This is a genomic window from Candidatus Microthrix subdominans (assembly GCA_016719385.1).
Lineage (GTDB): Bacteria > Actinomycetota > Acidimicrobiia > Acidimicrobiales > Microtrichaceae > Microthrix > Microthrix subdominans.
The window spans coordinates 402,073-632,758 of sequence record JADJZA010000007.1; the positions used below are offsets into that span (position 1 = coordinate 402,073).

Annotated in this window: 212 protein-coding genes and 11 pseudogenes (2 of these 223 running past the window's edge); 129 read left to right on the plus strand and 94 right to left on the minus strand. The window is 67.5% G+C overall.

The window, feature by feature from the left end; translation table 11 throughout:
* Together arsB and IPN02_11975 are read right to left on the minus strand one after the other, a co-directional pair.
* Positions 1-454, minus strand: the 5' portion of a protein-coding gene (gene arsB / locus IPN02_11970) for an ACR3 family arsenite efflux transporter (GenBank protein ID MBK9297524.1). The gene continues 770 nt to the left of window position 1, outside the view; 454 of the gene's 1,224 nt are visible here — the first part of the coding sequence; the start codon lies at positions 452-454; the stop codon falls past the left edge of the window.
* Entirely contained in the window at positions 361-783 is a 423-nt protein-coding gene (locus IPN02_11975) for a VOC family protein (protein ID MBK9297525.1), read from the minus strand. Before IPN02_11975 ends, arsB begins: the two co-directional genes overlap by 94 nt.
* Positions 784-902: 119 nt before the next feature.
* Between IPN02_11975 and IPN02_11980 the strand changes: the two genes are divergently transcribed.
* The 6 genes from IPN02_11980 to IPN02_12005 all read left to right on the plus strand — a co-directional run bounded on the left by IPN02_11980 (position 903) and on the right by IPN02_12005 (position 8,417).
* Positions 903-1,244, plus strand: a complete 342-nt coding sequence (locus tag IPN02_11980) for a winged helix-turn-helix transcriptional regulator (protein ID MBK9297526.1) — start codon at positions 903-905, stop codon at positions 1,242-1,244.
* Positions 1,245-1,463: 219 nt separating this feature from the next.
* The gene (locus IPN02_11985) at positions 1,464-2,573 is read left to right on the plus strand and encodes a ScyD/ScyE family protein (protein ID MBK9297527.1); all 1,110 of its coding nucleotides are present in this window, start codon (positions 1,464-1,466) and stop codon (positions 2,571-2,573) included.
* A gap of 176 nt (positions 2,574-2,749) precedes the next feature.
* Entirely contained in the window at positions 2,750-4,216 is a 1,467-nt protein-coding gene (locus tag IPN02_11990) for an MFS transporter (GenBank protein MBK9297528.1), read from the plus strand.
* Positions 4,217-4,286: 70 nt separating this feature from the next.
* Positions 4,287-5,861, plus strand: coding sequence for an SDR family oxidoreductase (locus tag IPN02_11995; GenBank protein ID MBK9297529.1), 1,575 nt, complete (start codon positions 4,287-4,289; stop codon positions 5,859-5,861).
* 196 nt (positions 5,862-6,057) lie between these two features.
* Positions 6,058-6,810, plus strand: coding sequence for a hypothetical protein (locus IPN02_12000; GenBank protein ID MBK9297530.1), 753 nt, complete (start codon positions 6,058-6,060; stop codon positions 6,808-6,810).
* 329 nt (positions 6,811-7,139) lie between these two features.
* Complete coding sequence (locus IPN02_12005) at positions 7,140-8,417, plus strand: acetyl-CoA hydrolase/transferase family protein (protein MBK9297531.1); 1,278 nt, start codon at positions 7,140-7,142, stop codon at positions 8,415-8,417.
* A gap of 94 nt (positions 8,418-8,511) precedes the next feature.
* Here IPN02_12005 and IPN02_12010 read toward each other — a convergent pair whose 3' ends face one another.
* Positions 8,512-9,141 carry a peroxiredoxin gene (locus tag IPN02_12010; protein MBK9297532.1) on the minus strand — a complete coding sequence of 210 codons (630 nt, stop codon included), beginning with the start codon at positions 9,139-9,141 and terminating at the stop codon, positions 8,512-8,514.
* A gap of 139 nt (positions 9,142-9,280) precedes the next feature.
* On the opposite strand from IPN02_12010, the gene IPN02_12015 reads away from it, so the two are divergent.
* Positions 9,281-9,850, plus strand: a complete 570-nt coding sequence (locus IPN02_12015) for a hypothetical protein (protein ID MBK9297533.1) — start codon at positions 9,281-9,283, stop codon at positions 9,848-9,850.
* A 62-nt stretch (positions 9,851-9,912) separates the two neighbouring features.
* On the opposite strand, the gene IPN02_12020 is transcribed toward IPN02_12015, so the two are convergent.
* The 3 genes from IPN02_12020 to IPN02_12030 form a co-directional block, all read right to left on the minus strand.
* Entirely contained in the window at positions 9,913-10,536 is a 624-nt protein-coding gene (locus IPN02_12020) for a class I SAM-dependent methyltransferase (protein ID MBK9297534.1), read from the minus strand.
* Positions 10,537-10,613: 77 nt separating this feature from the next.
* Entirely contained in the window at positions 10,614-10,919 is a 306-nt protein-coding gene (locus tag IPN02_12025) for a helix-turn-helix transcriptional regulator (protein ID MBK9297535.1), read from the minus strand.
* Positions 10,919-11,584 carry a DUF2975 domain-containing protein gene (locus tag IPN02_12030; GenBank protein ID MBK9297536.1) on the minus strand — a complete coding sequence of 222 codons (666 nt, stop codon included), beginning with the start codon at positions 11,582-11,584 and terminating at the stop codon, positions 10,919-10,921. Before IPN02_12030 ends, IPN02_12025 begins: the two co-directional genes overlap by 1 nt.
* A 104-nt stretch (positions 11,585-11,688) precedes the next feature.
* Between IPN02_12030 and IPN02_12035 the strand changes: the two genes are divergently transcribed.
* The 7 genes from IPN02_12035 to IPN02_12065 all read left to right on the plus strand — a co-directional run bounded on the left by IPN02_12035 (position 11,689) and on the right by IPN02_12065 (position 18,578).
* Entirely contained in the window at positions 11,689-12,645 is a 957-nt protein-coding gene (locus IPN02_12035) for a nucleoside phosphorylase (protein MBK9297537.1), read from the plus strand.
* Positions 12,646-12,823: 178 nt separating this feature from the next.
* Positions 12,824-13,858, plus strand: coding sequence for a MaoC family dehydratase (locus IPN02_12040; GenBank protein ID MBK9297538.1), 1,035 nt, complete (start codon positions 12,824-12,826; stop codon positions 13,856-13,858).
* Between the two features lie 187 nt (positions 13,859-14,045).
* The gene (locus IPN02_12045; protein MBK9297539.1) at positions 14,046-15,830 is read left to right on the plus strand and encodes an NAD(P)/FAD-dependent oxidoreductase; all 1,785 of its coding nucleotides are present in this window, start codon (positions 14,046-14,048) and stop codon (positions 15,828-15,830) included.
* A gap of 70 nt (positions 15,831-15,900) precedes the next feature.
* Positions 15,901-16,257: a DUF427 domain-containing protein gene (locus IPN02_12050; protein ID MBK9297540.1), complete on the plus strand. Its 357-nt coding sequence runs from the start codon at positions 15,901-15,903 to the stop codon at positions 16,255-16,257.
* A 130-nt stretch (positions 16,258-16,387) separates the two neighbouring features.
* Positions 16,388-16,930: a hypothetical protein gene (locus tag IPN02_12055; protein ID MBK9297541.1), complete on the plus strand. Its 543-nt coding sequence runs from the start codon at positions 16,388-16,390 to the stop codon at positions 16,928-16,930.
* Positions 16,931-17,021: 91 nt separating this feature from the next.
* Positions 17,022-17,819 (plus strand): siderophore-interacting protein, encoded by a 798-nt coding sequence (locus tag IPN02_12060; protein ID MBK9297542.1) that lies wholly within the window; start codon positions 17,022-17,024, stop codon positions 17,817-17,819.
* A 150-nt stretch (positions 17,820-17,969) separates the two neighbouring features.
* Positions 17,970-18,578 (plus strand): hypothetical protein, encoded by a 609-nt coding sequence (locus IPN02_12065; protein MBK9297543.1) that lies wholly within the window; start codon positions 17,970-17,972, stop codon positions 18,576-18,578.
* 77 nt (positions 18,579-18,655) lie between these two features.
* Here IPN02_12065 and IPN02_12070 read toward each other — a convergent pair whose 3' ends face one another.
* The gene (locus IPN02_12070) at positions 18,656-19,267 is read right to left on the minus strand and encodes an AAA family ATPase (protein ID MBK9297544.1); all 612 of its coding nucleotides are present in this window, start codon (positions 19,265-19,267) and stop codon (positions 18,656-18,658) included.
* Here IPN02_12070 and IPN02_12075 point away from each other — a divergent pair.
* The 4 genes from IPN02_12075 (at position 19,235) to IPN02_12090 (ending at position 22,094) form a co-directional block, all read left to right on the plus strand.
* Positions 19,235-20,593 carry an adenosylmethionine--8-amino-7-oxononanoate transaminase gene (locus IPN02_12075; GenBank protein ID MBK9297545.1) on the plus strand — a complete coding sequence of 453 codons (1,359 nt, stop codon included), beginning with the start codon at positions 19,235-19,237 and terminating at the stop codon, positions 20,591-20,593. The two genes, IPN02_12070 and IPN02_12075, sit on opposite strands and share 33 nt — an antisense overlap.
* An 88-nt stretch (positions 20,594-20,681) precedes the next feature.
* On the plus strand, positions 20,682-21,050 hold the full coding sequence (locus IPN02_12080; protein MBK9297546.1) for a DUF1971 domain-containing protein: 369 nt from the start codon (positions 20,682-20,684) through the stop codon (positions 21,048-21,050).
* 196 nt (positions 21,051-21,246) lie between these two features.
* A complete protein-coding gene (locus IPN02_12085) occupies positions 21,247-21,711 on the plus strand; it encodes a nucleotidyltransferase domain-containing protein (protein ID MBK9297547.1) in 465 nt (154 codons plus the stop codon).
* Entirely contained in the window at positions 21,708-22,094 is a 387-nt protein-coding gene (locus tag IPN02_12090; protein ID MBK9297548.1) for a hypothetical protein, read from the plus strand. The genes IPN02_12085 and IPN02_12090 overlap by 4 nt, the downstream gene beginning before the upstream one ends.
* Here the strand turns inward: IPN02_12090 and IPN02_12095 are convergent.
* Positions 22,091-22,321, minus strand: a complete 231-nt coding sequence (locus IPN02_12095; GenBank protein MBK9297549.1) for a hypothetical protein — start codon at positions 22,319-22,321, stop codon at positions 22,091-22,093. The two genes, IPN02_12090 and IPN02_12095, sit on opposite strands and share 4 nt — an antisense overlap.
* Before the next feature lie 66 nt (positions 22,322-22,387).
* Here IPN02_12095 and IPN02_12100 point away from each other — a divergent pair, with 66 nt between their 5' ends.
* From IPN02_12100 to IPN02_12110, 3 genes are all read left to right on the plus strand, one after another.
* Positions 22,388-23,842: an alpha-galactosidase gene (locus IPN02_12100; protein ID MBK9297550.1), complete on the plus strand. Its 1,455-nt coding sequence runs from the start codon at positions 22,388-22,390 to the stop codon at positions 23,840-23,842.
* Positions 23,843-23,976: 134 nt separating this feature from the next.
* Entirely contained in the window at positions 23,977-24,873 is an 897-nt protein-coding gene (locus IPN02_12105; protein ID MBK9297551.1) for an MBL fold metallo-hydrolase, read from the plus strand.
* Between the two features lie 222 nt (positions 24,874-25,095).
* Positions 25,096-25,365: a metal-sensitive transcriptional regulator gene (locus tag IPN02_12110; GenBank protein MBK9297552.1), complete on the plus strand. Its 270-nt coding sequence runs from the start codon at positions 25,096-25,098 to the stop codon at positions 25,363-25,365.
* 9 nt (positions 25,366-25,374) lie between these two features.
* Here IPN02_12110 and IPN02_12115 read toward each other — a convergent pair whose 3' ends face one another.
* The 6 genes from IPN02_12115 to IPN02_12140 all read right to left on the minus strand — a co-directional run bounded on the left by IPN02_12115 (position 25,375) and on the right by IPN02_12140 (position 29,850).
* Positions 25,375-25,761 (minus strand): DUF1622 domain-containing protein, encoded by a 387-nt coding sequence (locus IPN02_12115; GenBank protein ID MBK9297553.1) that lies wholly within the window; start codon positions 25,759-25,761, stop codon positions 25,375-25,377.
* 94 nt (positions 25,762-25,855) lie between these two features.
* A complete protein-coding gene (locus IPN02_12120; GenBank protein ID MBK9297554.1) occupies positions 25,856-26,563 on the minus strand; it encodes an SDR family oxidoreductase in 708 nt (235 codons plus the stop codon).
* A 16-nt stretch (positions 26,564-26,579) separates the two neighbouring features.
* Entirely contained in the window at positions 26,580-27,017 is a 438-nt protein-coding gene (locus tag IPN02_12125; GenBank protein ID MBK9297555.1) for a nuclear transport factor 2 family protein, read from the minus strand.
* Positions 27,018-27,230: 213 nt separating this feature from the next.
* Positions 27,231-27,482 (minus strand): AbrB/MazE/SpoVT family DNA-binding domain-containing protein, encoded by a 252-nt coding sequence (locus IPN02_12130; protein ID MBK9297556.1) that lies wholly within the window; start codon positions 27,480-27,482, stop codon positions 27,231-27,233.
* 105 nt (positions 27,483-27,587) lie between these two features.
* Positions 27,588-28,787, minus strand: a complete 1,200-nt coding sequence (locus IPN02_12135; GenBank protein ID MBK9297557.1) for an acyl-CoA dehydrogenase family protein — start codon at positions 28,785-28,787, stop codon at positions 27,588-27,590.
* A 94-nt stretch (positions 28,788-28,881) separates the two neighbouring features.
* On the minus strand, positions 28,882-29,850 hold the full coding sequence (locus tag IPN02_12140) for a DNA-3-methyladenine glycosylase 2 family protein (protein ID MBK9297558.1): 969 nt from the start codon (positions 29,848-29,850) through the stop codon (positions 28,882-28,884).
* Positions 29,851-30,016: 166 nt separating this feature from the next.
* Between IPN02_12140 and IPN02_12145 the strand changes: the two genes are divergently transcribed.
* A complete protein-coding gene (locus tag IPN02_12145) occupies positions 30,017-30,463 on the plus strand; it encodes a PA2169 family four-helix-bundle protein (GenBank protein ID MBK9297559.1) in 447 nt (148 codons plus the stop codon).
* Between the two features lie 122 nt (positions 30,464-30,585).
* Here the strand turns inward: IPN02_12145 and IPN02_12150 are convergent, their stop codons facing one another.
* Together IPN02_12150 and IPN02_12155 are read right to left on the minus strand one after the other, a co-directional pair.
* Positions 30,586-31,101, minus strand: coding sequence for a hypothetical protein (locus IPN02_12150; GenBank protein MBK9297560.1), 516 nt, complete (start codon positions 31,099-31,101; stop codon positions 30,586-30,588).
* 6 nt (positions 31,102-31,107) lie between these two features.
* Positions 31,108-32,154, minus strand: coding sequence for an ImmA/IrrE family metallo-endopeptidase (locus IPN02_12155; GenBank protein MBK9297561.1), 1,047 nt, complete (start codon positions 32,152-32,154; stop codon positions 31,108-31,110).
* Here IPN02_12155 and IPN02_12160 point away from each other — a divergent pair.
* Complete coding sequence (locus IPN02_12160; protein ID MBK9297562.1) at positions 32,050-32,862, plus strand: hypothetical protein; 813 nt, start codon at positions 32,050-32,052, stop codon at positions 32,860-32,862. The two genes, IPN02_12155 and IPN02_12160, sit on opposite strands and share 105 nt — an antisense overlap.
* Positions 32,863-32,958: 96 nt before the next feature.
* Here the strand turns inward: IPN02_12160 and IPN02_12165 are convergent, their stop codons facing one another.
* The 3 genes and pseudogenes from IPN02_12165 to IPN02_12175 form a co-directional block, all read right to left on the minus strand.
* Positions 32,959-33,213, minus strand: a complete 255-nt coding sequence (locus tag IPN02_12165) for a helix-turn-helix domain-containing protein (protein MBK9297563.1) — start codon at positions 33,211-33,213, stop codon at positions 32,959-32,961.
* Between the two features lie 85 nt (positions 33,214-33,298).
* A pseudogene (locus IPN02_12170) lies at positions 33,299-34,071 on the minus strand (ATP-binding protein).
* Complete coding sequence (locus tag IPN02_12175) at positions 34,068-35,630, minus strand: IS21 family transposase (protein ID MBK9297564.1); 1,563 nt, start codon at positions 35,628-35,630, stop codon at positions 34,068-34,070. The pseudogene IPN02_12170 and the gene IPN02_12175 overlap by 4 nt, the downstream one beginning before the upstream one ends.
* Before the next feature lie 461 nt (positions 35,631-36,091).
* Between IPN02_12175 and IPN02_12180 the strand changes: the two genes are divergently transcribed.
* Entirely contained in the window at positions 36,092-36,553 is a 462-nt protein-coding gene (locus IPN02_12180) for a hypothetical protein (protein ID MBK9297565.1), read from the plus strand.
* Positions 36,554-36,714: 161 nt separating this feature from the next.
* Here IPN02_12180 and IPN02_12185 read toward each other — a convergent pair whose 3' ends face one another.
* From IPN02_12185 to IPN02_12200, 4 genes are all read right to left on the minus strand, one after another.
* Positions 36,715-37,410 carry a DUF433 domain-containing protein gene (locus tag IPN02_12185; protein ID MBK9297566.1) on the minus strand — a complete coding sequence of 232 codons (696 nt, stop codon included), beginning with the start codon at positions 37,408-37,410 and terminating at the stop codon, positions 36,715-36,717.
* Positions 37,410-38,783 carry a glycosyltransferase family 1 protein gene (locus tag IPN02_12190; protein ID MBK9297567.1) on the minus strand — a complete coding sequence of 458 codons (1,374 nt, stop codon included), beginning with the start codon at positions 38,781-38,783 and terminating at the stop codon, positions 37,410-37,412. The genes IPN02_12185 and IPN02_12190 overlap by 1 nt, the downstream gene beginning before the upstream one ends.
* A 32-nt stretch (positions 38,784-38,815) precedes the next feature.
* Complete coding sequence (locus IPN02_12195) at positions 38,816-39,592, minus strand: methyltransferase domain-containing protein (protein ID MBK9297568.1); 777 nt, start codon at positions 39,590-39,592, stop codon at positions 38,816-38,818.
* Positions 39,593-39,655: 63 nt separating this feature from the next.
* On the minus strand, positions 39,656-40,624 hold the full coding sequence (locus tag IPN02_12200) for a DUF808 domain-containing protein (protein ID MBK9297569.1): 969 nt from the start codon (positions 40,622-40,624) through the stop codon (positions 39,656-39,658).
* Between the two features lie 126 nt (positions 40,625-40,750).
* Here IPN02_12200 and IPN02_12205 point away from each other — a divergent pair, with 126 nt between their 5' ends.
* The 4 genes from IPN02_12205 to IPN02_12220 all read left to right on the plus strand — a co-directional run bounded on the left by IPN02_12205 (position 40,751) and on the right by IPN02_12220 (position 44,371).
* The gene (locus IPN02_12205) at positions 40,751-40,999 is read left to right on the plus strand and encodes a hypothetical protein (protein MBK9297570.1); all 249 of its coding nucleotides are present in this window, start codon (positions 40,751-40,753) and stop codon (positions 40,997-40,999) included.
* A gap of 20 nt (positions 41,000-41,019) precedes the next feature.
* Entirely contained in the window at positions 41,020-41,334 is a 315-nt protein-coding gene (locus tag IPN02_12210) for a type II toxin-antitoxin system PemK/MazF family toxin (protein MBK9297571.1), read from the plus strand.
* Positions 41,335-41,414: 80 nt separating this feature from the next.
* Complete coding sequence (locus IPN02_12215; GenBank protein ID MBK9297572.1) at positions 41,415-42,614, plus strand: amidohydrolase family protein; 1,200 nt, start codon at positions 41,415-41,417, stop codon at positions 42,612-42,614.
* A gap of 377 nt (positions 42,615-42,991) precedes the next feature.
* Positions 42,992-44,371 carry a DUF2252 domain-containing protein gene (locus IPN02_12220; protein MBK9297573.1) on the plus strand — a complete coding sequence of 460 codons (1,380 nt, stop codon included), beginning with the start codon at positions 42,992-42,994 and terminating at the stop codon, positions 44,369-44,371.
* Positions 44,372-44,381: 10 nt separating this feature from the next.
* On the opposite strand, the gene IPN02_12225 is transcribed toward IPN02_12220, so the two are convergent.
* Complete coding sequence (locus IPN02_12225) at positions 44,382-44,744, minus strand: TraR/DksA C4-type zinc finger protein (protein ID MBK9297574.1); 363 nt, start codon at positions 44,742-44,744, stop codon at positions 44,382-44,384.
* Positions 44,745-44,986: 242 nt separating this feature from the next.
* Here IPN02_12225 and IPN02_12230 point away from each other — a divergent pair.
* A pseudogene (locus IPN02_12230) lies at positions 44,987-46,695 on the plus strand (long-chain fatty acid--CoA ligase).
* Here IPN02_12230 and IPN02_12235 read toward each other — a convergent pair.
* Positions 46,616-47,431, minus strand: coding sequence for a hypothetical protein (locus IPN02_12235; protein ID MBK9297575.1), 816 nt, complete (start codon positions 47,429-47,431; stop codon positions 46,616-46,618). The pseudogene IPN02_12230 and the gene IPN02_12235 overlap by 80 nt on opposite strands.
* On the minus strand, positions 47,383-47,805 hold the full coding sequence (locus IPN02_12240) for a hypothetical protein (protein ID MBK9297576.1): 423 nt from the start codon (positions 47,803-47,805) through the stop codon (positions 47,383-47,385). Before IPN02_12240 ends, IPN02_12235 begins: the two co-directional genes overlap by 49 nt.
* 184 nt (positions 47,806-47,989) lie before the next feature.
* Between IPN02_12240 and IPN02_12245 the strand changes: the two genes are divergently transcribed.
* Together IPN02_12245 and IPN02_12250 are read left to right on the plus strand one after the other, a co-directional pair.
* Positions 47,990-48,148, plus strand: coding sequence for a hypothetical protein (locus tag IPN02_12245; protein MBK9297577.1), 159 nt, complete (start codon positions 47,990-47,992; stop codon positions 48,146-48,148).
* Complete coding sequence (locus IPN02_12250; protein MBK9297578.1) at positions 48,145-49,440, plus strand: hypothetical protein; 1,296 nt, start codon at positions 48,145-48,147, stop codon at positions 49,438-49,440. The genes IPN02_12245 and IPN02_12250 overlap by 4 nt, the downstream gene beginning before the upstream one ends.
* A 396-nt stretch (positions 49,441-49,836) precedes the next feature.
* Here the strand turns inward: IPN02_12250 and IPN02_12255 are convergent, their stop codons facing one another.
* The 3 genes and pseudogenes from IPN02_12255 to IPN02_12265 all read right to left on the minus strand — a co-directional run bounded on the left by IPN02_12255 (position 49,837) and on the right by IPN02_12265 (position 53,018).
* Positions 49,837-49,974: a hypothetical protein gene (locus tag IPN02_12255; protein MBK9297579.1), complete on the minus strand. Its 138-nt coding sequence runs from the start codon at positions 49,972-49,974 to the stop codon at positions 49,837-49,839.
* A gap of 898 nt (positions 49,975-50,872) precedes the next feature.
* Positions 50,873-52,401: pseudogene (hutH, locus tag IPN02_12260) on the minus strand (histidine ammonia-lyase).
* Positions 52,398-53,018 carry a helix-turn-helix domain-containing protein gene (locus IPN02_12265; GenBank protein ID MBK9297580.1) on the minus strand — a complete coding sequence of 207 codons (621 nt, stop codon included), beginning with the start codon at positions 53,016-53,018 and terminating at the stop codon, positions 52,398-52,400. The pseudogene hutH and the gene IPN02_12265 overlap by 4 nt, the downstream one beginning before the upstream one ends.
* Before the next feature lie 213 nt (positions 53,019-53,231).
* On the opposite strand from IPN02_12265, the gene IPN02_12270 reads away from it, so the two are divergent.
* The 6 genes from IPN02_12270 (at position 53,232) to IPN02_12295 (ending at position 59,613) form a co-directional block, all read left to right on the plus strand.
* Positions 53,232-54,920, plus strand: a complete 1,689-nt coding sequence (locus tag IPN02_12270; protein MBK9297581.1) for a urocanate hydratase — start codon at positions 53,232-53,234, stop codon at positions 54,918-54,920.
* Positions 54,917-55,735 (plus strand): phytanoyl-CoA dioxygenase family protein, encoded by an 819-nt coding sequence (locus tag IPN02_12275; GenBank protein ID MBK9297582.1) that lies wholly within the window; start codon positions 54,917-54,919, stop codon positions 55,733-55,735. Before IPN02_12270 ends, IPN02_12275 begins: the two co-directional genes overlap by 4 nt.
* The gene (def, locus tag IPN02_12280; GenBank protein MBK9297583.1) at positions 55,735-56,307 is read left to right on the plus strand and encodes a peptide deformylase; all 573 of its coding nucleotides are present in this window, start codon (positions 55,735-55,737) and stop codon (positions 56,305-56,307) included. Before IPN02_12275 ends, def begins: the two co-directional genes overlap by 1 nt.
* Positions 56,308-56,463: 156 nt before the next feature.
* A complete protein-coding gene (locus IPN02_12285; protein MBK9297584.1) occupies positions 56,464-56,910 on the plus strand; it encodes a carboxymuconolactone decarboxylase family protein in 447 nt (148 codons plus the stop codon).
* 52 nt (positions 56,911-56,962) lie between these two features.
* Complete coding sequence (locus IPN02_12290) at positions 56,963-58,318, plus strand: formimidoylglutamate deiminase (protein ID MBK9297585.1); 1,356 nt, start codon at positions 56,963-56,965, stop codon at positions 58,316-58,318.
* A 59-nt stretch (positions 58,319-58,377) separates the two neighbouring features.
* On the plus strand, positions 58,378-59,613 hold the full coding sequence (locus IPN02_12295) for an imidazolonepropionase (GenBank protein MBK9297586.1): 1,236 nt from the start codon (positions 58,378-58,380) through the stop codon (positions 59,611-59,613).
* Here the strand turns inward: IPN02_12295 and IPN02_12300 are convergent.
* Positions 59,576-60,007 carry a YccF domain-containing protein gene (locus IPN02_12300; GenBank protein ID MBK9297587.1) on the minus strand — a complete coding sequence of 144 codons (432 nt, stop codon included), beginning with the start codon at positions 60,005-60,007 and terminating at the stop codon, positions 59,576-59,578. The two genes, IPN02_12295 and IPN02_12300, sit on opposite strands and share 38 nt — an antisense overlap.
* 220 nt (positions 60,008-60,227) lie before the next feature.
* Here IPN02_12300 and IPN02_12305 point away from each other — a divergent pair, with 220 nt between their 5' ends.
* From IPN02_12305 to IPN02_12325, 5 genes and pseudogenes are all read left to right on the plus strand, one after another.
* Positions 60,228-60,863: a family 1 glycosylhydrolase gene (locus IPN02_12305; protein MBK9297588.1), complete on the plus strand. Its 636-nt coding sequence runs from the start codon at positions 60,228-60,230 to the stop codon at positions 60,861-60,863.
* A complete protein-coding gene (locus IPN02_12310) occupies positions 60,799-61,188 on the plus strand; it encodes a family 1 glycosylhydrolase (protein MBK9297589.1) in 390 nt (129 codons plus the stop codon). The genes IPN02_12305 and IPN02_12310 overlap by 65 nt, the downstream gene beginning before the upstream one ends.
* A complete protein-coding gene (locus tag IPN02_12315; GenBank protein MBK9297590.1) occupies positions 61,185-61,574 on the plus strand; it encodes a glycoside hydrolase family 1 protein in 390 nt (129 codons plus the stop codon). The genes IPN02_12310 and IPN02_12315 overlap by 4 nt, the downstream gene beginning before the upstream one ends.
* 33 nt (positions 61,575-61,607) lie before the next feature.
* Entirely contained in the window at positions 61,608-61,979 is a 372-nt protein-coding gene (locus IPN02_12320; protein ID MBK9297591.1) for a hypothetical protein, read from the plus strand.
* 118 nt (positions 61,980-62,097) lie between these two features.
* Positions 62,098-63,833, plus strand: a pseudogene (locus tag IPN02_12325) (neutral/alkaline non-lysosomal ceramidase N-terminal domain-containing protein).
* A gap of 183 nt (positions 63,834-64,016) precedes the next feature.
* Here the strand turns inward: IPN02_12325 and IPN02_12330 are convergent.
* Positions 64,017-65,210: an NERD domain-containing protein gene (locus tag IPN02_12330; GenBank protein ID MBK9297592.1), complete on the minus strand. Its 1,194-nt coding sequence runs from the start codon at positions 65,208-65,210 to the stop codon at positions 64,017-64,019.
* A 408-nt stretch (positions 65,211-65,618) separates the two neighbouring features.
* On the opposite strand from IPN02_12330, the gene IPN02_12335 reads away from it, so the two are divergent.
* Complete coding sequence (locus IPN02_12335) at positions 65,619-66,149, plus strand: SRPBCC family protein (protein MBK9297593.1); 531 nt, start codon at positions 65,619-65,621, stop codon at positions 66,147-66,149.
* Here the strand turns inward: IPN02_12335 and IPN02_12340 are convergent.
* Complete coding sequence (locus tag IPN02_12340; GenBank protein MBK9297594.1) at positions 66,146-67,120, minus strand: aldo/keto reductase; 975 nt, start codon at positions 67,118-67,120, stop codon at positions 66,146-66,148. The two genes, IPN02_12335 and IPN02_12340, sit on opposite strands and share 4 nt — an antisense overlap.
* A 101-nt stretch (positions 67,121-67,221) precedes the next feature.
* On the opposite strand from IPN02_12340, the gene IPN02_12345 reads away from it, so the two are divergent.
* Positions 67,222-67,944: an NAD(P)H-dependent oxidoreductase gene (locus tag IPN02_12345; GenBank protein MBK9297595.1), complete on the plus strand. Its 723-nt coding sequence runs from the start codon at positions 67,222-67,224 to the stop codon at positions 67,942-67,944.
* Positions 67,945-68,036: 92 nt separating this feature from the next.
* Here IPN02_12345 and IPN02_12350 read toward each other — a convergent pair whose 3' ends face one another.
* Together IPN02_12350 and IPN02_12355 are read right to left on the minus strand one after the other, a co-directional pair.
* On the minus strand, positions 68,037-68,300 hold the full coding sequence (locus IPN02_12350) for a ferredoxin (GenBank protein ID MBK9297596.1): 264 nt from the start codon (positions 68,298-68,300) through the stop codon (positions 68,037-68,039).
* Between the two features lie 171 nt (positions 68,301-68,471).
* On the minus strand, positions 68,472-70,637 hold the full coding sequence (locus IPN02_12355; GenBank protein MBK9297597.1) for an acyl-CoA dehydrogenase: 2,166 nt from the start codon (positions 70,635-70,637) through the stop codon (positions 68,472-68,474).
* A 146-nt stretch (positions 70,638-70,783) separates the two neighbouring features.
* Between IPN02_12355 and IPN02_12360 the strand changes: the two genes are divergently transcribed.
* The 4 genes from IPN02_12360 (at position 70,784) to IPN02_12375 (ending at position 74,153) form a co-directional block, all read left to right on the plus strand.
* Entirely contained in the window at positions 70,784-71,392 is a 609-nt protein-coding gene (locus IPN02_12360) for a TetR/AcrR family transcriptional regulator (protein MBK9297598.1), read from the plus strand.
* Between the two features lie 62 nt (positions 71,393-71,454).
* Entirely contained in the window at positions 71,455-72,462 is a 1,008-nt protein-coding gene (locus tag IPN02_12365) for a zinc ABC transporter substrate-binding protein (protein MBK9297599.1), read from the plus strand.
* Between the two features lie 4 nt (positions 72,463-72,466).
* Positions 72,467-73,309, plus strand: a complete 843-nt coding sequence (locus IPN02_12370; protein ID MBK9297600.1) for a metal ABC transporter ATP-binding protein — start codon at positions 72,467-72,469, stop codon at positions 73,307-73,309.
* Positions 73,293-74,153 (plus strand): metal ABC transporter permease, encoded by an 861-nt coding sequence (locus IPN02_12375; protein ID MBK9297601.1) that lies wholly within the window; start codon positions 73,293-73,295, stop codon positions 74,151-74,153. Before IPN02_12370 ends, IPN02_12375 begins: the two co-directional genes overlap by 17 nt.
* An 18-nt stretch (positions 74,154-74,171) precedes the next feature.
* Here the strand turns inward: IPN02_12375 and IPN02_12380 are convergent, their stop codons facing one another.
* From IPN02_12380 to IPN02_12390, 3 genes are all read right to left on the minus strand, one after another.
* Positions 74,172-75,092, minus strand: coding sequence for a cation transporter (locus IPN02_12380; GenBank protein ID MBK9297602.1), 921 nt, complete (start codon positions 75,090-75,092; stop codon positions 74,172-74,174).
* The gene (locus IPN02_12385) at positions 75,089-75,433 is read right to left on the minus strand and encodes a helix-turn-helix transcriptional regulator (protein ID MBK9297603.1); all 345 of its coding nucleotides are present in this window, start codon (positions 75,431-75,433) and stop codon (positions 75,089-75,091) included. The genes IPN02_12380 and IPN02_12385 overlap by 4 nt, the downstream gene beginning before the upstream one ends.
* A 117-nt stretch (positions 75,434-75,550) precedes the next feature.
* The gene (locus IPN02_12390; protein ID MBK9297604.1) at positions 75,551-76,120 is read right to left on the minus strand and encodes a DUF2231 domain-containing protein; all 570 of its coding nucleotides are present in this window, start codon (positions 76,118-76,120) and stop codon (positions 75,551-75,553) included.
* A gap of 200 nt (positions 76,121-76,320) precedes the next feature.
* Between IPN02_12390 and IPN02_12395 the strand changes: the two genes are divergently transcribed.
* The 4 genes from IPN02_12395 (at position 76,321) to IPN02_12410 (ending at position 81,064) form a co-directional block, all read left to right on the plus strand.
* Positions 76,321-76,938, plus strand: a complete 618-nt coding sequence (locus IPN02_12395) for a class I SAM-dependent methyltransferase (GenBank protein MBK9297605.1) — start codon at positions 76,321-76,323, stop codon at positions 76,936-76,938.
* Positions 76,939-77,979: 1,041 nt separating this feature from the next.
* Entirely contained in the window at positions 77,980-78,492 is a 513-nt protein-coding gene (locus IPN02_12400; protein ID MBK9297606.1) for a hypothetical protein, read from the plus strand.
* Positions 78,493-78,588: 96 nt separating this feature from the next.
* Positions 78,589-79,641 (plus strand): isopenicillin N synthase family oxygenase, encoded by a 1,053-nt coding sequence (locus IPN02_12405; GenBank protein MBK9297607.1) that lies wholly within the window; start codon positions 78,589-78,591, stop codon positions 79,639-79,641.
* Positions 79,642-79,798: 157 nt separating this feature from the next.
* Positions 79,799-81,064: a cytochrome P450 gene (locus IPN02_12410; GenBank protein ID MBK9297608.1), complete on the plus strand. Its 1,266-nt coding sequence runs from the start codon at positions 79,799-79,801 to the stop codon at positions 81,062-81,064.
* A 119-nt stretch (positions 81,065-81,183) separates the two neighbouring features.
* Here IPN02_12410 and IPN02_12415 read toward each other — a convergent pair whose 3' ends face one another.
* Positions 81,184-81,939, minus strand: coding sequence for an SDR family oxidoreductase (locus IPN02_12415; GenBank protein ID MBK9297609.1), 756 nt, complete (start codon positions 81,937-81,939; stop codon positions 81,184-81,186).
* Positions 81,940-81,967: 28 nt separating this feature from the next.
* Positions 81,968-82,831: a thioesterase family protein gene (locus IPN02_12420; protein ID MBK9297610.1), complete on the minus strand. Its 864-nt coding sequence runs from the start codon at positions 82,829-82,831 to the stop codon at positions 81,968-81,970.
* Positions 82,832-82,989: 158 nt separating this feature from the next.
* Between IPN02_12420 and IPN02_12425 the strand changes: the two genes are divergently transcribed.
* On the plus strand, positions 82,990-83,640 hold the full coding sequence (locus tag IPN02_12425) for a histidine phosphatase family protein (GenBank protein ID MBK9297611.1): 651 nt from the start codon (positions 82,990-82,992) through the stop codon (positions 83,638-83,640).
* Positions 83,641-83,762: 122 nt separating this feature from the next.
* Here the strand turns inward: IPN02_12425 and IPN02_12430 are convergent, their stop codons facing one another.
* A complete protein-coding gene (locus IPN02_12430) occupies positions 83,763-83,999 on the minus strand; it encodes a hypothetical protein (protein ID MBK9297612.1) in 237 nt (78 codons plus the stop codon).
* A gap of 40 nt (positions 84,000-84,039) precedes the next feature.
* Positions 84,040-84,420, minus strand: coding sequence for a hypothetical protein (locus tag IPN02_12435; GenBank protein ID MBK9297613.1), 381 nt, complete (start codon positions 84,418-84,420; stop codon positions 84,040-84,042).
* 71 nt (positions 84,421-84,491) lie between these two features.
* On the opposite strand from IPN02_12435, the gene IPN02_12440 reads away from it, so the two are divergent.
* The 7 genes from IPN02_12440 (at position 84,492) to IPN02_12470 (ending at position 89,005) form a co-directional block, all read left to right on the plus strand.
* Positions 84,492-85,067, plus strand: a complete 576-nt coding sequence (locus IPN02_12440) for a 1-acyl-sn-glycerol-3-phosphate acyltransferase (protein MBK9297614.1) — start codon at positions 84,492-84,494, stop codon at positions 85,065-85,067.
* 62 nt (positions 85,068-85,129) lie between these two features.
* Positions 85,130-85,372, plus strand: coding sequence for a hypothetical protein (locus IPN02_12445; protein MBK9297615.1), 243 nt, complete (start codon positions 85,130-85,132; stop codon positions 85,370-85,372).
* Entirely contained in the window at positions 85,365-86,741 is a 1,377-nt protein-coding gene (locus IPN02_12450; GenBank protein MBK9297616.1) for an aspartate aminotransferase family protein, read from the plus strand. Before IPN02_12445 ends, IPN02_12450 begins: the two co-directional genes overlap by 8 nt.
* A 119-nt stretch (positions 86,742-86,860) precedes the next feature.
* Positions 86,861-87,907, plus strand: a complete 1,047-nt coding sequence (locus IPN02_12455; protein MBK9297617.1) for a D-2-hydroxyacid dehydrogenase — start codon at positions 86,861-86,863, stop codon at positions 87,905-87,907.
* Positions 87,908-88,011: 104 nt separating this feature from the next.
* Entirely contained in the window at positions 88,012-88,254 is a 243-nt protein-coding gene (locus IPN02_12460; protein MBK9297618.1) for a DUF4160 domain-containing protein, read from the plus strand.
* Complete coding sequence (locus IPN02_12465) at positions 88,238-88,486, plus strand: DUF2442 domain-containing protein (protein ID MBK9297619.1); 249 nt, start codon at positions 88,238-88,240, stop codon at positions 88,484-88,486. The genes IPN02_12460 and IPN02_12465 overlap by 17 nt, the downstream gene beginning before the upstream one ends.
* A gap of 30 nt (positions 88,487-88,516) precedes the next feature.
* Positions 88,517-89,005: a hypothetical protein gene (locus IPN02_12470; GenBank protein ID MBK9297620.1), complete on the plus strand. Its 489-nt coding sequence runs from the start codon at positions 88,517-88,519 to the stop codon at positions 89,003-89,005.
* 12 nt (positions 89,006-89,017) lie between these two features.
* Here IPN02_12470 and IPN02_12475 read toward each other — a convergent pair whose 3' ends face one another.
* From IPN02_12475 to IPN02_12525, 11 genes are all read right to left on the minus strand, one after another.
* The gene (locus IPN02_12475; GenBank protein MBK9297621.1) at positions 89,018-89,455 is read right to left on the minus strand and encodes a hypothetical protein; all 438 of its coding nucleotides are present in this window, start codon (positions 89,453-89,455) and stop codon (positions 89,018-89,020) included.
* Positions 89,456-89,579: 124 nt separating this feature from the next.
* Positions 89,580-90,401, minus strand: a complete 822-nt coding sequence (locus tag IPN02_12480) for an alpha/beta fold hydrolase (GenBank protein MBK9297622.1) — start codon at positions 90,399-90,401, stop codon at positions 89,580-89,582.
* Between the two features lie 33 nt (positions 90,402-90,434).
* Positions 90,435-91,577 carry a thiolase gene (locus tag IPN02_12485; protein MBK9297623.1) on the minus strand — a complete coding sequence of 381 codons (1,143 nt, stop codon included), beginning with the start codon at positions 91,575-91,577 and terminating at the stop codon, positions 90,435-90,437.
* Entirely contained in the window at positions 91,574-92,065 is a 492-nt protein-coding gene (locus IPN02_12490) for a Zn-ribbon domain-containing OB-fold protein (GenBank protein MBK9297624.1), read from the minus strand. Before IPN02_12490 ends, IPN02_12485 begins: the two co-directional genes overlap by 4 nt.
* A 34-nt stretch (positions 92,066-92,099) precedes the next feature.
* The gene (sufT, locus tag IPN02_12495) at positions 92,100-92,666 is read right to left on the minus strand and encodes a putative Fe-S cluster assembly protein SufT (protein ID MBK9297625.1); all 567 of its coding nucleotides are present in this window, start codon (positions 92,664-92,666) and stop codon (positions 92,100-92,102) included.
* Positions 92,663-93,991 carry a Fe-S cluster assembly protein SufD gene (gene sufD, locus IPN02_12500; protein ID MBK9297626.1) on the minus strand — a complete coding sequence of 443 codons (1,329 nt, stop codon included), beginning with the start codon at positions 93,989-93,991 and terminating at the stop codon, positions 92,663-92,665. Before sufD ends, sufT begins: the two co-directional genes overlap by 4 nt.
* A 2-nt stretch (positions 93,992-93,993) precedes the next feature.
* Positions 93,994-94,743, minus strand: coding sequence for a Fe-S cluster assembly ATPase SufC (gene sufC / locus IPN02_12505; GenBank protein MBK9297627.1), 750 nt, complete (start codon positions 94,741-94,743; stop codon positions 93,994-93,996).
* A complete protein-coding gene (sufB, locus tag IPN02_12510) occupies positions 94,743-96,179 on the minus strand; it encodes a Fe-S cluster assembly protein SufB (GenBank protein ID MBK9297628.1) in 1,437 nt (478 codons plus the stop codon). The genes sufC and sufB overlap by 1 nt, the downstream gene beginning before the upstream one ends.
* 181 nt (positions 96,180-96,360) lie before the next feature.
* A complete protein-coding gene (locus tag IPN02_12515; GenBank protein MBK9297629.1) occupies positions 96,361-97,335 on the minus strand; it encodes an NAD-dependent epimerase/dehydratase family protein in 975 nt (324 codons plus the stop codon).
* Positions 97,336-97,541: 206 nt separating this feature from the next.
* Positions 97,542-98,009, minus strand: coding sequence for a hypothetical protein (locus IPN02_12520; GenBank protein MBK9297630.1), 468 nt, complete (start codon positions 98,007-98,009; stop codon positions 97,542-97,544).
* Complete coding sequence (locus IPN02_12525) at positions 98,006-98,746, minus strand: DUF2786 domain-containing protein (GenBank protein MBK9297631.1); 741 nt, start codon at positions 98,744-98,746, stop codon at positions 98,006-98,008. The genes IPN02_12520 and IPN02_12525 overlap by 4 nt, the downstream gene beginning before the upstream one ends.
* A 421-nt stretch (positions 98,747-99,167) precedes the next feature.
* Between IPN02_12525 and IPN02_12530 the strand changes: the two genes are divergently transcribed.
* Entirely contained in the window at positions 99,168-100,859 is a 1,692-nt protein-coding gene (locus tag IPN02_12530) for an AMP-binding protein (protein ID MBK9297632.1), read from the plus strand.
* Positions 100,860-100,888: 29 nt separating this feature from the next.
* Here the strand turns inward: IPN02_12530 and IPN02_12535 are convergent, their stop codons facing one another.
* On the minus strand, positions 100,889-102,574 hold the full coding sequence (locus tag IPN02_12535) for an SDR family NAD(P)-dependent oxidoreductase (protein MBK9297633.1): 1,686 nt from the start codon (positions 102,572-102,574) through the stop codon (positions 100,889-100,891).
* A gap of 203 nt (positions 102,575-102,777) precedes the next feature.
* On the opposite strand from IPN02_12535, the gene IPN02_12540 reads away from it, so the two are divergent.
* The 3 genes from IPN02_12540 to ccrA all read left to right on the plus strand — a co-directional run bounded on the left by IPN02_12540 (position 102,778) and on the right by ccrA (position 106,691).
* A complete protein-coding gene (locus IPN02_12540) occupies positions 102,778-103,422 on the plus strand; it encodes a TetR/AcrR family transcriptional regulator (protein ID MBK9297634.1) in 645 nt (214 codons plus the stop codon).
* A gap of 96 nt (positions 103,423-103,518) precedes the next feature.
* Positions 103,519-105,249 (plus strand): fatty acyl-AMP ligase, encoded by a 1,731-nt coding sequence (locus IPN02_12545; GenBank protein MBK9297635.1) that lies wholly within the window; start codon positions 103,519-103,521, stop codon positions 105,247-105,249.
* Positions 105,250-105,326: 77 nt separating this feature from the next.
* Positions 105,327-106,691: a crotonyl-CoA carboxylase/reductase gene (gene ccrA / locus IPN02_12550; GenBank protein ID MBK9297636.1), complete on the plus strand. Its 1,365-nt coding sequence runs from the start codon at positions 105,327-105,329 to the stop codon at positions 106,689-106,691.
* A gap of 24 nt (positions 106,692-106,715) precedes the next feature.
* On the opposite strand, the gene IPN02_12555 is transcribed toward ccrA, so the two are convergent.
* Together IPN02_12555 and IPN02_12560 are read right to left on the minus strand one after the other, a co-directional pair.
* Complete coding sequence (locus tag IPN02_12555) at positions 106,716-114,545, minus strand: acyltransferase domain-containing protein (protein ID MBK9297637.1); 7,830 nt, start codon at positions 114,543-114,545, stop codon at positions 106,716-106,718.
* Positions 114,532-115,977, minus strand: a complete 1,446-nt coding sequence (locus tag IPN02_12560) for an oligosaccharide flippase family protein (protein MBK9297638.1) — start codon at positions 115,975-115,977, stop codon at positions 114,532-114,534. The genes IPN02_12555 and IPN02_12560 overlap by 14 nt, the downstream gene beginning before the upstream one ends.
* A 316-nt stretch (positions 115,978-116,293) precedes the next feature.
* On the opposite strand from IPN02_12560, the gene IPN02_12565 reads away from it, so the two are divergent.
* From IPN02_12565 to IPN02_12645, 17 genes and pseudogenes are all read left to right on the plus strand, one after another.
* The gene (locus IPN02_12565) at positions 116,294-117,586 is read left to right on the plus strand and encodes a PD40 domain-containing protein (GenBank protein ID MBK9297639.1); all 1,293 of its coding nucleotides are present in this window, start codon (positions 116,294-116,296) and stop codon (positions 117,584-117,586) included.
* Positions 117,587-117,803: 217 nt separating this feature from the next.
* On the plus strand, positions 117,804-118,619 hold the full coding sequence (locus IPN02_12570) for a sugar transferase (GenBank protein MBK9297640.1): 816 nt from the start codon (positions 117,804-117,806) through the stop codon (positions 118,617-118,619).
* A 44-nt stretch (positions 118,620-118,663) separates the two neighbouring features.
* Positions 118,664-119,647 (plus strand): glycosyltransferase family 2 protein, encoded by a 984-nt coding sequence (locus IPN02_12575; GenBank protein MBK9297641.1) that lies wholly within the window; start codon positions 118,664-118,666, stop codon positions 119,645-119,647.
* A complete protein-coding gene (locus IPN02_12580; protein MBK9297642.1) occupies positions 119,640-121,172 on the plus strand; it encodes a hypothetical protein in 1,533 nt (510 codons plus the stop codon). The genes IPN02_12575 and IPN02_12580 overlap by 8 nt, the downstream gene beginning before the upstream one ends.
* On the plus strand, positions 121,169-123,022 hold the full coding sequence (locus IPN02_12585; protein ID MBK9297643.1) for an O-antigen ligase family protein: 1,854 nt from the start codon (positions 121,169-121,171) through the stop codon (positions 123,020-123,022). Before IPN02_12580 ends, IPN02_12585 begins: the two co-directional genes overlap by 4 nt.
* Positions 123,019-124,065 (plus strand): glycosyltransferase family 2 protein, encoded by a 1,047-nt coding sequence (locus IPN02_12590; protein ID MBK9297644.1) that lies wholly within the window; start codon positions 123,019-123,021, stop codon positions 124,063-124,065. The genes IPN02_12585 and IPN02_12590 overlap by 4 nt, the downstream gene beginning before the upstream one ends.
* A gap of 26 nt (positions 124,066-124,091) precedes the next feature.
* Complete coding sequence (locus tag IPN02_12595; GenBank protein ID MBK9297645.1) at positions 124,092-125,039, plus strand: SDR family oxidoreductase; 948 nt, start codon at positions 124,092-124,094, stop codon at positions 125,037-125,039.
* A 1-nt stretch (position 125,040) separates the two neighbouring features.
* Positions 125,041-126,102: a hypothetical protein gene (locus IPN02_12600; protein ID MBK9297646.1), complete on the plus strand. Its 1,062-nt coding sequence runs from the start codon at positions 125,041-125,043 to the stop codon at positions 126,100-126,102.
* On the plus strand, positions 126,099-126,917 hold the full coding sequence (locus IPN02_12605) for a methyltransferase domain-containing protein (protein ID MBK9297647.1): 819 nt from the start codon (positions 126,099-126,101) through the stop codon (positions 126,915-126,917). Before IPN02_12600 ends, IPN02_12605 begins: the two co-directional genes overlap by 4 nt.
* Positions 126,904-127,761: a methyltransferase domain-containing protein gene (locus IPN02_12610; GenBank protein MBK9297648.1), complete on the plus strand. Its 858-nt coding sequence runs from the start codon at positions 126,904-126,906 to the stop codon at positions 127,759-127,761. The genes IPN02_12605 and IPN02_12610 overlap by 14 nt, the downstream gene beginning before the upstream one ends.
* Complete coding sequence (locus IPN02_12615; protein MBK9297649.1) at positions 127,754-127,948, plus strand: hypothetical protein; 195 nt, start codon at positions 127,754-127,756, stop codon at positions 127,946-127,948. The genes IPN02_12610 and IPN02_12615 overlap by 8 nt, the downstream gene beginning before the upstream one ends.
* A gap of 3 nt (positions 127,949-127,951) precedes the next feature.
* Positions 127,952-128,795, plus strand: a pseudogene (locus IPN02_12620) (SDR family oxidoreductase).
* Positions 128,796-128,836: 41 nt separating this feature from the next.
* Positions 128,837-129,844, plus strand: coding sequence for a glycosyltransferase family 2 protein (locus IPN02_12625; GenBank protein ID MBK9297650.1), 1,008 nt, complete (start codon positions 128,837-128,839; stop codon positions 129,842-129,844).
* Positions 129,845-129,881: 37 nt separating this feature from the next.
* Positions 129,882-131,894 (plus strand): glycosyltransferase, encoded by a 2,013-nt coding sequence (locus tag IPN02_12630; GenBank protein MBK9297651.1) that lies wholly within the window; start codon positions 129,882-129,884, stop codon positions 131,892-131,894.
* A 178-nt stretch (positions 131,895-132,072) separates the two neighbouring features.
* Complete coding sequence (locus tag IPN02_12635; GenBank protein ID MBK9297652.1) at positions 132,073-132,819, plus strand: SDR family NAD(P)-dependent oxidoreductase; 747 nt, start codon at positions 132,073-132,075, stop codon at positions 132,817-132,819.
* Between the two features lie 35 nt (positions 132,820-132,854).
* Positions 132,855-133,646 carry an enoyl-CoA hydratase/isomerase family protein gene (locus IPN02_12640; GenBank protein ID MBK9297653.1) on the plus strand — a complete coding sequence of 264 codons (792 nt, stop codon included), beginning with the start codon at positions 132,855-132,857 and terminating at the stop codon, positions 133,644-133,646.
* A gap of 354 nt (positions 133,647-134,000) precedes the next feature.
* Positions 134,001-134,954 (plus strand): hypothetical protein, encoded by a 954-nt coding sequence (locus tag IPN02_12645; protein MBK9297654.1) that lies wholly within the window; start codon positions 134,001-134,003, stop codon positions 134,952-134,954.
* Here the strand turns inward: IPN02_12645 and IPN02_12650 are convergent.
* The gene (locus tag IPN02_12650; protein ID MBK9297655.1) at positions 134,938-136,161 is read right to left on the minus strand and encodes an acetyl-CoA C-acetyltransferase; all 1,224 of its coding nucleotides are present in this window, start codon (positions 136,159-136,161) and stop codon (positions 134,938-134,940) included. The two genes, IPN02_12645 and IPN02_12650, sit on opposite strands and share 17 nt — an antisense overlap.
* Before the next feature lie 226 nt (positions 136,162-136,387).
* Between IPN02_12650 and IPN02_12655 the strand changes: the two genes are divergently transcribed.
* Together IPN02_12655 and IPN02_12660 are read left to right on the plus strand one after the other, a co-directional pair.
* A complete protein-coding gene (locus IPN02_12655; GenBank protein ID MBK9297656.1) occupies positions 136,388-137,647 on the plus strand; it encodes a thiolase domain-containing protein in 1,260 nt (419 codons plus the stop codon).
* 108 nt (positions 137,648-137,755) lie between these two features.
* A complete protein-coding gene (locus IPN02_12660) occupies positions 137,756-139,216 on the plus strand; it encodes a carotenoid oxygenase family protein (protein MBK9297657.1) in 1,461 nt (486 codons plus the stop codon).
* Positions 139,217-139,265: 49 nt separating this feature from the next.
* On the opposite strand, the gene IPN02_12665 is transcribed toward IPN02_12660, so the two are convergent.
* Positions 139,266-140,291, minus strand: a complete 1,026-nt coding sequence (locus tag IPN02_12665) for a glutathione S-transferase C-terminal domain-containing protein (GenBank protein ID MBK9297658.1) — start codon at positions 140,289-140,291, stop codon at positions 139,266-139,268.
* 136 nt (positions 140,292-140,427) lie between these two features.
* Between IPN02_12665 and IPN02_12670 the strand changes: the two genes are divergently transcribed.
* The 4 genes from IPN02_12670 (at position 140,428) to IPN02_12685 (ending at position 144,674) form a co-directional block, all read left to right on the plus strand.
* Positions 140,428-141,216 carry a hypothetical protein gene (locus IPN02_12670; GenBank protein MBK9297659.1) on the plus strand — a complete coding sequence of 263 codons (789 nt, stop codon included), beginning with the start codon at positions 140,428-140,430 and terminating at the stop codon, positions 141,214-141,216.
* A 237-nt stretch (positions 141,217-141,453) separates the two neighbouring features.
* On the plus strand, positions 141,454-142,665 hold the full coding sequence (locus tag IPN02_12675) for an acyl-CoA dehydrogenase (protein MBK9297660.1): 1,212 nt from the start codon (positions 141,454-141,456) through the stop codon (positions 142,663-142,665).
* Between the two features lie 711 nt (positions 142,666-143,376).
* Positions 143,377-144,054, plus strand: coding sequence for an alpha/beta fold hydrolase (locus IPN02_12680; protein ID MBK9297661.1), 678 nt, complete (start codon positions 143,377-143,379; stop codon positions 144,052-144,054).
* 65 nt (positions 144,055-144,119) lie between these two features.
* The gene (locus IPN02_12685; GenBank protein MBK9297662.1) at positions 144,120-144,674 is read left to right on the plus strand and encodes a DUF4177 domain-containing protein; all 555 of its coding nucleotides are present in this window, start codon (positions 144,120-144,122) and stop codon (positions 144,672-144,674) included.
* Here the strand turns inward: IPN02_12685 and IPN02_12690 are convergent.
* From IPN02_12690 to IPN02_12700, 3 genes are all read right to left on the minus strand, one after another.
* Positions 144,671-145,417 (minus strand): nitroreductase family protein, encoded by a 747-nt coding sequence (locus IPN02_12690; GenBank protein MBK9297663.1) that lies wholly within the window; start codon positions 145,415-145,417, stop codon positions 144,671-144,673. The two genes, IPN02_12685 and IPN02_12690, sit on opposite strands and share 4 nt — an antisense overlap.
* Positions 145,417-146,304, minus strand: a complete 888-nt coding sequence (locus tag IPN02_12695) for a patatin-like phospholipase family protein (protein ID MBK9297664.1) — start codon at positions 146,302-146,304, stop codon at positions 145,417-145,419. Before IPN02_12695 ends, IPN02_12690 begins: the two co-directional genes overlap by 1 nt.
* 135 nt (positions 146,305-146,439) lie before the next feature.
* Positions 146,440-147,219, minus strand: coding sequence for an enoyl-CoA hydratase/isomerase family protein (locus IPN02_12700; protein MBK9297665.1), 780 nt, complete (start codon positions 147,217-147,219; stop codon positions 146,440-146,442).
* 136 nt (positions 147,220-147,355) lie between these two features.
* Between IPN02_12700 and IPN02_12705 the strand changes: the two genes are divergently transcribed.
* Positions 147,356-148,924, plus strand: a complete 1,569-nt coding sequence (locus IPN02_12705) for an NAD(P)/FAD-dependent oxidoreductase (GenBank protein ID MBK9297666.1) — start codon at positions 147,356-147,358, stop codon at positions 148,922-148,924.
* Positions 148,925-149,024: 100 nt separating this feature from the next.
* Here the strand turns inward: IPN02_12705 and IPN02_12710 are convergent, their stop codons facing one another.
* Positions 149,025-149,675 (minus strand): SDR family oxidoreductase, encoded by a 651-nt coding sequence (locus tag IPN02_12710; GenBank protein ID MBK9297667.1) that lies wholly within the window; start codon positions 149,673-149,675, stop codon positions 149,025-149,027.
* A 145-nt stretch (positions 149,676-149,820) separates the two neighbouring features.
* Here IPN02_12710 and IPN02_12715 point away from each other — a divergent pair, with 145 nt between their 5' ends.
* Positions 149,821-150,306 carry a nuclear transport factor 2 family protein gene (locus tag IPN02_12715; GenBank protein ID MBK9297668.1) on the plus strand — a complete coding sequence of 162 codons (486 nt, stop codon included), beginning with the start codon at positions 149,821-149,823 and terminating at the stop codon, positions 150,304-150,306.
* A 63-nt stretch (positions 150,307-150,369) separates the two neighbouring features.
* On the plus strand, positions 150,370-150,738 hold the full coding sequence (locus tag IPN02_12720; protein MBK9297669.1) for a nuclear transport factor 2 family protein: 369 nt from the start codon (positions 150,370-150,372) through the stop codon (positions 150,736-150,738).
* Between the two features lie 122 nt (positions 150,739-150,860).
* Here the strand turns inward: IPN02_12720 and IPN02_12725 are convergent.
* The 3 genes and pseudogenes from IPN02_12725 to IPN02_12735 all read right to left on the minus strand — a co-directional run bounded on the left by IPN02_12725 (position 150,861) and on the right by IPN02_12735 (position 153,952).
* Positions 150,861-151,201, minus strand: a pseudogene (locus IPN02_12725) (hypothetical protein).
* 20 nt (positions 151,202-151,221) lie between these two features.
* A pseudogene (locus IPN02_12730) lies at positions 151,222-152,361 on the minus strand (IS630 family transposase).
* A 76-nt stretch (positions 152,362-152,437) separates the two neighbouring features.
* A complete protein-coding gene (locus IPN02_12735) occupies positions 152,438-153,952 on the minus strand; it encodes a hypothetical protein (protein ID MBK9297670.1) in 1,515 nt (504 codons plus the stop codon).
* Positions 153,953-154,045: 93 nt separating this feature from the next.
* On the opposite strand from IPN02_12735, the pseudogene IPN02_12740 reads away from it, so the two are divergent.
* A pseudogene (locus tag IPN02_12740) lies at positions 154,046-154,839 on the plus strand (DsbA family protein).
* 130 nt (positions 154,840-154,969) lie between these two features.
* On the opposite strand, the gene IPN02_12745 reads toward IPN02_12740, so the two are convergent.
* The 5 genes from IPN02_12745 to IPN02_12765 form a co-directional block, all read right to left on the minus strand.
* Complete coding sequence (locus IPN02_12745) at positions 154,970-156,247, minus strand: cytochrome P450 (protein ID MBK9297671.1); 1,278 nt, start codon at positions 156,245-156,247, stop codon at positions 154,970-154,972.
* An 81-nt stretch (positions 156,248-156,328) separates the two neighbouring features.
* Complete coding sequence (locus IPN02_12750) at positions 156,329-157,636, minus strand: amidohydrolase (GenBank protein ID MBK9297672.1); 1,308 nt, start codon at positions 157,634-157,636, stop codon at positions 156,329-156,331.
* A gap of 1 nt (position 157,637) precedes the next feature.
* Complete coding sequence (locus tag IPN02_12755) at positions 157,638-158,510, minus strand: SDR family NAD(P)-dependent oxidoreductase (protein MBK9297673.1); 873 nt, start codon at positions 158,508-158,510, stop codon at positions 157,638-157,640.
* Positions 158,507-159,301, minus strand: coding sequence for an acetoacetate decarboxylase family protein (locus tag IPN02_12760; GenBank protein ID MBK9297674.1), 795 nt, complete (start codon positions 159,299-159,301; stop codon positions 158,507-158,509). The genes IPN02_12755 and IPN02_12760 overlap by 4 nt, the downstream gene beginning before the upstream one ends.
* Before the next feature lie 48 nt (positions 159,302-159,349).
* Entirely contained in the window at positions 159,350-160,633 is a 1,284-nt protein-coding gene (locus IPN02_12765; GenBank protein ID MBK9297675.1) for an amidohydrolase family protein, read from the minus strand.
* 242 nt (positions 160,634-160,875) lie between these two features.
* Here IPN02_12765 and IPN02_12770 point away from each other — a divergent pair, with 242 nt between their 5' ends.
* Both IPN02_12770 and IPN02_12775 read left to right on the plus strand, forming a co-directional pair.
* Complete coding sequence (locus tag IPN02_12770) at positions 160,876-161,409, plus strand: hypothetical protein (protein MBK9297676.1); 534 nt, start codon at positions 160,876-160,878, stop codon at positions 161,407-161,409.
* 173 nt (positions 161,410-161,582) lie between these two features.
* Positions 161,583-163,943: an MMPL family transporter gene (locus tag IPN02_12775; protein ID MBK9297677.1), complete on the plus strand. Its 2,361-nt coding sequence runs from the start codon at positions 161,583-161,585 to the stop codon at positions 163,941-163,943.
* A 74-nt stretch (positions 163,944-164,017) separates the two neighbouring features.
* Here IPN02_12775 and IPN02_12780 read toward each other — a convergent pair whose 3' ends face one another.
* Positions 164,018-164,746, minus strand: a complete 729-nt coding sequence (locus IPN02_12780) for a hypothetical protein (GenBank protein ID MBK9297678.1) — start codon at positions 164,744-164,746, stop codon at positions 164,018-164,020.
* A gap of 22 nt (positions 164,747-164,768) precedes the next feature.
* Here IPN02_12780 and IPN02_12785 point away from each other — a divergent pair, with 22 nt between their 5' ends.
* The 7 genes from IPN02_12785 (at position 164,769) to IPN02_12815 (ending at position 175,802) form a co-directional block, all read left to right on the plus strand.
* A complete protein-coding gene (locus tag IPN02_12785) occupies positions 164,769-166,283 on the plus strand; it encodes a DUF2786 domain-containing protein (protein ID MBK9297679.1) in 1,515 nt (504 codons plus the stop codon).
* Positions 166,284-166,382: 99 nt separating this feature from the next.
* Positions 166,383-168,008: a TIGR02677 family protein gene (locus IPN02_12790; GenBank protein ID MBK9297680.1), complete on the plus strand. Its 1,626-nt coding sequence runs from the start codon at positions 166,383-166,385 to the stop codon at positions 168,006-168,008.
* Entirely contained in the window at positions 168,005-169,345 is a 1,341-nt protein-coding gene (locus IPN02_12795; protein MBK9297681.1) for a TIGR02678 family protein, read from the plus strand. The genes IPN02_12790 and IPN02_12795 overlap by 4 nt, the downstream gene beginning before the upstream one ends.
* Before the next feature lie 77 nt (positions 169,346-169,422).
* A complete protein-coding gene (locus IPN02_12800; GenBank protein MBK9297682.1) occupies positions 169,423-173,586 on the plus strand; it encodes a TIGR02680 family protein in 4,164 nt (1,387 codons plus the stop codon).
* On the plus strand, positions 173,583-174,890 hold the full coding sequence (locus IPN02_12805; GenBank protein ID MBK9297683.1) for a TIGR02679 family protein: 1,308 nt from the start codon (positions 173,583-173,585) through the stop codon (positions 174,888-174,890). Before IPN02_12800 ends, IPN02_12805 begins: the two co-directional genes overlap by 4 nt.
* A gap of 275 nt (positions 174,891-175,165) precedes the next feature.
* Positions 175,166-175,387: an AbrB/MazE/SpoVT family DNA-binding domain-containing protein gene (locus IPN02_12810; protein ID MBK9297684.1), complete on the plus strand. Its 222-nt coding sequence runs from the start codon at positions 175,166-175,168 to the stop codon at positions 175,385-175,387.
* Positions 175,371-175,802 (plus strand): type II toxin-antitoxin system VapC family toxin, encoded by a 432-nt coding sequence (locus tag IPN02_12815; GenBank protein MBK9297685.1) that lies wholly within the window; start codon positions 175,371-175,373, stop codon positions 175,800-175,802. The genes IPN02_12810 and IPN02_12815 overlap by 17 nt, the downstream gene beginning before the upstream one ends.
* On the opposite strand, the gene IPN02_12820 is transcribed toward IPN02_12815, so the two are convergent.
* From IPN02_12820 to IPN02_12835, 4 genes and pseudogenes are all read right to left on the minus strand, one after another.
* Positions 175,792-178,140 (minus strand): 1-acyl-sn-glycerol-3-phosphate acyltransferase, encoded by a 2,349-nt coding sequence (locus tag IPN02_12820; protein ID MBK9297686.1) that lies wholly within the window; start codon positions 178,138-178,140, stop codon positions 175,792-175,794. The genes IPN02_12815 and IPN02_12820 overlap by 11 nt on opposite strands.
* Positions 178,141-178,157: 17 nt before the next feature.
* Entirely contained in the window at positions 178,158-179,588 is a 1,431-nt protein-coding gene (locus tag IPN02_12825) for an HAD-IB family hydrolase (protein ID MBK9297687.1), read from the minus strand.
* Positions 179,588-180,196 (minus strand): DUF1298 domain-containing protein, encoded by a 609-nt coding sequence (locus tag IPN02_12830; GenBank protein MBK9297688.1) that lies wholly within the window; start codon positions 180,194-180,196, stop codon positions 179,588-179,590. Before IPN02_12830 ends, IPN02_12825 begins: the two co-directional genes overlap by 1 nt.
* Before the next feature lie 52 nt (positions 180,197-180,248).
* A pseudogene (locus IPN02_12835) lies at positions 180,249-181,019 on the minus strand (wax ester/triacylglycerol synthase family O-acyltransferase).
* A 155-nt stretch (positions 181,020-181,174) separates the two neighbouring features.
* Here IPN02_12835 and IPN02_12840 point away from each other — a divergent pair.
* The 5 genes from IPN02_12840 (at position 181,175) to IPN02_12860 (ending at position 187,231) form a co-directional block, all read left to right on the plus strand.
* A complete protein-coding gene (locus IPN02_12840) occupies positions 181,175-182,680 on the plus strand; it encodes an amidase (protein ID MBK9297689.1) in 1,506 nt (501 codons plus the stop codon).
* Between the two features lie 182 nt (positions 182,681-182,862).
* Positions 182,863-184,593, plus strand: a complete 1,731-nt coding sequence (locus IPN02_12845; GenBank protein ID MBK9297690.1) for an ABC transporter ATP-binding protein — start codon at positions 182,863-182,865, stop codon at positions 184,591-184,593.
* Positions 184,590-186,566, plus strand: coding sequence for an ABC transporter ATP-binding protein (locus IPN02_12850; GenBank protein MBK9297691.1), 1,977 nt, complete (start codon positions 184,590-184,592; stop codon positions 186,564-186,566). The genes IPN02_12845 and IPN02_12850 overlap by 4 nt, the downstream gene beginning before the upstream one ends.
* A gap of 117 nt (positions 186,567-186,683) precedes the next feature.
* A complete protein-coding gene (locus IPN02_12855) occupies positions 186,684-186,992 on the plus strand; it encodes a hypothetical protein (GenBank protein ID MBK9297692.1) in 309 nt (102 codons plus the stop codon).
* Positions 186,989-187,231 (plus strand): YgiT-type zinc finger protein, encoded by a 243-nt coding sequence (locus IPN02_12860; protein MBK9297693.1) that lies wholly within the window; start codon positions 186,989-186,991, stop codon positions 187,229-187,231. Before IPN02_12855 ends, IPN02_12860 begins: the two co-directional genes overlap by 4 nt.
* A gap of 66 nt (positions 187,232-187,297) precedes the next feature.
* On the opposite strand, the gene IPN02_12865 is transcribed toward IPN02_12860, so the two are convergent.
* The gene (locus IPN02_12865) at positions 187,298-188,368 is read right to left on the minus strand and encodes a DUF1214 domain-containing protein (protein MBK9297694.1); all 1,071 of its coding nucleotides are present in this window, start codon (positions 188,366-188,368) and stop codon (positions 187,298-187,300) included.
* A 456-nt stretch (positions 188,369-188,824) separates the two neighbouring features.
* On the opposite strand from IPN02_12865, the gene IPN02_12870 reads away from it, so the two are divergent.
* The 3 genes from IPN02_12870 to IPN02_12880 are packed head-to-tail and all read left to right on the plus strand — an operon-like array spanning position 188,825 to position 191,765.
* Positions 188,825-189,661, plus strand: coding sequence for an SDR family NAD(P)-dependent oxidoreductase (locus IPN02_12870; GenBank protein ID MBK9297695.1), 837 nt, complete (start codon positions 188,825-188,827; stop codon positions 189,659-189,661).
* Between the two features lie 13 nt (positions 189,662-189,674).
* On the plus strand, positions 189,675-190,928 hold the full coding sequence (locus IPN02_12875; GenBank protein ID MBK9297696.1) for a DegT/DnrJ/EryC1/StrS family aminotransferase: 1,254 nt from the start codon (positions 189,675-189,677) through the stop codon (positions 190,926-190,928).
* 9 nt (positions 190,929-190,937) lie between these two features.
* A complete protein-coding gene (locus IPN02_12880; GenBank protein ID MBK9297697.1) occupies positions 190,938-191,765 on the plus strand; it encodes an alpha/beta fold hydrolase in 828 nt (275 codons plus the stop codon).
* A gap of 84 nt (positions 191,766-191,849) precedes the next feature.
* Here IPN02_12880 and IPN02_12885 read toward each other — a convergent pair whose 3' ends face one another.
* The 7 genes and pseudogenes from IPN02_12885 to IPN02_12915 form a co-directional block, all read right to left on the minus strand.
* A complete protein-coding gene (locus tag IPN02_12885) occupies positions 191,850-192,356 on the minus strand; it encodes a hypothetical protein (protein MBK9297698.1) in 507 nt (168 codons plus the stop codon).
* Positions 192,357-192,490: 134 nt separating this feature from the next.
* Positions 192,491-192,901, minus strand: a complete 411-nt coding sequence (locus IPN02_12890) for a hypothetical protein (protein ID MBK9297699.1) — start codon at positions 192,899-192,901, stop codon at positions 192,491-192,493.
* Positions 192,902-192,933: 32 nt separating this feature from the next.
* Positions 192,934-193,077, minus strand: coding sequence for a hypothetical protein (locus IPN02_12895; protein MBK9297700.1), 144 nt, complete (start codon positions 193,075-193,077; stop codon positions 192,934-192,936).
* A gap of 794 nt (positions 193,078-193,871) precedes the next feature.
* Positions 193,872-194,096: a hypothetical protein gene (locus IPN02_12900; GenBank protein ID MBK9297701.1), complete on the minus strand. Its 225-nt coding sequence runs from the start codon at positions 194,094-194,096 to the stop codon at positions 193,872-193,874.
* A gap of 82 nt (positions 194,097-194,178) precedes the next feature.
* Positions 194,179-194,830, minus strand: a pseudogene (locus IPN02_12905) (ATP-binding protein).
* Between the two features lie 455 nt (positions 194,831-195,285).
* Positions 195,286-195,579 (minus strand): hypothetical protein, encoded by a 294-nt coding sequence (locus tag IPN02_12910; GenBank protein ID MBK9297702.1) that lies wholly within the window; start codon positions 195,577-195,579, stop codon positions 195,286-195,288.
* Positions 195,580-195,767: 188 nt separating this feature from the next.
* Positions 195,768-195,998: a transposase gene (locus IPN02_12915; GenBank protein MBK9297703.1), complete on the minus strand. Its 231-nt coding sequence runs from the start codon at positions 195,996-195,998 to the stop codon at positions 195,768-195,770.
* 962 nt (positions 195,999-196,960) lie between these two features.
* On the opposite strand from IPN02_12915, the gene IPN02_12920 reads away from it, so the two are divergent.
* Entirely contained in the window at positions 196,961-197,923 is a 963-nt protein-coding gene (locus IPN02_12920) for a hypothetical protein (protein MBK9297704.1), read from the plus strand.
* Positions 197,924-198,223: 300 nt separating this feature from the next.
* Here the strand turns inward: IPN02_12920 and IPN02_12925 are convergent, their stop codons facing one another.
* Complete coding sequence (locus tag IPN02_12925) at positions 198,224-199,210, minus strand: hypothetical protein (protein MBK9297705.1); 987 nt, start codon at positions 199,208-199,210, stop codon at positions 198,224-198,226.
* 530 nt (positions 199,211-199,740) lie between these two features.
* On the opposite strand from IPN02_12925, the gene IPN02_12930 reads away from it, so the two are divergent.
* Together IPN02_12930 and IPN02_12935 are read left to right on the plus strand one after the other, a co-directional pair.
* Positions 199,741-200,001, plus strand: coding sequence for a hypothetical protein (locus IPN02_12930; GenBank protein MBK9297706.1), 261 nt, complete (start codon positions 199,741-199,743; stop codon positions 199,999-200,001).
* A 52-nt stretch (positions 200,002-200,053) separates the two neighbouring features.
* On the plus strand, positions 200,054-200,308 hold the full coding sequence (locus IPN02_12935; GenBank protein MBK9297707.1) for a type II toxin-antitoxin system PemK/MazF family toxin: 255 nt from the start codon (positions 200,054-200,056) through the stop codon (positions 200,306-200,308).
* 68 nt (positions 200,309-200,376) lie between these two features.
* Here the strand turns inward: IPN02_12935 and IPN02_12940 are convergent, their stop codons facing one another.
* Positions 200,377-201,870, minus strand: coding sequence for a potassium/proton antiporter (locus IPN02_12940; GenBank protein MBK9297708.1), 1,494 nt, complete (start codon positions 201,868-201,870; stop codon positions 200,377-200,379).
* Positions 201,871-201,960: 90 nt separating this feature from the next.
* Positions 201,961-202,515, minus strand: coding sequence for a dihydrofolate reductase family protein (locus tag IPN02_12945; GenBank protein ID MBK9297709.1), 555 nt, complete (start codon positions 202,513-202,515; stop codon positions 201,961-201,963).
* A gap of 133 nt (positions 202,516-202,648) precedes the next feature.
* Here IPN02_12945 and IPN02_12950 point away from each other — a divergent pair, with 133 nt between their 5' ends.
* Positions 202,649-204,031, plus strand: coding sequence for a hypothetical protein (locus IPN02_12950; protein ID MBK9297710.1), 1,383 nt, complete (start codon positions 202,649-202,651; stop codon positions 204,029-204,031).
* Positions 204,031-205,071, plus strand: coding sequence for a TIGR03857 family LLM class F420-dependent oxidoreductase (locus IPN02_12955; protein ID MBK9297711.1), 1,041 nt, complete (start codon positions 204,031-204,033; stop codon positions 205,069-205,071). Before IPN02_12950 ends, IPN02_12955 begins: the two co-directional genes overlap by 1 nt.
* 31 nt (positions 205,072-205,102) lie before the next feature.
* On the opposite strand, the gene IPN02_12960 is transcribed toward IPN02_12955, so the two are convergent.
* Together IPN02_12960 and IPN02_12965 are read right to left on the minus strand one after the other, a co-directional pair.
* Positions 205,103-205,522, minus strand: coding sequence for a hypothetical protein (locus IPN02_12960; GenBank protein MBK9297712.1), 420 nt, complete (start codon positions 205,520-205,522; stop codon positions 205,103-205,105).
* Entirely contained in the window at positions 205,519-205,719 is a 201-nt protein-coding gene (locus IPN02_12965) for an AbrB/MazE/SpoVT family DNA-binding domain-containing protein (protein ID MBK9297713.1), read from the minus strand. Before IPN02_12965 ends, IPN02_12960 begins: the two co-directional genes overlap by 4 nt.
* A gap of 151 nt (positions 205,720-205,870) precedes the next feature.
* Between IPN02_12965 and IPN02_12970 the strand changes: the two genes are divergently transcribed.
* Positions 205,871-206,110 (plus strand): antitoxin, encoded by a 240-nt coding sequence (locus IPN02_12970; GenBank protein ID MBK9297714.1) that lies wholly within the window; start codon positions 205,871-205,873, stop codon positions 206,108-206,110.
* A gap of 26 nt (positions 206,111-206,136) precedes the next feature.
* Here IPN02_12970 and IPN02_12975 read toward each other — a convergent pair whose 3' ends face one another.
* The gene (locus IPN02_12975) at positions 206,137-206,763 is read right to left on the minus strand and encodes a TetR/AcrR family transcriptional regulator (protein ID MBK9297715.1); all 627 of its coding nucleotides are present in this window, start codon (positions 206,761-206,763) and stop codon (positions 206,137-206,139) included.
* Between the two features lie 100 nt (positions 206,764-206,863).
* On the opposite strand from IPN02_12975, the gene IPN02_12980 reads away from it, so the two are divergent.
* The 3 genes and pseudogenes from IPN02_12980 (at position 206,864) to IPN02_12990 (ending at position 210,831) form a co-directional block, all read left to right on the plus strand.
* On the plus strand, positions 206,864-207,796 hold the full coding sequence (locus tag IPN02_12980; GenBank protein ID MBK9297716.1) for a haloalkane dehalogenase: 933 nt from the start codon (positions 206,864-206,866) through the stop codon (positions 207,794-207,796).
* Positions 207,793-208,263 (plus strand): SRPBCC family protein, encoded by a 471-nt coding sequence (locus tag IPN02_12985; protein MBK9297717.1) that lies wholly within the window; start codon positions 207,793-207,795, stop codon positions 208,261-208,263. Before IPN02_12980 ends, IPN02_12985 begins: the two co-directional genes overlap by 4 nt.
* Positions 208,256-210,831 (plus strand): annotated as a pseudogene (locus IPN02_12990) (sulfatase-like hydrolase/transferase). The gene IPN02_12985 and the pseudogene IPN02_12990 overlap by 8 nt, the downstream one beginning before the upstream one ends.
* A gap of 1 nt (position 210,832) precedes the next feature.
* Here IPN02_12990 and IPN02_12995 read toward each other — a convergent pair.
* Positions 210,833-211,108 (minus strand): DUF3039 domain-containing protein, encoded by a 276-nt coding sequence (locus IPN02_12995; GenBank protein MBK9297718.1) that lies wholly within the window; start codon positions 211,106-211,108, stop codon positions 210,833-210,835.
* Positions 211,109-211,163: 55 nt separating this feature from the next.
* On the opposite strand from IPN02_12995, the gene IPN02_13000 reads away from it, so the two are divergent.
* Positions 211,164-212,036 (plus strand): fructosamine kinase family protein, encoded by an 873-nt coding sequence (locus IPN02_13000; protein ID MBK9297719.1) that lies wholly within the window; start codon positions 211,164-211,166, stop codon positions 212,034-212,036.
* On the opposite strand, the gene IPN02_13005 is transcribed toward IPN02_13000, so the two are convergent.
* Entirely contained in the window at positions 211,969-212,814 is an 846-nt protein-coding gene (locus tag IPN02_13005; protein MBK9297720.1) for an MOSC N-terminal beta barrel domain-containing protein, read from the minus strand. The two genes, IPN02_13000 and IPN02_13005, sit on opposite strands and share 68 nt — an antisense overlap.
* Before the next feature lie 60 nt (positions 212,815-212,874).
* Between IPN02_13005 and IPN02_13010 the strand changes: the two genes are divergently transcribed.
* The gene (locus IPN02_13010; protein MBK9297721.1) at positions 212,875-215,550 is read left to right on the plus strand and encodes a glycoside hydrolase family 3 protein; all 2,676 of its coding nucleotides are present in this window, start codon (positions 212,875-212,877) and stop codon (positions 215,548-215,550) included.
* Positions 215,551-216,607: 1,057 nt separating this feature from the next.
* Positions 216,608-217,090, plus strand: coding sequence for a hypothetical protein (locus tag IPN02_13015; protein ID MBK9297722.1), 483 nt, complete (start codon positions 216,608-216,610; stop codon positions 217,088-217,090).
* Positions 217,091-217,101: 11 nt separating this feature from the next.
* Here the strand turns inward: IPN02_13015 and IPN02_13020 are convergent, their stop codons facing one another.
* Positions 217,102-217,575, minus strand: coding sequence for a PaaI family thioesterase (locus tag IPN02_13020; protein MBK9297723.1), 474 nt, complete (start codon positions 217,573-217,575; stop codon positions 217,102-217,104).
* A 138-nt stretch (positions 217,576-217,713) separates the two neighbouring features.
* Here IPN02_13020 and IPN02_13025 point away from each other — a divergent pair, with 138 nt between their 5' ends.
* From IPN02_13025 to IPN02_13060, 8 genes are all read left to right on the plus strand, one after another.
* Positions 217,714-218,529, plus strand: a complete 816-nt coding sequence (locus tag IPN02_13025) for a hypothetical protein (GenBank protein MBK9297724.1) — start codon at positions 217,714-217,716, stop codon at positions 218,527-218,529.
* An 841-nt stretch (positions 218,530-219,370) separates the two neighbouring features.
* Entirely contained in the window at positions 219,371-220,381 is a 1,011-nt protein-coding gene (locus tag IPN02_13030) for a substrate-binding domain-containing protein (protein ID MBK9297725.1), read from the plus strand.
* Entirely contained in the window at positions 220,378-221,316 is a 939-nt protein-coding gene (locus IPN02_13035) for a phosphate ABC transporter permease subunit PstC (GenBank protein MBK9297726.1), read from the plus strand. The genes IPN02_13030 and IPN02_13035 overlap by 4 nt, the downstream gene beginning before the upstream one ends.
* Before the next feature lie 13 nt (positions 221,317-221,329).
* Complete coding sequence (gene pstA, locus IPN02_13040; GenBank protein MBK9297727.1) at positions 221,330-222,310, plus strand: phosphate ABC transporter permease PstA; 981 nt, start codon at positions 221,330-221,332, stop codon at positions 222,308-222,310.
* Positions 222,311-222,429: 119 nt separating this feature from the next.
* Positions 222,430-223,227 carry a phosphate ABC transporter ATP-binding protein gene (gene pstB / locus IPN02_13045; GenBank protein MBK9297728.1) on the plus strand — a complete coding sequence of 266 codons (798 nt, stop codon included), beginning with the start codon at positions 222,430-222,432 and terminating at the stop codon, positions 223,225-223,227.
* Positions 223,228-223,250: 23 nt separating this feature from the next.
* A complete protein-coding gene (phoU, locus tag IPN02_13050) occupies positions 223,251-224,027 on the plus strand; it encodes a phosphate signaling complex protein PhoU (GenBank protein ID MBK9297729.1) in 777 nt (258 codons plus the stop codon).
* 23 nt (positions 224,028-224,050) lie between these two features.
* The gene (locus IPN02_13055) at positions 224,051-225,196 is read left to right on the plus strand and encodes a two-component sensor histidine kinase (protein ID MBK9297730.1); all 1,146 of its coding nucleotides are present in this window, start codon (positions 224,051-224,053) and stop codon (positions 225,194-225,196) included.
* The gene (locus IPN02_13060; protein ID MBK9297731.1) at positions 225,193-225,906 is read left to right on the plus strand and encodes a response regulator transcription factor; all 714 of its coding nucleotides are present in this window, start codon (positions 225,193-225,195) and stop codon (positions 225,904-225,906) included. Before IPN02_13055 ends, IPN02_13060 begins: the two co-directional genes overlap by 4 nt.
* Here IPN02_13060 and IPN02_13065 read toward each other — a convergent pair.
* Positions 225,882-226,256, minus strand: coding sequence for a cupin domain-containing protein (locus IPN02_13065; protein MBK9297732.1), 375 nt, complete (start codon positions 226,254-226,256; stop codon positions 225,882-225,884). The two genes, IPN02_13060 and IPN02_13065, sit on opposite strands and share 25 nt — an antisense overlap.
* A gap of 106 nt (positions 226,257-226,362) precedes the next feature.
* A complete protein-coding gene (locus IPN02_13070; GenBank protein MBK9297733.1) occupies positions 226,363-227,352 on the minus strand; it encodes an aldo/keto reductase in 990 nt (329 codons plus the stop codon).
* Between the two features lie 64 nt (positions 227,353-227,416).
* On the opposite strand from IPN02_13070, the gene IPN02_13075 reads away from it, so the two are divergent.
* Entirely contained in the window at positions 227,417-229,957 is a 2,541-nt protein-coding gene (locus tag IPN02_13075) for an ABC transporter permease (GenBank protein ID MBK9297734.1), read from the plus strand.
* A 4-nt stretch (positions 229,958-229,961) separates the two neighbouring features.
* Here IPN02_13075 and IPN02_13080 read toward each other — a convergent pair whose 3' ends face one another.
* Positions 229,962-230,686, minus strand: partial view of a fatty acid desaturase gene (locus tag IPN02_13080; GenBank protein MBK9297735.1) — the 3' portion only. It continues 256 nt past the right edge of the window; the window shows 725 of its 981 coding nt (coding positions 257-981); the start codon falls outside the window, past its right edge; it ends in the stop codon at positions 229,962-229,964.

A 230,686-nucleotide genomic window follows, 5' to 3' on the forward strand; every position in this document is an offset into this window, starting at 1 on the left:
TGCGAAGTTCCGGCAGGTCGCCGAGGAAGACCCAGGCCAGCGTAAACATCAGGGCGGGGCCGATGACCCAGTTCATCACCAGCGACAGGCCGAGGGTGCGGTGATCGCCGAGTTGTTCGCCGATGCGACGGTACCGGACCTTGGCCAGCACGGGGTACATCATCGCCAGCAGGCCGACGGCGATCGGCACCGAGACCGTGCCGATCGTGATCGTGTCCAGCCAGTCGTTGAGGTCGGGCAGCGCCCGCCCGAGGCCCAGCCCGGCCACCATCGCCAGGCCGATCCAGACCGGGAGGTAACGGTTGAGGGTCGACAGCCTGGTTGGGTCCGTGGATGTGGGGTCGGCCACCAACGTGTCGCTCACTGCGGGGCGCAGCACGGCGCGCCTGCGTCCTTGGCGATGACGGTGTTGGCCATCTGTTCGGCGTCGCCGGTTTTGACGTACACCTCCCATGGTGCGCCGTCGGGATCGCCGACCCAAGTCTCGGTCTTGAGCGCATAGCAGCAGGTGGTGTCGTCCACGCCGGTGGTCTCAAGGCCGTCGTTTGTCAGACGTCCCTCGGCTGCGAGCACTTCCTCCGCTGTCTCGACCTCGACCCCGAGATGGTTCAGGGTGCCCCCGTCGTCCCCCTCGATCAGCACCAGCTTCAGCGGTGGGTCGGTAATGGCGAAGTTGGCGTAGCCCGGCCTGCGCTTGTTCACGTCGGTGTTGAACAGTTTGGAGTAGAACTCGACCGCCTGGTCGAGGTTGGAGACGTTCAGGGCGAGCTGGACACGTGACATGGGGGCGCTCCTCGGGCGTTGGGGTGGGGTAGATTGACGGTTGTCGATGTGATCATCGTACCCATACATCGACGCTCGTCAATGTAAACGGGGGTCGGCGGCACGTGGGGAGGAGCTTGATGAGCGCTGCCGGCCGGATTCGTGAGGACGCCCCGGCCACCTGCTGCTCGTCGGTGACGGAGGTCCCGCTGGGCGACGCCGAGGCCACCTCGCTGGCCCGGACCTACGCCGCCCTGAGCGACCCGGTCCGCCTGAGGCTCCTCAGCCTGATCGCGTCCGCTGGGGAGATGTGCTCGTGCGACCTCGTCGAGCCGCTGGCCAAGAGCCAGCCGACGGTGAGCCATCACACCAGAATCCTGGCCGAGGCCGGTTTGATCGACGGCGACAAGCGGGGCCGCTGGGTCTATTGGAGGGTGTCGCCCAAACGGTCCAACTTCGTCAGCCAGGTACTCGGCGGCTGAGTGCCGCGTGCCTCGAGTCGTCCCACTTGGCGGTTGCGACATCCTGCGTCCAGCGTTGTCCCGCCAGGAACCGCTTGTCTCAACCGGTTGGCAGGCGCAGGATGAAGTTCTCGATGACGGGACATCGGGGCAAGCGGGGGGCGGCGGCGCGTAGCACCGCTGGTTCTGCGCGCTCCGGCGTCTCCCGCCGTCGCAACAACAGAGACGGAAAGGGACATTATGAACAGCGTCTTCCCATGGCGACGGCTGCTGCGTTTCGGCGCGGTTGGCTTCGCCGCCTTAGTGCTTTTCGCATGCTCGACGCCGGCACCACCGCCGGGCGGTGGCGGCCAGGGCTCGTCGGCGACGGTGCTCTTGGACGGTTTGAGTTCGCCGAAGGGCCTCGACAGCTTCTTCGGCCAGCCGATCGTCGCTCAGGGGGCATTCGGGCCTCCCGGCCCGGTCCTCTCCCACAGCCGATCTCTTTGGCACCAGCCGAAAACGATCGAGCTGAGCGACCCGATCGGCCTGATCGATGTTGCTGCTGCTAACGACGGGTCGCTCTGGGGGCTGGGTAGCGACGCGCAGGACGGTTCTCCCCGCATGCTCTACCGCAAGGGGGCGTTCGACCGCACGTTCCTGCCGGTGGCCGACATCACCGCCTACCAGCAGGGTGACCCGGATCCTTCCGACCTCGAAGATGATCCCACCGAGTCGAACCCGTACGGAGTAGCTGCGTTGAGCAATGGCGACGCGCTCGTCGCCGATGCCGCCAACAACGATCTGTTGCGGATCACCCGCAGCGGTCAGATCAGCACGGTGGCTCGATTCGACACCGAGGAGATCTCAACCGATCACCTGGGTGATCCCAGCCTCCCGCCTGCGCTGCCGACCGAGGCGGTGCCGACGTCGATCGCCGTCGTGGGGCGGTGGGCCTTCGTCGGCGAGCTCAAGGGCTTCCCGTTCCGACCCGGTAGTTCGAGGGTGTGGAAGATCGACATCCGCTCCAACGGTGCGGTGTGTTCGGCCAACCCCGCCAACGCCACCAGCGGATGCTCCTCGGCGATGACGGGCTTTACCGCCATTCAGGACCTGGACATCAACCCGTGGACCGGTGAGACGTACGTGTATCAACTCGCCGCCGGGGGCGTCGGGGCCTTTGAGGAAGGTTTCGATACCGGCAACTTCCCACCCGCTGTGCTGGAGAAGGTGTCGCGCGGCGGCGTCCGCACCGAGCTGGTCCCAGGGCAGCTGAGCCAGCCGGGCGGCGTCGACGTCGGCCCCTTTGGCACGGTCCACGTGACCGACGGGGTCTTCGGCAACGGACGGTTGTTGCGTATCAGCGGCTGACGGTCGCAGGCCAACGCAGCCACGCGGTCTGGCATCAGGGGGCGCTCCAAGTGGGAGCGCCCCCGAGCGCCGGATCGCTCGAACGTTAGAGTCGGCGGGTGCGCGTCGACCCGGCAGCCCACGAGCGCCGCTGGTGGGCGCTCGGGGTGCTCACCCTTCCCGTGCTGATCATCTCGATGGACTCGACGATCCTGGGGTTCGCCGTTCCTCAGCTCAGCGAGGCGCTGCAGCCGTCGAGTTCTCAGCTGCTGTGGATCGTCGACATCTATTCATTCGTCCTCGCAGGGCTCCTGATCACGATGGGTTCGCTGGGGGATCGCATCGGCCGGCGACGTCTCCTCGTCGCCGGCGCCGTTGCGTTCAGCGCCGCGTCGCTGTTGGCGGCGTTCGCCACCGACGCCAACATGCTGATCGGTGCCCGCGCTCTGCTCGGTGTGGCGGGGGCGACGCTGATGCCATCGACGTTGTCGTTGCTGCGCAACGTCTTCATCGATCCGCGCGAGCGGCAGACGGCGATCGCGCTGTGGGCAACCGCCTTTGCGGCGGGCACGGCCCTCGGCCCGATCGTCGGAGGGTTTCTCCTTGAGCACTACTGGTGGGGTTCGGTGTTCACCGTCGGGATTCCGGTGACCGCCCTCCTGGCGGTGTTGGCGCCTCGGCTCGTTCCCGAATCGAAGGACCCCAACCCAGGGGCATTCGATTTGGTGAGCGCCGGTCTGTCGATGGTGGCGATGCTTCCCACCGTCTTTGCGGTCAAGCTGGTCGCCGAGCGTGGTTGGTCGGCCAGTGCGATGGTCGCGTTGACGATCGGCATCACCGCCGGGGTCGTGTTCGTCCGGCGTCAGCGTCGTCTCGTCGATCCGATGATCGACGTCTCGCTCTTCGCCGTGCCGAAGTTCCGCATGGCGGTGACCGGCAACCTCGTCGCGTGTTTCGGCTTCGCCGGCACGATGTTCTTCGTCACCCAGCACCTTCAGCTCGTCGTCGGCATGTCTCCGCTCCGGGCCGGCGTTCAGTTGTTGCCGGCGGTCGCCGCCACCATCGTCTTCATGCTTCTGGCCCCGGTCGCTGCCCGCCGGTGGGGTCCCTTTGCCGTCATCGCCGCCGGGCTCGGGTGCGGCGCCGTCGGGTTTGTGTTGCTGGCACAGGTGGGTGCCGACGGGTCGACGGCGATCGTCACCGCAGCGGTCATCGTGCTCAACGCCGGTCTCGGTGCGGCGATGACCGTCGCCGTCGACGGCATCATGGCCGCCATCCCCGCCGAGCGTGCCGGTGCCGGTGCGTCCGTGTCGGAGACCGCCAACGAGCTCGGCATCGCCCTCGGCACGGCCGTGCTCGGCAGCATCATGATTGCGGTGTATCGCGCCAACCTGGGCTCGCCGACAGGCATCGGCCCCAACGATCTCGCCGATGCCCGCGAGACACTCGGGGCTGCGGTCTCAGCGTCGGAACGTTTGGGCGATCCAGCCGGCCCGGCGCTGCTGGAGGCGGCACGCGGAGCGTTTGTCGACGGGGTTCGTACCGCATCCCTGGTCGCCGTCGTCGCATTGGCCGTGGTCGCTGCGTGGGCGCTTCGCTCTCGTCTGGCCGATAGCCCGAAGGACGCAACCGCCCCCAGCGTCCCAACAGCAGCCCAACGCTGACCGTGCCGTTTGCGCCTCGGCAGGCCGATCGGAGTGCCGGGGCGGAGGGCCCGCTCGGTACAGTCGAGCGGTGACCGCACCGGCCTCATCCCACGACGACGACCTGCGGGCGCAGCTGCTCGACGCCACCGACCTCCTTCGGCGGGTCGCCGGGTCGAAGGACCTGCTGGCCTCACTGTCGGTTGAGGAACGCACTGCGCTGTTGAACGCCGCGGGTGATGTGTTCTGTGGCGATGCCGACGAACGCCGCTTGCGGGTCAAGGCTCGGCGCAAGGCCCAGCGGGCCGAGAAGCTCCGCCGCGACGACGACGTGCTCGCCGGCACCGGTATCCGCACCCTGCGGGCCAAGCCGGTGTTCACGACGCCCAACGTATTCCCACCTGTTGGCTTCGAGCAGGCCGACGTGGCTGATGCCCGCTTCCGCGAGACCGTCGAGCCTCAGCACTGTTATGTGTGTAAGGCCAAGTACTCCCGCGTTCACCACTTCTACGACCAGCTGTGCCCCGACTGCGCCGCCTTCAACTACGCCAAGCGCAGCGAGACCGCCGACCTGTCGGGCACGGTGGCGCTGCTCACCGGGGGTCGGGTCAAGATCGGCTACCAGGCGGGCATCAAGCTGTTGCGCTGCGGCGCCGAGCTGATCGTCGCCACCCGCTTCCCCCGCGATGCCGCGGCCCGCTACGCCGCCGAGGCGGACTTCGCCGAGTGGGGCGACAACCTGGAGATCATCGGCCTGGACCTGCGGCACACGCCCAGCGTCGAGGCGTTCTGCTCCCACGTGCTCCAGACCAGGGACCGGCTCGATTTCATCGTCAACAACGCGTGTCAGACCGTCCGCCGACCCTCGGACTTCTACAGCCACATGATGGAGGGGGAGACCGCCGCACTCGAGTCGTTGTCGCCGGACGTGCTGGCGCTGGTCGGGGCCTACGAGGGGCTTCGCCGCTACGAGATGCTGCCGGCCGACCCGACCGGCGCAGCGTTGGCGACGGCCGAACCCGAAGGTGCTTCCTCAGCGGTAGCGGGACTGACGCAGGCCGCCGAGCTGTCGCAGGTGCCGCTGTTGCCCGACGAGCACCGCACCGGCGACGACACCCGGGAGGCGTTGTTTCCCGAGGGTCGTCTCGATCAGGACCTTCAGCAGGTCGACCTGCGGGATCGCAACTCGTGGCGCCTCCTGCTCCACGAGGTGTCGTCGGTCGAGTTGCTCGAGACCCAGCTGGTCAACGCGATCGCGCCGTTCGTGATCAACGCCCGGCTTCGGCCGCTGCTGGAGGCCGCCCCGGGCGCGCACCAGCACGTCGTCAACGTCTCGGCGGTGGAGGGTCAGTTCTACCGGCGCTTCAAGACGACCAAGCACCCCCACACCAACATGGCCAAGGCGGCGCTCAACATGATGACCCGTACCTCAGCCACCGACTTTCACGACTCCGGCATCCACATGAACAGCGTCGACACCGGCTGGGTGTCCGACGAGGATCCGGTTGCCAAGGCCGACGAGAAGCGGGCCGAGCACCGCTTTCATCCCCCGCTCGACATCGTCGACGGCGCAGCGCGCATCGTCGACCCGATCATCGACGGGATGAACACCGGCACCCACGTATGGGGACAGTTCCTCAAGGACTACCGGCCCACCGACTGGTAGGCCATCGCCTCGAGCCCACACCGCCTTGGGGAGCCGCCGAACTCGGGAGTGCGGGGCGCGCTCTGGCGGTTGTTTCAGCTCCCGACTTTGGGTGGGGGATGCCGAACTCGGGAGTGCGGGGCGCGCTCTGGCGGTTGTTTCAGCTCCCGACTACGGACCAGCGAGAACGGCGGGTGCAGGGATACCCTCGCTTGCTATGAGCAACATGACCGACGACTCACCATCCACGCAGGCGTCGAGGGACTCTGCCGACGACATCGGTGCCATCGGCGCAATGTTCATGCTGGACATGGACAACTATGTCGCAGCGGCATCCGTGGGATATGAGGGCCTGGCGTTCTACTTCGGCGGACGCGGGGGAGTGCTGGGTGACGTGCCCGTCGACGACGTGGTTGAGGCGTTCTGCTTCTTTCCAGCCGCATCGGTGGAGGCTGGCTGGACGCAGGCGGCCACGGTCGAAAGCCGGCACGAATCGGCAGTGCGCTTTGCCCAGGCCGCCCAGACCTGGGCCGCAAAACACCTGCCGGACGACGGGGTTGACTACGAGCGAACCGCTGCGCTGGCAGGCAGGGTCGTTGCTGCCGCAGACGCTGGGACGACCACCATCTTCGACGGGTGGCGTCGCCTGCCCGAGCCCGAGTCGGTGCGTGAACTCGCTGTACATCGGGTGAACGCCCTACGCGAACTGCGCTTCGCCTGTCATGTCGCCGAGGTGCGTCGGAGCGGTCTCGATCCGTACGTTGCGTTCATGGTCAAGTCGCCGGGCATGGCCGACGTTTTCGGGTGGCCCGAACCGCGACCCACACCGAGCGAGGCAGACCGCCAAGCCTGGGCCGAGGCCGAAGCGGCCACCGATCGCGCCTTTGGAGCCGATCTAGCGGTGCTCAACCCTGACGAGCTGACCGAATTTGTCGCCCTGCTGGCGTCCATGCGGGCAGCCATCAGCTAACCGGCTCATCGACTGCGGGCTGACCGACTCATCGACTGCGGGGCTCATTGACGGTGGGGCTGAGGCGGGTCGGCTCCACGACCGAACTGGGGAGTGCACACTGCACTCTGGCGGTCGTTTCGACTCCCGACTTGGGAGGAGGTGCCGAACTGGGGAGTGCACACTGCGCTCTGGCGGTCGTTTGGGCTCCCGACTTGGTGGGACGTGCCGAACTGTCGAGCTGTGGGTCGTCGGCGGGCGGAAACGGGCCGTCGACGGATCGCCGGGTTCGACACGCCGAGAGCGCGTCCTAGGGTGGCCAGCATGCTTCGACCTGCGTCCCTCACCCGATGATCTCCCTCTCGCCCCCGGTATCTGCCGATGCGGTGCTCGACCTGCTGACGCCCGGCGCCGACGTGATCGTGCCCCTCGCCAACGGCGAGCCGACGACGGTCCTCGATGCGATCGAGGCCGGCGCAGATCGACTTGAGGGCGTACGCATCCATCAGATGCACGCTCTCCACGATCGGCCTTACATGCACGGCGCTTACGGCGACCGGCTGCGCCACGTCTCCTACTTCCTGTCCCACATCACCCGGCCCGCCTATTGGGAGGGCACCATCGATCTCGTGCCCAACCACTTCTCCGAGGTGCCGATGATCCTGCGCCGAAGTACCAAGTGCACGGTGGTTGTCGCCGCCTGCTCGCCGCCGGACCAGCACGGATACTTCAGCCTGGGTACCAACGCCGACTATGTAGCGGGCCTCATCGGCCGGGTGCCGATTTTTCTGGAGGCCACGCCGTACATGCCTCGAACCCGGGGGGCCAACGTGGTGCACCATTCCCAGGTGGCGGGCTGGTGCGAATCCGAGCGTCCCCTGGTGGAGGTGCCGCGCTCCGAGGCCAACGACATCGACCGTGCCATCGCCTCGCTGGTCGCCGAACGGATCCCCGATGGGGCCTCGGTGCAGATTGGCATCGGGTCGATCGCTTCCGCAGTGCTCGATGGTCTACGCGGTCACCGTGACCTGGGCATCCATACCGAATTGCTTCACGATGGCATGGTCGATCTGGTCGAGGAGGGTGTGGTCACCGGAGTGGAGAAGGAGGTGCGACGCAACAGGGTGGTCACCACCTTCTGCCTAGGCACCCGACGCCTCTACGACTGGCTCGAGGACAATGCGGTTGTCGAAGTGCTTGGCGTTGACTTTGTGAACGATCCTCGCGTCATCGCCCGGATGAGCCGGTTCAATTCGGTCAATGCCACCACCGAGGTTGACCTGATGGGTCAGTGCGCATCGGAGACGATCGGCGGGCGCTACTGGTCATCGTCGGGTGGACAGGCCGACTTTGCTCGCGGCGCGATGTACGCGGATGAGGGCCAGGCGTTCATCGTCACCCCATCGCTGACGCGGGATGGACGCAGCCGCATCGTCCCGTCGCTCGCCAGCGGATCGGTGGTGACCACCTTGAAGAACACGGTGGACCACGTTGTCACCGAGCACGGCGTCGCAGAGCTTCGGGGCAAGGCCCTCTCTGATCGAGCTCGAGCTCTGATCGCGGTCGCCGACCCGTCCGTGCGGGACAACCTCACACGCGATGCCCGGACACTGGGGCTGTTCCTTTAACCGGAGTGCGTGGGGGCCCCGGTGGGATTATCGGTCGAGCACGGTGAGCGTTCGGTTGGGCACGACCCAACCGAACGCTCCCGGCTTCGGATAACTATTTCGGGGCGTCTGCGTAACGGAGGTAGGGCTTGAACTCCTCGACGTTCTCGAACTTTTCCTTGGCGTCCTCGGTGGACATCCCCATGGCCACGATCACGCGGTCGCCGGGCTTCCAGTCGGCCGGGGTGGCGATGGGGTTGGCATCGGTCGCCTGGAGTGCGTCGATCACGCGGACGATCTCGTCGAAGTTGCGGCCTACCGACTTGGGGTAGGTGAGGATGAGGCGCAGCTTGTCCTCGGGGTCGACGATGAACACCGAGCGGACGGTGGACGTGTCACCCTCGCCGGGGTGGATCATGTCGTACAGCTCGGCGATCTTGTGGTCGGGGTCGGCCACGATCGGGAAGTTGAGCGGGGTACCCGTGACCTCGCCAATGTCCGGTGCCCAGGCGTGGTGGTCTTCGATCGGGTCGATCGAGATGGCCATCGCCTTGGTGTTGCGCTTCTCGAACTCGCCCCCGAGGGCGGCGGTGCGGCCCAGCTCGGTGGTGCACACCGGGGTGAAGTCGGCCGGGTGGCTGAAAAAGACCGCCCACGAACCCTTCTTCCAGTCGTGGAAGGAGAGCTCTCCGTCGGTGGTCATGGCGGTGAAATCTGGAGCGGTGTCTCCGAGGCGAAGGCCCATGAAAACGTCCTTTCGTTAAGCGCTGCGGGATCGCAGCGTGTGTTCGCAGTCCAGACTAGACAGCCCAACCTTCGAACCGTGGCCGTGGGCAGTGTGAGCTTCCGTCGTTAGTCTCGAATCGAGATTTCAGGAGGTCGACATGAACCCGCATCCCAGCTCCCCAGCGGACCGAATTAAACGTGCGTTCAGCCTTGCTGCTGTCACCAACCGGGCCATGGTGGCAGCTCTGGCCTTGGTGATGTTGGGCGCTGCGTCCTGCAGCAACGGCACGGACCAGGAGTCCTCCGGGACGACCTCAGAACAGGTCGCCACATCGACCGTCGAGACCTCGACGACCCTGGGCGATGCTCAAACGACGACTGCGCAGGATGCCGCGACGACCACGGCCGCTGAGACCTCGACAACGGTCGCCGACGGAGCGAGCACGTCGTCGAAACCCTCCAAGGAGTGCCAGGACCTCGAAGAGCGCGACGACGGTCGCTACGACCTCGGCGACGCCGGCACGGTGGTTGTGGCCCGCAATGGCTCCACGCTGGAGTTGGTCGAGGTCATCGAGGCCGATGGCTGGACGGTCGACGTGGACGACGACGATGACGACGAGGTGGAGGTGGAGGTGGAGCTGCGCTCCGACGACGGGACCAAGGTGGAGTTCGAGGCCGAGATCGAGGACGGCGACCGTCTCGAGATCGAGGTGTGCACCCGTCGGTAACCGATCGAAGCATGCAGTGCGGCCGTCGATTGAGGCGCGCCGGGCGACGGGGTGCGGCCTCGCTAAGGCTGCTTGACCGATACCGCCAGAAACAACGGGTACGCCCGCCCGTCCTTGGTCACCTGATGGATCGAGCGCTCCACGCTGGTGGTGAAGCCGGCGTCGGCGAGCCTGGCGGCCAACTGGTCCGGTTCGAAGCCGTCGTGGGCATGGCCGACGCCGGCGTCGTGGCCGGAGCCGGCGTGGAACGATCCGTCCTCGGCCTCGAGGTCCACGATGCACAGACGCCCCTCATCGGTGAGCATCTCGGCGAAAGCGGCAAGCACAGGCGGAAGATCGGCGATGTGGTGCAAGGTCATCACCGTGACGATCAGCTCGAAGCGGTCCTCGGGCACCCCGTCGGTGGCGAGGTCGGTGCCCCACACCCGGGTGGTGGGGGGCAATGAGCCGGCTGCCACCTTTTCGCTCGCAACCTCGCGCATGCCCGCCGATGGGTCGGCCAGCGTGATCGGTCCAACCCTCGACGCCAGTTGCTCGGCCACCAGGCCGGTGCCGGCGCCATACTCGAACAGTCGCATGGACGGCTCCAAGGGCACCGCTCCCGCGATGGCATCGGCGACCGCACGAGCCCGTTCGATCTTGGCTTCGTCGTCCCACGTGGCGGCTTTGTCGTCAAAAGAACTCATGGTGGTTCGCTGCTCCTCCGGGTCGCTTGGCCGTGTCCACACTACGGGCCTGGCCGGGGAACAGTGCGGGGAGGGGACTACCGCGGACGGTCCAGCTTGGCCTGGCCCAGCATGTTCTCGTCGGTGCTGCTCGGTCGTCGGTGCTGCTCGGTCAAGCCGGGTGAGCGCTCGACCGAGAACAGGTCGCCCGGCTGGCAGCCGAGCACATCGCAGATGGCGCTGAGGGTGGAAAAACGGATCGCTTTGGCCCGGTCGTTCTTCAGGATCGACAGGTTGACCGGCGTAATGCCAACCGTTTCCGCCAGGACGGTCAGGGTCATGCCCCGCTCGTCGAGGAGTCGATCGAGGTGGCAGCGCACCCGGTGTGGTTCCTCCGGCGGCATCAGATCGTCCCCGCTACCTCGTCCTGCAAGCTGATCCCGACGTGCCACACCCAGGCGAGCACGGCGACGCCCAGCCCGGCGACGAGCGGCAGGAACGACACGGTGAATACCATCTCGGTGAGGCCGGCGGCAGCGGAACGGCGCAGCATCAGCATCTCCGCCACGCCGGTGAGCATCGAATAGCCAGTTCCGCCGACGGCGATCAGCCCCGCCAACGTCCACAGTCGCCGCTCGTTTCGGGCGACGAAGGGATCGCCGAGGCGCGCTGAGCGGACGACCGAGTACACCAGCCAGAGTCCGGCGAGCACCAGCAGCGGACCGGACACCTGCCAGATCACCCAGATCACCCGCTGGTCCGGCCTCGGTTCAATGAAGGTGAACCGTGCAGTGACCGGTTTGCCGATCTCGACGGGTGCCTGGCTGTATGCGGGGTTGATTTGTTCGTTGTCGGAAACGATCGTTGCCTGATTGTCCCCAAATTCGACGGGAAAGGTGGGTTCGGCATCGACGAACGGGGAGCTGTCGCCGTAAAGCCCGAGTGCCGGCTTGTCGATCAACACGCCGGCGACGGAAAGCACCCCGAAGAGCATTCCGACGATCAACAGGCTCTCAAACAGTTTGATCACCAGAAACGAATCGTTGTCCGACTTTGCGTTCGTGGTCATCGTGATGCCTGCTTTCGTGGATGTCGGAGGTTCGACGCAAGGGATGCACCAGACCGGCGCCTCCGCTCGGTCTTCAAGGTGCCGCCGATGTATCGACTATCGATATGGTAGGTAAAGTATGCATATCGATAGTCGATACGTCAAGGCCTTCCTCCTGCTGCGGCACAGAGGTATCCATCGGGAGGCATCCATCAGGCGGTCGGTACCGGGCGGGGCTGGCGTGGTGGCAGGCTGTCGCCCGCCGGCCCATCGACCTGAAAGCCCCCAAGCACGTGAGTGCAGACACCAGCCCGTTGCTGCGGGTCAAGAGCTACGACCAGCCGTCGGTGTTTCAGCCGGCCAACCTGCTGCGAGAGGGTCGCCGCCAACTCGGCCGCGCTGAGGTCGATGTCCCGGCGGTGTGCCTGCTCGACCCGGACGGGGACATCGTCCGCCACCTGACCGACACCGGCCGGGCGGTCCGGCATCCGGGCTGGGCCTGCTACCACACGGAGCTGTGGACGTTCGACCTCGATGGCACCGAGGTGGGCGTCATCGGGTGCGCAGTTGGGGCGTCGTTCGCTGTGCTGATCGCCGAGCAGCTGTTTGTGTCGGGCTGCGAGCTGCTGGTCAGCGTGACCTCGTCGGGAATGATCACGCCACTCGCCGAGGCGCCCTACTTCATCATCATCGATCGGGCGCTGCGCGACGAGGGCACCAGCCACCATTACCTCCCGCCCGGCGACTGGGCTGCCGCCCCGCAGCGCCTCCTCGATCGGCTGGACGGGCGGATCGACGGCCTTGACCAGGGCGTCGTCACCGGCTCGACGTGGACGACCGATGCCCCCTACCGGGAGACCGAACAAGCCATCGCTGATGCAAGGTCGTGGGGTATCGCCGCCGTCGAGATGGAGGCGGCTGCCCTGTACGCCTTTGCGGCGGCCCAACAGCGGGACGTGATGTGTTTTGCTCACGTCACCAACACGATGGCGACCGACGGGGATGATTTTGAGAAGGGTGACGCCGGGGGCGCCCACGACGCCCTCGAACTGGTCTCCGCCGTCGTCGGGGCGCTCCGCTGAGGCTGCGGAAGACGTGGGAGACCCTCCCTGGGGAGGTGGTTTGCTCTGCGACGCGAAGCCCCGGCGTGAGCATGATGCACGCGCGTCCCTGGCCAGGGCCTCTAGCCCACCGCTCGTGGGAGTTTGTAGGTTGATGGGTTGCGAATGCGCTGGCCCCAACGATCAACCAAGGGACGAGATGACCAAGACCAACCCGGGCAACTTCTTCGAGGACTTCACGCTGGGCCAGGTGATCGAGCACGCCACGCCCCGCACGGTCACCGATGGCGACCGTGCCGTCTACGGGGCGATCTATCCCACCAGGTTCGCGTTGCCGTCCTCGGCTGAGTTCGCTAAAGCGTGTGGGCTGCCACAGCCTCCGGTCGAGGAACCGATCGGCTTCCACATCGCGTTCGGCAAGACCGTTCCCGACGTGTCGCTCAACGCGGTCGCCAACCTGGGCTACGCCGAGTGCCGCTTTCACCGGCCTGTGCTGACCGGCGACACCCTGAGCACCAGCTCCGAGGTGATCGGCCTCAAGCAGAACTCCAACGGCAAGACGGGCGTGGTCTATGTGCGCTCAACCGCCACCAACCAGCACGGTGACGTAGCGATCGACTGGGTCCGCTGGGTGATGGTGCACAAGCGCGACGCCGACGCGCCGGCCCCCGACCCGGTCGTGCCCAAGCTGGACGACGCGGTCGCAGCCGAGGACCTGATCGTTCCCGACGGCCTGGACTTCACCGGCTACGACTTCGTCGCCGCCGGGGAGCCGTACCACTGGGGCGACTACGAGGTGGGGGAGAAGATCGATCACGTCGACGGCGTGACGCTCAGCGAGGCCGAGCACATGATGGCCACCCGTCTGTGGCAGAACACGGCCAAAGTGCACTTCAACACCGAAGCCCGTCCCGACGGCAAACGCCTCGTCTACGGCGGCCACATCATCTCGATGGCCCGTGCGCTCTCCTTCAACGGCCTGGCGAATGCCCAGCTGATCGCCGCTGTCAACGCCGGGGCCCACACGGCGCCGGCCTTTGCGGGCGACACGGTGTACGCCTGGTCCGAGGTGCTCGACAAGGCCGAGACCCAAGCGCCAGGCGTGGGCGCGCTGCGCCTGCGGCTGGTCGCCACCAAGGGTCGCGACGAGTCGATGACCCTGCGCGGCGAGGACGGCAAGTACGCCGCTGGTGTTCTGTTGGACCTCGATATCTGGGTCCTGATCCCGGTCTAAAGGACGCGTCCTGCGGTGCGGTCGGCCGAGGGGCGGGACGTCGCCCATCGCTTAGCGACCCGGCACAGCCGTGTCGAGGTTGAGCCGGGTGCCACATAACCAGTGAGCTGACCGGTTCCTAACGTGCCCGCGTTGGCGTCAGCGGGCAGACTTTGGCCCGGAGGTCCCCTTGAACGATTCCCAGGTCATGTCGCAGCCCAACGATGACGCCCTCGCAGCCGCCCGCGAACGCTACAAGCGCGAGCGCGAGAAGCGTCTGCGCGCCGACGGTCTGGCGCAGTACGCACAGCTGACCGACGACTACGAGGAGTACGACCACGATCCCTGGGTCGAGCCGGGCTTCACCCGCGACCCGGTGGTCGAGGAGACCGAAGCGGTCATCGTCGGGGGTGGCTTCGGCGGCATGATGCTGGGGGTCAACCTGATCAACCGCGGCGTTACCGACTTTCGCATCGTCGAGAAGGCGGGCGACTTCGGCGGCACCTGGTATTGGAACCGGTACCCGGGCTGCCAGTGCGACGTCGAGTCGTACATCTACATGCCGTTCCTCGAAGAGACCGGCTACATGCCCAGCAAGCGCTACGCCCCGGCCACCGAGATCTTCGAGCACTCCCAGCGCATCGGTCGCCACTTCGACCTCTACCCCCACGCGCTGTTCCAGACCGAAATTGAGACAGCGGTGTGGGACGAGGATGTGTCGCGCTGGCACGTCACCACCACCCGTGGCGACCAACTCACCGCCAAGTTTCTGGTCACAGCCGGCGGCATCCTGCACAAGGCCAAGCTGCCCGCCATCGAGGGCATCAAGGACTTCGAGGGCCGGGCCTTTCACACCGCCCGTTGGGACTACGACTTCACCGGCGGCAGCCCCACCGAGCCGATGGACGCCTTGGCCGACAAGCGGGTGGGCATCATCGGCACCGGCGCCACGTCGGTGCAGGTGGTGCCCCAGCTCGCCCGCGCCGCCAAGGAGGTCTACGTCTTCCAGCGGACCCCGTCCTCGGTGGGCGTGCGGAACAACAGCTTCACCGACCCCGAGTGGTGGAAGACCCTCGAGCCCGGCTGGCAGGCCGAGCGCCAGGCCAGCTTCACCTCGGTCGTCAGCGGCGAGCATCCCGAGAAGGATCTGGTCGGCGACGAATGGTCGAAAATCTGGGGTACCGACACCCAGAGCGAGCCGGCAACGGCGGAGCAGGCCGCCGCTCTCGAACAGCACGACTTCGAGGTCATGGAGACGCTGCGAGCCCGCATCGACGACGTGATCGACGATCCGGAGACCGCCGAGAAGCTCAAGCCCTGGTATGGCAAGCACTGCAAGCGAGTCACCTTCCACGACGAATATCTCGAAGCGTTCAACGAGCCCAACGTGCACCTCGTGGACACCGACGGACGCGGTGTGCAGGAGGTCAACGCCAAAGGGCCCGTGGTCGACGGCACCCAGTACGAACTCGACCTGCTGATCTACGCCTCGGGCTTCGAGGTGACCACCGGGCTGGTCAGCCGGCTGGGCTTCGACCCGGTGGGCAAGGACGGCGTGAAGCTCAGCGAGCGCTGGGCCGACGGGGCGCACACGCTGCACGGCGTGCTCACCCACGGGTTTCCCAACCTGTTGATCTGCCACTTCGTTCAGGCCGGGTTCGGCCTCAACTTCACCCACTACCTGTCGCAGTCCACCAACCACATCGCCTCGATCATCGCGGCTGCCAAGGATCAGAACATCACTTCGATCGAGGCCACCGAGGAGGCCGAGGAAGCCTGGCTGGCAACGCTCTGGGAGGCCGGCAAGGGCTTTGGTCGCTACGCGGCCAAGTGCACGCCCAGCTACGGCAACTCCGAGGGCGCCCGCAGCATGGAGGCCGCCCGCAACATCGTCCACCCCGGCAACCTGATGAATTACGTGGCGTACCTGGAGGAATGGCGCGACGCGGGCGACATGCCCGGCACCGTCGTGGTGAGCGCAGAGAACGCCTGAGCATCCGTTTGTGTATCGGCTGGTCGGTTGCTTGCGGAATAGCTCGGACGGTGTCCGCGTTGCACCAGCCATGACCCAGGGACACACGATCAGCACGCACGCCGAAGACGTCCACGTCGAGGTTCGCCTCGGAGGTGAGCTCGTCGCCGATTCCCGGAAGCCGGTGCTGCTCGAGGAGACCGGGCTGGCGACGGCCTACTACCTGCCCAAGGACGACCTTTGCGCGGACGCCCGGCCGATCGAGCTCAGCACCCACTGCCCGTTTAAGGGCGATGCGTCGTACTGGACGATCGAGGTGGGCGACCGCACCCACGACGCGATCGCCTGGAGCTACGAAGAGCCCAACGAGGGCGCCGAGGACATCGAGGGCCGCGTGGCGTTCTTCGCCGACCGGGCCGAGATCCTCGTCGACGGCGTCGCCGTCTGACCCGCGCAAGTCGGGTTCTCCCTCGACCGACGCTCGGCCGGTCAACGGTCGAGAGCAAGGCTGCGACCGGCCGTCGACCCTTGTTGGGTCACGGTCAAAGGCACCTCGTCCCGGGTGACAGACTCGCCTCATGCTCGATCCGGCCCGTGTGTATGACACCGAACTCGCTGCGCTGTGTGTACCGGGTGAGGACGTCAAGGCCGCCCTCTCGTTTATCTACAGCTCCGGCCAGGAACTGACGGCCCAGCCGACCGACGACCGGGTGAGCTTCGACCCGTTCGACGGCCTCGACGTGCCTACATGGAACCGGGCCACCGAACGCCTCATCGGCGGGGTCAGCCTCGACGCCCGGCAGGGCACCGACGCTTCATTTCTCGTCGGCTCCGACGGGCGCGGTGTCGCGATGACGACCCTGGTGCTCACCAACGCACGGATGCTCGTCGTCAACCACAAGCCGAGCAAAGCGCCGACGGTTGGCTGGGAGCGGCCGCTCGACTCGGTCGCGGGAATTTCCTGGTCGCCTCGGCTTCTTCAATTCGGCCGCATTGAACTGCGGTTTCGGGACGGGTCGGCCGTCCGCCTGATGGCTGGGATGATCTCCCCGCTGGCAGCGAGACGGTTTGTCCGGGCCTGGAAGCGGTCGGTCGGTGGAGAGCCCAACCGGGCCGATTGACCCGGGGTAGCGCGAAACCATCGTGCGTTAGGCTGACCTAATAGACAGTTTGGTGGAGCGTTTCTCGGAGGCGAGACCATTGAGTATCCCCATGCAGTACGGACGGGTCGAGCGGCTGGAAGAGCTGACGCCCAACATGATCAGGGTGACCCTGGGAGGCGACGGCCTGGCAGGCTTCGAGCCGACTCCGTTCAGCGACCAGTACATCAACGCCCAGTTCGTGCCTGACGGAGCGCCCTACTCGACGCCCTTCGACGTCGACGAGGCTCGGGCGCTGCCGGCGGAGCAACGTCCGCGAGGTCGGCGAATCACCGTCCGGGCGTGGGACCCGGCAGAGCGCCTGCTGACGCTGGACTTCGTCACCCACGGCGACGTTGGGTACGCCGGGTCGTGGGTGCGATCCGCCCAGGTGGGCGACCTGTTGCAGTTCCTGGGCCCCTCCGGCTCGTACTTGCCGGACGCGGAGGCCGACTGGCACCTGTTCGTCGGCGACGAGACCGTGCTGCCGGCGATCGCCGCATCCCTTCCGCACATTCCGGCGGGGCGTCCGGTGGTGGCGGTCGTGCTGGTCGACGGGCCCGAGTGCGAGCTGGGTCTCGACTGCGAGGCGGACCTGACGATGATGTGGCTGCACCGCGACCGGTCCGGCCACGATCACGATCGTCAGCTGCGGGTGCTGGAGGACCTGTCGTTCCCGGAGGGTCGCGTGGACGGCTTCGTTCACGGCGAGGCCAGCGAAACCCGGGCGGTGCGCCGACACCTGCTCGCCGACCGCAACGTGGCCAGGGAGCACCTGTCGGCCTCGCCCTATTGGCGCTGTCGCTTCAGCGATGAGGACTGGCGTCAGGTGAAGAAGGATTGGGTAGCCGAGATGGAAGCCGAGGTCTGAGCCGGTCCCGGCGCGTGGTGTCGGCCACCGACTGCTCCTGCGTCAGCGGTGGGCTCGGCATGAACTTGTCCTAAAGGTTAGGTGTGCCTAACATTGTTGCATCGACGATCTCGGGGGGTCACCGGCGCCTCGTCCTAGGAGGAACAACCGATGAGTTCATGCGACCACGACGGAGCCCCGATCTCGGACCGGACCTTGGATGCCCTGAGAACGACCGCTGCGATTCTCGCCTCGGTCCCTCACGTGTCCGCCCGGGTGCGCACCACCAGGGGGGTCGTGGTCGAGGTCCGTTGGCCACCGTTCCCGGAGCTCGGGCATTCCGCCATGGCCGTCTGCACGTTTCGCCGGGCGGTGGCCAAGGCGACCCAGCTTCGACGGGAGGGCAAGGTGATCGCCATGTTGGGTTTCGGAGGCTCCGAACAGCCCAGGATCGACATTGGGTCGAGCGTTGCCGGCTCCGTGATGCCGGGCGGGATCCTCCGGGTGGAGTGCGAGGACTTCTGGCGTCACGTGGTGGCGGCGCCAGTGGGCGAGGCCATGGCGGTCCATGCACTCGATTCGCTCGACTCCTGCGCCGACGTCATCATGCGCCACGACGCCGAGCTGGATGTCACGGTGCTGCAGTTGCTGACGCCGGCAGGGGATACCGCCGCGTCGGCCGTCGCAGTCGATGCGTTGATCGACGCCGTCGCCGCCATCGGCGTGGCGGATCTCGAAGCCCGGCTCGGCCGTCCGGACCCGGCCTCAGCGCGACAGTAACGACACCCACGGTGCAACTGGGTGCGTTTAGTTCGTACAGGGTGAAGTAAAGACACCCAGACCAGGCATGGGTGTCGTTACTCCATCAAGCTGCCGGCGACGTCAGCGGCGATCTGCTCGCCCGTGACCTCCGACGTGTCGTAGGTCCAGCGGTTCGGGGGCAGACCTGGCCGGAGCGCTTCCGCCCGGTCGTAGGCGAGCCGCAGGATCGCTGGGTCCTTGGACAGGTCTCTGTTCGGATCGGCCTGAACCCGGTCGAGAGCGAGCTCGTAGGTGGTGTCCAGGACGAGCCAGTTCGGATTCGTCCCGTGAGGGAGTGCCTCGAGCAACGCATCGATTTCGCGAGGTTCGTAAAAGGGCCCATGAGCGATCACGTCGATGCCCTGGCACAGCCAGGAAGCGACGAGTTTGCCGTGCACCCGTTGAACCTGTCGGAAGCGCTCGTCGGTGATGGTGCCAAAGCCGCCGATCATCTCGACGGTGTCGTCGATGTCGACGGTCGCCACGCAGCGTCCTGCGCGTCGAAACTCTGCTGCGAGGAGTCGGGCGACGGTCGACTTGCCCGAAGCGATCGGGCCGGTGATGACGACGAGAAGTGCGATAGTGCCCAGTCTTGCCCGCCGCCCGGTGGGAGCGCTCCACCCATACTGGTGACCATGACCATCGATGGCCCTGCAGGTACCGATCACCGCTCGTTCGAACGGTTGGGGCGCCTTGGGCCGGCTGAAGCTGTGGCGTTCGACCAGGCGCACCTGTGGCACCCCTACACGTCGATCCCCGCCACCCCGGCGCCGCTGCTGGCGACCTCGGCATCGGGGTGCCGGCTCAACGTGCGCACCCCGGACGGGGAGAAACGCTCGCTCGTCGACGGCATGTCATCTTGGTGGGCGGCGGTTCACGGATACTCCCACCCCGCCCTGGTCGAAGCGGCGCGCAACCAGTTGGAGTCGATGAGCCACGTGATGTTCGGCGGGCTCACTCACGGGCCGGCGGTCGAGCTGGGACGTCGGCTGGTCGCGCTCACGCCCCCGGGGCTGGAGCGGGTGTTCTTCTCCGACTCGGGCTCGGTGGCGGTCGAAGTGGCGGTCAAGATGGCGCTGCAGCACTGGCGCTCCAAAGGGCAGCCCGACAAGAACCGACTGCTCACGTGGCGCAGCGGTTACCACGGCGACACGTTCATGGCGATGTCCGCCTGCGATCCCGATGGCGGTATGCACTCGATGTGGTCCGGGGTGGTGCCCGCCCAGCGGTTTGTCTCCGAGCCGCCGGCCGGCTTCGACGCTCCGATCGACGAGGCCTTTGTTGTCGAGATCGATCGTGCCCTTGAGACCCATCGCGACGAGCTCGCAGCGATGATCGTCGAGCCGGTCGTTCAGGGCGCCGGTGGCATGCGCTTCCACAACCCGGGCTACCTGCAGGTGTTGCGCGACCGCTGCGACCACCACGGCGTGCTGTTGATCTTTGATGAGATCGCCACCGGATTTGGGCGCACTGGGCCGATGTTCGCCGCCGAGTGGGCCAGGGTCACCCCGGACATCATGTGCGTCGGCAAGGCGCTCACCGGCGGCATGATGACCCTGGCCGCCACCCTGTGCACCGATCGGGTGGGGACGGCGATCTCGTCCGGCGAGGTGCCGGTGCTGGCCCACGGGCCGACGTTCATGGCCAACCCGCTGGCTTGCGCCACGGCCGTGGCCTCCCTCGATCTGTTGGTGTCCTCGGACTATCGCACCTCGGTGAAGCGCATCGAGGGATCGCTGTCGAACGGTTTGGCGGCGGCCGCCGACCTGCCGCAGGTGAGCGATGTGCGGGTGCTGGGCGCCATCGGCGTGATCGAGCTGGACCGCCCGGTCGACATGGGACGCGCCACGGCAGCTGCCATCGATGCCGGCGTGTGGCTGCGGCCGTTCCGCAACCTGGTCTACGCCATGCCGCCCTACATCTGCAGCGACGACGAGATCGCTGCGATCTGCACGGCGATGCGGGCGGTGGCCGAGGCGCACCCTCCCGCCTGAGAGGCCTACGCCTGGGGTGACGGGTGCATCACGAGCGTGCGGATGCCACCTGCCAGGATGGGCAGCCCCCATCGAAGGAGCCAACGCCATGTCCAGCCTTCCCACGCTTCCCGACGGTCTCGAGCTCACCCGCACCACCAAGGTGTTCGATAACGACACTGCCCCCGCCGGGCTGCTCAAGGCGCACCAAGTGGCCGAGGGCGTCTGGGCACGGCTCGTCATGCATTCCGGTTCGGCCGGGTTTGTCTTCGAGGACACGCCCGACGAGCTGATCACGGTTGCCGATGGCGGCAACGTGGTCATCCCGCCGCAGCGGCTCCACCACGTTGTTTTGGGAGAGCCGGCGACCTTCGTCGTCGAGTTTTACCGGCCCTCAGCCGAGGAAGAGGCGGATCGGGAGACGGTGACGTTCTCGACCGGCTTGCGCGGATCGCCGGGCCCCATCGACCCCGAATGATCGATATTCCGATCATATGATCGTATTTCCGGGCATATCTTGCTAAGTTGTGTGCATGGACCTCAGCGCACCGCTTTCGGATGTTGCTGCGGGTGTGCGCGGTCGTTTGCTCCAGCACCTCGCTCGGCTTGAGCAGCCGATCAGCCGCCGCAAGCTGGCATCGATTGCAGAAGTAGCGCCATCGAATGCCACCGAGGTGCTCGGCGAGCTCATCGTCGCCGGCATCGTCTCTGAGAGTCGAGCGGGCCGGGCTTCATTGGTGGAACTGAATCCACAACACCTCGCCGTCCCCCACGTCCTCGCTCTTGCCGGGCTTCGCGGTGAACTCATTCGGCGCCTCCGGGACCGGATGTTGACCTGGGAGAACCTTCGCGGCGCATGGCTTTTTGGTTCGGTCGCGCGGGGCGACGCGCACGCCGGATCGGATATTGATGTCTTGATCGTGGTCGATGACGTGAGAGCGGCCGGTCTCCACGACCAGTTGGCGCAGCTGCATGCCGACGTTTTGGGTTGGACCGGCAACGAGCTCCAAGTGGTTGAACACAGCGAGGAGTCGTGGGCCGAACTCGTAACAGCCAGGAACCCGCTGGTGGCCGAGATCCGTGACGATGGCGTGGTGCTTGTCAGCCGAACGCCCATCGGCATGGAGCGAGCATCGTGAGTCGTGCCAAAGGGATACGCAAGCCTTGCGATCAGACGCGCGCACGGCAGCGGCTGGTCGACGCCCGGCAGTTCTTGGAAGCTGCCGAACTGCTCGATGCCCCTGATGTGGTGGCGACCAATGCCATCCACGCGTCGATCGCTGCGGCCGACGCGATTACCTGCTCGGCGCTGGGGGAGCGGTCGGCCGATAGCGACCACGGAGCGGCGGTCGATCTGCTTCGTCAGGTCGATGCAAGCCTTGCCGCAGCGCTCAAGCGTTCACTCGACCGCAAAACGCAGGCAGCCTATGAGAGCGACGACATCAGCAATTCGGTTGCACTGAGTTGCGTGAAGTGGGCAAAGAAGCTCGTCAGCGGGGCGAATCGTCGCCTCGAAACCTAGTGATCTCCGGGAAGGCTCTTGAGCCAATGGTGATCGGCGGAGGGCGGGGGAGGGGATGACGTCGGCGGTCGGCCGGTGAAGCTTGGTCGAAGCGGCGCTACGCCCTTGGGAGAAGCCACGTCGACCCGTCGGACGCTCAGCCGGTAGTCACCGGCGGAGGCCACCGTTGCCGTGATCAGCCGTCCGCCGGGCACGTCGGTGTCCACCACATCGGCCAGGTTGCGCACGGTCACAGGGTGGGCGGCGTCATCACATCGGAGGTGCTCAGGCGCCGGGTCGGTATGGTCGGCGAAATGCCGACCCCCCACCTCGCAGCGTTCGACCCGTTCACCGGGCCTCCGCAGATGCACGGTGCCCGCCGGGTGGGAGTTCGGCCGGGAACCCATCTGATCCATCCGCTCGCCGTCACCGGCGAGCGCCCGCTCCGCTTCGAGGTCGTTGGGCTGCCCGACGGGCTTACCGTGGACGGCGACGGCATCGTCAGGGGAACGGCCCCGGCACAGCCGGGCGACCATGAGCTGACGATGGCTGCGTCCAACGAGTTGGGGTCGATCGCCGAGTCGGTCACCCTCTGCGTGGGCGACACGCTGGCGCTCACCCCGCCGATGGGCTGGAACAGCTGGAACGTCTACGGCTCGGCCGTCAGCGCCGAGGTGGTGTTGGCGGTGGCCCAGGCGATGGTCGACACCGGCATGCGCGACCTTGGCTACTCCTACATCAACATCGACGACTTCTGGCACGCCGCCGGGCGTGCCGCCGACGGTCGGCCGTTGGCCAATCCCAAGACGTTCCCCGGGGGCATGGCCCCGGTGGCCGAACGGGTGCACGAGCTGGGCCTGAAGTTGGGCATCTACTCCGACGCCGCCGAGCTCACCTGCGGGGGGTGTTACGGCAGCCTCGGCCACGAACAGGTCGACGCCGAGGCCTACGCCGAGTGGGGTGTCGATCTGTTGAAGTACGACTACTGCCATGCCCCCGTCGGTCGGGACGCTGCCATTCAACGCTACGGGGCGATGGGGCGGGCGCTCGCCGGGGCCGACCGGTCGATCGTGTTCAGCGTGTGCGAATGGGGCCTGCGCCAACCGTGGCGCTGGGCGGCCGATCTTGGCGGCTCCTACTGGCGGACCACGCGCGACATTTTCGACTCGTACTCCTGGCTGCCCCTCGGCGTGCGGGGTCTCGCCGCCCGCAACGTGAAGCTCAACCGCTTCGCCCGGCCGGGCCACTGGAACGATCCCGACATGCTGCTCGTCGGAAACCGTGGTCGGGGCAAGAGCACCGGCGAGCTGCGACTTCCCAAGGGGCCCCGGCCCAAGGTGTGGAGCTTTCGCGGCATCACCGACGTGCAGGCCCACAGCCACATGACGCTGTGGTCGATGATGGCGGCGCCGTTGCTCACCTCCCACGACCTGGCCTCGACCGGCGAATTCGATCGGCGGTTGCTGACCAATCCCGAGATCCTGGCGATCAACCAGGACGAGCTGGGCGTCCAGGCGCGCAAGGTCTCGCCACGCTTCCGGCCGTGGGTGTTGGCGAAGCCGCTGGTCGACGGATCGATGGCGGTGTCGATCACCAACATGGGACGTCGGTCGCGTCGGGTGCGCGTGCCGCTCAGCCAGGTGGGCTGGCACGGCACCGCCCAGGTCCGGGACGTTTGGCGGATGCAGGACGTCGGCCGATTGGATCGCCTCGACGTGGAGCTGGGGCCCTTCGCGTCGGTGGCCTACGTCTGTCGCCGAACTGGGTGACGGCGCCGAAGCCGCAAACCTTGGGCCGACGCTTCGTCGACGGGCCGTCCGGGATAGCTTCTGGACCTGAACGATGACGGAGGATGCCTTCACATATGGACCTACGGCGCATGACCCCGTCCGGCATCTCGGCGATGATCGACTCGGTCCGTCATCGCAACGATCCGAGCGTTCAGGCCGACCTCAACTGGGAACGCCACGGCGTCGACCTGCCCGCAGGCCTGGAGCTTCAATGGCTGGGCACGGCCGGGTTTCGCTTGGCCTACGGGGGGACGACCATCGTGATCGACCCGTACCTGTCCCGGGCGCCCCTCGGGGATCTGGCGCTCAACAGCGTGCTGCGCAGCGATGCGGCGAGGGTCGACCGGCTGATCCCGCATGCGGATGCGGTGCTCGTCGGCCACAGCCACTTCGACCATGCGGTCGATGTGCCGCACCTGGCCGCCGTCCACGGCTGCCCGGTGTACGGCTCGGCGTCGGTGCACCACCTGCTCGGCTTGTTCGGGTTGGCTGAGCGCTCGGTGGTCGTCGAGCCTCGCCGGCGCTACGAGGTCGGTCCATTTACCATCTCGTTCACCCCGAGCCTGCACTCGAAGCTGCTGGCGGGCCTGAAGGTGCCAAGCGACGGCGAGCTGACGTGTGACTCGCTCGACGACCTGGGCGGTCGTCAGTACCGGTGCGGCCAGGTGTGGGGGATCACGATCGAGGTCGCCGGCATCACGCTGTACCACCAGGGTTCGGCCGACCTGGCCGACGACGAGGTGACCACCGGCGATGTCGACGTGCTGCTGTGCGGGATCGCCGGCCGCATGTGGTCGCCCAACTTCACCCGCCGGATGATCACCGCATTCGACCCGTCCCTGATCGTTGCCCACCATCACGACGACTTCTTCCGTCCGGTCGATTCCAAGATGGGCTATTCCTTCAACGTCAACCTGGGTGGGTTCGTCGAGGAGGTCGCCGCTGTCGACCCCAACCTGCCGGTGCGGTTGCTCCAGCCGCTCCAAACTGTGACGGGCTCAACAGCGTAGGGGGTTGCCCCCGGGTACCCCCGGGGGTATGCTGACGAACATGTGCCAACGAGTGACGTGTTCAACATGCCAGCGCCCGACCTACGCCGGATGTGGTAGCCACATCGAGCAGGTGTTGGGCGATGTCCCCCCTGCCGATCGTTGCCAGGGCCACTCCCGAAGCGCGGGTGATCCCACTGCCAAGCGTTCTTGGTTCGGGCGCCGCGGCGCCAACGTGTAGCGGTGGACCTGCCCGAGGAAGTCGTTGACGACCTACGGAAGCGCCTTCGCCGCATCGGTGGGCAGATCGAGGGTATCGAGCGCATGCTCGACGACGGCCGGGAGTGTCGCGACCTCGTCACCCAGATCTCTGCCGCCAACCGGGCGTTGGAGCGGACCGGGTTCCGCTTGGTCAGCGCCGGGATGACCTACTGCATCTCCAACCCCGAGGCCGCCGAGGCTGACGGCTATCCGATCGACGAGGTCGAGAAGATGTTCCTGCGCCTGGCATGAACGGTCGATCTACGCCGGAGGAGGTTCCTTGGTTTGAGCCTCCCTGGCCTGCTCGGCCTCGAACTTCTTCTTGCGCCACGGAGCGATGCCATCGACCTCGGCATCGAGCGAGAGGCTCAGCACGGTTCGCACGACGACGAGCACGCCCAGGGTGACCACGCTCTCGACCGTGCTCTCCACCGCCACGGTCTTGATCACGTCGGCGGCGACCAGCACCTCGAGGCTCAACAGCAGGGTGCGGCCCAGGCGGATCCGGCTCTGCTCGTAGGCCGGCTGCTTGCGGATCAGCGCAACGACGGTGGTCCATGCAACCAGCACGGCCCCGACGATCAGGATGCCCACCCCAACCAGCTCGAAGGCTTGGGCAACCTTCGACATCCCCTCGGTGAACTCCATCGCGTCTCCTTCGTAGGCTTACGTGCTCGCCCACGTCGAGGTCGACGTGGTGGTCGGGTCGCTTCGGACGGCGCTGCCGCGCCGCCGAAGCGGGTCAGGCGCTGGCACCGCCGTCGATCTCCAGCGTGGTGCCGCTGATGTTGGCGGCCTCGCTCGATGCCAGGTAGGCGACGGCGGCGGCCACCTCCACGGCTTCGACCAATCCCCCCATGGGTGACATCGAGCGCTGGAGCAGCGTCATGTCGGCGTCCTCGGGCAGGTGGTAGTCGCTCAGGAACGGGGTGTTGACCGCACCTGGGCACACGGCATTCACTCGCACGCCCGTCGACGCCAGCTCGACCGCCATCGACTTGGTCAGCGCGATGACGCCGCCCTTCGATGCCGAGTAGGCCGCGTTGTAGGGGGTGCCTCGAATGCCCGACAGCGACGCCATGTTGACGATCGCGCCGGTCGTCTCGAGCAGGGCCGGCAGCGCGGCCTGGGAGAGGAAGAATGTGCCGGTGAGGTTCACCTCGATCAGCTTGCGCCATTCCTGCGGGGTGACGTCCTCGATCCGGTTGCCCGCCCCGATGCCGGCCACGTTGACGAGGATGTCCAACTGCGCGTGCCGCTCGAGCGTCTCAGCGATTGCCGCAGCGCAGGATTCGGGGTCGGTGACGTCGCAGATGACGCCGTCCTCGATCTCGGCGATGTCGGCGGCCACGACGGTGGCGCCCTCCTCGACGAGGCGATCAACGACAGCAGCGCCGATGCCGCTGGCGGCTCCCGAGACCAACGCAACCTTGTTCTCCAACCGTTCCATGTGAGTGATCCTGCCTTCAGGGTTCGAACGTGAGGTGATGTCCGAGGGTACCGGTGAGCCCGACGAACATCTCGCGAGTGTCGAAGCGCCAGCGCTCGTTTACCCGGTGGAACGTGTCGTGATAGCGGCCGGTGATGATCGCCTGCAGCGGCAGCCCGTCGGTGCCTTGAAACACCGTGTAGTACGAACTCGCTGAGGCGGACGCTCCATCGTCGGCGACGGTCACCGCCAAGTTGGTGGTGACGTGGTGGGTGCGGGGCGTGCCGTCTGGATGGATGCGCACCGCAGCCTCGTACATGGCGCGCACCTGCTCGGAGCCCTCGTAGACCACGCCTGGGGCTGCCTGGATGCGGCCGTCGGAGAACAGAGCGGCCACGCCGTCCAGGTCGCCTAGATCGAATCGCTCCGCATACGCATAGATCAGGCTCTCGATCTCACGCTCACTGTTCCCCACGGCACCGGATGATACTGATGCCCCATGGCGACCGACTTCTCAGGCCGGTCCGGTCACCAGCTCGTAGCTGATTTTAAGTCGGCGGTAGGTCGGCTCGGCCCGCTCGTCGCGGGTGAGAAGGATTCGCTCATCGGCGTGAGCAGTGATGGGCGTGGGTGGTGTCGAGCGCTGGAACCGCGACGCTCGTGTCGCAAGCGAATCGCAGGGTCCCGGTCACCGCTGCATTGCGTCCCGAAGTCGGTTGATCACTTCGTCCGTCACTGGTTCATGGTCGCCCTCGGGCGCCAGAAGCACCAGGAAGCCGTCACGTTCTTCAATACGACGCTCCCTTGACACCACAGGCTCCATGCGGATGCCGACGCCATCTTCGTGGATAGTCAACTTCGAATCGGGTCCAATTCCGAACGCCGTGCGCAGCTGCTTGGGGATCACGACTCGACCGACCTTGTCGACTGTTACTTCCATGGGCGCGAGGCTACCCACCATTGGGAATCGATTCCCATCACCGCTGGGTAATCCTGGATTCCCGATGGTGATGTATGTCGCCCTCGATGGGTTCGCCTCGGGCGGCTAGCCGCGGGGAACGTCGATCCAGGGGATGTCCTTGTCGCTGCGGGGCTCACCGGGGAGGCCCAGCACCTGTTCGCCGAGGATGTTCTTCATGATCTCGGTCGTGCCGCCCTCGATGGTGTTGGCCCGTGCCCGCAGAAACGCGTGGCCGGCCGTTCCGCCGGTGAGGGCAGCAATCGTGGGACGCCGGAAGGTGAAGTCGTAGTCGATCTGGCCGGCAGGGCCCATCACATCGAGCACCGCCTCGGAAATGTCCTGGTTCAAGATGGCGCCGACCGCCTTGCCCACCGAGCCCTCGGGGCCGGGGTTGCCGGACTTAGCCGCCTGGGCGGCGCGCCAGTTGGTCAGGCGCAGCACCTCGGAGCGGACGTACAGCGCCATGACGTCGTCGCGGACGCCGGGGGCGAGCGTGTCGGCGTTGGCCGTGTAGGCGCTGACCAGCTCAGCGATCGGGCCGCTGCCCGGCTTGGGCGCGTTACCGCCACCACCGCTTCCGCCGATGGCGGTGCGCTCGTTCATCAGGGTGGTCAGGGCGGCCCGCCAGCCCTCGCCCTCGGCGCCGATGCGGTCGGCGTCGGGCACCCGCACGTCGGTCATGTAGACCTCGTTGAACTCGGCCTCGCCGGTGATCTGGCGCAGCGGCCGCACGTCGACGCCGGGCGCCTTCATGTCGAGGGCGAAGTAGGTCATGCCGCGGTGCTTGCGGGCCTGGGGGTCGGTGCGGGCGACCAGCATGCCCCAGTCGGCGATGTGGGCGAGGGTGTTCCACACCTTCTGGCCGTTGATCAGCCACTCGTCGCCGTCCTTGATCGCCTTGGTGCCCAGGCCGGCAAAGTCCGACCCGGCGCCGGGCTCGGAGAACAGCTGGCACCACTTCTCCTCGCCGGTAAACATCGGGCGCAGGAAGCGCTGCTTCACCTCGTCGGAACCGTGGGTAAGGATCGTCGGCGCGGCCAGGGCGATGAAGAACTGGGACAGGTCCATCGGTGGTGCGCCCGCTTCGGACAGTCGCCGGTTGACGTTCTGCTGCAGCTGGGGTGCCACACCCAGCCCGCCGTTGCCCTCCGGGTATTGCACCCAGGCCAGCCCCGCATCGAACTGGTGCCCCCGGAACTCCTCGTAGCCTTCGGTCGTCGGGTCGTGCTCGGCCAGCAAGGCGTCGAGGGCGGCGTCAACCTTGGCTGTATCAGCGTTTGTCATGGCTGTCAGTATTCCAGGGAGGACCACTGCCGTGCCGGGCGGAATGAGTTCACGCTTTGGCTCGGCGCCCGGTTACCGCCGATCCAACCTGTCCTCACGGGTGGATGTCGCCCCGCTCGGCCAGCCCGTCGAGCAGCATGTGGAAGTACATCATCCCGGCGTAGGGCGCCCAAGGCTCCATCAGCGTCAGGATCTGTTTGCGATCCGGCGGTGTCGGGAGCGCAAAGAACCGCTGGAGTTTGTTGCGGGCCCCGACATCGTCGGCCGGAAACACGTCGATGCTGCCAAGACCCCGCAGCACGACGTACTCCGCCGACCAGCGCCCGATCCCCCGAAGCCCGGTGAGCAAATCGGTCGCCGTCGCCCGGTCGGCAACTTCCAGCGTCGCCTCGTCGATAGCGCCGGTCAGCACGGCGTGGGCGCAGTCCATGACGTACTCCGCCTTGCGCATGCTGAATCCCAGCTCACGCAGGTCGTGGATCGACCCGCCCAGCACGGCTGCGGGTTCGGGAAAGGCGATGAGACCGTGGCCATCTGCCGGGTGCTCGCCGAAGCGTTCGGTGATGCGGTTGAGCAGTTCGATCCCGACCTCGAGGGAGAGCTGTTGGTTGGCGATTGCGTTGACGAGCGCCTCGAACAGCGAGGGAAACCGCGGCGGTTTCACCCCGCGGAGGCGGTCGGCGAGCGGCCCGACCAGGGCATCCTCGTCGGCCAGTGCGTAGAACCCGCCCAGGTCGATGTTCGTGCCCAGCATGCGCACCAGCTGAGTTTCTATCGAGTGGCGTTCTTCCGCCGAGCGAAAGCCCCCGGTCAGGCTTCTGATGATTAGGCACGGGTCGTCGGGCCCGCCGCACTGTTCGATCTCGACGGTCACCGCCCGATCTCCGGCGAGGAGTGCTCGCCGGTAGGTGCCGTCCCAGCGGTCGATCTGGTTGCGTTTGCGGCGCCGCAACGCCCAGGCGGTCAGGTCGAGGCGAAAGGGTGCGCGTGGCCGCAGCACGACGTGGTCGATGCGATCGTCGTTCTCACCTGTCAGCGCGTCGATATCGATTCCTCCAAGCACTCGCCTGGTAGACCACACCTACCCGCGCAGCCGTCGCCCCAACCGTCGGGTCGCCATCTCCGACTGCCGGAGGTGGCGACTCTCGGATGAGTAAGAATTTGGGGTGCTGCGTTTTGTCGTTGATGCTGACGGGTACAACTGTCCTCCACCAACACGAGGAGTGCGTATGTCCAACGACGCCCGGGTGACCAAGAACATCGTCGAATTACTTGAGGACGGCAAGAAGGGGTTCGCTCACGCTGCGGACAAGCTGGCCGACTCCAACCGGGCGGACCTGGCCCCCATGTTCCGTGAGTTCTCAGAGCAGCGGGCCGGTTTCGCCGCTGAGCTCACGGCGATGGCTGCTGCCTACGGCGACGAGGTCGAGGAGCACGGCTCTGTCAAGGGCAAGATCCATCGTGGCTGGATGGCCGTCAAGGACGCTCTGTCCGGGTCCGACCCGGACGGCGTGCTCGACGCCGCCGAACAGGGTGAGGACCACACCGTCAGCGAGTACAGCGAGGCTCTTGAGGACGACGTTTCACCAATGCTTGAGGAAGTGCTCCGGCGCCAAATGGCTGCGGTGCAAGCTGCCCATGATCAGGTGAAGGCGTTGCGCGACGCGACCGACTGAGTTCGGCTCCACGCCGTTCCCAACGGGCCCTTATCCGAGAGCGTCGCTCCTGGGTGAGGGTCCGTCGTCGCGTGCGGCTTACAACATATAGATGCGACTCGGAGTTCCTGACGATGGGAAACTCAGGCGAGAGCTGAACGCAGATCGAAATCGTAAGGTATCCGGTCAGCAGCCTTCATCTGCTGGATCAGAGCCTCCGCTTCGGGTTGCCTGATGTCATCCATGTGCACAAGTTCCACTACAACGTCGGTGGGCCATATCACCTTGACTCGATCGAACTTCGCACGTCTGGCGGCATCCCGGTCTGCTGTGAGAAACGCTTCAGCGCCACGATCCAGCGCCAGGACAATCGACTCGGCTTCTCCCAAGTGTTCGTTCGGGTGATCACGCGGTGCGCTGAGACCAGCGCGGACCTCAAATGCACGGAGTGCCAGCGGCCCCTCGAGTTGCACCGGTTCGGGCAGCCACTCCAGGTCCAGAACGTCAGCCAGGAACGCGTGATTCTGAACATTTCGGTCAATCTCACTGTGTACGGCGCCGGTCCAGATCATTCGGTGGGCGATCCGAACGCCGAGTAGGTCCAGACGTCCAACTTGGGCGAACGTCCACAACGGCCCGGTGTCCACCACGATCTCCACGGTGCGTCAGGCGCCGGAGTCGTCGAAGTCTGGGATCGTCGCCGCAGCTCGACGGGCCGACAGTGCCCCCGCTTCGACGGCGGAGCGCACCGCCTGTTCAAGCCGGACCGTGATTCCCATTCGTCCCTGAGCGTCGCTGTCGGCTCGGTACTTGTCCAGGCGATCTGCATCGCTGGCCAGGTCTATCGCCGATTTCGATCGGAGCTCGCGAGCGACGTCTGGCTTGCGTTCCCGTTCGAGGGCCACGGCCATCGCTTCCTTGCTGAGCCCGTATGAGTAGGCAAACTGCACTGCCTGCTTGGCGTTCTGAACGTCGGAAACGACCACAGGAGGCAGCAGAAACTCGCTGGCAAAGCGGTTGGCTTCCTGCTCGTCGTGTCCCTTTTCCTTGGTGACATCGATGTCGATGCACGGCCCACCGTTGAGGTGGCCGAGCACCCAGTGCCCAAGCTCGTGGGCAAGAGTGAAGCGTTGCCTCCCGCCACGCCTTCCAGTGGTGTTGACCACAGCAACGGCGTTGTTGGCGTCGCTGACGCAGACACCGTCGAAGTCGTCGTCAAAGGGCTCGTAGCGAACTGCGAGACCAACTTCGGCGCAAGCCTCCAACAGGTCGGGTACCGGGTCGAGGCCGAGCCCCAGGTGCTCACGAACCTTTGTCGCGGCCAGGCGGCTTTGCTCCTTCGGCATGTCCGCGATCGAAGGTGGGGATCCGAACCCCGGCGACAGTCCGTCGCGCTCCAGCATCCGCATTGTTCGGAGTATGCCCAATGCAGAATCGCTCCCAGCGGTGATGTCGCCGTTGGAGTGGGCGCGGGCAGCGACCGACACCTGCAAGAGCGAGTCGTCCTCCAGCAGGTCGAGCGGGTCGATGTGCAGCATCGCGGCGATGTCGGCCATCTCCACCGTGGAGAGACGGCGCTCACCGCTTTCGATCAACGAGATCTTCGATTGGTTGAGCCCCGCCATCTGTCCAAGGTCCCCCTGCGTGAACCCGGTCTTCCTTCGGGCATCTCTAACACGCCGACCGATCGCCTTGTCATCCACAGCACCCATGAGTATGAGCTTATCGAATACTGGGGACAATTGGCCTCTCGGGCCAGACCGGCGTTGTTGGTGTGGTCATTCCCGAGGACGAATATGGTTGTTCTTACACGTCTCAGCAGGGGGAATCAGTTGAACGAGGACCGCAAACTTCTGGTTCGGCGCGCTGGTTCAGCATGGGCTGAGCCGGAATCGTCTGCGTACGAGAACGAGGCCCACCTACAAGAGATTCTGGCGGCCGATCCATCCCAGATTCCGGGGGTTGATGCTGCACCGTTGACGGCCATCGAGTTGCCCACTGCCGGTGGATTCGTCGATGTCTGTGTGGTCGGCCGGAATGGCTCGATCACGGTGGTCGAGTGCAAGCTCGCCTCCAACAGTGAGCGACGTCGCATGGTGATCGGCCAGGTGATCGACTACGCCGCAGCGATCTGGCTGGACGGCGCCGACGCGTTTCTTGCGTCTTGGGAGCGGTGCGCCGGAAAGGATCTTGCTGTCGAACTCGATGCAGAAGCTCTCGAAGCCCTTCGTGCCAGCATCACCGAAGGTCGCATTGACCTGTGCCTGGCGGTCGACAAGATCGACAGCGACCTCCGTCGCTTGGTGGAGTACCTCAACCAAGTGACGGCCCCCGAGGTTCGGGTCACGTCCTGTCATGCGCCAGTTGAAAGGGACCGGGGCTGCGCCAGCTGCATGGGACCACTTGTGAGGGGTCGTTGAGGTCGGCGGGGTGATGATGGCGGGTGGCGGAGTTGGCGTCAAGAACCTGGGGTGGTGACCGGTCTGGACGGCGGTGCTGCCCGCGTCTGGAGAGGGTCAGTTGCGTCCGAGCGGGAGGGGCGGTTCGGTCCAGACGGTTTGGGTGTCGGGGTCCCAACGATGATGCCGGTAGTGGCGGTGGGCGGCTTGTCTGGTTATGCCGAGAGCTTCGCCGATGTCGGCCCAGCTGGCGCCCCAGTGGAGTGCCCGGGCGACCGCTGTGTCGAGGGTGTGTTGGGCGGCCTTCTTGGCGGTAGTGGCGTGGATGGTGGCTGCGAGTGCGTCGGTGCGGAATCGTTCGGTGCGGTCCATCGAGCTGTCACCTTAGGGTAACGATGATGCCTGTCAGCATGTGCTGACAGGCATCATCGGTAGGGCCGGGCAGGTTGGGGCGTTGTCAGTCGGCGGGCGGTGACAGTTGTGGTTTCTGGCGGTCCCGGTAGGACTCCCCGTCGATGACCAGCTCGAACGCGGCGGAGGAGAACCGGTCGATCGCCGACTGGGCGAGAAGCTGATCGGCGAGCAACGCCAACCATTCGAACGGGTCACGGTTCGAGGTGATGACCGTCGATGCCCGCCGGTGTCGTTCGACGACCAGGTCATAGAAGTCGCTGGTCGCCGCAGCGTCGGAGGCGGTGAGGGCGTAGTCGTCAATGATCAGCAGGTCGACCCGGAGGAGTTTGCGGAGCTCGACGTCGAGGGTGTTGTCGAGCCGGGCGATCCGGAGCCGTTTGAACAGCCGGTCGGACCGTTCGAAATGAACCGACCGGCCCCGACGGATCGCGACATGCCCGAGCGCGACGGCGAGGAACGTTTTGCCGACACCGACCGGTCCGATGATCAACGCGTTCTGGCCGGCGTCAACGAACCGGAGGCTGGCGAGCTCGTCGAGAACGGCCTGGTTGTAGGTGACGTTCGCGGTGGCGTCCCAGTGTTCGAGGCGCATGCGTTCGTCGAGGCCTGCTGCTTTGGCTTTCCGGGCAGCGGAGGTGGTGTCGCGCCGGGAGACCTCGTCGGCCAACAACAGTTGCAGGAACTCGGCGGGGACATCTTCGAGGTCTTCGCCAACGCGAGACGTTCGGGGAGCGTGTCAACGAGTTGACCGAGCTTCAAACGGCGTAGCGTCGCGGTCAGCTCGGGGGTCACCGAAGGCTTGAGGGTGGTGCTCATCGTGTCACCTTCCGGCCGGTGGCGAAGTGGGAGGCGTCGCGGGCGAACCTGCCGACGATCACGTTGTCCGGTGGCGGCGAATCGTCTTTGGTTTTGTCTGCTTCGAGGGCCCGTTCGACCATCCCGACGACGGTGGTCACCGACGTCGCCCCGGCATCAACAGCCCGCTCACACGCAGCGTTGACCCGATCAGCGCCGTAACGGTCACAGGTGCGCAGCAGCTTGTAGACGTGACGCATCCTCGTCCAGGGCAGCGGTCCGTCCAGGATCACCTCGGCGAACACCCCGACGTGTTGCCCGTGGGTGTAGGCCCGGCGGATCTGGGAGTCGATGTCGCGCATTGCGTAGTCGGTGATCTCCGACGGCAGATCGGCGGGGTCGGTGACCCTTGCCCCCGGTTTCTGGCGGGGGTGGACCTTCACCAACTGGCCGCCCGAGAAGATCTTCACCAGCGCCTTGTCAGCGCGCACGTCGACAGTCGTGCCGATCAGATCGCCCGGCACGGAGTACAACGATTTGGCGACCTGGATGTGATGGTCCCGGTGAACCTTCGCGGTCTTGTAGAGCGGCACGTCGTAACGCTCCATCGGTGCCGGCAACAGCACCGGTGCTTCGACCTCAGCGAACACCACCGCCGGCTGCGCCTGGGTCGACCCATGGGTGCGGAGCCCTGCCCGGGAGGCACACCACAGCTCCGCTGCGGTCTGCGCCTCGACCAAACAGCCGAAGTCCTCACCCGCCCAAAACGACGTCTGCACGAACTGGACAGCCCGTTCCACCCGCCCTTTATCCTGCGGCGCCCGCACACGTGCGGGGTCGATCAGGAACCCCCGCGATTGGGCGTATTCGACGAACGCCACGTTCAACACCGGATCCAACGCGTCGGCCTTCGTCACCACCGTCGCCATGTTGTCGGGGACCAACACCTTGAACACCCCGCCGAAGAACTGCCACGCCGCCTCGCACCCGTCGATCACCGTCCCAAGGTTCTGGTTGAACGACAACCACACAAACGTGTGGCGCGACACCCCAGCGGTGAACACCAACGCCCACACCCGACGTTTCTTGCCGGTCTCCTCGTCGAACATCCGGCCCAGCTCACCGAAATCGACCTGCAACTCCACCCCCGGCTCACCATCAACGGGGACCGTCGACCGCTCTGGTGTCCCGAACTCTGCTGCCAAATAGCGGTTCAACGTCCGCTCCGGGACAACCACACCCTGGCGGCCCAGCAACTCGACCATCTTCTTCGCTGGCACGTCATCGTTGTGCCAGTCCTCCAACTTCTCCCCGTGGCCAACCAGCTCGTTCCACGCTTCACCGTGACGATCCGGAACCTTCGGGGCCATCTCAGTAAACACCCCACCCACAAAATCGTCGGTCAACCTGTCCGGACTGTCGGTGCGAACCAGCCCGTGGGCCTCAGCGATCCGCACGATCTTCGTCACCGTTTTACGGTCGCACCGCACCATCTCTGCGATCCTCCGGAACGCCAGACAAGCCAGCCACAACCTCAACACCTCGCGCACTTCAAACACCGCAACCTCCCGGTATGCCACTGAGCGCCGCCTTTCGGGTCGTAGACGCAACGACGGCAGTTCAGCGTCTAGGACACCGACCCCGGAAGACCCCCCACCAAGTGGTCCCTTTCAGCTGGCGCAAAGGTGGTCCATACCAGGTGGCGCAAACCCCCCAAAGTGGTCCCTACCAACTGGCGCACGACACGTCCCTCCAGTTGTCCTACGCCAAGCACGGTGACGTCGAGATCCTTATACCCTCGACTTTGGTGGGGAGATAGCGGAGGCGAAGGCCCGCAAATCGGATCGAGTGGTCCGCTGGACCGTCGAAACGTTCCTCGCTGCCCTCGCCAGCGACGATGACCGGGCCCGTGCGACGGAACTCTTCAAGCGAGTTGAGGACTTGGAGCAGTTGGGCGAGAAGGAACCGTTCTATTGCGGCGAGTTTCCCGGGAGGCGGGATCTACATCTCACCCCATGGGCTTTCGTATGCGCCGATTTGGTTGAGCATCAACACGCAGCAGAAGTTGATGGTGACGGCCAGCTGGAACTGGTTTGCCGATGTGCGTCACCACGAAGGGTTTGGGCCGCTGGCTCAGCTCATGGGCCTCGACCACACCGGCAGCGCCCAAGGTCGACAGCTGGCGGAAAACGCGGCCTGGGAACGGGAGAGACGGGTGAGTGATCAGACGAAGCAACCAAAGAGTCGTCGGACCTTCAGCTGGAGCGCCGTACCCGTCGACCTCAAGCGGGCGCTGCTTGCCGACCGGGACGACGAACACCGGCAGGTGGACGCGGCCGACGATGAGACGCTCGCTGGGTGGCTGACTGAACGCTACGGCGCCCGACCGCGTGGAGGTTTTTCGTGCGGTCGGGTATGGGACCGGCGCTGCTGGAGTCGTGGCTGTCCACGCTCAGCAAGGACGATCTCTTGGCGCTTCACACGAAGACAGCTCATCAGCTGAAGACCGAAGCACCCAGCCATCGAAGGGCAGACCTCCTGGAGTTCCTGGGACCTCGAAACCTGGCGTTGGGCTCCTCCTCCCTGAGTTTCGGAGTTCGGTGCAGCCCGTCACTGAGTAAGCGAGACAGAACTTTTTGCCGGTTTGGGCTTGGACACCTCGTCCTATGCGGCGGAGGCCAGGGGCCGATGCCACTCGTAGGCCAGTGCCGCTCGGAGCTCGGCCTCGGTCAAACCGAAGTCTTCTGCGACGACGTCGATCTCTTCGCCAGCGTCGACCAGTTCAGCGAGATTCTCGGTGCGAATGCCGGACACATGCGGAGCACCGAATGCCACGTCCGGCTGGATCGCAACCGGTGACTCGCGTCCGTTGGGCGAGATTCGAATTGCAGGGCCGTCTCCGTCCGCGAAGTCGACCTTGCTGAAAAAGTCCTCGGCAATTGTCGACAGGCCAAGCTGGCCGTCGGGCTCGGTGACGACCAACCACGCGCGGTGACTGAGCTGGCTGTCGTCCTGGATCTTCAACGCCAGCTTCTTTCCAGGAGCAACGAACGGCTTCTTGTGGGCCAACGGGTAGCTGAGGTTGAGCTCCTCTCGAAGCCGTTCAATTAAGCGCCGGATATCCGCCATGGGAACGTCGTGGACTCGGCGGTATTGCCGCACATACCAGCACTCGACGAACTCACCCCAGGTGAGGTTGGGGCTTCCGGTCGGTGCGGTTCGCACGACGGGCTCATACTTCACGCCCTTTCGTGTGCCACCTTCCAACCAATAGCCGAGCGTTGTCTTGGGCATCCTGAGGTAATCAGCGGCCAACGCCACGCTGTACAGCGGGAGATCCAAGGTGGAGAGTTCGCTCATCAGGTTTGAGAGTACAGCGGTCGACGGGTGTGGGAGCGCGACTTCCTTCTCGGTGCGGTAGTGCGGGGACCGACCCGGCCTTCAGGGTGAGCCGAGTGGGTCAAGACGCTGTCGAGTGCAGGATGCGCTCGATCTCGGTGATCGCCCGGGCGGTGCCGTCCTCCTTGGAGATCAGCTCGGAGAATGCTTGTGCTCTCGAAGTATCCGTTGGCGGGGTCGAGGACTGCTGCCACGGCCGCTGCCAGATCGCGGTCCTTGCGCACCCAGGCGCCCGTGCCGAGTTCCTGTTGGCGACGCCCGTGCGCGACCTGGTCGTAGAGGCAGGGGACCACCACGGACGGGACGCCTGCGAGGAGCGCGAGGCTGTTCGTTCCGTGAGCACCGGAGTGAACGATGGCCTTGGATCGACCGAGTAGCGGGGCGAGCGGGATGAACGGGCGAACGAGGTGCCGGGGCCCGGCGCGTTCGGTGAGATGCGCAGCGAGCGCGTCGTTGGACGCAAGGACCACCGCTCGTTCCTGGAGGGAATCGAGTGCGGCGAGAGCCTGGTCGAAGACCTGCGAATTCGCCGATGCGGCACTGGTCCCCAGGGTCACCACGACGGGAGCGTCACCCGCGTCGAGAAACTCGGTCACCTCGCTGTCGAGCCGCCCCCCATCCGGCCCCTCCCATGGGGTGAACCCGAGCATCTTGTAGTTGTCGGGCCAGTCGGGTCGGGGCGGGTAGTAGGCGGGGGGAACCAGAGCCAGGTTGGCCAGCGGCGACAACCGGGCGTCCATCACGTTCCAATCCTCGTTGCTCAACCCGAGTTGCTTTCGGAACGCCCGAAAACCCTTGGCGCCGAACATGGGGTCCATCAGTCGGGACCTGGCTCCACGAATCAACATGCGGTTGACGCGGCGGCCCAGGTAGGGCAGCGAGCTGATCGGGTCGTACTCGGACAACATGATCATGGGGAACAGATCCCCAACCACCAGCGGTACGTCGTGGACTTCGGCGACCATCGACCCGGTCACAGCGGCCGCCGGATGCGAAAACAACAGATCGGCGTCCGCCACCTCCGCCTCCAGCGCCGCGTAAAGTTGCGGCAGGTACGGGATGGTGAGTTCACCAAAGTAGAGGCGCAACATGAGGCCACCACCGAGGCGTTTGCCCCACCGGGCCACGTACTCAGCGTGCTGGTCGAGCAGCTTCGGCCCGTAGTCCGTACCCGAGGACGCACATCGGAATGGCTCGGATGCGAAAATCGTGTGGTATTCCTCCGGCACAACGAAGACCACGTCGTGGCCCGCTCGAGCGAGGCCTGAGGCGATCGGAACGTACGGAAAGACGTCGCCCCGGTACGCCATCGAATACACCACGATCTTCGTCATGGCCTGTCAGCCTTTCACGGGTTCCATCGCGGCTAGATGTCACTCGGACGCGTAGCGGTCACGCTTCGGGCGACGGCTGCGAGCGTGACGGTTCCGGTGGGCGCTCCGAGCTGCGTGTACATGCGATCGCGGAGCAGGGTCTGTTGCCGGGTTGGAAGAGTGGTGCAGTAGGCGCCTGCGGGGCCGATGCCCGCTTGGAACCCGGCCCAGACTTCGTCGAAATCGCGATAGGTGCTGCGTACTTCGATCGTGGTCTCGGTGATGTCGGTGAGCCCGGCCGCGGCGAAGAGTGCGGCGATCTCGCCTGGACGACCCAAGCGGAGGGTGCGGATCGTGTCGTGCACGTCTGGATCGAATTCGAGCGCAGCATCCCAGAACGCTCCCAGCATCTCCATGCCGTGATCTGCGTCCCAGACACATGCGCCGATCATGCCTCCCGGACGCACGACCCGATGCAGTTCGGAGCTTGCAGCCTGGGAATCACCCACGAAGTGAAGGACCAGCTGGGTGGCGGCAACATCGAAGTGGGCATCGGGAAACGGAATGGCCTCAGCCCGACCCTGATGGACGTCGACGCCGGGGTTGCGAGCGGCGCACTCAGCGACGAAACCGGGCGAGGGGTCGCAGGCCGAGACCGCTGACGCGCCAAGGGCTACGACGAGGGCAGCGGTCAGCGCACCCGGGCCGCAACCGACGTCGAGGGCCCGCTGACCCGGCTTCAGGGCCAACGTTGCGATGAACTTGGGCGCCAGCGCGGCGGAGTAGCGGCCCATGAAGGCGTCGTAGGAGGCGCCGGTGGCCTGGAACATGTGAGGACCGTCGCCTGGGTTCATGGGAAGCCGCTCCTTCATCGAGACGCGTCCCGGCCGCTGTCAGTGTACGGCCGTCGCGTTGTCGGCCTGGGCTCCCTTGACCTTCGTCACGACGGCGACGATGAGGAAGCCGACCGCCAGGCCGATGAGCGCGGATGCCAAGGTGTTGACCGACCACGACAGCACCCCGCCGATGCCGGCGACGTTGCCGGCCGGCTCCTCCAGCGAGTGCACGAACTCGTATGGGCTGTGCCAGCCCAACTCGTCGGTGCCGACCAGCAGGATGTGGCCACCGACCCAGATCATGGCGGCGATGCCAACGGTCGACAGGACGGTGAGCAGCTTCGGCATGGCGTTGACCAACCCCCGACCCACCTTTTGCGAGACGCTGCCCGATCGCTGGGCCAGGCTGAGGCCGACGTCGTCCATCTTCACGATCAGCGCCACGACGCCGTACACCAGCAGCGTGATCGCCACGGCGACGATGGCCATGATGATCGCCCGTGACACGAAGCCTTCGTCGATCACTTCCTTGAGGGCGATCACCATGATCTCGGCCGAGAGGATGAAGTCGGTGCGGACGGCGCTCTTGACCGTCTTCTCCTCAAGCTCGGGTCCGGATTCTGTTGCAGCCATTTCCAGGTCGGCAGCGTCGTCGCCCTCTTCGGAGTGGGTGCTGAAGCGGTGGTGGATTTTCTCGGCGCCCTCGAATGCCAGGTAGGCACCGCCGAACATCAGGATGATCTCGACGAGGATCGGGACAAACTCGCTGAGGATCAGCGCCGCCGGCAGGATGATCAGCAGTTTGTTGCGAAGCGAACCGGTGGCGATCTTCTTGATGACCGGCAACTCGCGGTCGGCGGCCAGCCCCTGAACGTAGGCAGGGGTGACCGCGGTGTCGTCGACGACGACGCCGGCGGCCTTACCGCTTGCCCGCCCGGCCGCTGCGCCGACGTCGTCGATTGACGCCGCAGCCAGCTTGGCCAGCGCTGCGATGTCGTCGAGAAGCCCAAACAGGCCACCGCTCATGTGATCTCCTCACCGCTGGCTGGCGGCCGTCTGTCTTGGCGTGCGCCAACAGTTTGGTGCCTGGCGGGTGGTTCGCGGAAGCTCGATCGGCGACGTGAGCACAGGGCACGGTCGTAGACTGTTTGTATGACTTCCAAGTCTACGACCATTCGGGTGAGCATCGACCAGCGATCACGCCTGCGCACGCTCGCCGAGCAACGAAATGCCTCGTTGGCCGCAACGTTGGATGCCGCTCTCGAGGCACTGCGTCGGGATGACTTCTACCGGCGGATGGCGGACGCCGAGGATCGGCTCCGGAGCGACCCAGATGCTTGGGCGAGCTACCAGCGTGAACGAGGAGAGTGGCTCGACGCCGACCTTGGCAGCACGGAGTGAACGCCGGTGACGTTGTTGAGGTGGACTTCGGAACACCGATCGGCTCGGAGGCCGGGTTTACGAGGCCGGCTGTTGTTGTCACCGCAGACGGGTTCCTCCGTTATCGGCCGACGACGGTGTTTGTCGTGCCGCTCACCTACGCCCGTCGGGTGTTTCCCAGCCACATCGATGTCGTCCCCGATGACGTCAACGGCCTCACCCAACGTTCGACCGCGCTGGTGGAGCAAATGCGCGCAGTAGCCGTCGAACGCTGCAGTGCCACCGACGGCAGGATCGGTGCTGTCGTGAGTCATCAGATCCTCGACGTCTTGGCCATGATCACCGGCATGCCCTGACCGGTGGCTGGGGCAGAACGCCGTCGTGGGGGTCAGACTGACGTGGTTGAGCGAGCAATGTGCAATGGCAAGGGGGGACGATGCCGTACAACGACACGCGGGTTATCCACGACGCGGACGCGCACATCATGGAGACACCGACGTGGCTCGGTGACTACGCCGACCCGGAAATTCGCAGCCGGATCGAGCCGCTGAGCTATCCGGGCGGCAACGAGCTGCGCCAGACCGGGGACCCGGCGGATCAGCAACGCGACCTTGGGGAGGCGTTCGAGCGGCTGGCCGAGCGGCATGCGTCCGATGGGTACCGCGCCGATGAGCAGGCCGAGGTAATGGCCCGCAAGAACTTCGCCGCAACCGGCTCGTTCATCGCCGACGATCGGCCACGGGCCCTCGACCTCTTGGGCTTCTCCAGCCAGCTGGTGTTCAACACCTTTCACAACCGCCGCCTCCACGACTGGGAGCACGGCGCCGACCTCGACTTGGCCTACGGCGCAGCCCGGGCACACAACCGGGGGATGATCGAGTTCTGCTCGGTCGATCCCCGGTTGCTGCCCACCTGTTACGTCCCGCTCGCCGACTTCGACCGAGCGGAGGCAATGGCCGCCGAGGCGATCGACGCCGGCGCCGCGGCGCTGCTGGTGGCGTCGGGCTGTCCGCCGGGACACTCGCCCAGCCACACCGGGCTCGATCCGGTGTGGGCCCAGGCCGAGGAGGCGGGCATCCCGATCGTGTTCCATGTCGGCGGCACCGGCGACCTGATCGACCCGAACTACTTCAACAACGGCCTACCGGTGCCACCCGACTTTCACGGCGGCGAGGAGAACTTCCGCTCGGTCGACTACCTGGGCATCCCCCATCCGCCGGCCCAGAGCATCGCCACGATGATCTTCGATGGGGTGTTCGAGCGCTTTAGCGAGCTGAGGGTGGGCGTGATCGAGCAGGGCGCCATCTGGGTGCCGTCGTGGACCCGGCAAATGGAGTCGGCGTTCGAGGCGTTCGCTCGCCACGAGGAACGGCTACGGGCCTTGTCGCTGCGGCCGACCGAGTACGTCACCCGGCAGATGCGCTTCACGCCGTACCCCACCGAGGACGTCGGCTGGATCGTCGAACAGTCGGGCCCGGAGGTATGCATGTTCTCCTCCGACTACCCGCACGTCGAGGGCGGCCGGCGGCCGATCGAACGTTTCGAGGCGTCGCTGGGCGACGCACCGGAGGCCGTTCGGGACCGGTTCTATCGGGCCAACTTCGCCGACCTGATGGGCACAGCGCGTCCGGGTTGACGCCCCGCCGGAAGAACTCGAACGACGCCTCGCCAACGAATCCCGCAGGCGGCACCACAAGCTGACCGGCGATGATCGCTCGGCTGAGGGAACTGATGTCGAGTCACGACCCTTCGTCGCTCCACCTGGCAGATCTGATCGTAGATACCGCTCGACTCTCTCCCGATGAAGCCGCTGATCTGATCGTGGCATCCTCACCAGGTCTTGAACGGCTGATCAACTGACGCGTGTGCCAACTTGGACATCGAGCGGAGCGACAACATCGAATGTCAGCGCAATGAGACGTTGAGCGACTCGGCGTCACCCGATTGGGGTGATTGGAGCAGACGCTCAAGAAATCCGGCTCGATGTCGGCTGAGGGGTGGTATTTTCGCCCGATGACCACCATGGCGGAGAAGACCAGTTCACCGGCTGAGCAGAGGGAGCGGGGGCGCAAGCTGCGCAAGGAGGCTCCACGCTCAACGATGGCGGACTGGACCCCGCCGACCGACCGGCGGCCGGCGGTGGAGATCCTCGCCGAACAGGAGACCACCCGGGTGCCGGAGTTGGTCCCCATCCGTCACGAGCGCATGGTGGTGTCGCCATTTACCTTCTACCGGGGCGCAGCCGCCGTCTTCGCCGCCGACGTGGCGGGAACACCGAACTCCGGTCTCAACGTGCAGTTGTGCGGCGATGCCCACCTCACCAACTTCGGTGTCTTCACGTCGCCCGAACGCAACCTGGTCTTCGACATCAACGACTTCGACGAGACCAATCCCGGCCCGTTTGAATGGGACCTGCAGCGCCTGGCCGCCAGCTTCGAAGTTGCGGGCCGGGCAAACGGCTTTCCTGAGGCGAAACGGCATCGAATTCTGGAGCACCTGGGGCGGACTTTCTGTTCGTCGATCGCCGAGATGGCCGCCTCGGGCTATTTGGACGTCTGGTACGACCACCTGACGATGGACGAAGCGAACGCACGGTGGGGTTCGAAGCTCAGCCCGGAAACGATGAAGAACCTCGCACGTCTGCTGCGCAAGGCCCGATCGAAGAACAACCTCCGAGCATTCTCAAAACTGGTGACCGTCGTCGACGGGGTGCCGCGCTTCGCCAGCGATCCACCGCTGTTCGAGCGGGTCGAGGAGGTGCTGGCCGACGCTGAGTATGACCAGGTGGTCGACGTCGTCACCAAGGCCTTTGAGTCCTATCGCGATTCCCTCCAAACCGACCGGCGGCTGTTGCTGGATCGTTACCGCTTCGTCGACCTGGCTCGAAAGGTGGTTGGCGTCGGCAGCGTTGGCACCAGGTGCTGGGTGGCGTTGATGATGGGTCGCGACGACGATGATCCCTTGATGCTGCAGGTGAAGGAGGCCGAGGCTTCAGTGCTCGAAGCCCACACCGAAGCCAGCGAGTGGTCGACCCACGGCCAGCGGGTGGTGGAAGGTCAGCGCATGATTCAATCTGCGAGCGATGTCTTCCTGGGCTGGACCCGGTCGCAGGGCGTCGACGGACGTACCCACGACTACTACTTTCGCCAGTTGTGGGACGGCAAGGGTTCGGCCGACATCGACTCGATGCAGCCTGAACAGATGGAGGTGTACGCCAAAATGTGCGCCCACACCCTGGCCCGTGCTCACGCTCGCACCGGTGACGCCGCTGCCATCTCCGGTTACCTGGGGGGTGGCAAGACGATCGCCCGCCACCTCGCCCAATTCGCGTCCAACTACGCCGACCTGAACGCGGAGGACTACACCGCGTTTACGGCAGCGGTTGGTCGCTAAAAGGCTGGGATCAGTAGGAGGCGGCGCACTCGACGCAATAGTCGGTGTCGGGCACCGCTTCCAAGCGCTCGAAGGGGATGTCCTTGCCGCACTCGGCACAGACGCCGTAGGAGCCCTCGTCGACGCGCTCAAGCGAATGCTCTAGCTCGGCGACAGCCTCGAGCGCAGCGTCGAGTTCGTCGCGACCCGCCTCGCGGTGGACGGGGTTGTTGGTGTCAGCAAGCGCTTCGAACGCTTCCGTCGCCAGCTGTACGCGTTCGCGTTGCGCCGTGAGCTGATCGGTCAGCCAGGTGCGCAGGGTTCGTTCCTGGGCGCCAGTGATGTGCTCGTCGGTACCCGACGGCGTGTTGGGACCAGTAGCGGTGGTCGTCATCGTTGCTCCTCTCCGAGCGGCATGCATGAAAGTGACGGGCGAGCGCCCCCCGGGCGCGCAGCGAAGCGAGGGCTCAGCCGTGCTACACGCCAACGTAGGGGAGGAGGTCGAGTTCTGCACTGGAGGAATCATACGACATTTGGGCCACTAGCTTGTTGGTTGTTCACAGTGGGTAGCATCGACATGCGCCAGCCGGAGTCAGCGTTGTAGACCTGAGAGTTCCAGACCGAGGAGGCGAGGCGATGACGACGACCACCCCACAGGGTGCAGGGCCGGCGGGCGGGGGCGGGATCATAGAGACGCGAGGCGGCGACCTCGCCCCTCTGGCCTCTCATGCCCACCTGCTCCAGCCGATTATTGAGCGTGCTCGGGTCGATCCAGACAAGGTCGTCGCCGGTATCCGGGACGGCTCGACGTTCATCGACGTCACCGCGGCCGAATTTCTCGCCCGGGTGCGCTCGCTGGCCAAGGGCCTGATCGGTTCGCGGGTGGAGCCCGGCGACCGGGTGGTGATCATGTCGGCCACCCGCCTGGAGTGGCTGCTGGTCGATTACGCCATCCTCGCCGTGGGTGCCGTGACCGTGCCGATCTACGAGACCTCCGCCGGCGAACAGGTCGATTGGATCCTCGCCGACAGCGGGTCGGTTCTCGCCGTGGCTGAGAACACGCAGATGGCCGAGAAGATCGAGGGCTGCGTAGCCGACCCCGAGGTGGCGTGCCGCGAGGCGCTCGTGATCGACGAGGGTGGCTTGGACGAACTGGTCATCCGTGGCGTCGAGGTCACCGACGAACAACTTGACCAGCGAATCGCTGCGATCAGCGTCGACGACCTGGCAACGATGGTGTACACGTCGGGGACGACCGGGCGTCCCAAGGGGTGCAAGACAACCCACGCCAACCTCCGTTCCAGGGGTGTTCTCCTCCGGCATTTCCAACCTGCCCGAAGAGCTGGCAATGGTCTCCCCCACGATGGTGGTGGCCGCGCCCCGCGTGTTCGAGAAGATGTTCAGCGCAGCCCAGCAACAGAGCAAGGCGAAGAATCTCGGCCCGATCTTCGCCCGTGCCACCGAGGTGGCGATCAGCTATTCGAAGCAGCGGGCGAAGGGCTCGGTCGGTCTGTTGACCAAAGGCGGAGCACGCGCTGTTCGACCGGCTGGTGTACTCAAAGATCCGGTCGGTCTTCGGCGGCTCGTTGCGTTTCGCATTCAGCGGCGGCAGCCGCTGGGCGACCGGCTCGCCTATTTCTTCGACGGGGCGGGCGTTCGCATCTTCGAGGGCTACGGGCTGACCGAGACCAGCCCGGTGCTCGCCGTCAACACGCTGAGCGCCTGGCGGCCAGGCACCGTGGGGAAACCGGTGGCCAGGACGACGATCCGTCTCGCCGACGACGGCGAGGTGCTGGAAGGGCCCCCAGGTGTTCCAGGGCTACTGGAAGAATGACAAGGCCACCGCCGAGGTGCTCACCGACGACGGCTGGTTCCGTACCGGCGATGTCGGTCGGATCGAGGACGGGTTTCTTCGCATCATCGGCCGTAAGAAGGAGCTGATCGTCACCGCCGGCGGCAAGAACGTCGCTCCGGAGCCGATGGAGGATCGCCTACGTTCGCACTCGCTGATCAGCCAGGCGATGGTCATTGGCGACAACCGCCGCTTCATCTCGGCGCTGGTCACCATCGACGAGGAAGTGTTCGATGCCTGGTGGCCCGGCGAGGCGGGCGACGAGGTGAAGGTGGCCGACGTCGTCGATCACCCCCGACCTGCGCGCAAGGTGCAAGAAGCGATCGACGACGTGAACTCGTCGGTGTCGCGTGCCGAGTCGATCCGCGCCTTCGCCATCCTGCCGCACGATTTCAGCGTTGACGATGGCGAGCTTACGCCGACGATGAAGGTGCGGCGGGCGATAGTGGCCAAGCACTACGACGGCCTGATCGACGGCATCTACGCCAGCTGACCCCACCATCACCGAATCGCTCGGCTCTGCGGGTTGGGCTCAGCGAAGGATCAAGCCGATGCGGCCCAGGTCGACCAAAGCGTCGTTGGCCACGAACTCGACCGAGCCGCCGGTGCGCACGACGTGCTCGATCAGTTCGTCGATGGGATCGTCCATCACCTGAACGTCGGCCGGGGCGGCCGGGACCAAGCGGTACCCGTCCGCCTCGACCGACGGGCGAGCGATAGTCCTCCTCGACGACGAGCAGGTGGCCTCGGCCCTCCCGGGCCAGCTGCCAGACCTCGTCGATGCCGGTGACCGCCTTCTCGGCGTGGGCGGCTGCGCTCAGTTGATCGATCACCTCGGACCGGCGCTCCTTGAGCCGCTGACGCATGACCGGCCACGACAACTGGCCGAGGTCGTAGGCCGAGGTGTCGTCGTGGCCGCCGTCGATATGGCCGGCGCTCAGCGACGCGTGCTCGGTGACCTCGGTGAAGGTGGCCACCGAGCGTTCGACGCCGGCGACGACGATCGGCAGCGGGTCCTCGCGGATCACCTCGGCGAGGCCTTTGTCAACGCTCCGGTAGAAGTTGCGCCGCTGCTCCTGGTCGTCGCCGGCCGGTTCGCGCGCAAAGCGGCCGGCGACGGCGCGGCGATCGCTGTGAGCGATGTCGCCCGAGAACGGAAATCCATGGTCGGTCACCTCGCTCAGGTCGTCGCGCACCGCTGCAAACAGCCGAGCAACGTGGTCGGACACCACGAGCACTCGATAGCGGGGCTCCTCCGCAGGCCCTGCACCAGCATTCGCGTCGATGGCGTGGTCGCCAGAGCCAGCTCCTCTCGAACAGGGAACGGCAACGGATGCGCTTCGGCCACGTCGGCGGTGGCGACGAGGACCACCCCGTACGCTCCGCCGCCGAGATCGACCGACCCAGCGGCACGATCGAGGTTGGCGATGATCGGGCGGGGATGGTCACTGCGGTCGCTCACCTGGGCGGTGGCATCGGCGACCAGGTTGCGGAGTCGGATGCGGTCCGCGTCGCTGTGGGGCCGGTGCCGGTCGAGTGGGAGCGTGATCGTCACGACGAGCTCGGCCTCCAGCTTCAACAACCGGTTGACAACGTCCAGCATGATCTTTTCTCCCAGCTCGCTCGGTTCGCTTCGCTCTGTTTGTTGCCTCGTTCCTAGCACCCGCTCGTCGTCACCGCCCGAGGAGTGACCCTGCGCACCTTCGGCAGCGTTCTGCGGGGACGCAGCCGACATCGACCACGGCGTCGGCGTCGGCGGGCGTGCCGCGACGGGCCAGACTGGGGGCGTGTGGCGATCCTTTGACGTCGGTGCGGTTGTCGATGCGATGAGCAGCGACGCCCAGGTGGTCGCCGGGGTCGGCGGCCTGAACCGGCAGGTGAGCCGGGCAAAGACCGCAGCGACGCCGGGCTGCTGCGAACGGTGGGTGCGGGCGAGTTCGTCGTGACGAGCGCCGAGGCGCTGCTCGCCACCGACGAGGCCTGGGAGCACCTGCTCGGCCGGTTCGATGCCGCTCGGGTGGCGGCGGTCGCCGTTCGCATCGACGGCGACAACCCACTGCCGGAGGCGCTGTTGCGGGCGGCCGACGCCCAGGCCGTGCCGCTGATCACCTTTCCCAGCGAGGCCGTGCTCGCCGACGTGACCACAGCGGTGCTCGACGCGCTGCTCGATGCTCAGGGCAGGCGCCTGGAGCGCATCCTCGACATTCATCAGCGTTTCACCCCCATCGTCCTCGCCGGCGGGCGCCCGGAGATCGCCACCACCCTGTACCTGCTGCTCGGCTGCCCGGTCGCCGTGCTCGACCCCGAAGGGCGGGCGACCGTGGTCGTGCCCTCCGACGCCGAAGTGGGGGTCGACTTTGCCGAGTCTCGCTGGGTCCGCCAGCCGATCCTGGCCGGGGAGTTCCGCTACGGCGAGATCGTCGCCCTCACCACGGAAACGGAACTCGACGACGAGGGACGGCTGGCGCTGCAACGCGCTTCGTCATCGATCGCTGTGCGGATGGCCCATGCCACCGCCGCCGCCGCCGAGCGCGCCCGATTCGCTGCCACGTCGCTCGAAGAGCTGATCTCGGGGCACGCCGGCGATATCGCCGATGTGGCCGAGCGGGCGATCAGCTTCGGATGGGATCTGGCCCGCCCGCGGGCCGTGCTGTTGGCCTCGATCGACCCGCCGGTCGATCAGGACGTGGTGTCGACCGCCCTGGCCACCATCTCTGCGGCTGCCCAGATCACGCTGGGACGGGAGGCGATCGTCTGGACCCGCAGCACGACGATCGCCGCACTGATCGCCCCCGAAAGCGCCGAACCGGCCGAGTGGCGGGCGATCGCCGAACGGCTTCGCCGGGAGCTCGACGAGCGGGTGGTCGACGTCAACGTCAGCATCGGCGTCGGTCGGCGGGTCGACGATCCGATGTCGATACCCCGGAGCTACCTCGAGGCCAGCCGTGCCGTCGACGTCGGACGGTGGGCGAGGGGGCGCCACGTCACGGCGGTGTTCGACCAGCTTGGTCTGGAACGCCTGCTGGCCTCCACGCCGACCGAGGATCTGGCCGAGTTCGTCGAGCAGGCGATCGGACCCCTGGTTGACTACGACCGGAGCCACCACAGCGAGCTGGTTCCGACGTTGGGAATGTGGCTGGAGACCCGCAACATGGCCGAAGGCGCCCGACGCCTCCACGTGCATTACAACACGTTCAGAATCGCCTGGACCGGATCGAGTCGATCCTTGGAGCGCTGATCGGCGACGCCGCCCGGTCGCTTGAATGCGAAGTGGCCGTTTACGTCTTCCGTCACTACGACGGACCATGGCACCCCGACAGCGCCTCATAGCGACTAAATCGGGTGGTCCCACCAACCCGGCGTTGGCGAGGTTGGTCCTACCTCTTGTGGTCAGTCCGATGTAGCTCAACTGTGGCAGCGAAGCGGTCGTCGGTCACCGCATTGAGCGACCTGTCCACCTTGACGAGCTTCCGCCCAGGCTCTGTTGCACTCGGGTGCGGAGCCTTGGGGCCGTTGCGTCACGGTCTGGTTCTATCAATTTCAGCAACCTGGAGCAGGCGGCCAAGCCGTTCAACCGGCCAGCCAACACGGTTCAGAACCCGAATCCGTCCCGGCCCTTCGGCATTCAGCGCTGCTAATGGCTTCCGAGGGATACCAGGACGATCTGGACGATCTGGTGCACGTCGCCACTCCCGCTGACCCGGTACTCCTTGTTGTAGCGGTAGTCCACTCGTCCGCCACCGGTGATCTCGTAGTGGTAGACGCGTGACATCCCGTCACAGGTAGCGCCATACTGACGGCCTTTCATAGGCGTGACAGTCCCCAAGAGGGGTTTCTGGTTGGGTTGCGTCGTCAAGTGCGTCCAGAGTTCGATCGCGTTGCTCTCGCCGCACATCTCGGTGATGCGGTTCCAGTCCTGAACCTGCTTGCGGTGTACCAGCACGCCAGCTGGCTTCTCACTCGGATGTCCTGAGGCCGGGTAGCGCTGACACGAAGGGCGTACGCCTTTGGCTTCGGGCCGTCGCGGCTCAACGGCTCCAGCCTTCGCCCTGGAGTGCCTCGTTCGTCTCTGCGACGTCCTCGACCTCGACCCAGTCTTCGTCGGAACTCCGACCTTCGAGATTTCCGGGCAAGAGGGTCAGCGAGGGTCTCGGCACTCATCTGCCATTCGTGCAGTAGACGCTCAACAGGGGAGTGGTCCCCTCCAGAAGCTGCGCGAACGATGGCGTCGTTGACCTCTTGCTGAAACTCTTCGATGTCGTCGTCCTCGAAGGCGTCCAGGAACGCCCAAGGCCCGTAGTCACCGGGCCGGCGTTGCTCGCGGGGGCGGCGCAGGGCCATATCCAGGGTGAGGTAGGCGACGGCGTGAGTCACGCACGGCCGCCACGTGTTCGAGGCGGGCCTCGCGCAGCATGATCAGCGATTCGCCGTCGGTGCTGCGCAGCCGGGCCTGTGAGTCCAGCGCCTCAGCGATGAAGGTTTTGCGGTGGTTGCCAGCTAGGTCTGAAGGGTTGGTAGATGCGGTCTTTGGTTGCCGTCACGGCGATCACCCCTGTTTGGTATTGCCACGATCCTGCATACGATCCTGTGTAGGAACTGTCAGTATGCCTAGAGGTTGAGAGAATCTCAATCCGGGTGGAAGACCTCACCCGCCCGCTCGAGGGTCAAGGTCAGTGCAGGGTGACGCCGACCTCGGCGAGCACCTCGGTGAAGCGGTTTGATTCGAGCAGCTTCTCGGCGGCCGCCAGCTCCGGGGCCAGGTAGCGGTCGGGGCCCGGTCCGGAAACCTCGGTCCGCAGCAGCTGACGCAGTGCGTCGGTGGCGGGGGAGGGCTCGAGCGGTGCCCGCAGGTCGATCGCCCGGGCGGCGCAGATGTACTCGACCGCAAGGATCCGCCGGACATTGTCGATCACCTTGCGCAGCTTGCGCACCGCCAGCCACGCCATCGACACGTGGTCCTCCTGCATGCCCGACGTGGGCAGCGAGTCCACCGACGCCGGGGCGGCCAGGCGCTTGTTCTCCGATGCCATCGCCGCTGCGGTGTAGTGCCCGATCATCATTCCGCTGTCGACCCCGACCTCCTCCGGCAGGAACGGCGGCAACCCCTGGCTGCGGGTGTGATCCAACATGCGGTCCATCCGACGCTCAGCGATCGCACCGATCTCGGAGACGGCGATCGCCAGAAGTCGGCGGCAAACCCAGCGGAGCCCCGTGGAAGTTGCCGCACGACTCGACCCGGCCGTCGGGCAGCACCATCGGATTGTCGATGGCGGAGGCCAGCTCGTAACCGGCGACCGAGGTGCAATGGGCCAGCGTGTCTCGCACCGCCCCGTGCACCGAGGGGGTGCAGCGGATCGAGTAGGCATCCTGCACCCGCACGTCGTCGGGGGTGTCGTGGCTGGCGACGATCGGCGAGTCGGCGAGCATGGTCACCAGGTTGGCGGCGGAGACGGCCTGGCCCGGCTGGAGGACGAATCGCCTGAAGGTCGGCGGCGAAGGGCGAGGCGGTGGCCAGCAGCCCTCGACGGTCATGGCGGTGATGGCATCGGCCTGGACGAGCAGGCGCGCGGTGTCGTCGATCGCCAGGCACAACATGCCCAGAATGGCGTCGGTGCCGTTGGTGACCGCCAGACCCTCCTTCTCGGCCAGGACGATCGGCTCGAGGCCGGCGTCGGCCAGGGCGTTGGCTGCGGGGCGGCGGCGACCGTCGTGGTCAACCTCGCCCTCGCCGAGCAGCGCCAGGGCGCCGTGGGCCAGCGGAGCCAGGTCACCGCTGGCGCCGAGCGACCCGTACTTCGGGCACGACCGGCGAGATGCCGGCGTTGAGCAGATCGACCATGCCCTGGGCCACCAGCGGACGGGCACCGCTGTAGCCGAGGGCCAGGGTGCGGGCGCGAAGCAGCATCATCGCCCGGACGACCTCGTCCTCGACCGGGTCGCCCATGCCCGCGGCGTGGGAGCGGACCAGGGCGGCCTGAAGTGCGCGTCGTCGCTCCGGCGGGATCGACACCGTGGCCAACGCGCCGAACCCGGTGGAGATGCCGTAGTTGGGTGCGCCTTCAGCGAGACGTTCGACCGTTGCCCGGGCGGTTTCCATCGCGTCGAGTGCGGCTGGGGTCAGCTCGACCCGCTCGCCTTGGCGGGCGACGGCGACCACATTGGCGATCGTGACGCCGGGGCCGTCGAGTTGGATGGTCATGTGAGGTCCTCTCCGCTGAAGCGAAGCTCGCGTTCGAGCGCTTCGACGGCATGGTTGAGTGCGGTTTCGTGTTCGGCGCGTTCCTCGATGCCGAAGCGGTGCTCCGGCCCGACGATCGACACGGCGATGCCCAGCGTCCCCTCGACGGGAAGCGCTCGGCTGATGGCGGTGATGTCCTCCTCGATCGCACCGGTGCGATCGACGACCAGGCCGGGGCTGCGCAGCGCCGACCCCAGGGCGGAGTTTTCCAGGGGCACATCCTGGCCGACCCAGCCAACGTGGCGGATCGCCCGGGGGCTCTCCGCGGCGGCGACGTAGGTGCCGATACGTCCGTCGCTGATCGCCAGGTAGGCGGATTCGCCGGTCTCCGCGGCCAGCCGATCGAGGTGGGGCTGGGCGGCGGCGGCGAGCCGGTCGAGCACGCTGCGGTCGCGCAGCGAGGCGGAGAGGCGCAACAGGGTGGGTCCGGCCGAGTAGTCGCCGGAATCGTTGCGTTCCAGGTAGCCGCGAACCTCGAGTGCCCGCAGGTAGCGCAGCGTGGTGGTGGGCGTGAGACCGGACGTGGTGGCGGCGCTGGTCAGGTTGCAGCTGTGCTTTGACAGCACGATCTCCAGCACGTCGAGGAGCCCTCCGATCGAGCGAGGGGGACCGCCGGATCCTCGGATGCCGTGCCGTCGAGCTCCGCCGTCGGAGGTGGTCGGGGTGGAGGGTTCGGGTGTCCGGGTTCATCGCCTGCTCCGATCGCTTTCGCTGCGTGCCGAGTGTGTCGTCTGGTGACAAACGTTGTTACTGATTGACAACGTAGTGGTGTGACGGCCACACTGCAAGCCATGAGCAACACGTTTGGTCCCCTCGGCACCCCGGTCACAAACATCTCGGCACCCCGCGGTACCAACCTCACCTGCAAGGGCTGGCAGCAGGAGGCCGCCTACCGCATGCTGCAGAACAACCTCGACCCCGAGGTGGCCGAGAACCCCGACGAGCTGGTCGTCTACGGCGGCACCGGTCGGGCCGCCCGCTCGTGGGACGCCTACCGGGCGATGCTTCAGGGGCTCCCCTCGCTGGAACGCGACGAGACGATGCTGGTGCAGTCGGGCAAGCCGGTCGGGATTATGCGGACCCACGAGTGGGCGCCCCGAGTGATCATGGCCAACTCCAACCTGGTGCCCGACTGGGCCAACTGGGACGAGTTCCGTCGTCTCGAGGCCCAAGGCCTCACCATGTACGGCCAGATGACCGCCGGGTCGTGGATCTACATCGGCACCCAGGGCATCCTGCAGGGAACGTACGAGTGCTTTGCCGAGATCGCCCGCCTCCGCTTCGGCGGCACGCTGGCGGGGACTCTCACCGTCACCGCCGGTGCCGGCGGCATGGGCGGCGCCCAGCCCCTGGCGGTGACGATGAACGACGGCGTGGCGTTGTGCATCGACGTCGACCCGTGGCGGGTGCAGCGCCGCCACGAGCACCGCTACCTCGACGAGATCGCCCCGGACTACGCCAGCGCCGTCGCCAGGGTGACCGAGGCGAAGCGCACCAAGACGCCGCTGTCGGTCGGGCTGCTCGGCAACGCCGCCGACATCCTGCCCCGTCTGCTGGCCGACGGCGTCGACGCCGACATCGTCACCGACCAGACCAGCGCCCACGACCCGCTGAGCTACATGCCGAACGACCTCTCCTCCGAGGCGGCCGAGGACATGAAGCGCAACGACCCCACCGAGTTCACCCGGCGGTCGCGAGCGGCGATGGCGGCCCACTGCGAGGCGATGGTCGGCTTCATGGACGCCGGCGCCGAGGTGTTCGACTACGGCAACAGCCTGCGGGCCGAGGCCAAGCTGGGTGGCTTCGACCGAGCCTTCGACTACCCGGGGTTCCTGCCCGCCTACATCCGCCCGCTGTTCTGCGAGGGGCTTGGCCCCTTCCGCTGGGTGGCGCTCTCGGGCGACCCGGCGGACATCGCCGCCACCGACCGGGCCGTGCTCGAGGAGTTCCCCGACAACGAAGGCCTGCACCGCTGGATTCAGCTGGCCGGCGAACGGGTGGCGTTTCAGGGGCTGCCCGCTCGCATCTGCTGGCTGGGCTACGGCGAACGGCATCGCTTGGGGCTGCGCTTCAACGAGATGGTCCGCTCCGGCGAGCTGTCCGCCCCGGTGGTGATCGGCCGCGACCACCTCGACTCCGGATCGGTGGCCTCGCCCTACCGGGAGACCGAAGCGATGGCCGACGGGTCCGACGCCATCGCCGACTGGCCCTTGCTCAACGGCCTGATCAACACCTGCTCGGGGGCCACCTGGGTGAGCATCCACCACGGCGGCGGCACCGGCATCGGCCGGTCGATCCACGCCGGTCAGGTCAGCGTCGCCGACGGCACCGACCTGGCGGCCGAAAAGCTGGAGCGGGTGCTGACCAACGACCCGGGGATGGGCGTGATTCGACACGTCGATGCCGGCTACGACCGAGCGATCGAGGTGGCCGATGAGCGCGGCGTCACGATACCTATGAAGACGGAGGCAACATCATGAGTAACTGGACGATCGAGGGCGACTACGAGGCCGACGGGGCGGTGTGCGTGCGTGGCGCGTTCACCCCCGAACAGATCGGCTGGGCCACCGAGGCGATCGACGAGAATCTCGCCGACCTGTCCCCCAGGGCCAAGCGGGCCAGCGCCGACAGCGACGGGGCCTTTATCGAGGACTTCTGCAACTGGAATCGGCTGCCGGCCATGGAGCGCTTCATCAAGGAGTCGCCCGGGGCCGAGATCGCCGCCGAGCTGACCCACTCCGACACGGTGCGGCTCTACCACGACCACGTGCTGGTCAAGGAGCCGGGCACCAAGCAGCGCACCCCCTGGCATCAGGACCAGCCGTACTACAACGTCGACGGCACCCAGAACGCGTCGATGTGGTTTCCGGTCGATCCGGTGGCCCGGTCGGCCACGTTGGAGTTCATCGCCGGCAGCCATCGGGGTCCCTGGTACATGCCCCGCACCTTCCTCGACGAAGAGGCCAAGTGGTTTCCCGACGGTGCGCTGGCCGAGCTGCCCGACTTCGACAACGAGCCCGACCGCTGGAAGATCCTCGGCTGGGAGCTCGAGCCGGGCGATGCGGTGTTCTTCAACATGTTGACCGTGCACGGCTCCGGGGGCGTGTCCGGCGCCAACCGGCGGCGGGTGCTGTCGGTGCGCTACCTCGGCGACGACATGGTGCACGCCCCTCGGCACTGGACCACCTCGCCGCCCTTCGACGGTCTGGACGCCGAGATCCCCGAGGGGGTGCCGATGGACCATCCGCTGTTCCCGATGCTGTGGACCCGGTCCGACGGACTGGTTGCTGCTTGATGGCAACGCGAGAGGTTCAGTCGATCGGCCACCCGGCGCTGCGGGAGGTGGCCGAGCCTGTTGCGCCGGCCGACGTCACGTCGCCGGCGACCCAGGCGTTGATCGACGACCTCATCGCCACGATGCGCCACGCCAACGGCGCCGGCCTGGCCGCCACCCAGGTGGGCGAGCCGGTGCGCATCGCCGTCATGGAGGTGGGCGACAACCCCCGCTACCCCTACAAGCCCCGCATCCCGCTGACCGTGGCGATCAACCCGGTGATCGAACCGCTCGACGACGAGCTGGTCGTCATCAACGAGGGCTGCCTGTCGGTGCCGCTGCGGGGCGAGGTGCGGCGCCACGTCAACGTGCGGGTGCGCTACCTCGACCGGGACGGCGGCGAGCACGACGAGGTGATCCGTGGGTTGACCGCCGCCACCTGGCAACACGAGTGCGACCACCTGGACGGCGTGCTGTTCATCGACAAGGTGGACGACCCGACCACCCTCAGCACCTGGGACGAGTACGAGACCCACCACCGCGACGCGTTCGTCGAGCGCATCACGGCGTTCGTCGGCCGGGTGGGTTCATGAGCATGGTGGGTTCGTGAGCATGGTGGGTTCGTGAACTGGGTTGGTTCGTGACGGAAACCTCAGCGCTGTTGACCGCGCACGGCCTGCGTTTACGGCGCAGCAAACTGGGTGACGCACGGAGGCGTCCAGCCGCCATGCGGACGAAGGGAGCTCCTGATGGAGCAGCGCATCGACATGTGGAAGCAGGCCCCGGACGCGTTCAAGGCGGTGCTGGCGCTCGAGACCTACGCCAAGAAGAACGTCGACCCCACGTTGTTCGAGCTGATCAAGATCCGGGCCTCGATGATCAACGGCTGCGCCTACTGCCTGGACATGCACACGACCGACGCCGTGGCGGAGGGCGAGGATCCGCGGCGAGCGATCGCAGTGGCCACATGGCGGGAGTCGCCCTATTTCAGCGAGGCGGAGCGGGCGGCGCTCGAACTCACCGACGAGGTCACCCGCATGGGGGAGCACGGCGTGACCGACCGGGTCTGGGACGCTGCACGCCAGCACTTCGACGAACTCGAAGTCACCAACATCGTCATGGCGATCGTGGCCATCAACATCTGGAACCGGGTGGCGGTCACCGCCCACACGCCGGCTGCACCGTTGGCGAGCTGAGTCGGGGAGGCGTCGCCACGCTTGCCGGTTGCACGAAGGCACTGGTGGGCCGGTGAGCAGGGCAATCAGCGGCAGCTACCACTGCGATCTGGCGGTGATCGACGGGTCGGTCGAGGCGTCCGTGGCGATCGAGGTGGTGGACGGCCGCTTCACGTCGATCGTGGTCGGCACCGCTGCGGATCCCGGCGCCACCCACCTGGCGGGGCTGAGCACCCCGGGACTGGCCAACACCCACAGCCACGCCTTTCACCGGGCCTTGCGGTCGCGCACCCAGGCCGAGGGCGGCACGTTCTGGACGTGGCGCGAGGTGATGTACCGGGCGGCCGCCCGTCTCGACCCGGACGGCTACCACCGCCTCGCCCGGGCGACGTTCGCCGAGATGGCGCTGGCCGGCATCACCTGCGTGGGCGAATTCCACTACCTGCACCACCAGGCCAACGGCACCCCCTATGACGACCCCAACGCCATGGGCGAGGCGGTGCTGGCGGCCGCCGCCGAGGCCGGCATTCGCATCACCCTGCTCGACACGTTGTACCTGCACGGCGGCCTCGACGGCGACGGGTACCTGCCGGTCGGCGCCGAGCAGCGCCGCTTCTGCGACGCAAGTGCCGAGTACTGGGCGCAACGGGTCGACCTGCTCGGCCCCGATCCCTCGACACAGCGGGTCGGCGCAGCGATCCATTCGCTGCGGGCGGTCGACCCGGCGGCGATGTCGTCGCTCACCGACTGGGCGGCGGCGACCGACGCCCCGCTGCACGCCCACGTGTCCGAGCAGACCGCCGAGAACGAGGCCTGCCTCGCCCACCACGGCGTCACGCCCACCGCCCTGCTCGCCGCAGCGGGGGCGCTGGGCCCACGGTTCAGCGCCGTGCACGCCACCCACCTGACCGAGGCCGACATCGTCCTGCTCGCCGACGCCGAGGCGATCGTGGCGATGTGCCCGACCACCGAACGCGACCTGGGCGACGGCATCGGCCCGACGGCGTCGTTCGCCGACGCAGGGATTGCGATGACGCTGGGCACCGACTCGAACGCCTCGATCGACATCTTTGAGGAGGCCCGGGCCTTGGAGCTGCACGAGCGGCTGCGCAGCCAACGCCGCGGCGTCCACGCGGCGCCCGAGCTGCTGGCGATGGCGACCGAGAACGGCCATCGCAGCCTGGGCTGGGATGACGCCGGCACGATCACTGTGGGGGCCCGGGCCGACCTGGTAACGGTGACCCTCGACTCGGTGCGCACCGCCGGCACGCCCCCCGGCTCGGCGATCGAGGCAGCGGTGTTCGCCGCCGCTGCGAGTGACGTCACGCACGTGTTGGTCGACGGGCGTGTGGTTGTGGCCGATGGGCGCCATGCCACGCTCGACGTCCCGGCCGAACTGCAGGTGTCGATCGCAGAGTTGCTGGATTGAGTGTTGCTGGACTGAGTGTTGCCGACCCCAACCAATGCCAACAGAGAGTTGCTGGACCAATGAGTACCGAATCGCTCGTGATCGACAACATCGGCTCGCTGATCACCAACGACCCGGCGTTGGGCCGGGGCCCGCTGGGCATCGTCGAGCACGCCAGCGTCGTGATCGATAACGACGTGGTCGTCGAGGTGGGCCCCGCCGGTGCGCTCGCCGACCGCCGCATCGATGCCGAGGGCGCCTGCGTGCTGCCCGGCTTTGTCGACTCGCACAGCCACCTGGTGTTCGCCGGCGACCGGGCCGAGGAGTTCACCGCCCGCATGGCGGGCAAGCCCTACGACGGCGGTGGCATCCAGGTGACCACCGATGCCACCCGGGCCACGCCCACCCCGGCGCTCGACGCGCTGGTCCGAAACCGGCTGGCCGAGGCGCACCGGGCGGGCACGACGACGATCGAGATCAAGTCCGGCTACGGGCTGACCGTCGACGACGAGGCCCGGTCGGTCGACATCGCCCGCGCCCACACCCCGGAGGCCACGTTTCTCGGAGCGCACCTGCTGCCGCGCGAGTTCGCCGGGCGTGCGGACGATTACATCGACCTGGTGTGCAATGACATGCTCGGCCGGGTGGCGGGGACGGCCAAGTGGGTGGACGCCTTCTGCGAGACCGGGGCATTCGACGCCGACCAGTGCCGGGCGGTGCTCGACGCCGGACGGGCGGCCGGGCTGGGCCTGCGGCTGCACGGCAACCAGCTGGGCCACGGGCCGGGCGTACAACTGGCCGTCGAGTGTGGGTGCGCGTCGGTCGACCATTGCACCTACCTGACCGACGTCGACATCGAGGCGCTGTCCGGGAGCGACACGGTGGCGACGTTTCTGCCCGCCACCGACTTCTCCACCCGTCAGCCCTACCCCGACGCCCGTCGGGTGATCGACGCCGGCGCCACGGTGGCGCTGGCCTCCAACTGCAACCCGGGGTCCAGCTACACGACGTCGATCTCGTTCTGCATCGCCCTGGCGGTGCGGGACATGGGCATGACGATCGACGAGGCGATCGCTGCGGTTACCACCGGCGGCGCGGCGGCGCTGCGGCGCACCGACGTGGGTCGCCTGGCGCCGGGGTTTGCTGGCCACGCCGTCATCCTCGACGCGCCGAGCCATCACCACTTGGCCTATCGCCCGGGTGTCCCCCCTGATCCGCCAGACGATCGGTCCGTTGGGTGGCGGCTGACCGTGGCTCGCCGGCGTTGGCAGGCGGCGGTTACTTCTGGGTCGGGTCGGCGGGCACCGCGTAGCTGACCACGGCGTTGGCAGGCAGGTCATCCAGGTGCACGATCGACCGACCGAAGGGCCACAGCGAAAGCACGCTCAGCTTGAACGCCTGGATCCCAAACGGAATACCGATGATCGTGATGCAGAGCAGCAGCCCTGCGGCGAGGTGGGCCAGGAAGATCTCCCAGCCGAACAACACGAGCCACACGACGTTCGCCCCGACCTCGAGGCACCCGCCGTCGGAGCTGCGCACGACGGTTTTGCCGAAGGGCCACAGCGTGAAGGCCGCCAGCTTGAATGCCTGCACCCCGAAGGGGATGCCGATGATGGTGATACACATCACGAGCCCTGCAAGCGCGTAGCCGAGGGCCAGCCAGACGCCGGCGAAGATGAACCACAAGATGTTGCCGATGGTCCGCATGACCCCGCCTCTCCTCGCCGTTGTCGAAACGCCAGCTCGGTGCTGACGTCATCGCCGGACGCTGGAGAGGGCGCTCGAGGGTGCACTCCCAGGACCGGCCCAACGGCCGTCACCGACGTTACCTCCCACGTTGGCCACCCTGGTTGGACCATTGGACCTCTTGGCTACCATTCCCGGCTATGACCCCCGCTCAGGCGACTCGACTCTTTGTGACGCACCGATGAAGCGCAGCGATTTCGGTGACGACTTCACCTGGGGCGTGGCCTCGGCGTCCTTTCAGATCGAGGGCGCACCCGATGCTGACGGCAAGGCCCCATCGATCTGGGATGAACTCAACCGCACCGGTCGGATCGCCGGCGAGGGTGGCGACCAGGGCATCGACTTCTACAACCGCTACCCCGAGGACATCGACCTGATCAAGGGCTTCGGGTTCGGCGCCAATCGCATTTCGCTGTCGTGGCCCAGGCTCATGGGCACCGGTCGCGAGGCGCTCAACCCCAAAGGCGCGGAGTTCTACGATCGGGTGATCGACGCCACGCTCGAGGCCGGCATGGAGCCCTGGGTGACCGTGCACCACTGGGACCCTGCCGCTGGCGCTGTGGAACGAGGGCGGCTGGACCCGGCGGGGGATCATCGAGGACTTCGCCCGCTTTGCCGAGGTGTGCGCCGAGCGCTTCGGCGATCGCGTCAAGAAGTGGATGGTTTTCAACGAGCCGGCCAGCGTGGCCGGCCACCTGGTGTTGGGGTTCTACGGTCGCAAGGGCCTGCATCCCAACACGACCCTGCGCAGCGTGCATCACATCAACCTGGCCTGCGCCGAGGCGGGTCGCCGCATGCGGGCAGCGCTGCCGCCTGATGCCGAAATTGGCACGACCAACGTCATGTCGGTCGCCTACCCCTACGAACCCACCGACGAGCGCACGGCCAAACGCAAGCGTGCCATCGAGGCATTGGCCATCGACATGCATCTCGACCCGGCCGGCGGCCTGGGTTACCCGTTCGAGGCCACCCCGCTGCTCAAGCTGATGAAGCGGCACATCGAAGACGGCGACCTCGAGGCCGCCCGGTTTGAGTACGACTTTATGGGTGTGCAGTGTTACGGACCGCTGGTGGCGCTGCGGAAGCTGCCCGTCATCGGGGCCGTGCCGACGATGACCGTGCCAAGCGCCGAGGCGCGGTGAGCTCGGCGATCGGCATTCCCCAGGACGCCGACGCCCTGTTGTGGACGTTCCGCAGTACGCCAACCATCCCGCGGCCAAGCGGATGGTGGTTACCGAAGCCGGCTTCGGCGGTCAGGATCGCCTGGAGCCCGATGGTCGCGTGCGACGACATCCGCATCTGGGTCTACCGCCGCAGCCTCGAGGCGGTGCTGGCGGCCAAGGCCGAGGGCATCAACGTCGATGGCTACTTCGCCTGGTCGTATGCGGACAACGTCGAGTGGGTGCTGGGCCGTCGCCCCCGCTTCGGCATCGTCTACACCGACTACGACGACGACTATCGGCGTATTCCGAAGGACTCGGCCAAGTGGTTCCAGCGGCTGTTGACCACCGTCGACGGTGTCGATTGACCCACCGCCGGCGCCCGACGCCATGATCGGCCGGTGACACTCATCGGTTTCGCCATCGTGTTGATCGTCGGGTACTTCGCCGTGACCGGGCTGACCTTCCTGATCCGCCCCGATGCGGTGGCCATGTACAACCTCACCCCCGATGGGCCGGCGGGCCGCACCGAAGTGCGCTGCTACTACGGGGCGCTGGCGTTGGGTCTCGGCGCCTTCGTCGCCTACCTCGGCCTCAACGACCTCGGGCGTGAGGCGGTGCTGGGCGTGCTGTTCATCGCCTCGGCGATCTTGGCGGCGCGTATCGGCGGAGCATGTATCGACCGGGGCTGGTCCGAGGGGTATACCCGCTTGGCCGTGCCGACCGAGTTCGCATTCGTTGCAGCGCTCTCGCTGGTCCTGATCCTCGGGTAAATCCAATCGGCGGTCGTGCCCGGTGCCGGGGGAGTGCCCCGTTTCGGGTGTCGCTTCCGTGAAGGGCATCGGGACCCCTTCCGCCTAAGGTCAGCGCTCCGGCAGCGGAGGGACCAGCATGTATCAACTCGGATGGGCCAAGGTCGACCTTGGTATCGAGCCGGCCGGCCGGGCGATGAACGGCTACGGCATGTGGAACCACCGAGCGAGGGGGCAGCAGACGCCCCTGTACGCGGGCCTGGTACGTGGCCGATGCCGACGGGCGGGCCGCCATCATCTGCTGCGTCGACCTGGCAATGGTGCTGCACACGATGCGCTCCGGCGTCGTCGCCGCCCTGCGGGCCGAGCTGGGCGATGAGTTCCTTGAGGAGGCGTTTGTGCTCACCTGCACGCACACGCACTCCTCGCCCGGCGGCTGCGGTCACGAGGCGCTGTACAACGTCGTCACCCCCGGGTTCGTTCCCGAGCACCTCGATGCGGTCGTCGCCGCCTGCACCGCTGCGATCCTCGAGGCCAGGGCGAGTGCCGCCCCCACCGACCTGGCCCTCGGCGATACTCAGATTGCGCCCGAGGCCGAAGTGGCCTGGAACCGGTCGCTGGCCTCGTACCTGCGCAACCCGGAGTCGACGCCGTTGGCCGACACCCATGCTCACCTGGCGCTCGACCGCAGAATGCGCGTGCTCACCGCGCGGCGCGACGGCGAGCTCAACTCCATGCTCAGCCTGTTCGGCGTGCACTGCACCAGCCTGGGCAACACCCTGGAGCGCCACGACGGCGACAACAAGGGCTACGCCGCCGCCGGTGTCGAGGCCACCCTCGCCGCCGATGGGGTGAGCAACCCGGTGGCGATCTTCGCCCAAGCGACCGCAGGGGACGTGTCGCCGCACTACCACGGGCCGGGCGACGTAGCCCGACGCAAGCGGATCTCGGGCGAGGCCGAGTACGTCGAGGCCGAACGCAACGGCACCGTGCAGCGGGATGCGGCCATCGCCGCAGCGCGGGCCGACGGCTCGCTCAGCGACGCCGGGTCGTCGATCGAAGGGTCGATCGACGGTGTGCTCACGTACATCGACTTCACCGACGTCGAGGCCGACGCCCGGTTTGCCGGTGGGGTGACCGGCGCCCGCACCGGCAAGCCATGCCACGGCGTGGCGTTCTTCGCCGGCACGCGGGTCGACGGCCCGGGCATGCCCAAGCCGATCGCCGTGGCCGCACGCCTCCAGTCCCGGCTGCTGCGCTGGCGACGCCTGAGGAGGGTCGACCGCATGCCGGCCGCCGAGGCCGAGGCTATGCGGCGACTGTACGGAAACGCAGGATCCCAAGGACATCCTGATGGAGGACGAGCCCAAGCTGCAGTTGGGGACCCCCATCGCCAAGTCGATGGTGCCCGACTGGGCCGACCCGTCAGCTGCCGAGCTGAAGCGCCAAGCGAAGATCGGGGCGCTGGATCGCAGCTCGCTGGTGCCCACGGTGCTGCCGATCCAGATCGTACGGATTGGCACGCTGGCGCTGGTGTGCTGCCCGGGCGAGTTCACCACGATGTCCGGCCGGCGCGTGGTCGACACCGTGCGCCCCGTGCTCGAAGCCGACGGCGTCACCAACGTGCTGTTCATGAGCTACTGCAACGACTACATGGGCTACGTCACGACGCACCAGGAATATGACGAGCAGGCATACGAGGGCGGGCACACCATCTTCGGCCGCTGGACGCTCGCCGCGTTCCAGACCCGCTTCGAGCGGCTGGCCCAACAACTGGTGAAGCCCACTGTCGAGCGGGACTACGACAGCGAGACCCGTCCCGCCCCGCAGCCGGCCGACGAGCTGGCGCTGCGCAGCAACCTACCGGTGCCCTGAGACCGTCCCAATACCCTCCTCAAAACCGGAACTGGGGAGTGCACACTGCGGTCTGGCGGTCATCTGGGCTCCCGAGTTGCGGCTGGGTCCGGAAGTGGGGAGTCCAGAGCGCTGTCAGACGGTCGTTTGGGCTCCCGAGTTGCGGCTGGGTGCCGTTACCTCATGTCTTGGATGGGTGCCGCGTCATTGACCCGCTGAACGAAGCCGGCTGCGCAGCTGCTCGGCCACGTCGGCGACGCGATCGTCCAGCGCGCCGCTTGCTGTGACGACCTTGGGAAGCCCCTTCGGCCAGACAACCACCACTCCGTTGACCCGGTGGGGGTGTTTCATCAACGGCCACTTGGCGCCGATGAAGCACAGCACTCCACGGATCTGCACGTCGGCGAAGTCGTCACCGAGGGCGGTACGAACCACTTTGACCTGGCGGAGCACACCGTCGACCGTCTTGGTGCGATCCCGGCCGTTGACATAGAGGTGGGGGTCGTGGCGGAACAGCCCGCCCTTGTCCCTCACCTCAAGCTTGCCCGTGTACTTCTTGGCGTCGATGACGAACACGCCCGAAGGGCCGACGACCAGGTGGTCGATGTTGGCCCGGCTGCCGGGAATCAGCCGGTCGTGCAGCACCTCGATGCCCCGAACGCCCTGTAGTACCTCGCCGACGCGCCGTTCTCCCTCGGCGCCCACCTTCCATGCCGCAGTCGCCTGCGACTCCGGGGTGATCCGCGGCTTGGCGGTGAGCGCGGTTGCCACTCGACCCATCACCGGCCGCTCGGCCTTGATCTGTTGGCGCCACTGGGCGTCGTCGGCCACCTTCTGATGTTTCGTGGCCAGCTCGCGTTCCGACCGACGGTGATACTCGTTCTGGGCCGATGCGCCGGCGGTGTCGGTAGCGTCAGCAGACACGGGGGCAACGGGGGCAATCGGCTCAACTTGAGGCAGATCGGTGCAGTGTGTCGGCGCTGGCTCCGCAGCCTGCGGCAACGGCTCGGGTGCAGGCCACGTCGGGTCCGGTGCACGTGTCGCCGGGTCCGGCGGCTGCCAGGGGGGATCCGGCGTCTGCGGCGTCGGCAACCCTGCATGGGGCGTGGGGTTCGACTCGTGCGAGGCGTGGGGTCCCGTTGGGCGGGTGCCTTCGTCTCGATCGTCGTCGGACGGTGGCTGCTGACCCATGTGGGTGGCCCGCCATCCCGCGACGAAGCGATCGAAAATGTCGCGCAGCTCGGCACGGTCCATCGTGATCCGGCCGGTCTCGAGGTTTATCCGGCCGATCTTGGATCCGTCGGGCTGGGAGACGTACAGCATGTCGTGGCCGTAGACGCGCTTGCGGATCGCCACCAGCTCGTCTTTGCCTTGGCTGCCTCCGAGGTCGGACGTCACCGGCGTTCGAGGTTCACCGCTTAACCACCGATTCTCGTCGGTACCGAAATGCGCGTGCTCCACTGATCCTCCGACGTGAGTCGATTTGGTGTCCTGGGCTGAGGCCACCGCGTTCACGAAACCGCAGTAGGGAGTTCATAACACGCTCAGATCCGTCATGCGGCCTCCGGCCCGGGGAGTCCGGTAGCGGGGAGTCCAGAGCGCGTTCTGGCGGTCGTTTGGGCTCCCGAGTTGCGAGTGGTGGGCGAACTCGGGAGTGCACACTGCGCTCTGGCGGTCGTTCGGGCTCCCGAGTTGCGAGTGGGGTGGGGGTTGGGGGGGCGAGGGGTGGCGGGTGGCGGGTGGGCGTGGCGGGGGTGGTCGGGTGCTGTGGGAGGATCGCAGCTCGCGACGAAAGTGGGCAGGCACATGGCCGAAGGCACAGAGGCTGATCGCACAGCCGGCGATCACCCAGAGGTCGAGCGCATCGAGGTTGACCGCACGATCGCCGCCGAGCCGCCGGCGATCTTTGCGGTGCTGGCCGATCCCGCCGGACACGTGGACATCGACGCCTCAGGCATGCTGATGTGGGCCGAGGGCGAACCGGCGACGGCGGTCGACGATCGCTTCGTCGTGCACATGGACCGAGACTCCCTCCGCGATTACGACCTGGGCGAGTACGAGGTGATCGTCGTCATCACTGCGTTTGACCAGGACCGTGAGATCGCCTGGACGATCGACGGTGCCATGCAGCCCCCGTTGGGCCACGTGTACGGGTACCGGTTGGAGCCGGTCGAGGGCGGCACCCGGGTGACCTCCTACTACGACTGGTCCGACATCAACGAGGTGTACCGCGGAGCGGGGATCTTCCCCGTGATCACGGAGACCAACCTGCGGGCCACGCTGGGGATCCTGGCGCGGAAGGTGGCCCCGGGTGCGGGCCGCCCCGGTGCCGGCTAAGTCCAGGGTCGTTGGGAGCGTTCGCTCCAGTACCGCTCCGACTCGATCGGGGCGACGGCGGCCAGGACGGAGTCCGGATCGAGGTCGGACATCACCTGGCAGGCCTGCAGGTTGGACCGCAGTTGGTCGACCGTGGCCGCACCGCTGAGGACCACGTCCGCCCACGGCTGAGACGCGGCCGCCGCCAGAGCGACGGCGTCGGGCGGCCAACCCCCGAGGTGGGCAGCGTCGGCCCGGTCGTCCGAGCCGGCCAGGCGGCCGTTGGCCAGCGCCTCCTTGACGATCACGCCCAGTCCGGCGTCGTGGGCCTCATCCAGCGCCGGCCCCGCCGAGCGTTCCAACAGGTTCCAAGTGGCCTGCACCGTGGCGAAGAGCAGCGTGCCGTCCACGGCGAGCTCGAGCGCACGTCGGATGACGTTGGCTTGCTCTGGTCCGCTGGTGGTCAGTCCGATGCGCACCCCGGTGGCCCGCAACTCGTTCAGCGCACCGGTCACCGCAGCGTCGTCGAGCACCGGCGAGTCCGGAGTGACCGAGTGGATCTGGTAAAGGCCGAGGTGGTTGCCCAATTCGGCCCTGGACTCTCCGAGTTGGCGCCGCAGGGCTGAGAGGGAGTGGTCCTTCACCTCGTGGATGGTGGCGTCTGGATCCCAGTCGGCCACGTAGGTGTAGCCCCACTTCGATCCGACGGTGAGCCCAACCCGACTCCGCCGGTTGAGCCACCGGCCGAGGAAACGCTCGCCCAGGCCGTAGGACCGGGCGGTGTCGAAGTAGGTGATGCCCCCGGCCAGCGCTGCGTCGAACACCTTGCCCGCTCGCGCTCCGAGCGAATCGGGGTCTGCGGCGCCAGCCAGGTCCTCGCCGTGGCCATCGTTGATGTACAGCGGTCGACCGAGGGCGGCGGTGCCCATGCCGATCATCGAGACCGTCGGCCCACCGGCGCCGAGCGTGCGCTGCTGCATCGAGGGGGTCATCACCCGAAGATATCCCCGCATCGGTGGGTTGAGCTGAGATGACGTCGGGGTATATCTGCAGGGCCGGTCGGATACCGACCCGGCCGAGCCAAGGAGCCCAGATGTCCGACTTTTCCCATCTCAGCGCACTCTTCCTCAATTGCTCGCTGGAGTACGATCCGGCCGACTCTCACACTGCGAGGTTGATGAGCCGCTCGGCGGGCATCATGGGGACCGAGGGGGTGTCGGTTGAGACCGTTCACGCCCTTGAGCACGTCATCCCCCACGGGATGTACCCGGACCTCACCGAGCACGGCCGTCCCCGAGATGACTGGCCCGAAATCCAGGCGAAAATCATGGCCGCCGACATCTTCGTGATGGGTACGCCGATCTGGTTGGGTGTGAAGTCCAGCGTGGCCACCCTCGCCGTCGAGCGCATGTACGCGTCGAGCGGCGAGACCAACGACAAGGGGCAGTACCTGTACTACGGCAAGACCGCCGGGTGCATCGTCACCGGCAACGAGGACGGCGTGAAGGCCTGCTCGATGGACATCCTCTATGCGATGTCCCACATCGGATACACGATCCCGCCCCAGGCCGACTGCGGCTGGATCGGCGAGGTGGGGCCGGGCCCCAGCTACGGCGACGTCGTCGAGGGTTCGGATGTGCCGACCGGGTTCGACAGCGACTTCACCAACCAGAACTGTACGTTCATGACGTGGAACCTGATGCACACCGCCGCCATGTTGCGGGCCAACGGCGGCTTTCCCACCGACGGCAACCGCGCCGAGGACTACCAGAACTTCACCAACGCGGCCGACCAGTCGGTTGACCCGATCGGCTGAGTACTGCGACCGGATCGACTGAGTCGGATCAGGAACGTCGTACCGGCCGATTGCGCCCCGGTCGGCCTAGCCGACCGGGCGGGCGGTGGGCGTCACTCGGGCTCGATGAAGATGCACTCGCCGGGGCACTCCTCGGCAGCCTCGATCACGCTTTCGATCTCTCCATCGGGGATGCGGGCGAGGCCTTCGTGGCTGGCAGGGTTGGTCACGCCGTCGAAGAGCTTCTCGGTACCGAAGTTCCCGGAAGATTCCTTGACGTAGTAAAGGCCATCGTCTTGGGCGAAGAACACCTCGGGGGCGATCTCCTCGCACAGGCCGTCGCCGGTGCACAGATCCTGGTCGATCCAAACGTGCATGAAATCGTCTCCTGTCCGCATCTTCGGCGGGGTCTCGATGGTCGCTGCGAACGAGCGGAACCGACTGGCTCGGTGCCGACGGCGGTTCGCCTTGTGAGCGGGTCAGACTAGCCCAAGGCTTCCGGATCTCCCTCCCCGCGAGAGGCGGCGTCCGCTCCCGCAGCGGAGGCATTAGTTGATCAGCGGGTCCCTCGGCATGCCGAGGATGCGTTCGCCGATCTGGTTGCGCTTGATCTCCGAGGTGCCGCCGGCGATCGACAGCGCACGGTGCATCAACACCATCTGGTTGCCGATGACCGCGTCACCGTCCATGAACACCGCATCTGGGCCGTACAGCTCGGTGAGGATGGCGGCGGCATCGTGGCCGAGTTCGGAGAGCACCAGCTTGGTGACAGCGCCCTCGGGCCCGGGCTCGCTGCCCGACACGGCGCGGTTGGTGCTGCGCAGGTTGAGCAGGCCCATCGCCTGATGGTCAGCCAGGTAGCGCCCCAGGCGAGCTGCCCCGCCGCCGAGGCGCTCGGGGTGGGCGTCGTAGGCCGACATCAGCAGCTCGGGGGGCATGGCCATGCCGCCGTCGCCGCTGCCGATGCTGACGCTTTCGTTGCCGAGCGTGGCGCGCGCCACGGTCCAGCCGCCGTCGACCGGCCCGACGACGTCATCGTCGGGCACGAAGACGTCGCTGAAGAAGACCTCGTTGAACTCCTTGCCGCCGTTGACCATCTTCAGCGGGCGCACCTCGACGCCCTCGGCGTGCATGTCGATCACCATCATCGTGATGCCGTCATGCTTGGGGACATCCGGGTTGGTGCGGACGGTGGCGAAGCCCATGCCCGAGTAGTGGGCGCCGGAGGTCCACACCTTCTGGCCGTTGACCAGCCAGCCGCCGTCCACCCGGGTGCCCTTGGTCGTGACGCCGGCGGCGTCGGAGCCGGCGTCGGGCTCGGAGAACAGCTGGCACCACACGACCTCCTGGTCGAGGGCCGGCTTCACCCAGCGCTGCACCTGGTCCTCGGTGCCGTACTGGATCAGCGTGAGGATGTTCCAGCCGGTGATGCCGTAGGAGGGGCGGGTCACCTTGGCGGTGCCGAACTCCTGCTCGATCACCAGCTGTTCGATTGGGCCGGCGGCCCGCCCGTAGGGCTTGGGCCAATGCGGCATGGCGTAGCCGGTCTCGACCAGCTTGGCCTTCTGCTCTTCCTCGGAGAGTTCGGCGAGCTCGTCGACGAAGGCTCGCACGTCGGCGCGGATCGTTTCGGCCTCGGGCGGCAGCTCGACCGTCTTGGCCCGGGTCACGCCCCGACGGGCCAGGTCGACCAGGTCGGCCGCGGCCCCGTCGGCGTCGAGGAAGTGCAACAGCGTCGTCGCCCGGCGGAGGTAGAGGTGGGCTTCGTGTTCCCAGGTGATGGCGATGCCGCCGTGCACCTGGGTGTTGAGGTTGGCGCACAGGTCGGCTGCGGGGGCGGCCAGCGTGGCGGCCACTGCGGCGGTGTAGCTGAGCTGATCGCCGCCGGTGGCGGCGGCACGCGCGGCATCCCAGGTTGCTGCGGTGGCCATCTCGGTGGCGACTGCCATGTTGGCGCAGTGGTGCTTCACCGCTTGGAACATGGCGATCGGCCGACCGAACTGGATGCGCTCCTTGGCGTACTCGGCTGCGGCGCGGGTGCATTCGGCGGCGATGCCGACCGCGTCGGCGGACAGGATCAGCCTGGACATGTCCAGCATCGCCTGGGCCCCGCCCGCCAGCACGGTCGCGGGCGTGTCGTCGAGGGTGATCCGGGCCGAGCGGCGGGACGGGTCCAGGTTGACCGGCGTCTCGACGGTGACGCCGGGATCGCTCAGGTCGACGACGGCGACGTCGTCGCCGAACGCCACGAGCAACACGCTGGCCAGGCCGCCGCCGAGCACGACGCCCGCCGAGCCGGAGATGGTCGATCCGCTGAGCGTCGCCGTGGCACCCAGGGCGCCCAACGCGACCGCCGCAGTGCGCGATCCGTCGGCCAGGCCGGGCAACAGGTCGGCGCAGGCGGCCTCGTCGCCGATGGCGGCGATGGCGGCGCTGGCGATCACCGTGGGGACGAACGGCCCCGGCGCCACCTTGCGGGCCAGTTCCTCGACGACGACGACCAGCTCCTCGAGGCCGAAACCGGAGCCACCGTAGGCTTCGGGCACGTGCAGGCCGAGCCAGCCGAGCTTGGCGATCTCATCCCAGGCGGCGGGCAGGTTCTCCTCGGTCGCCTCGAGCAGGGAGCGGTTGGCCTCGAGCAACTGCCGCTTGTCGGCCAGGTCGGCGACGGTGGCGCCCAGCGCCTGGTGGTCTTCGGTGATGGCGATGGCCATGGTGCGTGCTCCAAAGGGGTCAGATACAGCGACGACGGGGCCCAGACTCTACGCCGGGGACCCGGTTCCCTGCGATGTCCGGAGGACCTTCAATCTCCGCTAAATGAGAGAATTCACCAATCCCTCATTGGGTATAGGGTGGCTCCATGGCCGATGACGAGTCCGCTTCGGTACCCCTGGGCAAGGGGGAGCAGACTCGGTTGGACATCCTCCACGCCGCCATTGCCCGCTTCGGGCGCGACGGGTTCAGGGGCACGTCGGTGGCCGACATCGCCCGCGACGCCGGGGTGAGCGGCACCGCCGCCTACGCCTACTTCGACAACAAGAAGGCCCTCTTTCTTGCCGCGCTCGACGAGGATGCGGCCTCGGCGGTGTCGGAGGGCATGGCGATCGTGTTCGACGAGTCGGTCGGTCATCGCTGGCGCCAGGGCCTGCTGGTGAGCCTCGTCGAGGCGGTGAGCCGCCATCCGCTCGCCCGTCGCGTGCTGGCCAACCACGAGCCTGACGTTCTGGACCGGGTGGTCGATCTGCCGGCGCTGGCCGAGCTGCGCAAGGCCGTGGCGGCCCGGCTGACCGCCGAGCAGTTCGACGGGCAGATCCGCGCCGACATCGACCCTGCGGTCGTCGGCGCCGGCATCGTGTCGATCATCCTCTCCCTGCTGATGACCCTCACCCAGCTGGGCGAGCATGCACCCACCGACCAGGCCGCCGACGTGGTGGCCGTGTTCGAAGCGGCGCTCGACCCTCCCCGCTGAAGCTTCGATACCAGGCACAATCTCGTCGTAGTTGCGAATGTTTAGCGTTACCATGAGCGGCCATGAAACGCCTACCCGTTGCCGCCTTGGCGCTCGTACTGTTGACCGCAGCCTGTGGCGGCGACCCCGATGAGGGGGGAGGCGGCGAGGCAGGCGGTGACGGCCGGTTGGTGATCGCCACCACGGTGGCCCCGCTGACCAGCATCGTCTCGACGGTGGCGGGGGACCGGGCGACGGTCGAGGGCATCGTTCCCGAGGGGGCCGACTCTCACACGTTCGAGCCCAAACCCAGCGTGGCGGAGCTGACCTCGACGGCCGACGTGTTGTACCTCAACGGCCTCCAGCTCGAGGAGCCGACCAGGAAGCTGGCCGAGGCCAACCTGGCCGACGGCTCGGACGTCGTCGAGCTTGGCGGCGGGGCGATCGACGAGGACGACTACATCTTCGACTTCTCCTTCCCGGAGGAGGGCGGCAAGCCCAACCCGCACCTGTGGACCGACCCCAGCCTGGCGCTGCGCTACGCCGAGATCGTTCGCGACGACCTGTCCAAGCGAGACCCGGACAATGCCGACTACTACAGGGACAACACCCAGCGGTTCTCCGACCAGATCGATGCGCTCGACGTGGCGATGCGTACCTCGTTCGCCACCGTCCCGAAGCGCCGCCTGCTCACCTACCACGACTCCTTCCCGTACTTCGCCAGGAACTACGACTGGAAGATCATCGGTGCCATCCAGCTGGAGGATCTTGAGGATCCGACGCCCAAGGAGGTGGCCCGCCTGATCGACCAGGTGAAGAAGGAGGACGTGCCGGCCATCTTCGGCTCGGAGGTGTTCCCCAGCCCGGTGCTCGAACAGATCGGCAGGGAGGCGGACGTCCGCTACGTCGACGACTTGCGCGACGACGATCTGCTCGGCGAGCCGGGCGACGCGGAGCATTCGTGGTTGGGCCTGATGCGCTTCGACTTCATCACGATGACCGAGGCGCTCGGAGGCGACGCCACAGCGCTGAAGGCAGTGCCGCTCCAGGCCGAAGGTCAGATCCCCGATCAGGCCAAATACCCGCAGTGAGGATATGTCCGCAGCGAACGGTGTGCCGACCGAGGGTGTCCCGACGGTGAGCGCCGGTGGCGAGCGGTTGGTTCGGATGCGCGGCGTCACCTGCAGCTACGGGGACGCACCGGTGCTCGTCGATGTCGATTTGAGCGTCGGTGACGGCGAGTTCATCGGCATCGTTGGCCCGTCCGGCTCGGGCAAAACCACGCTGTTGAAGGCGCTGCTCGGCGTTGAGCAACCGGTTGCCGGAACGGTGGAGCGGCGCACGGGGCTGGGCGTCGGGTACGTGCCTCAGGTGGAGACGGTCGACTGGTCGTTTCCGGTCACCGTCAGCGAGTGTGTGCTGATGGCCCGCTCGGCCGGCGGTCGCCGCCCCCGCTTGCCGTGGCCAACGCGGGGCGAGCGGGCCGAGGTTGACGAGGTGCTCAACCGGTTGGGCATCGCCGACCTGGCCGACCGGCACATTCGTCACCTGTCGGGCGGCCAGCAGCAGCGGGTGTTCATCGCCCGGGCGCTGCTCGGCCGGCCTGCTCTGCTGCTGATGGACGAGCCCACCTCCGGCGTGGACGTCGCTACCCGCCACGAGTTCCTTCACCTGCTCGGCGACCTGAACCGCGCCGGGCTGGCGATCCTGTTGACCACCCACGATCTCAACGGCATGGCCGCTCACCTGCCCCAGGTGGTGTGTCTGAACACCGAGGTGATCGGCGCCGGGGCTCCTCGGGAGGTGCTCACCGTCGACGTGCTCGAGCGCACCTATGGCGCCCGCATGGACGTGCTCGAGCACGCCGGCATGCCGTTGGTGGTCGAGCGCCCGCTCGACCGCGTCCGGGCAGCGGCGATCGATGGAACGGCGGCCTGAGGTGGCGCAGCTGTTCCAGCCCTATCAGTTCGAGTTCTTCCGCAACGGGGTGCTGGTCGCCACCCTGGCCGGGGGGCTGTGCGGGCTGGTCGGAGTGTTCGTGGTGCTCAAGGGCATGAGCTACATCGGGCACGGGCTGTCGCACGCGATCTTCGGCGGGTTTGCCGCCAGCGCGCTGCTCGGCGTCAACGTGGTGCTGGGCGCCGGGGCCTGGGGAGTCGCCTCGGCGCTGATGATCAACGGGGTGACCCGTCGCCGGGTGATCGGCGCCGATGCCGCCATCGGGGTGATCACCACGGCGTCGTTCGCACTCGGGTTGGCCCTCTTCGCCCTGTTCGGCCGCCGGGGCCAGAACTTCGACGCAGCGCTCTTCGGCAGCATCCTCGGCGTGGAACCGGCCCAGGTGTGGGCGATCGGTGTGCTGTTCGCTGTTCTAAGCGCACTGGTGTTTCTCTACTACCGGCCGTTGCTGTTCACCACGTTCGACCCCGAGGTGGCCGCGGCCTCCGGGGTGGCCACCGGTTGGATCGAGGTGGCGATGATGGTGGCGCTGGCGGCGACCATCCTCGCCGGCATCCAGGTGCTGGGCGTCACCCTGATCGCTGCGGTCCTCGTCATTCCGCCGACCGTCGCCCGCATGCTGACCCATTCGTTCGTCACGATGCTGACGCTGTCGACCCTGATCGGGTCGGTCACCGGGTTCATCGGAATGAACCTCAGCTACCACCTCGACATTCAATCCGGTCCCGCCATCGTGCTGGTCGGCGCAGCGCTGTTCGCCGTCGTGTTCGCCACCTCGGGGCCCTCGAAGCGGAGCAAGCTGGCGGCGGTGCCCAACCGCTGATCCGAGCACCCGGGCCACCTACCAGGCGAGCTCGTCGCAGCCCTCGTGGTCGCTCGGCTCCACCTGCAGGGTGGCGTGGCCGATGCCGTAGCGGTCCTGCAGCAGGCTCCTCGCCTGGTCGAGCACGCCGTGGGAGTGGTCCATCGTGTCGACCACCAGGTGTACCGAGGCGTTCTCCATCTCGGAGGTCAGCGTCCACACGTGCAGGTCGTGCACGTCGATCACGCCGGGGATGGCCGCCAGGGCTTGTCCGACCTCGTCCAGGTCGATCTCCGGCGGCGCCGCCTGGAGCAGGATCCGCACCGCCTGGCCACCGAGGCGCCAGGTGCGGGGCAGGATCCACAGCCCGATCGCCGCCCCGATCACGGGATCAACCCAGGTCCAGCCGAATACCTCCAGCAGGATTGCGGCGATGATCACCCCCACCGAGCCGATCGTGTCGGCCACCACCTCGAGGTAGGCGCCTTCCACGTTGAGGCTTTCCGAAGCGCCCTCGCGCAGCAACGCGAAGGCGATCAGGTTGACGACCAGGCCGATGCTTGCGACGACCAGCATGGGCACGCCGAGCACCTCGGGCGTGCCGGTGATGCGCTTGATCGCCTCGATCAGCACGTAGATGGCGACGCCGAAGAGCAGCAGTGCGTTGACGAACGCCGCCAAAATCTCCAGCCGGTACAGACCAAAGGAGTGCTGGCCCGGGTTGGCCTTCCGGGCGTGCCGGTTGGCCAGTTGGATGGCGGCCAGCGCCATGCCCAGGCCGATGACGTCGGTCAGCATGTGGCCGGCGTCGGAGATCAGCGCCAGCGAGTTGGTGAGCAGCCCGCCGATCGCCTCGACGACGAAGTACCCGGCGATCAGGACGAAGGCGATCAGCAGCCGCTTCTGGTGTCGGGCGCCGGCCCGGAGCGCCCCGCCGCCGTGGTTGTGGTCCCCGCTCACGGCATCGGCCGCTCGACTGCGCCGTGCGCACCGTGTGCGCGGGACAGCTCGAGCATTTTGGCCACGTGGTCGTCGTCGAGGCGGTAGTAGATCACCCGGCCGTCGCGTCGGTTGGCGACGATGCCGGCGGCGCGGAGCAGGCGCATCGAGTGCGACACCACCGTCTCGGACACCCCGACCACCGCCGCCAGGTCGCACAGCTCGCCGGCCTCAAGCAGAGCGAACAGGATGCGGATCCGGCTGGGCTCGCCCAGCAGCTTGAACCCGTCGGCGAGGCTCATCGCCTCGTCGACGCCGAGCAGGCGCTGCCTGGTTGCGGCGACCCGGTCCGGGTCGATCATGCGGACCGGACATTCCTCGGCCTCGCCCGAAGCGGGCGCTTTGGTCGTCTTCACAGATGTGAGGATGACCGAGCGCCGGACGGCGGTCAACTACCGGGTTGCGCGTACCCGTCGGGTCTAGTGCTCCTCGCCGGGAAACACGTCGGTCTCGGACTTGTGCCACACCGGGTGGTCGCCGGCGGTCTCGACGTTGAAGCCGTACTCGAACACCAGCGAACCGCCGAAGGTGGCCCCCAGCGACACCAGCAGGGCGATCACGACCGAGAGGATGGCAATACCAACCGGGGTGGCGTCAGCGACGTTGAACTGCGACAGCCGCCAGGCCAGGTTGATCAGCGCCAGCACCGTGACGGTGACCATGATCGCAGCGTGCGTGTTGATCGTGCGCCTGGCCTGGGTGCCGGCCTCGGAGGAATCCCGGGCGTCCGCCAAGCCGGTGAGAGCGGCGAACACCGAGACGATGACGCCGGCGATGAACAGGTAGGTGCCCGCGTGCCACAGTTCGTCCGCCCAGGCTCGACCATCGCCGGCGATCGTCGAGATCACGTCGAACACGGCGGCGACCAGGTAGGCGGCGATGGGCACATCGGTCAGGGGCGGGTGCGACGGCTTGCCCGATAACCCGCGTGGTCCCTTGAACGTGCGGCCCTTCATGGTCAGCGTTGGACGTACCGAGAACTTGCGCATGTGATGCTCCTCGCTTGGTGGCTCCTGAACGAGCCTCGCGGTTGCAGGTCGCTCTGTTCGGACGATCCTGACCTGTGCGGTTCAACCTAAGCACCTCTAGATGCAATGTAAAGCACTTTTAGAAGCACCGTGGCCGGCCTGCATGGCCGGGACGCCCTACCGTGGGCAGCGAACGGTAGGACGAGCGATGACGGGGCAGCATGGTTGAGCGCAGTCAATGGGTGGAGATCACCGACGAGGACCCGACCCACTCCCAGCGATACATCGAGCGCTTTCGCACGATGGCTGAGGCGGGCAGGGATCTGGCCGGGGAGGCCAGGCTGATCGATGCGATGGCGCCGCGCTCGGCTCGCATCCTCGATGCCGGATGCGGGCCTGGTCGAGTGGGGTCGACGTTGGCGGAGTTGGGTCACGAGGTCGTCGGTGTCGATGTCGATCCGGTGCTGATCGCCGAGGCTCAACGGGAACACCCGGGTGCAACCTGGCTGGTGGGCGACCTGGCCGAACTCGATCTGCCCGCCGTCGGCGTCGCGGCCGACTTCGACGTGATCGTCTGCGCCGGCAACGTGATGACGTTCCTGGCGCCGAGCACCCGCAGCCTCGTGGTGTCACGCCTCGGCGCCCACCTGGCCGACGGCGGCCGACTCGTCGTCGGCTTCGGCGCCGAGCGCGGCTACCCCTTCGATGAGTTCCGCGCCAATGCCGAGGCCGCTGGCCTAGTCCTCGACCTGGAAATCGGCACCTGGGACCTGCGCCCGTTCACCCCCGAGTCCGACTTTCTCATCTCGGTGCTCTCCCGGCCGGCGTCCGCCGCCTAGTTCCGGCAGAGGACCGCGTGCGGTGCCGCCCGCGGGCGGCGCCGCGCCCGGGGCCCCCCGCCCCCGCCCCCCCCCCGGGGGGCCGGGGCGCGGGGGGGGCGGGGGCCGGCCGCCACCGGCCGGCCGCGGCCGGGCCCGGGGGGGGCGGCCGGGGCGGGGCGGGGGGCGGGGGGGGGCCGGGGGGGCGGGGGCCCGCGGGGGCGGGCCCCCGCGCCCCCGGGGGGGGGGGGGGGGCGCGGGCCCCCGGGGGGCCGGCGGGGGGGGGGCGGGGGGGGGGCGGGGGGGGGGGGGGGGGGGGGGCGGGGCGGGCGGCCGGCGGGGGGGGGGGGGCGCGGGGCGGCGCGGGCGCCCCGCCCGCCGCGCCGGGGGGGGGGGGGGGGGGGCCCGGGGCGGCCGGGGGCCGGGCCGGGGCCGGCGGCGCGCGCGGGGCCCGCGGGGCCCGGGGCCCCCCGCCGGGGGGGGGCCCGGGCGGGCGGGGGGGGGCGGGGGGGGGGGGGGGGGGGCGGGGCCCCCGGGCGGCGGCGGCCCCGGCCGGCCCCGGGGGGGGGCGGGGGGGGGGCGGGGGGGGGGGGGGGGGGGCGCCGAGGGGGGGGGGGGGGGGGGGGCCGGCGGCCCCCCCCCCCGCCCCCCCGCGCTCGACCCGCCCGCCGGGGGCGGGGGGGCCGGCCCGGCCCCCCGCCCCCGGGGGGCCGGGGCGCCCGGGGGCCGGCGGCGCCGGCGGGCGCCGGGGGGGCGGGGGGGGGGGGGGGGGGGGGGGGGGGGGGGGGGGGGGGGCCGGGGGGGGGGGGGGGGGAAGGGGGGGTGGGGGGGGTCCGTTGGGGGGGGGGGGGGGTGGGGGGGGAGGGGGGGGGGGGGGGCCGGGCGGGGGCGCGGCCCGGCGGGGGGGGGGGGGGGCGGCGCCCGCGCCCCCGCGCCACGCGGCCGGCGGGGCGAGCCCCCGGCGTGGGGGGCGGGGGGGGGGGGGGGCGGTGGCGTTGCGATGTGACCGCTGCCTCCGGCGGCAACCAACCCATTTAATGAGGTGTTGGCTAGAATATTGTGATGACCTCCTCAGCGCCGTCGATGTCCCGCCCTGGCACGGTCACCCAGGAGTTGCCCGCCGCTTGGCGCAGCGGGATCGCCTTCGTCGCCGTGGGGAGCGCCGCAATCGTCGTCGGTGGGCTGGTGGCCGCCGTCACGCGACCCACCGGCTTCGATGAGGGCCCGTGGGTGGCCGCCTTCCTCGTGCTAGTCGGCGGTGTGGCCCAGATTTTGGTCGGGGGCGGCCAGGCAGCGCTGGTCGCCGACGCTCCGTCGAGGGCGACGCTGTCGGTCGAGCTGGCCACCTGGAACCTCGCCTGCGCCGCCACCGTGATCGGCACCCTGATCGCCAGCCCGCCGCTCACCACGCTGGGCGGTGTGGCGCTGATCGCGTCGCTCGTCGTCTTCTTGGCAGCGGTGCTCAAGCACGGGGCGCGCCCCGGCTGGGTGAGAACCGTGTACGTCACGGTCGTCGGGTTTGTGCTGCTGAGCACGCCGGTGGGGTTGGTACTGGCCTGGGTTCGCCACGGTTGAGCGGTGCGGCATCTCGGCGGGAGCAGGAAAGCGCCCATCCGGGCCGTATCCTGGCGGATCGACCACGCCCGTCACCCTGAAGCCACCTGGACTCACATGCTCGACTTCTCCCACATCCCCGTCGTCGAGCTCGGCGGCCTCCAGGGCAACCCGTCCACGCGACGGGCGCTCGCCGGCCAGCTGCGGGAGATCTGCCACGAGATCGGATTTCTCGTCATCACCGATTTTGGGGTCGACCCCTCGGTGATCGGCGACGTCTTCGACCTGATGGACGCCTTCTTCGCGCTGCCGGAGGCGGACAAGGCGCTGATCGACAAGGCCCGCTCGCCGCACTTTCGCGGCTGGGAGGCGGTCGGCGCCGAGCAGACGAACAACCGGGTGGACGTCCGCGAGCAGATCGACCTGTGGTCGGAGTGGCCGGTCGACGTCGGCGGCGGGGCCGCGTACCTCCAACTGCTCGGTCCCAACCAGTGGATGCCCGACCAGCTGCTGCCCGGCGGCAGAGCGGTGATGGAGCGATGGTTTGGCGAGCTCGGCGTGCTTGCCGACCGCCTGCTCGGGTTGATGTCGGTCGGCCTTGGCCTGGCCGAGGATCACCTCGTGACCTACTTCGGCGACCAGCCGATGTCGCTCACCAAGCTGATCAACTATCCGCCCACCCCGGCGGGCCAAGCCGGCGTCAACGCCCACCACGACACCGGCTTTCTCACGCTGCTCGCCACCGGGCCGGTGCCGGGCCTGCAAGTGCAGAACCCGTCCGGGGAGTGGATCGACGTCCCGCCTCGCCCGGATGGGTTGGTCGTCAACCTGGGTGAGTTGCTCCAGGCGATGACCGGCAACTACTTCGTCGCCACCAAGCACCGGGTGATCACCGACCGGCGGCGCCGATCTGCCGCCTATTTTCACGGGCCGTCGCTCGACGCCCGCCTCGAGCCGCTGCCGCTCGATCAGTCCTTTCGGAAGGCGGTCGCCGCCAGCGACCGTCACGTCGGTGCCGGGTTCATGGCCCAGCGAGACGAGACGGAGGCCGGCGTCGCCGACATGTCGAGCGCACACCGCCCCGACACCTATGGCGAGCAGCTCTGGAACTACTTCGCCCGTAGCTATCCCGAGCTGATGGAGCGCCACTACCCGGCCGCCGATCGCTGATCTTCTATCCCGATCATGTCGGCGGCGGAACGACCAGTGGATCGGCCCAGCGGGACCCGAACGTGGCCGGCGTCGCGTTCGGGCAGCGAGGCCGGAGCATCGATAGCGTGGCGATCTGCGTTGAGGAACGAGGGGGAGCGAAGCAATGAGTGAGCCGATGAGCAACCGACTGGCCCAGCCTGATTTCTGGAATCGGCAGCTGGCCGAACGCATGGCGGAGATGGCCGAGATTCGGGCCGCCGGTCCGTTTGCCCGCACCTCCTTCATCAACCCGCTCACCGGTGAGACCGAACAGTTCTACGGGGTCACCCGCTACGCCGACGTCGTCGAGATCTCCAAGCGACCCCACGACTTCTGTTCGGGCAAGGGTGCCGTCTCCGTCCCCGACATGCCCGAGGAAGCGCTCAACTTCTTTGGCTCGTTCATCAACATGGACGACCCTCGCCACGCCCGCCAGCGCGGCATCGTCGCCCGGTCGTTTACGCCCCGTCAGCTGCAGGGCGTGCTGGATTCGGTCGAGACGATCTGTACCGAGGTGATCGACGGATTCTGCGCCGACGGCGAGGCCGATCTGGTCACGGCGTTCGCCCAGCCGTTCCCGTTGCTGGTGATTTGCGACATGATGGGGATCCCCCGCAGCGAGTTCGACACCGTGTTGACGGCGACCAACGTGATCCTGGGCGGTGGCGACCCGGAGTTCATGGGCGACGGCGATCCGCTGGAGGCGCTGTTCACCGCCGGCCTGGCGTTGACCGGCCTGATGAACGAGCTGGCCGAGGATCGCCGGGCCAACCCAACCGATGACCTCACCTCCAAGCTGGTGCACAACGATGTCGGGGAGGACATGTTGGACCCGAGCGAGATCGCTCCGTTCTTCATCCTGTTGGCGGTGGCGGGCAACGACACCACCCGCACGGCGATCAGCCACGGTATGAACCTGCTTGCTCTCAACCCGGACCAACGCCGGGCGTGGCAGGACGACCTCGACGCCGTCAGCCCCACGGCGGTGGAGGAGATCGTTCGGGTGGCCTCCCCGGTCACCTACATGCGGCGCACGGCCACCCGCGACGTAACGCTGTCGGGCCAGGACTTCGTCGAGGGCGACAAGCTGGTCATGCTCTACGGCTCGGCCAACCGCGACGAGCGGGTGTTTGCCGACCCCGAGCGCTTCGACGTCCGGCGTGATCCCAACCCGCATCTGGGCTTCGGCGGGCCCGGCCCCCACTTCTGCCTGGGCGCCCACTTGGCCAGGCGCGAGGTGTCGGTGGCGTTCCGCCAGCTGCTCACCCGGCTGCCCGACATCGAGGTCGACAGCCCCCCGGTGCCGCTGCAGGGGATGGGCATGCCGCTCGTCGGTGGCATCAAATCGCTGCCGGTGAGCTTCACACCCACGGCGCCGCTCGGTCCGAAGCAGCGGACCTGAAGTAAAGGCACCCATGCCCGAACTGGGTGGCTTTACTGCACCCGTCATGCAGTAACCACACCCAGTTGACCCGTGGGCGCGATTGCTCGCATGGTGCCCACCGAGTTTTGGCCAGGCTGCTACTGGAATCCGTCCGAGCGGCCGCCGTCGACCGGGACCGCGGCGCCGGTGAGGTAGCCGGCCTGCTCGGAGCACAGGAACGCGGCGATCTGGCCAAAGTCGGCGGTTTCGCCCACCCGGCGCATCGGCACGTCGTCGGCCGCCTTGTCGATGTTGTCGCCGTACAGGCTGCGCAGCCGGTCGGTGGCGTGCAGGCCGGGCTGGATCGAGTTGACGGTCACACCGTCGGCGGCGATCTCCAGCGCCAGCGACTTGAGAAACCCGGTGGCTCCGGCTCGGGCCATCGTCGACAGCATCAGGGCCGGCGTCGGCTGGCGCACCGAGGCCGACGTGATCGCCAGCACCCGTCCCCAGCCCGCCTCGCGCATCGCCGGCACGGCGGCCTCGCACATCCCCACGGTGGACAGCGCATTCAGCTCGAACGCCTTGGCGTACTCCTCGCTGGCGGTCGAGCCGAAGCCCCCGGCGGGTGGGCCGCCGGCGTTGGCGACCAGGATATCGACGCCGCCCAGCCGCTCGATCGCCTCGATGACGAAGCCACGGCCGCCCTCAAGCCCCGACACGTCGCAGCGGATCCCGACCACCTCGCCGCCGCCGGCCCGCAGCGACTCGACAGCGCCATCGAGTCGCTGCTGATCGCGCCCGCAGATCGCTACCCGCACGCCGTTGGCCGCCAACGCTTCCGCCGTTGCGTAGCCGAGGCCGGACGACGCTGCCGCTACTGCGGCGCCACGGCCGCTGATCCCAAGGTCCATCCGGCCAGGGTAGCGACGATGGTCTGGCTCACTCCGCCCAGGGCAGGTCGGCCGGGTCGAAGCGAAGCATCGAAGCCGACTGGCTGGCGGTGGCGAGCAGGGTGCCCGACTCACTCCAGATATGAGCCGAGCCGTGCCCGTAGTCGCCGACCGCCAGGTGGGGTCGCAAGTCGACCAGCACCCACTCGGTCTCCTCAAAGGCGCCGATGCGGATCGAGTTGTCCAGGCTGATGCCGCCCGCCATCACCCCGCAGGCGTGGGCGACCGACAACGGCACCATGTCGGCCAAATACGCAGCGATCGCCGGCGTGATCGCCACCCGGTCCCGTCGGCGCACCCACACGCACATACGACCGGGTCCGGGGTCGGGGTGGGCAACGATCGTGGGCTCGCGGAAGTCGAGTGCAGCGTTGAAGCCGAGCTCCCAGAGCTGTTCGGGGAATTTGGCGGTGATGCCGGCGTTACGGGCCATGCCAACGAACGGGCTGGACCAGCGTTCGGAATCCTCTGGTGACGACACGGTGGGCGACCGCTCGAACGTGCCGGCCAGCCCATGGTCCTTGTAGTGACCGGTGGCCCCCAGCGAGGCGAACATGATGTCGCCGGCGGCGTTGGTGCCGGTGACCCGCACTTGGTTGGTGCGGCGTCCCGGGGCGAGCACCTCGGTATGCACCGAGATCTCCTCGTTTGCCGGTGCGGTGGCGATGAACTGGGTGGTCATCCACAGCGCCGTCCGGTCCGATACCGCCTCGGCCGTGGCGATCGATACTGCGATGGCCGTGCCCCCGTAGAGCCGTCCGTCGAGCCGGGCCAGGTGGTTCTGGACGGTGAAGTGGAAGCGGCCGTCACCCGTGCCGGGCAACAGACCGAGGAAGTCCTCGTCGGTGGTCATCGGCGCACCGTACCGGCGGCGGCATCGCCCGAACGAACGGCCTCGTCCGCCGTTGATGCCTCGATATCGCCGACGGCCGGCTCGCTAGGCGCAGCGACGCAATACGCTGCGGAGATGAGCAGTTCAGTGGATCCTCCTGACCCAGGTGGCCGTCGGTGATGCCCGGCGGCCCTCAGCCCGGGTCACCGCTCGACCCGCCGGCAGGCTGGGCTCGCTCCCCCGAGGTGGTGCTGGTGCGCCACGGCGAAACCGAGTGGAGCAAGAGCGGTCGACACACCGGGCGAACGGACGTGCCGCTCACCGAGCACGGGCGTCAGGAGGCCCGGCACCTGGGTGTGGCGCTGGACGGTCGGTCGTTTGCGCACGCATGGTGCAGCCCCCTGAGCCGTGCACGCGACACCTTCGAGTTATCGGGGGTCGACGCGCCGGTGGAGATACTCGACGATCTGCTCGAGTGGGACTACGGCGACTACGAGGGCGTGTCCACCGCCGAGGTGCGGCGCACGATTTCAGACTGGTCGGTGTGGACCCACCCGGTCACCGGAGGCGAGTCGGTCGAGGCGGTGGGGGAGCGGGCCGATGGTGTGATCGCCCGGCTACTCGAGGTCGGGGGCGACACGGTGCTGTTCGCTCACGGCCAGTACCTGCGGATCCTGGCCGCTCGGTGGATCGGGCTACCCGCCGAGGCCGGCCGGCTGCTCAGCCTCGACACCGCCGCTGTCTCGGTGCTCGGCTACGAGCGGGAGACGAGGGTGATCCGCCGCTGGAACCAGAGTGGATACGCCGGCGAGAGCAATCACAGACGGTGACGCTGCTCTCGACACCACCCTCCCTGTCAAGGCCCGGGTTGTCGCTGCCAGGGGCTTGGTTACTGCTTCCAGGGGTTTGGCTAGTGCTGACAGGGGCTGGGTTGCTGCTGCCACGTGTCGGGCTAGTGCTGCCATGGGCAGTGCCGACACTGGTTGCCGCAGCAGGGTCGGGCGGCCAGCGTTGTCGCCGTCATGACGAACAGGCCGGTGGCCGGGTCGAGGTAGCCGTCGTCACCCGCTTGTGAGGCGGCATCGTGGGCTGCCATCGCCGCCTCGAAATCCCGATCCTGAGGGCCGAACCGCTCGAACGACGGCCGCTTCCAATCGGCCCGGAGCCGTTCCGGGGAGGCGCCGGGCATCAGGACCTTTGGGGTGCTGGGCAGGTCGTGTCGGTCGCTGTCATCGGCCGATGGCGGTTGCCAGGCCCTTGGGGTCGGCGACGCTGACCCACAGCGCCGAGTGGTTCTTGAGCCCGATCACCTTGCGGATCGGCTTCTTGAACGCGACGCACAGGCCGGAGGTGTGGTTGGTGCCGAAGGTCAGGCCGTCGTCGGCAAAGCTCAGACGAGGGCCGACGGCCGTGTACCAACGGTGGGGCCCGGTGATTTCGGTGTGGTCGATGTTGTCGAGCGGGGTCTCGACGGAGAAGTACCCGTACTTGGCTCGGAACATCCCGTCCTCGGTCAGGTCCACCCCATCGGTGTCCCTGACGCCGAGCACGACGAACATCGGCTTCCACCGGTTGTCGAGCCGATATGGAAATGTCGCTGGTGTCGCCATCGGTGCAGCTTGCCAGAACCGCATGACAACGCCGAGGCGCCCGGACCCGAATACTCCGGTACGGTGACAGAGTGAAGAAGATCATCGCCCGCATCGCGCTCTTCCTCGGGCGTTACAAGCTGGTCAACCGTCCCCCGGACGAACCGGTGATGCTCCTCATCGCAGCACCGCATACCTCCAATTGGGATTTCATGCTGATGCTGTTCATGGCGTGGGCCAGTGACCTGTCGCCTCGCTGGCTGGGCAAGCGGGAGATGTTCGACGGCTTTCTCGGCCCGGTCTTCAAGCGTCTCGGCGGTGTGTCGGTCGACCGCGACAACCCCGGCAACCTGGTCGATGACCTGGTGGCCGAGGCCCGCACCACGTCGTCGCTAGCGCTGGTCGTGCCGGTGGAGGGCACACGAGAGAAGGGCGACTACTGGAAGTCGGGCTTCTACCGCATTGCCTCCGAGGCCGACATTCCCATCGTGCCCTCCTTCCTCGATGGCCCCACCCGCACGGGTGGCTACGGCCCGACCGTCATTCCGTCTGGTGATCTCTCGGCAGACATGGACAAGTTCCGTGCGTTCTATGCCGACAAGCGGGGCGTGAAGCCGAAGAACAAGACCACTCCGCGTCTACGCGAGGAAGACTCGGCGATCGCCTGACAGGCGTGGCGGCGCACCCATTTCGGGCTCACGCCGCCTAGCTCCTGGTTAGTATCGAATCCGTGAGCGACTACGTGATTCCCGATCCGGAGCCCAAGGAGATCGACGAACAGCTGTCGATCGAATTGCGCCACCTCGCCGACAACGCCGTCCTGAAGGCCAAGCCCCAGGGCGATGAGCGCTGCGACAACTGCCTGTACTACTTGGAGAACACCGCCGAGATCTCCTACTGCTGGCATCAGAAGCTGCGCATCCTGGTTGGCGGCGAGTGGTGGTGTCAGTGGTGGGAGGAGATCCCTGAGTAAGGACCGCACTGCCCCGTCGGACCCGCCGTCGTATTGGAACGGCGTCGACACCTCAGCCAACGACCGCGCCCACGTGTTCCACTCGTGGTCGGCCCAGGCGTTGATCAACCCGCTGGCGATCGCCGGCGGCGAGGGCAGCTGGGTGTGGGACTTCGACGACAACCGATACCTGGACTTCAGCTCCCAGCTGATGAACGTCAACCTCGGGCACCGTCACCCCAAGCTGGTGGCGGCGATCCAGGAGGCGGCCGGACGTCTGGCGACGATCTCTCCGGTCCACGCCAACGCTGATCGCTCCGAGGCGGCTCGGCTGATCGCCGAGGTTGCCCCTGAGCACCTGAACAAGGTGTTCTTCACCAACGGTGGCGCCGATGCCAACGAAAACGCCATCCGCATGGCGCGTTTGCACACCGGACGCCACAAGGTTGTGGCCGCCCATCGCAGCTACCACGGCGCCACCGCCGGTGCGATCACGATGACCGGCGACCCGCGTCGCTGGGCGTCGGAGCCGTCGATCCCTGGGGTGGTGCGCTTCTTCGGGCCGTACCCCTACCGCTCGTCATTCCACTCCGAGAACCCGGCGCAGGAATGCGAGCGGGCGTTGGCGCACCTCGACGAGCTGCTGATGTTCGAGGGTGCCCACAACGTGGCTGCGATCATCCTCGAGCCGGTCGTCGGCACCAACGGCATCCTCGTGCCGCCCGACGGCTACCTGGCCGGCGTGCGGGCCATCTGCGACCGCCACGGCATCGTGATGATCGCGGATGAGGTCATGGCCGGCTTCGGTCGCTGCGGCGAGTGGTTCGCCGTCGACCGCTGGGACGTGGCACCGGACATCATCTGCTTCGCCAAGGGTGTCAACTCCGGGTACGTCCCGCTCGGCGGCGTGCTCATGTCAGACGCCATCGCCGCCACCTTCGATGAACGGGTGTACCCCGGGGGGCTGACCTATTCCGGGCATCCGCTGGCATGTGCGTCGGCGGTCGCCTCGATCGGCGTGTTCCGCGACGAGAACATCTTGGACTCGGCCCGCACCCTGGGCACCGACGTGATCGGCCCGGAGTTGGAGCTGATTGCTGAGCGGCACCCGTCGGTTGGCGAGGTGCGCGGCCTCGGCGCCTTCTGGGCGATCGAGTTGGTGCGTGACCGCGATTCCCGCGAGATGTACGTGCCTTATAACGCTTCTGGCACCGATGCGAAGCCGATGGCCGACGTCGTGGCGGCGATCAAGGAGCAGGGCGTGTGGGTGTTCGCCCACTTCAACCGGATCCACATCACCCCGCCGTGCAACGCGAGCCATGACGACGTGCGCACCGGCCTGGCGGCGATCGACAAGGCCCTCGAGGTGGCCGACGCCCACATCGGGTGAGGTCTTCTTGCTGAGCGCGACGGGACCTCGACGATCCGCTGAACTCTGCCGCTATCGCGCGCTCTACGACGCGATAGCGGCAGAGTTCGCCGTTCAGCTGTCGCCCTAGGGTGCAGATCATGGAGGCATCAACCGACGGCATGGTCGTCGCCATCTCAGCATCTGAGCGAATCCCCGAGATGGAGCGCCGCTTCTTGGCTGCCCATTCCGGGGCGGAGCTGCTGTGGACCCCATATGTGGAGTCGCTGGAGGCGCGGTCGTCCAAGGCCCGGCACGGCGGCGTCAACGCTGACGGGTTGCCGACCCCGGAGATCACCGACGAGTTGCGCAACGCCTGGGCCCGCACCCAGGTTTTGGTTGGCCTGGATCTGCCGGCTGGGGTGGCCGAACTGTTTCCCCGACTGGAACTGCTCCAGCTGGCGTCCGCCGGATACGACAAGTGCGATCTGGGCGCGCTGGCGTCAATGGGGGTGCGCCTGGCGACCGCCAGCGGGCTGGCCGCACCCAGCATCGCCGAGTTCGTGATGGGTCGGCTGCTGGCGGAGTGGAAGCACTTCCGCACGCTCGACGCCCAGCAGAGGGCGCACGACTGGACCCAGCAGCTGGGCGTCGAGGTGGCGGGCCGCACCCTGGGGATCGTTGGGCTGGGCGCCCTCGGTCGGGCGATCGCCCGCCGGGCGAGGGCTTTCGACATGACCGTGCTGGCCACTCGGGCGTCGGCGAGAGCGGGGGAGACCGACCCCGAGGTGGACGAGCTCTATCCGGCGGCGGCGCTCGACGACATGCTGCAGCGGTGCGATGCGGTGGTGGCCACGCTGCCGGCCAACGAGTCGACGTTCGACATGTTCGATGCTTCGCGGTTCGCCGTGATGGCCGAGGGCACGGTCTTCGTCAACGTCAGCCGAGGCTCGCTCGTGGTTGAGACCGACCTGATCGAGGCGTTGCGGTCAGGCCATCTGCGGGCCGCCGTCCTCGACGTGACCCGGGTGGAGCCGCTGCCCGCTGACGATCCGCTGTGGGACGCACCCAACCTGTACCTGTCGCCCCACACCTCGACGTCGCTCGATCGTTACGCTGACAACCTGGTCGATCTGGCGGCGGACAACCTGACTCGCTACGTCGAGGGCCAACCGCTGCGCAACGAGGTCGAGCTCGCAGGCCGCTGAGCTGGACCTCAACGTCCTACTGGTCCATGACGGACCGGTTGCGTCGACGAGCACCACATAAGATTTTGGTTCCGGGGCCACCAGCAGGAGGGGAAGGATCCGTAGTGCCTGTCGTGCTGCGCATCGAGGGTTTTCGCTTCCTCTTCTACTCGAACGAAGGCCATCCTCGAGAGCCGGTGCATATTCACGTGCTTCGGGGTCGGGATGAAGCGAAGTTCTGGCTCCTTCCGGAGCCATCCTTGGCGTACAATGACGGTTTCAACGCCCAAACGCTCAACCAAATTCAGCGACTGGTGGAGCTACACCGAGACGACTTGGAACGAGCTTGGCATGAGCATTTCGCCTGAAGCCGTGCGCTTCGACCAGGATTGCATGTGGGTCACGCTCGATGACGGCCGCACTGTCGGCGTCCCTCTCGCGTGGTTCCCTCGGCTTCTGCACGCAACTCCTGTGCAGCGAGAAGCGGTCGAACTGAGCCGTCGCGGGTTGCACTGGGAAGCATTGGATGAGGATGTGTCGGTAGCAGGCCTTTTGGCTGGCCGCGGCGATCAGACACGGGAACGAACTCCGGCGGCCTAACACCCTCGATCCAACAGCCGTGAACCTCCGGTGGCGCTCAACACCGGTCGGCTGCGGGAAAGTAGAAATGTGACCCCCGATGCCGATGATGCGCGCCTGATCGGCGAATCGCTTGCCAACCCGGGCCAGTTTGCCGGGATCTTCGATCGTCATTCGGCCACGCTGCTGGGCTACCTGACTCGGCGCGTCGGACAGTCGAGTGCCGACGACCTGCTCGGCGAACTGTTTCGCATTGCGTTCGAGTCCCCGCATCGCTACGACCTGACCCGACCAAATGCCCGACCCTGGCTGTACGGCATCGCAGCCAACCTGTTTTGGAGCACTTTCGCTCGAACAAGCAAGGCGACGAGGCCTTGCGTCGTGTCCTACACCAGGACCGTCCCACCGACGTACCCTTCGATGATCGCATCGTCGCGGACATGGTCAACGCCCAGCGGGCTCGTCGGCTCACCGATCTGGTCGAGCGGATCACGCCGGACGACCGAGAGACGATCCTGCTCTACGCGTAGGAGCACCTGAGCTACGAGCAAATCAGCGACGCCTTGGAGATTCCCCATCGGGACCGTTTGGTCGCGCCTCAACCGGGTTCGACGACAGCTCCGTGAACTTTCGTCGCTCACCGGGAAAGAGATCGATGAACCCACACCTCGAGCCGAGGAAGGAACCCGCAAGATTTCTCAGCGAGAGTTCGACCGGCTGGGGTTCAGCGAATGGACCGTCACCGTCGATCGAAAGCGTCGGCCAGACGGTGCCTCCCGATGCGCCCATTTCATGACCGAGCCGGAGGAGAAGGAGAAGGAGAAGGAGATCCAGCTCGTCGGTATGGGCTCGGCTACCGATGGTAAGGATCCGTGGGCTCCGTTCGCTGCAGACCTCAACGAACAACTCAAGGCTGGCGTCGGAATGGAGAAGGCGGCCGACCTCACCTGCACTGGCCGAAAACACCGACCTCGAGATCAACGGCGTCATCATCCACACGGTCGCAGCAGTGCAGGTCAGCACCGTGGAAGATCCCTCAGCCTCGTGCGCGCGTGCCGACGTCAATATCGGTGGGATGGTCGCCGTGACTCTGCGCGGCCCGAAGCGCTGAGGGTCAGGCCAGCTGCGATAGGAAGTCGGCGACCCGGTCGGTCCAGGCGAACAGCTCGCCGAGCGTCGACGCCACGGACAGCTCGGCGTTGGGCAGGAGGTCGGCCAAGCGCTCAGCCGTCGAGACGGGGTGGCCGGGGTCGCCCGACCAGGCGAGGATCAGCGTCGGCGCGGCGATGGTGGCCACGGCGTCGGGGCCGGGCAGGTCGGCGTGGGCCGCCCCGCGGAACACGGCCGCCAACCGTTTCGGGTCGGCCCGCCGCAGCGACGCTGCCCGCAACTGGTTGAAGTCGTCGATCTCGGCGAACGGGTCGGGCGGCGGCACCGCCGCCGAGGCCTCGATCAGCGGTTCCACCCCGCCCTCGTCGACGATCTGGGCCATTGCCTCGTACAGACGTGCCTGATCGCTGCGGGTGTTCCAGACGGTGGGAGGGATGGTCAGCACGAGGCCTCGCACCCGGTCACCGAGGTTGAGCGCGGCGTGAAGCGCGGTTGCGGTGCCCATCGAGGCGCCGCCGAGCACGACCTCGGGAAGGCTGAGCGCCTCGATCAGCCCCACCTCGTCGAGGGCGAGTCGGTCCCAGGCGCCGTCGACGGGGGAGGCGAGCGGGCCCGACTCGCCGTGACCGCGGGCATCGAAGCGCACCACCCGGCGGGTTCGGCGGATGCGCTGCCAGTCGATCATGGGGAACTGGTCGTCCTCGGCCACGCTGCGGCTGAGGCCGTGGCCCCAGACCAGCGGCGCAGCGTCGGGAGCGTCGTCGTCGGTGGGCCCGACGTCCTCGTAGGCGAGGTCGATGCCCCGCACCCGGACCGTGTTGATCATGATGGCCCAGTGTTCATCGTGACGCCCCGGTGTTCATGAAGGCTCCGCGTTCGAGAAGACGACGCAGCCGGAGGCGGCGAACATGCCGCCGACGCCCAGGCACACCGACACCTCTGCGCCCGCCACCTGGGCCGGGGCGGTGCCCCGCATCTGACGGACGCTCTCCTGGAGGGCGTACATGCCGTACATGCCCGAGTGCATGTAGCTGAGGCCGCCGCCGTTGGTGTTCATCGGCAGCCAACCGCCGGGGGCGGTGTGGCCGTCCCACACGAACCCGGCAGCGTCGCCGGGAGCGCAGAAGCCCAGGTCCTCCAGGCCGTAGAGGGGCAGGTGGGCGAAGGCGTCGTACACCATGAGGTGGTCGACGTCGGCGTGGGTGATGCCGGCGGAGGTGAACGCGTCGGCGCCCGCCACGCTGAACGCCCGCGACGAGGTGAAGTCGGCCATCTGGGAGACCATCGGGGTCTCGGTGCTCTCGCCGTGGCCCAGCACGTACACCGGGGGGTTGGGAAAGTCGGCCGCCCGCTCGGCGGCCGTGATAATGAGGGCGCCGCCACCGTCGGTCACCAGGCAGCACTCGAGAAGATGGAACGGGTAGGCGATCAGGCGCGAGCCGAGCACGTCGTCGATCGTGATCGGCTCGCGGAACATGGCCCGGGGATTCAGCGCCGCCCAGTCCCGCTGCACCACCGCCACCTGCGCCAGCTGCTGGTGGCCAACGCCCCGCTCCTTCATAAACCGCAGCGCCGGGATCGTGAACATGGTCGGCGGGCCGGTCACGCCAAAGGGCGCCTCGAACTGTGCCGCCAGCCCGCCTCGGCCGCCCCAGGGTGCGGTGCCCACCCGCGACCGGCCGCTCTCGGCGTGGGTGATCAGCACGGTGGTGCACAGCCCGGCGGCGATGGCGGCGGCGGCGTGACGGACGTGGATCATGAACGAGCAGCCGCCCACCGAAGTGCCGTCCACCCAGTGCGGGGTGATGCCCAGGTAGTGGGCCACGTCGGTGGGGCGCTCGCCCGCGGTGGCGAAGCCGTCGATGTCGGCGACGGTCAGCCCGGCGTCGTCGAGCGCGTTGAGGGCGGCATCGGCGTGCAATTGGATCTGGCTGATGTGGGGCAGTCGGCCCAGCTCGGTGGTCTCCGCCGCACCGACGACCGCCACCCGTCCGCTGGTCACGATGCCAGCTCCGTGGTCGTTTCGGTCGTTGGGTCGACCGGTTGAAACAGCGGCATCGTGATGTCGTCGGTGACCGCCTCGAAGGTCACCGTCAGGGCCATGTCGAGCTCGAGCGCCTCGGGGGTCTGCTCGCAGCCGACGATGTTGGTCATCATCCGCGGGCCCTCCTCCAGTTCGACGACGGCGATCGAGTACGGACCGTCGAAGCCGGGATGGGGCCGGTGGCTGATCACATAGCTGTACAGCGACGCCTCGCCCGAGGCCTCGAACACCTCGACCTCTCGGCAACTGCACACCGGACAGAAGGGTCGTGGCGGGAAGTACACCTGGTCGCAGGCGTTACAACGTTGGAGCAGCAGCCGCCCGGCTCTGGTCCCGTCCCAGAAGTGCTGGGTCTCCGGTGTAGGGACCGGCACCGGTCGCCCGTTCGCTTCGCTCACTCCGCCCCCAGCGCTGTATCGGCCATGACCCGAATCGGCCAGCCTCATCCCAGACGATAGAGCAGTGCGCCGCCCGAGCGGCCTAGAGCAGGCCGAGCTGCAGCTTGACCGCGTCGCTCATCATGTGGGCGCCCCACGGCGGGCTGAACACCATCTGTACCTCGGCCTCGTCGACGCCGGGCACGGCCTCGGCCGCCCGCTTGGCGTCGGCGGTGAGCACGTCGCCCATGCCGCAGCCCGGTGCGGTCATCGTCATGTCGATCTCGATGCGGCGACGACCGTCGTCCAACATGACCTCTTCGGTGCGGTAGACCAGCCCCAGCTCGACGATGCTGACCGGAATCTCGGGGTCGTAGACCTCCTCGAGCGCCTCGGACACGTAGTCCATCGAGAACGGTCCCTTGGCCCGTTCGGCGTCGCGTGCGATCTTGGCGGCCAACTCCTCGGGCAGCTCGCGTCCGAGGGCGTCGGCGTCCATACCGTCGATGCGCATCAGGTTGCCGTAGTCGGTCTTCACCGTGAAGCTGCCGCCCAGTTCCTGGACGACGCGCACCTTCTCGCCCTCTTTGAGGACGACTTTCTCCCCGTTGGGCACGGTGATGGCGTCGATGTCGCGCGGCAGCGGCCGCATGGCCGACTGAATGGTCATGAGACCTCCAGCCGCTTGGCCTCCCGGTGGAGGTCGTCGTGCCCGATCGACACCTCGGCGTGCTTGGCGGCGACGATGCCCTTGAGGTGGTCGCGCAGCGACTTGGGCTCGATGGTGTCGATCACCTCGCGGATGAAGGCGTCGATCAGCATGCTGCGGGCCAGGTCGGCGGCGATGCCGCGGCTCTGCAGGTAGAACATCGCCTCGTCGTCCAGGCGGCCGACGGTGGCGCCGTGGGTGCAGCGGACGTCGTCGGCGAAGATCTCCAGCCACGGCCGACTGTCGGCCTGGCCGTGCTCGCTCAACAACAGGTTGCGGTTGGTCTGGTGGGCGTCGGTATCGACGACGCCGTGCCGCACGATGATGTGGCCGCTGAACGAGCTGCGGGCCCGCCCCTCGATGACCGACTTGAACTCCTGGTCGCTGTAGCAGCTCGACGCGCCGTGATCGGCGGTGATGACCGTGTCGTGGCGCTGGCGCTCGTTGAGCACCTGGATCCCGGCGAGGTTGGCCGTGGCGTGTTCACCGGTGAACGCGACGCGAAAGGCGTTGCGGGCGATTTTGGCGCCGAGCATGACCGACGTCGAGGCCAGCTTGCTGTTGGCGTCCTGGAACACGTCGGTGTGGCCGACGTGGATGACCTGGTCGGCCTCGGTCTGTACCCGGTGATGGGCCAGCGTGGCGCCGGCGCCCAACACCATCGTGGTGTCGGTGTTGTTCAGGGCTGCACCGCTGAGGCCCACGTATGACTCGATGATTGAGACCGATGCGTCCTGGCCGACGTGGATCACGGTGCGGGGGTGAGCGACCTCGAGGGTGTCGCCGGGGGCGGTCAGGTGCACCACGTGTACCGGCGCCTCGGGGATCGCCCCCGCTGCGGCGATCACGACGGCGGCGTCGCCCCCGTCGGCGCGGTTGAGCGCCTGAAACCCGTCGGACAGTTCGCTGCCATCGGCCAAGGCGACCAGAGCCTGATGGTCGGGCGGGGCCTGACTGCTCGGCCCGCACCAGACCTCGGACGATTCGGCGGCGTTGGACAGCTCGGGCGAGTAGGCACCGTTGACGAACACCAGGCGCGGGCCGCCGTGGATGCCGGCCAGCGATTCGACCGTCGCCAGGTCGACCGGGCGAGCCGGCGCCGGCTTGGCGTCGCCAAGTGCGGCGCTGAGCTCGTGGTGAGGTGAGTAGTGCCACGGCTCGTCGTGGCGGGTGGGCATGCCGTGCTCGGTGATCCAGGCGAGTGCGTCCGATCGTCGTTGTGACGTCCCGTTGGTGGCGTCGGCCGACTCCGGGCGGACCAGGTGATCGAACGGGGTGGTGGCCACGGTCACGAGGTCGGGGCGGCGAGGCTGGAGGCGTAGCCCTCGGCCTCGAGTTGGGTGGCGAGCTCGGGTCCGCCGGAGCGGACGATCTTGCCGCCGTTGAGCACGTGGACGTGGTCGGGGCGAACCATCTCGAGCAGGCGGGGATGGTGGGTGATGATGATCATCGAACGGTCGGGCGAACGCAGCGCCTCCACCGCGGTGGCCACCACCCGCATGGCGTCGATGTCCAGCCCGGAGTCGATCTCGTCGAGGATGGCCAGGCGGGGCTCGAGCAGGCTGAGCTGCAGCACCTCGTTGCGCTTCTTCTCGCCGCCGGAGAACCCGGTGTTGACCGATCGGCTAAGGAACGCCGGGTCCATGTCGAGGAGCGCCATCGCGTCCTTGGCCTTCTTCAGGAAGTCGGTGGCGGCGATCTCGGGCAGGCCCTGGGCCGTGCGGCGGGCGTTGACCGCGGTGCGCAGGAAGTACATGTTGCCCACGCCGGGGATCTCGGTGGGGTGCTGAAACGCCAGGAACAACCCGGCGTTGGCGCGATCCTCGGGCTCCATCGCCAGCAGGTCCTCGCCGTCGAAGTCGACGGTTCCGCCCAGCGTGTAGCCATCTCGTCCGGTGAGCACGTTGGACAGCGTCGACTTGCCCGCCCCGTTGGGGCCCATGATGACGTGCACCTCGCCGGCGCCGACCTCCAGGTCGAAGCCGTTGAGGACGGTTTTGCCGTCGATGGTGGCCGTGAGATTGTTGATGGAGAGCATCAGCCCACCGTCCCTTCCAAGCTGAGTCGCATAAGTGCCTGTGCCTCGACGGCGAATTCCATGGGGAGCTCGTCGAAAACGTCGCGGCAGAATCCGTTGACGATCATCGAGGAGGCGTCCTCCTCGTCGAGGCCGCGTTGGCGGCAATAGAACAGCTGGTCCTCGTCGATCTTCGAGGTTGACGCCTCGTGTTCGACCTGCGCCGTCTCGTTCTTCACCTCGATGTAGGGGAAGGTGTGGGCGCCGCACTCCGATCCGATCAGCAGCGAGTCGCACTGGGTGAAGTTGCGGGCGCCCTCGGCGGAACGCAGCACCTTGACCTGGCCCCGGTAGGTGCTCTGGGCCTTGCCGGCCGAGATGCCCTTCGACACGATCGTGCTCTTCGTGTTCTTGCCGATGTGGATCATCTTCGTGCCGGTGTCGGCCTGCTGCATGGCGGTGGTCACCGCCACCGAGTAGAACTCGCCGACAGAATCGTCGCCCTGCAGGATGACGCTGGGGTACTTCCAGGTGATTGCCGAACCGGTCTCCACCTGGGTCCAGGAGATCTTGGCCCGGTTGCCGGCGCGGCCCCGCTTGGTGACGAAGTTGTAGATGCCGCCCTTGCCCTCGGCGTCGCCGGGGTACCAGTTCTGGACGGTGGAGTACTTGATGTCGGCGTCGTCGAGCGCCACCAGCTCGACCACTGCGGCGTGCAACTGGTTCTCGTCGCGCATCGGGGCGGTGCAGCCCTCGAGGTAGCTGACGGTGGCGCCCTCTTCGGCGACGATCAGCGTGCGCTCGAACTGGCCGGTCTGGGCGGCGTTGATGCGGAAGTAGGTCGACAGCTCCATCGGGCAGGCCACGCCGGCGGGGATGAAGCAGAACGAGCCGTCGGAGAACACCGCCGAGTTGAGGGCGGCGAAGAAGTTGTCGCGGGGCGGCACCACCGTGCCCAGGTACTTCTTGACCAACTCCGGATGCTCGGCGACAGCCTCGGAGAAGGGACAGAAGATGACGCCCGCTTCGGCGAGGGTGGCCTTGAACGTGGTGGCTACCGAGACCGAGTCGATGATCGCGTCGACCGCCACGCCGGAGAGCCGCTCCTGCTCGCCCAGCGAGATGCCCAGCTTGTTGAAGGTCTCGAGGATCTCGGGGTCGACCTCGTCCAAGCTCTTGGGGCCGTCCTCCTTGGGCTTGGGTGCCGCCCAGTAGTGCATGTCCTGGAAGTCGATCGGCGGGTGGTGCACGTTCTGCCAACTGGGCTCCTCCATCTTCAGGAAGTGCTCCAATGCTGCCAGCCGCCACTCGAGCAGCCACTCGGGCTCGTTGTTCTTGGAGGAGATCAGGCGGACGACGTCGGCGTTCAGGCCCTTGGGCGAGAAGTCGGTGTCGATGTCGCTGTGGAATCCGTAGGCGTATTCCCGTTCGACGAAACTGTCGAGGACATCAGTCATGGTGCTCCTGCGGTCGCGATCAGACAATAAACCTAGCGCGGAGGGTGTTTATTGACAAGACGCCGGAACTCGGCACGAATTGCCGGGCCGACCGACGCCCGGGTGCCCCAAGTTACGCGATCGACCCTCGGTTCCCCCATCGGGAGGGCAGGTGGTTCGGCGTTTCGTCGTTCGGCGCGGTTCAGCGCCGTTGGTCGGCGAACCACTTGAGGGTGTCGGCGACGGTCTCGTGGATTGGCCGCACCCGGTAGCCGAGCTCGGTGGCGGCCTTGAAGTGGCTGACGCTGGGGGCAAAGCGGAGGGCGTGCAACGAGTCGGGGGTGAACAGCGGGATCCTCGTCCGCGGGGTCAGCTTCATCACCAGCGGTCCGAGCGGGGTGAGCAACGACAACGGCACGTCGAACCTCGGGGCCCGGGTTCCGGAGATCTCCGCGACGAGCTGTCCGAGCTCCTTGAGCGTGATCCGGGTGCCCGACAGGAGATAGTTCTCGCCACGGCGCCCGTGTTCCCATGCGGCGATCAGGCCGTTGACCACCTCGCGGACGTCGACGAAGTCGAAGCCGCCGGCGACGTTGACCGGGATCTTCCGGTCGCGCAGCTCCAGGATGGTTTCGCCCATTCGGGACGGGGCATAATCGTGTGGACCGATCACCCCGGTTGGGTTGACGATGACCACGTCGAGGTCGTCGCCCGCCGCCTTGAGCAGCGCCTGCTCGCCGGCGTACTTCGACCGGTCGTACGCCGGGGCATGTTCGTCGATCGTGCGCGGGCCGGTCTCGTCCAGCGACGGCCCGCACTTCTCCAGATCGAAGGCGTGCACCGAGGAGCAGTGCACCACGCGCTCGACCCCAGCGTCCCGGGCGGCGTTGGCCACGTTGGCGGGTCCCTCGACGTTGACCTTCCGCACCTCGCCGGTCGGGTCGCCGACGATCGAGATCATCGCAGCCAGATGAAAGACGACGTCGGCGCCGTCGAACGCCGCAGCGAGGGAGGAGCGGTCGCGGACGTTCACCTCGACGAAGTCGACGTCCAGGCCGTCGAGGGCTGGGCTGCGCCGAAGGTCGGCCGCGCACACCTCGATCCCTCGGTCGAGCAGGCTGCGGAGGAGGTTGGCTCCGACGAGCCCGGAGGCTCCGGTGACGGTGGCACGGGTCATGGCGGTCCTCGCGGGGTATTGGGGCACATTGGCGTCCCGGCCGCACCGAGCACGCCATCGATGCAGCCGATCCTACCCGCCGATGCCGCCAACGGTTCCGGTCGCCGACGATCGGGATTGCCCTGGCGATGTGCGGTGAGGTTCGGGTGCGCTCACCATTCCAAACTGGTTGGGAATCGACCGGATGACTCGGCTCGACCCGGACCTCACCAAGTGGTTGCGTCGTGTCCGGTGGCGGGTAGCCGGCTGTTGAGCTGGGCGCACAATTCCGTAGCGGCGGGGAAGCCGCACTCCCGTCGCCAGAGCTCGACCAGCGCATTTCGAAACGGGGCGTCGTGCCCGGAACCGGACGCGACGTGGCCGAGCTCGTGGCACACCGCCGTTGCCGTCCAGTGCTCTCCGTCGACAAACCACAGGATTCCGGCTCCGTCGCGCCTGCAGGCGGCTGAGAAGGTGGCGGTTCGGGACCGGCGTTCCACGTGAACCTCGATGGGTGCTCCGGGAAAAGTGTCCGCCCACCAGTCCGAGCACACGATTGCTTCGACGTGGGTGCGGAGCTCGGCGAACGTGCGGTAGCGCCGTGGCGGGAACGCCGCTGAGGCAGCATCCTCGGCCGCGTAGACGGCGCCAGCCCGGGCATCGCCGCCGGCCGTCTCAGCGCTGCGGGTGCTCACCGGCGCAGCGCCCTGGGACTGGGCTTCAGATGTCCGCCCAGCTCGGCTCGATCGCCGGCACGCTTGCCCGCCCGGGCACCGGAGGACGAGCTGCCGCTGCTGACGTAGCTGCTGCGCAGCCGCGGGAACTGGCGTCGGGTCTCCTCGTCCACCCGCTTGGAGCGGTCGATCAGCACGAGGGCCGCCGAGGGCTGCGACGCTCCGGCAACGCGATCGTGTTCGACGCCGGCAGTGTGACGCGCCGACTGAAGCCGCTCGTCAACCCGGTTGGAAAACGCCACGATGAAGCTGCGACGCCACTGAGCGGTCGCCGTCGGAGTTGGCTGCCGGGACTCGTCGGCCAGCATGGCGCGGGTCATCTGCACGAGCAGCGAGGAGAACAACAGCTCGGTCACCTCGACGTCGTGGCCGAAGCCGATCAGCGCCACCCGATGGCCATTCGATGAGGTGCTCAGTCGGATCACGCGACATCCGTTTGCCTGGGCGACGACACCGAGCAGCACGGTCTTTCGGTTGGCATAGGGCGCCGTGACGTCGACGGTTCTCGTGATCGGGGCCGAGCGCTCCTGCTCGGGCGTGTCGGCCCACACCATCGCCTCGTCCAGCTCCCACTTTGAGACCAGCGCCGCCGCCTTTGACAGGTAGGTGGTCGCCTCGTCGGGAAAGTTGGTCTCCTCGGCCTTGGCGAGCAGGGCGCGGACCTTGCGCAGACGGTCCGAGGCGAGTGGGTCGCTCACGACGTCGCCCCAACCAGCTCGATGAGTTCGTTCAGGTGTGGGGGGGGCTGGGGGGGGGGGGTCGGGGGGGGGCGAGTCCCGGCAGAGGGTGGGTCGGTTTGGGCCGTGGTGCGAAGGCCGGGCTGGCGCCGTCGGTATCGAACAGTGTGTGGTCGAAGTCGAACAGCACGGTCGAGTAGGTCATGTCCGCCTCGGGTTGATCGGGCATCGGGGGGACATCCGACGATAGGGCACCTGACGCTCGATCACAGTGGGCCACGCTCCCCGGGTTGCGTCCCTCGCCAGGGACGTCGTGTGAGGAGCGGCCCGCCCTCGCTCCTCGATGCTGCCGGGCGATCTGTCGACCACGCGGTGCAGCTACTCTCATCCCGTCCGGGGCGACCACCCGGCGATTGATGACGCCACTGGGGGCCACCGAGCGATGTCCACGCCAACCGACACGACGCCGACCGAACAGCCGCAGGGGGACGAGGAGCCGATCAACGTCCCGGTCAGCGATGTGGGCTCGGACACACCGATCGAACTCGATCACGACACCGTCGCCCGGTTTCAGTTCCACGGACGCGACGTCGGTTGGCTGATCGAGCGGCGGGCCGCCGAACGCAGCGACCACCCCTTTCTGGTCTGGCAGCCCAAGGCCGGGCCTGCCCGCACCTGGACCTACGCCGAGTTCGCCGCCGCCAGCGCCGAGGTCGCTCGTGGGCTGATCGCCCGCGGCGTCGGCGTGGGCGATGCGGTGCTCATCCACGCCGAGAACTGCCCCGAAGCGGTCATCGCCTGGTATGCGGTCGCCCGCCTGGGCGGCATCGCGGTCACGACCAACACCCGCAGCGTCGCCGCCGAGCTGAGCTACTTCATCGAGCACTCGGGCGCTGTGGGCGCCATCACCCAGCCGAAGTTGGCGGCGGTGGTGGCCGAGGCCGGGCCTGATTTGGCCTGGACGGTGGTGACCGAGGACAACTCCGGCGAACCGGCAGGCTCCGACGAGGCGGCGCACGGTTTTGAGCCGTTCGAGGCGTTGATGGGTGACCCCGGAGCGCTGCCGGCGCTCGAAGCGGACCCGCTGCGCCCGGTGAGCATCATGTTCACCTCCGGCACCACGTCCAAGCCCAAGGCGGTGGTGCACACGCACGGCAACGTGCTGTGGAGCGCCACGGTCAACCCACCCAACATCGACTTCGGGCCCGACGACACCTACATGTGCTACCTGCCGTTCTTCCACATCAACACCCAGGGATGGGCGATGTGGACGGTGCTCGGTGCCGGCGGCACCGTCGTGCTGCAGCCCAAGTTCTCGGCCAGCCGTTTCTGGGAGGTCATCGCCGCTCACGAGGTCACCCACCTGTCGCTGATCCCGTTCGTGTTCAAGGCGGTCGGTGCCGAGCCGATCCCCGAGCAGCACACGGTGCGAGTGGGGGTGTTCGGCCTGATTATGCCGTTCCTGGACGAGTGGTTGGGCATGCGGGTGATGGCCGCGTACGGCATGACCGAGCTGGTGACCCATTGCGTGCGCTCCGACCCCAACGAGGTCTACCCCGACATGGCGATGGGCAGGGTGGCGCCGGGCTATGAGCTGATGATCATCAACCACGGCACAGGCCGCCCCGCCGAGGTGGGCGAGATGGGCGAGCTGTGGATCCGTGGGGTGCGGGGCATCTCGGTGTTCCAGGAGTACCTGAACAACCCGGAGGCGAACGACAAGATGTTCACCGACGACGGTTGGTGCAGGACCGGCGACGTGGTGCGCCTCGAGGCGGACGGCAACATCTTCTATTGCGACCGGGACAAGGACGCGCTGAAGGTGGGCGGCGAGAACGTCTCGGCCCGCGAGGTGGAGGATGTCTGTCGTACGGTCCCCGGCATCGACGACATCGCCGTCGTGGCCAAGCGCCACGAGATGCTCGACATGGTGCCGGTCGTCTTTGTGATCCGCACGGAGACCGCCGAGCCCGAGGCGATCATGTCCGATGCGATCATCGCGGCGTGCCGCAGCGTCCTGGCCGACTTCAAGGTGCCCCGCGCGGTGTACTTCGTCGAGGAGTTTCCCCTCGCCGAACTGGGCAAGATTTCCAAGAAGGACCTGCGCGAGCTCGCCGACTCCTTCGAGGCATGACGATCGGCTGACCGGATGGGGCGGCCGAGTCAGTAGCCCGAGTACCGCTTGAGGGCCAGGCGATGAAGGCGGGCGGGCGCCCGGTTGATGATCGTTCGTTGCAGCCTGGACCCGGGGCTGTCGACGACCCAGTGGACACGCGAGCGGTCCTCGGTGGCCGAAACGATGGCGTTCGCCACGTCTTGAGCGCCCAGGTTGACGCCGACAGCATCGACGATGTCGCCGTCGGCCCCGTCGAGCATCCCCGTGCCGACGAAGCCTGGAGCGATGTCGCACACGTGGATGCCGTGTTGCTCCCATTCGATGTTGATCGCTTCGGTGAACCCCTTCACCCAGAATTTGCTGGCGGAGTAGCTGGCCAGCTGGGGGACGCCGTAGTCGGCGGAGGCCGAGCACATGTTGATGACCTGCGGGTCGGTTCCCCCCAACAGGTACGGGAAGGCCAGGTGGGTGCAGGTGAGCACGCCGTCGACGTTCACACCGGTGATCGTCCGGTGGCGGGAAAGGCTCAGCGATTCGAAGTCGCCCATCGAGAGCAGGCCGGCGTTGTTGAGCAGCGCGTCGAAGGAGCCTCCGTGAGCGTTGGCGAAGGCGGCCATGACCGCGCCGACGCGCTCGGCGTCGGCGACGTCCATGTGTTCGTAGCTGTGGCGGTCGCCCAGCTCGTCTCGAACGGCGGCGAGCGCGTCGTCGTTCACGTCGGTGAGGCACAGCACCCAGCCCCGGCCCGCCAGCAGCCGCGCGGCGGCCAGACCGATGCCGGCACCCGCCCCGGTGATCACCATCGTTCTTGGCGGCACGCTGGGCCCCTCGAGCACCGTCGACCGAAGAAACTCGATCTGCTCGCCGACGAACACCTCGAACGCCTCCCCGGTGTAGGGCTCGAAGTGGCCGACGTCATGAACTTTCAAGGTGACGTGGCGACCGGCGCCGGCCGCCTTGATCGCCGCTGCCGGCGGGGTGGTCTGATCCCTGGTGCCAACCTGCATCAGCACCGGCACGGTCAGGTGCGCCAATGCCCGGCCTGGGGAGTAGCCGGCGAGCCTGAGGCCAAACCGAGCGGCGACCCGCTGATCGAAGTCGAACCCCTCCGGTACCAGGTCGAGGTACTCGTTGGCCTCGGGGGAGGACATGATGGCCAGCTCGCCGGGTCGTCCGGTGGCGGGCACATAGTGGGGGGATCGGCCGAGCGCCCCCCGGCCGGCGTCGTAGAGCGCGTGGAGGCCGAGGCGGGCGCTGGCGGCCAGACCGGTCGAACGAGCCGACGCGATTGCGTCGGTGTGGGGTACCTGTGCGATAACGACGGCGGCATTGACACGTTGCGCCACGTGCAGCACGTGGCCACCGGACAGCGACGAGCCCCACAAAACGATCCGGGTGCCATCGACCGAGGGGCGTGTCCGGACATAGGCGACAGCGGCCTCCCAGTCGGCGTGTTGGGCGTCGATGTCGAGCAGTTGGCGTGGCTCGCCGTCGCTCGACCCGAAGCCCCGATAGTCGAAGACGAAAACACTCATGCCGGCGGCGGCGAAGCGCTCGGCGTAGGCGTCCAGGCGCATCTCCTTCACCGCTGCCAGGCCGTGGGCCATCACGACGCACGGTCGCCGCCGGTCATCGCTGGACGCATCGGCGTCATCGCCGCCGTCGGCAGCCGGGTACCACCAACCGGAACACCTGGTTCCGTCCACCGCAAACGTCACATCGCTTCGCCCCATGAGCATTCCCTCCGGAATGGACCGACGAGGCGGTCCTCGTGTCCCTCGCCTGCACCTCGATCGGCTGGTCGATCAGACGGCGAGCGCCTACCGTAGTCCGATAGACATTCAGAACCGACGACGTGCCAGGGGGGCCGCATGCGGGTTTGGATCGATTGGTGGCGCTGCCATGGTCGGCAATTGGGCGTGAAAGCGGTGGCGTCGTGAACGCCGACGCCGTGCCCTCTGCCGACTGGGAGAGCGCCGGCACCCGGGCCGCCCGGCACCCGGAGGACGGTCGGGCCGGTCGCACCAAGACCGCACTGCGGGAGGCGATGGTCGCCTTGGTGCTCGAGCAGGGGTACGACGCGGTCTCGGTCGAGGCGGTCGTCGAACGGGCCGCCGTCACCCGGGCGGCCTTCGCCGCCCACTTCGGCACCAAGGAGCGCCTGTTGAACGCGGTCGTCGACGAGTTTGCGGAAACGGTTGCCATCGCGTTCGAGGACGCTGACGTCGAGATCGAAGGAGGTCGCCTCAGCGTTCTTTTGGAACAGGCCCGTCGGTCCCATGATGTGTTGGCAATCATCGTCAGGGGAGAGGGTGACGGCGAGCCGTTGAGACGGTTTGCGCGCCGTATCGCCGAGGTGCTGGCCGAGGACTTCGACGACGAAATGCTCGAGGCGGGCACGACCCCCCGGGCCGATCGTCACCTCGCGATCTCGATGTGGGCCGCCGGCTTGACCGCAGCGGTCGGGTGGTTCATCGATGCCGGAGAGGGCGCCGATCCAGCGAAGGTCGCCGGCGAGGTGAACGCGATCGCCGAGCACGGCTGGGCCTGGGCGGCGGGGCGTGGAACGGTGTCGACCTAGCAACGGGCGCGCAGTCGGCGATGTTCGTTAACGTGTCGCCTGGAGCAAGTCTGCTGGGCATCAGGCGGAACAGATTTGCTGGAGGATGCACAAAGCATGTTTGTTGATCTCGTTGACATGGTGCGTAGCCGTGCCGATTCTCAGGGGGACGAAACCGTCTTCCGATTCTTGCTCGATGGCGAGGCTGACGAGCTTCCGTTCAGCTACGGCGAACTCGACCGTCAGGCTCGCGCCTTGGCGGTGCGCCTTCAACAGGAGGGACGCCCCGGCGACCGGGTCGTCATCCTGATGGCGCCCGGGGCCGAATTCGTCGTTGCGTTCGTCGCCTGCATGTACAGCGGGTTGATCGCCGTTCCGGCCTTTCTGCCCGATGTGATGAACGCCGAGCGGAGCGTTCCTCGTCTGCGGGCGATCGCCCAGGATGCCGAGGCGGTCTGCATTCTCACCGACGAATTGTTCGCCACCTTTCGGGAGCAGTTGTGGTCGGTCGCCCCGGACCTGGCTCGAACCCCGTGGTTGCTGGCCGGTGAGGCGATCCGAACCGGCGACCCCGAAGCGTGGTCCGACCCCGAGCTCGGCGGCGAAGCGATCGCCTTCATCCAATACACCTCCGGTTCGACGGCGCTCCCGAAGGGCGTGGTGCTCACCCACGGCAACCTGCTCGCCAACTCCGAGGTCATCAAGTCGAAGTGTTTTGTCGATGGCGAGTTCAGCGGCGTGTCCTGGTTGCCGCCGTACCACGACATGGGCCTGATCGGTGGGGTGCTGCAGCCCCTCTACCAGGGCCGACCGATGGTGTTGATGTCGCCGATGGACTTTCTGGCCAGGCCGCTGCGGTGGCTCCAGGCGATCACCAAGTACTCGGCGACCGTCAGCCCGGCACCGAACTTTGCCTTCGAACTGTGCGTGCGGCGCATCGCACCCGAGCAACGCGAGGGGCTCGACCTGTCGAGCTGGCGGGTGGCCTTCAACGGAGCCGAGCCCATTCGGCCGTCGACGCTGGAGCGCTTCGATGAGGCTTTTGGGCCCTACGGCTGGCGAGGCCAGACGATGCTGCCCTGCTACGGGCTGGCCGAGTCGACGCTCATGGTCAGCGGTCACGGTCCCGAGCGTCCGGCGGTCGTCACCGCCTTCGACCGCGATGCGCTCGGCAAGGGTGAGGCCCGGCCGGCAGCGGAAACCGAGACGGTCGAGCGGCTGGTCGCCTGCGGTGCGGCCGAACCCCTCCACGACATCCGCATCATCGATCCGGACTCAGCGGTTGAGCTCGACGATGGCGAGATCGGCGAGATCTGGCTGAGCGGACCAAGCGTCGGGCGGGGGTACTGGGGTCGTCGCCGTCAGACCCGGGAGATCTTTGAAGCGAAGCTGGACTCGGGCGAGGGCCCCTTTCTGCGCACCGGCGACCTTGGGTTCTTCCACGACGGTGAGCTGTACGTGGCCGGGCGCATCAAGGACCTGATCATCGTCCGTGGCCGCAACCTGTACCCCCAGGACATCGAAGGGTTGGTTGAGAAGGTCCCCGGGGTTCGGGCTGGGTGCGTGGCGGCGTTCGCTGTTGCCGCCGACGATGGTGCCACCGATGCGCTGGCCGTCGTGGCCGAGGTCGACGAGGCCAAGCTCGGCGATGCGAGCGCAGCGGTGGTGGCGATCCGCTCCGCCGTCACCGAGCACTACCAGGTCGCCCCGGCGGTCGTGACGTTGATTCGTCCCCGCTCTCTGGCCAAAACCTCGAGCGGCAAAGTGCAACGCCACGCCGCCAAGCGGGCCTTGGAGGAGGGAGCGCTCGATGCGGTGCTCGCCTGGCCACCTGAGTCGGATCGATAGCACCACCATCATCGACACCGCGCAATCGGACGACACCACACCATCAACGCCGCCGACGGCGGGAGGCAATCGTGAGCATTGACCAGATCAAAGACGCCATTGAATCGGGCGGGACGGGTGAGGACCTGGCCGGGTTGACGATTCCTGATACCTATCGGGCAGCCCATACCCTGCGATCGGAACAGGAGATGTTCGCGGACATGGCATCCGCGGACAAGGACCCGCGGAAGTCGCTGCACGTCGGCCAGGTTCCCACGCCCGAGTTGGCGCCCGACGAGGTCGTCGTGGCGGTGATGGCGAGTGCGATCAACTACAACACGGTGTGGACCTCGGTGTTCGAGCCGTTGTCGACGTTCTTCTTCCTCGACCGGTTTGCACGGGAGGGCCACTGGGAGTCCCGCCACCGCCAGGACTTTCACGTCGTCGGTTCCGACGCTTCCGGGGTGGTCGTCCGGGTTGGCAACGCGGTGCGCAATTGGAAGCCCGGCGATCGCGTGGTGATCGCCCCGGTCGTCACCCATGACCAGGATCCCGATGCCCACGAGGACCAGATGTTGTCGGCCAACCAGCGGGCCTGGGGGTTCGAAACCAACTTCGGTGGCCTGGCCGACCTGACGGTCGTTCGGGCCAGCCAGCTGTTGAGGAAGCCGACCCACCTCAGCTGGGAGGAGGCGGCGGTCAACCTGCTGTGCGCAGGAACGAGCTACCGGATGCTCGTCGGTGCGCACGGTGCACGCATGAAACAGGGCGACATCGTGTTGGTGTGGGGTGGGACCGGCGGCATCGGCGGATACGCGGTGCAGATGGTGCTGAACGGCGGCGGCATTCCGGTCGCCGTCGTCTCGTCGCCGGAGCGGGCCGAGGTGCTTCGGGAACTCGGATGCGAGTTGGTGATCGACCGCAAGGCGGAGGGCTACCGCTTCTGGTCGGACGAGCACACCCAGGACGAGTCGGAGTGGCGACGCTTCGGCAAGCAGATCCGCTCGCTGGCCGGCAGCGATCCGGACATCGTCTTCGAGCACCCGGGTCGCGAGACGATGGGTGCGTCGGTCTTTGCCGCCAAGCGAGGCGGAACGGTCGTCACGTGCGCCGCAACCAGCGGATACAGCCTCGAATACGACAACCGTCACCTGTGGATGAAGCTCAAGCGCATCATCGGCTCCCATGGTGCCAACATGGCCGAGAACGCGGAGACCATCCGTTTGCTCGACCGCGGAGCCATTCAGCCGCTCCTCACCGCGACCTTCGCCCTCGATGATGTGGGGGAGGCAGCACGTACCGTCCAGCAGAATCGCTCCGACGGCAAGGTGGGAATCCTCTGTCTGGCCTCGTCGGAAGGGCAAGGCATCGAGGACCTCGAGAAGCGGGAGCGGATCGGTGAGGATCGGATCACCTCCTGGTCCCGAAGCTTCGCTGCGAACAAAAGGTCGGTACAGGACTAACGCGGTGCGGTGTTTCCGGGGCGGTCACTCCGGTCGAGCGGCGATTTTCCTGGCGATCTCGTCGAGCACCGAACGGGGGTCGCGGCGGGAGTCGGGAAGCGGCTCGTCCCCCCGGTGCAACCGGTAGGTCGGGTGGGACTCGATGTGGATGTCGTCGGCGGGAATCTGGCCGATCACCCGGCCCGGGTTGCCGGCGACCACCGAGAAGGGTGGAACGTCCTGGCTGACGACTGCGCCGGCGGCGATCACCGAGCCACGCCCGATCGTCACGCCGCTCAACACGACCGCCCGTAGACCGACCCACACGAGGTCTTCGATGCGAACGAACGACGTCTCGGTCCCCGGGCCATAGGCGTCCATGACGTGCGGTTCCTGGAACAGATCCATGCCGTGCTGGATGCGCTGGTCGGCGAGGAGCGGGTGATGAAGCCCGTCGATGATGTAGGCACCCTCGGCGATCGAGCACCCGTTCCCGATCTCGACGTAACCGGAGCAGTCAATCCTGGCATTGACCCCGATCCCGCAGTACGAGCCGATCGAAACATAGGCGTACTGCCGGATGTTGAGTAATCCGTCGACCAGGCAATGGTGGCCCAACTGGATGCGCGATCGGTCGCCGGACAGGTTGATGATCTGTCCGCGGTCGCCGACGATCAACCCCTCCCCGGCGGTGCACATCCGATGGAACCGCCGCTCGCCTCCCAGGGTCCGAAGAAAGTAGTCGGCCTGGCGGTAGACGTTTCCGGCCGCCCCGACGGCGTTGCGAAGACGGGGGCTACGGGCCAGACGATCGGTGATCGCCCCGGCCGCCCGCCGCCCACTGAACCTGCGTGTCGTGGGGGCTGCGGGTGAAATCGCTGTGGGTGGAGGCACGGTCGTCATCTCCGGTGAAGGGATCGGTCGGTGCTGGCGGTGAACTGCATTGAGGGAGGCCATGACGACTGCGGCAACACCGCCAGCATGAGGCTCTTGGAGCAGCCCTGCGTGGTCGGTGTCGATCGTCGCGACGGCGGGGGGAGTGACAAAACGATCGAGCCACGCCGCCCCGGGTACCGAACGGTCACCATCGGCGGTCGCTCCTCTGGTTGCGTGCACGAGGGTGGTCGACGCTCGAACGACTGAGGACGGGCGGTGCCCGGCCATTGCCTCGATCGAAGCGATGGCGAGGCTCCAGAGCCGGGCGAGCAGGTCGCGAAGTGCAGGCTCGTCCAGGCTGGTCGTGCCGTCGTCGAGCACCCGACGGACCGTGGCCTCAAGATCGGCGTCGGGCTTGAGGTCGGCAAGCTCGACCGGGTCGAGCGGTTCTCCGCTGGCGTCCTGCCCGAAGAACAACCCGTTGAGGTGGTCGCAGAGCAGCGAGGTCACACGCTCGGAGCGGTCCTGATCGGGTGCACCGACGGGTGGCGGCGGGTCGAGCAACCACAGCTGATCTACCTGCTCGCCGGCCGTCTCGAGCCGTGCCGCCATCTCGAACGCCACCGTGGCGCCCAGCGAGTAGCCGCCGATCAGGTAGGGACCCTCGGGTTGCCGTCGGCGAAGTACGTCCAGATAGGTATCGGCCAGCGCGGTCACGGAGGCGAGTGGTCGATCACCGGCTTCGTCCAGGCCCGGTGCTCGGAACGCCCACATGTTGTGGTCGTCGAGTGCGGTACCCAACGGGGTGAACGTCTCCGGGGCGCCAAACATGCCTGGCACCCACCACGTCATCGGGCCAGCGCCGGTCCGCACCGGAACCACCGCCGCCGTGCCGGATGGTTGCACGCGTGACGGGTCGGGCGGTGCGACCCCGCGGTCTGATGGCCCCACAGCTCCGGTCTGGGACGGCCCAGTCAGCAGGGCGGGGCCCGCATCTCGAAGCAGGGCAGGAACGGCCTCGGCCAGGAGGTGGCCGGCGAGAGCGTTGGTCGTCATCGAGCGGGACAGCTCGGTCAGCGGAACCGTGTAGCCGAAGCTGGCCTCGATCCGGGTCCGCAACTCCATGCCGACGAGCGAGTCGACCCCGTAGGTGTCGACCGGCGTATCCTCGTCGAGTTCGTCGGGGTCCATCCCCACCATCGACGCGATGTCGGCACGGACGATGCCGGCGATGAGATCGCGTCGCGCGGCGACCGGCGTCGAGGCCAGAACGGTGGGCAAGGATGCCTCGGACGCCTCACCCGTCGTCTCGTCCACCCTGAGAGCAAGTCCTGCTATCCAGGGTCGAAGCGCCGCTTCACCGGCCTCGACGGCCACGTGGGACCATCCCCGCTCGTCGTAGGCGGCGGCGGGCAGGCGGGCCGACAACAGGCGATCGAGCACCCGACCGGCGAGATGGGAGGGGACAGCGTGTTCGTCCGCTCGACCGATCGGACCGATGGCGAGATGAAGCCCGGGCTGCCCTGCGACGCAGCGCCGCCGGGCGACCGCCGCGGCTACACCGTCGTGAGCGGCGCTCTCGGCGGTGTCGGAGGATGACGAGCGGACGCCCGGCAGATCGGGGAGCGGCCCGAGCATGACGAACAACGACAGGTCGAGGTGCTCGGTGGCTCGATCGAGCAGACCGGCGGATCCACTCCGGCGGGGGATCCACACCAGTCCGGCCAGGGGCGCCGAGGCCGTGCCGGCTTCGGCGATCAGTTGGGCGATGGCGGTGGGGTCGGAAGCGTCGATCAGGCGCTCGACGACCGTTTCCTCCGCCGCTGTGCCATCGGTGGTCCCAACGCGTTGATCGTCGGATGGACGGGCAGCGATCACCCGGGTCGCCCCGCGTTCCGCCAGCCAGTCGATCGCGAAGCTTTGGGCGGCCTGGGAATCATCGTCGGTGTCATCGGCGCCGACCAGGTAGGTCGCTGCGGCGTCGGCGACCCAGCGATCGACGATTTCGGTGACCGGTGTGTCAGCGGCGCCGACGCCGATGGCGATCGGGCCTTGCGGAGCGGAGCCGACGACCTCGCCGAGGGCCTGGGGCTCGGGGTCGACGCCGCCCTCGCCGACCAGTTGGGCAAAGGTGGCGCCGAGCAGGCCGGAATCGCGTCGGTGGGCGGCGAGGAGGTCACCATGCCAGGCCTCGAGGCGAACCAACGCGCCGAGCGCCGCCGAGCGGTTTGCTCCGTCGGCCCGATCGGGGAGCGGCCACAGCGCCACCCGATCGACGACCAGGTGGCTGGCAACCGCTCCGGACACGACGACCGCCACCCCGGCTGATGCCGAGGCTCGGTCGTCGGAGACCGTCCCGTGCCCGGTGCGCCCGTCCGGGTCGCCTCCGCCCGGCTCGTGGTCATCGTGGAGGACGATGCTTCCGATGGCGGCAACCCCGATTGTACCGCCGGGCAGGGCCGAGGCTGCCTCGGATGTCCCGGTGAGCGCGGCGGACACCTCGACGACAACCTGGTCGGGTCCCGGTTTGGGGACGACGAGCGGGACGATGTCGATCGTGTCCTCGTCGCTCCAGACCGCCCGATGTGGTCTGGCGTCGGCCGGTTTGCGAACACGGCTGGGCGGCGGCACGGGCACGTCGGCGAGTCGGCCGGCCGATCGAATCGTCCCGCGAAGAAGCACGGCGTCGTCGGGTGCGTCGGCGAGGAGTTCGGCGGTGAGCCGATCGAGATCGAGAACCCCGCTGGAGACATCGATCGAGGTGGGGCGCAACCCGGGGTGGGCGGTCACGGCCGCGCTCAACCACCCGGTCAACGCCGCCGAGTCGAGATCGAGTCGGCCGTCGGGACCTTGGCGGCCTTCGCGGGTGACGAAGTACACCCGCAGGCGGGGCGGTTGGCGCTGCGCCAGGGCCTCGATCGTCCCGACGAGACCACCCGGGGCGGGGACGACCGCCTCGTCGGCGGATCGCCCGGGACGATCGAACACGACGACGGCCGCCTCGTCATCTCCGTAGCGGTCGAGCCAGGCCTCCAGGTCGAGATGCTCGGCGTCCAAGCGCTCCCGGACGGCCTCGACGAGGTCGTCCTCCTCGTCGCCCAGACAGAACCAGCGCCGCTGCCGGACCGGTTCGCTCGCCGGGGCTGCCTCGTCGGACCAGCACTCGATCAGCAGCGAGCCGGGGAGTTCGTCCGCGTCGGGCGCCCGGTTGGCGAAGCCCAGGCCGCGCACCTCGATGATGGCGGCCCCCCACTCATCGACGACGTCGAGGTCATCGGTCGCCAGGTCGATCACCGCTCGGGCGCCGGAGGTGAGGGGGTGGCGAACGACGAGGCGTTCGACGGCGACCGGGGTGAGGGCGGTCGTCGCATCGACCCCGCCGAGCGAAGCCGCTGCATGCAGCGCTCCGTCGATGAGCGTCGGGCCGACCGTCCACTTCGAATCGCTTTCGGGTCCCGGCGCCTGCAGGGTGACGACCGCTTCCTGGCCGGTGGTGACCACCGATCGCACGCTGCGCCACGGGTCGGTCACCGTCGACCGATGAGACGAGCGTTTGATCAGGTCGGCGCCATCGAGCCGTCGTCCGGTGAGCGCCAGTCGCGAGGAGGGGACGATCGGGCCAGGGCCGTCGGCCGTCGCTTCGGCGGAGCCCCGAGCGACCAGATGGATGTGGTCACCGTCGTGCACCGAGAGCTGCCAGTCCCGTCCATTGGCGGTCGCCGTTGCGCTCAACCGGAGGTCCAGTTCGTCGCCTCGGCCGCTCGACAGTGGGGCGAGCTCCACGTCGCGCAACACGACCGCGGCGCACCCCATGCTCGACCTCATGGCAGCCACCGCCAGCTCGAGCACCAGCCCCGGCGTCAGCCCCTCGGGTCGATGCGTTTCACCGGCCGCGGCTCGGGCAGTGACGATCGTTGCGCTCCACGCCTGGGTGCCGGCGGCGTCGAACAGGTCCACCCCCTCGTCCAGTATCGGATGCCAGCGCAGGTGGCGTTCGCCGCGTTGGCCGTGCCGAACCTCGCCAGTCGCAACGTCGGGTGCCGCATACCAGCAACTGCGGTGATCCCAGGAGTAGCGGGGGGCCTCGACCTTCGAGGTCGAACGCCCGGTCGCCGCCCTCCAATCGACCGCCGCGCCCGCCGTCCACGCGGCCGCCAGCGACCGGCGCAGCGCCAGCGGGCCCGGCTCGCCCTGCTTGATCGTGTGGTGCACCGTGCCGGTGGCGCCGAGCGCGTCCAGGCAGCGACGGGCGGCGACCTCAACCACCGGATGAGCGGCAATCTCGATGAACAGCTCGCCGCCGGCGTCGACGGCGCTGGCCATTGCATCGGTGAATCGCACGGTTTGGCGAAGGTTCCGACCCCAATATTCCGGGTCGAGTTCGGTCCCGTCGATCAGTCCGCCGGTGACCGTGCTGATGATCGGTATCCGGTTCCGACGCGGTTCCAAGAAGTCGATCGACGCAGTCAGCTTGTTGGCGTAGGGCGTCATCAACGGCCCGTGTCCCGGGATGTCGCCGACGGTGAACACCTGGGCCATCACCCCCTGTTTGGCCGCAGCGGCCACGACGGCGACCGTGTCGGCCTTGGGGCCGCTGATCAGGCAGTTGTCCGGAGCGATGATGCCGGCGATCGTGACGTCGGCGCCCAGGTCCTCGATCAAGCCGGCGACATTGTCGGCGGGGAGCTCGACGAACGCTGTATTTCCGGTGCCGTTGGATTCCTCCATGAACCGCCCGCGGTTGAGAACGATCTCCAGGCCATCGGCCAGGGCGATCACCCCACCGATATGAGCGGCGGCAACCTCGCCGATGCTCTGACCGATGAGCAGGTCGGGCTCGACCCCGAAGGACCGCCAGCGCTCGGCCAATGCCACCTGCAGGCTGTAGAGCAGCGGCTGGGCCCGCTCGTGGTCGAGGACCGGCTCGCCGGACCGGAGGACGTCGATGAGTGAGAAGTCGGCGAGCTCGGACAGTTCGGTGTCACAGCGCTCGAGCACGGAGCCGATCACCGGATCGGCGAGCAGGTCGGGATCGAACGGCCACCAGGCCCGACCCTGCCCGCTGAAGACGAACGCGACGCGGGCTGGTTCGCCGCTCCGGCGATCGCCGCCGATGGCGCAGCGGTGGGCCTTGCCCGCCGACGCCGCCGTGAGCGCGGCGATCGCCCCCTCGGTGTCGGGTGAGACGATGGCGAGGCGGCGGGGGTGTTCGTCGCGGTTGAGCGCCTGGGCCACCGCCAACTCGCCGAGGGAGCCGGGGTCGCCGGCGAGCGCATGCGCGAAACGGTCGACGGACGCAGCGAGGGCGCCGGGGGTTCGCGCCGACAACGGTAGGAGGACAACGCCGCCATCGTCGTTCGTCGGTGGACTCGAAGCGGGCGCCGGAGGTGGTGCGCTCACGATCACGTGCGCGTTGGTGCCGCCGAAACCGAATCCGCTGATCGCTCCCCTGATCGATCCATTCTCCGGCCACGGCGTGGGGGAGGTCACCACGGCCAAGGCGTCGGCACGCTCAAGGAACGGGTTGGGGTTCTCGTAGTGGATGGTGGGCGGAATCGAGCGGTGGTGAACCGCCAGGGCCGTCTTGATCACGCCGGCGATCCCGGCAGCCGGCTCTAAGTGACCGATGTTGGTCTTGACCGAGCCGACCAACAACGGTTCGTCGGCGCTTCTCCCGGAGCCGTACACGGTATCGAGCGACCGCAACTCCATCGCGTCGCCCAGCACCGTTCCGGTGCCGTGCGCCTCGATGTAGGCGACCGAATTGGCTTCGACGCCGGCGTCGCTGCAGGCGGCGGTAAAGACGTCGATCTGGGCGTCGGGATTTGGGGCGGTGAGGCCGTTGGATCGGCCGTCGGAGTTGGTCGCTGAGCCCTCGATGACGCAGTAGATGCGGTCGCCGGCGGCGATCGCCGCCGACAATGGTTTCAGCAGCACCAGGCCGGCACCCTCGCCACGTACGATCCCGTCGGCGGCCGCATCGAAGGCCTTGCACCGCCCGTCGGGCGCGATGGCGCCCGCCCCGAGAAAGTTGAGCGTGATCAGTGGGGTGAGGATGGCGTTTGCGCCGCCGGCAAGGGCGGCGGTGCACTCGCCGCGCCGGATCGCGGCGCAGGCCAGATGAATGGCCACCAGGGACGACGAACAGGCGGTGTCGACAGCGACGCTCGGCCCCCGCAAGTCCAGGCCATAGGAGATCCGGTTGGCTGCGATGCTCAGCGCATTGCCAGTGCCGAAGAACGCGTCGATCAGCTCGGGGTGTGCGCCCTGCCGTCGGCCGTACTCGGGCGTCGAGATGCCGAGGAACACGCCGGTGGCAGACCCCCGCAGCGACGAGGGTCGGACGTCACCGTCCTCGAGTGCTTCCCACCCCACCTCGAGGAGCATCCGTTGCTGGGGATCCATTCGATCGGCTTCGAGCTGGGAGATGCCGAAAAAGACAGGGTCGAACTGGTCGATCCCGTCGACGAAACCGCCCAGGCTGACCTGCGAGGGCAGATCCTCGGGCAGGTCGCGGTCCTCCCAGCGCCCCTCGGGGACTGGTCCGACGGCGTCGATTCCGTCCTGCAGCAGGCGCCAGTAGGCCTCTGGTCCGTCGGCGCCGGGAAAGCGGCAGCCCATGCCGACGATCGCAATCGGTTCGTGTCCCTGGCCGGCCGAGCGTGCTGAGTCAGCCCCCCCGGTGTGTCCGGGCCTCGTCGAGACGGCTGCTCGGTCGACTCGGGTGGCACCGGTGCCCAGGAACGCGGCCAGCTCGGAGGGGGACTCGAAGCTGAACACGACCGTCGGGTCCAATTCGGCGCCGAGTTCGACCTCCAGGTCGGCGAGGAGCTCGGCGGCGGCGAGCGAATCGATGCCCAAGGAGTTGAACGAGGCGGCGGGGTCGATCTCGTTCTCGGCCAGGTTTGCCGTCTGGGCGACCCGTGCGATCAGCCACCGACGGATCTCGGCCTCGCTGTGTCGGGGCTGCGGGGACGGGCCTGGTTCAGTGGGGTTCATCGACGCCTCCGGCCAGCTGGGCAGATCCCGGTGCGGCCGCCGCCAATTCCAACGAGCCGTCGGCCGTGGCGCGCAAGTCGTCGAGCAACGACTTCGGGAAGATCTGGAAAATGATCACCATCAGCGGATAGGCGATGGCCGTGACCGTCGCGAGCACCAGAAAGTTGTCGCTGACGATCCTGGTAGCGCTGAGGGCCAGCCAGAGAACAACCCCGAGAATTGCCAGGCGAAACGTTCCGCGGATGTCGAAGGAGTACGGCGCGAATTTTCGGAGCAGTAGGGCAGCGCTGCCGGCGCCGACCATGGTGGCAACGATCCCCACTGCGGCGACCCCGGGCAGCCCAAACCGTGGCGCGACAAAAGGATAGGCGCTCACACCGACGGTGAGACACAACGCGTTGATGGCGAGGATCAGTCGAGGCCGGCCTATCGACAGGAAGACAAACCCGGCCCAGACCATGAGGCTGGCCAAAATAAGCGCGATCGACATCAGCCGGAGCGGTTGGGCGGCAGCGTCGTACCCGGGTCCGAAGCTGGTGTTCAACAGTTCGGCGAGGGGCGCCTGGAACAACAGGATGGAGACCGGGAGAAACAGGGCGAGGATGGCGGTGCGGGCGGTGGCGTCGATGCGACCGAAACGGGTGCGGTCCTTGCGAATCCAGGCGGCTGATGCCAGAGGAAAGGCGACGATGGCGATGACACTTCCGAACAGCGAGAGGTATTGGATGGGAAGGATCGCAGCGTTGAAGATGGCGACGGTCTCCGGTGGGGCGGTCACCCCGAGATAGATGGTTCCGGACTGGACGGTCGCCAGCCCAAGCAGCCCGGCGACGCCCAAAGTCAGTGCCTCCCGAACGAGCAGACGCGTGCCACGCACGCGCGGTCGGAGGTGGATGCCGGTCTTGAATCGGAACAGCCCGTAGGCGACGACGTCGGCGACCGCGTAGGCGCCCACCCACGCGAGAAACAGCGCCCACCATGGCACCTCGAGGGCGAGTAGCAGCAGCGTGAACGCAAATCGCAGCACCACGTAGACCATACGGGGGGCGACGTCGAGGTAGGCGCGCAGCTGCGCCTGAAAGACGGCACCGACGACGAAGAAGCTCTCGCCGAAGAACTGGCTCGACGCGAGCAACGCAGCGAGGTGAACCTCGAGGAGTAGTTCGCCCCGTGCCAGGCCAATGGCGAAGAAGATGACCTGGGTGGCCAACGTCGCCAGCACCGAACCGGCGAGACGAACGCCGACGGCTGCACCGATCACCTCCTCGGGGTCCTCCCGCTGGGTCACTCGCCGCACTGCGACTTTGTCCATCGAGAGGTCGGCGACGACAAAGGCGAGGTTGATGATGACGTTGACGAGCGCGTACCAGCCCATCTGCTCCTTGGGGAGGTAGCGGATGATGAGCAGGAAGGCTGCGACGTTGAAGACCAAGAACGCACCGAGCCGGGCGAACTCTGAGAGAGAGCTCGCCGCTCCTCGGCGTTCCCAGTTGGCGGACTCGTCCGCAAGAGCGTGGTCTGGTGCGCCCGTTGGTGCGCCGCTCACCGCGCTTGACGACTCTGGAACGCCGGCTGGCTCCGCTCCGGGCTGATCAGTCACCTTCACCGCATCGCTCCGCCGCAATTGTCTCCCGAACTCGTGCCGTTCGGACGCCCGCACGTCCGGCTTCGCTCTGCTAAGCAGGAAGGATGCTGTATCACCCTCGGTGCAACAGTCAAGTACCGGCAGATGCCAGGAGAATGCCCTGATGACTGTGGGGCCATCTGATCAGCGACCATCCGAGGCTCCGGGTTCGGCGCCGCCGCGCCGCCGCGGTTGCCTGCGGGCGCTGTTGATCACTTTCGCCGTGCTTGCGGTCCTCGTCGTGGCGGTGATCATCGCTGTCACCATCGTGATGAAGGTGTCGTCCAACCGACCCAGCTCCGGTGAAGCGATCGACGGTCGGCCGATGGGGCAGGGGAGCGAGGCCTCGGTCAGAAGGGACGTCCCGTCCGGCGCCGAGGGGGTTGACCCGCTCTCGCCGGACGACATGATCGTTCCCGTGGCCCGTAACCCACCGTTCAACCCATGCGCAGATTCGGGGCCGGACTTCGATCTCGAGATCATGGGGCTCGACGGCGATCATCGGCGTCCCATCGGGGAGGATCTCGACGAAGGGGTGGGCAGCGAGGGTGCGGTCAACACCTCGAAGGAAGAGATCTGGTCGCGCCTGTCACCGGATCGGCGTCGCCTGGTCTTCTATCGTTCCCCCAACGCCAAAACCGGGGAGACCTGCCGGTACGGTGTCCAAGAATTGTGGATAGCCAACGTCGACGGCACCGGCGTCCGCAGTATCTTCTCCAACGCCCAGAAGCTCGAGCTCGCCTCACGGCTGGGTTGGCCCTCCGAAGGCACGGTGCAAGGTCATGCCGATTGGTCTCCCGACGGGCGTCACGTGGTGATGTTGGTTGGGTATGCGCCGTCGCTGGGCCCCCTGCCGTTACTGAACCAGGGTGAGACTGAACTGTTTGTCCTGAACGTCGATACCGGTGCTCTCCGTCAGGTCACCCGCCGAGTCGACGATCAAGGTCGCGGGGTCTCGGTCGATCCGAGCTGGACCCCGGACGGCAGCACGATCATCTTCGTCGGCTGTCCGGACGCGACGCCCAGCTGCGACGACATGCAGATCCTGTCGGTGCCCGCCGACGCCAAGGAGGCGAGCACGACCTCGGTGGTCTTCGATGGGCCCGGTCGCAGCGGTAACGACCCGTACGTCTCGCCGGATGGTAAGTCGATCACGTGGATGGAGGTGGGGGCGCTTGAGACGAAGCTGTTCGTCGCCGCGTTCGAATTGGGCCGGGAGATTCAACCAGCGGATGGGGTGCTGGTCGACGCCCATGGGGGGTATGCAAACTGGAGCGCAGACAGCAGCCAACTCATTTACAGCCGGCTGTGGTTGGGTGATCGTTTCGGGTTGTACTCCAACGCCTTCGATGGTCAACCGTCGGCGAGGTTGAGCGCCCCCGGTACTGACGAGGTGTTCTATGGTCCATCGCCCTGATTCACCTCGTCATCCCACTCTTCGTAGTCGAGCGATGACTGACTGAAGTATTTTTGTGGCTGGTCGGGGACGGTGCACGGTCGGACCGTCGTGTCATTGAGCACAATTTCAGGTTTCATGTTGTAGGTCACCGCGCGCGTGGCTACGTTGTGCCGAGCGGACCGGGAGGGAAGCGGGATCACGGAACGTGGTCGCATCTCAATGGCGGAGGAACTGGGTGGAACGGACCACGTGGACCGGGCGTGAGCTCAACGATGTCTTAGATCGGACGAGCCCTGTGGTTCGTGTCGTCCAGTTGGAGCAAAGCGAGACGGTAGAGCAGCGTCCTTCCAATGCGCCGCTGGAACTCGATGAGATCGAACCGTACGTGCGCGAAGTTTTGGACGGGCTCGATCCGGCGCTGATCCCCGAACGCAGCGCACGCTATCGATGGTCCAAACGAGCCTTTGACCTGGTGGTCGCTGTTCCCGGGCTCGTCGTCGCAGCACCGGTCATCGGAGCCCTCTCGCTGTTGATCCGTTGGGAAAGCCCGGGTCCGGCGATCTTTCGTCAACAACGGGTGGGCCTCAATGGGCGGGTTTTCACCTTCTACAAGTTCCGCACGATGTACACGGATGCCCGCGAGCGGTTTCCTGAGCTCTACGACTACTCGTTCGACTCGTCAGAGCTGGAGAGCCGCTACTACAAGCAGGCGCAGGACCCGCGCAACACCAAGCTGGGCGTGATCATCCGCCAGACGACCCTGGACGAGTTGCCCAACCTGGTCAACGTCATCAAGGGTGACGCAAGCATCGTCGGCCCGCGCCCGGAGCTGCCGGAGATGATTCGTCATTACCGGCCTTCGGACCTGCGAAAGTTCCGCGTGAAACCCGGTCTGACCTGCCTGGCCGCCTCGACGGGACGGAACACCCTGACGATCGATGAGCAGATCCGAGCCGATGTCGAGTACGTGACCGGGCAGTCCTTCAAGCTGGACCTTCGGATCATGTTGCAAACCGCTCGCACGATCGTGCAATCGATCGGCGCGGTGTGAGCGCAGTGACAGGGGCGTCGTCTCGACCAGCCGGATCCTCGACCGTGGAGGCAACGGACTCGGTACCGGTGCTCGAGCCTTCGACCGACGGTCGCGAGGGATTGGTTCCGGACGTCTCGGTCACGATCGTGACCTATCAGTGCAAAGACCTGGTGCTGAGGTGCCTGGACTCACTCAATGAGGGGGCCCGAAGCAGTTGGATCGAGGTCGTCATCGTCGACAACGGATCGACCGATGGTGTGGCCGAGGCCGTGAAGGATCGATACCCCGACCTGCGCGTGATCGCACTCGGCAGGAACGACGGGTTCGGTCGGTCTCACAATCTGGCAGCGTCTCACGCCACGGGCCGCTATCTGTTTGTTCTCAACCCCGATACTGTCGTGGAACCCGGATCGATCGACACGTTGGTGCGGTTTGCCGACGAGCGGGAGCGCCTCGGCCAACCGGTCGGCATGGTGGCGCCCCGCCTGCTGAATTCCGATGGAACCGATCAGCGCACCGCTCGGGCGTTCCCGACGGCCTCGGCCGGATTGTTCGGCCGGCGTTCACCACTGACCCGGGTGTTTCCGCGCAATCGGTGGTCGCGCCGGTTCTTGGTCTCCGATCGCACCGAGGACGACGAACCATGGGTCGTCGATTGGGTGTCGGGGGCCGCCATGCTGATTCCAAGGGCCGAGTTTGACGAACTCGGCGGTTTCGACCGCGACTTCTTCATGCACTTCGAGGACGCCGAGCTGTGTCACCGCATCGGTGCGAGCGGGCGGGAGGTGTGGTGCGTGCCCCGGTCGCAGATAGTTCACGCCGAGGGCGGGTGTCGGGACGGTTGGTCGCCGGCTCAACTTTGGCATTTTCATCGGGGCGCCTATCTATTCGCCCGCAAGGCGAGGTACCCGAGGCTCTCCGACCCTCGCCGCTGGGGCATCGCCACCCTGTTGGGCATGCGCCTGCTCGGGGCGTTGGGGCTCCGCCTGCTACGACCGACCCCAAAGAACACAACCAATCAAGAGGAGGTCGAGCCCCGTGCATGAGCGCAACTCGCCGTATACGACGCAGAAGTCGACCAGTGACGACACCAAAGCCAGCTCTGTACCCAAACGACGCTTGCCGTTGAAGTCGCAGCGCCTCGGTGGTTACTGGCGCGTCCCCGTTTTCGCGCTGGCTGCCGGGTTGATCGCCTTCAGCGCCTCCTTCGTCGTCCAATCGCAGTACCCGTCGGTCTCCCGGATGTTGATCCGTACCGGTGAGACCTCCTACAGCTCGACCGACTCGGCCGAGACCCTGGGCGGCGGTGGCATCAACATCGGTGGAATCGACATCACCAAACAGCAGACGCTGGGTAACACGTTGATCGCCCTGGCGCTGTCCAAGCAGTCTGCTGCCGAGGTTGTCGACCGCATCGGTGTCGAGAAGATCAACGGGGGTGAAGAACCGAGCCTCTCGATGACGACGAAGATTGTCAACTTCTTCAAGGTCGGCGGCACCGGCACCGCGCCGACGGCAACCGAAGCGGCGATCGACCGGGTTCAGGGTTCGCTCGAAGCGGTCGTGCTCGACGAATCCTGGGTGATGGAGATCACTGCGTGGGACCCCGATCCCGAGCTGGCGCGTGAGATGGCCAACGTCACCGCCGACGTCGCCGTCGATCAGAGTTCGCAGCGGTTCAAGGAGAACTCCGTCCGTGAGCTCGAGTATCTGTCCGGGCCGGTTGAGGCCGCTCGGGCCGGAGTCACGGCCAAGGCCAAGGCGATCGCTGACTTCAAGTCGGCCAACAACATCATTGCCGAAACCGGGAGTGGACCCCTTGCAGGCGGCCTCACCCCGTCGTCGTCGGCCAGCCTCGAGCAGCTCAACGGTCAGCTCGCCGGTCTGCGGGCCCGTGAGCAACTGCTTCAGCAGCAATTCTCCGATACCCCACAGACGCTGACGACCGAAACGCAGCAAGCAGACGGCTCGATCACCCGCCAGCAAGAGTCCAATCCTGACTACGACAAGGCGCAGCAGGCGCTTGAGAGCGTCCAGGCAGACATCGCTGCCAGCGAGGCGCAGTTCAACGAGCTTGCCGGTCGCCTCGGTGGTGGTTCGGCGCCATCGATCAACGAGATCCAGGTGAAGCTGGCGGCGCTCCAAAGCGAGCTCGATCTTGCCCAGGAGAACTACAAGAGCCTCAACGACCACTACAACGCCGTAGCGGTCACGGTAGAGAAGCCCCGTTTTGATGCGTCACGGTTGGGACCCGCCTCCGTGCCCACCACGCCAGGTCGGCCTCTGCGCTATCTCTTCCTGCTGGTCGGTGCGCTGGTTGGTGCCTTGGGCGGGTTGCTGCTGACCTGGTTTCGCAGCATCCGTGAGGAGGACGAGGCTGTCGGTGCACTTCAGGTGTCCGAGGGCGGTCGGAACACCGAACGCAGTGCGTCGGGTCCACCGATCGGTGCCCAGGTGGTCGACGTCACCGGCTCGGCGGCTGCCGGCGCCGACGACGACGCCGACACCGACGACCAGCGGCGGGCCACTGAGCGCTCAACGCCGGTCGTCGATGTACAGCCGCGCCCATGACGGTGTCCGACCTCGCGCCCGACAGGCTTGATGAATCACCGGCCGGAGGGCGGATCCCGCCAGTCGCCCGGAAGCGCCTGAAGGGCGCGTTCATCGGGTTCGGACTGTTCTTGTGGGTGATGAGCGGAGCGATGGGTGGGGTGAAGGGGGCGACGCTTGCTGCGGTGATCTCGGTGCTGGTTGCGGCCGTTCTGGCGGCGCGACCAGGCATCGCTCAGTGGTTGCTCGTCGACAGCCCTACTGCGGACGTACCGCCGCACCGCCACGGGCCGTTCCTGACCGATCTGGCCGAACGGACGACCAGGACCCGAACGCGCGAAGTGCTCACCGGCGCCGTGCTGCTCAGCATGACCGTCGTTGTGGCGATCGGTGCCGCCACCATCGGCGAAAAGGCCCTGATCATCCTGGTCGGGCTCATGGCGCTGATAGCGATGGTCGCCTTCATCAAGAACCGGACACTGTTCTTCATGTTCGTTTTCGCCTCGTCGTTCACTCTCATCCTCTATAAGAAGTTCACGCCGGTGTTGTCGGAGCACTACGCGGTGGCGATCTACATCACCACCGTGGACGTGGTGCTGTTACTCCTCTATCTCATTTGGGCGTACGAGGGAAGCCTCTTCCGGGATCTCCGGTCCGGCCTGAAAAACCCGGTGTTCATGTTGCCGCTCGTCGGCGTCGGTCTGACCCTGCTGTCGGCGGTCAACGCTTCGGATCAGCGTCTCGTCTGGGCCGAGACCGTTCGATACCTGTGGATGACCGCTCTGTTCGTTTATGTGGGAATTCGCGTGCGCCGTCGTGAGCACATCTGGGCGTTCATGTTGGGCTGGATGGTGTTCCTGGGCGTGCAGGTGTTGGTCACGACCTCCCAGAAACGCACCGGAGGGTTTCTCGGAATCGACCTCCTGCGCCTGAAGCCGGATCCGCTGGATCCGATGGGCACGGAGTACCTGCGGCCGTTCGGTACCCAGATCCACCCTGTGTTTCTTGGTTGTGTGGTCGGCATGCTGTGCCTCATGGTCTCCTGCTTTGCGCTGCACGTGCCGAAGCGAAACCTGATGCGGTACGTGCTTCTCAGTTGTATCCCGCTGGCGTTCGTGTTGGTGCTGAACTCCAAGACACGCGCCGCTCTCGTCGCACTGGTGCCCGCGGTAGCGGTGGTCCTGTTCCTCGCGTACCGCCGGAAGCTGATCTCCCCCCGCATCCTTATCGTGGGCCTGCTTTTGGGCCTCATCGGGATGGGGGTGTTTTCCCAGCAGATCACGGGCCTCACCGGATCGCTGTTCGGTTCTGGTACGTCGAACGCCGGCGAGAACTGGCGCATACGGTGGCAGATCAACCTGATCGGTTATCGGATGGTTCGGGACAATCCGCTCGTCGGTACTGGGCTCAACAGCTTCACGGACCAGATGGACAAGTATGCCTACGAGCAGAAGGTGTTCGATAAGGCTCCGGCACACAACCTGTTCGTGTTGATGGCGGCGGAGACGGGGCTGATCGGGCTCGGAATGACCATCGTCATCGGGTTGGCGTACGCGCGCTACGCCTACAGGCTCACGCGCATGCGCGATCCCATGTACGTGAGCCTGGGCATTGGCGCGCTCGCTGTGCTGGTGTTCCTGACCGTCGAGGAATTGAACAACTTCACGCTGAAACAGGATGTGCCAATGGCCATGTTCTGGACTATCTTCGGGCTCGTCGTCGCCGCCAACCGGATGGCTGATGAAAACGCCCCCGCTCTTCCGGCGCTGTCGTGGCTGCGGCCGAGCCTTGAGGACGACACACAGAGTACCTCGGTGTCACTCGCAGCGACGGCTGAGCCTGAGCACGCGATCAAAGAAGGTGTGTCATGAACGCGGATTCCGAGGCGATCAACGGACAATCCCCCGTCGGCGCCAAGCGCGAGCGCGTGGACGTCGTGATCGTCAACTACAACACCGCCGACCTGCTGGTCGACACCCTGGACGATCTCCACCTGCATATGCCCGATCATCTCGATTGGTCGGTGTTCGTCGCCGACAACGATTCGGCGGACGACTCGGTTGAGCGTGTTCGCAATGCGTGGCCGGACGTCAACCTGATCGAGATGGGCGGTAACACCGGATTCTGTCGCGCCAACAACGCTGCGATCCGCGCCGGCGACGCCGAGTACGTGTTGCTCGTCAACACCGATACCAGGCTGTTCTCAAACACGGTCGACTCGTTGCTCGACACCCTACGAAGCGACTCTTCAGCGGCTGTGGTTGCTCCTCGCCTGCAGTTCGCCGACGGCCGCTTCCAGCCCGCCGCCAGCGGCGCCGAGGTGACGCTGCACTCATATCTCATGTGGGGCAGTGGTCTCGAGCGTTTTGCCGATCGGTGGCCGTTTCTCGAGGGCACCTACACCACACGAGATCACGGTCGGGTGATGCAGGTCGGGTGGGTGTCGAGCGCGTGTATGTTGTTGCGTCGCAAAGCGATCGAGTCGGTCGGACTCATGAATGAAGAGATCTTCCTGTACATGGACGATGTCGACCTGTGCCACCGCCTTCGGTCCGCCGGTTGGACGGTGTGGTTTCGTGGCGACGTTCAGGCGGTCCACTTCATGAGTGGCGGCGAGCTGCGTCGTCCGGGAACGATCTCGCCGCACACGGTGGACTCCTTGACCCGTTGGTTCGACAGCCAGCACGGCCGGTGGCGGTCGAGAGCATTTCGCGCAACGGGAGTGCTCGCTCACGGCGCTCGTAGTGGCCGTTTGGCCATGCGCTACGCGCTCCGCCGCGATGCCGAATCACTGGACCGGACGGTCATGAACCTGCGCCTGGCTCAGTACTTCATTCGCAGCGGCGTCGAGCCGCCCTCGATGGACGTCGTGGACGTCTCAATCGAATCACACCAAGCAAGGGAGAAATTGTGAAAGTACTGGTAACTGGCGGGGCCGGGATGCTGGGTAGATCCCTCGTCCCAGCGCTGGTTGGCGCCGATCACGACGTGACGGTGACCGACATCGATCTCTCTGCCCCCACACCATGGGGGCAGAGCGGCCCGGTCATCACCGAATTGGACGTGCGGGAGCGCTCGTCCATCGCCGACGCCTTTGCCGACGTGCGCCCCGATCTGGTCGTCCACCTTGCGGCGGGGACGTCACTCGAGTTTGCAGATGCCAACGAGGACGCTACCTACCTGACCAACACGATCGCCACCAAGTACGTGGCCTTGGCAGCCCGCAAACACGATGCGGCCATGGTCTACATCTCGACCGCCGGGGTGTTCGACGGCACCAAGCCGTCGGAGGTCTACAACGAGTACGACCAGCCGAACCCACTCAACGTCTACGGGCAGACCAAGTACCTCGGGGAGTTGATGGTCAAGGAGTTCCTCGAACGGCACTACATCATCCGTGCCGGCTGGATGGTCGGCGGGGGCCGGTCCAAGGATCACAAGTTCGTCGCCCAGATGCTCCAACAGATTCGTGACGGCAAGAAAACCTTGTATGCCGTCGGCGACAAGCTGGGCACTCCCACCTACACGCCGGATTTCGCCCGCACCTTTCTTGGGTTGATCGATTCCGAGCTCTACGGCCTGTACCACATGGCCTGCGGCGGACGGGGCAGCCGCTACGACGTGGCCGCACGCATCCTCGACGTTCTGGGCCTGAGCGACCAGATCGAACTGGTCGAGGTCACCAGCGACCACTTCGCCGAGGAGTTTCCCTCGGTGCGGCCGTACTCGGAGATCATGCGAAACATGAACCTGGAGCTGCAGGGCATGAACCACATGCGGCCCTGGGAGGTCGCCATCGAGGAGTACCTGCACAACGAATTTAGTGATCTGATCGTCAAGGATCGGTCGGCGCCGACCGATCCCTCACCAAGCCTGATGGGAGCCTGAAATGACCAACCAATCCGACGACCGCAGCGTGTGCGTCGTCATCCCGATGCCCAACGATCCCCCGTGGGAGCTCTTCGACGCGATCAGCGACGACATCCCCATCATCGTCTGCGACGATTCCAACGGGAAGCTCGCACCTGCGCCGCGACCGAACGTGACCTACTTCGACTACGCCGCTCAAGAGGCCTATGCGGGCAAGCACTATGCCGCCATGCCTCACCGCTCGGCGGCCAGTCGAAACTTCGGCCACTACTGGGCGTACAAGGAGGGCTTCGACGTCATCATCGCTCTCGACTACGACTGCGACACCCGAGGCGACTGGGTCGGCGACCACCTGTCGTGCCTCACCACTGTCACCGATCAACCGGCGGTGCAGCCGGTCGCCCAGGGCGGCTGGGTCAACTCGATCGAGAACGACGAGTTCTATGCCCGCGGCTATCCCTATGAATATCGCACGAGCGAGCTGTCACAGGTGATCGACACCACCGCCTCCGGCGAGGTGAAGCTCAACATGGGCGTCTGGGATCGTGTGCTCGACCTCAACGGCGTCGACAAGTTCTGGAAGGAGCCGCCCTACGACCCGGGCCTGCGCGCGGACGAGAACTGCATTGCGCTCGGCAACATCCCGGTCTGCGGCATGAACACCTCGTTTGCCGCCGAGTTGACCCCGGCGTACTTCTTCCTGCCCGACTGCTGGGTCAACGGGACGTGGCAGCTGTCGCGCCACGATGACATCTGGGGCGGCTACATCATCAAGAAGCTGATGGATATCAACGGTGACCTGTTCAGCTGGGGTCGCCCGGTTGTCGAGCACACCCGCCAGACCCCGTTGGAACGTGTGGCCGTCCTCGAGCAGTGGATGCACCTCATGTCGGTGCCGTTCTACGAGTTGGTCGACGAGGCCGTAGCCGACCTGTCGCCCGGCGGATACGTCGACCTGTACGCCGGCTTTGTCGACGAGTTCGAACGCCGGGTGGGCAAGAGTTCCGCGCCGGTGCACTACCGCGCCATCTACTCGGAACTGGCTGACTGGATGCGCCGCTGGTCGGAGGCGTTCCAGTGACCACCCCAACCAAATCCGGCTCGGCGCCTTCTGGCCCGGTTGGATCCGACGAGCTGCGCCGACGTGTTGATGAGATCGACTGGTTTCACTCCTACGAGATAGCGCCAGGCATCGTCTCACCCGGCGAGTACCGGCCCCAGATCCACCTCGATCGCGGCTGCCTACCCGAAGATCTGACCGGGCGCTCGGTCCTCGACATCGGTGCTTGGGACGGGTTCTTCAGCTTTGAAGCCGAACGGCGAGGCGCCGCCCGGGTCGTCGCCGCCGACTCGTGGGCCTGGCAGGGCCGCAGCCCGCTGTCGCCCAAGCCGGGCTCATCCGAGCCGGCCTTCGGGTCCAAGCGAGGATTCGAGTTGGTTCACGAACTGCGCAACTCCAAGGTGGAGACGACAGAGGCCGAGGTCTACGACCTCGATCCCGACGTGATCGGCACCTTCGACGTTGTGCTTTTCCTCGGCGTGCTCTATCACCTGCCCCATCCGCTCCTGGCGCTCGAAAAGGTCGCCTCGGTTGTGGCTGAGGGCGGCATGGTGATCGTCGAGACGGTGATCGATCAGACGTTCACGCGCCGACCAGCGGCGGCTTTCTATCCCGGCAGCGATCTCAACGACGACGATTCCAACTATTGGGGAACGAACCCGGCCTGCAACCTCGCCATGTTGCGCGTCGCCGGGTTCGAGCGGGCCGAAACCCACTGGCACACCCGCTTTCCCACACGGGCAGGCCATTTCGTCAAGCAGTTCATCAAAGGTAATCGCCTGCCGTTTGTGCAGGCGATGAATACTGGTAGGGGCGTGTTCTATGGCTACAAATAGGACCTTCATAACGTCTCGCCGAGACGAGATACCCCTCGAACACCGGCACGCCAACGAGAAGTCTGTCTACGACGACATGGCCGATCAGGTACTCGCCGAGTGGACCGATGAGGAGATGCTCGTCGACCCCGATGAACTCCCCGAGTGTCATCAGTTCGAGGGGCCGATGCAGACCCTGATCGACTGGGCGGGCCCGCTGGAGGGCAAGACCGTGCTCGAGACGGGTTCGGGGTTCGGGACGCTCAGCTGTTGGTTGGCGATGAACGGAGCCCGGGTGATCGCCACCGACATCTCCCCGAAATGTCTTGAGGTTGTCGAAGAGCGAGCCCGACGAAACGGGGTCGCCGACCGGATCACGACGATCAACACCCCGGTCGAGACGTTGGAGGGAGTCGACGACGAGAGTGTCGACCTCGTGTTCGGTCGCACGGTCGCGCACCACTTCGAACTTCCCCCATCGGCAGCGAGCATGTATCGGGTACTCAAGCCGGGCGGCCGGGCGGTGTTCGCCGAGCCGGTGATGTTGTTGCCGGACTGGGTTTTCCGGCTGCGCCGCTCCCGGGCTGTGACCAGCGTGTTTCCCCCGTTCGTCCATACCCCGGATGAACGGTCGTTCGATCACGAGATGATCGACGACCTGTCGGCGCCGTTCGACAAGGTGACGATCGCCCACTTCGGACTGATGACCCGAGTGTCCAGCTTCGTACGTGTGCCCGACCGGCTCTTCGCCGCCATCTCCCGGGTGGATCAGAAGATCCTCGAGCGCGTCGACGCTGCCCAAACCGTCAGCCGGTACATGGTGATCCGATTGGACAAGTCCCCGACGAGTGCCGCCGATGTCTGAGAGCACCCATTTGAGCGCCGAAGCGCGCCGCCTGCCCGCTCCGATGAACGCTTTGGCACCCAGGCCACCCGTCCCGGCGATCCGGAACGATGAGAGCTGGGCGCCGCACGGCGTTACCCACCCCGCCTACGGCACTTATGTCCCACAGTCGCGGCCCGAGGCCTTCGACCTGGCCATGAAGGCCTGAGCGGTGGCGACGTTCCTGGTCACCGGGGCGTCGAGCGGCATCGGTGAAGCCTGCGCGCTGCGTCTCGATCGCTTGGGACATCGGGTGTACGCCGGGGTGCGAACCCCGGAGGACGGTGAGCGTCTCCGAACCGTCGCATCACCCCAGCTTCGTCCGATGATGGCCGATGTCACCGACCCCGACCAGATCGGGGCGACGATGGCGGCCATTGACGATGAGGTCGGCCCGGCCGGCCTGGACGGCCTGGTCAATAACGCCGGTATCGTTCGTCGGCGGGCCGGTCGAGTACGTGCCGCTGTCCGAGTGGCGAACCCAGTTCGAAGTCAACGTCTTCGGTCAGATCACGGTGACCCAGGCAGCGCTACCGTTGCTTCGGCGGGCTCGTGGCCGGGTGGTCTTTGTCGGCTCGATCTCCGGTCGGGTGTCGACGCCGCTGGGTGGGCCCTACGGGGCGTCGAAGCACGCAATCGAGGCCATAGGGCAATCGCTGCGCGAGGAGTTGCGGCCTTGGCGCATCCGGGTGTCGGTGGTGGCCCCCGGCGTCGTGCGCACGCCGATCTGGGGAAAGGGGCTGGTTTCGGCCGACGAGACAATCGCGGCGATGCCACCCGAAGGCACCCGGCTCTATGGGGCGTCGATCGATCGTTTGCGAGCTCAAGTGAAGGAGATCGAGGCCAAGGCCTCCACCACCCCGGAGAGTGTGTCCGAGGTCATCGAGCACGCCCTGTTGAGCCGGCGACCTAAGCACCACTACCTACCGGGCGGCGACGCCAAGCTGGTTGCAGCTGCCGTCTGGTTGTTGCCCGACCGCGCCGTGGCCCGGATGCTTCGCCTGCCTGCAACGTGAAGGACAACGCAATCAAACACCGATACGACCAGGGGGGCACCGTGAGCGGGCCTGAACCGAGCTTCTCGATCATCCTTCCCACCTACAACCGCAGCTCGGTGGTCGAGGAGACGCTTCGGCGACTCATCGACCAGGACTATCCGCCGGATCAATACGAGATCCTGGTGTGTGACAACTCCTCCGACGAGACGCCGCAGATGGTCGAGCGGGTGGCGGCGACGTCGCCGGTGCCCGTTCGGCTGCTCTCGAGCGACGAACGCCTCCCGGCGGTGAAGCGAAACCAGGGCCTTCAGGTGGCCACAGGGGACTTTGTCCTCTTCATGAACGACGACGTCTGGGTTCGTCCCGACTTTCTCCGCGAACACGCCGCCTCTCACGCGGCTCACAACGCTCCGGTAGCGGTTCTTGGCTTGGTGGAGCAGTCGCCCAAAATGCCGCAAAATCCGTTCATCGAGTGGTACCAGCCCTTCGCATATCAACTGATCGAGGACCGGGCGGACCAGTCGGTTCCCTATCAGTTCCACTGGTCGATGAACTTGTCACTGCCTCGCGACGTGATGATCGATCGCCAGCTGATCTTCCACGAGGACTGGTCGGAAATCGGCAGCGAGGACGTGGAGTTGGGCTACCGCTGGACCCGTGCCGGCTACCAGGTGATCTACAACCCCCGGGCCTGGGGCGAGCACTATCACCCCCACGATCTCGACACGGCCTGTCGCTTGCAGGAGGTGATCGGCAGGGGTCTGCGTGACCTGGAGGCCTTGATCCCCGATCCCGGTCTCCTCGAGCGTTACGGGGTGTTCAGCTGGGATAATTCGCCGCGGTCGGTCGCCCGCGGCGCAGCACGTCGCGTGTTGTTCAATCGCCTGACCGTGCCTCCCGTGCAGCGGCGCCTCAGCGCTCTCCGGCATCGCAATCGGCTGGCCGAGTGGAGCTATTGGAAAGTCTTTTTGCACTACACCAACCGTGGTTACCAAAGCGCGCCACCCAGCCGAACGACGCCGGTGGTCACCCTGCCGGAGCCCGCACGGGTCGGGAGCGAGACATGAGCGGTTTCCGGACGGCTCCCGGCGATCGGACGCCGAGATGAGGGTGGTATTGGACGCGACCGGCCTGGGGTCGGGCGCCGGTGGTGACGAGACGATGCTGACCGGCGTGCTCGAGGGTCTCGCCGTGGCGGCGGAGGCCGACGACGCGTTTGTCGTTGTGGCGGCCACCGACGCCGATCTGCCCGCTGTGGTCATGTCCGACGCTCGCTTCGAGGTCCATCGGGTCGCTCGCCGCTCGGGCCTCATCCACTTCGGCGCCGTCATGCCGCGGGTGCTGTCCGGACTGGTTCCCCGACCCGATCTGGTGTTTTCGCCCACCCACGGGCCCATCCGATCGCCCATTCCCCTGGCGCTGATGGTGCAGGACCTGTCCTTCGTGCACCGTCCCCAGGATTATCCGCTCCCCACCAGGCTGCGGCTCCAGCGGGCGGTGCGGGCACAGGTTCGGTCCGCTCGAGTCGTGTTGACGGTCAGCGAGCACGCACGCGGTGACCTGATCGAGACCTACGGGCTCGATCCGGCTCGGGTCTTTCGGGTGTACAACGCTGCGCTTTCGTCAGTGCCGATCGAGGCGGGCGACATGGAGGCCCAACGAGGCTGGTTGCGCGATGCCGGGGTCCCCGGCCCGTTCTTCCTCTACCTGGGCAACCTCCACCCGAGAAAGAACGTCGTCCGTGCCATCGAGGCGTTTGGATTGGCCCGGGCTGCAAATCCGTCCTTGGCCGATCACCGTTTGGTGATTGCCGGTGGGCGCTGGTGGGGGAGCGGGGAGCAGGAAGCAGCGAAGCGCCTCGCCGATCCGGACTCGGTCGTTTTCCTCGGGCGCGTGGACGAGGCTCAGCGCGAGCTGTTGCTCCACAGTGCGGTGGCGCTGGTGTATCCGTCGCTGTTCGAAGGCTTCGGTCTGCCCCCGCTCGAGGCGATGAGTCGCGGTACGCCGGTTGTTGCGGCCAGGGCGACCTCGATCCCGGAGGTGGTCGGCGACGGGGGTCTTTTGGTCGACCCGCTGAACACCGCCGATCTGGCCGAAGCGCTGATCAGCATCGCCACCGACCCCGCCCTGGCGGCCGAGTTGGCCGAGCGGGGACGTCGGCGAGCTGCGTCGTTCAGCGTTGCTGCGACCGGCGAGGCACTTCTGGCGGCGTTTGCTGCCGCCATCGATACCGGGGGCCGCGGTGATCCGCCCCGGATGGGTGAGCGGAACCGTGCAATGTCCGGTGCGAAAACGGTCGCCGACTACGCAGACGATTGGGAGCACAACGCGCAATCGGACGCACACTTTGCGATCCTGAGCGACCCCGCCCGCAACGATCGTTCCTGGGAGCAGGACGCTGACGGTTTCATGGCGTCGGGCGAGAAGGAGATTGCCCGGGTCATCGACTTCCTCGAATCGGCGGGTATCCACCCTCGGTTCGGGGGGCGTGTGCTCGATTTCGGATGTGGCCTCGGCCGCTTGACCAACGCCCTCGGTCGACGTTTCGACACGGCCGTCGGTGTGGATATCTCCCCGACGATGGTTGACCGGGCGCAGGCCCAGGCCCCCGCCGGGGTGTCGTTCGTGGTCAACCGTAGCGACGACCTGAGCCAGTTTGACGACTCCAGCTTCGACTTCGTCTACTCCAACATCGTCTTGCAGCACGTGAGCAACGAACTCCAGCGGGCCTACCTGGCCGAGTTCTGTCGAGTCCTTACCCCCGGAGGCCTCGCAGTGATCCAGCTGCCGAGCCTTCGCCGCGGGCTGAAAGGAACGGTGAAGCGCCTGCTTCCGCCCAAACTGGCGGCGTCGATGCGCCGCTATCTGCGTCCGTCCCGGCTTCTGCGTCGTGATGATTACGTCATCCACATGGAGATGAACTGCCTGCCAGAGAACGACGTCTGGCGGATCGTCGAGGGGGCGGGCTGCGTCGTTGCTCACTGCGCTTTTAGCAACGCCGCCAAGGCCGACTTCGGCGGTAACCTGATCTTCACCGGCCGGGACGAGGCCTATGCGAATGCGGCGGGCGGTGGCTTCGTGAGCCCGGTGTACGTCATCCGGCGCCCCTACGAGTGACCGGCGGGTCCGGTCCTGCAGGGTCCGTCCGGATTCTCTTATCATGGACGTTGCGTCGGGCGAAGGGCCCTAGCATCTGCCTTTGGCCGCCAGGTCACTTGGAAGGGGTCAGGTGGGGGAGTTCGTAACAGGGTACGGGCCGTGGGCGGTTGTGACCGGTGCCGCCCAGGGGGTGGGGTTGGCCTTTACCGAAGCGCTGATCGCGCGCGGCCTGGGCGTGGTGATGGTCGACGTTGATCCCCGGGTGACCGACGTTGCCGGAGCGCTTGGCGACGAACGGTCGGCCCGGCCACTCGTCGCCGACCTGGCCAACCCGTCGTGGATCGACCAGCTCGACGAGGCCACCGATCAGCTGGAGGTGGGCCTGGCGGTCGCCAATGCCGGCGTGGCCTTCGTCGGGCGGTATCTCGACATGGATGCCGGACGGCGCCGGGCGATTCTCGAGGTCAACTGCACCGCCACCGTCGACCTGGCATCGTGGGCGCTGCCGGCGATGGTCGAGCGAGGCCGGGGCGGGTTTGTGGCCACCAGCTCCGGTTCCGCACTCGCCGGCACGGGTGGGGTGGCGCTGTACAGCGCCAGCAAGGCCTTCTCGGTCAACCTGATCGAGGCCCTCGGCTGGGAGCTGGCCGACTCCGGCGTCGACACCCTCGCCGTGGTGGCGCCCACGATGGACACCCCGATGTTCCGCTCCGGCGGGGCCGACCCGGCGCGCGCCTTCACCCCACCGGTCGATCCCCGGGTCGTCGTCGAGGGAGCGCTCGACGCACTGCCCGCAGGCGGCCGTTGGTTGGCCGATGAGGGGTTGGCGTTCGCCGCCGGCGTCGACCGTGCCGAGCGGGTGGCCATGATGAGCACCGCCACCACCGCCATGTACCCCGACACCTTCACGCCGCACGCCAAGCCGGAGAATGATCCTCAGTGACCGATTCGAGCCTCAACCCCATCTCGCAGGACGCCATCGGCCTCAACGGCTGTCCCAACATCGTGGTGGCCGATGCCGCCCGCATCCGTACGATCACCATCGATCGGCCTGAGGCCAAGGGGGCGATGCGAGGAGACATGTGGAGCGCCCTCGGCGACGCGCTGGCCGACGCAGAAGACAACACGGGGGTGGCGGTCGTCGTGCTCACCGGCACAGGCGACGCGTTCTGTGCCGGCGTCGACCTCACCGAGATGGCCGAGATCGCCATGGGGACCGGTGTGGCCGACGCCCATGCCTTCCCCAAACTGGCCGACACCATGTCCACCTTTGCCAAACCGTTGCTCGTGGCGGTCAACGGCATCGGGGTGGGCTTTGGCGCCACCGTGCTCGGCTTCGCCGACCTTGCGTTCATGGCATCGACAGCGAAGGTGAAATGCCCGTTCACCCGTCTAGGCGTCGCCCCGGAACTGGCGAGCAGCTACACGTTTCCCGCGCTGATCGGCCGCCAGAATGCCTCCTGGGCGCTGCTCAGCTCGGAGTGGCTCAGCGCCGAGGAGTGCGAGGCGATGGGGCTGGTCTTCCGGGTGTGCGAGCCCGACGATCTGATTGCGGTGACCTTGGAACACGCCAGGGTGCTGGCCGCCAAGCCGATCAGCTCGCTCGTCGAGTCCAAGCGCGCCATCCTGGCGGGGATGGCGCCGCAGATCGCCGCCGCCCGTCAACGGGAGGACGAGGCGTTCCAGCGCCTGCTCGGCACCCCGGAGAATCTGGAGGCGATGACCGCCTTCGCCGAGAAGCGCGAGCCCGATTTCACCGGACTCGGCTGAGCCGTTGGCCGGGAGGCCGCCCACAGTCAAACGTGCCAGTTCGGCTTGAGTACCTCGCCGTGCCGGTGCCCTACCTGGGGACGTCGAGCCCGAACGGGCAGCGCCCGGGGTGGTGCTGGTCACCTGTGTGGCCAGCGGCATCCAGGCGGCAATGCTCCCGGGTCCCACAGTGATCGCACCCAAGCTCTCTCTGGGTGTGATCGCTGTGGGACGGGCCACAGTGATCACACCCAGATGGACCGTGGGTGCGATCGCTGCGGAAGGGATGACCAGTGCAGACCACGGCCACAGGTCGGCCGACCCGGGGCGCGACCCCCAGTGTGTTGCGCACAGCTTCGTCGTACGTTCGCCGACATGGCGGTGCTTCCAGCCGGAATCGATCATCTGGCCAGCCGACAGGGTGGCGTGGTCGCTCGAAAGCAACTGCTCGAGAGCGGCCTCAGCGAGTGGCAGCTGCGCCGGGCCCTGGAGACCGGCCGGTTGGAGTCAATCATGGCGGGTGTCATGCGGGTGCCGGGATCGCCTCGCAGCCAGATGCAACGACTGTGGGCGGCACACTTGCGGTTGGGGGCCGAATCGGTGCTCGCTTTGGGGTCGGCGGCCCGCTTGTGGGGACTGAAGTCGATCGAAGAGTGCCGACCAACCCTGGTGGTGCCCCATCACCGAACTCCAAAGGCCGAGAAGGGGATGATCGTCCACCGCACCCGTCGCCTCGAGGACGTCGATGTTGGTGCGATCGATGGACTGCCGGTGACCCGTCCCGCCCGGACCCTGGTCGACCTGTCGAGCGAGACCGGCAAGGCCCGGCTGACCGCCGCCCTGGAGGAGGCGCACTACGACCGGATTGTCGGGTACACGGAGGTAGGGCGGGCGTTGGTGCGACTCGGTGAAGCAGGTCGGCACGGCGCCGTTTTGCTGGCGGAACTGCTCGACGAACGGACCGGTGGGCGGGACTTGGAGCAGTCGGCGTTGGAACGGCTGTTGAGCGATCTGTTCGATGCCGCCGGCATCACCGACGTCATCCGTCAGCACCCACTGCCGTCTTTGGGCCAAGTGCGTGGGCTGGTCGATGGGCTCATCCCCCGGGGGGCGGTGATCGCCGAAGGGGATGGACGCCGCTGGCACAGCCGTTGCGCCGACATGGTGCGTGATCGGGAGCGGGACCTGGCGGCAGCCGAGATGGGCATCCAAACGCTTCGGTTCATGCACGAACAGCTCACCTCCGACCTGGAGGGGTGCGCCGCCCAGTTGAGGCGTACCGTCGACCTTCGGGCGAGCCAGGGTCTGAGCCTCAGACGCGCTCGATGATGATCGCCGGCGCCATGCCCCCGCCGGCGCACATCGTGACCAGGCCGGTCTGCAGGTCGCGACGCTCGAGTTCGTCGAGGATGGTGCCGATCAGGATCGACCCGGTGGCGCCGATCGGGTGGCCGAGGGCCATCGCTCCGCCGTTGACGTTCACCTTGTCACGGTCGAGGTTGAGATCGCGCTGGAACTTCTCCGACACGACGGCGAAGGCCTCGTTGATCTCAAACAGGTCGATGTCGGCCAGCGTCATGCCTGCCCGCTGAAGCACCTTGTGGGCTGCCGGCACCGGCGCGTTCAGCATCAGTGTCGGGTCATCGCCCATGTTGGCGGTGGCCACCACGCGGGCCCGCGGCGTGAGGCCGTGGGCCTTGGCGTACGCCTCACCGGCCAACAAAATGGCGGCGGCGCCGTCGACCACGCCCGAGGAGTTGCCGGCGTGGTGGACGTGCTCGATCGTGAGGTCGGGGAACTTTTGGGCGACCAGCTCGCGGTAGGTCTTGGCATCCTCGCTGTGGCGGTAGTCGGCGACCGCCTCGAACGAGGGAGGCAGTTTGGCCAGGGACTCGGCGGTCGTGCCGGGTCGGGGGAACTCTTCGTGGTCGAGCGCCAGGGTGCCATCGAGGTTGTACACCGGCACGAGGCTGCGGTCGAAGCGTCCCTCCGTAATCGCCCGGGCGGCCCGGGCCTGGGAGCTGGCGGCGTGCTCATCGAGTGCGTCGCGACCGATGCCCTCCAGCGTGGCGATGGCATCGGCGCACACGCCCTGGTGGGGCTGGGGATGGAGGTCTTGGAGGTGGGCGTTGTTGGCGCCGATCGGCAGCATGCCCTGCTTGGGCAGTGACATCATCTCGGTGCCGCCGGAGATCACCAGGTCCTCCATGCCGGCCATGATGGCGTTGGCCGCGATGTTGGTGCTGGTGATGCCCGAGCCGCAGAAACGGTCGAGGGTGACGCCGCTTGCCTTGACGTCGTAGCCGGCGTCCAGCGCGGCCATGCGCCCCAGGTCGCCGCTCTGTTCGCTCACCTGCGAGCTGGTGCCCCACACGATGTCGTCCACATCGGCGGTGTCGAGGTCGTTGCGGTCTCGCAGCGCTGCCAAGACGGTTGCGCCCAGATGCTGGGGGTGCAGGTGGGCGAGCGCCCCCTTGCCCGGCTTGCCGATGCCTCGCGGTGTGCGGCAAGCGTCGATGATGAATGCGTCGGCCATGGTGATCCCCTGGTGTCGATGTATCTCAGCGCTCGAAAGAGTCCGCGTCATGCGTAGCTGAACCGTGCGCCGTCGCGCCAGCGTGTCGGCGCATCGGTACGTACCGGCATCGGCGTATTCCGCTGCCGGCCCGCAGCTTGCTCCGGCTTATCGTGATCAAACTCGGGCGTGAATCGGTTCGACGCCCGGTACCCTGGGGTTGACTTCGACCGGCAGGGGGGCCGCCATGGGTTCGACGTGGATGCTCGGCGGGTACCAGAGCGACTTCGCCCGCTCGTTCGCCCGCGAGGGGCTCGGCATCTCGGACCTCACGCGGGAGGTCACCGAGGCGACCCTCGAGGCTGTCGGGGTGAGCCCGGCCGAGGTTGAGTCCGTGCACGTCGCCAATGCGTTTGGTCAGATCTACACCGGCCAAGGCCACCTCGGGGCGATGCCGGCCACTGTGGTGAGCGGGCTCTGGGGCGTGCCGGCGATGCGTCACGAGGCGGCCTGCGCGTCCGGCTCGATCGCCGTGCTGGCGGCGATGGCCGAGATCGAGGCGGGTCGCTACGACTGCGTGCTCGTGTTGGGCGTCGAGGTGGAGCGGACCATGCCCGGCGACCAGGCCGCCCGCACCCAGCAGGCGGCTGCGTGGGTGGGCCACGAAACGGACGGGGTTGACTTCATCTGGCCGGCGACGTTCGATCGAATTGCGGACGAATACGACCGTCGGTTCGGCCTGGACGACACCCACCTGCGGGCGATCGGTGAGCTCAACCTGACCAACGCCAAGCGCAACCCGCTGGCACAGACGCGGAGCTGGCGTTTCGACGAGCACAGCTTCGGAACCGACGATCGTTCCAACCCGCCGGTCGCCGGGCGGTTGCGTCGCAACGACTGCACCCAGATCTCCGACGGCGGCGCCGGGCTCGTGCTCGTCTCGGACCGCTGGCTGACAGAGCGTTCCGGTCCGGCGTCTGCGGGCCCCGCCGGCCGACCACTCGCCCGCCTCGCCGGGTGGGGCCATACGACGGTGGGCCTGGGACTCGACGCCAAGCTGCTGCGCAGCGCCGCGGGCGGCGTCGAGCCGGGCCCATACGTGATGGGTCATGTTCGCCGTGCGATCACCGATGCCCACGGCCTGGCCGGCATCGCGGGCATCGGGGACGTCGACTGTGTCGAGACCCACGACTGCATGACGCCGTCGGAGTACCTGGCGATCGACCACCTGGGCATCACCGCACCCGGCGAGAGCTGGAAGGCGATCGAGGATGGCCGTATCGGGCGCGACGGCTTGATACCGGTCAACCCGGGTGGCGGCCTGATCGGTGGCGGCCATCCGGTCGGGGCGACCGGCGTCCGCATGCTGTTCGACGCGGCCAAGCAGGTGAGCGGTACCGCCGGTGATTACCAGGTCAACGGGGCGAGTCGGGCCCAGACCCTCAACATCGGCGGCTCGACCGCCACGACGGTTTCGTTCGTCGTTGAGTCGGTGCCGGCACCGTGAGGTATCGGGAGCGTCAGACGTCGGGTCGTTGCGTCGTATCCCACGACGGTTTCCTTGTCATCGAGCCGGTGCTGGTCCTGTCGTGACCACCCAGAAAGCGAGTTCATCATGAAGGTCCAAAAGGTTGCCACCTATGCATCCGACCTGCCGGAGAAGGACGATCACCCCTATCGGAGCGGCGCCTGGCGGCCCCAGCACACCGAGTACGACGCCTGGGACCTCGACGTGATCGGTGAGATCCCCGATGACCTGACCGGCACCTACCTGCGCAACACCGAAACGGCTGTGTTCCAGCCGATCAAGCGCTACCATCCCTTCGAGGGCGACGCGATGATCCACTCGATCACCTTCGGGGGCGGTGAGGCCCGCTACGCCAACCGCTTCGTCAAGACCGACGGGTTTCTCGCTGAGCAGCGGGCCGGAAGGTCGTTGTGGGCGGGCATCTCCGAGCATCCGTCCAACGCCACCGCAGAATACGGCTGGGGCGCCCGCGGCATGTTGAAGGATGCGGCCTCCACGGACGTGATCGTGCACCGTGGCGAGGCGTTGGCCAGTTACTACCAGTGCGGCGAGCTGTACCGGCTGGATCCGGTCACGCTCGAGGACCGGGGCGTCAGCAAATGGGGCTGTGAATATTCCGGTCGGGGGGTGGCGGCGCACCCCAAGGTCGATCCTCGAACGGGCGAGCTGATGTTCTTCAACTACACCCGGGACGACCCCAAACTGGGCTACGGCGTGATCGGCGCCGACGGCGAGCTCACCAACTACGTCGAGGTGCCGTTTCCCGGCCCCCGCCAGCCCCACGACATGGCGTTCACCGATAACTGGACGATCCTCAACGCACCGTCGCTTTACTGGAACGAGGAGGCGAGGCAGGCCGGGTACTTCGTCAACAGTTTTCACGAGGACGAGCCGCTGTGGTTTGCCCTCATCCCGCGACACGGCAGCGCAGAGGACGTCCGCTGGTTCGAGGCCGACCCTACATTCATCCTGCACCTGACCAACGCCTACGAGGACGGCGACGAGGTGGTGCTCGACGGCTTCTTCGAACACAACCCGGGCGTGTGGGGCAGCCGGCCGTCCAACCCGCTGTACCCGGGCTTCGATGCCCTGGCCCTCGATGCGATGGATGCCAGGGCGCACCGGTGGCGGTTCAACCTGGTGACCGGCCGGACCACCGAGGCGCCGATGAGCGAGCGCATCTCGGAGTTCCCGATGATCAACGGCGAGCACGCTGGCGTGCGGCACCGCTACAGCTACAACGCTTTGGGCGTGCCGGGCATGTTCGCCTTCAACGGTCTCCTCAAGCACGACCTGGACACCGGCGAGGAGGAGGTGCTCGAAGCCCCGGAGGGCGTGTTCCTCTCCGAGACGGCGATGGCTCCCAGGGATGACAGCGCAAGCGAGGACGACGGCTACCTGCTGACGTTCGTCTCCGACGTGCCCAACGATCGCTCGGAGTGCTGGGTGCTCGACGCTGGGTGCCCGAGCGACGGACCGATCGCCCGCATCAGCCTGCCCGAGCGGATCTCCAGCGGCACGCACTCCACCTGGTCACCGGCAACCTGATCGGACCCGGAGTCCCATGCCGCACAGCGCCCGGTCGGCGTCCGGTGGCTCAGCGTGGCCAGTAGGGGTTGGTGCCGGTACCCGGCAGTTCGTCGTTCGGCGGCGGCCCCGGGGCGGTCCCGTCGCCGAATGGACGGCCACCGAGACGCTCGCGGTCGTGCGGCGTGGCCCACGGGGTCAGGTCGGGGCCGATTGGCACGATCCCCGACGGGTTCAGCTGCCGGTGCACCAGGTAGTAGTGCGCCTTGGTCTGGGGGAAGTCGATCGTGTCGCCGAACCCCGGCGTTTGGAACAACTCGCGGGCGTACCCCCACAGCGCCGGCATCTCCACCAGCTTGTTGCGGTTGCAGCGAAAGTGGTTGTGATAGACGGCATCGAATCGCACCAGGGTCGGCCACAGCCTCACGTCGGCCTCGGTGATCGTGTCGCCAACGAGGAACCGGCGGGTGCCGAGGTGATCCTCGAGTTGGTCGAGCCGGGCGAAGAGCCGATGGTACGCCTCGGAGTAGGCCTCGGCGTCGGTGGCGAACCCGGCCTCGTAGACGGCGTTGTTGACGTCGCGAAAGTTGGCGTCGGACATCGCCATGATCTCGTCGCGATGTTCGGGTGGGAACAGGTCGTGGGCGCCGGGCCGGTGTAGGTCGCTCCACTCCTGGCCGAAGTCCAGGGTCATGTGCTGGAAGTCGTTGGTCACCACTTTGCCGCTGGGGACGTCGACCAACGCCGGCACCGTTACCCCGCTGCCGGCCTCGACGCCCCTGGCCTCGTAGGCCTCGCGCAGCAGGTGGATGCCGAGCACCGGGTCCTTCTCGCCCTCGTCCAGGTTGAACGTCCACGACTCCTCGCCGTGGGTGGGTCCGGCCAACGCCAGCGAGATGCTGCTCTCCAGCCCGTAGAGCCGTCGGGCGATCAGCGCCCGGTTGGCCCAAGGGCACGCACGGGCGGCGGCCAGGCGGTAGCGGCCGGCCTCGACCGGCCACCTCTCGGCGCCGTCACGGGTGATGCGGGTGGTGATGTAGTCGGAGTTGCGCCGATACGCGCCGGTCTCGTCTGCGTCGTCGGTCTCTGCGCTCATCGAGCGGGTCTACCAGCTCTGCCCGGCGCAGCTGTAGCCAAGCGTGCCGACAGGTTCGTACCATGGGTGGAGCCGGGCGGAGGGAACAGCCCAGGGGTGGGCGAGTGCGTGGACCGCCGCTGGCGGGGGTGATCCGATGGGCGTGGCGAGGGTGGGCATGGCGAGGGTGGGCGTGGCGGCCGCCGCGGCGCTGACCGGTGGCGGTGCGGGACTGGCCGCCGAGCTGGTGTGGGCGGGGCGGCGCCCGCTTCCTGAGTTCCCCGATATCGATGTATCCGGCGTCGTTCCCGCCTCGGCGCCGAGTGGTAAGCCGCCGTTGCGCGTCGTCGTGCTGGGCGACAGCACCCTCACCGGGCCCGGGTTGGCCGCCCCGGAGGACATCTGGCTGCGCCAGGCGATCCGCCGTCTTCGGCTCCGCCGCGCCGTCTGCGTTGTGTCGTTGGCGGTCGGCGGTTCCCGCGTGAGCGACGTGGCGGCGCGAGTGGATGAGGCTGCCGTGCTGAAGCCCGACCTGGCGGTGGTGGCGGTGGGCTCCAACGACGTGATCCGCGGGGTGCCCGTCCAGACGCTGGCGCGCAAGCTGGGCTCGGTCGTCGACTCGCTGCTCGATGCCGCCCCGGTGGTGGCGGCGGCAAACATGGGCGACCTGGGCAACGTTCTGCGGTTTCCCGCCCCGTTGAATATCGTGCTGCACATGAGGTCGCGCCAGGCGGCAAGGGCCATCGGGGCGACCATCGAGCGGCGCCGCCGCGCCGTGCTGTTGGACGTGACCCGTTCCAACCCCGCCTTCAGGGACCCGGGTGTCTTCGTGGCGGACCGCTTTCATCCAAACGCAGCCGGTCACGCCGCATGGGCCGATTCGGCACTGCCGGGCATGCGGCTGGCCTTCGATCGGCTGTTTACTGGGCACAGCTCACCAGGCTGACCGCCTGGTCGCAACCCCGGCGCGTTGCCCTCCGCTGACACGACCGGGCGAGTGGCTTGTGGCGTTCGGACGACGTGTGGATGACATCGGCCCTCTGGCCTTCACCCGTCGAGTCCAAGATCGCTGCTGGCGCCTGTGACTTACGATACCCAGTCATGGGGCGACATCGGGCGCTGATGGCCAACGTGCGAGGGGGCAGGGAATGGACGTGGCAGTCAACGACCGTCCGATCATCACGTGAGCGATGAGCGGACCGACGCAATGAACCGCGACGAGTTTGTGGCCCGATGCGAGATCCTGAGCGGTCCGCTGGCCCAGCGTGCGGTGGAGGCCGAGGAGCTACGCCGCCTGCCGGAGGCCACGCTCGCCGACGCCCACGCCGCCGACCTGATGCGGGTCGTGGTGCCCCGGTCGTTGGGCGGCCACGGCCTCGGGCTGGACGCCCTGGCTCACGGCACCAGGGCGATGGCCCGGGGGTGTCCGGCATCTGCGTGGACCCTGTCGTTCCTGATGTTGCACGGCTGGCTGTTATCGAAGCTGCCGGGCGAGGCCCGCGACGAGCTGTTTGCCGGTGGCGTCGTGCCGTTGGCGCCTGCTCCGCTCGCCCCGACGGGCACCATCGAGCCGACCACCGGCCCCGAGGGCGCCGAGGGGTATCGCTTGTCCGGACGTTGGGAGTGGGCGACCGGCGTGTCGCACGCCGACTGGGTGCTCGTTCACGCAGTTCAGACCGAGCCCAGGTTCTCCACTCGCTTCCTGGTGCTGCCGATCGACGAGGTGGAAGTTGAGGATGTGTGGTTCACCTCCGGCATGGCGGCAACCGGCTCCAACACGGTGACGGTGACCGGCCGGTTCGTGCCTGTCCATCGAAGCGTCGACGCCCGGGCCCTCATGTACGGCGAGGGCCAGGGGGCGGTCGCTGCGGACGAGGTTGATGACGACGGCCTGGGCAACCTGGCCGTTCCCCCGGTGCTGGCATTGGTGGCGTCCGCCCCGGCGCTCGGCGCCGCCGAGGCGGCGGTGGACGCGTACCGGAAGCGGCTGAGCGAGCGGGTGTTGGCCTACACGCTGGGCGACAAGGCCGCCGAGCAACCGGCCGCCCAGGTGCGCCTGGCCGCTGCGATCAGCGACCTGGCGTCGGCGGTGGCCCGTTGGGAAAGGGAGGTCGCCACACTTGCAGCAGCGGGTGCTGATGGCGCCGTCACCGAACGGGTGCGAGTCGACTCCAGGCTGGCCGCTACCGCAACGGTGCGGGCCTCCCGAACGATCATCTCGAACGTGTGCGAGGGCGCCGGGGCCAGCGTGTACTTCAGCGACTCGCCGTTGCAACGCCTGCAGCGCGATGTCGAGGTGCTGAAGGGCCACGTCATATTCGACTGGGATCGCACCGCCGAGCTGGCCGGCCGCTTCGCACTCGGTTTCCCGCTCCGCCCCACCGACATGGTGTGAGCTGCTCGTGGCGACGTCTCGAATGAATATTCTGGCGAGATGAACACGACTGGGATGCTGATGCTCGCTTCAGTTCCCGTGATCTTTGCGCTCCACTTCGCTATGAGACGCTCCGCATTGCGAAGCCTTGTTTCTCTTGATGAATTGGTTGAGCGAGGGATCGACATCCGCATGCCCCACGATCTGCTGGGCGCCACCCGGCAGGGGGGTTTTGAACTCAGCCCGAGGTGGCCACACGTCCCAGAAGCGCCGTGTTCCCTTTGGTTCATCCGGACTATGTGGCAGTGGCTTCGGAGGGGGGTCGACCACCGTTCGCGATCCGTCGACCCGATCTCCAGCAAATCACTTGGCATACCCCCGCCAACAGGTGGCCCCGCACCTCGATAGACAGGTTTCAAGTTCGAGGTGGTGCCTTCTTGGACCGGACGTTCTACGCCAAAGGGCCGATTGACCTCATCGTGCGCACCCTGCTCGATGCGGACTTTCCGCTGGAGAGTTGGGGTCTCCTGCGAGTCCAGCGGTGAGGCGTGGCAGGTGTCGTGCTGAAAGGTCAGGGGGCAGGGGGACAAGGTGACGAGGAGATCACCGGTGTCCACCCGGTCGCCGGCGCCGCGTTATCCGACGTAGCGGGCCAGGGCCAGGGCGCCCTCGCAGACCGCGAGCCGGGTGGCGTCGCTGATGCCCGCCGATGGGGCTGCCAGACTGACCCGCATGGCTGTTCCGGTAGTTCTTGTCCACGGCTTTGGCACGTCCTTCGACCTCACCTGGGTGTCCAACGGCTGGGTCGACCTGCTCGGCGACGAGGGGCGTCAGGTAGTCGGGGTGGACCTGCTGGGCCACGGCGCGGCGCCGAAGCCACACGACGTCGATGCCTACGACGACCTGGGGGCACGCGTGGTCGAGGCCCTGCCAGGCGACGGGAAGGTCGACGCGATCGGCTTCTCGCTGGGCGCCAAGACGTTGCTCAAGGTGGTGGCTGCGCACCCGGACCGGTTCCGGTCGCTGATCGTCGCCGGCGTCGGGGCCAACCTGTTCCGCTCCGACGACATGTCGGCGGTGGTCGACGCCGTCCGCAACGGCGACGACGGGGGCAACCCGGTGCTCGGTTACTTCTCGGGCCTGGCGCAGCTGCCCGGCAACGACCGGGAGGCGTTGGCGGCCTGCATGGCCAACGGCGGCGGACGGGTGGGTGCCGAGGAGTTGGCTGCGGTCGGCTGCCCGGTGTTGGTCGTGCTCGGCGAACACGACTTCGTCGCGCCGGCCGACCAGTTGGTCGAAGCGTTGCCCGATGCCCGCGTGGTCACGCTGCCCCGCACCGATCATGCCCGCACGCCCAAATCGTTCGAGTTCATCGACGCAGCGCTGGCCTTTCTCGCCGCCCAGGATTGAAGTATGAGCCGCCATGTTCGGAATCGGCCGGTCCTGTGTCATGCTGAGTTCGTGGAGCGACCCCGATGACGAATCAACCGCTCTGGCAGGACCAGCCATCCCCCGGCGGGATGATCGATGCTTCCGGCCAGTCTCCGGTGCACAGCCAACCGGAAACGCTGAGCGAATCCCCGCAGACGTGCTGGGAATACAAGGTTGTCAGCGCCACCTTCGGGACAAAGCTCGAGGTCGAGCTCAATGCGTGGGGCTCCGACGGGTGGGAAGTAGTTTCCATCGCTGGGATGAGCGGCACTGTCACCGTGACGGGAAACAAGATATTCGTAGTGTTGAAACGGCGAAGCCTGGCTCACGAGGCGGCCGCAACGGCGGCGTCAGAGTACCTCACGACCCTGCGCAACCATTACGGCCCACCGGCGTTCGATCACGTGGCGACCTGTCATGGCGACGGTCTGATGCTGCGGGCCGCCCGTGTGCTGATCGATTCGGGTCAACGACCGAACAACCCCCTGGGGGTGCTCGATGCGGCCTGCACCTTGATGGCAAATCGCAAACCATCAAGCAACGACGCGCAGCTACTTCAGATCGCTTACCTCGACGTCGAGCCGCACGGACGACGCTAGCGGGGGCGGTCTTGATGCGGCGGGCCGGCCTGGGTGAAGCGGGTGCCCGGCGGGTCGTGCGCCCAGGCGGCGGGTTGGGCCCAGCCGTCGTCGAAGACCAGTTCCTCGACCGGCCGCCGCCGGACCGGCCCGTGGTGGCCAGCCGGTCGCCCGAGCGTCAGGGTGGCCGAGATGGCGACCTCCACGGGGATGTCGAGCAGCGCTCGCAGCTCGTCCTCTACGTAGGCGTGCCACATCGTCATCACCCCGCCGTAGCCCAGCGCCCGGGCGGCGAGCAACAGGTTTTGACAGGCGGGGTACACCGATGCGCCCTCGGTGGGCGTGGGGTCGCGATGACGGATCAGGCAGGCCAGTACGACCACCGGGGTCGACTCGAAGTGGTCGACGAAGTGCTCCATCGTGGTGGCCATGCGGGCCTTCGGGCTGTCATCACGGCTTCCGCTGCCGGCGTCGTAGCCGTCTCGGCGTCGCTTCTCGGCCCACAGGGTGCGGAAGCTCTCGCCGAGCAGCGTTTTGGCCTTGATGGCCCGGGGGCCATCGCAAAGCACGACGAAGCGAAACGGCTGACGGTTGCTGCCCGAGGGCGCCCGCGTGGCGTGCCACATGATCGCGGCCAGGTCGTCGTCGTCCACCGGCTCGTCGCGGTAGCGACGGATCGCCCGGGTGGTGGCCAGCCCGTGGAGCAGCCCAACCCGTTCGACGGGTTCAACGCCGGCCGGCCCGGCTTCGTCGCTCGAGCCCATCAGCCGGTTGCGTCCTCGCTCGAGTCCGACCCCTCGCCCTCGGTCTCCTCCGGCATGCCGATCACCTCGGTCGGAAGCTGGTGGCGGTACATGAGGTCGGGGTCGTCGACCGCCATTTTCAGATACCGCCGTGACGGCTCGTAGGCACCGCTGATCAGCTCGCTGGTGTGGTCCAGCTCCAGATGCGAGAAGTCGGCACGGGGCGGGCCGGGCAGGTAGATGACCGGTACGTCGGCGGGTACGAACGACAGCGCCGCACCCGCCTGGCTGTTCTGGGTCAGCGAGATCGACCACTCCATCACTTGCCACAGGTTGGTCGGTCGAGGCGCCGGCTGCCCGGGAAACGTGCAGTCGAGGAGTACGAGCGTGGCGGCCCCCATCGAGAGCGCCTGGCCGATCGGCAGCTTGGCGACCAGACCACCGTCGTACAGCAGCCGGCCCTCATGCTCGACGCCGGGCAGAAAGCCGGGCATGGCTGCGCTGGCGAGCAGCGCCGACTTGGCCGGGCCGGACGTGAGCGCCACCGCAGCACCGGTGTCGACGTCGGTGGCCATCGCCGCAAACGGCACCTCGAGATCCTCGAGGTCGTCCGCCGGCAGGTGGGCATCGATGAACTCGGCCAGGCCGTCGTTTGAGTAGAGGTGGGTCTTGTCGATGCGCAGCGAGCGGATCGACTGCCAGGGCGAACCCGGGAAGATCTGTTCCTTGGTGATCGTCGGCCAGATGTGGGAGAGCCGGTTGGCGCCACCGGCCAGGTCGGACGCGAGGAAGGCGCCATTGAGCGCACCGACCGACGTGCCGACGATCAGATCGGGCTTCACGCCGAACTCTGAGAGGGCCTGCAACATGCCCACCTGGGCGGCACCCAGGCTGGCGCCGCCGCCCATGACAAAGGCGATCGGGCCGGGCAGGTCCAACTTGCGGTTGCCAGCGTTGTTACCTGCGTCGTTGGTTGATGAACTCACCCTAGGAGTGTGGCACCTGCCCGGTTCGGGCGCCCGAGCTGTGAGCGGCCGACGTCGTCAGCGTCCGCCGCGCCCGGCCAGGTAGGCGGACGCCGCAGCGCGGGCCTCCGGGTCGGCGAGGGCCACCGCCAGGTGTGCCGAGGCGGTCCACCCGGACTGGGTGGACACCATGTCCTCGGTGGCCTCCTGGACCTGACGCTTGGTGGTGCGCAGCAGCGAGACCGGCTTGGCGGCCAGTGACGCCGCCAGTTCGTCGGTCTCGATGCGCAGCCGATCGAGGGGCACCACCCGGTTGACCATGCCGAGGCTCTGCGCCTCGACGGCATCGAAGGGGCGACAGGTCATCACCAGCTCGCGGGTGACCGCCGGGCCTACCTCGCGCACCAGGCGGGGGATGCCTCCCCATGCCAGAGGAATACCGAGATCGACCTCTGGGATGGCGAAGCGGGTGTTATCTGCGGCGATGCGCAAGTCGCAGCCGACCGCCAACAGGATGCCGCCTCCGACGCAGTGGCCATGGATGGAGGCGATCGTGATCGCCTCCATGTTCTCGACGGCGTCGACCATGCGATAGCCGAGGTCAACATCGGGTGGGTCGTTCGACGGCCCGCTGATCTCTCGCAGGTCGAAGCCGGCCGAGAAGGCCCGGTCGCCGGCGGAGGTGATGACGACCACCCGTGCGCCCTCGTCGTCGAACCAGCGGGCGGCATGGGCGATCTCGGCCAGCGTGTTCGAGCCCAGCGGGTTGAGCTGGTCGGGCTGGTTAAGCGTCAGCCGGCCGATGCCGTCCGTCAGCTCGACGGTAAGCGTGGAGAAGGCGCCTGCTGTGGATGTCATGGGCCGATCATCGCACCTCGGGGGTTGCGAGGTTTGGCCGATCGCGCATTTCCTCCGCCCTGGACGGCCGACAGGTGGTGGCAGCGTAGAATCTGGTCAGTCGTGCCACAGGGCGGTCAGCAGGGGGACACCAACGATGAGCACACCGGACCAGCATCAGGTGGAGCAGAGCGAGCCGGCTCATTACGACGTTGTGGTGGTGGGCGCGGGTATCTCCGGGATCGGCGCCGCCTATCACCTGGGATCGCTCAGCCCTGACCGGTCCTACGTGATCCTGGAGGGCCGTGACGACCTGGGTGGCACGTGGGACCTGTTCCGCTACCCGGGCGTTCGCTCCGACTCTGACATGCACACGCTTGGCTACAGCTTCAAGCCGTGGAAGGCCGAGAAGTCGATTGCGGATGGGCCCTCGATTCTCGAGTACCTCAACGAGACGGTGGATGAGTACGCCATCCGCGACCACATCCGGTTTCGCACGCTGGTCGAGCGGGCCGAGTGGTCCACCGAGGACGCACGCTGGACCGTCACCACTCGGCGGCGGGCTGCTGCGACCAACGGCTCTGCGACCAACGGCTCGACCCAGACGTTCACCTACACGTGCAACTTCCTGTTCATGTGCTCGGGTTACTACAGCTACCGGAAGGGCCACACCCCCGACTTCCCCGGCCGGGATCGCTATCAGGGCCGCGTCGTCCACCCCCAGTACTGGCCTGATGACCTCGACTACGAGGGCAAACGGGTGGTGATCATCGGCTCGGGCGCAACAGCGGTCACGCTGGTGCCGTCGATGGCCGCCAGCGCCGAGCAGGTCACGATGCTGCAGCGTTCGCCCACCTATCTGATCAGCCGTCCGGCCAAGGATGCTCTGGCCAACACGATGCGGAAGTACCTGCCCGAGCGGATGGCCTACGACCTGGCCCGTCGGAAGAACACCCGCCTGCAGGAGTGGCTCTACCACAAGACCCGAACCGCCCCGAAGCAGGTGAAGGCCCGGTTGCTCAAGATGGTGCAACACGAGCTGGGCAAGGACTACGACGTCGGCACCCACTTCACGCCCACCTACGACCCGTGGGATCAGCGGCTGTGCCTGGTGCCCGACGGCGACTTTTTCAAGGCGATCCGTTCGGGTGCCGCCGACGTGGTGACCGATCAGATCGACACGTTTACCGAGACCGGCATTCTGCTCGCCTCCGGCCGGGAGCTTCCGGCCGACGTGATCGTCACCGCCACCGGACTGGAGCTGGTGACGTTGGGCGAGGTCGACTTTGTCGTCGACGGCAAACCGGTCGACTTCGCCGACACCTGGACCTACAAGGGGCTTGCCTACTCCGACGTGCCCAACCTGGTGTCGTCGTTCGGCTACGTCAACGCCTCCTGGACGCTGCGGGCCGACCTGACGTGTGAGTACGTGGCCCGGTTGCTCAACCACCTGCGCGATTCCGGCACCGACATCGCCACGCCCCGCCTGCGCCCCAGCGATGCCGACATGCCGGCTCGCCCGTGGATCGACGACTTCTCGGCCGGCTACATCCAGCGGATGCTGCCGTTTCTGCCCAAGCAGGGCGATCGCGAACCGTGGGTCAACACCCAGCGCTACTCCGAGGACAAGGTGCTGATCCGTGAGGCGCCGATCGACGACGGCGTGATGACCTTCACGTCGGCGGCTGTCCCATCCGGCGCCCGCGCCTCGGCGCCGGTTGCGTAACGAGGCGGTCGCTCGTCGGGGTCGGCGCTTCGACCGGGCGAAGTGGCTCCACCTCGGAGGCTGACGAGCTGGCTCACCGGTCGACGGGATGAGCCCGGGCTCAGGTGTGAGCGGACGTCACCGCTTGGCCGACCGGCGTCGTCCCGGCGGTCAGCTGAACGGTGGAACCGAGGGGGGTTCCCTCGAGCAGCAGCGCCTGAAGCACGGCGGCCACATCGGATCGGGCGATCGCACCGCCGTCGGCGTCGGGCGTCAGCGTGACCGTGCCCACCGGGTCGTCGTCGGTCAGCGACGTTGGGCGGACGATGCTGTAGCCCAGGCCGCTGGACCGGAGGGCGTCGTCGGCCTGGCCCTTGGCCCGCAGGTAGGCATCGAACACCTCGTCCCCGTCGTGGTCCGCGTTTGCTCCCATCGAGCTGACCATGACGTAGTGGGCGACGTCATGTCGCTTGGCGGCTTCGATGAGGGCGACGGCACCAAGGTGATCGACGCTCTCCTTGCGGGCGGCACCGCTGCCCGGGCCCGAGCCGGCTGCGAACACGACGGCGTCGACGTCGCCGACGGCGTCGGCCAGCTGGTCGGCGGTCGTGTCCTCAAGGTCGACCAGCACCGGCTGGCCGCCCACCGCCTCGATGTCGACGAACTGATCCTGCTTGCGCACCAGTGACCGGACATGATGGCCCTCGGCGGCCAAAAGGCGGGTGAGATGGCGTGCGATCGTTCCGTGTCCACCGGCGATGGTGATCTTCATGTGAGCTCCAAGATGATGCTGTGTGCGACACGCGGGCCGCCCAAGGAGTATGCCCGTTCCCGAGACGGTGAAACATTGGCCGACCTCGCGGCGGTCAAACCGGCGCAGCAACCGCCGCGTCGGGGTGGACCCGTAGGGTCAGGACATGGGCGTATCGCTGACCGACGATGTTGTAGCGATCGGGCGCCTCAACGCTGCGTATGCCGACGTCATCACCCGCCGGGCGTTCGTCGAGTTGGGCGACCTGATGCTGCCCGGATGCAGCGTGCACTTGGACCTGGTGTCCGCTCCTGCCCGCACGCTTGCCGGGCCTGAGGCCCTCGCCGGGATGCTGAGATCGGCGATGGATCGCTTCGATCACTTCATGTTCGTGATCCGAAACAGCGTGGTCGATGTCGACGTTGCCGCCGGCTTGGCCGTAGGCCGCATGTTCATGAGTGAAATCCGCCACGACCGATCCGTCGAGGTCTGGGAAGAGACCCACGGCATGTATGAGGACGACTACCTCCGAGTCGACGGGCGTTGGTGGTTTGCCGAGCGGCACTACCGCTCGCTGGCGCGCAACGCCCCCGAGTCGGTCGTGCTGGGTCTCCCCGACAGCCTGCGCCACGGGAAGCGGCCCGGCCGCTGAGGTTCACCGGCGCGCTGGGGGCTTCACGACCTACGGTGAGCGTCCAACAAGGGGGAGGCGACGATGAGCCATGCGCGGGAAGAGGTCGAGGCGGCGGTGACCCGGCTGATCGAGTTGCGTGATCGCATCAGCGACGGCGATGGGCGCTGGGTCGACCTCGCCCCGCTGTTCACCGACGACGTCGTGTACGTCGATCCGGCGTGGGGTCGCATCGAGGGGATCGACGCGGTGCGGGCCGAGGTGCTCGGCGAAGCGATGGACGGACTCGACTGGCGTTTCCCAACGGACCACTATCTGATCGACGGCGACACGGTGTTGATCAAGTGGCGCCAGGTGATTCCCGGGGCCGGCGGAACCGACTTCGAGCAGTCCGGCTATTCGCACTCATCTATGCGGGTGACGGCCGGTTTCGCTACAACGAGGATCAGCTGAACATGGCCCACGTCATCGAGGACCTCGGCGCCAGCGGATGGCGGCCCCCGGCGGGCATGACCATGACGATGCCGCCCGCCTCGCCCAACCGCGACTTCTCGATCCCCGACCCGAGCTAGTGGTCATGCCTGTTTGTTCGTCGGTGTTTGGAGTGGGGTGAGGTAGAGCCCGGCGGCGCAGTCGAGTGCGTCTTCGGGTGTGCCTGCGGTTTGGCCGGTGGGTAGGAAGCTGTTTTGGTAGTCGTCGTGGCTGGCCCGGTAGAACGCGAACCCCACATCGGCGCGGAGCCTGCGTATCGGAGACGGCATGGCGCGATGGTGTCACCGTCTGGGTCGACGGCGTCGATGTAGGCGAACTGGCCTCGGAAACGGGTTTTGATCTGGTGGTCTGGCCATATGTCGGCCGCGTAGGCGCGGAGGCGTTGGGTGAGACCGGTTTTGGTTGATTCGGGTGGGGTGGCCATGGGTGTCCAGTCTGGTCGTCTCAGGCGGCGAGGGTCCTCTGGCGGGCTTCGATCCGTTCGCAGAGGGCAAGGAGGTCGGTGCGGGTGAACGTCCAGTTGAACGGCCGGGGGTCCTCGTTGTAGCGGGTCTCGAACCCGCGGAGTCGTTCGGCGAGTTCGTCGAGGTCAGCAAAGTTGACCGGTCGGATTGCTTTGCGGGCGATGATCGAGAACACGACCTCGATCTGGTTCAGCCACGAAGCGTGGACGGGCAGGTGGACCAGGGTGGCGGTCGGCCAGGCGTTGGTCATCCGATCGACGGTTGTCCGCGGTGTGACGATCCGTTGTCGACCACCCAGAACACCCGTCGGGCTGACGCGTACGGTTCGGTGGTCATCACTTTGGTGACGAGTTCCTCAAACGGGACGATCCCGGTCTTCTCAGCGATTGTGCCGATCAGTCGGCCGTGGTGGACGTCGTAGGCGCCCATGTAAGCGAGTGTGCCGTGGCGTTGGTATTCGAACTCGACCCGCCTCGTCCGGCCGGGTGCGCAGTCGAGGTCGGGGTGGCGTCGTTCCAACGCTTGGAGTTGGGACTTCTCGTCAGCTGAGATCACATAGTCGTCCGGGCCCAACGGTTCGCCTTCCCACAGGCGTTCGTAGAGGTCCAACACCCGCCCGGCCTTCGTAGCGAAGTCAGGATCGCGAGGGAAGATCCACGACCGGAACTGCCACGGCTTGATCGGGTCGGCCGACCAGCCAGCGGCGCACCGTTGAGGACGACAAGCTCTCGCAGAAGCCCTCGTCGACAGCCTTTACAGCGAGGTCGGCCGACGACCAGCGCGATAACGGTTCCCCATGAGCCGACGGCGGTTCGCACGCCAACGCCTTCACCCCGGCCACCACCTCGGCGTCATGGACCCGGGGCCGCCCAGAACGTTTCCGGTCCCCGAGTCCTGGGAGGCCTTCCTCGCAGAACCGTTTCCGCCAACGCGACACCACGTCCACATGAACACCCAACGCGGCAGCGATATCGATGTTCCGGTCGCCGTCGGCAGCCATCAACACGATCCGGGCCCGAACCACCTCACCATGCGAAGCGGAATAGGAACCAGAACGGCGGCCCAGCACGGCCCTCACCTCCTCGGTCAACACCACCACAAACGGGGAACTACGCGACACACCGACCTCCCGGCAGCCACCGCCCGCCTACCAAGATCACCCCCAACTTACACCGACGTAATTATCGGCATGCCCACTAGCCGCCAGTCGGCGCGCCGGAATCGTCGCCGGAATCGACGGCGGTGTCCAAGGCGTCGAACAGCGGAAACATGGAGTCGTCGTCGCCCAGGTCGAAGCCCAGTTCGTCGGCCATCGCCTCGATGCCATCGCTCAGCGACTGCTCCCACAGCTCGGCCGGATCGACGTCGGGGTTGAGGTGGGTCTCGAGGCGCAGCAGCGCCTCGTCGGTGATCGACCCCGGCCAGCCCTTGAGCCGATGGGCATAACGGATCCAGGCCTCGACCACGCGGGTGAGCGCCTCGTCGTCCTCGTCGGAGGCGATCTCGGTGCGCAGATACCAGTCCAGGAACGCTGCGACCACCGCCGGCGACCAGCGATGCGCGTCGCCATCCGAGCGCTGCTCGACGTAGTCGAAGAAGCGTTCGACCAGCTCGCGAACCTCGGCCTCGCCGGTGTCGCCGTCGACGCCGCTGTCCTCGTCGGCCAGGCCGGCGGCCTCCGGCGAAGCAAGAAAGGCAGTGGCGGCATCCGCTCGCTGGGCATCGCTCGATCGGGTGACGTCCGCTGGCGGCGCCAGCGTGATCGTGTCGAGTACCAGCCCGGCCAGCGGTGCCAAGCTGTCGAACCCGGGTTGCAGCGGGGCGTCGGCGTCGGCACCGGCGATGGCGATGCCGTCGCTCAGGGTCCGAGCGGTCTCGCCCACGTCCGCCGGTTCGAGATAGCGAATCGTGTCGGCCAGGTACGGGCGGTCGCCGGGACCGACGAGGTAGCCGGTTCCGGGGGTATACACCTCGGTGAACTCGTCGAGGGTGGCGAGCACCAGGTCGTTGACGAACGGGCCCTCGGTGAGGATGAGGCTGCCGAACAGCACCCGGTTCTCCCATTCGCCGGGCCAGGCCAGCTCGATCCCCAGGTTGAGGGAGTCGCCCAGTAGGTCGCCGGCTCGCCAGGCGCCCACCGGCGTCGCTTGCCAGATGGCGTCCGCCCATGCCGGTGGGGTCGTGCGGCCGTCGGCCCGATCGAGCGCCGACCGAATGTCGTCGGCGGCGGCCGCGTCGACAAAGGGCACCAGCGAGCGTAAGCAGTCGATGTAGGCGGCTCGGGGGCGAACGCGTTCCGCCTCGGCGAGCAGGGAGACGGCTACCGAGACCATCTCGAGGCCCCGGACGCGGTCGTCGGGGCCGGGCGGTGCGCCGCCGAATTCGTCCTCGTCGTCGGCGCCGGCCGCCGCCATCGCCATGATCGACACGAACTCCGAGGCGAGCTCCTCAGCTTCAGCCGGGTGGGTCTCGCGACGTGACTCGATCGCCTCGGCCATGGCGGAGAACACCGAGTGCACGTCCGGCTCCAGGTCCGAGCCGCCGTCGCCCAGCTTGCCCGGGTCGGTCCAACGCTCCCCGGGCCCCGCGGCATCGGCCCACAGATCGAGGTCGGGCGGCACCGCTCCCGCCCCGCTGGTCCCCTGGGCCTGCTTGGGTGGGGTCACCCGGCCGCCCTGGCGCTTCCGGTTGGGCTTGCGCTTGCGAGACATCGTCCCAGTCTGGCAGCGCCGCCCGGCCACGCCGATGGTGGCCCCCTCGATGCGGTTCTACTTCGGTAGCGTCTCCGGTGAAAGGGGCACCAGATGACCGATCATGCAACCGATAGCGCGACGCCGGCACCTACCAGCGTCGACTTCCACTTCGACGTGCTGTGCCCGTTCGCCTACCAACGTCCAAGTGGATCCGTTCGGTGCGCGATGAGCTGGGCATCACCGTCAACTGGAAGTTCTTCAGCCTGGAGGAGATCAACCGGGTGGAGGGCAAAAAGCACCCGTGGGAGCGGGAGTGGAGCTACGGCTGGTCGATCATGCGCATCGGTGCGTTGCTGCGTCGGCGCAGCAACGACGACCTCGACCGCTGGTACGAGCGCACCGGACGGGCGCTGCACGAGGAGGGCCACCGCCCGCACGATCCGGAGGTGGCCCGTCTCCTGCTCGAGGAGCTGGGCCTCGATCCGGGCCTGGTCGACGAGGCGCTCGCCGATGCGTCCACCCACGACGAGGTGCGCGCCGACCACGACAGGGTGGTCGCCTCCGGCGGGTACGGCGTTCCGACGCTGTTCTTCACCGACTCGGCCTTCGGTGGACCCGAGTTCGGTGAGCGCTGCCTGTTCGGTCCGGTGTTGATCAACCCGCCGAGCGGCGACGCCGCGGTGCGCCTGTGGCATGCGGTGACCGCCTGGTGCGAGTTCCCCGACCTCTTCGAGCTGCAACAGCCCAAGACCACAGCTGACGAGATGCGTATCGTCAACACGTTTACGCCCTACCTGGAGGCCCGCGACTGGGTCAGCATCAACCGGGGCAAGGTGATCAGCCTCACCGACGACGGCTTCACAGCGGAACGCAACGCCGACGGTTCCCCGCTCAGCGAGGAGTGACCACAGTGATCGCTCCCGCGGTCGAACTGGGTGCGATCGCTGTGGCCCGTCCCACAGTGATCACACCCAGATGGGACATGGGTGTCATCGCTGTGGGTCGGCGTGGCAAGGGACCCTTGGTCGGGCGAGCTCAGGGCCGCGGAGTGATCGTGGCCCGCACCGGGAGGGAGGTGAGGCCGCGGAGAAACATGCGGGTGGCCACCACCGGTTCGCCGACGACCTCCAGGCCGACCAGGCGATCGAGGATGGCGTCGAACGCCACCTCGGCCTGAAGCCGGGCGAGATGCGAACCCAGGCAGGCATGTGCACCGGCGCCGAACTGCAGGTGCTTCGACGCGTCGGGTCGGGCGATGCGCACGACCTCGGAATCGTCGCCCCAGAAGCGGGGGTCGCGGTTGGCGGACGCCAGGCCGGCGTAGACGACCGCCCCGGCTGGCAGCTCCACCCCGCTGAGCGTGGTGGGCCGGGTGGTGATGCGGCGGGTGAACTGGTTGGGACCGTCATAGCGCAACAGCTCGGCGATGGCGTTGCGCATGAGGCTGCGGTCGCTGCGCAGCGACTCGAGCTGGTCGGGGTGCCGGGTGAGCGCCAGGGTGCCGTTGCCGATCAACACCGACGTCGGCTCGTGCCCCGCCATGTACAAGGTGACCAGTTGGCTCATCAGGTCGAGGTCGTTCAAGCGTTCGCCGTCGATCTCGGCGTGAACCAGGTGCGACATCAGGTCGTCGGCGGGGTGGGCCCGCTTCAGCTCGGCCTGGTCGGCCAGGTAGGCGCACATCTCATCGAGGCCGGCCAGGCACTCGTCGCGCTCGTCGTCGGGCAGCACCGGGTCGACCGACCGGGCGACGCATTGGGTCCAGTGCCGAAACTTGGGACCGTCCTCGGCCGGCACGCCGAGCATCTCCGAGAAGATCTCGACCGGCAGTGGGTAGGCGAAGTCCTCGACCAGGTCGAAGTCGACCGGTACCGCTGCGCCCCTCGTGCTGGGGCCCCCGACGGTGCGGCCGCGCTCGGCGAGCACGTCGAGCGCTGCGTGCATCCGCTCGTGCACCCGTCCTCGGAGCGCCTCGATCGCGCTCGCCCGAAACGGCGTGGCCATCAGCCGGCGGGTGCGGGCGTGGTCGGGGTCGTCCATCATCACGACGGTGCGGCCCGCCCGGGGCTGCTCGGCCAGGCGCTGCAGCTCGATCTCGGTGACCGGCGTCGGGGTGGCGCTGTGCACCGACGAGGAGACGGTCGGATCCCGGAGGAGCGCCACCACGTCGTCGTGACGGGTGACCACCCAGCCGCACAACAGCTCGGAGTACTGCACCGGGTCGTCGTCGCGCAGCGCCGCATACAGCTCGTAGGGCGTCTCGGTGAACGAGGGATCGAACGGGTTGAACTGCGGAGGCGCCGCTGTGCTCATCAGGCGCCGGCCCTCATGTCCAGCGTGCGGTGACTGGGGCTCATGAGGTGGGAGCGGACGCGTCGCTGATGCGGGCGCTGCTCATGACGCTGGGGTCGCAGTGGGCCAGGTCTCGATGCCGGTGCGCCAGGGTCGCCCGGCGCGCTTGGCGTCGGCCCACTTGGCTTCCACGTCGGCCGGGCTCATCGCCCCGGCCTGTCCCAGCTCGGCCGGGGTTGGGCCTACCTTGTCGGCCAGCGGCCGCAGCGCGTCCAGATCGAAGCCGTACACTTCGGCGGCGTTGCCACCGAGCATGGCGGCGGTCTCATCAGCGGGGATGTCCCAGAACACGTCGGCCAAAAACTCTCGGGTGTGGGGCCAGGTGCCCTCCGGATGCGGGAAGTCGTTGCCCCAGCAGATGTTGCCGACGCCGATCTCGTAGCGGCGGGCCATCTCCCGGCGCAGCGTGTTGCTGGCACCGATAAAGCAGTTGCGGTCGAAGTACTCGCTGGGCCGCATCGACATGTTGGTCGTCAACTGCTCGCCCAGCTTCTGGGACCCATGGTCCCGCTCGTACACCAGGTCCATGCGCCACAGCAGATCGTTCACCCAGAACGTGCCGCATTCGGTGACGCCGAAGCGCAGGCCGGGGAAGCGCTCGAACACCCCCGACCACAAGAGGAACCACAGCGGCCGGGACGACCAGAAGCGAACTTCGGTGGTGTAAATGCCGATGTGTGGGCCGTAGGACGCCTTGTCGGCCACGCCGGAGTGCACGTGCACCGGCATCTCCAGCTCCTCACACACCGCCCAGATCGGGTCGTACATCGTGTGGTGATAGGGCTGGTGTGGCTGCCACATCGGCGGGATGAGGATGCCGCCCCACAGTCCCGAGGCGTGGGCCCGCCGGATCTCGGCGACCGACTCCTCCACCCCGGCGATAATCGGCACCAGCGCCACCCCGGCCCGGCGCTTGGGGCTGGTGGCGCACAGCTCGGCCAGCCAGCGGTTGTGGGCCGTGGCCCCGGCCAGCAGCAGATCGGGCGGGGTGTCGGCGTTGGAGCCCAGCCCCGCCCCGAAGGGTGCCGAGGCGCCGGAGGTGACCGAGTCGGCGTCGGGGAAGATCACCTCGCCCACCACCCCGTCGTCGGACAACTCGGCGTCGCGCCGCTCGGCGTCCCAGCCGCCCCGCAGCCCCTCGGAGTTCTCGGCGTTCCACTCCTCGGCGAACTCGGTGTTGAGAAAGCCCTGGGCGGCCATCTCCTGTTGCCGGGCCCGGGCGAGGACCGCCTCGTCGAAGGGCTCCCGAAACTCCGGGTCGAGCCACTCGCGATACTCCTCGTTGGGCAGGCCGGCGTGGCAGTCGGCCGAGATGACCAGATACGGGTCGGTGGGCAGGGGTGCAGCCATGTCAGCTTTCCATGTAGGTGGGTTGGGACCGGTCGAGCATCGACCGGGCTCGGGCGTTGATGCGACCGTCGATCCGTTCGCTCTCCGGCAGGATCCAAAATCGGTTGGCGCGGATCGCCTCCAGCGTGAGCTCGGCGACGAACTCGACCGGCGTGTAGTTGACGTCGACGCCGGCGGCTTTCATCCGGGCCTCGAAGGACTCGATCGTGGTGTATGGGGTGGTGCGGGGCGTGTCGTTGGCCCACGCCGATGGACGGTTCTTTGACGACTCGAGCAGGCCGGTCCGCAACACGTTGGGGCCCGGGTACAGCACCGACACCCCGATGTCGGCGTCGATCGAGTGCAGCTGCCCGTAGAGCACCTCGGTGAACGCGGTGACCGCCGCCTTGGAGGTGGCGTACACAGCGGTGGTCGGCAGCGGCGCGATGCCGCCGTTGCCCGACGACGTGTTGACGATGTGGCCCGGTTCGCCGGCCGCCAACATGGCAGGGACGAACGCCTTGACCCCGTGGATCATGCCCCACAGGTTGACGTTGAGGCCCCAGCCCCAGTCGTTGGTCGTGTGCTCCCACATCTTGCCCTCGGCGCCCGCACCCACACCGGCGTTGTTGCACAGCACGTGCACGTTGCCGAATGCCGAGTACGCCTCGTCGCGCAGCGCCTCGACCGAGGCCAGGTCGCCCACGTCGGTGACCGCGCCGATCGTCCGGGCGCCTTGCTCGGCGAGCCGAGCGACGGTGGCGTCGACCCGCTCCTCGGACAGGTCGGACACCACGATCGACATGTCCTCGGCGGCGAAGCGTTCGGCCAGGGCCGCGCCGATGCCCCCGGCGCCGCCGGTGATCACCGCAACCCTGCCGGCGAGGTCCTTCACTTGTCGGCGTTTCCGACGGGGGACAGGTCGTCGTAGCGTTGGTGGGCGTAGGGCATGACGTCGGCGGCTGGCACTCGCTCGACCAGCCGTCCCTCCTGCGTGCTGCGACGCTCGGCCAGGGTGGCGGTCACCTCTCCAAGGATGGGGATGTCAACCACCGGATCGAAGCGCGACTCGCGCAGCGTCAATGCAGCGTCGACCGCCCTGGCGCTGCGGGTTTCGGTGGCCCGGGTGCAGTAGACGAGCCACGGATCGTCGTCGAAGCCCTCGCCGCTCGGGTTGCGCAGGAACTTCAGGTAGTAGTCGAGCCGTTCGCCGGCAGGGGGCGGGGCCAACTCGTCGCCCAGCGTTCCGCCGAGCTCGATGATCCCCACCCCCATGCGGCTGACCGTGCCGATGACGGTACTCGCCGTGTCAAGGCCCTCGCCGACGTCCAGGGTGACGTCGGCCAGCTTCTTCGGTTCGCCGAACGTTTCCCGGCCGCCGATCACCGACTGCTCGGTTGTCATCGGCATCAGCAGCGGATAGAAGCCCTCGGTATCGCGATGGCGGGCGGCGACGGCAAAAGTGCCGGCGCCGAACGGGGGCCGACCTCCGCCCAGGTCGACGTGGGAGATGCTGACCTTCACCAGGGGTTGGGACGGCGGCTTCAGTGGCGGCGGCAACACGGCGGCCACCACGGCGGGATCGGTGAGAAACGTGGCGGTCAGCGAGGTGGACCAAGCGCCGATCTTGGTCGCTGTCACCTCGCGATCGACGGTTGGCCTTGGTCCGTATCGCAGCTGCCCCATGTGGTTCCCCCCGGATGCTCGTCGTGTCGTCGATCGATCGTGTTGTCGCTACTCGCCCAGAAACCTGGCCGACGCAAACGCCGGGCAGCGCAGCGAGTCGTCCGGTATCTCGGCCGGGTCGAGCGGCACAGCCACCTCGGCCACGCTCGGACCGAATCGCTGCGCCAGCGGGGCCAGGGCGGCCAGGTCAAAGCCGTACACCCGGGCGGCGTTGCCACCGACCATCGCCCGCACCTCATCTTCGGCGACGCCGGCAAAGGCCAGCCGCAGGTGCTCGTGAGAGTAGGGCCAGCAACCCTCGAGGTGGGGGAAGTCGCTGCCCCACATGATGCGGTCGACGCCCACCCGGGTGCGCAGCGGCACCTCGGCGGCCCGGATGAAGCTCGACCCCAGCTGGCACTGGCGGGCCCAGTACTCCGATGGCGTGAGCGACAGCTGCCCCATCGCCTCGCCGAACTTTGCCTCCTGGGATCCTGCCGCCGCCCCGGTGCCGCTGAGGCGTAGGTGGTAGTAGTCGAGACGGGTCAGCTCTTCGGGCAACCAGGCGGTGCCCTGTTCGGTGAAGACGAACTGCAGGTTGGGGTGACGTTCCATCACACCGGAGAAGATCAGGTGCCACAAGGTGCGGTGGGCCCACCACACCACCTCGAGCAAGAACATGGCCTGGGCGGCCGAATAATCCCCGTAGTCGGGGGCGGCGCTGCCGCTGTGATGGTTGATCGGCAGGCCGAGCTCTTCGCACACCGACCAGACCGGCTCATAGTCCGGGGCGTACAGCGGCGGCACGTCGGACCCCGGGGGAGCGCCGGGCAGCAGCACGCCGCCGGTCAGCCCGGCCTCGGCGGCCCAGCGGATCTCGGCCACCGACCCTTCGACGTCGTGCAACATGATCTGGCAGATGCCGGCGCGGCGCCCGGGGGCATCGGCGCAGAAGTCGGCCATCCAGCGGTTGTGGGCGCGCAGGCCGGCCCAGCGGCGCTCGAGGTCGCCGTCGCTGGCACCGGGCGGCTGGTGGACCAGCGAGGTCTTTGGGAAGAACGGCGGGATCGTGTTGGGAAACAGCACCTCGGCGACCACGCCGTCGGCCTCGAGCTCGGCCAAGCGGCGGGACGAGTCCCAGTTGCGTTCAGCGTCGTCGCCCTCGATGTCGGGGTAGGGGTTGTGGAAGCCGGCCTGCCAGGCATCGAAGTCGTGGTGGTAGCGAGACTCCAGGTACGGCCGGTAGCCGGCGACGTTGGCCCCGCCGTGGCAGTCGGCCGAAATGACGACGTAATTCTCGGCCTCTGCCGTCGCAGCTGTTGGCTGGCTTGTTCCAGCCGTTGGCTCTCCCATCGCTCCCCCCGAAGCTGCCTGGAGCCGCATCACACGGCACGAACGGGAACCTAGCAGCCACCCTCTCGGCGGTGTCGAGAACGCCGCTGCCGAAACCGCTGGCGCGACAGAACGTGGTTCGCTGCAGCGCCCGGTCCCGGCCGGCGTGGGTGTCAACCGGTCAGCCCCACGTCTCCGTCAGGACCTGTCAGCAAGGTAAGGGGGCTTCGGCAAGCCAGCGGGCGCCCTCCTAGCCTCCGGGCATGGAGCTGTTGAAGGTTGAGTTGTCGGGGGTGGCCGCCCAGGCCGAGACCGCTACCGGATCCGACCCGTACGACTTGGGGGTGTTGGGGGTGGCGGTCCATCCGAAGCAGATCGACGGCCTCGAACAGACCGTCGTTCAGATGATGTTCGACGACGACCGCAGCGGCTTCGATCCGTCGTTGATCGACTGCCCCCTCGTCGCCGAGGTGTGGTCGTCGGCGGGCGACCTGGTCGCTCGCGAGCTGTTCGATCACGACGCCTTCCGACGACGGCTCTACGCCGAACGCGAGGCGGAGGGCGACCAGCTGCACGGCGTTCTCGTGCTCAGCGAGGGTGAGCTGCCGCCGCCCTATCTGCGGCTGGCGTTTCTGCCAGTGCCGCTGGCCGGCACCGCCGGGCACACGCTGAGCGTGGTGCGGTCCGCCCGCACAGAGCTGATCGATGGGATCGAAGCCGCTTTTGCCGAGGGCTCGCTCACCGATCGTCAGCGGCGCCACCTGATCGTGGCGATCGAGCAGCGGCACCCGGAGTAACCGCTGGCGACGCCGCGTCCGGCGGCGTCGGCCGGTTGGTGTCAGTGGTCACTTTGGCGCCTGGGGGCTGGGGATTCGGTCTTTCGGGTTGCTAGCTTCCGTACACCGTCCGAACGGCGACCCCTCCTGGTGGCGCCGAGTCGGATGACGACAATTACTGGGAGTTCCCTGACATGTTTCGACGTCTCGCCAACTGGTGCCACGACCGACGCCGCCTCGTGGTCGGCCTGTGGCTGCTCGCTCTCGTGGGCGGCGGCGCGCTCTCGGGCGTGATCGGCACCCAGTTCCGCACCGAGTTCAACCTGCCCAACGTCGAAAGCCGTGCCGGCCTGGACCTGCTCGAGAAGGAGTTCGGGGGCGGCGCCGGCGGTCAGGGCGGCACGATCGTGTTTCAGTCCGAGCGGCCGGTCACCGATCCGGCGGTTGAAAAGCCGATGACCGAGCTGTTCGACGCGGTGGCGACCATGCCGGACGTCGAAGGGGTGGTCAGCCCGTACAGCGAGGACGGCGCCCGGCAGATCGCACCGCTGGGCGAGCAGGCCGGGAAGATCGCCTACGCCGAAGTGAAGCTCGACGAGGACATCGACGTGGAGCGTGGGGCCGAGCTGCAAAAGAAGATCGCCGAGGCCGCCCCGAAGATCGATGGGGTCGACGTCGAGTTCGGCGGCCAGATCTTCGCCGAGTTCGAGAGCCCGTCGTCGGAGATCCTGGGGTTGGCGTTTGCCATCGTCATCCTGATCCTGGCCTTCGGCTCGGTGCTGGCGATGGGCCTGCCGGTCGGGGTGTCGCTGTTCGGCATCGGCATCGGCGGCATCTCGGTGGCGCTGCTCAGCAACGTGTTCACCATCCCCGACTTTGCCACCGTGCTCGGGGTGATGATCGGCCTCGGCGTCGGCATCGACTACGCGCTGTTCATCGTCACCAGATACCGCGAACAGCTCCACGCAGGTCACACGGTGCGCGAGGCCACGTCGATCGCCATCGACACCGCCGGACGGGCAGTCGTGTTCGCCGGAACGACGGTGGTCATCTCGCTGATGGGCATGTTGATCATGGGCGTCAGCTTCGTCACAGGGTTGGCCATCGGCGCGGCCTCGGTGGTCGCGGTGACGATCGTGGCATCGGTGACGCTGCTGCCGGCGCTGCTCGGCTTCGCCGGCGAGCGGGTGGAGCTCACCCGTTGGCGTGGCCTGATCGCCGCCGGGCTTGCGGCGCTGGCCCTGGTCGGTGCCGGCCTCAACTTCACGCCGCTGCTCCTGGCCTTCCCGGTTGCCGTCGTCGTGCTGATCGCCGGGTTCTTCGCTGGCCCCCTCAAGCGCGAGGTGCCCATGCGGCGCCAGAAGCCGCTGCGGGAGACGATTGCGTACCGGTGGAGCCGCGTCGTCCAGCGACACCCGTGGGCCTCTGTCTTCATCGGCGCCCTGCTGCTGATCGGCATGGCGCTGCCCGTGTTCGGGCTGCGGCTCGGGTTCTCCGACGAGGGGAACTTTCCGGAGAACACCACCACCCGCAAGGCCTACGACCTGCTGGCCGAAGGGTTCGGACCGGGCTTCAACGGTCCGTTTCTGATGGTGGCCGAGCTTCCCGACGGCTTCGACGCCGAAGCATTAGCGCCCATCCAGGCCGCCGTGCAGGACGACCCGGGCGTCGTGTTCGTTACCCCGGCGACGCCCAACGACGAAAAGGATCCCGCAGCGGCCACCGCCGTGCAGTGGGTGATCATCCCCACCAGTTCGCCTCAGGCCGAGGAGACCACCGATACGGTTAACCGCCTGCGCGCCGAGACGCTGCCCGCCGCCGAGCGAGCGGCCGGCGTCGACGTGGCGCTCACCGGGTCGGTCCCGGTTCAGGTCGATTTCTCCGAGTACCTGGCCTCCCGCCTGCCCTACTTCTTCGGGGCGGTGCTGGCGCTGTCGTTCCTGCTGTTGATGGCGGTATTCCGGTCGCTGCTCGTGCCGCTGAAGGCAGTGGTGATGAACCTGTTGTCGATGGGCGCCGCCTACGGCTTGGTCGTCGCCCTGTTCCAGTGGGGATGGTTGAACGGCATCACCGGCATCCAGACCGGCCCGATCGAACCCTTTGTGCCGATGATGCTGTTTGCCATCGTGTTCGGGCTATCGATGGACTACGAGGTGTTCCTCCTGTCCCGGGTGCGGGAGGAATGGCAGCACACCGGCGACAGCCACACGTCGGTGGCCGACGGCCTGGCGGCCACCGCCAAAGTGATCACCGCTGCGGCCGCCATCATGGTGTTCGTGTTCGGCAGCTTCGTGCTGGAAAGCGACCGCATCATCAAGCTGTTCGGCGTCGGCCTGGCCTCATCGATCTTCCTCGACGCCACCGTGGTGCGCATGCTCTTGGTGCCGGCGACGATGGAGTTGCTCGGCGACAAGAACTGGTGGCTGCCCGGCTGGCTCGACCGGCTGTTGCCCAACATCGATGTCGAGGGCAACGTGGACGACGAACTGCCAGTGGACGAGCCGCCGAGCCCAGAGGCTCCGCCCCAGGATCGGACCCCGGAGCTCATCGGCTGAGCCTGGACGCCCGACGTTCTCCCTTTTGTGCTGCTCCTGGTGCAGGAGAGGCGAATTTCAGCCCCCGTCCCCGGCTACGCCGAGGTGTGGGGTAGCCGGGAGGACCGGGCCAGGGCGGCCTCGATCTCGCCGGTCGCGTCCTCGTGTCCCACCAGGTCGGTCAGCCCCAGGTGTACCTGGGCCAGGTAGGGCTCGCAGCGGCGCCGGAGCGTGTCGGGCACCGAGGCGGTCACAGCCCACAGCGCTCCGTCGGCATGGTCGATCGCAACGACCGTGTCGTACTGGCTGATCGGCCGCGTCACCGGTGCACTCCAATGCGTGCCTGACACGGTGAGGCGATCGACCGCACCACCGACGAAGCCTTCGCCGGTACCCAGCGCCCGTCCGGGAGGCGATGCTGCGCGGGCCTCGTTGATCCCCTCGATCACCGCGTCGACGACGAAGGCGGCCCGGTGGGTCGCAACGCCCGCCTCGCCTGCCACCACGGCGATCAGCGAGTCACGGCCGAGCGACCAGGCACGGCCGACGAGCCGCGCCGCACCGTCCGGTGCGATCGTTGCCGGCGACCCGTCCCAGCGGGTGGAGTGCCCCTGAAACCGCAGGTGCCACCCCGGCACGGTCACGTGCTCGCCGGGGGAGTGATCGGCGACCGGTCCGACGTAGCGGGCCAGCCCGCCGACGACGAGGTTGGAGCCGTAGGCCAGGTACCGAAACACGCGGTCACTGCGCTCGTCGTCCATGTCGGTCATCGATGGTACGGCGTCGGCGTAGCGGTGCAGAGGTGACGGCCTGCTGGCTGTCACCGTGCATCGCTACGGTACCCCCATGGGAAAGAACAACAGGGCAAGGCGGGCGGCCAAAGCCAAAGCCAGGTCGAGGGCGCAGGCGACTTCACGTGAGCGGGCAAGGCGCCGTGACCAGGCTGACGCCGACGACCGAAGCGGCCATGGTGCTGCCGGGCCGAGTGGCGCTACTGGGCATGGCGGGGGCGAGGGCCACCGCCAAACCAACGACATCTTTGGTGACTCCTATCGGGCCGATCCAGAGGGATGGACCCACGACCTGCTGGTGGACGCGGGCTCGTTTCAACACCAAGAGAAGCGGAACCGGCGGTACAACAGTGACCTTCGCACGGCCGTGCTGCGCCAGCTGGGTCGGGTGCCGTTGGACGTGCTGGCAACCGCGGCCGAGCGGGCGTTGCTCGGGCGTGTTGAGGCGCTGTGGCAGGGCGGGTGGCAACCGGTCGAGCTGCTTCGGCAGGCCCGGCTCAACGGCAGCAAAGCGATCACGGCCAGGCTGATGGCCCAGGTCGTCGCCAACGATGATGCTCGGCGACGAGCAGCCACCCTCGACTCGCGGTGGATCTCCCAGGTCGAGGCGCTGGACCTCCCCGCCGCCGACGCCAAACCGGGTTGGATCCGCCGCTGGGTTGGAGGCGAGGGATTGGACCTTGCCGACGCCCGTGACGCGCTGATCGACGCCCTGGCGGTCATGTTTCTTCCCCGGCTGGAGTGCCTGATCCCTCCGCCCGGTTCGTTGGGTGCCGCCTCGACCAGGTCCAAGCCGGTGCGCGGCGATACGTCCTCAGAACGTGATCCGATGCTCGAGCGCATTCGTGCGCTGCTGGCCAAGGCCGAGTCGACCGACTTCGAAGAGGAAGCGATGGCGTTCACCACCAAGGCCCAGGAGTTGATCACCCGGCATGCCATCGACGAGGCGATGCTCGCCGACGCCGATGCAACGTCCGAGCAGGAACCCAGCATCATTCGGGTCCCCATCGACCCGCCTTATTGGGATGCCAAGGGTTTTATGCTGCAGCTCGTCGCCGAACGCAGCCGCTGTCGGGCGGTGATGATGGACGGGCTGAACATGTCGCGGGTGGTCGGGTATCCGGCCGACCTCACCGCCGTCGAGCTGCTGTTCACCTCGTTGCTGATCCAGGCTCAAACCGCCTTGGCGCAGGCGGGCAAGACCGCGCCTCCGGGCACCCGAACTCGCAGCACCTCGTATCGATCCTCGTTTCTGGTCGCCTATGCGCATCGCATCGGCGACCGTCTCTCCGAGATCAATGCGGCCGTTGCCTCCGACGTCGCCGAGCGGGAGGGGGGAAGTTTCCTGCCGGTGTTGCGGGCGCGGGAGGATTGCATCGACGACTTCATGGCCGAGAACTACGGGGACACCGTCAGCGGCAGCGTTCGAGGCGGCTACGACCCCGCTGCAGCCGCCCACGGCAGCGTGGCGGCCGACTCGGCGCAGCTCAGCTTCGGCGACGTGGAAGGCAACCAATCCTCGAGCCCGGACGTCGGTGCAGCACCGCTGGCCGCCCTCCCGGCAACGTAGTTTGGGACCCAGGCGTTGGAATCCGATGGCGTCTGGGGTTTGAGAATGCAAGGCCAGCGGGCGGGAGCCCCACCGATCTCCTGCGGTACGGTCGTGGCGATGGATCTTCCGGACAGCGTCCCTTCGGCGGAGCCGGCGCAGCCCTCCTCAGCGGACACGACCGGCGCCAATGGCCGCCAGGTCGAGGTGGCGCCGTTGCTCGACCGGGGTGCTGGTGTCGAGCATGGTCCCGGCGCCATGCACCTGCGGCTGCTCGACGGCGAGGAGCGCAACAAGCTGCGGGTGCTGAAGGCGGCCACCGAGGCCAACGCGCCGATCTACCTGGCCATCCTGGCGGTGTTCGTCGCAGCCCGAGAGCGCTACGAGGTGGAGATCCGCACCGAACGCATCGCCGCGGAGCTGGCGGCGGCGGGCCTCGGTACCGAGGGGTTGGAGCCCGCCCTCGAGCAACTGCGCGACTGGGGCAACCTCACCTGGACCCAGGACACGGTCCGGGTCTCCCGGCTCGAGGACTTCCGGCGCCGACGGGCGCTGTGGCAGCTGACGGCGGCGGGGCAGGCCTCCCACGATGCGGTGCTGGCCGTGCTCGGCGCGTCGGACCAGGGTGGATCGTTACAGCGCACCCTGTTTCGGGACATCCGCGACAACCTGGCGCTGCTGGCCGATGCGATCGATCGTTCCGACGGCGAGCAGGTGTACCTGCGCCTGCGGGACCTGGACGGATCGCTGCGGGAACTGGCCGCCAACGCCCGCGACTTTCACGCCGCCGTCGCCCAGCTGCGCCGCGAACACGACGCGGACCCGGCCCGCTTTCTGGTCTACAAGGACCTGCTGATCGACTACCTGGAGCAGTTCCTCGACCACCTGATGACCCAGCGGGGCCTGGTGGCCCGAGGGGTGGAGGCGGTGAACCAGCGGGGGGTCGAGCGGCTGGGCGAACTGGCGGCGGCGGGCGACGACTCGGCCGGCTTGTTCGACACCGACGACCGGGCCGAGCGATGGTGCAACCGTTGGACCGGCCTGGCCGACTGGTTCGTCTCGGTCGGCGACCGGCCCTCCGGCGCCGACGACCTCACCGCTGCCACCACGACGGCCATCCGTGAGCTGCTGGCGTTGCTGCGGCGGGTGACCGAGAGCGCTCGCCGCCCGATCACCCGAGCGTCGGAGCTGTTGGTGCTGGCCCGCTGGTTCCGCCGCATCGACGACCGGGCCGCCGCCGAGCTGTTCGATGCCGCCTTCGGCCTGGGTCGGCCGCTGCACTTGAGCGACGGCGAGGCCGACGACGAGACGGTTGCTGCGTCCGACTCGTGGTGGGATGCGCCTCCGGTGAACGTGCCGGTGACGTTGCGCGAGCACGGCCGGCGCCCGTCGCCGGGGCGCCCGGCCCAGGCCACCGACTATTCGGTCACCAAGGCCCAGCTGATGGCTGAGCACCGGTCGGCACAGACGGCCCGGGCCGAGGCGGCCGCTCGGCTGTGTGCCAGGCCGGTGGAGGGACGGGTGCTCTCCGACGCTGAGGCCACGATCCTGTTCGAGCTGCTCGATCGGGCGGCGCATTTGCGTTCGGTCGGCGACGAGCCGGGCAGCGACGACCCGGTTCGCGTCGAGGGTGCGCTGGCCACGTTTCGGCCCGACCCCGACGGCATGGTCATACGAACCCGCCGAGGTTCGCTCACCATCGGCGAGCACCGCCTGCACATCGAGCCGGTTGGAGCCACGTCGTGAGCGCTGTGACCACCGGCCTGATCGCTCCGTTCGACGGAGCCACCTCGGGTCCGAGGGCGGCGGTGCAGATCGATCCCGGCGAACTCGAGGATTTCCAGCGCACCGCTCGGCTGCTGTTGGGCCATCCGTTGGTCACTCCCACCTGGCCGAGCCCCAAGGCGTTCACGGCCGTGCGCCGCTGGGAGGTGCCGCTGCGCAACGAGTTCTCGCGGGTGTTGGGCTTCCGCCTCGACGTCGGGCGCAGCTCGGCCCGGCTGTATCGCCGGTCGGCCACCACGTCGGAGCACCGTGGGGCCTTCACCCGCACGCTTCGCCCGCTGGGGCACGTCGCCTGCTCGTTCCTGTGTTTGGTGTTGGCGGCGTTGGAGGAGCTGGGCGACCAGACGACGGCGTCCCGCCTGGCCGAAGCCGTGCTGCGCTTGCGTTCGGGGGACGACGCCCTGCCGGTTGACCTCACCGCGTACACGCAGCGAAGGGCGTTCGTCGACGCGGTGACGTGGCTGGAGGGCCGCGGCGTGCTCGGCCTGCGCGACGGAGGCGCCGACCAGTGGCTGGAAAACGACGCAGACGGCGATGCCCTCTACGACGTCGACCGAGACTGTGTGTCCCGACTGTTGGTCAGCTCGCCCAGCGTGCTGCGCGGCGTGGGGGAGGCCGCCGACTTCCTGGTGGAACCCACCGCTCCCGGCACCGAGGATCGGCCCCAGGCGCTGCGCCACCGGCTGGCTCGTCGACTGGTCGAGGGCCCGGTGATGTCGTACTCGGATCTCGGCGCGGATGAACTGAACTACGTGCGTGAGCGACGCACCCGCCTGGTCCGTGACCTGGAGCAGCTCACCGGCTGCCATGTCGAGTCCCGGGCCGAGGGCATGAGCCTGGTCGACGCCACGATCGAGCCGATCACCGAGCCACGGCATCGTTTTCCCAGCGGAGGAACGCTCACCCAGGCCGCCCTCTTGTGGGGCGCGGCGCTGGTCGAGCTGGCGGCGACCGGAGACGAGGTGATTCGGGAGACGGTCCTGGAGCCCGATGATGAGGTCCGTCTCGCCCCGGCGGCCGAACGGTGGGTGAACGGCGCCGCGGCGGATGAGGCCTGGGAGGAAATCGCCGATCGGTACCGGTCGAAGTTCTCCTCGGACTACCGCGAGTCGCCCGACAAGCTGCGTCGTGAGGTGGGGGAGTTGCTGGCGCGGTTCGGGCTCCTTGCCGTCGAGGGCGACCGGCTGCGGGTGCACGCAGCGCTGGCCCGCTATCGGCCCGACGCCGATGCGGAGGTCGACGGGCAGACCTCCGAGAACGCCCTCACCTCGCAGATGTTTGGAGATGATCAACCGTGAGTGAATCGAGTGCCGACACCCGCGCGAGCGTAGCGCCGACGGATCGGTGGAGGCCCCACCGTGCGGGGATCCGCAACGTGTGGGAATACGACGACCAGGTGTTCTCGTTCGCCGGCGGACGGCTGATCCTTCGTGGCCCCAACGGCTCGGGCAAATCCAACGCGCTGGCCCTGCTGTTCCCCTTCCTGATGGAGGGGGTGATGAGCGCCGACGCCATGGACCCGTTCGCCGGCGGCCGCTCGATGCGATCGCTGCTGCTCGGGGTGCTGCGCGATGACGAGGCGGGGTCACGCAAGTTCCGTCACGATCAGCGGCTTGGTTACGTGTGGATGGAGTTCGAACGGAACGCCTCGGGTGACGGGGCGACGCCCGCGCACCTCACGATCGGCTGCGGCGCCCGGGCGACCGCTGCGTCGACCAACACCGCGTCCTGGTTCTTCGTCACCGAGCAGCGGGTCGGGCTCGACTTCGACCTGGCGCCCGACGGCAGCCCGCTCACCCGGGGCCGCCTGCGCGACGAGCTGGGCATCGGCGCGGTGTTCGACACCGCCGAGACCTATCGGGCCGCAGTCGATCGTGCGCTGCTGGGCATGGGGTCCGACCGTCACCAGAAGCTGACCACGTTGATCCGGGTGCTTCGTCGCCCGCAGTTGGCGGGCAAGCTCGACCTTCGCCTGCTGTCCGAGGTGCTCTCCGGCGGACTTCCGGCGCTGGACGACCACGTGCTTGACGACGTGGCCCAAAGCCTGGATGACCTCGAGGCCACCCAGCGCGACCTGGCCGACCTGAAGGCCACCCGGGCCATCGTCGACGCCTTCGTGCCCGTCTACGTCACCTACCTCACCGGCGAGGCGCTGGGTCGATCGACAGCGGTGATCGATGCTGCCCAGGTACTGCGGCGGGCCAACCGGACCGTCGTCGACACCGTGGCCGAGGCCGCTCGCATCGAGGGCGCAGTGTCCGAGAACGAGGCCGGCCGTCGCAGCATGGCCCTGGAACGATCGGTGGTCGATGGGCGTCGCACCGCCGTCTTGGAATCGCCCGCCTACCGGGACGCCAGCAGCCTTGCCGAGGTGGAGGCGTCCGTGGGCCGGGCTGCCAAGTTCGAGGCCAAGGCGGCGGGACAGCGCGACGGCGCCGCCCAGCGCGCCGACGCGGCCGACGCGGCCGCAACCGCTGCCACCGGGCGGGCCGCCGAAACGCTGACCGGCGCCGAGGCGGCCCTCACCGAGGTCGAGGACGCGGCGGATGCCGGCGACATCGCCTGGACCCTCACCCGGGAGGAGGCACGGGTGCCCGACCGCTTGGAGCCGGGAGCCCGGGTGGCCGAGCGATCCCGGCGCGACGACCTCAAGGCGGTACGCGCAGCGTTGGGGCAACGCAACGAGGCCGCCCGGGACCACGTCCGTGCGGAGGAGGCCGCTTCCCAGGCGCTGCGCTCGGCCGACGACGCCGACGCGGTCGCGGCCGAGGCTGCGATCTCCACCGAGCAGGCTCGGGCAGCGCTGGGTGAGTCGGTTGAGCAGTGGGTGGCGACCGCACCCTGGGTGCCCGAGACCGTCGCTGCAGCGGGTGAGCGAGGATTGTCTGAAGCGGCGTTGGTCGGTCCCCGGTTGGTCGACACCGCGTCGGTTGGTGACCGGCTGGCCGACGCCATCGATGCGCTCGGCGAGTCGGGCGCACCGTCGCTTTCGGCAGCGTTCGGGGAGGCCACCGACCCGGCCCGGGTCGAGCTGATCGAACGCCGCAGCGCCAGCCGGGGCCTCATCGACACCCTGAAGGCCGAGGTCGTGTCGCTGGAAACCCAGCGCGACGAGGTGGGGTCGGAGACCGACCCGGGCCCGGCGCCGCCCACCTGGCGGACCGAACGTGAGCCCGGACGCCCCGGGGCGCCGCTGTGGCGGTGCTGCGACTGGGCACCGGGGGTCGACGACCACGATCGGGGCCAGCTGGAGGCGGCGCTGGACGCCGCCGGTCTGCTGGACGCCTGGATCGCACCCGATGGCCAAGAACCCGGCGGTGCAGCGCCAGCCGGGTCGGCCGACTCGTGGCTGGCGTCATCGCACGCGTCGGCGGCCGAACCGGACGATCGCTCGGACCTGACGTCGGTGCTGGTGCCATCGGTTCCCGGGGGATCGGGTCTCTCCGAGGCGGCCGTCAGTCGGGTGCTGGCGGTGATCACGCTCACCGAGGACGGCGTCGTCCATGACGGAGCAGGCGTCACCGTCGACGGTCGGTTCGCCCTCGGACCGTTGCGGGGCCGCACCACCAAACCCGAGCCGGAGTACGTGGGTGCCACCGCCCGGGCCGAGCGGCGACGCCGCCGTCTTGCCGAACTCGATGCCCTGATCGCGGCTGCCGAGGCGGCGGTCAACGTCGAGTCGGCAGTACTCCTCGGTCTGGAAGCCGCCCTGGCCGCGCTGGCAGCTGCGGCTGCGACCCTGCCGTCGGCGGACGCGTTGCTTCGTGCGGTCGACGCCGAACGGCGTGCTCGTTCGCAGGCCGAGGCCCATCGGGAGTTGGCCGAGCGGGCCGCCGAGGATGAGGCGCTCGCCGCCGAGGCGGCTGGCGCCGCCGAGGCCAACCTCCAGGCGACGGCGGTCCAGCACCGGCTGGAGGGCGACGCCGCCTCACTCGACCGGGTCACCGACCTGGTCGACCGCTACGCAGGTGCGGTCCGCACGGCGATCGCCGCCCGCCGGTCGGCAGAGGCCGATGCTGCACGGGCCGAGCAGGAACGTGGTCGGGCGGCCGACGCAGCGCAAGTGCTCGCCGACGCCGAGCGGGATCTGGCAGCAGCCGCCGAGGAGCACTCCACGCTGGCGTCCCGCGCGGCCACCCTGCGCGAGCGGCTGGGCGAGGATGCCGAGGCGCCACTGGAAGCGCTGAAGCGGGCCGAGGCCGAACTGCTGGCGCTCGACGAGCGGTCCGAAGTGTTGCGGGAAGCGCTCGGTGACCTCCAGACCGCGTTGGGCCGGGCTCAGGAGGCCGCCGACCAGGCACGAGGAGCGGTCGCCCGGCACGAGGGCACACTGGCGGCGCGATCCGAGCGGCTGCCGGTGTTGCGCCGTCACGATCTGCTGGCCCTGCTCGTGCCGGATCGATTCCCAACCGAGGTTGACGTGGTTCCACTTGAACCGTTGCCGATCGGCGCGGTCGAGTTTGCCCGGTGGCTGAACGACCGCCTGGATGGTTCCGCGCCGACACCCGAGCAGCGGGAGCAGAACGTCGCTGCGTTGGATCGTGCCCAGAAAAAGGTGATCGACGAGCTGCACCACGGATACGACGCCGCGTTCCCCCACGACGACGATCTCGTGACCGTCGAGATCAACTCCGACGGCGGTACCGTCTCGCTGGCCGACCTGACCGCCGAGCTGGCCCGCCAGGACGCGGCCCTCCAGAGCTATCTCACCGAGGGCGACCGGGAGGTGTTCGAGCGTTTCCTGCTCAACCAGGTGTCCCATCAGCTGCGGCGGCTGTTGACCGACGCCGACGAGTTCGTCGCCGGGGTCAACCAGGCGCTTGCCGATGTGCGAACCACCAGCCGCCTCGGCGTGGACCTGGGCTGGGAGCTCAACACCGACGACGCCGGTATCCGCCAGGCGGTCAAGTTGCTGCGCCACGACACCGAGCAGATGGGGGAGGAGGAGCGCCAGGCGTTGCGGGCGTTCTTCGAGCGGGTCATCCGCACCCAACGGGCCGAGGACCCGACCGCCGGGTATCGGGCTGCGCTGGAGAAGGCGCTCGACTACCGGTCCTGGCACGAGTTCCGGCCGTACCTGCGCACGGCGGACAACAAGCGGGTGAAGCTCACCCGCACTCAGTATCGTCAGCTGTCGGGCGGCGAGCAGGCGATGGCGCTGCACCAGCCCTTGTTCGCGGCGGCGGCCGCCCACTACGACCGGGCCGAGCCCGACGCCCCCCGCATGATCGCCCTCGACGAGGCATTCGCCGGGATCGACGAGGAGATGCGAGGCAAGCTGATGGGGCTGACCGTGGCCTTCGACCTGGACGTCATCCTGACCGGCCACGAGCTGTGGGGCGCCTACGGCGAGGTGCCGTCGGTGGCGGTGCTCGACCTGCTGCGCCGCCCGCCCGCCGAGGGGGTCAGCGTCGTGTCGCTGCGCTGGGACGGCCACGAACTGATCGATGATGGCGAGCTGGCGGGCACCGCCACCGAGTCGGTGCCCCAGCGTGCCCCTCACGAAGGCCTGTTTGCCCGCGACCCCGATCAAACGTGAGCGACGAACGACGCGAGAGCGCTCGCTCCAAGTTGCGGGGAACCGACTACTGGCCGCTGTGGGCGAAGGCGCTCAGGCGGCTGGAGCGCAACGGCCTCAGCCTGGAGGGCACCCCGCTGCGCCTCGATGGGCTGGAACCCGACCAGCGTCGGGCGATCGCGGGGCTGCTCGGCACGTCGGCTGCAGGCGACAAGCCACTTTCGGTCCGGCTGGAGACGTTGGACGGTCGACTGCGCCGCGGCGCCGCCGAGGTCGGCCTCGTCGAATGGCTGGAACTCCTGGACGGCCCGATCCGCAACCGACCGGCCGAGCGCGCCAGCGCTCAATCGGAGCGCGAGGAATCCTGGTCGTCGACCGAGGCTCATCCCGCGCTGGGCGATCGTGTCGACCTTCAGGCCTGGGTCACGGACGTCCGCCGAAGCGGGGCGGCGACCCGTATGGCGGGCTCGGTGTCGGCCGGCGCGGAGTTGGCGAGGCGGGTGCTCGACGTGATGGCAGCCCTCCCGGCCCACAACGTGACCCTCGCCCAACTCGCTGCGCAGCTCACCGGCGATGCCCACGCGCTCGACCGGGATCAGGCCCTTGGACGGTTGTCCGACGCAGCGATTCGCGTCATCGACGAAGCCAACGATCTGCCCGATGCCGGCGATGACAACGGACCGAATGGTGATGTACCGGCTGCCTACGGCTGGCGCCGGCGCTGGGCTCGTCAGGGGGTGATCTGCGACGAGTTGTCGGTGAGTGCGTTGGCCCTCAATCTGCCCGCCTCGGGCGAGGGGTTGACGTCCGGAGTCGTTTTCAACCACCGGAGGTGCGGAGAACCGGTTCGGCTGACGCTGCGGCAGTTGGGGGACGCCAAACTTGAGGTTCCCCCAGGGACGCTGGTGCGGATCTGCGAGAACCCGTCGGTGTTGGCCCATGCGGCCACGACCTTGGAGGGCGAGGCGGCTCCGTTGGTGTGCGTCGAGGGCCAACCGAACTCAGCGGTGTTGGCACTCTTGAATTTGCTGGCAGCCGACGGTGCCGAATTCGCCTATCACGGCGATTTCGATTGGGGCGGTCTCCGCATCGCCACCACCGTCATCGAGCGGTACGGCGCCGAGCCTTGGCGATTCGGCGTCGCCGACTATCTGGCCGCCGCTCCGGCTGGCACGTTGCTGCTGGACCCACCCAGTGCCGGTGCCACGGCGCCGTGGGCACCCGGCCTCGTCGAAGCGATGACCGCCCACAACGTCGCCATCCACGAAGAGCAGGTCCTCGACGACCTCCTCGCTGACCTAGCCGAAGGAGAGAGACAGAACTGAATCCTCCGCAGCGAACGCCTGGCTTCGACGGAGGGGGCGATCATTGGGACGGTCGACAGCGATGGCAACGCTCTCGACTCAGTGGTTGACGAGCTGCGAGGCGATGGTGGCCGCGTGGACGAGCGGGGTCGACGGCGGTTCGCTTCTGGGGACCGGGTCGTCGCTGGCCATTCGCCCGCGAAAGGGGCGGGTCGCCTACGCAGACGGGAGGGTCGCGGGTGGTAGCTCAATGGTAGATTTATGGTACGGAAACAACCATTGATCAGGCAGGCCGGTTGGTGATTCCCAAGCAGCTTCGTGACGTGGTTGGTTTGGTGCCCGGCAAGGTCGAGGTGACCGTCGATGGTGCAGCGCTGCGGATTGAACCGCTGGTTGACTCCGAATTGGATGAGACGAACGGCCTCGAGCTTGTCGATGGTCGCTTGGTCATCCCGGCGAGCGGGATGAAGCTCGACGATGCGCTGGTCGATGAGATGCGCCGTGCCGACCAGCGCTAAACGTCCGGACCGCTTGGTCGACACCAGCGTCGCGGTCGCGTTGGTCAGCGGTGATCACCCTTTTCATGTCGCAACGCGTCACTGCCTCGATGGCATGACCCTTGGCTTGTCCGGCCTTGCCGCGTTCGAGACCTTTTCGGTGCTCACTCGGCTGCCTCCGTCGAACCGGCGTTCACCGGACGTGATCTCGGCATTGATGGCCGCAAACTTCCCGGAGAACCGGTTCCTCTCGCCGGGCGCAGCAACCCTGCTTCTCGTCGGTTTGCCCGAGCTGGGAATCTCCGGCGGTTCGGTCTACGACGCGCTGGTGGCCGCAGCCGCCAAAGAGCATGGGCACACCTTGATGACCCGCGACCGCCGGGTGGTGGGTACCTATCAGCGTGTCGGCGTCACGTTCGAACTTCTCAGTACCTGACTTCGCCCCGAGCCGCCGTTCCGGGGCCGCCGACGAGATCGGGTGCGGTGTCCTCCAGGGTCATTCTCCGGAGCTCGGCCAGCCGGCGGACCCGGGCACCGAGGCGGTCGGCCAGCTCGGCTCGCCGGCGGGCGAGGTCGTCGGCGTCGGCGTCGTCTCCCTCACCTCCCAACAGTGAACGGTCGCCGAGCATCGAGTGTGCGCCGGTGAACAGCTGCTTGCCGATCGACGCACGTGTGGTGATCTGGCGGCGGAGGAACGCCTGCTCGCCCGCCCCCAGCGAGGCCTTCACCACGGCCTTGCGTTCGCCCGCCGGTTCGGCGCCCTGGTCGGCCAGCCACCTGGCGACCACCCAGTAGGCCTCGACCGAAGGCTGGAGCGTGGCGTGGGCTACCCGGGGGTTCATCGCCTCGAGCAGCTGGCGAGCGCCGTCGGGTCCCGACGCCAGCCGATCTCGCCAGGCTGGGTCGACGTCGCGAAGTTCCCGGTCGACGACGGCGTTCATCTCGTCGGTCGGCGGATGGAAGAACTCGAACTTCAACAGGTCCCGCACCTCCAACAGTTCGTCCCAGAAGGCCTCACCGACGAGCGCGGCCGAGGCCGGGTCAGCCTCGGCGGCGGCGAGCAGCGCGAGCTCGATCATCGCCCGGTTGACGAAGTAGTGGATGATCGTGTTGCGGTAGTACCCCGCGACCGGGTGCTGGGCCTCCTCGATCGAGAACACCGGTTGGTCACCATCGAGGTGGCGGGTGACGATGCCCTTGGCAAACACCAGCTCGGCCAGCGACACCAGCTCGTCATCCTCAACAGCCAGGCCCTCCGCCAGACGTACGTTGCGGCTCCGAAGCCACGACATCAACGTGCGCATGGTGACGTCGAGTTCCGCCAAGGTGAGCGCACCCGGGGCGGCGCCCATCAGCGCGGTGCACATCAGGGCCGGCAGCGTCACCGGCACCAGGGCGTTGGCCCGCCGCGCCACCTCGAAGGCGATCGATGCCACCTGCGCCTTGGTCGGCTCGGGCGCCGGACCCTCCAACACGATCGGGTCGGCCATGTCGAGGTAGACCCGACCCAGGGGTGAGCGCAGGCGCTGGAGGTAGCCGACGAACCAGCCGAGGCTCTCGGACTGCTTGGCCCGTCCCACCTCCTCGCCCGCATACTCGGCCGCCTCGCCGATCAGGTCGTAGTTGATCGACACCGGGATGAGGTGCAGGTTCTCGGTGCCGGTCGCGTGAGCTGCATCCAACGTGTACTTCAGCAGGCCGTACCGGGGCGGCATCAGCTTGCCCGTGCGGGAGCGGGTGCCCTCGAACGACCAGCTGAGCGGAAACCGCTTCTCCATCAGGTAGGCCAGGTACTGATGCAGGGCCAGCTTGTACACCGGGTTGTCGGCAAATGACCGCCGGATGAAGATGATGCCGCTGCGGCGCCCCATCGTGCCCACGCCGGCGAACGCGATGTTGAGGCCGCCCATGGCGTGGGGCGCCGGGAAGTCGTTCTCGTACAGCGTCGACAGCAGGGCGATGCCGTCGATGTGGGATTTGTGGGTCCACAACAGAGCGGAGGGATGGTCGGCCACCTGAGCCCGGGCGGCTGCGATGCGCTCGGGGTCGGTGACGATTCGCTCGTAGCCCAGCGACGTGATCTTGCGGGTGCTGGCACCCATCCAGTCGATGAAGAAGGTGGACGGGGTGGCCACCATTTCGGTGAGGTAGCGCCGAGCCTCGGCGGCCACGTCGGCTGGGTGCTTGCCCAACTCGTCGGCCCGCACGGCCACCGCCTCGCGAAACCCGGCCGACGCCTCGATGCCCGGAATGACCGCCCGCGGCACCTTGTAGCGCCGCCCGGTTTGGCGCCGCTCGGCCACGTCGAGGGTGATCGAGCCCATGCGGGCCACGAACCCACCGAAGGTCTCAGCCGGTACGCCATGGCCGTTGTGATCCGGGGCATCAACAAGGCGTTCCCGCAGCTCGCCGACGGTGGCCGAGGCGCCGGCTATCACCGTCGCCCGCTCGGGGTGGCGGGCGAGCGTCAGGCGGGCCAGCCGGGCGGACGGCCGGCGGGGATCGCCGATCAGCAGGTCGCGCAGGCGAGGTCCCGACCGTTCGGTGCCCCCGGCGGGCGTCCACATCACCCGCAGGGGCACCACCTCGGTGTGCTCGGAGGCAGCGTCCAGCCGGGCGGACAGGCCGGTGGCTTCGATCTCGCCCTCCAGATGGACAGCCATCATCTCGGCTGGGGTTGCCCCGCCAGAGCAACGACCGGGTGACCGTTGGTCGACCCACTCGCGCAGCAGCCGCTCCTCCACCTCGTGGCGCGCGTCCAACAGGTACAACACGGTGGCTCCTGGCTCGGTCAGCCCGGCCAGTCGGCCAGCGTGTCGAGGAATTGGCGTCGCACGCCCTCGATGCGCTCGGGGAGGTCGTCGAGCGTCCAGTCGTCCACCGAGATGGCGGGCAGCACCGCCACGTCGACCGTGCCGGGGTTCATCGAGGTGGCCTTGTTGCCGCCGATCAACTCGGCGTTGCGAATGACGATCGGCACCACCGGAATGCCGGCCGCCATCGCAATTCGGAAGGCGCCCTTCTTGAACGGACCGACGCCGGTGGTGTCCAGGCGCGTGCCCTCCGGGGACACGAGCACCGACAGGCCCTTGGCGGCCAACTGTTCGATCGCCTTGAGCGCATCGACCGATGCGGTGGTGTCGCCCCGGTCGATGAAGGCGATCTCCATGAACCGCCCGAACGTGCCGACGATCGGGTCGCTGCGTAGCTCGCCCTTGGCGACGGCGGTGAAGTCGCGCTTGACCACCGCCGTGGCCATGAAGGGATCGAAGCCGTTGCGGTGGTTGAAGATGAAGACGGCGGGCCGGGCGGCCTCGGCGTGCTGCTGGCCCACGATGTTGAGATGCACCCCGTTGACGGCGAACATCATCTCCACCCAGTGTTCGGACACGAAGTTGAGCGCTGCCCGCTTGTCGCCGGTGACCAAACCCAGGCTGACCCCGAGGCCGGCGATGGGCACCAGTGAACCGAGGGCGGCCACGGTCGAGAGCATCGACCCGGCGCCCCGGCTGGTCATGCGCAGGATCGGCCACCCCCGCTTCTTGGCCACCTTGCCAAGTGCTCCACCCGGGTTGGTGGGTCGGGGATTGCCCACCAGGTACATGAGGGCGAGGTCCTCGTCGCCGTCGGCATAGAAGTAGCAGTCGGCCAGATCGATGCCGCGGTCGGCAGCGAAACGCTGCACTGCGTCGGCCTTGCCCTCGCCCCAGATCACGGGCTGATCCATGGCACCGGTGAGCACACCGTCGTCGGTGGTGTAGCGGTTGCAGATCACGTGGTCGATGCCCAGGTAGTCGGCCACCGGCTGCACCTGGGGCGACGTCGCCGAGGAGCTGAGCACCACCGTGTGGCCCCGCTGCTGGTGCGCGAGCACGATCTCGCGCATCTCGGGGAACAGCCGATCGGCGATCTTCTTCTCGAAAAGGCGGAGCCCGAGTTCGTCGACGTCCTCGATGGTGCGACCCCGCCAGCCCTCGGCGCTCAGCTCGATCAGCCCGGTGACCGTTGAGCCGCCCAGGCCGCCGGTGGCCACCATCCCCAGGGTTCGCGCCAGTTCGGTAGCGGACACCTCCCGCCGCTTGAAGCGTTCCTCGGCGAAGTAACGGGCCGAATACCCGGCGATCAGGGTGCCATCGAGGTCGAAGAACGCCCCAACCTTTGCTCCCTCGGGGGAGGCAGCGATCTCGGCAACCGTGCCGGGCAGGCGTCGCTCGTCACCCATCAGGCTGCTCCGTCCGTCGACGGGGTGCTGGTGGTGGTGTCCGCCCGCCCGAGCGCCACGACGTCATCGAAGCCCCAGGCCAGCGATTCGGCGAAAGCGTCGGCGTCGGTCACGGCGGCGGTGTCGAGGTTGACCCCGATGTAGCAGTGTCGGGCCTGAGACACCATGGTGACCATCATCGCCACCCCGGGCGCCGGACCGATCGGCACGTTGGAGAGGATCTTGGCTCCGGCGATGTAGCGCTCGTCCGGGTGGCCGGGGACGTTGCTGGCCTGCACGTCGATGCCCAGCATGCCTGGGCCGGCGCCCGCCAGCGCTGCGTTGGGTAACCAGGCGGCCAGCGGGGCGACCAGCCGGCCGGGGTCGAGCGAGGAGCCGGTCCGGGCGGTCAGCACCTGTTCGCGCACCTGCTGCATTCGCCGAATCGGGTCCGGCTGGTCGGTCGGCAGCGCCAGCATGGCCGACGTCCAGTTGTTGGAGATGCCCGACTCGCCCGAGGCCCGAACGTTGACCGGCATGGCCAGCGGCACCGCCTCGACCGGCACTCCCATCATGTCGTGGTAGTGGCCGAGTGCCGCCCCGATCGCGGCCAGGTAGGCGTCGTTCACAGAGCAGTCGTGCGCCTTGGCGGCGTTGCGCAGCGCCGACAGGGGGCAGGTCGTAGGCGATGATGCGGCGGTGCAGGGAGCGGCCGGCCAGTAGCGGCGAGGGATCGGCTGGAGGGGTGAGGTTGAGCTTGGCAATGTTCGAAGCCACCGCCAGCGCCTGTTCCATCGTCCCGCTCGGGTCGCTGACTACCTGACCGGCGATTCCCGCCGCCTCGGACGCAACCCGCAACCCCTGGCGCAGCAGAGCGGCGGGCAGGCCACGAGCGGCCGACCGGGTGAGGTCGAGCGCGGTGACGTCCTCCGGGGTGGGAACCGGCGGCAGCGCTTCGGGCTCGGGGTGACGCTCCTCGGAGCGGATCACGCGGTCGAGGATCATCCCGCCGACGCCGTCGGTGACCGCATGGGAGAGCTTCCACACCAGTGCGCAGCGGGCGTCGCCGTCCTCGACGCCCTCGATCACCGTGACCTCCCACAGCGGTCGGTGTGGATCGAGCGGGGTCGCCTGGTCGATCTGGGCCAGGTCGAGCACCTCGCGCAGCCCGGCAGGTCCCGGCAGCGAGATCCACCGCAGGTGGTAGTCGAGGTCGAAGTCCGGGTCGATCACCCACCGTGCCGAGGCCAGCGGAACCAGCGGTGCCACCACGTGCTGGCGTAGGCGGGGAACGATGCGGCTGGCCCGATCCATGGCCAGGCGGAAGGCCGTGCGGTCCGGGACCTCGTCCAGCAACTCGACGGTCATGATGGTCGTGCGCGAGTGCGGGTCGGCGTCGGCCCGAAACATCATGTAGTCGAACGGGCTGAGCTCGTCGCTCCACTCGATCATGCCAACGTCCACGGCTCCCCCTCGTTGCGTCAAGCAAGCGTCACGATACCCACCTGCGATCTCTCATGCGCCGGTTCTTTGTGACGTGGCACGCGGGGAACCCGGCAGTGGTTCTAGGGTCGGCCGTGATCATCGAGGGTGGAACAGGGGGACATATGGGCTCGGACATCGACCGGTTGCTCGACGAACATGACGCCACGGCGGTGGCCGCTGCGATCCGCTCCGGCGAGGTCGACGCCGCCGAGGTGATGGCCGTCTCGATTGCACGGGCAGAAGAGCGCAACCCGGCGTTGAACGCGTTCGTGTCCACGCGCTTCGACCAGGCAGCGCAGGAAGCTGCGGCGCTCGACCGCGACGCGCCGTTCGCCGGGGTGCCGTTCGTGGTCAAGGACCTGGCTGCGCAGGTGGCCGGCCTTCCTCACACTCGCGGGTCACGACTTTTCGCCGATGACGTGTCCCAGTCCGATTCCGAGCTGGTGCGCCGCTACCGGGCGGCCGGCTTGATCATCCTGGGTACCACCAACGCGCCGGAGCTGGGCCTCAACGCCTCGACCGAACCGTCGCTCAACGGGCCGACCCGCAATCCCCATGGCCTCGATCACTCGACCGGCGGCTCGTCGGGCGGGACCGCTGCGGCGGTGGCGGCGGGAATCGTGCCGGTGGGGCACGGCAACGATGGTGGCGGTTCGATCCGCATTCCCTCGTCCGCCTGTGGGCTGTTCGGCCTGAAACCGTCGCGAGGCCGGGTCAGCGCTCACCCGGCCGCAACGCTGTTGGCCGACCCGATGGGTTGCCACCACGTGCTGGCCCGCTCGGTCCGCGACTCGGCCGCACTGCTGGACCTCACCGCCGGGGCGATGCCGGGCGATCCCTACGAGATCGCCCGGCCCTCCCGGCCGTGGGTCGAGGAAGTGGGAGCGCCCCCTGGGCCGTTGCGGATTGCCATGGTCCTCACGGCGCCGGGCGGCGAGGTAGCGCACCCTGAATGCGTGGCTGCGGTCGAGGCGACGGCAGCCACGCTCAGCGAGCTGGGGCACGAGGTGGTCGAGGCCGACCCGCCCTGGTCGGTCGAGCAACTGATGATCGGGATGAGCTCGTTGATGGCCACACCGATGGCGGTGGAGGTCGATGCCCGGCTGGCCCAGCTGGGGCGAGGCCTCGCCGACGATGACCTGGAGCCGTTCAGCCGCGTTCTCTATGACTCGGCCGCCGGTACCACCGGCAAGGGGCTGGTCACGGCCCTCGTCGCCTTGGAGGAGATGGCCCGCTCGATGGGCGAATTCATGATTGGTCACGACCTGCTGTTGAGCCCGACGCTGGCCCAACCGACCCCGCCGCTGGGGTATCTCGACACGAGCAACATCGAGGCGATGTTCGAGCGGGCCGCCACCTACTCGGCGTTCACCAGCCCGTTCAACATCACGGGCCAACCGGCGGCGTCGCTGCCGTTGACCGTCGGCTCCAACGGCATGCCGATCGGCGTGCAGCTGGTGGCACCGTTCGGCCGGGAGGACCGGCTGATCGCCGTGTCCTCCCAGGTCGAGGCTGCCCACCCGTGGCCGGTGGCGCCCGCCTGGCCGGCCCGGTCCGAGGCGGGCTGGCCCGACTACGTCGAGTCGCTTGCGCACACCACGGTGAGCGGCACCGGAGGCGAACGGTAGCGACGCACCAGGCGAGCGCTGATCCGCCGAAAGCTGACAGTTGTGCCAGACGGGAATACCCTGCAGGAGGCCGTGTTGGATATTCGGACGTGTGAGGTCAGCGGCTGTGCGCCGGAGCGCCGGGCGGCGAGCCCACCCGTCGACCCGCATGGCGTTCCCCCGAAGATTCTGGTGACCCCGACTTGCTGATCAAACTTTTGCGAAACCACCTCGGCCCGTTCAAGTGGCTGCTGGTGGGCATCGTGTTCTTCCAATTCCTCCAGACGCTGGGAACCTTGTTTCTGCCCACGTTGAACGCCGACATCATCGACAAGGGGGTGGCCACCGGCGACACCGGCTACATCTGGTCGGTCGGCGGGCTGATGCTGATCATCACGCTGGCTCAGGTGTGCTTCGCTGCGGTCGCCGTGTACTTCGGGGCCAAGATGTCCATGGGCTTCGGCCGCGATGTGCGCTCCAACCTGTTTCACAAGGTGACCGGCTTTTCCACCCAGGAGGTGGGCACCATCGGTGCGCCGTCGTTGATCACCCGGGTGACCAACGACGTCCAGCAGGTGCAGATGGTGCTGGTGATGGCAGCCACCCTGATGGTGGCCGCCCCGATCATGGCGATCGGCGGCATCGTGCTGGCGCTGCGCCAGGATGTCGGTCTGTCGGCGCTGCTGTTAGTGAGCGTCCCAGCGCTGGTGATCGGCATCGGCCTGGTGCTCGTCCGCCTGGTACCTCAGTTTCGGGCGATGCAGGAGCGCCTCGACGCGGTCAACGGTGTGCTGCGGGAACAGCTGATGGGCATCCGTGTGGTGCGGGCGTTCGTCCGGGAACCCTTCGAAGGGGTGCGCTTCGCCGGCGCCAACGATGATCTGACCGACACGTCGCTGAAAGCCGGCCGGTACCTGGCCTTCATGTTTCCGTTCGTCATGGTGGTGCTCAACCTGTCGAGCGTGGCGGCCGTGTGGATCGGCGGCAGCCGGATCGGTGCCGGCGACCTCGAGATCGGTCAGCTGATCGCCTTTCTGTCCTATCTGATCCAGATCCTGATGTCGGTGATGATGGCCACGTTCATGGCCGTGATGATCCCCCGGGCGGCGGTGAGCGCCGACCGCATCCAGGAGGTGCTCGACACGCCCTCCACGATCGTCGTGGCCGATCGACCCGTCGAGGCGCTCGCACGGCGGGGCTCGCTCGAGCTGCGCAACGTCGGCTTCGGCTACCCGGGCGCCGATGCGCCGGTGCTCGCCGGCATCACGCTCACCGCCTCGCCGGGAGAGACCACAGCGATCATCGGCAGCACGGGATCGGGCAAGACCACCCTGCTCAACCTGATCCCTCGGTTCTACGACGCCACCGAGGGTGAGGTGGTCGTCGACGGCGAGAACGTCCGCGACATGGTGCCCGAGCTGTTGTGGAGTCGCATCGGCATGGTGCCCCAGAAGCCCTACCTGTTCTCGGGCACCGTCGCCTCCAACCTGCGCTTCGGTGATCCTGACGCCACCGACGAACAGCTGTGGGAGGCGTTGGAGGTGGCCCAGGCCGCCGACTTCGTCGCCGACATGGACGGCGGCCTCGACGCCCGCATCGCCCAGGGGGGCTCCAACGTGTCCGGCGGGCAGCGCCAGCGGTTGGCGATCGCCCGGGCGCTGGTGCGCAAGCCGGGCATCTACCTGTTCGACGACTCCTTCTCGGCCCTCGACCTGGCCACCGACGCCCACCTCCGCGAGGCGCTGGTGCCATGGACCAGCGATGCCACCGTGGTCATCGTCGGCCAGCGTGTGGCCTCGATCCGTACCGCAGACCAGATCCTGGTGTTGGAGGACGGCGAGCAAGTGGGGTTGGGCACCCACGACCAACTGATCGAGACGTGTCCCACCTACCTGGAGATCGTGGAATCCCAGCGCGTGGAGGAGCCGGCATGAGCAACCCCACCGGTCACGACAAGCAGCCCATTGGCAACGACAAGCCCGACGGCAACCACAAGCCGGACGACTTGGCAGCGCTCGACAGCGACGCCGAAACCGGGTCGGCCCATGATCCCAAGAAGGTCGCCTCTGAGGCCCGGGCATCCGCGTCTCACGGTCCCAACCGGGCCGCTGCGGCCGGCATGCCGGCCGAGAAGCCCAAGGACCTCTCCGGTTCGGTCAAGCGGTTCGCCGGCCTGATGCGCCCCGAGCGCGCGGGCGCCATCGTGGTCGTGGCGCTGGCGATCGTGAGCGTCACCCTCACCGTGATCGGCCCCAGGGTGTTGGGCCGGGCGACCGATGTCATCGTCGCCGGTCTCAGCGGCAAGAGGGGGATCGACTTCGCCCAGCTGCACAACATCCTGATACTCGCTGCCGGGTTATACCTGGTGGCGTGGATCCTGTCGTACGGCCAGAACTACCTGCTCGCCGGCGTCGTGCAGCGCACCATGTCGCGGGTGCGTTGCGACGTTGAGGAGAAGATCAACCGGTTGCCCCTCAGCTACGTCGACCGCCAGCCACGCGGTGACCTGCTCAGCCGGGTCACCAACGACATCGACAACGTGGCCCAGAGCCTGCAACAGACCCTGGGTCAGATGCTGACCTCGCTGTTCACCATCGTCGGGGTGCTGCTGATGATGTTCATCATCTCCCCCCTCCTGGCGCTGGTGGCGCTGATCACGATCCCGGCCGCCCTCTTTCTCACCAAGTTCATCGCCGCCCGGTCGAAGAAGCGCTTCATCGCCCAGTGGAAGCACACCGGCACGCTCAACTCCCACGTTGAAGAGGCCTTCACCGGGCACGCCCTGGTCAAGGTGTTCGGCCGCCAAGCCGACACCGAAGCAGAGTTCAACGACGTCAACGAGCAACTGTACGAGGCCAGCTTCGGGGCGCAGTTCATCTCGGGGATCATCCAGCCGATGATGATGTTCCTGGGCAACCTCAACTTCGTGGCCATCGCGGTGATCGGCGGTCTGCGGGTGGCCTCGGGGTCGATGTCGTTGGGCGACGTACAGGCGTTCATCCAGTACTCCCGGCAGTTCACCCAGCCGCTCACGCAGGTGGCGGCGATGGCCAACGTGTTCCAGTCGGGCGTGGCGTCGATCGAGCGCGTGTTTGCCCTGCTCGACGTCGACGAGGAGTCGCCGGATCCGGGCCACCCCGCCGAGATGACCGAGCAGCGCCAGGGACGGGTGGAGTTTGCCGATGTGTCGTTCTCCTACGAACCGGACCGACCGCTGATCCGGGACCTGTCGCTCGTCGCACAGCCGGGCGAGACCGTGGCGATCGTCGGCCCAACCGGGGCCGGCAAGACCACGCTCGTCAACCTGTTGATGCGCTTCTACGACATCGATTCGGGCACGATCATGATCGATGGGGTCGATATCGCCCAGATGACCCGCCACCACCTGCGTGGCGCGATGGGCATGGTGCTTCAGGACACGTGGCTGTTCGGCGGGACGATCCGCGAGAACATCGCCTACGGCAACCTTGAGGCCTCCGAGGAGGAGATCATGATGGCCGCCAAGGCCACCTACGTCGACCGGTTCGTGCGCACGCTGCCCGACGGCTACGACACGGTGATCGACGACGAGGGCGGCAACGTGTCCGCCGGCGAGAAGCAGCTTCTGACGATCGCTCGGGCGTTTCTGGCCCAGCCGGCGATCCTGATCCTCGACGAGGCGACGTCGTCGGTCGACACCCGCACCGAGGTGCTGATCCAGCATGCGATGGCGGCGCTGCGCACCAACCGCACCAGCTTCGTCATCGCTCACCGCCTGTCGACGATCCGCGATGCTGACATCATCTTGGTGATGGACGACGGCCACATCGTCGAGCAGGGCAACCACGACGAGCTGCTGGCCGCCGGGGGCGCCTACGCAACGCTGTACAACGCCCAGTTTGCCGGCGCCGCCCGCGACGTGGTGTAGGGCGAGCAGCAAAGCCTGAGGTTCACCTGCGAAGAACCTCGATGCGGGTGGTCCCGCCGGCGATTGAATCGCGTATGTTGGAACGATGGGGCCGGGCGATAGCCAACTGGAGCGACAGTGAAGAGCCCGGTTCCTCGGCCGAAGATCTGGCGATTTGATCGGCTCATCACGGAGCATGCGTTCGACAAGCTTCGGCACATCGACTGCACGTTCGCAGAGTTCGACGCCGTCCTTGCACGGTCGACGGTGATCGAGGAAACGGTGATCTCGGAAGGGAACGTCAAGGAGCTGATCCTGATGATCGACTGGATACGTCCTCTGCATGCCGTTGTGGTTGTCGACGACCGCCGGGAGGAAGAACGAATTGTCACCGTCTACGAACCGCATGACGACCTGTGGGACGAGGGGTATCGTGTGAGGCGATGAAGCGATGCGGACAGTGTGATCAGGCGGAGAGAGTTCCGGTTCGCCGAGCGAAGCTGAGCGAGCGGAACCACAAGGTCGCCTTGGTTCTCGGGGTGCCCATGGAGGAGTGCCCCGCTTGCGGCGAGCGGTGGTTGGCATGGGACGTGGCTGAGCGTCTCGACGAAATGCTCAACAGCATGCTGGCAGGTGACATAGAGGTCGCCACCAGGCACTATGCAACCGACCTCGAGGCCGCGTAGAGCGGACGTCGTCGCGCCGGTTCCGGAGTGACGCAGGGAGTCTCGACGGCAAACCCTCTCGGTCACTTAACCGCTGAACTTGACGATGAAGCTGCTGTTAGCGGCGATCTTTTCGCCGAGCAGTACCCGGTAGGCGACCTGGCCCTTGCGGTAGCCCCGCAGCGGGATCCAGTTGGCGACGCCGGGGTCGCGCTCGGACACGGCGACGGTCACGGTGCCGTCCTCGGACATCTCGGCGTCGGCGCTGTTGATCGACGCCGGGGTGGAGCGCTGCTCCAAGGACTCGAACCAGGGGGTCGACACCACCACCGACCAGAACCGGCACGCCGGAGGCGTGAACGTGAGCGCGAGCTGTTCGTCGGTATCGAGCGTGAACCGACATCCCTGATAGGTGATGTCGGGTGTTGGGTAGAACAGCGACACCAGATCGTCGGAGACCTCGACATCTGGATCACTCTCGACCCGCGACCCCTCGGGGAAGGCCACCAGTTCGTACAGGGCGGCGTCTGCCCGGGCCTGACTGCAGATCCAGACGGCGGCGGCGTCGATCCCGGCTGCGAGGTCCGCCGGGTCGGGCAGACCGTCGATGCCTGCGCCGTCGGTTCGCTCGATCGTGATCGTTGCGGCTTGATGGTCGTGCGGATCTGAGAAGTACTCGCGCACCATGACCCAGAACGACCGGTCGTCGAGGTAAAGGCCGCCGGCGTCGTCCGGGGCGACCCCCGCGCCAACCGCGATCTCGAACGTTCCGTCAGTGGTGGTCATGTCGGTGTCGACCAGGCTCGAGACTGCGCGCACCGGTCCGCCCGGCTCGTCGCGTGAGTAGACCACCACGCCGACGTAGACGGCGTTGCCGGGCTTGATCGTCAGGGCGTAGCTGTGGGCCGACGACACCGGCATGGTCGTGTAGATCGTGTCCGGACTGTCGCCGAGAAACTTGCGGGTCGGCGACATCCACACCGTCGGCAGCGGCCGGGCCGGGTCGGCCCGCTCGACGAACAGGTCGAGGCCTGCCGAGCACAGACGCAACAGGTGCCGATGCGCATCGGCCTCCTCCGCAGCGCTGTCGAAGGGGCCCATCCCGTCGAGTGCCTCGCCGATCCGGTCGAGCAGCCGTCTCATCGCGTTGGCGGTCATGCGCGCAGGGTACCCAACCAGAACGATCGATCACGTTCTCCGGAGGGCGATCAGCGCCGCAGCGTAGGCGAAGCGGTGTGTCGCCCAATGCGCCAATATTGGGGTGTTCAGGCTCTGCGATCGCAGTTGCGCGGTGTGATGCCGTGACCACGCAGATCGCCACGGCGAGGTTGGCCGTGATGTACCAGACGCCCGGGAGCCCCAGGTTGCCGATCAGGTTCCATGCGCCGATGACCAACAGTGTCCCGACCAGCATCCGGTGATCGTCGATCGACCGGTCTGCCGTGCTGGCTGGGCGGTGATCCATCCGTTTTCCGCACAGAACGAGGATACGTGGTGCTCGGAGGGCCTCATGCGGGAGCGGTGTACGAAACCGGGTGGCTACGCTCGGGCTGTGGCACAGATCACGGTCGAGAGACGAGCCATGGGAACCCTGGTGGTAGCGAGGGGTGGACGATGAGCGGCCGGTTTTCGGGGCGTCGAGCGATTGTGACCGGAGCCAGCCGGGGCATCGGCGCCGGGGTGGCCGAGCGGTTGGCGGCGGAGGGTGCAGCGATGGCTTTGGTCGCCCGCACTGTGGAGGGCCACGATCGCCTCGTCGGCAGCCTGCAGGAGACAGCCGACCGTCTGGCCGTCTACGGCGTGCCGGTGGCGCTGGTGCCGGTCGACCTGTCCGATCCTGAGGCGCGGTCCCGGGTGGTCGACACAGCGGCCGAACGGCTGGGCGGCCCGATCGACATCCTGGTCAACAATGCAGCCGCGGCGATGTACGGCGACGTCGCCGACATGCCGCTGAAGCGACGTCGGTTGCTTTTCGAGCTCAACGTGCACGCCCCGCTCGACCTGGCCCAGGCGGCCATCCCGGCGATGCGGGCGGCGGGGGAGGGGTGGATGGTCAACGTGTCGAGCGCAACCTCCAGGCCGTGGGCCGGACCGCCGTTCGTGCTCGGGTCGCAGGGCGCGGCCACCACCGCTTACGGCGCGTCAAAGGCAGCGCTCAACCGCATGACCAACGGCCTCGGTGCCGAACTGGACGGCACCGGCATTCGAGCAAACACGATCGAACCCCGGGCGGCGGTGTTGACCGAGGGCGCCGACGCCCTGGTCGGTGGCACGCTTCGGGCCGACCAGGTGGAGACCCTGGAGCAGATGGTGGAGGCGGTCGTGGCACTCTGTGACTGCCCGGCCGATGTCACCGGGGCGTCGTTGGTCAGCGGCGACCTGCTCGACGAATGGGGAATCGAGGTGCGGAGGCTCGACGGCTCGGCACTCGACGAGAGCGCGACGAACTAACAGGGGGAGATCGATGAGCAAGCCATCCGACAAGCGGATCGACTACGCAGGCAGCGTGCACGGCGAGGAGGAGATTGCCGCCGTCGTCGACGTGCTCAGCGGGTCGTCGACAGCGATGCGCATCGGCAAGCACGTCCGCAAGCTGGAGCAACTGGTGGCGGCGACCTTCGACAAGCGGCGCGGGGTGATGGTCAACAGCGGCTCATCAGCGCTGTACCTGGCCATCGAGTTGCTCCGCCCGCAACCGGGCGACGAGATCATCACCTCGCCGGTGACGTTCTCCACCGATATCGCCCCGATGGCCCGGGCCGGCGTGACCCCGGTGTTCGTCGACGTCACGCCCGACACCTACCAGCTCGACACCGATCGGCTGGAGGAGGCGGTCACCGACCGGACCATCGCCATCCTCGTGCCCAACCTGATCGGCAACTGTCCGGACTGGGACGTGATCCGCGAGGTGGCCGACCGCCACGACCTCGTCGTCATCGAGGACAGCTGCGACTGCATGGGCGCCACGCTGCGGGGCACGCCGACCGGCGCCCGAGCGGACATGTCGCTCACCAGCTTCGCCCTGTCGCACATCATCACCGCCGCCGGCACCGGCGGCATGATCTGCCTGGACGACGACGAGTGGGTCGACCGGGCACTCAAGCTGCGCCGCTGGGGTCGCCGAAGCGAGGTGGCGCTGTGGGGCTCCAAACGGGGCGCCCCGGTCGAGGAGGGGGAGCGGCGGTTCTTCTCGCAGCTGCCGGACGGGCAGACCTACGACGACCTGTTCATCTTCGACGAGCTCGGCTGGAACTTTGAGCCGTCCGAGCTGTCGGCCGCGTTCGGTGTGGTGCAGATGGGCCGCCTCGACGGGTTCCTCGAGCGTCGCAAGGCCAACGAGGCCCAGCTCACCGACTTCTTCGGCGGCCACATCGAGCACTTCGTGCTGCCCCGGCTCACCCCCGACATCGACACCGCCTGGCACATGTACCCCATCCAGATCCGACCGGACTCGCCGATCGACCGGGGTGAGTTCCAGCTGCACATGGAGCGGGCGGGCGTGGACACCCGCATGGTGTGGACCGGCAACGCCACCCGTCAGCCGGCTTTTGCCGACATCACGTTCCGCCAGCCGGCCGACGGCCTGCCCAACGCCGACCGTGTGATGGAGACCGGCCTGGTGCTGCCCTGCAACCATGCGATCGACGACGACGGCGTCGCTTACATCTGCGAGACGGTCACCGCCTACCTGGACGGGTTGCCGGCGGGCGGTGCCTAGCATCCGGGCATGGCGCTCACTTCGTATCGCAACGACGGGCTGACCTTCGAGGTCGATGACAGCGGCGGTGCGGCCGAGGCGGTGGTGCTGTTGCACGGCTTCCCCCAGACGCGCACCAGCTGGGCGGGGCTGACGCCGCACCTGGTGGGTGCCGGCTACCGGGTGCTCGCCCCCGACCAGCGGGGCTACTCGCCCGGCGCCCGCCCGAAGCGTCGGCGCGACTATGCGATCGGACGACTGGTCGGCGACGTCCTAGCACTGGCCGATGCGGCCGGACTCAAGCGCTTTCACGTGCTGGGGCATGACTGGGGCGGAGGTGCCGGATGGGCGCTCGCCGAGGCCCATCCCGAGCGGCTGCTGTCGCTGACCTCGCTGTCGACGCCCCATCCTCGGGCGATGGCAGCGTCGATGGTGCGCAGCAACCAGGCCCTCAAGAGCTGGTACATGCTGGCGTTCCAGTTGCCGTGGCTGCCGGAGGCGATCATCGAGTCGAACGCCGGCGGCGAGCGGGTTCGTGGGGCGTTGATCGACGCGGGCATGGCCCCCGCCGAGGCGGACGACAGCATGGAACTGCTGCGCAACGGGGCAGCGCGAGGTGCCCTCGGTTGGTACCGGGCCCTGCCCTTCGCCGGCAGCCAAGAGAGTCGCCCGACCGAGGTGTCCACGCTGTACATCTACAGCACCGGCGATGTGGCGCTCAGCCGCAAGGCGGCCGACCTGACCGAGAACTACGTGCGCGGGCCCTATCGCTACGAGGTGCTCGAGGGCGTCAGCCACTGGATCCCCGACGAGGCCGCCGACACGGTGGCGCCGATGATCCTGGAGCACCTCGCCTGAGGCGGTCATCCGCCCTAATTGTCATTCAAATGTGTCCCGGCGACGTCATAGCGGCGTGTGGACCCAGTTGAAGCTGAAGCGGGGTCAGCCGGTGAAGGCGGCGGTGACCTCGTCCAGCTGGTCCTTGCGGGCGGCGATAGCGACCCGATCGCCGGCAGCCAGCGGACGATCGCCGTCGTACTCGACGACCTCGGGCGTCTGATCGCGGATCACCCCGAGCAGGACGGCCCCGGGCTGCCACGGCACGAGCAGTTCGGACGGGCGGTGGCCGACGCTGGGAGCGCCTTCGAGCACGCGCACCGTGTCGACGATCACCGTGTCGCCTGCGACCTTGGGGTCCTCGGACACGTCGATGGCAAAGCGGGCACCCAGCAGCAGTGCGCCGACCATGACCGACTGCTCCACGGTCAGCTCGGTGGTGTCGACCTCATCTGGGTCATGGCCGGGCTCGCTGATGCCGATCGACCGCTGGCCGTCGAGGTGAGCGACAACGACAAACTGTCGTCCTGGCGAGAGTTCGATCTCGAAGCGTTGCCCCACGCCGGGCAGTGCCTGCTCGCGGACGTTGATGTCCATGCTTGGGCTGCTCATTGGGCGACCCGAGCCTCGATACTCGGCAGTATGCAGTGCTCATCCCGTCGCATGGTTCGACCATAGCCCTGGCGTTTCGTAGCGGCCATCGCGGTCATGACGACCCGCAGAGGGTCGGGCGGTGGTCGAAGCGTCTACAGCCCGATGGAGTTGAGCGGTGAGTCGTTCCAGCCGTCGACGTCTGCGAAGTAGCCGAGTACGGAGCGGGAGCCGTCTTGCCATCGGCCGTGGCGGCAGACGGCGAGGAGGTCGGCGCCTGAGCAGCGGGGTTCGGTGGCGAACCCGCGGCGGAGTGAGTGTCCGGACACGGTGTTGGGGTCGATGCCGGCGTTGTCGGCGTGGCGTTTGAGGATGTGTCCGACTGCTTCGCCGGTGAGCCGCTTTCCGGGGTTGCCGTGCCGGTCGATCGTTCGGAACAGCGGCCAGTCAGGTTTGGGGGTGTCGTCGTGTTCGAGTGCCTCATCGTGGGGGAGCGTGACTCCGATGAGGGTGTGACTGGGCAGGTTTGTGTGTGGGCTCCGTGGGGGAGCGCAACGGCGGCTCATTCTGCGTTCTGGTCGGTTTTGGATCGTCGGAGTTACAGCTCGGCGCCGAGGTCGCTGACGGTGATGTCGGAGGTGTTGAGGGCGACGAGCTCGGAGCGGCGCAGCGCTCCGGCCCAGCCGACGAGGATCAGTGCCCGGTCGCGGGTGGCGGCGGGGCCGGTGCAGTGTCGAAGCATGGCTCGAAGGTCGGCAACGGTGAGCGCTTGGGCTTTGCGGGTTCGTTCACCTGCGTCGGCGCGGTCGGTGGCGGCGGTGCGGATGACCGCTCGGGCCAGTTCAGTCGATGGCGGGTCGGTTTCCGCGACGGCGTGGGCGTTGCGGATAGCGGCGACGGCTCGTGCATGGTTGACGGGGCCCGGCCGGCGTCGGCCAGATGGTTGCAGTAGCCGGCAAGTGTTTCGGCGGTTGCGGGTAGGGGAGTGCGGCCGTGTTCGGCGCACCAGGTAGAGAACCTGGCCCAGTCCCCTGAGTAGGCGCGGCGGGTTTCGGTCGGAACGGACCGCTCGAGGCGGGCCAGCGTCGACGCGCTCATTGCCCGATCGGGGCTCATCACAACGGTCGGTGTGGTGACGGTCGGCGCTGGGTTCTGAGTCACGGTAAGAGTATTACCGGGACTCAGTCGCCTAACCTCTGATCCCGTGGAATGGGCGAGGCGCTCGTCCAGCATGTGCAGAGCCGACCTGAGCCCGCTCAGCACTCCAGCGAGCGAAGCCGTCCTAGCTCCTGAGTAGGTGCAGGGGTTTCGGCTGCGACGGACCGCCTAAGTCGTGTCGTGCGCCAGCTCGAAGGGACCGGGGCTGCGCCAGTTGCATGGGACCACTTGTGAGGGGTCGTTGAGGTCGGCGGGGTGATGATGGCGGCCCCGGCGGCGGACGTCAAGGACTGAGTGTGGCGGGTGTGCTGCGATGGGCGGCTGGGGTGCCTGATGGTCTCGCCGGGCCGGTCAGTTCCGGGTGAGCGGGAGGGTGGCTCAACCCAGACGGTTTGGGTGTTGGGGTCCCATCGGTGGTGCCGATAGCGGCGGTGCGCAGCTTGGCGGGTGATCCCAGAGCAGCACCGATGTCGGCCCAGGAGGCGCCCAGTGGATTGCCCGGGCGACGGTGGCGTCAACGGCGTGTTGGGCAGCGGTGAGTGCGGCGGAGGCGCCGGTGGTGGCGGTGAGCGCGCCGGTGCGGAGTCGTTCGGTCCGGTCCATCGACTGTCACCTTATGGTGGCGCGATGATGCCTGTCAGCATGTGCTGACAGGCATCATCGGTGACGGGACGGGTGCCGCCCGTTAGTCGGCAGGCGGTGGCGTGAGCCGGGGTTTCTGTCGGTCCCGGTAGCTTTCCCCGTCGATGACGAGTTCGACGCGGCGGACGCGAACCGGTCGATCGCTGATTGGGCGAGGAGCTGGTCGGCGAGGAGAGCCAACCATTCAGACGGGTCCCGGTTCGACGTGATGACCGTGGAGGCCCGCCGGTGTCGTTCGACGACCAGGTCGTGAAGTCGTTGGTCGCCGCAGCGTCCGACGCTGCCAGGGCGTAGTCGTCGATGATCAGCAGGTCGACCCGGAGGAGTTTGCGGAGCTCGACGTCGAGGGTGTTGTCGAGCCTCGCGATCCTCAGCCGTTTGAACAGCCGGTCGGACCGTTCGAAATGAACCGATTTCCCCCGCCGGATCGCGGTGTGCCCGAGGGCGACGGCGAGGAACGTTTGCCGACACCGACCGGTCCGATGATCAAAGCGTTCTGGCCGGCGTCAACGAACCGGAGACTGGCGAGTTCGTCGAGGATCGCCTGTTGTAGGTGACGTCGCGGTGGCGTCCCAATGCTCGAGACGCATCCGCTGATCGAGCCCGGCGGCTTTGGCTTTTCGGGCCGCCGAGGTGGTGTCACGGCGGGACACTTCGTCGGCCAACAACAACTGGAGGAACTCGGCATAAGACATCTTCGAGGACTTCGCCAACGCCAGCCGTTCAGGGAGCGTGTCAATCAGCTGACCGAGTTTCAGCCGGCGCAGTGTCGCGGTCAGCTCGGGGTGATCGACGGGGTCAGGGTGCTGGAGTGGCTCATCGTGTCACCTCCCGTCCGGTGGCGAAGTGGGAGGCGTCGCGCGCGAACCGGCCAACGATCACGTTGTCCGGTGGCGGCGGCTCATCGTTGGCCTGCTCGGCCTCGAGAGCGCGTTCGATCATCCCAACGATCGTGGTCACCGACGTCGCGCCTGCGTCGACCGCTCGTTCACGCGGTGTTGACCCGGTCGTTGCCGTAGCGGTCACAGGTCCGAAACAGTTTGTAGACGTGGCGCATCCGGGTCCATGGCAACGGGCCGTCCAAGATCACATCGGTGAACGCCCCGATCGACTCGCCACGCCGGTAGCCTGACGGCGCTGCGATTCGATGTCACGCTTGCGTAGTCGGTGCGCTCAGATGGCAGGTCGGCGGGTCAGTCACCCTCGCCCCGGGTTTCTGGCGGGGATGGCATTTCACCAACTGTCCGGCGGCGAAAATCTTCACCAACACCTTGTCAGCCCGAACATCGACGGTGGTGCCGATCAGGTCGCCGGGAACCGAGTAGAGCGACTTGCCGACCGAGATGTGGTGGTCCCGGGCGACTTTCGCGGTCCGGTAGATCGGCAGGTCGTAACGCTCCTCCGGTGCTGGGAGGAGTGCTGGTGCTTCGATGTCGGCGAACATCACCGCCGGCTGCGCCTGGGTGGTCCCGTGGGTGCGGAGCCCCGCCCGAGAGGCACACCAGCTCTGCTGCGGTCTGCGCTTCGGCCAAACAGCCGAAGTCTTCACCCGCCCAAAACGAGGTCTGCACGAACTGGACCGCCCGCTCCACACGCCCTTTGTCCTGCGGTGCGCGCACCTCGCCGGGTCGATCAGGAACCCCGCGACTGGGCGTATTCGACGAACGCCACGTTCAACACAGGGTCGAGCGCGTCGGCTTTCGTCACCACCGTCGCCATGTTGTCGGGGACCAGCACCTTGAACACCCCGCCGAAGAACGTCCATGCTGCTTCGCACCCGTCGATCACCGTTGCCAGGTTCTGGTTGAACGACAACCACACAAACGTGTGACGCGACAGCCGGCGGTGAACACCAGCGCCCACACCCGCCTCTTTTGCCGGTCTCCTCGTCGAACATGGCGCCCAACTCGCCGAAGTCGACCTGCAACTCGACCCCGGGCTCACCATCAACAACCGGGACCGTCGACCGGACCGGTGACCCGAACTCGGCGGCCAGGAACCGGTTCAACGTCCGCTCCGGGACGACCACCCCCTGCCGGGCCAACAGCTCGACCATCTTCTTCGCTGGCACCCTGCTGTCACGCCAGCCCTTCAGCTTGTCGCGATGCTCGGCGAGCGCCGCCCACGACTCGCCGTGACGATCCGGCCGGCGGCGCTAACTCGACCATCACCGCACCCACAAAATCGTCGGTCAAACGCTCCGGGCTGTCGGTGCGGACCAGCCCCAGGGCCTCCGCGATCCTCACGATCTTGGTGACCGTTTTCCGGTCACACCTCACCATGTCCGCGATCCGGCGGAACCCGATCACCGACAGCCACAACCTCAACACTTCGCGAACCTCGAACACAGGAACCTCCCGGTATGCCATTGACGCGCCGCCTTTCGGGTCGTGGACGCAACGACGGCAGTTCAGCGTCTACGACACCGACCCCGGGGGACCCTCACAAGTGGTCCCTTTCAGCTGGCGCAAGGGTGGTCCCTACCAGGTGGCGCAACCCCCAAAAACTGGTCCCTACCAGGTGGCGCACGACATAAGTCGGGTCAGCGTCGAAACTCTTCTGTAGGGGAGGGATTCTTCGGGTCATCCAGCCTCACCCCACCGGCTCAGTATGTTGATTTTAGGAACTGGCACCGTACATTCGTTTGAATGAGATTGGCTTCGAATCGGTCAGGGCTGAAGGTGGGGGTACTTCTGCTTGTCGTGGCGTGCGCACTGCCGGTTGCATGCGGCGGTGGCGAGGGTGTTTCGACCCGAGCCGAGGAAGGTGCTCCGTTCTCCGAAGGTGCTCCTTTGGCGGTCGGCTTGGCAGGCGGGAATGGATGGGTGGCCAGCGTCGGGAAGAACCCGGCCCTTTGGCACACGGTTGAAGGCCGCGAGTTCACTCGAGCGACGGAGCTGGGGGATTTGGTGGTGACGAGCATGCTGGGCTTCAACGACAACATCGTCGTGTCGGGGCTGCTCTGTGACCAGGGGAGAGAGGACATGCGGTGTCCGAATGGAGGGACGAGTGTTCTCCGCTCGTTCGATGCTGACGGGAACGAGACCTGGACCCTCAAACTCGGAGCAACGAAGTCCGACTCGATCGGTGGTGCACGACTCGCTGGTGTGGTCGGCGACCAAATGGTGGTCGAGACCGACGACTCGGTGGTTTGGATTGGTTCAGACGGGAAGATCGAGCAGACGCTTCCCAGCCCCAGCGCTCCAGTATGTGTGCTGAAAGGCGGACCGGTGGCGTTGAGAACGTCTGGTTCCGGTCAGGCTCCGGACCCTGGCACCCCTGTAACGGCGGTCGCCAACGGCAAGCCGAGCGAGGTCGAGTTCCAGCTGTTGCAGCCGAAAGCGGATCAATGGGTGGAGCTTCCCGGTGGTTCGACGAAGGTTTCGGGTACGGCCCCTTTTGGTAGTTGTAGCAACGGGTCCGCCGAGATTGAAGGAGATGTGGCCACGCACCTGCCGACCCTCCGCTGGGAGGATTCCGGTCAACGCTGGAACCAACTCGAGGGTGGATCAACAGTCCCTGATGCTCCGAACGAGGTTGTGGCAACGGCGAGCGGAAGCGGGAACGGCTATGCGCTCGATACCGGGACGGGAGAGGTGCTGAGGCGCGCCACAAACAGGCTCGACATGGCCAAGACGGCAGTTCTGTTCGAGCAGGTACGCGACAAGCCACCTCACGAGGTGTCTCTCGTGGTTGCTGACGGTGGCGACGACGGTGAGGTCTTCGCGTGTGCGACAGCGGCTCAGACGTCTTGCCAGTTGGTGGCCTCTGGGGGAAGCGGCTCATGAAGACTCGAATGCGGCATGGTCCAGCACTGCTCTTGGAGAGCTTCTCAACGATCGCCGAAGGCACCGCCGGGGGCCGTCACCGATCAGAGCGACGCCGCTGGGGCCGAACCTAGTTCCCTACAAGACGTGGCCGGCGCGACCTCATCCACCCGGTTCTGGGTCCCGGTAATGAACACCATTACCGGGAGTCAGAAGCCCCGCCGATCAGTGGGATCTCACATACGTCGCGTGCGGTGACCCCTGGAACTCGCCGACCACCAAGCCCCTTGACGGCGACTTCTAGGTCGCTGGACCTATGAATCAGCGCACCACATGGGCCGGCTCCGCCGTTGCACCCGTCTGCGATGCGTCCACGATGCGCTTGCCGACCGGGCACCCCACGGGTGGTGTCCGGAACTCGCTGGCGCGCTCGAGCTCGTTGCCGATCCCGGCCGGGCCGGCTTTGGTGATCGGACGGTAGTGAGCCGTCTGTCGATCGGGCGATGTCCCGGAGATGACGACGCCTGATTCGCCAGCGCACAGTGCAACCGACGACACCTGAGGGTCCTCCCAAAAGTTCGACTCCTCGACACCGGTCCCGGTGTCCAGGTCGAACGTCACCAGTATGGCGGCCGGTTGGTTCATATTGGCCCAAACAGCAAACGACGGCGCACACGCCAACCTCACGTCTTCCACCCCGACCGCATCAGCGTTCAGGACGACCGTACCTAACGTGGCCCACACTGCGTCTTCGCCAATCGGCGATCGGTGCAGGCTCACCGGTTTGGCAGCGATGCCGTTATCGCTGGATTGCGAGACGGCGTACATCGCGTCGTCTTGGCCGCAGACCGACGATGCGCCAACCCCTTCAGGGAGGTCTGTCGTCGTTGCGTCGCCGGTGTCGAGGTTGATGAAGGAGAGAACCGGACTGCCGTTGAGCGGCTCGGCGACGATGGCAAGCGTGTCGTCGGTCGCAGCGACGGGCGTCATCAGCATGGCTTCGTCCGACACCGATCGTTGAAGGTCGATCACCGTGTCGCCCCCAGGTGAGATCCGGATCAACCGTGGCGTGGGTTGCCCACACCCAAAGCCAGTGTCGCCGGTCCCTACGGGCACGGGGCAGCGATTCTCAAGAAGGAAAGCCGTGTCGTTGGGAGCCGCAATCGCGAAAGCGGTGAACACGAAGCTGTCGCCGAGGCCGTCGATCCTGGTGCTACCGACCTCCTCACCCTCCGAATCGAACCGGCGATAAACGTCCACAACGTCGACAAATTTCGACGATTCCCCGACCCGCTCCTCGAAATACACGCCACCGCCGGACCAGACCTCGTCTCCTACGACGAACGTGGACACCCCCTGCGCCACGGCGCCATCGGGCCGATCGGCTGTTGACCCAGGACCCGACGTCGGGGATCGTCCCTCGGCATCTTGAGCCGGCCCCGTGCACCCGATCGTCGCTGCACAGACGGCGACGATCGACAGCACCCTACGCAGCCAAGCCATCCGGCCTCGTGCCCCCAACATCGCCACTCCTCTTCCAATCGCACCCTGAACGTGTCACCCCATCCCGCCACGTGTCAACGGTCCAGCGCTCAGCCGACAGCTCTCACGCCAGACCTCAACGGCGAAATCTCAAAAACGAGCGGAACTGGACAGCTCGTCAACGTTTGCGAGAGGGGCGCATGACACGGCGCTACCATCTGCCGGTTTTCTGAGTCACGGTAAGGAACGTTACCGGGAGTCACGAACCGAATTTCAGGTCCAACGCTTTTCTCAGATGTCCGGCGGCTGCATCAAGGCGCTTCTGGTAGGTGGATGAAGGTCTGTAGTATGTGTTCATGTCTGAAGTCATACAGGTGGCGTTTCAGGTGCCGATCGATGACCTCAGGCGGTTGGACGCAACCGTGCCGGACGAGTTTCCGTCGCGGGCGGCAGCCCTCCGGTCGATCCTGGATGCGTGGTTGACGGATCGCCGCTCGTTGGAGATAGATCGCCAACTGGAACGGGGTTACGCCGAGGTGCCAGAAGCGACAGCGACGACGGCCGCATTGTCCGACGCTGCGATCGAGGGACTCCGTGCAGCCGACCTCGACTGGTAGCCCACCTCGTTGAGGCGACATTTGGCTGGCCGACCTCGACAAGCTGCGACCGGTGGTCATCATGCATCGGGACTTTGCCGGTCGCCGCCTGAAGGCGGTGTTGGCTGCGCCCCTGACATCGACGATTCGGGACGTGCCGACCGCTGTGGCACTGGGCCGCGAGGATGGGCTGGATCGCCGATGCATTGCGTCGCTGGACAACCTCACGCTGGTGCCGGTCGATCGGCTGGCCCAGCCGATCGGGCGCCTGTCAACTGAGCGTATGGGGGAGCTCTGCGAAGCCTTGATGGTGGCGGTGGACTGCTGAGCCAGAAACGGGTCTGAGCCCGGTGGGCTCGACCGATGGTCACATCGATCGCGCCATGCATGACCGGCTTAGGGGTGGTCGCCCTCGTCGGCCGACTCCGATGTCGGCGCAGCGAACGCCGCCTCCAGCTGGTCCTGGTGCTCGTGTTCGGCGGCTACCAGCAGCTGGTCGCGAGCGGTGATGACGGTGCTGCCTTGGGGCATGAAGCTCTCCGAGCCGCGCCTGACCAGCACGATCAGCACTCCCTGAGGGAGGGCGAGGTCGACCAGCTGGCAGCCGACCGCATGGGCGCTCGGCTCGACGAGGATCTCGTGCAGTTGGGGACCCTCGTCGCCGGTGATCACCGTGTCGAACGAGCCGGTGGCCGTCGACCGGGCGTCGGGCGGTGCGGTGATGCCCAGCGCCTTGGCCGCGAACGGAATGGAGGTGCCCTGCACCAGCACCGAGGTGAAGACGACGAAGAACACGACGACGAACAGTTGCTCGCCGCCGGGCACCCCGGCGGCCACCGGGAACGTCGCCAGGATGATCGGTGCGGCGCCCCGCAGGCCGACCCACGACACGAAGCCGACCTCACGAACCGGCATCCGGAAGGGCAACAGGGTGAGGACGACGGCGATCGGTCGGGCGACCAGCATGAGCACGGCGGCGATCGCCAGGGCGGGCAGCGCCACCGACGGGATGCGGCTGGGGTGAACGAGCAGGCCCAGCAACACGAACATCGAGATCTGCATCAGCCAGGCGATGGCATCGTGGAAGCGAATCAGGCTGCGCTTGTGCAGGTAGTCGTAGTGCGCCAGCGTCACCCCGGCCACGTAGACGGCGAGGAAGCCGCTGCCGCCGATGTGGTTGACACCCTCGAGCGTCAACAGAACGAAACCGAACGTCATCACCGGGTAGAGGCCGTCGTGGTCCAGGTGGAGGCGGTTGATCGCCCAGACGGCACCACGCGCCAGCACGAACCCGGCCAGCGCCCCAACGCCCATCTGGACGACGAACGAGCCGAGGATGCGGACCGGCTCGGTCTCGCCCGTGGTGATCACCGAGATGATCGCCAGCGTCAGAAACACCGCAGCCGGGTCGTTGCTGCCCGACTCGAGCTCGAGCATCGACGCCAACTTTCCGTCGATGCGCACCCCGCGGGAGCGCAGGATGGAAAAGACGGCAGCAGCGTCGGTCGAGGCGATCACCGCGCCGAGCAGCAGTCCCTGCTGGGTTGAGATATCGAGCAGGACGATGGCGATCCCGCCGAGGAGGCCGGCGGTGATCACCACGCCGATGCTGGCCAACGCGATGCCTTGACCCAGTACCGGACGGATGTCGCGGAAGCGGGTTCCCAACCCGCCGCTGAACAGGATGTAGGCGAGGGCGATAATGCCGAAGTTGCGGGCCAGCTCGAAGTCGTCGAACTCGATTCCGATCAGGCCGTCGGTCCCGGCCAGCATGCCGATGCCCAGGAAGAGCAGCAGGCTGGGCACACCAAGGCGGGCCGAGGTCTTCGAGGCGATGACCCCGGCGATCAGCAGCCCGGCGGCGGCAAGGATCCAGGGTTCAGGCGCCACGGCGATGACTCAGTGATCGGTGATGGTCAAGGGGAATGGACGGCTTCCAGTCGACTCGGGCCCCCGGTCGGTGCGGTCGATGGTAGTGCCTCAGACGGGCTCATAGCGCAGAGCGACGGCCCCCGATCCGAACTCCTGTCGCCCCACCAGCCGCAGTTCGACCCGCTCGTGCAGGCCGGCCAACAGCGTCGGTCCGTGGCCCGCCACCACGGGTTGCACGACGAACTCGTACTCGTCGATCAGCCCCAGATTCGCCAGGGCCAGCGGGAGGGTCACACCGCCCACGAACAGGCCGTCGCCCGGCTGCGCCTTCAGGTCCCGAACGGCCGTGCCCAGGTCACCCTGAACCAGTTCGGAGTTCCAATCGACCTGGTCCAGCGTGCTGGACACGACGTACTTCTTCGCCCCGTCGATCGTCCGGGCAAACGGGATCATCTCATCGGGCATCGAGTCCGGCCACTCTCCCGTTGCCGGCAGCCGCCACGCTTCCTCCATCATCTCGTAGGTGACTCGGCCGAAGAGCAAGGCATCGGCACGTCCCAGGCTGGCTGCCCAGTAGCGATGCGACTCCTCGTCCGGGATCCCCTCCCGGTGATCGCAGCAGCCGTCAAGGGTGACGTTGATCGAGTAGCGAAGTGGTCTCATCGGTTGCTCCCTCAGTGCGTCGCCGGCATCCGGCCGATCTCCAGAAAGACGGACGCCGCCGCCGTTTCTCATCGCGTTGCTGGTTGATCGTTCTCTAGTGTTGCGCCGATCGGCGACGGATGAGGATCGGCAGATGACGACAACGCAGGCGAACGGCTCCGGGGGCGACGGCCTCAAGATCACGATGGTCGGGGCGGGTGGCATGTCGTTTGGGCCGACGATGGTCAACGACGTCGTCCGCACGGCGGGGCTGCGCGGCGCCCGCTTGGTGCTCCACGACGTCAACGCTGAGCGCCTGGACCGCGCCTACCGCTTTGCCGCCAAGCTGAACGCCGCCGGGGGCGCACCGATCGTGCTCGATCGGACAATCGATCCGACCGCCGCCCTTGAGGGCGCCGACTTCGTGCTGGCCAGCGCCGAGTTTGACCGCTTCGAGCACTGGCGTCAGGACTACGAGGTGCCCAACCGGCACGGCGCCCGTCAGATCACCGGCGAGAACGGTGGTCCGGGGGCGGTGTTCCACTCGCTGCGCTCGATCACGAACACGCTGGGTATTTGCGCTGACATCGAGAGGCACTGCCCCGATGCCCTGCTGATCAACCTGACCAACCCGATGAGCCGCGTCACCCTGGCGATCAACCGGGCCACCAACGTGCGCAACGTGGGCATGTGCCACGAGATGCCGATGGGCGTCAGGCGGTTGGCCCGGCGGCTGCGGGTGAACCCCGACGACATCGAGGCGCGGGCCTCGGGCATCAACCACTTCACGTTCTTCACCGAGCTTCGCAACCGTCGCACCGGCGAGGACCTGCTGGGAAAGGTGCGGGCCTGGTACGAGCGGTCCTTCTTCGACTACTCGCCCCGCACCCAGCGGGTGGCCCGCTTTTTGGATCGAACGATGGCCGGTGCGGGGCTGGTCGAGTTCAACTACATGCCGCTGGTGGCCCACGTGGTGCGCGACTACGGCCTGGTGCCGTGCTCGGTCGACAGCCACATCGGCGAGTACCTGCCCTTCGCGCTCGACACCAGCGACTGGATGCCCACGCCGATCGACTTCCACCAGCCCTTCGCCGAGGTGGCCGAGCGTGCCGCCGCCTGGGCGGCCGACACCAGGGTGCCGCTGCCCCTCCAGGTGGCGGGCATGTCCGGCGAGGAGGTGATCGCCATCATCGACGCCATGTGGAACGACGACTCGACGCGGCTGATGGCGGTGAACGTGCCCAACGACGGGCTGCTGAGCGACGTCGCCGAGGGAACCATCGTCGAGGTGGGCGCCATCGTCGACGGTGACGGCATCCATCCCGACGTGATGGCGCCGCTGGGCGAGCCGCTGGCCGGGTGGGTCAACACCCAGGCGGCGCTGCAGGAGATGGTCGTCGACGCTGCGCTCACCGGCGATGCCGACCTTGCCTTCCAGGCGCTGCGGGAGGATCCGTGCTCGCCGCCCGACGAGGCGTCGTGCCGGGCGATGTTCGCCGAGCTTCATCAGCTCCAGGCCGACAAGCTGCCGTTCTGATGGCCGAGCGGCTGGGTGAGCTGGGGTTCTACACGTTGGCGGGTGCCCCCGAGTCGCCCCGGGAGCTGATCGAGGAGGTGGCCCAGGCCGAGGCGCTGGGCCTGGGCACGGTGTTCCTGTCCGAGCGCTTCGACCTGAAGGAGGCGGCCACGATCACCGGCGCGCTCGGCGCGGTGTCGACGGACCTGCGCATCATCACCGCTGCGACCAACCACAACACCCGCCACCCGATGGTGACCGCGTCGCACGCCACGACGATGCACCGCCTGACCGGCGGCCGCTACGTGTTGGGCATCGGCCGGGGCATCGGGCCGCTCTTCGACGCCTACGGCATCCCCAAGATCACCACCGCGCAGATGGAGGACTTCGCCGGCGTGATGCGCCGGTTGTGGCACGGCGAGATGATCTTCAACCACGACGGTCCCATCGGCAGCTATCCGGTGCTCCGGCTGAACCCCGACTTCGACGAGGACATCGAGCTGTCGCTGGTGGCCTTCGGCCCCAACTCGTTGGCGCTGGGCGGCCGGGCGTTTGACCACGTGGTGCTGCATACCTTCTTCACCGACGAGACGCTGCAGCGCTGCGTCGCCACGGTGAAGGGGGCGGCCGAGCAGGCGGGCCGCAACCCGGACGACGTCACGGTGTGGTCGTGTTACGCCACCGTCGGCGACCACCTGAGCGAGGCGCTGCGGCTGCGCAAGACCGTCGGCCGGCTGGCCACCTACCTGCAGGGCTACGGCGACCTGCTCGTCGACACCAACGGGTGGGACCCGGTGGTGCTCGATCGCTTCCGGGCCGACGCGGTGGTCGGCTCGTTTTTGAGCGCCATCGACGGGACCGCCACCGACGGGCAACTCGAACACATCGCCACGCTGTTGCCCGAGGAGTGGCTGGCACCGGCGGCCACCGGCAGCGCCACAGCGTGCGCAGCAGCCGTGCGAGGCCAGATGGCGCTGGGCGCCGACGCGGTGATCATGCACGGCGCCACCCCGACCGAGCTCACCCCGATCGTTGAGGCCTACCGGGCGGGGACCGCATAGGTCGCAGACGAGTCGCCGTCGTGCCGGTGGTCTATCCCTCCGTCACGCGAACCGTGCGACCTTCGGCCCTCAGGGCATCCTCAAGCCGTGGCGATGACACCGAGAGATACACATCGGCCTTGAGGTGGACGGCCGCCGCCAGGGCTTCGCTACCGAGCAGATTGAGTTGATGCCGCCGACGGAGCTGGCCGATCCGTGGAGCCAGGGTTCGGAGGCTGACTAGGCCGACCTCGTCCGGCAGTTCCAAGAGGGCCGCCACAGCACGCTCATGTGCTTCCGGAGGAAGCGCCCGGAACGGTGCGGACAGCGTGCCGTCGCGCTCGGTTGCGCTGAGAACAGCCTGGCAGAGGCGGACGTACCAGCAGCCCGATGTGTACAGCTGGCCGCTGCCGAGACTCTCGCCCGTTCGGAGGTAGAGGCTGAGCAGCTGATCATCGACGAGTTGGGTCATTCGGTCGCCAACTCAGCGTCTCCAAACCCGTCTTGGGCCGACTCCCAGTCCGTGGCGGCGACGGCGTCGAGCGCCTGATCGCGCAGTAGGTGGATGCCTCCCGGGACCAACACCACCGCATCGCCGACGTCGAGGAAACCGACGCTTCCACCCTCGTTGAGACCCCATCGACGTCGAGCCTCGACTGGAAGGCTCATTTGGCCTCTGGTCGATACCTTGAGTTCTCCGGAGCTGCCCATAGCGTCAAGCTACTCCGGCTCACAAGGTGAGTTGGTGACGCGCTTTGTAGGCCATGAGGCGCCGTCCTGCGGCATGATGTAATCGACCGATGATGCGCTTGGAGCCTTCATGCAGAGACGGGTGATGCTGGATCCCGATGCCGAGCAGTTGGTGCGCCGACGCATGCGAGAGCGGGGCGTGACGTTCGACGAGGCGCTGAACGACGCCTTGCGGAGCGGAATGGCCGTCTCGGCTCAGCCATTTTCCACGGAGACGGCTGCGATGGGCGAGCCCCGGGTCAACCTCGATAGGGCGCTTCGGGTTGCCGTCGACCTGGAGGACGAAGAGCGAACTTGGCCCATGGGCTGAGATCGGGCGAGCCCTTGCCAGGTTCGCTACGCACTCAGCAGGGCGGTGAGGGCGTCGGTCCAGGACCGTCGGATCTGTTGTCGTGACCGCTGGTGGGTTTCGCTCTGGAGTTCCCACGACTCGATCGAGGTGAGCGAGTCGACGATGGCGGCCAGGTCGTCGGCCCGGTCAGGGGTCAGCCCGGCGAGTTCCTCGGCGAAGTGGGTGCGGATCTGAGCGGCCGAACCGGCCCGGGTTTCGGCCACCGTCGTGGCGAAGCGGGGCATCTCGAGCGCCCGCAGCCGGGCGATGTGGGCCATGGGGGCGATGGCGTCGTACAGGTCGAGCCGGGCCTCGACCAGCCGGGCGATCCGCTGGCGGAGCGGACCCTCGCCCAGCTGGGGAACCTCGAAGAGGGGCGCGAACCGCTCGAAGTAGCGCTCGATCGTGTGCTCCCGGAGGTCGTCCAGCCCATCGAAGTATCGGAACACCGACGACACCGAGACCCCGGCCCGCTCGGCGATCGCCTCGACGCCGGGCAGGGTGTGACGCTCCTGAAGCAGCTCGAACAGCGCATCGACCACGGCGGCCCGACCCCGCTCGCGCCGGGCCCGCCGGCCATCGATCGGCACGGCAGCGGCACCTGGCTCGACCTCGGGGGACACGTTCGCCATCGTCCCACCGTAGACGGACCGAGAACTTCTGCGATCCCGACTCCTCATATCTAATGACAGTGTTACTCTCACTATCGCTGAACAGCTGCGAGGGGAACCGATGAAGACCATCCGCACGCCGGACGATCGTTTCGACGATCTGCCCGGCTTTCCGTATGCACCCAACTACGCCGAGGTGTCGGCGGACGGAACCGATGGGGCCACCCTGCGGGTCCACTACCTGGACGAGGGTCCGGCCGACGCCGACCCCATCGTGTTGATGCACGGCGAGCCGACGTGGAGCTACCTGTACCGCCACATGATCGGCCCGCTGGTCGACGCCGGGCACCGGGTGATCGCCCCCGACCTGGTCGGCTTCGGGCGCAGCGACAAGCCCACCGAGCAGGGCGACCACAGCTACGCCCGCCACGTGGAGTGGATGACGGGCCTGGTGTTCGACCACCTCGACCTGCGCCACATCACCCTGTTCTGCCAGGACTGGGGCGGGCTGATCGGGCTGAGGCTGGTCGCCGCCGAGCCGGACCGCTTCGACCGCGTGGTCGTCGGCAACACCGGGCTGCCGACCGGCCACGGAGCACCCAGCGAGGCCTTCCTGGCCTGGCAGAGCTTCAGCCAGAGCGCCGACGACTTCCCGGTCGGGGCGATCATCGGGGCGGGTTGCACGACCGAGCTGAGCGCCGACGTGGTCGCCGCCTATGACGCGCCGTTCCCCGACGACGCGTTCAAGGCCGGTCCACGCGTCATGCCGGCGCTGGTCCCGACCAGCACCGCGGACCCGGCCAGCGCCGCCAACATCGCCGCCTGGGAGGTGCTCGGCAGCTTCGAGCGCCCCCTGCTGACCGCCTTCAGCGACGGCGACCCGATCACCGCCGGTGGCGCAGCGCCGTTCGAGTCGAAGGTGCCCGGAGCGCAGGGCCAGCAACACAGCGTCATCAAGGGCGGCGGCCACTTCCTCCAGGAGGACCGGGGCCCACAGCTGGCATCGGTGATCGACCGATTCATCGCCGACAACCCGGTGGACACGCCGCAGTGAGCAGCACGGAGCGCAGCCTGACGATCGATCACCCCATCGGCCAGGTGTGGGAGCGACTCGCCGACTTTGCCGCCATTTCCGCGTGGGCGGACAACGTCGACCACTCCTGTCTGCTCCGTCGTAGCGTCGGCAGCCCGGCGACCGGAGTGGGCGCGGCCCGCCGGGTCCAGGTGGGGCGCCGAGCGCTGATCGAGACCGTGACGGTGTGGGACGCGCCCCACCGCCTGGCCTACGGGATCGAGGGGCTTCCGCCGGTGGTGAAACGGGTGCAGAACGAATGGTCGTTGACCGCTCCCCACGCCGGTGAGGTTCAGTACACCGTCGTCACCGTGACGACCACGGTCGACTGCGGGTCACGCCCGCCCCAACTGCTGGTCGCCAAGCTGCTTGGTCGCCGCCTGGCAACCGATTCCGAGACGATGCTGGCCGGCCTGGCCGCTGCGATGAAGGAGCCGTCCCATGCCTGAGACCACAGCGACGACCCGCCCGGACGTGATCGTGATCATGACCGACGAGGAGCGGGCCATTCCGCCGTACGAGAGCGACGAGCTGCTCACCTGGCGGCGCGACACGCTCGCCGGGCGACGTTGGTTCGATGACAACGCCGTTACCTTCGCCCGGCACTACACCGGTTCGCTCGCTTGCGTGCCCAGCCGTCCGACACTGTTCACCGGGCAGTACCCCGACGTGCACGGGGTGACCCAGACCGACGGGCTGGGCAAGTCGGCCGACGACTCCCGCCTGCGTTGGCTGCGAGAAGGCGAGGTGCCCACGCTGGGCAACTGGTTTCGGGCCGCCGGCTACGACACCCACTACGACGGCAAGTGGCACATCAGCCACGCCGACCTGATCGACCCGGAGACCGGCGAACCGCTGGCCACCAACGACGCCGACGGCAACGTTGATCAGGCGGCGGTGCAGGCCTACCTCGACGCCGACCCCCTCGACCCGTTCGGGTTCTCCGGCTGGGTGGGGCCCGAGCCCCACGGCGCCCCGCTGGCCAACGCCGGCATCCGGCGCGACCCGCTGATCGCCGACCGGGTGGTGGCGTGGTTGGAGGACCGCTACACCCGGCGGGCCGCCGGGGATGAGGCTGCGCAGCGGCCGTTTCTGCTGGTGGCCAGCTTCGTCAACCCGCACGACATCGTGCTGTTTCCGGCCTGGCAGCGGCGCAACCCGATCGAGGAGTCGCCGCTCGACCCGCCGGCCGTTCCGCCGCCGCCCACCGCCGACGAGGACCTGTCGACCAAGCCGGCCGCCCAGATCGCCTACCGGGCCGCCTACCCGACCGGCTACGGCCCGCCGGCGATCGTCGAGCGCGCCTACAGCGCCAACGCCCAGCAGTACCGCGACCTGTACTACCGCCCGCACGCCGAGGTGGATGATCCGATCGATCGGGTGCGGCGCACGGTTACCGGCGAGGCGGTGCTGGTGCGCACGTCCGATCACGGCGACCTGCTCGGCGCGCATGGTGGGCTGCACCAGAAGTGGTTCAACCTGTACGACGAGGCCACCCGGGTACCGATGGCGATCGCTCGCGTCGGCGAGGGTGCCACGACCGGCCGGACGGTCGACGACATGTGCACCTCGCACGTCGACCTCGTCCCCACGCTGTTGGAGGTGGCGGGCATCGATCAGGCGGCGACGGCCACGCAGCTGGCGGCCGACTTCTCCGAGGTTCACCCGCTGCCGGGCCGCAGCCTGCTCGGTGTGGTCGACGGCGCCGACGAGCCCGACCCCAACCGCAGCGTCTACCTGATGACCCGCGACAACGTGCTTGAGGGGGATACCGGCCTGTCCGGCGCCGCCCGTCGCCTGAAGCGCACGACCGTGCCGGAGCCGCTGCGCATCAACGTGCCCGCCCACGTCGCCGCCAACTTCGAGGGCGTCGTCGCCCGGGTCGCCAACGTCGATGCCTCCGGGGGGCGGGGCCACCTGTGGAAGCTGGTGCGCACCTTCGACGATCCGGCCACCTGGACCGAGCCGGGCGTGCGCCACCTGGCGGCCGATGGTGCCGGCGGACCCCAGTACCGCACCGAACCGCTCGACGATCAGTGGGAGCTGTACGACCTGACCGCCGACCCGATCGAGGCGGCCAACCTGGCGCCCGATCGCAGCGATCCGTCGGCGGTGTTCACCCACCTGCGAATGGTGCTCAAGGAGCAGCGTGCGGCGTCGGTGCCCGAGCGCAACCAGCCGTGGCCCTACGCCGCGCGTCAGCCGAGGGTGCCCGATGCACGTCAGCCACCGCCGCCCGCCCGCCTGCTGCGCCGGTTGGCGCAGCGCCTCGGGATGCACCCCGAGGACACCGACCCCTCACCCGAGCTCAACCTGGTGGGCCGTCGGGCGCTGATCGTGTGCACCAACCACGGCTGGCTGGATATCGGCAAGCCCACCGGCGTGTTCGCCAGCGAGATGACCGTGCCCTACTACGCCTTTCTCGACGCCGGCATGGACGTCGACCTGGCCAGCCCCAAGGCGGGCTCATCCCGGTGGACCCGATGTCGCTCAAGCCCATAATCCGCAGCGCGAGCGACGACCGCTTCCTCGCCGACGACCAGCTGCGGGACAAGGTGACCGACTCGCTGGCGATCGGCGGGCTCGACGTGGGCGACTACGACCTGGTGCTTTTGGCCGGGGGCTGGGGCGCGGCGTTCGACTTTGGATTCTCCGAGCCCCTCGCCGAGGCGATGACCAGGGCGAACGACCTGGGCAAGGTGATCGGCGGCGTCTGCCACGGTCCGCTGGGGTTGATCGGTGCCAAGGCTGCCGACGGCACCCCGTTGGTGGCCGGGCGCAAGGTGTCGGCGGTCACCGACAAGCAAGTGTCGGAGCTGGGCATCGAGTCGACGCCGCACCACCCCGAGACCGAGCTGAGGCGCATGGGTGCCCGCTTCGAGTCCGAGACCAGGTTCCGCGATCCGCTCGCCAACCACTGGGTGGTCGACGGCAACCTGGTGACCGGCCAGAACCAGAACGCCGGGCCGATGGTCGCCCGGGAGATGATGCAGTTGCTGGCCGCCAGGGGCGACTGACCTAGGAGGCCTCGTCGCGCAGCTTGGCCAGCATCTCCTTGCAGCTGGGACAGACCGGGTAGCGGTCGGGGTCCCGGCTGGGGGTCCACTTCTTGCCGCACAGCGCCGTGATCGGCTCGCCGGTGACGTACGCCCGGCTGGCATCGGCCTTGGCAACGATGTGGGCATAGCGATCGTGGTCGCCGTCGTCGGTCGACGGCACCACGTCGGTGCGCGGTGCCTCGGTCTCGAGCGGTTCGAGGACGGGTGTGGACGGATCTGAGGCCTGCGGTTGCATCGGTCTCCACGATACCCAGTCGGTGTGACGGTTGCGCGCCCGCCAGGATGGTGGGGTGGATGTACGTCGCTCGTTGGAGCAGCGGGTTGGGGCGGCGCTCGGCGCCAGGGTGGTCGAGGCGGCCGTGCTCGGCGGCGGTGACGTCAGCGAGGCGTACCGAATGGGCCTGGAGGACGGCCGGATGGTTTTTGCCAAGACCCACCGCAACCCGCCGCCCGGGTTCTTCGCCACCGAAGCCGCGTCGCTCGCCTGGCTGGGCGAGAGCGGAGCGGTGCGGGTACCAAGCGTGTTGGCCGTGGACGACGCCTCGCTGGTGCTCGAATGGATCCCTGAGGGGCGACGCTCCGCCGATGTCGCGTCCGAAGCGGCGTTTGGCGCCGAGTTGGCCGCCCTGCACGCTGCCGGTGCGCCCTACTTCGGGCGGGTCGACCGGGCGGCGACGACCAGCCGGTCGCTGCCCAACGAACCGGCCGACTCGTGGGCCGAGTTCTTCGCCACCAACCGCCTGTTGCCGCTGGCCCGCCTGGCCGCCGAGGCGTCGGCGCTGTCCGACGCGACGATCGCCGCCATCGAGGCGATGGCCGGTCGGCTGAACGAGCTGGGCGTGCCCGCCGAGGCGCCCGCCCGCCTGCACGGCGACCTGTGGGCGGGCAACCGCCTGGTCGACCTCGATGGGCACAGCTGGCTCATCGACCCGGCGGCCTTCGGCGGTCACCGGGAGTTCGACCTGGCGATGATGGACCTGTTCGGCGGCTTCGGACCGGAGTGCTGGGCCGCCTACGACGACGTCGCCCCGCTGGCCGACGGCTGGCAGGCCCGCGTGCCGCTGCACCAGCTGGCGCCGCTGATCACCCACGCCATCAAGTTTGGCGGGGCCTATGTCGGCGCAGTCGATCGAGCTTTGGCAGCTGCCGGGCGGCTTGGCTGACCGTCCTCGACACGACCGGGCGCACCAGGTGGGCCACAGCCGAGTCGGTCCTCGGGGTCACCACGTCGCCGACAGTGATCCGCCCGGGTTGGGTGACCAGCGCGCCGATCGCCGCCAGCCCGGCTCGCTCGGCGTTGATGCGCTTCAACACGTTCAGGTCGCGGCCCAGACCCGGCTGGGGGCGCGTCACCATGACGCACCGACCGATGTGCTTGCGAACGTCCAGCGTCACGTCGCCGAGCACGAGCGTTTGGCCCACCCAGCCGTCCTCCACGCTCTCGGTCACCCCGGCAGGATCGTCATGACCGAGCACCACGTTGGCCCGAAACCGGCGCGGGTCCTGGCCGGCAAGGGTGGTGGTGCTGATCAGCGAGACCCGGGTTCGTTTGCTGTCATGGTACGCGCCGGCGGGGCCGGTCCAGCTCTTCCAGCCGGAGTGCTCCTCGTCCAGGTCGTCGAGCGGCGCCTCGAAGGTGCCGCCCGAGCCGGCATCGGCGGCCCGCAGGCGAACCGGCCGCCCCAGCCAGTCGGACAGCTCGTCGTCGGTCCGGAGCACCCGGCCGTCCAGGTGCACCTCGGCCGTTCCGTCGTCGGCCAGACGTCCCTCCGCCAGCAACAGCGCCGCCTCCCGTCGCCCGGTGAGAATGTTGCCGGTGGCGACGTCCTCGATGCCCCAGCCGCGGTCACCGACCAACCCCAGCTCGGTCACCTCGGATGCCTCCAGGCGTTCACCGCCCAGCGACTTGATCGGATAGCGCCACAGCTCAGCGATCTGCATGCGTTCAGTCTGGTCGACGTTTGGCCGACCCTGCGCCGGACGCCGCCCTAGCCTCCCACCATGGCCAAGCAACCCGCCCAGCTCTCACCCGTCATCTCCCGGGAGGAGCGGGCGCTGCGAGCGCTGAGCGACGAGGTGCTGGTGGCGATGGTGTCCGGCGCCGACGACTGGCACACCGAAGCGGCGCCCGATCTGGGTCTCGATGCGGTGATGATGGCCGACGGTCCCCACGGGCTGCGCAAGGTGAACAGCGCCTCGCTGGCCGACCTGCAGGCCAGCGAACCGGCCACCTGTTTCCCGACCGGCAGCGCCCTGGCCGCCACCTGGGACCCGGAGCTGGTGGCGGAGGTGGGGCGGGCGATCGGACGCGAGGCGGTGGCAGAAGGCGTCGGAGTGGTGCTCGGCCCGGCGGTCAACCTGAAGCGCCACCCTGCCGCCGGCCGCAACTTCGAGTACCTCTCCGAGGATCCGCTGCTCGCCGGCGAGCTGGCGGTCGCCTGGATCGACGGCGTGCAGGGCGAGGGGGTGGGCACCTCGCTGAAGCACTTTGCGGTCAACAACCAAGAGGCCAACCGCATGGTGGTCGATGCGATCGTCGACCCGGCGACGCTGCGCGAGCTGTATCTGAGCGCGTTCGAGGCCGCCGTGCGACGCAGCCAGCCGGCGACGATCATGTCGGCCTACAACCGGCTCAACGGCGTGTACTGCTCGGAGGACCCGTGGCTGCTCACCGACGTCTTGCGCACCGAGTGGGGCTTCGAGGGGCTGGTCGTGACCGATTGGGGCGCCAACGCCGACCGGGTTGCCGGCATCCGCGCCGGTCAGGACCTGGAGATGCCGGGGGGACACGGCACGCACGATGCCGCCTTGTGCTTGGCGATGGATGATGGGTCGCTGCCGAGAGCCAAGGTGGAGCGGTGCGCCCAGCGGGTGTTGACACTGATGGAACGCAACCACGTGCAGCGGAGCGCCCGGGAGGACACCCCCGACGGGGTTCCACTGGCGACGCTGCACGATGAGCACCATCGGCTGGCACGCACCGCCGCAGCGGCCGGGACGGTGCTGTTGGCCAACGATGGGCTGCTGCCGCTGAAGCCCTCGACCCACGTTGCCCTCATCGGGGAGTTTGCGGTTCGGCCTCGCTTCCAGGGCGGGGGTAGCTCGCAGGTGAAGGCCACCCGACGCGACGCTCTGCTCGATGAGCTTCGCCTGCAGGTGGAACCAGCCGGCGGCCGGGTGCAGTACGCGCCCGGCTACATGCTGTCGGGGCGCGACGATCGCGAGGGCGAGGCGGTGCGGCGCATCGACGAGGCGGTCGCCGTCTCCCGGCGTGCCGAGGTGGCCGTCGTGGTCGTCGGGCTCCCCGACGCCGCCGAATCCGAGGGCTTCGACCGTGTCCACCTTCACCTGCCCGAGGAGCACAATGATCTGGTGAACGCGGTGTGCGCGGCCAACCCCCGCACCGCCGTCGTGCTCGTCGCCGGCTCGCCGGTGACGATGGGCTGGGTGGACCAGCCGGGCGCGATCGTGTGCGCGTACCTCGGCGGCCAGGCGGCCGGCGGGGCACTGGCCGACGTGTTGGTCGGCGCGGCCGAGCCGGGCGGCCGGCTGGCCGAGAGCTTTCCGGTGCGGGCGGCCGACGTGGCCAGCGACCACTGGTTCCCGGGCGAACCCCACCAGGTGGTGTACCGGGAGGGGCCCTACATCGGCTACCGCTGGTTCGATGCGGCGGGGGCCCAGCCGCTGTTCGGGTTTGGGCACGGGTTGAGCTATGCAAAGTTGTCGCTGGGTGAGCCGGAGCTGAATACGACGAGGGTCGACGCAGCGGCCCTGCTCGGGCTGGCAACGTCTCGCAACGCAAGCGACTCCGACGCCGACGGGGCACACGACACTGCGGTGCCGACACCGGTGTCGCACACGGTCCTGGGTCCGGCCGAGGTCCCGGCGCCCGGGTCCGGGCCCGTGGCGTTCAGGGTCACGGTCAGGTTGGACAACGCCTCCAAGCGTGCCGGCACCGAGGTGGTCCAGGTGTACCTCGAAGCTCCCGAGAGCGCCACGGTTGGAGCGCCGCGCCGACTGGCTGGGTTCGCCAAGGTTGCCGTCGAGGGGAAGTCGACGGTCGACGCGGTGATCGACGTGCACGCCCGGGCGCTGTGCCACTGGGACGAGGCCCTCAGCGGCTGGGCGGTGGCCTCCGGAACCTGGGGGGTGTTGGTCGGGCGTTCATCGCGCAACCCCCTCGCCCGCCTGGAGGTCGAGGTGAGCTCGCCATGGCGGGCCCCGCAGCCCGACCCGGCGCTTGAGCCCTATCGCCACCCCCGACCCGACGACTGGGATCCGGGTGAGGAGGCCGTCGAGGCGTTGCTCGGCCGCCCGGTGCCCACGCCGCTGCCCGTCCGGCCCTTCAGCCGCAACTCGACCCTGGAGGAGCTGGCCACCACAGCGGTGGGAAGACCGCTGCTGAAGCTCGTGCGGGCCGTTGTCGCCCGGACGGCCGGTGGCGGCGACGAGGGGGGCCTGGCGGTCATGGTCGACCGGGCGCTGGGCGAGCTGCCGCTGCGCAACCTGGCGGTGATGAGCCAGGGGCGGGTGTCAATGCGCACGGTCGACGGGCTGGTCGCCATGGCCAATCGCGTCGGTCGCCGGAAGACACCAGCGATGGTTGACGCCGTCGACCGTGCGACACGGTCCCACAAGGAATCGTTTGGTCCGGTGGTCGATCACCGGCGAGGATAGGGCCATGACCGACACACCCTGGCAGGGCGATGCCTGCTCACTCGTCGACGCCTTCCGAGCCGGTGAGCGCTCGCCGCTCGAGGAAACCGAGGCCTCCCTGGCTGCGATCAGCGAGTCGAAGCTGAACAGCTTTTCCTTTGTCGACCCGGAGCGGGCACGTGAGTCGGCCCGCGAGGCGGATGTCAGCTTGCCCTTCGGCGGGGTACCCACGGCCATCAAGGAGCTCGAGCAGGTGAAGGGCTGGCCCGACACCGGTGCGTCGCTCGTCTTCGTCGACCGGATCGCCGACCAGAACAGCAACGCCAACCTACGGCTGTTCGAACGTGGCGGGGTGGTGCCGATGGGTATGACCACGGCCAGCGAGTTCGGCGGCCTCAATGTCAGCGTCACCAAGCTGAACGGTGTCACCCACAACCCCTGGCGACACGGCAGCACCGTGGGCGGCTCATCGGGCGGCGCGGCCGCCTCGGTGGCCGGAGGCCTGGTCAGCCTGGCCACCGGCGGTGACGGTGGTGGCTCGATCCGCATCCCCGCCGGCTACACCGGGCTGCTGGGCATGAAGGGCACCTTCGGTCGCATCACTCGCGGCCCCGTCGCGTTCAGCCGCCCCAACACGGTGGTCTCGGGCAACCTGTCCCGCTCGGTGCGCGACGCCGCCCGCTTCTACGACGTGTGCGCCGGTCTCGATCCCTACGACCCGACCAGCCTGCCCTCGCCGGGTAACTGGGAGGCCAACCTGGGCACCCACGACCTGTCGGGCCTCCGGGTGGCCGTCGTTCCAAACCTGGGCGGTATCACGCTCGAGGATGGTGTGGAGCAGCGCATCCGCGACGAGGCGGCAGCGCTGATCGCCGACAACAACATGGTGCAGGTTGACATCGATGTCCGGCCGCCCAACCTGGCCGCGCAATGGATGATGGGCAACCTGTCGACCCTGCTCGCCGAGCTGGGGCCGCTGTGGCCCAAGTGCGCCAAGGACCTCACCGACGAGGTGGCGATTGGCCTGTACCTCAGCCAGTCGATGTACAACCTGCGCACCGCCGCAGTCGCCGAGCAGATGCGGGTGGAGGCCAACCAGGCGATGGCTCGGGCCTTCGAGCAGGTCGACCTGATCATCGCCGCCTCCAACCCCGGCCCCGCCTTTGCGGCAGAGGCGTCCATGAGCAGCACCGAGAACAATCTGATCGAGAAGGCCAAGTCGAGCACGGCGGCCAAGGGGGCGTTCCGGGCTGCGTTGTTTGGCACCCGTCTGGCCTCGACCTTCGCCCCGAAGCTGCCGAGCACCCTGTTGGATCAGGTGAGCGAGAGGTTCCCCGAGATGGTCAACATGGGGGCGCTCACCATCATCTCCAACATCTACGGCAACCCGGCGGTGTCCATACCGGCCGGCACCGTGCGCGGCCTGCCGGTGGGTATGCAGGTGCTCGCCCGGCACCACGAGGACCCGTTGCTCTTCGACGTCGCCCTCGCCGTCGAGCGCGAGCGCCCCTGGCCGATGGTGGCCCCGGCGGTCAGCGACGCTGCGGCCGTTCGTTCCTGATCGGCTCTGGATCAGTCGGTGGGGCGCGGTGCTGAAACCTTGTAGGTAAGCGCGCCGCGCACCGCCGGGTTGCCCGACTCGTCGACCACCACCGCTTCGCAGAACACGATTGACCGTCCCCTCCGGGTGACCCAGCCGTGGGCGATGGCGTCGCTCTCGGTGATACCGCTCATGTAGGAGAGGTTGAGGTTCAGGGTCATCATCACCGGTACCTGGTCATAGGCGCTGGCGATGGCCGGCACGACCACCGTGTCGACGAGCGTCGCCAGCGCTCCGCCGTGCATCATGCCCGCCGGCTGGCGCAACTCGTCGCGCCACGGTACCCGCATGCGGCTGTAGTCCCGCCGGACCTCTTCCAGGCGCAGGTCGACCAGCTGGGCGAAGTTGACGCCCCCGGTGTGGCCCGGGAACCTCGCCCAAGCGGCGGTGGCCTCGGCCGGGAGTTCCTCAAAATCGGACGGGTCGGGAATGGGGGTGAAGGTCACGGGCAGACGGTACCGCTCGTGCCGCGAGCGTGCCTCCGAGGTTCGGGGTGCCACGAGAGCCCGAAATCTCTCTCGAATTTTCTGAGGGCTGCGCCGATTGTCGGCTTGGTTGTCACAGGTGTTGATCAGACTGGTTCCATGGCTTCGATCACAGGTTTCGAGCCGGCCGGGACCGGTCCGGGCGATGGGGGTGGAGCGTTGGCGGCCCTGCGCCGGCGACTGCGAAGCGATGAGTTGGCAGCCTGCTCGGTGGCCGGTTCGGGGGTGGCCGATCCGGCTGCGGCTGGGGCGTTGGCTGATGCTGAGTTGGCGATCGACGAGTTGTTTGCGGCTGGGGTCGACCCGGCCGATTCGCGAGATGCGGTCGTGTGGATCGAAGAAATCGAGCGGTTGGGTCGGCGGGTGGATGCGGCCCGGTCGGTGTTGGTGGAACGGATCCGGGTCAAGGTGTTGCACACAGCCGACGGTCACGGGTCGGCGAAGATCATGGTCCGCCACGTCGCCCGGTTGACCGAGGCGGAGGCGTTGGCCCGCGCCAAAACCGCCAGGCTCGCTAGAGATGTTCCGAAGGTGACCGCGGCGTGGCAGGCCGGTGAGGTGTCGACGTGCGCGGTCCGGGCGTTGGGCCGGGTCGATGCGAACCCGCGGGTCGCGGCAGCGCTGCGCCAGCGCGACGACGAGTTCCTCGCCGATGCCAAGAATATGAGTGCGAAGGCGTTTGGGCACAAGGTGCACCGGTGGGCCCGGCTGATCGACGAGGACGGCCCAACCCCGCCAAACGAACGCAACCACTCCAAGCGTGACGCCCGCCTTGTGCAGAACCCGTGGGACCTGTCGTGGGACCTGACCGGGTTCTTCGGCGCCGGGCAAGGTGCCGAGCTGCGGGAGATCCTCGACCGGTATGTCGACGCCGAGTTCAAGGCCGATTGGGAGGCCGCCGTGGCCCTTGGGTGAGGAGGGCCTGGCCCGCGGCGGGATCTCCAAGGAGGACCTGGACCGCACCGACGCCCAACGCCGCGCCGACGCGCTCGTGCGAAAGTCTTCCGCGACGCCGCCGCTGCTGACGGCTCCGCGGTGCCCGTCGGCTGGGTGCACAACATCCACTGGTCAGCCGCGGCGTATGAGGAAATGCTCGCAGCGATGGACCACGACCGTGCCCCACGGTTCGACCCGGACACGTTCATGTGTCGCACCGAGGACGGCCACGACGTCGACCCCACCGAAGCAGCAGCCAACAGCCTCCTCAACAAAGTCCGCCGGGTGATCGTCAACGCCTCCGGCGTCGTCATCGATTTGGGGAGGGCACGCCGGTTCACCTGGATCGGCAAGAACCGCCGCCACCGCCAGCCATACCCACTGCATCTGGCCGGGCTGTCACGCACCCGCCAGCCGCTGCGAGATCGACCACCTCCACGAACACGGACAAGGCGGCCCACCACAACCAGGCGAACTCGGCTCCGCTGTGCGGCAAACACAACGGCTGGAAACAGAAGGGCTTCCGGATCCAGCGGGACCCGACCGGCACGTGGCACACCACCCGCCCCGACGGCAGCCAACTCGAATGAGCGCCAACCGGCAGTGAATCGAGGTGGGGGAGTGATGAACCAATCGGCAGTGACCCACCCGGGGCCTGACCCACCCGGGCTGAGGCTGTCACCCGAAGGTTCGCCATCTGTTCAGCTGGCGTTCACCTGGGCAGCACCTGCGCGTCAACTCACCTCCGTACCGTTCGTCTCCTCACCACGAATTCCGTCCTACATCTGGCGGAACACCACCTGACACCGAGGAGACGAGAGTGAAGAAGCGAACCCGTCCAACCTTTCGATTTGCAGCACTTGCGCTGGCCGGTGGCCTTGCCGTCAGCGGTTGCAGCGGATCGAGCAACAGCGGCGCCGGCGAAGGAGCGGCCGAAGGCGAGATCGCCATCTCGGGCTCGTCCACCGTCGAGCCCATCTCGGTGCGAGTCGGCGAGCTCTTCGCCGATTCCGGCGGCGTGTTGCCTTCCGTTGAGGGCCCCGGAACCGGTGACGGGTTCAAGAAATTCTGCGCCGGCGAGACCGACATTTCGGATGCCTCTCGGGCCATCAAGGACGAGGAAAAGGCCGCCTGCGAGCAGGCGGGCGTGACCTATACCGAGCTGCGGATCGCCAACGATGCGATCACGGTGTTGACCAACGCGTCCAACGACTCGGTGCAGTGCCTGACCTTCGATGACCTCTACGGCTTGGTGGGTCCCGAGTCCGAGGGCGTGAAGACCTGGTCCGAGGCCACCGCCAAGGGCGCCACATCCAAGCTGCCCGATGCACCGCTTGAGATCTTCGCCCCGGGCACCGAGTCGGGCACCTACGACTCCTTCTATGAGCTGGCGATCAAGGACATCGCCGATGAGCGAGGCGTCCCCGAGGACGCGCAGATCCGTCCGGACTACGGAGGCCTGGCCAACGACAACGAGATCATCTCCGGGCTTCAGTCCGTGGATTCCAGCTTCGGTTGGGTGGGCTTCGCCTTTGCCGAAGAGGCGACCGGCGTGCGGGAGATCGAGGTCGATGGCGGTGAGGGCTGTGTGGCCCCATCGGCTGAGACCGTCGCAGATGGCACCTACCCCCTGGCCCGGCCGCTGTTCATCTACGTGAACAACGAGAAGCTGGCCGACAATGCGGCACTGTCCGACTTTGTCGACTTCTACCTGTCCGATGAGGGCATGGCCGCCGTTCCCGAGGTGGGGTACGTACCGCTGACCGACGCCGACCTCGAGGCCACCCGCACCACCTGGACCCAGGCCAAGGCCGGGGCCGCCAAGTCATGAGCTCGGGGCTGACGTTGGCCGATCTGGCCGGCTCGAAGCAGCGCAACCGCATCGAATCGCTGGTGAAGGCCGGCGTCGGCTCAGCTGCGTCCCTCAGCATCGTGATCAGCGTCGCCATCCTGGCCGTGCTGGTCATCCGATCGGCCGGGTTTCTGACCCAGGTGGAGTGGTCATCGCTGGTCAGTTCCCTGGGCTGGTTCCCCCGCAGCAACCGGTATGACCTGGTGACGCTGCTGCTGGGATCGCTGTGGGTCACCGGCATCGCTCTGGCGGTCGCCACGCCTGTCGGGGTGGGAGCGGCGGTCTATCTCTCCGAGTACGCCTCGAAGCGGGTACGCCGGTGGTTGAAGCCGTCGGTGGAGATTCTCGCCGGGTTGCCGTCGGTGGTTGTGGCGTTCTTCATCCTTCAGGTGATCTACCCCACCGCACTGGAGGGCGTGCTCGACTCGAAGTACACGCTGTTCGCGGCGGGCATCGGCGTGGGCATCCTGACGATCCCCATCGTTGCCTCGGTCACCGAGGACGCCTTGTCGGCCGTGCCGAACTCGCTTCGGGAGGCCAGCGTGGGCCTGGGTGCCCGCAAGGCTGTCACCACCGTGCGGGTCGTGCTGCCGGCGGCGGTCTCCGGCATCACCGCAGCCCTCATCGTCGGCGCCAGCCGAGCGCTGGGCGAGACCATGTTGGTCACCCTGGTGGCCGGCGGTGCCAACGGTTCGGCCCGGGCGTTTGGTCCGGCGTCGGCTGGTGGTGGCGTCACGATGACGTCGGCCATGGCAAACCTCGCTGCCGGGTCGGATTCGGTGGCCGTCAGCAGCGGCGTGACGCTCAACCCGGTCAACTCCTTGTACGTCGTTGGCCTCGTGCTGTTCATGTTCACGTTGGGGCTGAACCTGATCGGCGACCGGCTCGTTCGCCGCTTCCGCCAGAGCTATTGAGAAGGACGTAGCCATGACGATTGCATTCACCCGCCGCCGCCAGCGCGAGGCCACCGCCGAGGCGGTGCGCCAGGCCATCACCCGGGGCGGCATCGATGTGTCCGGCTTGGTGTTCAAGGGCTTGGTGGCGGGATGTCTCCTGGTGGTCATGGGCCTCCTCGTGTGGCTGTTCGCCGACGTGGTCATAGCGGCCCAGCCCTACCTCGCCGAGCGAGGGTTCATGGGCTTTCTCGGTGGGACGTTGTCGAGCCAGCCCGGCACCTACGGGGTGTCTCAAGGCATCATCGGTACGGTCTGGATCCTCGTGTTCGTGGCCGTCTTGGCTTTCCCCATCGGGCTTGCCGCCGGGATCTATCTGGAGGAGTACGCACGGGACACCAGGTTCACTCGTCTGGTGAACCTGGTCATCCGCAACCTGGCCGGGGTTCCGTCGGTCGTCTACGGCATCTTGGGGCTGGCCGTCTTCAAGGAACTCCTCGGCGGCGCCGGGAAGGCCAACCCTGCGTGGTATCAGTTCACGGGCGGTCCTACGCTGATCGCCGCAGGGATGACGATGGCCATCCTGGTGTTGCCCATCGTCATCATCACCTCGGCCGAGGCGATCCGGGCGGTGCCGGGCAGCTTGCGTGAGGCGGGATTCGGCGTGGGGGCAACCCGGTCCGAGGTCATCCGCAGTCACGTGCTGCCCTATGCGGCGCCGGGCATTCTCACCGGCACGGTGCTGTCGTTCGCCAGGGCCATCGGTGAGGCCGCCCCACTGCTCATGGTGGGCGCCATCACCGGATTGTTGCCCACCTACGGCACCGTCCCCGATCAGCTCACCGGCAAGTTCACAGCACTGCCGATGGTGATCTACGGAACCCTGAGGAAACCCGAGTCCCAAGGTTGGCCCGCCGTAACGGCCGCCGTGATCCTCGTGCTGATGGCGGTGTTGTTGGTGGCCAACGCCGGTGCGATCTTTGCTCGCAACTACTTTGAGAGGAAGCGCCAATGAATTCCAAGAGCGTACGACCGGCGGCCACGACCCCACCGACCTCGTCCGCAGGTCGCACCGGCCGTCGATTTCTCGGAGGTGCCAACGCCACCGCCGTCGTCGATAAGGATCTGCACCTCATGCCTGACCTCGTGACCGCCCCCGTGTTCGAGGTGTCGGACCTGTCGGTGTACTACGGCGGGTTCCAAGCTGTGCGAGATGTTGGCCTCACCGTTCGAAGCGGCGAGATCACTGCGTTCATTGGTCCCTCCGGCTGCGGCAAAAGTACCGTGCTGCGCTGTTTCAACCGCATGAACGACCTGATCGACAGTGCCCGGGTGACCGGTTCCGTCAATTTTCGGGGCGTCGACCTGTACGACCCGGCGGTTAACCCGGTGGAGGTGCGGCGTCGGGTGGGCATGGTGTTCCAGAAGCCCAACCCCTTCCCCAAGTCGATCTACGCCAACGTGGCCTACGGCCCCAAGGTGGGTGGCGCCAAGAAGGCCGACCTCGAAGAGATCGTTCAGACCAGCCTGACCAAGGCGGCGTTGTGGGACGAGGTGAAGGATCGGCTGGGCGACTCGGCGATGGGACTGTCCGGCGGCCAGCAACAACGTTTGTGCATCGCCAGGGCCATCGCATCCCAGCCTGAGGTGGTGCTGATGGACGAACCATGTTCGGCGCTTGACCCCATCGCCACCGCCCGCATCGAGGAGCTGATGCGCGAACTTCAGCACGAGTACACCATTCTGATCGTCACCCACAACATGCAGCAGGCGGCGCGGGTGAGCGATAAAACGGCCTTCTTTACAACCGAAGTGAGCGAAGACTCCGACCGCCGAACCGGTATCCAGGTGGAGTTTGACGACACGGAGAAGATCTTCTCCAACCCGTCCGATGAGCGCACCGAGAACTACATCACGGGTCGGTTCGGGTGAGTCAGCCACACACAGGTGCGATGATGAGCGACGTGGTCGACCCTCATGACATCCGCAAAACCTTCCACGACGACCTGGATGAGATCACCAATCAGCTCGTCGCCATGGCGGCGTTGGTGACCGAGACCATTCCCAGGGCCACGGAGACGTTGCTGGCGGTCGATCTGGCCGAGGCCCAGGCGATCATCGTCGACGACGACATTCTCGACGGGCTGATGGTGGAGGTTGAGGAGTCGTGCTACCGGGTGCTGGCGCTGCAACAGCCGATGGCCGGCGACATGCGTGCGATCGTGGCCGCTATCCGAATGGTGTCGGAGATCGAGCGGTCGGGCGATTTGGCGGTCAATATCGCCAAGGCCACCCGACGCATCTACGGCATCACGATCACGCCACGTCTTCGGGGACTGATCGCTTCGATGGGCGAGGAGGCGGCCCGGCTGTACCGGTTGGCTATACAGGCCTATGCCGACGGCGATGCGCCGATGGCCGCGGCGCTGGATGATCTTGATGATCGGCTGGACTCGTTGCACCGCGACTACATCGCTGAGATCTTTGCCGCCCACGACGAGGAGCGCTTGACGTTGCAGGAGGGTGTGCAGCTGGCCCTGATCGGGCGTTACTACGAACGCATCGGTGACCATGCGGTCAACATCGGTGAGCGGGTGCGCTACATGGTGACCGGCTGGATGCCCGAGCAGAAGGGTGCCGAGCGCGCTGCCCGACGCAGTGAGGCGTCCGCTGCCGGCGTCGACGGGCCCGCAGGGTCGAGCTCCAACCAAAACAGCGAAGCTGACGGGTAGCACCCCAGCTTGAGCGTTCACGCGTGAGCACGGCCGCGATGGTGTTGGTGGCGCTGTTGGGCGTCGGTGCCGGGGCACTGGCGGTTGCGTGGCGCCGCACTCGCCGGACTTTGACGCTGGCAGACCGGCGCGTTCGACAACTCGAGGTCGAGTTGTCGAACGCACAGGTCGACGCTGGGCCCTTCGAACTGCAGCGGGTGGTCGATGCGCTACCGGTGGCGGCCGTGATCTGTGATGACACGGGCGCCGTGCAGGTCCGCAACCCGGCGGGTGCCTCGCTCTTGGAGCCTCGCATCGAGTCGGCACTCGTGGGGCGCAGCCTGCGCGCTGCCCTGACCGAGGCCGCCGGCGGTGTTCGGGTGCGGCGCGTTGAAGAGCTCGTCGGACCTCCATTGGAGCGCCACGTCGTCACCGCCATTCCCCTCGACGGTGGCGGCGCGGTCGCCGTGGTGCAGGACGACTCCGACGTGGCCCGCACCGAGGCGGTACGTCGAGACTTCGTGGCCAACATCTCCCACGAGCTCAAGACACCTGTTGGGGCGGTTGCCCTGCTGGCCGAGATGCTCGCCGATGAGCCGGACCCGGCGACTGCGCAGCGCTTCGCCACCCGGATCGAGGGTGAGGCCCAACGCCTGGCGAGGTCGGTGGACGACCTGCTTGAACTGACCCAGATCGAGTTTGGGCTGCCGGCCGTTTCCACCGACGTCGCCCTCGACGAGGTGGTCGACGAGGTGCTGGCTCGGGTGGCGGTGGTCGCAGCCGACCGAGGGATCTCGGTTGGCGGTCCGGACGAGCGCACCCGGCTGGTCGTACGGGGCGACGCCCGTCAGCTTGGTTCGGCGCTGTACAACCTGGTTGACAACGCAGTGAAGTACTCGCCCGACGGCGGCACGGTGTGCATCGGGCTACGGCGCGACGGTGGCGGCCTGATCGATGTCGAGGTGGCCGACTCGGGCATCGGCATTCCCGGCGCCGACCTCGAGCGTATCTTTGAGCGGTTCTACCGGGTGGACCGCGCCCGCGGCCGCGACACGGGCGGAACCGGCCTGGGCCTGGCGATCGTCCGCCACGTCACCCAGAATCACGGTGGCTCGGTGGACGTTCGTTCAACCGAGGGCGTCGGCACCACCTTCCTGATGAGGTTGCCGGGCCGGGAGACCCCACGATGAGCAAGGGCACGATCCTGGTCGTCGAGGACGAGGAGTCCTTCGTCGATGCGCTCACCGTCGGCTTGGGACGGGAGGGCTTCGAGGTGGCGGTGGCCCGCACCGGCGCCGAGGCGCTGGAGATGTTTCCGTCGGTCGAGCCCGATCTGGTGTTGTTGGACGTGATGTTGCCCACCGTGTCTGGGCTGGATGTGTGCCGGGAGCTCCGGGCCCGCTCGAGCGTGCCGATCATCATGGTGACCGCCAAGAGCTCCGAGATCGACACGGTGGTCGGCCTCGAGGTCGGTGCGGACGACTACGTCACCAAGCCATATTCGATGCGCGAGCTGTTGGCTCGCATCGGTGCCGTGCTGCGTCGTCGCGGGCTGGATGCCGTCGGGCTCCGAGAGGCCGACCACGAGGAGGTTGACTTGCTGGTCGGCGGCGACGTCATCGTGGACCTCGACCGTCACGAGGTGACGGTGCGGGGCGAGCTGGTCAACCTGCCGCTGAAGGAGTTTGAGCTGCTCGCCGTGCTGATGGAGAACCCCGGACGAGTGCTGCCAAGGGCCACGCTGATCGACCGGGTGTGGGGCGGCGATTACGTGGGCGACACCAAAACCCTCGACGTCCACATCAAGCGTCTGCGCTCCCGCGTGGAGGCGGAACCGTCCGCTCCCGAACGGATCATCACCGTGCGCGGGGTGGGCTACAAGTTTGTGCCGTCCGGCTGAGGCGCCGCCCCTGGGGGATGGTCACGAAACCAGTCGACGATGGCGGGCATCGACCGCTCGAAGTTGCCGGGCGTAGCGATGGTGAACACGGCGGCCGGCGCATCGCTGCGGTTCTCGAAGTCGTGGGTCGTGCCGCCGGGCACGAGCACGAACGTGCCCACCGGAGCGTCGTCCCAACGGTCGTCGATCAAGAAGCTCATCGTGCCCTCGGTGACGAGGAAGACGTCGTCCTCGGGGTGATGATGGGCGCCGGGGCCGGTCGTGTGGGGATCGAGGCGCCACGTCGAGATCGAGTAGGCGCCGTTGGTCTCTGCCCCGTCGGCGACGAACGTGGCGGCGATCCCACCCATGTCGTAGCGGCGCCCGGCGCCGGGGGGCAGAACGATCGGTGATCGGGTCATGATCCCAACCTACGGCTGGGCCACCCGTCCGGTCTTGAACAAATGGGAACGTGGGTCAGCCGTGCTGCCAGATGCGCTGGCTGATCGTGCGCTGGCCCGACAGCGCCAGGCCGTCGAGCACCTCGAGTTCCTCGGGGGTGAGGCTCCAACCGAGGGCGCCGGCGTTCTGGGACGCCTGCTCGGCGTTCTTGGCGCCCGGGATGGGCACGGCGCCCTTGGCGATCAGCCACGCCAGCGACACCTGGGCGGGGGTGCGGTCGTGGGGCTCGCCGATGCGGGCGAGCTCGGCGGTGATCCGGTCGACCTGTTCCATCGGATGGGCCGAGAAGGTGCGCTCCTTGGGGGGAGGGTTGGCAGCGGAATACTTGCCGGTGAGGCGTCCCTGACCGATCGGGGAGTAGGCCAGCGGGACGACGCCCAGCCGGCGGCAGGCCTCGATCAGCCCGGTGGTCTCCGGCCGGCGGCGCAGCAGCGAGTACTCGATCTGGTTCGAGGACAGCGGGACGCCCCGGGCGGCGAGCTGGGCGTGGATCGAGCCCATCTCACCGATCGAGTAGTTGGAGACGCCCACCGCGTCGCACAGCTTGGCCTCGACCACCTCGGCCAGCGCGTCGGCCAGGGCGGAGTGCGAGCGCAGGCTGACCGGTCCGTGCAGCTGGTACAGGTCGACCCGGTCCACCCCCAGCCGCTCCAGCGAGGCCTCCAGTGCTGAACGGAGGGCAGTGCGCACGTTGAGCTTCCACGGCGCGGGCATGAACTTGGTGGCAATGAGCGCCCGCTCCCGCCGGGCGGGATCGCCCTTGAGCAGGCGGCCGATGATGCGTTCGCTCTCGCCGTCGCCGTACACCTCGGCCGTGTCGAACAGGGTGACGCCGGCCTCGAGCGAGGCATCGAACGCCTCGGCGATCGTCGCCTCGCTGATCTCGGTGTCGTAGCCGCCCATGCCCCATGTGGACTTGTCGCCCCACGCCCACGTGCCTACCCCGAGCGGGGCAAACGAACGGGACGAACCGGGGAATGAGAGCGAGGGCGTGGCGGTCACCATCGGTACAACCTACCGGGGGTGGGTGGCTCGGTACGCTGGTCGCTTTCCCTCCTGGAGCGCCGCCATGTGGAAGTTGATCCGAGCCGGGCTGTGGTCCCGCAAGCTGCGACTGTTCACGACAGCGCTGGCGGTGGCGCTGGGCGTGGCGTTCACCACCGGCACGTTGGTGCTGACCGACACGATCGGCAAGGTCTTCGACGAGCTCTTCGACCAGATCACCGAGGGCACCGACTCGCTGGTGCGAGGCGCCAACGAGGTGCAGAACCCGTTCGGCCCCAGCGAGCGCAACCGTGTCCCCGCGGAGCTGGAGAAGCAGGTGGCCGCGCTGGACTCGGTGAAATCTGCCGAGGGCTTCATCCAGTTCCAGGCGCAGGCGACCGACATGAAGGGCGATGCGCTCAAGCCGGGGTTCGGGCCCCCGACACTGCTGCAGAACTTCTCCGATAATCCCAACTTCGCCACCTGGAAGTTGAACAAGGGCAAGAAGCCTTCTGGCCCGACCGAGGTGGTGCTCGACGTCACCACCGCCACCGAAGCCAAGGTCTCGATCGGCGATGAGGTGCAGGTGTTCGCGGCGGCAGCGCCGCGCACGATGACCGTCGTCGGATTGGCGACGTTCGGCAACGAGAACAACCTGGCCGGCGCCGCAGCGGTGCTGACCGACCTGAAAACCGCCCAGGAGCTGTCCGACTACGGCGACAACTTCTTCTCCATCCAGGTGTCGGCCGTCGACGGTGTCTCCGAGCAGCAGGTGACGAACGACATCAACCGGATGTTGCCCAAGGACTATGAGGCGATCACCGGCACGGCCTTCAACGAGGAGACCCAGAGCGCGATTCGCCAGGGCCTGGGGTTCTTCCAGACCTTCCTGTTGGTCTTTGCCGTGGTCGCAGTGGTCGTCGGTGCCTTCCTGATCTACAACTCCTTTTCGATCCTGATCGCACAGCGCACCCAGGAGCTGGGCCTGATGCGTGCGATCGGTGCCGTGCGCAGCCAAGTGCTGGGCACCGTCGCGATCGAGGCGGCGGTCGTTGGGGTGATCTCGGCGCTGGTGGGGCTCGGGCTGGGCGTGCTGCTGGCCAGCGGCATGCGCTCCCTGTTGGCCGGGTTGGGCATCGAGCTGCCCTCGGGGCCCAACGTCGTCACCGTGTCGACCATCGTCGTCGCTTTCGTCGTCGGCGTGGGCGTCACGATCGGCGCAGCGTTGTTGCCCGCCCGCCGGGCGGCGCGGGTGTCGCCGATGGAGGCGCTGCGTTCGGCCTCCCATGACGACAGCGGCTCGAGCAAGGTTCGGCTGATCGTCGGCCTGGTGCTGACCGCAGCGGGGGCGGCGCTGTTGGTGTGGGGGGCCGTCGCTACCGCCCCGTTGCTGGTTGGCTTCGGCGCCGGAACGATCCTCGTGGCTGCGGTGGTGCTGGGGCCACGTATCGCCGTGCCCGCGGCGCGACTGATCGGAGCCCCAGCGGCCCGACTGCGGGGGATCACCGGATCGCTGGCCCGTCAGAACTCGATGCGCAACCCGGCTCGCACCGCCACGACGGCGTTGGCGCTGGTGATGGGCGTGTCGATCGTCGGGTTCGTCACCGTGCTCGGGGCATCGACCAAAACCTCGGTGACCAAAACCGTCGAGAAGCAGGTGATCGGCGACCTGGTCGTGACCGCCAGCCAGTTCGACCCGACCGGTGGCCTGCCGCCCAGCTACGGCGAGCAGATCGCCAAGTTGCCGGGCGTGAAGCTGGCCTCGCCGATCAGGTTCGGTTTCGGCCAGCTCGACGGCGAGTCCGGCGGGTCGATCGTGATCGGTGCCGACCTCGCCGCGCTGTCGAAGGCGGTCGACCTGGGCACGACGTCGGGGACGACCGACCTGTCCGCCGACCAGGTGGCCGTGTCGGCTGCCGCCGCCAAGCGAAACAGCTGGAAGCTGGGCGACACGATCACGTTCACCGGCCCGGACTCGGGCCCCCAGAAGTACACGGTGGGGCTGATCTTCGAGAACGCCGACACGCTGGCCGGCACGGTCGTGTCGCTGAAAGGTTTCGATCGGATCACCGAGACGCCCAAGGACTTTCAGATCACCGTCCAGGTGGCCGACGGCGCGTCGGTCGGCAAGGTGAAGTCCGAGATCGAGGGCGTCCTGGGCGACTTCCCGGGGGCCGAGGTGAACGACCTGTCGGCGTTCGTCAAGAGCCAGACCGCGCAGATCGACATCTTCTTGAACATGTTGTACGTGTTCCTGGCCCTGGCCGTGTTCATCGCCCTGTTGGGCATCGCCAACACGCTGGCGCTGTCGATCTTCGAGCGCACCCGCGAGGTAGGGCTGTTGCGGGCGGTGGGCATGGTGCGCTCCCAAGTGCGCTCGATGATCCGCTGGGAGTCGGTGATCATCGCCGTGCTGGGTACGGTGCTGGGGCTGCTGATCGGCCTGGTGGTGGCCGGCGCCATGATGGCCAGCCTGCGCGACCAGGGTTTCAGCGCCTTCGATCCAGCGCCGGTGCGGTTGCTGGTCATAACGGTGCTGTCGGCGATGGCCGGTGTGCTGGCGGCGCTGCGGCCGGCGCGGCGCGCCGCCAAGATGGACGTGCTCGAGGCCGTCTCCAGCGAGTAGGGCGTCAGCCCGAGCTGGCCGCCCGCCAGAAGGCCCGGTAGGTGGGGTAGGGCGCCTCGGGGGTCACCCAACCGGCGGCCACCAGCTCGGCGTGGAAGCGGGGCAGGTTGCGCCACGGCACGCCCATGTCGGTGTGGTGCGCCAGGTGCCAGCCGGTGTTGTACGGCACCACCCAGCAGCTGGCCAGCCGGCTCTGGCCGACGTGGTGGGTGGTGCGGCGCCGGTCCTTGGAGCGCTCCATGCCCCCGTGTTCGGCGATGGCCCGCAGCCGGTTGAGCACCCTCCACACGGTCATCCACGGTGCCAACCACAGCACCGGGTAGGCCCACCAGGCGCCGGTCGCCAGGGCGGTCGCCACCCAGATCACCGCCTGGACGGCCAGAATCGTGCCGCCGATGCGGCGGCCCTGGGCGCTGCGCAGCGAGGTGAGCAGCGGCTTGAGGTTTTTCCACCCCGAGCTGCCCAGGGCATCCCGGGTGAGCTTGCGTCGCCAGGACGCCTTGGTGATCGGGTAGCCCGAGTACAGCGCCGTGTCGGGCTCACCGGGGCCAAACTCCTCGCGGTGGTGGGCGAAGTGGCTGCGCCGGTACAGCTCGAACGGCACGAACGCGGGGCTGGCGAGTAGCCAGCGGCCGACGAGGTCGTTGGCCCGTCGATTGCGGAACAGCAGTCGGTGGGCGGCCTCGTGGGCGAGGATCGCCAGCCGGGCGAACGCCGGACCCATCCCCA

Bases quoted from the DNA above. Each gene is read 5' to 3' on its own strand.
- IPN02_12430 (MBK9297612.1), bottom strand. From the start codon at position 83,999: ATGCCCGGCGCCTCCCCGGAACGGCTCCGGGCCGATTGGAAGCGGCCG.
- sufC (MBK9297627.1), bottom strand. From the start codon at position 94,743: ATGCTCTCCATCAACAATCTCACGGCCACCATCGACGGCAAAACCGTC.
- IPN02_12880 (MBK9297697.1), top strand. From the start codon at position 190,938: ATGGCGCTCACTTCGTATCGCAACGACGGGCTGACCTTCGAGGTCGAT.
- IPN02_12355 (MBK9297597.1), bottom strand. From the start codon at position 70,637: ATGGCCATCGCCATCACCGAAGACCACCAGGCGCTGGGCGCCACCGTC.
- IPN02_12335 (MBK9297593.1), top strand. From the start codon at position 65,619: ATGGCCGAAGGCACAGAGGCTGATCGCACAGCCGGCGATCACCCAGAG.
- IPN02_12930 (MBK9297706.1), top strand. From the start codon at position 199,741: ATGTCTGAAGTCATACAGGTGGCGTTTCAGGTGCCGATCGATGACCTC.
- IPN02_12745 (MBK9297671.1), bottom strand. From the start codon at position 156,247: ATGAGCACAGCGGCGCCTCCGCAGTTCAACCCGTTCGATCCCTCGTTC.
- IPN02_12075 (MBK9297545.1), top strand. From the start codon at position 19,235: ATGACCATCGATGGCCCTGCAGGTACCGATCACCGCTCGTTCGAACGG.
- IPN02_12910 (MBK9297702.1), bottom strand. From the start codon at position 195,579: ATGTTCGCCGACATCGAAGCACCAGCACTCCTCCCAGCACCGGAGGAG.
- IPN02_12545 (MBK9297635.1), top strand. From the start codon at position 103,519: ATGTTTGTTGATCTCGTTGACATGGTGCGTAGCCGTGCCGATTCTCAG.
- IPN02_12630 (MBK9297651.1), top strand. From the start codon at position 129,882: ATGAGGGTGGTATTGGACGCGACCGGCCTGGGGTCGGGCGCCGGTGGT.
- IPN02_12665 (MBK9297658.1), bottom strand. From the start codon at position 140,291: ATGAGCGCAGAGACCGACGACGCAGACGAGACCGGCGCGTATCGGCGC.
- IPN02_12035 (MBK9297537.1), top strand. From the start codon at position 11,689: ATGGTAGGTAAAGTATGCATATCGATAGTCGATACGTCAAGGCCTTCC.
- IPN02_12120 (MBK9297554.1), bottom strand. From the start codon at position 26,563: ATGGAACGGTTGGAGAACAAGGTTGCGTTGGTCTCGGGAGCCGCCAGC.
- sufT (MBK9297625.1), bottom strand. From the start codon at position 92,666: ATGACCATTCAGTCGGCCATGCGGCCGCTGCCGCGCGACATCGACGCC.
- IPN02_12480 (MBK9297622.1), bottom strand. From the start codon at position 90,401: ATGATCAACACGGTCCGGGTGCGGGGCATCGACCTCGCCTACGAGGAC.
- IPN02_12735 (MBK9297670.1), bottom strand. From the start codon at position 153,952: ATGTCTCGCAAGCGCAAGCCCAACCGGAAGCGCCAGGGCGGCCGGGTG.
- IPN02_12040 (MBK9297538.1), top strand. From the start codon at position 12,824: ATGACCAAGACCAACCCGGGCAACTTCTTCGAGGACTTCACGCTGGGC.
- IPN02_12375 (MBK9297601.1), top strand. From the start codon at position 73,293: ATGGAACGGCGGCCTGAGGTGGCGCAGCTGTTCCAGCCCTATCAGTTC.
- IPN02_12405 (MBK9297607.1), top strand. From the start codon at position 78,589: ATGCTCGACTTCTCCCACATCCCCGTCGTCGAGCTCGGCGGCCTCCAG.
- IPN02_12950 (MBK9297710.1), top strand. From the start codon at position 202,649: ATGACGACAACGCAGGCGAACGGCTCCGGGGGCGACGGCCTCAAGATC.
- IPN02_12345 (MBK9297595.1), top strand. From the start codon at position 67,222: ATGTCCGACTTTTCCCATCTCAGCGCACTCTTCCTCAATTGCTCGCTG.
- IPN02_12365 (MBK9297599.1), top strand. From the start codon at position 71,455: ATGAAACGCCTACCCGTTGCCGCCTTGGCGCTCGTACTGTTGACCGCA.
- IPN02_12860 (MBK9297693.1), top strand. From the start codon at position 186,989: ATGAAGCGATGCGGACAGTGTGATCAGGCGGAGAGAGTTCCGGTTCGC.
- IPN02_12875 (MBK9297696.1), top strand. From the start codon at position 189,675: ATGAGCAAGCCATCCGACAAGCGGATCGACTACGCAGGCAGCGTGCAC.
- IPN02_12195 (MBK9297568.1), bottom strand. From the start codon at position 39,592: ATGTTCCAGGCCACCGGCGCCTCCTACGACGCCTTCATGGGCCGCTAC.
- IPN02_12395 (MBK9297605.1), top strand. From the start codon at position 76,321: ATGGTTGAGCGCAGTCAATGGGTGGAGATCACCGACGAGGACCCGACC.
- IPN02_12490 (MBK9297624.1), bottom strand. From the start codon at position 92,065: ATGAGGCTGGCCGATTCGGGTCATGGCCGATACAGCGCTGGGGGCGGA.
- IPN02_12555 (MBK9297637.1), bottom strand. From the start codon at position 114,545: ATGAACCCCACTGAACCAGGCCCGTCCCCGCAGCCCCGACACAGCGAG.
- IPN02_13010 (MBK9297721.1), top strand. From the start codon at position 212,875: ATGGCCAAGCAACCCGCCCAGCTCTCACCCGTCATCTCCCGGGAGGAG.
- IPN02_12685 (MBK9297662.1), top strand. From the start codon at position 144,120: ATGACGAATCAACCGCTCTGGCAGGACCAGCCATCCCCCGGCGGGATG.
- IPN02_13070 (MBK9297733.1), bottom strand. From the start codon at position 227,352: ATGGTGACCGCCACGCCCTCGCTCTCATTCCCCGGTTCGTCCCGTTCG.
- IPN02_12370 (MBK9297600.1), top strand. From the start codon at position 72,467: ATGTCCGCAGCGAACGGTGTGCCGACCGAGGGTGTCCCGACGGTGAGC.
- IPN02_12200 (MBK9297569.1), bottom strand. From the start codon at position 40,624: ATGAGCGGTGGCCTGTTTGGGCTTCTCGACGACATCGCAGCGCTGGCC.
- IPN02_12025 (MBK9297535.1), bottom strand. From the start codon at position 10,919: ATGCCGCCGGAGGAACCACACCGGGTGCGCTGCCACCTCGATCGACTC.
- IPN02_12700 (MBK9297665.1), bottom strand. From the start codon at position 147,219: ATGACATCCACAGCAGGCGCCTTCTCCACGCTTACCGTCGAGCTGACG.
- IPN02_12850 (MBK9297691.1), top strand. From the start codon at position 184,590: ATGAGCAACCCCACCGGTCACGACAAGCAGCCCATTGGCAACGACAAG.
- IPN02_12190 (MBK9297567.1), bottom strand. From the start codon at position 38,783: ATGACGAAGATCGTGGTGTATTCGATGGCGTACCGGGGCGACGTCTTT.
- IPN02_12515 (MBK9297629.1), bottom strand. From the start codon at position 97,335: ATGACCCGTGCCACCGTCACCGGAGCCTCCGGGCTCGTCGGAGCCAAC.
- IPN02_13065 (MBK9297732.1), bottom strand. From the start codon at position 226,256: ATGGGTGGGATCGCCGCCACGTTCGTCGCCGACGGGGCAGAGACCAAC.
- def (MBK9297583.1), top strand. From the start codon at position 55,735: ATGGCAACGCGAGAGGTTCAGTCGATCGGCCACCCGGCGCTGCGGGAG.
- IPN02_11980 (MBK9297526.1), top strand. From the start codon at position 903: ATGAGCGCTGCCGGCCGGATTCGTGAGGACGCCCCGGCCACCTGCTGC.
- IPN02_12155 (MBK9297561.1), bottom strand. From the start codon at position 32,154: ATGGGTGCTGTGGATGACAAGGCGATCGGTCGGCGTGTTAGAGATGCC.
- IPN02_12610 (MBK9297648.1), top strand. From the start codon at position 126,904: ATGGCTACAAATAGGACCTTCATAACGTCTCGCCGAGACGAGATACCC.
- IPN02_12465 (MBK9297619.1), top strand. From the start codon at position 88,238: ATGAGCATTTCGCCTGAAGCCGTGCGCTTCGACCAGGATTGCATGTGG.
- IPN02_12030 (MBK9297536.1), bottom strand. From the start codon at position 11,584: ATGACCACGAACGCAAAGTCGGACAACGATTCGTTTCTGGTGATCAAA.
- IPN02_12945 (MBK9297709.1), bottom strand. From the start codon at position 202,515: ATGAGACCACTTCGCTACTCGATCAACGTCACCCTTGACGGCTGCTGC.
- IPN02_13025 (MBK9297724.1), top strand. From the start codon at position 217,714: ATGGCTTCGATCACAGGTTTCGAGCCGGCCGGGACCGGTCCGGGCGAT.
- IPN02_12955 (MBK9297711.1), top strand. From the start codon at position 204,031: ATGGCCGAGCGGCTGGGTGAGCTGGGGTTCTACACGTTGGCGGGTGCC.
- IPN02_12475 (MBK9297621.1), bottom strand. From the start codon at position 89,455: ATGACGCCGTTGATCTCGAGGTCGGTGTTTTCGGCCAGTGCAGGTGAG.
- pstA (MBK9297727.1), top strand. From the start codon at position 221,330: ATGACGATTGCATTCACCCGCCGCCGCCAGCGCGAGGCCACCGCCGAG.
- IPN02_12710 (MBK9297667.1), bottom strand. From the start codon at position 149,675: ATGAAGATCACCATCGCCGGTGGACACGGAACGATCGCACGCCATCTC.
- IPN02_12415 (MBK9297609.1), bottom strand. From the start codon at position 81,939: ATGGACCTTGGGATCAGCGGCCGTGGCGCCGCAGTAGCGGCAGCGTCG.
- IPN02_12005 (MBK9297531.1), top strand. From the start codon at position 7,140: ATGATCTCCCTCTCGCCCCCGGTATCTGCCGATGCGGTGCTCGACCTG.
- IPN02_12435 (MBK9297613.1), bottom strand. From the start codon at position 84,420: ATGGCGACACCAGCGACATTTCCATATCGGCTCGACAACCGGTGGAAG.
- IPN02_12705 (MBK9297666.1), top strand. From the start codon at position 147,356: ATGAGCACACCGGACCAGCATCAGGTGGAGCAGAGCGAGCCGGCTCAT.
- IPN02_12595 (MBK9297645.1), top strand. From the start codon at position 124,092: ATGCTGGGTAGATCCCTCGTCCCAGCGCTGGTTGGCGCCGATCACGAC.
- IPN02_12295 (MBK9297586.1), top strand. From the start codon at position 58,378: ATGAGTACCGAATCGCTCGTGATCGACAACATCGGCTCGCTGATCACC.
- IPN02_12135 (MBK9297557.1), bottom strand. From the start codon at position 28,787: ATGACAAACGCTGATACAGCCAAGGTTGACGCCGCCCTCGACGCCTTG.
- IPN02_12410 (MBK9297608.1), top strand. From the start codon at position 79,799: ATGAGCAACCGACTGGCCCAGCCTGATTTCTGGAATCGGCAGCTGGCC.
- IPN02_12790 (MBK9297680.1), top strand. From the start codon at position 166,383: ATGGATCTTCCGGACAGCGTCCCTTCGGCGGAGCCGGCGCAGCCCTCC.
- IPN02_11975 (MBK9297525.1), bottom strand. From the start codon at position 783: ATGTCACGTGTCCAGCTCGCCCTGAACGTCTCCAACCTCGACCAGGCG.
- IPN02_12615 (MBK9297649.1), top strand. From the start codon at position 127,754: ATGTCTGAGAGCACCCATTTGAGCGCCGAAGCGCGCCGCCTGCCCGCT.
- IPN02_12785 (MBK9297679.1), top strand. From the start codon at position 164,769: ATGGGAAAGAACAACAGGGCAAGGCGGGCGGCCAAAGCCAAAGCCAGG.
- IPN02_12970 (MBK9297714.1), top strand. From the start codon at position 205,871: ATGCAGAGACGGGTGATGCTGGATCCCGATGCCGAGCAGTTGGTGCGC.
- IPN02_12100 (MBK9297550.1), top strand. From the start codon at position 22,388: ATGCCGACCCCCCACCTCGCAGCGTTCGACCCGTTCACCGGGCCTCCG.
- IPN02_12660 (MBK9297657.1), top strand. From the start codon at position 137,756: ATGAAGGTCCAAAAGGTTGCCACCTATGCATCCGACCTGCCGGAGAAG.
- IPN02_12225 (MBK9297574.1), bottom strand. From the start codon at position 44,744: ATGACGACCACCGCTACTGGTCCCAACACGCCGTCGGGTACCGACGAG.
- IPN02_12995 (MBK9297718.1), bottom strand. From the start codon at position 211,108: ATGCAACCGCAGGCCTCAGATCCGTCCACACCCGTCCTCGAACCGCTC.
- IPN02_12565 (MBK9297639.1), top strand. From the start codon at position 116,294: ATGACTGTGGGGCCATCTGATCAGCGACCATCCGAGGCTCCGGGTTCG.
- IPN02_12895 (MBK9297700.1), bottom strand. From the start codon at position 193,077: ATGCTTCGACACTGCACCGGCCCCGCCGCCACCCGCGACCGGGCACTG.
- IPN02_12455 (MBK9297617.1), top strand. From the start codon at position 86,861: ATGGAGGCATCAACCGACGGCATGGTCGTCGCCATCTCAGCATCTGAG.
- IPN02_12890 (MBK9297699.1), bottom strand. From the start codon at position 192,901: ATGAGCCGCCGTTGCGCTCCCCCACGGAGCCCACACACAAACCTGCCC.
- IPN02_12020 (MBK9297534.1), bottom strand. From the start codon at position 10,536: ATGAGTTCTTTTGACGACAAAGCCGCCACGTGGGACGACGAAGCCAAG.
- IPN02_12870 (MBK9297695.1), top strand. From the start codon at position 188,825: ATGAGCGGCCGGTTTTCGGGGCGTCGAGCGATTGTGACCGGAGCCAGC.
- IPN02_12650 (MBK9297655.1), bottom strand. From the start codon at position 136,161: ATGGCCGACGCATTCATCATCGACGCTTGCCGCACACCGCGAGGCATC.
- IPN02_12900 (MBK9297701.1), bottom strand. From the start codon at position 194,096: ATGGACCGGACCGAACGACTCCGCACCGGCGCGCTCACCGCCACCACC.
- IPN02_12825 (MBK9297687.1), bottom strand. From the start codon at position 179,588: ATGGGTGACGAGCGACGCCTGCCCGGCACGGTTGCCGAGATCGCTGCC.
- IPN02_13060 (MBK9297731.1), top strand. From the start codon at position 225,193: ATGAGCAAGGGCACGATCCTGGTCGTCGAGGACGAGGAGTCCTTCGTC.
- IPN02_12010 (MBK9297532.1), bottom strand. From the start codon at position 9,141: ATGGGCCTTCGCCTCGGAGACACCGCTCCAGATTTCACCGCCATGACC.
- IPN02_12680 (MBK9297661.1), top strand. From the start codon at position 143,377: ATGGCTGTTCCGGTAGTTCTTGTCCACGGCTTTGGCACGTCCTTCGAC.
- IPN02_12255 (MBK9297579.1), bottom strand. From the start codon at position 49,974: ATGTCACGCGTCTACCACTACGAGATCACCGGTGGCGGACGAGTGGAC.
- IPN02_12715 (MBK9297668.1), top strand. From the start codon at position 149,821: ATGGGCGTATCGCTGACCGACGATGTTGTAGCGATCGGGCGCCTCAAC.
- IPN02_12585 (MBK9297643.1), top strand. From the start codon at position 121,169: ATGACGGTGTCCGACCTCGCGCCCGACAGGCTTGATGAATCACCGGCC.
- IPN02_12765 (MBK9297675.1), bottom strand. From the start codon at position 160,633: ATGGGAGAGCCAACGGCTGGAACAAGCCAGCCAACAGCTGCGACGGCA.
- IPN02_12775 (MBK9297677.1), top strand. From the start codon at position 161,583: ATGTTTCGACGTCTCGCCAACTGGTGCCACGACCGACGCCGCCTCGTG.
- IPN02_12105 (MBK9297551.1), top strand. From the start codon at position 23,977: ATGATCGACTCGGTCCGTCATCGCAACGATCCGAGCGTTCAGGCCGAC.
- IPN02_12045 (MBK9297539.1), top strand. From the start codon at position 14,046: ATGTCGCAGCCCAACGATGACGCCCTCGCAGCCGCCCGCGAACGCTAC.
- IPN02_12185 (MBK9297566.1), bottom strand. From the start codon at position 37,410: ATGAGCGAACTCTCCACCTTGGATCTCCCGCTGTACAGCGTGGCGTTG.
- IPN02_12535 (MBK9297633.1), bottom strand. From the start codon at position 102,574: ATGGGGCGAAGCGATGTGACGTTTGCGGTGGACGGAACCAGGTGTTCC.
- IPN02_11985 (MBK9297527.1), top strand. From the start codon at position 1,464: ATGAACAGCGTCTTCCCATGGCGACGGCTGCTGCGTTTCGGCGCGGTT.
- IPN02_12840 (MBK9297689.1), top strand. From the start codon at position 181,175: ATGGGCTCGGACATCGACCGGTTGCTCGACGAACATGACGCCACGGCG.
- IPN02_12115 (MBK9297553.1), bottom strand. From the start codon at position 25,761: ATGGAGTTCACCGAGGGGATGTCGAAGGTTGCCCAAGCCTTCGAGCTG.
- IPN02_12885 (MBK9297698.1), bottom strand. From the start codon at position 192,356: ATGAGCAGCCCAAGCATGGACATCAACGTCCGCGAGCAGGCACTGCCC.
- IPN02_12050 (MBK9297540.1), top strand. From the start codon at position 15,901: ATGACCCAGGGACACACGATCAGCACGCACGCCGAAGACGTCCACGTC.
- IPN02_13035 (MBK9297726.1), top strand. From the start codon at position 220,378: ATGAGCTCGGGGCTGACGTTGGCCGATCTGGCCGGCTCGAAGCAGCGC.
- IPN02_12240 (MBK9297576.1), bottom strand. From the start codon at position 47,805: ATGCTGGACGTTGTCAACCGGTTGTTGAAGCTGGAGGCCGAGCTCGTC.
- IPN02_13075 (MBK9297734.1), top strand. From the start codon at position 227,417: ATGTGGAAGTTGATCCGAGCCGGGCTGTGGTCCCGCAAGCTGCGACTG.
- IPN02_13015 (MBK9297722.1), top strand. From the start codon at position 216,608: ATGCGGGTGGAGGCCAACCAGGCGATGGCTCGGGCCTTCGAGCAGGTC.
- IPN02_12220 (MBK9297573.1), top strand. From the start codon at position 42,992: ATGACCACCATGGCGGAGAAGACCAGTTCACCGGCTGAGCAGAGGGAG.
- IPN02_12350 (MBK9297596.1), bottom strand. From the start codon at position 68,300: ATGCACGTTTGGATCGACCAGGATCTGTGCACCGGCGACGGCCTGTGC.
- IPN02_11990 (MBK9297528.1), top strand. From the start codon at position 2,750: ATGGACTCGACGATCCTGGGGTTCGCCGTTCCTCAGCTCAGCGAGGCG.
- IPN02_12770 (MBK9297676.1), top strand. From the start codon at position 160,876: ATGGAGCTGTTGAAGGTTGAGTTGTCGGGGGTGGCCGCCCAGGCCGAG.
- IPN02_12285 (MBK9297584.1), top strand. From the start codon at position 56,464: ATGGAGCAGCGCATCGACATGTGGAAGCAGGCCCCGGACGCGTTCAAG.
- IPN02_12655 (MBK9297656.1), top strand. From the start codon at position 136,388: ATGGGTTCGACGTGGATGCTCGGCGGGTACCAGAGCGACTTCGCCCGC.
- IPN02_12690 (MBK9297663.1), bottom strand. From the start codon at position 145,417: ATGGGCTCGAGCGACGAAGCCGGGCCGGCCGGCGTTGAACCCGTCGAA.
- IPN02_12015 (MBK9297533.1), top strand. From the start codon at position 9,281: ATGAACCCGCATCCCAGCTCCCCAGCGGACCGAATTAAACGTGCGTTC.
- IPN02_12065 (MBK9297543.1), top strand. From the start codon at position 17,970: ATGAGTTCATGCGACCACGACGGAGCCCCGATCTCGGACCGGACCTTG.
- IPN02_12695 (MBK9297664.1), bottom strand. From the start codon at position 146,304: ATGGGCGGCGGCGCCAGCCTGGGTGCCGCCCAGGTGGGCATGTTGCAG.
- IPN02_12000 (MBK9297530.1), top strand. From the start codon at position 6,058: ATGAGCAACATGACCGACGACTCACCATCCACGCAGGCGTCGAGGGAC.
- IPN02_12720 (MBK9297669.1), top strand. From the start codon at position 150,370: ATGAGCCATGCGCGGGAAGAGGTCGAGGCGGCGGTGACCCGGCTGATC.
- IPN02_12305 (MBK9297588.1), top strand. From the start codon at position 60,228: ATGAAGCGCAGCGATTTCGGTGACGACTTCACCTGGGGCGTGGCCTCG.
- IPN02_12205 (MBK9297570.1), top strand. From the start codon at position 40,751: ATGACTTCCAAGTCTACGACCATTCGGGTGAGCATCGACCAGCGATCA.
- IPN02_12360 (MBK9297598.1), top strand. From the start codon at position 70,784: ATGGCCGATGACGAGTCCGCTTCGGTACCCCTGGGCAAGGGGGAGCAG.
- IPN02_12130 (MBK9297556.1), bottom strand. From the start codon at position 27,482: ATGGAAGTAACAGTCGACAAGGTCGGTCGAGTCGTGATCCCCAAGCAG.
- sufB (MBK9297628.1), bottom strand. From the start codon at position 96,179: ATGACTGATGTCCTCGACAGTTTCGTCGAACGGGAATACGCCTACGGA.
- IPN02_12760 (MBK9297674.1), bottom strand. From the start codon at position 159,301: ATGGGGCAGCTGCGATACGGACCAAGGCCAACCGTCGATCGCGAGGTG.
- IPN02_12420 (MBK9297610.1), bottom strand. From the start codon at position 82,831: ATGACCACCGACGAGGACTTCCTCGGTCTGTTGCCCGGCACGGGTGAC.
- IPN02_12980 (MBK9297716.1), top strand. From the start codon at position 206,864: ATGAAGACCATCCGCACGCCGGACGATCGTTTCGACGATCTGCCCGGC.
- IPN02_13005 (MBK9297720.1), bottom strand. From the start codon at position 212,814: ATGCAGATCGCTGAGCTGTGGCGCTATCCGATCAAGTCGCTGGGCGGT.
- IPN02_12590 (MBK9297644.1), top strand. From the start codon at position 123,019: ATGAACGCGGATTCCGAGGCGATCAACGGACAATCCCCCGTCGGCGCC.
- pstB (MBK9297728.1), top strand. From the start codon at position 222,430: ATGCCTGACCTCGTGACCGCCCCCGTGTTCGAGGTGTCGGACCTGTCG.
- IPN02_12165 (MBK9297563.1), bottom strand. From the start codon at position 33,213: ATGGACCGCACCGAACGATTCCGCACCGACGCACTCGCAGCCACCATC.
- IPN02_12215 (MBK9297572.1), top strand. From the start codon at position 41,415: ATGCCGTACAACGACACGCGGGTTATCCACGACGCGGACGCGCACATC.
- IPN02_12055 (MBK9297541.1), top strand. From the start codon at position 16,388: ATGCTCGATCCGGCCCGTGTGTATGACACCGAACTCGCTGCGCTGTGT.
- IPN02_12385 (MBK9297603.1), bottom strand. From the start codon at position 75,433: ATGATCGACCCGGACCGGGTCGCCGCAACCAGGCAGCGCCTGCTCGGC.
- IPN02_12600 (MBK9297646.1), top strand. From the start codon at position 125,041: ATGACCAACCAATCCGACGACCGCAGCGTGTGCGTCGTCATCCCGATG.
- IPN02_12960 (MBK9297712.1), bottom strand. From the start codon at position 205,522: ATGACCCAACTCGTCGATGATCAGCTGCTCAGCCTCTACCTCCGAACG.
- IPN02_12270 (MBK9297581.1), top strand. From the start codon at position 53,232: ATGAGCAACACGTTTGGTCCCCTCGGCACCCCGGTCACAAACATCTCG.
- IPN02_12750 (MBK9297672.1), bottom strand. From the start codon at position 157,636: ATGGCTGCACCCCTGCCCACCGACCCGTATCTGGTCATCTCGGCCGAC.
- IPN02_12390 (MBK9297604.1), bottom strand. From the start codon at position 76,120: ATGCGCAAGTTCTCGGTACGTCCAACGCTGACCATGAAGGGCCGCACG.
- IPN02_12425 (MBK9297611.1), top strand. From the start codon at position 82,990: ATGCCCGGCGGCCCTCAGCCCGGGTCACCGCTCGACCCGCCGGCAGGC.
- IPN02_12145 (MBK9297559.1), top strand. From the start codon at position 30,017: ATGTCCAACGACGCCCGGGTGACCAAGAACATCGTCGAATTACTTGAG.
- phoU (MBK9297729.1), top strand. From the start codon at position 223,251: ATGAGCGACGTGGTCGACCCTCATGACATCCGCAAAACCTTCCACGAC.
- IPN02_12975 (MBK9297715.1), bottom strand. From the start codon at position 206,763: ATGGCGAACGTGTCCCCCGAGGTCGAGCCAGGTGCCGCTGCCGTGCCG.
- IPN02_12275 (MBK9297582.1), top strand. From the start codon at position 54,917: ATGAGTAACTGGACGATCGAGGGCGACTACGAGGCCGACGGGGCGGTG.
- IPN02_12865 (MBK9297694.1), bottom strand. From the start codon at position 188,368: ATGACCGCCAACGCGATGAGACGGCTGCTCGACCGGATCGGCGAGGCA.
- IPN02_12965 (MBK9297713.1), bottom strand. From the start codon at position 205,719: ATGAGCCTTCCAGTCGAGGCTCGACGTCGATGGGGTCTCAACGAGGGT.
- IPN02_12340 (MBK9297594.1), bottom strand. From the start codon at position 67,120: ATGACCCCCTCGATGCAGCAGCGCACGCTCGGCGCCGGTGGGCCGACG.
- IPN02_12080 (MBK9297546.1), top strand. From the start codon at position 20,682: ATGTCCAGCCTTCCCACGCTTCCCGACGGTCTCGAGCTCACCCGCACC.
- IPN02_12670 (MBK9297659.1), top strand. From the start codon at position 140,428: ATGGGCGTGGCGAGGGTGGGCATGGCGAGGGTGGGCGTGGCGGCCGCC.
- IPN02_12400 (MBK9297606.1), top strand. From the start codon at position 77,980: ATGACCTCCTCAGCGCCGTCGATGTCCCGCCCTGGCACGGTCACCCAG.
- IPN02_12530 (MBK9297632.1), top strand. From the start codon at position 99,168: ATGTCCACGCCAACCGACACGACGCCGACCGAACAGCCGCAGGGGGAC.
- IPN02_12645 (MBK9297654.1), top strand. From the start codon at position 134,001: ATGGCGGTGCTTCCAGCCGGAATCGATCATCTGGCCAGCCGACAGGGT.
- IPN02_12060 (MBK9297542.1), top strand. From the start codon at position 17,022: ATGCAGTACGGACGGGTCGAGCGGCTGGAAGAGCTGACGCCCAACATG.
- IPN02_12300 (MBK9297587.1), bottom strand. From the start codon at position 60,007: ATGCGGACCATCGGCAACATCTTGTGGTTCATCTTCGCCGGCGTCTGG.